This window comes from Antarctobacter jejuensis (assembly GCF_052266595.1).
Classification (GTDB): Bacteria; Pseudomonadota; Alphaproteobacteria; order Rhodobacterales; family Rhodobacteraceae; genus Antarctobacter; species Antarctobacter jejuensis.
Map to the genome: position 1 here is coordinate 1 of NZ_JBQQXJ010000009.1, position 204,825 is coordinate 204,825.

General features: G+C 64.1%; 209 protein-coding genes. 101 read left to right on the top strand and 108 right to left on the bottom strand.

What is annotated here, in order from left to right:
• Positions 1-325 precede the first annotated feature (325 nt).
• Together ACTXGA_RS14000 and ACTXGA_RS14005 are read right to left on the bottom strand one after the other, a co-directional pair.
• Positions 326-622, bottom strand: a complete 297-nt coding sequence (locus tag ACTXGA_RS14000; protein WP_443394626.1) for a hypothetical protein — start codon at positions 620-622, stop codon at positions 326-328.
• A 341-nt stretch (positions 623-963) separates the two neighbouring features.
• Positions 964-1,584 carry a glutathione S-transferase family protein gene (locus tag ACTXGA_RS14005; protein WP_443394628.1) on the bottom strand — a complete coding sequence of 207 codons (621 nt, stop codon included), beginning with the start codon at positions 1,582-1,584 and terminating at the stop codon, positions 964-966.
• A 129-nt stretch (positions 1,585-1,713) separates the two neighbouring features.
• On the opposite strand from ACTXGA_RS14005, the gene choW reads away from it, so the two are divergent.
• Both choW and choV read left to right on the top strand, forming a co-directional pair.
• Entirely contained in the window at positions 1,714-2,547 is an 834-nt protein-coding gene (choW, locus tag ACTXGA_RS14010) for a choline ABC transporter permease subunit (RefSeq protein ID WP_443394630.1), read from the top strand.
• Positions 2,544-3,545, top strand: coding sequence for a choline ABC transporter ATP-binding protein (gene choV, locus ACTXGA_RS14015; RefSeq protein WP_443394631.1), 1,002 nt, complete (start codon positions 2,544-2,546; stop codon positions 3,543-3,545). The genes choW and choV overlap by 4 nt, the downstream gene beginning before the upstream one ends.
• A 299-nt stretch (positions 3,546-3,844) precedes the next feature.
• On the opposite strand, the gene ACTXGA_RS14020 is transcribed toward choV, so the two are convergent.
• The 3 genes from ACTXGA_RS14020 to ACTXGA_RS14030 all read right to left on the bottom strand — a co-directional run bounded on the left by ACTXGA_RS14020 (position 3,845) and on the right by ACTXGA_RS14030 (position 5,672).
• Positions 3,845-4,123 (bottom strand): YMGG-like glycine zipper-containing protein, encoded by a 279-nt coding sequence (locus ACTXGA_RS14020; RefSeq protein ID WP_443394632.1) that lies wholly within the window; start codon positions 4,121-4,123, stop codon positions 3,845-3,847.
• A gap of 188 nt (positions 4,124-4,311) precedes the next feature.
• Positions 4,312-4,920: an enoyl-CoA hydratase/isomerase family protein gene (locus tag ACTXGA_RS14025; protein ID WP_443394634.1), complete on the bottom strand. Its 609-nt coding sequence runs from the start codon at positions 4,918-4,920 to the stop codon at positions 4,312-4,314.
• On the bottom strand, positions 4,917-5,672 hold the full coding sequence (locus ACTXGA_RS14030) for an SDR family oxidoreductase (RefSeq protein WP_443394636.1): 756 nt from the start codon (positions 5,670-5,672) through the stop codon (positions 4,917-4,919). The genes ACTXGA_RS14025 and ACTXGA_RS14030 overlap by 4 nt, the downstream gene beginning before the upstream one ends.
• Positions 5,673-5,826: 154 nt before the next feature.
• On the opposite strand from ACTXGA_RS14030, the gene ACTXGA_RS14035 reads away from it, so the two are divergent.
• Entirely contained in the window at positions 5,827-7,353 is a 1,527-nt protein-coding gene (locus ACTXGA_RS14035) for a DUF2125 domain-containing protein (protein ID WP_443394638.1), read from the top strand.
• Positions 7,354-7,413: 60 nt separating this feature from the next.
• On the opposite strand, the gene ACTXGA_RS14040 is transcribed toward ACTXGA_RS14035, so the two are convergent.
• The 8 genes from ACTXGA_RS14040 to ACTXGA_RS14075 all read right to left on the bottom strand — a co-directional run bounded on the left by ACTXGA_RS14040 (position 7,414) and on the right by ACTXGA_RS14075 (position 15,324).
• The gene (locus ACTXGA_RS14040; protein WP_443394640.1) at positions 7,414-8,004 is read right to left on the bottom strand and encodes a 2-hydroxychromene-2-carboxylate isomerase; all 591 of its coding nucleotides are present in this window, start codon (positions 8,002-8,004) and stop codon (positions 7,414-7,416) included.
• A gap of 53 nt (positions 8,005-8,057) precedes the next feature.
• On the bottom strand, positions 8,058-9,125 hold the full coding sequence (locus tag ACTXGA_RS14045) for a threonine aldolase family protein (RefSeq protein ID WP_443394642.1): 1,068 nt from the start codon (positions 9,123-9,125) through the stop codon (positions 8,058-8,060).
• A complete protein-coding gene (locus ACTXGA_RS14050; protein ID WP_443394643.1) occupies positions 9,122-9,592 on the bottom strand; it encodes a YcgN family cysteine cluster protein in 471 nt (156 codons plus the stop codon). The genes ACTXGA_RS14045 and ACTXGA_RS14050 overlap by 4 nt, the downstream gene beginning before the upstream one ends.
• The gene (locus tag ACTXGA_RS14055; RefSeq protein WP_443394645.1) at positions 9,589-10,521 is read right to left on the bottom strand and encodes a bifunctional riboflavin kinase/FAD synthetase; all 933 of its coding nucleotides are present in this window, start codon (positions 10,519-10,521) and stop codon (positions 9,589-9,591) included. Before ACTXGA_RS14055 ends, ACTXGA_RS14050 begins: the two co-directional genes overlap by 4 nt.
• A 66-nt stretch (positions 10,522-10,587) precedes the next feature.
• Positions 10,588-12,054, bottom strand: coding sequence for a MocR-like pyridoxine biosynthesis transcription factor PdxR (gene pdxR / locus ACTXGA_RS14060; protein ID WP_443394647.1), 1,467 nt, complete (start codon positions 12,052-12,054; stop codon positions 10,588-10,590).
• 75 nt (positions 12,055-12,129) lie between these two features.
• A complete protein-coding gene (locus ACTXGA_RS14065; RefSeq protein WP_443394649.1) occupies positions 12,130-12,783 on the bottom strand; it encodes a YggS family pyridoxal phosphate-dependent enzyme in 654 nt (217 codons plus the stop codon).
• Entirely contained in the window at positions 12,774-14,234 is a 1,461-nt protein-coding gene (locus ACTXGA_RS14070) for a tetratricopeptide repeat-containing sulfotransferase family protein (RefSeq protein ID WP_443394651.1), read from the bottom strand. Before ACTXGA_RS14070 ends, ACTXGA_RS14065 begins: the two co-directional genes overlap by 10 nt.
• Before the next feature lie 91 nt (positions 14,235-14,325).
• Positions 14,326-15,324 (bottom strand): porin, encoded by a 999-nt coding sequence (locus tag ACTXGA_RS14075; protein WP_443394653.1) that lies wholly within the window; start codon positions 15,322-15,324, stop codon positions 14,326-14,328.
• Positions 15,325-15,616: 292 nt separating this feature from the next.
• On the opposite strand from ACTXGA_RS14075, the gene ACTXGA_RS14080 reads away from it, so the two are divergent.
• On the top strand, positions 15,617-16,129 hold the full coding sequence (locus ACTXGA_RS14080; RefSeq protein ID WP_443394655.1) for a DUF3576 domain-containing protein: 513 nt from the start codon (positions 15,617-15,619) through the stop codon (positions 16,127-16,129).
• A 79-nt stretch (positions 16,130-16,208) separates the two neighbouring features.
• Here the strand turns inward: ACTXGA_RS14080 and ACTXGA_RS14085 are convergent, their stop codons facing one another.
• Positions 16,209-17,468, bottom strand: a complete 1,260-nt coding sequence (locus ACTXGA_RS14085; protein WP_443394657.1) for a glycosyltransferase — start codon at positions 17,466-17,468, stop codon at positions 16,209-16,211.
• 344 nt (positions 17,469-17,812) lie between these two features.
• Here ACTXGA_RS14085 and leuS point away from each other — a divergent pair, with 344 nt between their 5' ends.
• The 5 genes from leuS to ACTXGA_RS14110 all read left to right on the top strand — a co-directional run bounded on the left by leuS (position 17,813) and on the right by ACTXGA_RS14110 (position 23,377).
• Complete coding sequence (gene leuS / locus ACTXGA_RS14090) at positions 17,813-20,368, top strand: leucine--tRNA ligase (protein ID WP_443394659.1); 2,556 nt, start codon at positions 17,813-17,815, stop codon at positions 20,366-20,368.
• Positions 20,355-20,846, top strand: coding sequence for an LPS assembly lipoprotein LptE (gene lptE, locus ACTXGA_RS14095; RefSeq protein WP_443394660.1), 492 nt, complete (start codon positions 20,355-20,357; stop codon positions 20,844-20,846). The genes leuS and lptE overlap by 14 nt, the downstream gene beginning before the upstream one ends.
• Positions 20,843-21,868 carry a DNA polymerase III subunit delta gene (gene holA / locus ACTXGA_RS14100; protein WP_443394662.1) on the top strand — a complete coding sequence of 342 codons (1,026 nt, stop codon included), beginning with the start codon at positions 20,843-20,845 and terminating at the stop codon, positions 21,866-21,868. Before lptE ends, holA begins: the two co-directional genes overlap by 4 nt.
• A gap of 22 nt (positions 21,869-21,890) precedes the next feature.
• Entirely contained in the window at positions 21,891-22,478 is a 588-nt protein-coding gene (locus ACTXGA_RS14105) for a glutathione S-transferase family protein (protein WP_443394664.1), read from the top strand.
• Between the two features lie 80 nt (positions 22,479-22,558).
• Positions 22,559-23,377, top strand: a complete 819-nt coding sequence (locus ACTXGA_RS14110) for a DUF2189 domain-containing protein (RefSeq protein WP_443394665.1) — start codon at positions 22,559-22,561, stop codon at positions 23,375-23,377.
• 135 nt (positions 23,378-23,512) lie between these two features.
• Here the strand turns inward: ACTXGA_RS14110 and ACTXGA_RS14115 are convergent, their stop codons facing one another.
• On the bottom strand, positions 23,513-23,827 hold the full coding sequence (locus tag ACTXGA_RS14115; protein ID WP_443394667.1) for a DUF1244 domain-containing protein: 315 nt from the start codon (positions 23,825-23,827) through the stop codon (positions 23,513-23,515).
• 15 nt (positions 23,828-23,842) lie between these two features.
• The gene (locus ACTXGA_RS14120) at positions 23,843-24,583 is read right to left on the bottom strand and encodes an N-formylglutamate amidohydrolase (protein ID WP_443394669.1); all 741 of its coding nucleotides are present in this window, start codon (positions 24,581-24,583) and stop codon (positions 23,843-23,845) included.
• A 157-nt stretch (positions 24,584-24,740) separates the two neighbouring features.
• On the opposite strand from ACTXGA_RS14120, the gene pyk reads away from it, so the two are divergent.
• From pyk to ACTXGA_RS14135, 3 genes are all read left to right on the top strand, one after another.
• The gene (gene pyk / locus ACTXGA_RS14125) at positions 24,741-26,186 is read left to right on the top strand and encodes a pyruvate kinase (protein ID WP_443394670.1); all 1,446 of its coding nucleotides are present in this window, start codon (positions 24,741-24,743) and stop codon (positions 26,184-26,186) included.
• 24 nt (positions 26,187-26,210) lie between these two features.
• Entirely contained in the window at positions 26,211-26,435 is a 225-nt protein-coding gene (locus ACTXGA_RS14130; RefSeq protein ID WP_443394671.1) for a hypothetical protein, read from the top strand.
• A 174-nt stretch (positions 26,436-26,609) separates the two neighbouring features.
• Complete coding sequence (locus ACTXGA_RS14135) at positions 26,610-27,419, top strand: transglutaminase-like domain-containing protein (protein WP_443394673.1); 810 nt, start codon at positions 26,610-26,612, stop codon at positions 27,417-27,419.
• A gap of 6 nt (positions 27,420-27,425) precedes the next feature.
• Here the strand turns inward: ACTXGA_RS14135 and ACTXGA_RS14140 are convergent, their stop codons facing one another.
• Positions 27,426-28,574 (bottom strand): AI-2E family transporter, encoded by a 1,149-nt coding sequence (locus ACTXGA_RS14140; RefSeq protein WP_443394675.1) that lies wholly within the window; start codon positions 28,572-28,574, stop codon positions 27,426-27,428.
• 161 nt (positions 28,575-28,735) lie between these two features.
• Between ACTXGA_RS14140 and ACTXGA_RS14145 the strand changes: the two genes are divergently transcribed.
• The 7 genes from ACTXGA_RS14145 to ACTXGA_RS14175 all read left to right on the top strand — a co-directional run bounded on the left by ACTXGA_RS14145 (position 28,736) and on the right by ACTXGA_RS14175 (position 33,649).
• Positions 28,736-29,644 carry an AEC family transporter gene (locus ACTXGA_RS14145; protein WP_443394677.1) on the top strand — a complete coding sequence of 303 codons (909 nt, stop codon included), beginning with the start codon at positions 28,736-28,738 and terminating at the stop codon, positions 29,642-29,644.
• A 108-nt stretch (positions 29,645-29,752) separates the two neighbouring features.
• A complete protein-coding gene (gene rpmI, locus ACTXGA_RS14150; RefSeq protein WP_443394679.1) occupies positions 29,753-29,953 on the top strand; it encodes a 50S ribosomal protein L35 in 201 nt (66 codons plus the stop codon).
• A gap of 14 nt (positions 29,954-29,967) precedes the next feature.
• Complete coding sequence (gene rplT / locus ACTXGA_RS14155) at positions 29,968-30,333, top strand: 50S ribosomal protein L20 (RefSeq protein WP_443394681.1); 366 nt, start codon at positions 29,968-29,970, stop codon at positions 30,331-30,333.
• A gap of 451 nt (positions 30,334-30,784) precedes the next feature.
• Positions 30,785-31,510, top strand: a complete 726-nt coding sequence (locus ACTXGA_RS14160) for a gamma-glutamylcyclotransferase (RefSeq protein WP_443394683.1) — start codon at positions 30,785-30,787, stop codon at positions 31,508-31,510.
• 74 nt (positions 31,511-31,584) lie between these two features.
• Entirely contained in the window at positions 31,585-32,658 is a 1,074-nt protein-coding gene (gene pheS / locus ACTXGA_RS14165) for a phenylalanine--tRNA ligase subunit alpha (protein WP_443394685.1), read from the top strand.
• A gap of 274 nt (positions 32,659-32,932) precedes the next feature.
• A complete protein-coding gene (locus ACTXGA_RS14170; RefSeq protein WP_443394687.1) occupies positions 32,933-33,322 on the top strand; it encodes a hypothetical protein in 390 nt (129 codons plus the stop codon).
• A 45-nt stretch (positions 33,323-33,367) separates the two neighbouring features.
• Positions 33,368-33,649, top strand: a complete 282-nt coding sequence (locus ACTXGA_RS14175) for a YrhK family protein (protein WP_443394689.1) — start codon at positions 33,368-33,370, stop codon at positions 33,647-33,649.
• 95 nt (positions 33,650-33,744) lie between these two features.
• Here the strand turns inward: ACTXGA_RS14175 and ACTXGA_RS14180 are convergent, their stop codons facing one another.
• On the bottom strand, positions 33,745-34,617 hold the full coding sequence (locus ACTXGA_RS14180) for a branched-chain amino acid aminotransferase (protein ID WP_443394691.1): 873 nt from the start codon (positions 34,615-34,617) through the stop codon (positions 33,745-33,747).
• Between the two features lie 164 nt (positions 34,618-34,781).
• Here ACTXGA_RS14180 and ACTXGA_RS14185 point away from each other — a divergent pair, with 164 nt between their 5' ends.
• The 6 genes from ACTXGA_RS14185 to dxs all read left to right on the top strand — a co-directional run bounded on the left by ACTXGA_RS14185 (position 34,782) and on the right by dxs (position 40,092).
• A complete protein-coding gene (locus tag ACTXGA_RS14185; protein WP_443394693.1) occupies positions 34,782-35,285 on the top strand; it encodes a MarR family winged helix-turn-helix transcriptional regulator in 504 nt (167 codons plus the stop codon).
• Entirely contained in the window at positions 35,282-35,983 is a 702-nt protein-coding gene (locus ACTXGA_RS14190) for a response regulator (protein ID WP_443394695.1), read from the top strand. The genes ACTXGA_RS14185 and ACTXGA_RS14190 overlap by 4 nt, the downstream gene beginning before the upstream one ends.
• Before the next feature lie 134 nt (positions 35,984-36,117).
• Positions 36,118-37,041: a histone deacetylase family protein gene (locus tag ACTXGA_RS14195; protein ID WP_443394697.1), complete on the top strand. Its 924-nt coding sequence runs from the start codon at positions 36,118-36,120 to the stop codon at positions 37,039-37,041.
• Positions 37,038-37,280 carry an exodeoxyribonuclease VII small subunit gene (locus tag ACTXGA_RS14200; RefSeq protein ID WP_443394699.1) on the top strand — a complete coding sequence of 81 codons (243 nt, stop codon included), beginning with the start codon at positions 37,038-37,040 and terminating at the stop codon, positions 37,278-37,280. The genes ACTXGA_RS14195 and ACTXGA_RS14200 overlap by 4 nt, the downstream gene beginning before the upstream one ends.
• Positions 37,277-38,149, top strand: coding sequence for a polyprenyl synthetase family protein (locus ACTXGA_RS14205; RefSeq protein WP_443394701.1), 873 nt, complete (start codon positions 37,277-37,279; stop codon positions 38,147-38,149). Before ACTXGA_RS14200 ends, ACTXGA_RS14205 begins: the two co-directional genes overlap by 4 nt.
• Positions 38,150-38,166: 17 nt before the next feature.
• Positions 38,167-40,092 carry a 1-deoxy-D-xylulose-5-phosphate synthase gene (gene dxs, locus ACTXGA_RS14210; protein ID WP_443394703.1) on the top strand — a complete coding sequence of 642 codons (1,926 nt, stop codon included), beginning with the start codon at positions 38,167-38,169 and terminating at the stop codon, positions 40,090-40,092.
• A gap of 51 nt (positions 40,093-40,143) precedes the next feature.
• On the opposite strand, the gene ACTXGA_RS14215 is transcribed toward dxs, so the two are convergent.
• Both ACTXGA_RS14215 and ACTXGA_RS14220 read right to left on the bottom strand, forming a co-directional pair.
• Complete coding sequence (locus tag ACTXGA_RS14215) at positions 40,144-40,788, bottom strand: exopolysaccharide biosynthesis protein (RefSeq protein ID WP_443394705.1); 645 nt, start codon at positions 40,786-40,788, stop codon at positions 40,144-40,146.
• Positions 40,785-41,648 (bottom strand): SDR family oxidoreductase, encoded by an 864-nt coding sequence (locus tag ACTXGA_RS14220; protein ID WP_443394707.1) that lies wholly within the window; start codon positions 41,646-41,648, stop codon positions 40,785-40,787. The genes ACTXGA_RS14215 and ACTXGA_RS14220 overlap by 4 nt, the downstream gene beginning before the upstream one ends.
• Before the next feature lie 187 nt (positions 41,649-41,835).
• Between ACTXGA_RS14220 and ACTXGA_RS14225 the strand changes: the two genes are divergently transcribed.
• Both ACTXGA_RS14225 and ACTXGA_RS14230 read left to right on the top strand, forming a co-directional pair.
• Entirely contained in the window at positions 41,836-42,312 is a 477-nt protein-coding gene (locus ACTXGA_RS14225) for a transglycosylase SLT domain-containing protein (RefSeq protein ID WP_443394709.1), read from the top strand.
• Positions 42,313-42,364: 52 nt separating this feature from the next.
• Positions 42,365-42,991: a class I SAM-dependent DNA methyltransferase gene (locus ACTXGA_RS14230; protein WP_443394711.1), complete on the top strand. Its 627-nt coding sequence runs from the start codon at positions 42,365-42,367 to the stop codon at positions 42,989-42,991.
• Between the two features lie 116 nt (positions 42,992-43,107).
• Here the strand turns inward: ACTXGA_RS14230 and ACTXGA_RS14235 are convergent, their stop codons facing one another.
• Positions 43,108-43,863, bottom strand: a complete 756-nt coding sequence (locus ACTXGA_RS14235; protein WP_443394713.1) for a class II aldolase and adducin N-terminal domain-containing protein — start codon at positions 43,861-43,863, stop codon at positions 43,108-43,110.
• Between the two features lie 114 nt (positions 43,864-43,977).
• Between ACTXGA_RS14235 and ACTXGA_RS14240 the strand changes: the two genes are divergently transcribed.
• Positions 43,978-44,376, top strand: a complete 399-nt coding sequence (locus ACTXGA_RS14240) for a hypothetical protein (protein ID WP_443394715.1) — start codon at positions 43,978-43,980, stop codon at positions 44,374-44,376.
• A gap of 4 nt (positions 44,377-44,380) precedes the next feature.
• Here the strand turns inward: ACTXGA_RS14240 and ACTXGA_RS14245 are convergent, their stop codons facing one another.
• Positions 44,381-44,800 carry a VOC family protein gene (locus ACTXGA_RS14245; RefSeq protein WP_443394717.1) on the bottom strand — a complete coding sequence of 140 codons (420 nt, stop codon included), beginning with the start codon at positions 44,798-44,800 and terminating at the stop codon, positions 44,381-44,383.
• A gap of 85 nt (positions 44,801-44,885) precedes the next feature.
• Between ACTXGA_RS14245 and ACTXGA_RS14250 the strand changes: the two genes are divergently transcribed.
• Together ACTXGA_RS14250 and ACTXGA_RS14255 are read left to right on the top strand one after the other, a co-directional pair.
• Complete coding sequence (locus tag ACTXGA_RS14250) at positions 44,886-46,370, top strand: AMP nucleosidase (protein ID WP_443394719.1); 1,485 nt, start codon at positions 44,886-44,888, stop codon at positions 46,368-46,370.
• Between the two features lie 133 nt (positions 46,371-46,503).
• On the top strand, positions 46,504-46,791 hold the full coding sequence (locus ACTXGA_RS14255; protein ID WP_443394721.1) for an HU family DNA-binding protein: 288 nt from the start codon (positions 46,504-46,506) through the stop codon (positions 46,789-46,791).
• 125 nt (positions 46,792-46,916) lie between these two features.
• Here the strand turns inward: ACTXGA_RS14255 and ACTXGA_RS14260 are convergent, their stop codons facing one another.
• The 3 genes from ACTXGA_RS14260 to ACTXGA_RS14270 all read right to left on the bottom strand — a co-directional run bounded on the left by ACTXGA_RS14260 (position 46,917) and on the right by ACTXGA_RS14270 (position 49,723).
• Positions 46,917-47,501, bottom strand: a complete 585-nt coding sequence (locus ACTXGA_RS14260) for an ImmA/IrrE family metallo-endopeptidase (RefSeq protein ID WP_443394723.1) — start codon at positions 47,499-47,501, stop codon at positions 46,917-46,919.
• A gap of 131 nt (positions 47,502-47,632) precedes the next feature.
• Positions 47,633-48,331: a GNAT family N-acetyltransferase gene (locus ACTXGA_RS14265; RefSeq protein WP_443394725.1), complete on the bottom strand. Its 699-nt coding sequence runs from the start codon at positions 48,329-48,331 to the stop codon at positions 47,633-47,635.
• On the bottom strand, positions 48,332-49,723 hold the full coding sequence (locus ACTXGA_RS14270; protein ID WP_443394727.1) for an aminotransferase family protein: 1,392 nt from the start codon (positions 49,721-49,723) through the stop codon (positions 48,332-48,334).
• A 372-nt stretch (positions 49,724-50,095) separates the two neighbouring features.
• Here ACTXGA_RS14270 and ACTXGA_RS14275 point away from each other — a divergent pair, with 372 nt between their 5' ends.
• The 3 genes from ACTXGA_RS14275 to ACTXGA_RS14285 all read left to right on the top strand — a co-directional run bounded on the left by ACTXGA_RS14275 (position 50,096) and on the right by ACTXGA_RS14285 (position 53,275).
• Positions 50,096-51,094 carry a taurine ABC transporter substrate-binding protein gene (locus ACTXGA_RS14275; RefSeq protein ID WP_443394729.1) on the top strand — a complete coding sequence of 333 codons (999 nt, stop codon included), beginning with the start codon at positions 50,096-50,098 and terminating at the stop codon, positions 51,092-51,094.
• A gap of 112 nt (positions 51,095-51,206) precedes the next feature.
• Positions 51,207-52,013: an ATP-binding cassette domain-containing protein gene (locus ACTXGA_RS14280; RefSeq protein ID WP_443394731.1), complete on the top strand. Its 807-nt coding sequence runs from the start codon at positions 51,207-51,209 to the stop codon at positions 52,011-52,013.
• Positions 52,010-53,275, top strand: coding sequence for an ABC transporter permease (locus ACTXGA_RS14285; RefSeq protein ID WP_443394733.1), 1,266 nt, complete (start codon positions 52,010-52,012; stop codon positions 53,273-53,275). Before ACTXGA_RS14280 ends, ACTXGA_RS14285 begins: the two co-directional genes overlap by 4 nt.
• Before the next feature lie 108 nt (positions 53,276-53,383).
• On the opposite strand, the gene ACTXGA_RS14290 is transcribed toward ACTXGA_RS14285, so the two are convergent.
• Both ACTXGA_RS14290 and ACTXGA_RS14295 read right to left on the bottom strand, forming a co-directional pair.
• Positions 53,384-53,911, bottom strand: a complete 528-nt coding sequence (locus ACTXGA_RS14290; RefSeq protein WP_443394735.1) for a luciferase domain-containing protein — start codon at positions 53,909-53,911, stop codon at positions 53,384-53,386.
• Positions 53,912-53,991: 80 nt separating this feature from the next.
• The gene (locus ACTXGA_RS14295) at positions 53,992-54,471 is read right to left on the bottom strand and encodes a c-type cytochrome (RefSeq protein ID WP_443394737.1); all 480 of its coding nucleotides are present in this window, start codon (positions 54,469-54,471) and stop codon (positions 53,992-53,994) included.
• Between the two features lie 233 nt (positions 54,472-54,704).
• On the opposite strand from ACTXGA_RS14295, the gene ACTXGA_RS14300 reads away from it, so the two are divergent.
• Positions 54,705-55,292 carry a TetR/AcrR family transcriptional regulator gene (locus tag ACTXGA_RS14300; protein WP_443394739.1) on the top strand — a complete coding sequence of 196 codons (588 nt, stop codon included), beginning with the start codon at positions 54,705-54,707 and terminating at the stop codon, positions 55,290-55,292.
• A gap of 60 nt (positions 55,293-55,352) precedes the next feature.
• On the opposite strand, the gene ACTXGA_RS14305 is transcribed toward ACTXGA_RS14300, so the two are convergent.
• Positions 55,353-56,270 carry a zinc-ribbon domain-containing protein gene (locus ACTXGA_RS14305; RefSeq protein ID WP_443394741.1) on the bottom strand — a complete coding sequence of 306 codons (918 nt, stop codon included), beginning with the start codon at positions 56,268-56,270 and terminating at the stop codon, positions 55,353-55,355.
• A gap of 171 nt (positions 56,271-56,441) precedes the next feature.
• Here ACTXGA_RS14305 and ACTXGA_RS14310 point away from each other — a divergent pair, with 171 nt between their 5' ends.
• The 5 genes from ACTXGA_RS14310 (at position 56,442) to ACTXGA_RS14330 (ending at position 60,188) form a co-directional block, all read left to right on the top strand.
• Entirely contained in the window at positions 56,442-57,119 is a 678-nt protein-coding gene (locus tag ACTXGA_RS14310) for a cell division ATP-binding protein FtsE (protein WP_443394743.1), read from the top strand.
• Complete coding sequence (locus tag ACTXGA_RS14315; RefSeq protein WP_443394745.1) at positions 57,116-58,018, top strand: cell division protein FtsX; 903 nt, start codon at positions 57,116-57,118, stop codon at positions 58,016-58,018. Before ACTXGA_RS14310 ends, ACTXGA_RS14315 begins: the two co-directional genes overlap by 4 nt.
• Positions 58,018-58,740 (top strand): lysophospholipid acyltransferase family protein, encoded by a 723-nt coding sequence (locus ACTXGA_RS14320; RefSeq protein ID WP_443394747.1) that lies wholly within the window; start codon positions 58,018-58,020, stop codon positions 58,738-58,740. The genes ACTXGA_RS14315 and ACTXGA_RS14320 overlap by 1 nt, the downstream gene beginning before the upstream one ends.
• Positions 58,727-59,332, top strand: coding sequence for a pyridoxamine 5'-phosphate oxidase family protein (locus ACTXGA_RS14325; RefSeq protein WP_443394749.1), 606 nt, complete (start codon positions 58,727-58,729; stop codon positions 59,330-59,332). The genes ACTXGA_RS14320 and ACTXGA_RS14325 overlap by 14 nt, the downstream gene beginning before the upstream one ends.
• A 115-nt stretch (positions 59,333-59,447) precedes the next feature.
• Positions 59,448-60,188, top strand: coding sequence for a hypothetical protein (locus ACTXGA_RS14330; protein WP_443394751.1), 741 nt, complete (start codon positions 59,448-59,450; stop codon positions 60,186-60,188).
• A gap of 66 nt (positions 60,189-60,254) precedes the next feature.
• Here ACTXGA_RS14330 and lpdA read toward each other — a convergent pair whose 3' ends face one another.
• The 9 genes from lpdA to sucC form a co-directional block, all read right to left on the bottom strand.
• A complete protein-coding gene (gene lpdA, locus ACTXGA_RS14335; protein WP_443394753.1) occupies positions 60,255-61,643 on the bottom strand; it encodes a dihydrolipoyl dehydrogenase in 1,389 nt (462 codons plus the stop codon).
• Between the two features lie 117 nt (positions 61,644-61,760).
• Complete coding sequence (locus ACTXGA_RS14340; protein WP_443394755.1) at positions 61,761-62,171, bottom strand: MAPEG family protein; 411 nt, start codon at positions 62,169-62,171, stop codon at positions 61,761-61,763.
• Positions 62,168-63,133: a glycosyltransferase family 2 protein gene (locus ACTXGA_RS14345; protein ID WP_443394757.1), complete on the bottom strand. Its 966-nt coding sequence runs from the start codon at positions 63,131-63,133 to the stop codon at positions 62,168-62,170. Before ACTXGA_RS14345 ends, ACTXGA_RS14340 begins: the two co-directional genes overlap by 4 nt.
• Complete coding sequence (locus ACTXGA_RS14350; RefSeq protein ID WP_443394758.1) at positions 63,130-63,651, bottom strand: hypothetical protein; 522 nt, start codon at positions 63,649-63,651, stop codon at positions 63,130-63,132. Before ACTXGA_RS14350 ends, ACTXGA_RS14345 begins: the two co-directional genes overlap by 4 nt.
• A 64-nt stretch (positions 63,652-63,715) precedes the next feature.
• Positions 63,716-65,248 (bottom strand): 2-oxoglutarate dehydrogenase complex dihydrolipoyllysine-residue succinyltransferase, encoded by a 1,533-nt coding sequence (odhB, locus tag ACTXGA_RS14355; RefSeq protein WP_443394760.1) that lies wholly within the window; start codon positions 65,246-65,248, stop codon positions 63,716-63,718.
• Positions 65,249-65,252: 4 nt separating this feature from the next.
• Positions 65,253-68,225 (bottom strand): 2-oxoglutarate dehydrogenase E1 component, encoded by a 2,973-nt coding sequence (locus tag ACTXGA_RS14360; protein ID WP_443394762.1) that lies wholly within the window; start codon positions 68,223-68,225, stop codon positions 65,253-65,255.
• 124 nt (positions 68,226-68,349) lie between these two features.
• Positions 68,350-68,484 carry a hypothetical protein gene (locus ACTXGA_RS14365; RefSeq protein WP_443394764.1) on the bottom strand — a complete coding sequence of 45 codons (135 nt, stop codon included), beginning with the start codon at positions 68,482-68,484 and terminating at the stop codon, positions 68,350-68,352.
• A gap of 645 nt (positions 68,485-69,129) precedes the next feature.
• Complete coding sequence (gene sucD, locus ACTXGA_RS14370) at positions 69,130-70,011, bottom strand: succinate--CoA ligase subunit alpha (RefSeq protein ID WP_443394766.1); 882 nt, start codon at positions 70,009-70,011, stop codon at positions 69,130-69,132.
• A gap of 93 nt (positions 70,012-70,104) precedes the next feature.
• The gene (gene sucC / locus ACTXGA_RS14375; protein ID WP_443394768.1) at positions 70,105-71,298 is read right to left on the bottom strand and encodes an ADP-forming succinate--CoA ligase subunit beta; all 1,194 of its coding nucleotides are present in this window, start codon (positions 71,296-71,298) and stop codon (positions 70,105-70,107) included.
• 296 nt (positions 71,299-71,594) lie between these two features.
• Between sucC and ACTXGA_RS14380 the strand changes: the two genes are divergently transcribed.
• Positions 71,595-73,358: a hypothetical protein gene (locus ACTXGA_RS14380; protein WP_443394769.1), complete on the top strand. Its 1,764-nt coding sequence runs from the start codon at positions 71,595-71,597 to the stop codon at positions 73,356-73,358.
• Positions 73,359-73,430: 72 nt separating this feature from the next.
• On the opposite strand, the gene mdh is transcribed toward ACTXGA_RS14380, so the two are convergent.
• Positions 73,431-74,393: a malate dehydrogenase gene (mdh, locus tag ACTXGA_RS14385; RefSeq protein ID WP_443394771.1), complete on the bottom strand. Its 963-nt coding sequence runs from the start codon at positions 74,391-74,393 to the stop codon at positions 73,431-73,433.
• A gap of 159 nt (positions 74,394-74,552) precedes the next feature.
• On the opposite strand from mdh, the gene ACTXGA_RS14390 reads away from it, so the two are divergent.
• The gene (locus ACTXGA_RS14390; RefSeq protein ID WP_443394773.1) at positions 74,553-75,308 is read left to right on the top strand and encodes a sulfite exporter TauE/SafE family protein; all 756 of its coding nucleotides are present in this window, start codon (positions 74,553-74,555) and stop codon (positions 75,306-75,308) included.
• A 70-nt stretch (positions 75,309-75,378) separates the two neighbouring features.
• On the opposite strand, the gene ACTXGA_RS14395 is transcribed toward ACTXGA_RS14390, so the two are convergent.
• Positions 75,379-75,657 carry a hypothetical protein gene (locus ACTXGA_RS14395; RefSeq protein ID WP_443395004.1) on the bottom strand — a complete coding sequence of 93 codons (279 nt, stop codon included), beginning with the start codon at positions 75,655-75,657 and terminating at the stop codon, positions 75,379-75,381.
• 355 nt (positions 75,658-76,012) lie between these two features.
• On the opposite strand from ACTXGA_RS14395, the gene ACTXGA_RS14400 reads away from it, so the two are divergent.
• The 14 genes from ACTXGA_RS14400 to ACTXGA_RS14465 all read left to right on the top strand — a co-directional run bounded on the left by ACTXGA_RS14400 (position 76,013) and on the right by ACTXGA_RS14465 (position 84,653).
• Entirely contained in the window at positions 76,013-76,861 is an 849-nt protein-coding gene (locus tag ACTXGA_RS14400; protein ID WP_443394775.1) for an HpcH/HpaI aldolase/citrate lyase family protein, read from the top strand.
• Positions 76,862-76,899: 38 nt separating this feature from the next.
• On the top strand, positions 76,900-77,445 hold the full coding sequence (locus ACTXGA_RS14405) for an NnrU family protein (RefSeq protein WP_443394777.1): 546 nt from the start codon (positions 76,900-76,902) through the stop codon (positions 77,443-77,445).
• A gap of 4 nt (positions 77,446-77,449) precedes the next feature.
• Complete coding sequence (locus tag ACTXGA_RS14410; protein ID WP_443394779.1) at positions 77,450-77,653, top strand: DUF1737 domain-containing protein; 204 nt, start codon at positions 77,450-77,452, stop codon at positions 77,651-77,653.
• A 3-nt stretch (positions 77,654-77,656) separates the two neighbouring features.
• Positions 77,657-78,685 carry a MaoC family dehydratase gene (locus tag ACTXGA_RS14415; protein WP_443394781.1) on the top strand — a complete coding sequence of 343 codons (1,029 nt, stop codon included), beginning with the start codon at positions 77,657-77,659 and terminating at the stop codon, positions 78,683-78,685.
• A 156-nt stretch (positions 78,686-78,841) separates the two neighbouring features.
• Positions 78,842-79,045, top strand: a complete 204-nt coding sequence (locus tag ACTXGA_RS14420; protein ID WP_443394783.1) for a hypothetical protein — start codon at positions 78,842-78,844, stop codon at positions 79,043-79,045.
• Positions 79,046-79,152: 107 nt separating this feature from the next.
• Positions 79,153-79,812 carry a DUF1194 domain-containing protein gene (locus ACTXGA_RS14425; RefSeq protein WP_443394785.1) on the top strand — a complete coding sequence of 220 codons (660 nt, stop codon included), beginning with the start codon at positions 79,153-79,155 and terminating at the stop codon, positions 79,810-79,812.
• A gap of 219 nt (positions 79,813-80,031) precedes the next feature.
• The gene (gene sdhC / locus ACTXGA_RS14430; RefSeq protein WP_443394787.1) at positions 80,032-80,415 is read left to right on the top strand and encodes a succinate dehydrogenase, cytochrome b556 subunit; all 384 of its coding nucleotides are present in this window, start codon (positions 80,032-80,034) and stop codon (positions 80,413-80,415) included.
• Positions 80,416-80,426: 11 nt separating this feature from the next.
• Entirely contained in the window at positions 80,427-80,798 is a 372-nt protein-coding gene (sdhD, locus tag ACTXGA_RS14435) for a succinate dehydrogenase, hydrophobic membrane anchor protein (protein WP_443394789.1), read from the top strand.
• A 79-nt stretch (positions 80,799-80,877) separates the two neighbouring features.
• A complete protein-coding gene (gene sdhA / locus ACTXGA_RS14440; protein WP_443394791.1) occupies positions 80,878-82,680 on the top strand; it encodes a succinate dehydrogenase flavoprotein subunit in 1,803 nt (600 codons plus the stop codon).
• The gene (locus ACTXGA_RS14445; RefSeq protein WP_443394793.1) at positions 82,680-83,012 is read left to right on the top strand and encodes a hypothetical protein; all 333 of its coding nucleotides are present in this window, start codon (positions 82,680-82,682) and stop codon (positions 83,010-83,012) included. The genes sdhA and ACTXGA_RS14445 overlap by 1 nt, the downstream gene beginning before the upstream one ends.
• Positions 82,997-83,335 carry a hypothetical protein gene (locus tag ACTXGA_RS14450; RefSeq protein WP_443394795.1) on the top strand — a complete coding sequence of 113 codons (339 nt, stop codon included), beginning with the start codon at positions 82,997-82,999 and terminating at the stop codon, positions 83,333-83,335. The genes ACTXGA_RS14445 and ACTXGA_RS14450 overlap by 16 nt, the downstream gene beginning before the upstream one ends.
• 10 nt (positions 83,336-83,345) lie before the next feature.
• Positions 83,346-84,125, top strand: a complete 780-nt coding sequence (locus ACTXGA_RS14455; protein WP_443394796.1) for a succinate dehydrogenase iron-sulfur subunit — start codon at positions 83,346-83,348, stop codon at positions 84,123-84,125.
• Positions 84,125-84,403, top strand: a complete 279-nt coding sequence (locus ACTXGA_RS14460) for a hypothetical protein (RefSeq protein WP_443394798.1) — start codon at positions 84,125-84,127, stop codon at positions 84,401-84,403. Before ACTXGA_RS14455 ends, ACTXGA_RS14460 begins: the two co-directional genes overlap by 1 nt.
• A 118-nt stretch (positions 84,404-84,521) precedes the next feature.
• The gene (locus ACTXGA_RS14465; RefSeq protein WP_443394799.1) at positions 84,522-84,653 is read left to right on the top strand and encodes a hypothetical protein; all 132 of its coding nucleotides are present in this window, start codon (positions 84,522-84,524) and stop codon (positions 84,651-84,653) included.
• A 115-nt stretch (positions 84,654-84,768) separates the two neighbouring features.
• On the opposite strand, the gene ACTXGA_RS14470 is transcribed toward ACTXGA_RS14465, so the two are convergent.
• The gene (locus ACTXGA_RS14470; RefSeq protein WP_443394801.1) at positions 84,769-85,932 is read right to left on the bottom strand and encodes a type III PLP-dependent enzyme; all 1,164 of its coding nucleotides are present in this window, start codon (positions 85,930-85,932) and stop codon (positions 84,769-84,771) included.
• 195 nt (positions 85,933-86,127) lie between these two features.
• Positions 86,128-86,523, bottom strand: a complete 396-nt coding sequence (locus tag ACTXGA_RS14475) for a winged helix-turn-helix transcriptional regulator (protein ID WP_443394802.1) — start codon at positions 86,521-86,523, stop codon at positions 86,128-86,130.
• Between the two features lie 113 nt (positions 86,524-86,636).
• Between ACTXGA_RS14475 and ACTXGA_RS14480 the strand changes: the two genes are divergently transcribed.
• Positions 86,637-87,407, top strand: a complete 771-nt coding sequence (locus tag ACTXGA_RS14480; protein WP_443394804.1) for a nuclear transport factor 2 family protein — start codon at positions 86,637-86,639, stop codon at positions 87,405-87,407.
• A 419-nt stretch (positions 87,408-87,826) separates the two neighbouring features.
• Positions 87,827-88,672 (top strand): urea carboxylase-associated family protein, encoded by an 846-nt coding sequence (locus ACTXGA_RS14485; protein WP_443394805.1) that lies wholly within the window; start codon positions 87,827-87,829, stop codon positions 88,670-88,672.
• Between the two features lie 85 nt (positions 88,673-88,757).
• On the opposite strand, the gene deoD is transcribed toward ACTXGA_RS14485, so the two are convergent.
• The 3 genes from deoD to ACTXGA_RS14500 all read right to left on the bottom strand — a co-directional run bounded on the left by deoD (position 88,758) and on the right by ACTXGA_RS14500 (position 92,034).
• On the bottom strand, positions 88,758-89,468 hold the full coding sequence (gene deoD / locus ACTXGA_RS14490; RefSeq protein WP_443394806.1) for a purine-nucleoside phosphorylase: 711 nt from the start codon (positions 89,466-89,468) through the stop codon (positions 88,758-88,760).
• A 1-nt stretch (position 89,469) separates the two neighbouring features.
• Positions 89,470-89,778, bottom strand: coding sequence for an H-NS histone family protein (locus ACTXGA_RS14495; protein ID WP_443394808.1), 309 nt, complete (start codon positions 89,776-89,778; stop codon positions 89,470-89,472).
• 264 nt (positions 89,779-90,042) lie between these two features.
• Complete coding sequence (locus ACTXGA_RS14500; protein ID WP_443394810.1) at positions 90,043-92,034, bottom strand: methylmalonyl-CoA mutase family protein; 1,992 nt, start codon at positions 92,032-92,034, stop codon at positions 90,043-90,045.
• Positions 92,035-92,359: 325 nt separating this feature from the next.
• Between ACTXGA_RS14500 and ACTXGA_RS14505 the strand changes: the two genes are divergently transcribed.
• The 5 genes from ACTXGA_RS14505 to ACTXGA_RS14525 all read left to right on the top strand — a co-directional run bounded on the left by ACTXGA_RS14505 (position 92,360) and on the right by ACTXGA_RS14525 (position 98,723).
• Positions 92,360-93,703 (top strand): 1-acyl-sn-glycerol-3-phosphate acyltransferase, encoded by a 1,344-nt coding sequence (locus ACTXGA_RS14505; protein ID WP_443394812.1) that lies wholly within the window; start codon positions 92,360-92,362, stop codon positions 93,701-93,703.
• Positions 93,704-93,876: 173 nt separating this feature from the next.
• A complete protein-coding gene (gene ccrA / locus ACTXGA_RS14510; RefSeq protein ID WP_443394814.1) occupies positions 93,877-95,163 on the top strand; it encodes a crotonyl-CoA carboxylase/reductase in 1,287 nt (428 codons plus the stop codon).
• A gap of 356 nt (positions 95,164-95,519) precedes the next feature.
• Entirely contained in the window at positions 95,520-96,257 is a 738-nt protein-coding gene (locus ACTXGA_RS14515; protein WP_443394816.1) for a helix-turn-helix transcriptional regulator, read from the top strand.
• Positions 96,258-96,371: 114 nt separating this feature from the next.
• The gene (locus ACTXGA_RS14520) at positions 96,372-97,010 is read left to right on the top strand and encodes an acyl-homoserine-lactone synthase (protein ID WP_443394818.1); all 639 of its coding nucleotides are present in this window, start codon (positions 96,372-96,374) and stop codon (positions 97,008-97,010) included.
• A 171-nt stretch (positions 97,011-97,181) separates the two neighbouring features.
• Positions 97,182-98,723, top strand: coding sequence for an ATP-dependent DNA helicase (locus ACTXGA_RS14525; RefSeq protein ID WP_443394820.1), 1,542 nt, complete (start codon positions 97,182-97,184; stop codon positions 98,721-98,723).
• A gap of 5 nt (positions 98,724-98,728) precedes the next feature.
• Here the strand turns inward: ACTXGA_RS14525 and ACTXGA_RS14530 are convergent, their stop codons facing one another.
• Complete coding sequence (locus ACTXGA_RS14530) at positions 98,729-99,748, bottom strand: NADP-dependent oxidoreductase (RefSeq protein ID WP_443394822.1); 1,020 nt, start codon at positions 99,746-99,748, stop codon at positions 98,729-98,731.
• A gap of 100 nt (positions 99,749-99,848) precedes the next feature.
• Between ACTXGA_RS14530 and ACTXGA_RS14535 the strand changes: the two genes are divergently transcribed.
• The 5 genes from ACTXGA_RS14535 to ACTXGA_RS14555 all read left to right on the top strand — a co-directional run bounded on the left by ACTXGA_RS14535 (position 99,849) and on the right by ACTXGA_RS14555 (position 104,717).
• Entirely contained in the window at positions 99,849-101,483 is a 1,635-nt protein-coding gene (locus tag ACTXGA_RS14535; protein ID WP_443394824.1) for a long-chain-fatty-acid--CoA ligase, read from the top strand.
• Positions 101,473-101,910 (top strand): MaoC family dehydratase, encoded by a 438-nt coding sequence (locus ACTXGA_RS14540; protein ID WP_443394826.1) that lies wholly within the window; start codon positions 101,473-101,475, stop codon positions 101,908-101,910. Before ACTXGA_RS14535 ends, ACTXGA_RS14540 begins: the two co-directional genes overlap by 11 nt.
• A gap of 110 nt (positions 101,911-102,020) precedes the next feature.
• The gene (locus tag ACTXGA_RS14545) at positions 102,021-103,256 is read left to right on the top strand and encodes an acyl-CoA dehydrogenase family protein (protein ID WP_443394827.1); all 1,236 of its coding nucleotides are present in this window, start codon (positions 102,021-102,023) and stop codon (positions 103,254-103,256) included.
• A 50-nt stretch (positions 103,257-103,306) separates the two neighbouring features.
• On the top strand, positions 103,307-104,329 hold the full coding sequence (locus ACTXGA_RS14550; RefSeq protein ID WP_443394829.1) for a phosphotransferase family protein: 1,023 nt from the start codon (positions 103,307-103,309) through the stop codon (positions 104,327-104,329).
• Positions 104,322-104,717 (top strand): PaaI family thioesterase, encoded by a 396-nt coding sequence (locus tag ACTXGA_RS14555; RefSeq protein WP_443394831.1) that lies wholly within the window; start codon positions 104,322-104,324, stop codon positions 104,715-104,717. Before ACTXGA_RS14550 ends, ACTXGA_RS14555 begins: the two co-directional genes overlap by 8 nt.
• Before the next feature lie 21 nt (positions 104,718-104,738).
• Here the strand turns inward: ACTXGA_RS14555 and gph are convergent, their stop codons facing one another.
• The 8 genes from gph to ACTXGA_RS14595 form a co-directional block, all read right to left on the bottom strand.
• A complete protein-coding gene (gene gph / locus ACTXGA_RS14560) occupies positions 104,739-105,383 on the bottom strand; it encodes a phosphoglycolate phosphatase (protein ID WP_443394833.1) in 645 nt (214 codons plus the stop codon).
• Positions 105,380-106,069, bottom strand: coding sequence for a ribulose-phosphate 3-epimerase (gene rpe, locus ACTXGA_RS14565; RefSeq protein ID WP_443394835.1), 690 nt, complete (start codon positions 106,067-106,069; stop codon positions 105,380-105,382). The genes gph and rpe overlap by 4 nt, the downstream gene beginning before the upstream one ends.
• 24 nt (positions 106,070-106,093) lie before the next feature.
• Positions 106,094-107,026 (bottom strand): 2-hydroxyacid dehydrogenase, encoded by a 933-nt coding sequence (locus tag ACTXGA_RS14570; protein ID WP_443394837.1) that lies wholly within the window; start codon positions 107,024-107,026, stop codon positions 106,094-106,096.
• A gap of 64 nt (positions 107,027-107,090) precedes the next feature.
• The gene (gene rodA, locus ACTXGA_RS14575; RefSeq protein ID WP_443394839.1) at positions 107,091-108,230 is read right to left on the bottom strand and encodes a rod shape-determining protein RodA; all 1,140 of its coding nucleotides are present in this window, start codon (positions 108,228-108,230) and stop codon (positions 107,091-107,093) included.
• Complete coding sequence (gene mrdA, locus ACTXGA_RS14580) at positions 108,227-110,167, bottom strand: penicillin-binding protein 2 (RefSeq protein ID WP_443394841.1); 1,941 nt, start codon at positions 110,165-110,167, stop codon at positions 108,227-108,229. The genes rodA and mrdA overlap by 4 nt, the downstream gene beginning before the upstream one ends.
• Positions 110,164-110,703 (bottom strand): rod shape-determining protein MreD, encoded by a 540-nt coding sequence (locus tag ACTXGA_RS14585; RefSeq protein WP_443394843.1) that lies wholly within the window; start codon positions 110,701-110,703, stop codon positions 110,164-110,166. Before ACTXGA_RS14585 ends, mrdA begins: the two co-directional genes overlap by 4 nt.
• Positions 110,696-111,610, bottom strand: a complete 915-nt coding sequence (mreC, locus tag ACTXGA_RS14590; RefSeq protein WP_443394845.1) for a rod shape-determining protein MreC — start codon at positions 111,608-111,610, stop codon at positions 110,696-110,698. The genes ACTXGA_RS14585 and mreC overlap by 8 nt, the downstream gene beginning before the upstream one ends.
• Before the next feature lie 77 nt (positions 111,611-111,687).
• A complete protein-coding gene (locus tag ACTXGA_RS14595) occupies positions 111,688-112,725 on the bottom strand; it encodes a rod shape-determining protein (RefSeq protein WP_443395006.1) in 1,038 nt (345 codons plus the stop codon).
• A 624-nt stretch (positions 112,726-113,349) separates the two neighbouring features.
• Between ACTXGA_RS14595 and ACTXGA_RS14600 the strand changes: the two genes are divergently transcribed.
• The 3 genes from ACTXGA_RS14600 to ACTXGA_RS14610 all read left to right on the top strand — a co-directional run bounded on the left by ACTXGA_RS14600 (position 113,350) and on the right by ACTXGA_RS14610 (position 117,077).
• Positions 113,350-113,754, top strand: a complete 405-nt coding sequence (locus ACTXGA_RS14600) for a hypothetical protein (RefSeq protein ID WP_443394847.1) — start codon at positions 113,350-113,352, stop codon at positions 113,752-113,754.
• A 187-nt stretch (positions 113,755-113,941) separates the two neighbouring features.
• Positions 113,942-116,443, top strand: coding sequence for a GcvT family protein (locus tag ACTXGA_RS14605; RefSeq protein WP_443394848.1), 2,502 nt, complete (start codon positions 113,942-113,944; stop codon positions 116,441-116,443).
• 184 nt (positions 116,444-116,627) lie between these two features.
• The gene (locus ACTXGA_RS14610; RefSeq protein WP_443394850.1) at positions 116,628-117,077 is read left to right on the top strand and encodes a YtoQ family protein; all 450 of its coding nucleotides are present in this window, start codon (positions 116,628-116,630) and stop codon (positions 117,075-117,077) included.
• Between the two features lie 13 nt (positions 117,078-117,090).
• Here the strand turns inward: ACTXGA_RS14610 and ACTXGA_RS14615 are convergent, their stop codons facing one another.
• A complete protein-coding gene (locus ACTXGA_RS14615) occupies positions 117,091-118,614 on the bottom strand; it encodes a hypothetical protein (RefSeq protein ID WP_443394852.1) in 1,524 nt (507 codons plus the stop codon).
• A gap of 221 nt (positions 118,615-118,835) precedes the next feature.
• Between ACTXGA_RS14615 and mscL the strand changes: the two genes are divergently transcribed.
• Positions 118,836-119,258, top strand: a complete 423-nt coding sequence (gene mscL / locus ACTXGA_RS14620; protein WP_443394853.1) for a large conductance mechanosensitive channel protein MscL — start codon at positions 118,836-118,838, stop codon at positions 119,256-119,258.
• A 70-nt stretch (positions 119,259-119,328) separates the two neighbouring features.
• Complete coding sequence (locus ACTXGA_RS14625; protein ID WP_443394855.1) at positions 119,329-120,216, top strand: cation diffusion facilitator family transporter; 888 nt, start codon at positions 119,329-119,331, stop codon at positions 120,214-120,216.
• Between the two features lie 48 nt (positions 120,217-120,264).
• On the opposite strand, the gene ald is transcribed toward ACTXGA_RS14625, so the two are convergent.
• On the bottom strand, positions 120,265-121,383 hold the full coding sequence (gene ald / locus ACTXGA_RS14630) for an alanine dehydrogenase (protein WP_443394857.1): 1,119 nt from the start codon (positions 121,381-121,383) through the stop codon (positions 120,265-120,267).
• Between the two features lie 140 nt (positions 121,384-121,523).
• Between ald and ACTXGA_RS14635 the strand changes: the two genes are divergently transcribed.
• Together ACTXGA_RS14635 and ACTXGA_RS14640 are read left to right on the top strand one after the other, a co-directional pair.
• Entirely contained in the window at positions 121,524-121,982 is a 459-nt protein-coding gene (locus ACTXGA_RS14635; protein ID WP_443395008.1) for an Lrp/AsnC family transcriptional regulator, read from the top strand.
• Positions 121,983-122,095: 113 nt separating this feature from the next.
• Positions 122,096-123,121: a Hint domain-containing protein gene (locus ACTXGA_RS14640; RefSeq protein ID WP_443394859.1), complete on the top strand. Its 1,026-nt coding sequence runs from the start codon at positions 122,096-122,098 to the stop codon at positions 123,119-123,121.
• Between the two features lie 3 nt (positions 123,122-123,124).
• Here the strand turns inward: ACTXGA_RS14640 and ccoS are convergent, their stop codons facing one another.
• From ccoS to ACTXGA_RS14665, 5 genes are all read right to left on the bottom strand, one after another.
• The gene (gene ccoS, locus ACTXGA_RS14645; RefSeq protein WP_443394861.1) at positions 123,125-123,283 is read right to left on the bottom strand and encodes a cbb3-type cytochrome oxidase assembly protein CcoS; all 159 of its coding nucleotides are present in this window, start codon (positions 123,281-123,283) and stop codon (positions 123,125-123,127) included.
• Positions 123,284-123,292: 9 nt separating this feature from the next.
• Positions 123,293-125,479, bottom strand: a complete 2,187-nt coding sequence (locus tag ACTXGA_RS14650; protein ID WP_443394863.1) for a heavy metal translocating P-type ATPase — start codon at positions 125,477-125,479, stop codon at positions 123,293-123,295.
• Position 125,480: 1 nt separating this feature from the next.
• A complete protein-coding gene (locus tag ACTXGA_RS14655) occupies positions 125,481-125,945 on the bottom strand; it encodes a FixH family protein (RefSeq protein ID WP_443394864.1) in 465 nt (154 codons plus the stop codon).
• Positions 125,945-127,378: a cytochrome c oxidase accessory protein CcoG gene (ccoG, locus tag ACTXGA_RS14660; RefSeq protein WP_443394865.1), complete on the bottom strand. Its 1,434-nt coding sequence runs from the start codon at positions 127,376-127,378 to the stop codon at positions 125,945-125,947. Before ccoG ends, ACTXGA_RS14655 begins: the two co-directional genes overlap by 1 nt.
• 95 nt (positions 127,379-127,473) lie before the next feature.
• Entirely contained in the window at positions 127,474-128,349 is an 876-nt protein-coding gene (locus tag ACTXGA_RS14665; RefSeq protein WP_443394867.1) for a LysR family transcriptional regulator, read from the bottom strand.
• 100 nt (positions 128,350-128,449) lie between these two features.
• Here ACTXGA_RS14665 and ACTXGA_RS14670 point away from each other — a divergent pair, with 100 nt between their 5' ends.
• Positions 128,450-128,605 (top strand): hypothetical protein, encoded by a 156-nt coding sequence (locus ACTXGA_RS14670; protein WP_443394868.1) that lies wholly within the window; start codon positions 128,450-128,452, stop codon positions 128,603-128,605.
• Between the two features lie 434 nt (positions 128,606-129,039).
• Here the strand turns inward: ACTXGA_RS14670 and ccoP are convergent, their stop codons facing one another.
• Genes ccoP through ccoN form a run of 4 tightly spaced genes read right to left on the bottom strand, consistent with a single transcriptional unit; the run spans position 129,040 to position 132,496 of the window.
• Positions 129,040-129,921, bottom strand: a complete 882-nt coding sequence (gene ccoP / locus ACTXGA_RS14675) for a cytochrome-c oxidase, cbb3-type subunit III (RefSeq protein ID WP_443394870.1) — start codon at positions 129,919-129,921, stop codon at positions 129,040-129,042.
• A 13-nt stretch (positions 129,922-129,934) separates the two neighbouring features.
• Complete coding sequence (locus tag ACTXGA_RS14680) at positions 129,935-130,132, bottom strand: cbb3-type cytochrome c oxidase subunit 3 (RefSeq protein ID WP_443394871.1); 198 nt, start codon at positions 130,130-130,132, stop codon at positions 129,935-129,937.
• Between the two features lie 12 nt (positions 130,133-130,144).
• Positions 130,145-130,873 (bottom strand): cytochrome-c oxidase, cbb3-type subunit II, encoded by a 729-nt coding sequence (gene ccoO / locus ACTXGA_RS14685; RefSeq protein WP_443394873.1) that lies wholly within the window; start codon positions 130,871-130,873, stop codon positions 130,145-130,147.
• Between the two features lie 12 nt (positions 130,874-130,885).
• A complete protein-coding gene (ccoN, locus tag ACTXGA_RS14690) occupies positions 130,886-132,496 on the bottom strand; it encodes a cytochrome-c oxidase, cbb3-type subunit I (protein WP_443394875.1) in 1,611 nt (536 codons plus the stop codon).
• Between the two features lie 194 nt (positions 132,497-132,690).
• Between ccoN and ACTXGA_RS14695 the strand changes: the two genes are divergently transcribed.
• Positions 132,691-133,530, top strand: a complete 840-nt coding sequence (locus ACTXGA_RS14695; RefSeq protein ID WP_443394877.1) for a universal stress protein — start codon at positions 132,691-132,693, stop codon at positions 133,528-133,530.
• Between the two features lie 71 nt (positions 133,531-133,601).
• Here the strand turns inward: ACTXGA_RS14695 and ACTXGA_RS14700 are convergent, their stop codons facing one another.
• Together ACTXGA_RS14700 and fnrL are read right to left on the bottom strand one after the other, a co-directional pair.
• Positions 133,602-134,525 carry a PhzF family phenazine biosynthesis protein gene (locus tag ACTXGA_RS14700; RefSeq protein WP_443394879.1) on the bottom strand — a complete coding sequence of 308 codons (924 nt, stop codon included), beginning with the start codon at positions 134,523-134,525 and terminating at the stop codon, positions 133,602-133,604.
• Positions 134,509-135,258: a transcriptional regulator FnrL gene (fnrL, locus tag ACTXGA_RS14705; protein WP_443394881.1), complete on the bottom strand. Its 750-nt coding sequence runs from the start codon at positions 135,256-135,258 to the stop codon at positions 134,509-134,511. Before fnrL ends, ACTXGA_RS14700 begins: the two co-directional genes overlap by 17 nt.
• 63 nt (positions 135,259-135,321) lie before the next feature.
• On the opposite strand from fnrL, the gene hemN reads away from it, so the two are divergent.
• Positions 135,322-136,677 (top strand): oxygen-independent coproporphyrinogen III oxidase, encoded by a 1,356-nt coding sequence (gene hemN / locus ACTXGA_RS14710; protein ID WP_443394883.1) that lies wholly within the window; start codon positions 135,322-135,324, stop codon positions 136,675-136,677.
• Between the two features lie 30 nt (positions 136,678-136,707).
• On the opposite strand, the gene ACTXGA_RS14715 is transcribed toward hemN, so the two are convergent.
• The 6 genes from ACTXGA_RS14715 to ACTXGA_RS14740 form a co-directional block, all read right to left on the bottom strand.
• Positions 136,708-137,397: an ABC transporter ATP-binding protein gene (locus tag ACTXGA_RS14715; protein ID WP_443394885.1), complete on the bottom strand. Its 690-nt coding sequence runs from the start codon at positions 137,395-137,397 to the stop codon at positions 136,708-136,710.
• Positions 137,394-138,143, bottom strand: coding sequence for an ABC transporter ATP-binding protein (locus tag ACTXGA_RS14720; RefSeq protein WP_443394887.1), 750 nt, complete (start codon positions 138,141-138,143; stop codon positions 137,394-137,396). Before ACTXGA_RS14720 ends, ACTXGA_RS14715 begins: the two co-directional genes overlap by 4 nt.
• Entirely contained in the window at positions 138,136-139,119 is a 984-nt protein-coding gene (locus ACTXGA_RS14725) for a branched-chain amino acid ABC transporter permease (RefSeq protein WP_443394889.1), read from the bottom strand. Before ACTXGA_RS14725 ends, ACTXGA_RS14720 begins: the two co-directional genes overlap by 8 nt.
• A gap of 115 nt (positions 139,120-139,234) precedes the next feature.
• Positions 139,235-140,155 (bottom strand): branched-chain amino acid ABC transporter permease, encoded by a 921-nt coding sequence (locus ACTXGA_RS14730; protein WP_443394891.1) that lies wholly within the window; start codon positions 140,153-140,155, stop codon positions 139,235-139,237.
• A gap of 68 nt (positions 140,156-140,223) precedes the next feature.
• Entirely contained in the window at positions 140,224-141,360 is a 1,137-nt protein-coding gene (locus tag ACTXGA_RS14735; protein ID WP_443394893.1) for an ABC transporter substrate-binding protein, read from the bottom strand.
• A gap of 33 nt (positions 141,361-141,393) precedes the next feature.
• Complete coding sequence (locus ACTXGA_RS14740; protein WP_443394895.1) at positions 141,394-141,630, bottom strand: Lrp/AsnC ligand binding domain-containing protein; 237 nt, start codon at positions 141,628-141,630, stop codon at positions 141,394-141,396.
• Positions 141,631-141,758: 128 nt separating this feature from the next.
• On the opposite strand from ACTXGA_RS14740, the gene ACTXGA_RS14745 reads away from it, so the two are divergent.
• Together ACTXGA_RS14745 and ACTXGA_RS14750 are read left to right on the top strand one after the other, a co-directional pair.
• A complete protein-coding gene (locus tag ACTXGA_RS14745; protein WP_443394896.1) occupies positions 141,759-142,544 on the top strand; it encodes an SDR family NAD(P)-dependent oxidoreductase in 786 nt (261 codons plus the stop codon).
• Between the two features lie 9 nt (positions 142,545-142,553).
• On the top strand, positions 142,554-143,408 hold the full coding sequence (locus ACTXGA_RS14750) for an SMP-30/gluconolactonase/LRE family protein (protein WP_443394898.1): 855 nt from the start codon (positions 142,554-142,556) through the stop codon (positions 143,406-143,408).
• Positions 143,409-143,576: 168 nt separating this feature from the next.
• Here the strand turns inward: ACTXGA_RS14750 and ACTXGA_RS14755 are convergent, their stop codons facing one another.
• Positions 143,577-144,332 carry a VPLPA-CTERM sorting domain-containing protein gene (locus ACTXGA_RS14755; RefSeq protein ID WP_443394899.1) on the bottom strand — a complete coding sequence of 252 codons (756 nt, stop codon included), beginning with the start codon at positions 144,330-144,332 and terminating at the stop codon, positions 143,577-143,579.
• Between the two features lie 437 nt (positions 144,333-144,769).
• Here ACTXGA_RS14755 and tsaA point away from each other — a divergent pair, with 437 nt between their 5' ends.
• On the top strand, positions 144,770-145,267 hold the full coding sequence (gene tsaA / locus ACTXGA_RS14760; protein ID WP_443394901.1) for a tRNA (N6-threonylcarbamoyladenosine(37)-N6)-methyltransferase TrmO: 498 nt from the start codon (positions 144,770-144,772) through the stop codon (positions 145,265-145,267).
• On the opposite strand, the gene ACTXGA_RS14765 is transcribed toward tsaA, so the two are convergent.
• Both ACTXGA_RS14765 and ACTXGA_RS14770 read right to left on the bottom strand, forming a co-directional pair.
• Positions 145,259-146,767: a malonate--CoA ligase gene (locus ACTXGA_RS14765; protein ID WP_443394903.1), complete on the bottom strand. Its 1,509-nt coding sequence runs from the start codon at positions 146,765-146,767 to the stop codon at positions 145,259-145,261. The two genes, tsaA and ACTXGA_RS14765, sit on opposite strands and share 9 nt — an antisense overlap.
• Positions 146,768-146,830: 63 nt before the next feature.
• On the bottom strand, positions 146,831-149,434 hold the full coding sequence (locus ACTXGA_RS14770; protein ID WP_443394904.1) for a PAS domain-containing hybrid sensor histidine kinase/response regulator: 2,604 nt from the start codon (positions 149,432-149,434) through the stop codon (positions 146,831-146,833).
• A 264-nt stretch (positions 149,435-149,698) separates the two neighbouring features.
• Here ACTXGA_RS14770 and ACTXGA_RS14775 point away from each other — a divergent pair, with 264 nt between their 5' ends.
• On the top strand, positions 149,699-150,301 hold the full coding sequence (locus ACTXGA_RS14775) for a response regulator (RefSeq protein WP_443394906.1): 603 nt from the start codon (positions 149,699-149,701) through the stop codon (positions 150,299-150,301).
• A gap of 51 nt (positions 150,302-150,352) precedes the next feature.
• Here the strand turns inward: ACTXGA_RS14775 and ACTXGA_RS14780 are convergent, their stop codons facing one another.
• Complete coding sequence (locus ACTXGA_RS14780) at positions 150,353-150,844, bottom strand: histidine phosphatase family protein (protein ID WP_443394908.1); 492 nt, start codon at positions 150,842-150,844, stop codon at positions 150,353-150,355.
• 128 nt (positions 150,845-150,972) lie between these two features.
• Positions 150,973-153,882, bottom strand: coding sequence for an isoleucine--tRNA ligase (gene ileS, locus ACTXGA_RS14785; RefSeq protein ID WP_443394910.1), 2,910 nt, complete (start codon positions 153,880-153,882; stop codon positions 150,973-150,975).
• 402 nt (positions 153,883-154,284) lie between these two features.
• On the opposite strand from ileS, the gene ACTXGA_RS14790 reads away from it, so the two are divergent.
• Entirely contained in the window at positions 154,285-154,671 is a 387-nt protein-coding gene (locus tag ACTXGA_RS14790) for a hypothetical protein (RefSeq protein WP_443394911.1), read from the top strand.
• A gap of 31 nt (positions 154,672-154,702) precedes the next feature.
• Here ACTXGA_RS14790 and ACTXGA_RS14795 read toward each other — a convergent pair whose 3' ends face one another.
• Together ACTXGA_RS14795 and ACTXGA_RS14800 are read right to left on the bottom strand one after the other, a co-directional pair.
• The gene (locus tag ACTXGA_RS14795) at positions 154,703-155,170 is read right to left on the bottom strand and encodes a DUF2269 family protein (RefSeq protein WP_443394913.1); all 468 of its coding nucleotides are present in this window, start codon (positions 155,168-155,170) and stop codon (positions 154,703-154,705) included.
• On the bottom strand, positions 155,170-156,474 hold the full coding sequence (locus tag ACTXGA_RS14800; RefSeq protein WP_443394915.1) for an SDR family oxidoreductase: 1,305 nt from the start codon (positions 156,472-156,474) through the stop codon (positions 155,170-155,172). Before ACTXGA_RS14800 ends, ACTXGA_RS14795 begins: the two co-directional genes overlap by 1 nt.
• Before the next feature lie 131 nt (positions 156,475-156,605).
• Here ACTXGA_RS14800 and ACTXGA_RS14805 point away from each other — a divergent pair, with 131 nt between their 5' ends.
• A complete protein-coding gene (locus ACTXGA_RS14805; RefSeq protein ID WP_443394917.1) occupies positions 156,606-157,790 on the top strand; it encodes an FAD-dependent oxidoreductase in 1,185 nt (394 codons plus the stop codon).
• Here the strand turns inward: ACTXGA_RS14805 and ACTXGA_RS14810 are convergent.
• From ACTXGA_RS14810 to ACTXGA_RS14830, 5 genes are all read right to left on the bottom strand, one after another.
• Positions 157,787-158,503 (bottom strand): VIT1/CCC1 transporter family protein, encoded by a 717-nt coding sequence (locus tag ACTXGA_RS14810; RefSeq protein WP_443394919.1) that lies wholly within the window; start codon positions 158,501-158,503, stop codon positions 157,787-157,789. The genes ACTXGA_RS14805 and ACTXGA_RS14810 overlap by 4 nt on opposite strands.
• A 62-nt stretch (positions 158,504-158,565) precedes the next feature.
• Positions 158,566-161,319, bottom strand: coding sequence for a DUF2339 domain-containing protein (locus ACTXGA_RS14815; RefSeq protein WP_443394920.1), 2,754 nt, complete (start codon positions 161,317-161,319; stop codon positions 158,566-158,568).
• 192 nt (positions 161,320-161,511) lie between these two features.
• The gene (locus tag ACTXGA_RS14820) at positions 161,512-162,522 is read right to left on the bottom strand and encodes a YcjF family protein (RefSeq protein WP_443394921.1); all 1,011 of its coding nucleotides are present in this window, start codon (positions 162,520-162,522) and stop codon (positions 161,512-161,514) included.
• On the bottom strand, positions 162,519-162,980 hold the full coding sequence (locus tag ACTXGA_RS14825; protein ID WP_443394923.1) for a GNAT family N-acetyltransferase: 462 nt from the start codon (positions 162,978-162,980) through the stop codon (positions 162,519-162,521). The genes ACTXGA_RS14820 and ACTXGA_RS14825 overlap by 4 nt, the downstream gene beginning before the upstream one ends.
• Positions 162,977-164,392: a YcjX family GTP-binding protein gene (locus ACTXGA_RS14830; RefSeq protein WP_443394925.1), complete on the bottom strand. Its 1,416-nt coding sequence runs from the start codon at positions 164,390-164,392 to the stop codon at positions 162,977-162,979. The genes ACTXGA_RS14825 and ACTXGA_RS14830 overlap by 4 nt, the downstream gene beginning before the upstream one ends.
• A 141-nt stretch (positions 164,393-164,533) precedes the next feature.
• Here ACTXGA_RS14830 and truA point away from each other — a divergent pair, with 141 nt between their 5' ends.
• Positions 164,534-165,301, top strand: a complete 768-nt coding sequence (gene truA / locus ACTXGA_RS14835) for a tRNA pseudouridine(38-40) synthase TruA (RefSeq protein ID WP_443394927.1) — start codon at positions 164,534-164,536, stop codon at positions 165,299-165,301.
• A 343-nt stretch (positions 165,302-165,644) separates the two neighbouring features.
• Here truA and ACTXGA_RS14840 read toward each other — a convergent pair whose 3' ends face one another.
• The 4 genes from ACTXGA_RS14840 to ACTXGA_RS14855 form a co-directional block, all read right to left on the bottom strand.
• Positions 165,645-166,451, bottom strand: coding sequence for a phytanoyl-CoA dioxygenase family protein (locus ACTXGA_RS14840; RefSeq protein ID WP_443394928.1), 807 nt, complete (start codon positions 166,449-166,451; stop codon positions 165,645-165,647).
• A gap of 84 nt (positions 166,452-166,535) precedes the next feature.
• Positions 166,536-167,132 (bottom strand): RICIN domain-containing protein, encoded by a 597-nt coding sequence (locus ACTXGA_RS14845; RefSeq protein ID WP_443394930.1) that lies wholly within the window; start codon positions 167,130-167,132, stop codon positions 166,536-166,538.
• Positions 167,133-167,233: 101 nt separating this feature from the next.
• A complete protein-coding gene (locus ACTXGA_RS14850; RefSeq protein WP_443394932.1) occupies positions 167,234-167,752 on the bottom strand; it encodes a DUF3726 domain-containing protein in 519 nt (172 codons plus the stop codon).
• Positions 167,749-169,398 carry a hypothetical protein gene (locus tag ACTXGA_RS14855; RefSeq protein ID WP_443394934.1) on the bottom strand — a complete coding sequence of 550 codons (1,650 nt, stop codon included), beginning with the start codon at positions 169,396-169,398 and terminating at the stop codon, positions 167,749-167,751. The genes ACTXGA_RS14850 and ACTXGA_RS14855 overlap by 4 nt, the downstream gene beginning before the upstream one ends.
• A 94-nt stretch (positions 169,399-169,492) precedes the next feature.
• Between ACTXGA_RS14855 and ybiA the strand changes: the two genes are divergently transcribed.
• A complete protein-coding gene (gene ybiA / locus ACTXGA_RS14860) occupies positions 169,493-169,933 on the top strand; it encodes a riboflavin biosynthesis intermediates N-glycosidase (RefSeq protein WP_443394936.1) in 441 nt (146 codons plus the stop codon).
• A 44-nt stretch (positions 169,934-169,977) separates the two neighbouring features.
• Positions 169,978-171,120: an amidohydrolase gene (locus tag ACTXGA_RS14865; RefSeq protein WP_443394937.1), complete on the top strand. Its 1,143-nt coding sequence runs from the start codon at positions 169,978-169,980 to the stop codon at positions 171,118-171,120.
• Between the two features lie 25 nt (positions 171,121-171,145).
• Here the strand turns inward: ACTXGA_RS14865 and ACTXGA_RS14870 are convergent, their stop codons facing one another.
• Complete coding sequence (locus tag ACTXGA_RS14870) at positions 171,146-172,183, bottom strand: zinc-dependent alcohol dehydrogenase family protein (RefSeq protein ID WP_443394939.1); 1,038 nt, start codon at positions 172,181-172,183, stop codon at positions 171,146-171,148.
• Positions 172,184-172,209: 26 nt separating this feature from the next.
• The gene (locus ACTXGA_RS14875) at positions 172,210-173,190 is read right to left on the bottom strand and encodes a membrane dipeptidase (RefSeq protein ID WP_443394941.1); all 981 of its coding nucleotides are present in this window, start codon (positions 173,188-173,190) and stop codon (positions 172,210-172,212) included.
• Between the two features lie 253 nt (positions 173,191-173,443).
• Here ACTXGA_RS14875 and ACTXGA_RS14880 point away from each other — a divergent pair, with 253 nt between their 5' ends.
• Together ACTXGA_RS14880 and argF are read left to right on the top strand one after the other, a co-directional pair.
• Positions 173,444-174,625, top strand: coding sequence for an aspartate aminotransferase family protein (locus ACTXGA_RS14880; RefSeq protein ID WP_443394942.1), 1,182 nt, complete (start codon positions 173,444-173,446; stop codon positions 174,623-174,625).
• 96 nt (positions 174,626-174,721) lie between these two features.
• Positions 174,722-175,648 (top strand): ornithine carbamoyltransferase, encoded by a 927-nt coding sequence (gene argF, locus ACTXGA_RS14885; RefSeq protein WP_443394944.1) that lies wholly within the window; start codon positions 174,722-174,724, stop codon positions 175,646-175,648.
• 110 nt (positions 175,649-175,758) lie between these two features.
• Here the strand turns inward: argF and ACTXGA_RS14890 are convergent, their stop codons facing one another.
• Together ACTXGA_RS14890 and hrpB are read right to left on the bottom strand one after the other, a co-directional pair.
• Entirely contained in the window at positions 175,759-176,220 is a 462-nt protein-coding gene (locus ACTXGA_RS14890) for a GFA family protein (protein ID WP_443394945.1), read from the bottom strand.
• Between the two features lie 53 nt (positions 176,221-176,273).
• Positions 176,274-178,730, bottom strand: coding sequence for an ATP-dependent helicase HrpB (gene hrpB, locus ACTXGA_RS14895; RefSeq protein WP_443394947.1), 2,457 nt, complete (start codon positions 178,728-178,730; stop codon positions 176,274-176,276).
• A 150-nt stretch (positions 178,731-178,880) separates the two neighbouring features.
• Between hrpB and meaB the strand changes: the two genes are divergently transcribed.
• The 4 genes from meaB (at position 178,881) to ACTXGA_RS14915 (ending at position 181,331) form a co-directional block, all read left to right on the top strand.
• On the top strand, positions 178,881-179,861 hold the full coding sequence (gene meaB / locus ACTXGA_RS14900) for a methylmalonyl Co-A mutase-associated GTPase MeaB (RefSeq protein WP_443394949.1): 981 nt from the start codon (positions 178,881-178,883) through the stop codon (positions 179,859-179,861).
• Between the two features lie 202 nt (positions 179,862-180,063).
• Entirely contained in the window at positions 180,064-180,351 is a 288-nt protein-coding gene (gene rpmB / locus ACTXGA_RS14905) for a 50S ribosomal protein L28 (protein ID WP_443394951.1), read from the top strand.
• Between the two features lie 104 nt (positions 180,352-180,455).
• A complete protein-coding gene (locus ACTXGA_RS14910) occupies positions 180,456-180,809 on the top strand; it encodes a hypothetical protein (protein WP_443394953.1) in 354 nt (117 codons plus the stop codon).
• Positions 180,810-180,845: 36 nt separating this feature from the next.
• The gene (locus ACTXGA_RS14915; RefSeq protein ID WP_443394955.1) at positions 180,846-181,331 is read left to right on the top strand and encodes a copper chaperone PCu(A)C; all 486 of its coding nucleotides are present in this window, start codon (positions 180,846-180,848) and stop codon (positions 181,329-181,331) included.
• 36 nt (positions 181,332-181,367) lie between these two features.
• On the opposite strand, the gene ACTXGA_RS14920 is transcribed toward ACTXGA_RS14915, so the two are convergent.
• On the bottom strand, positions 181,368-182,084 hold the full coding sequence (locus tag ACTXGA_RS14920) for an NAD-dependent deacylase (protein WP_443394957.1): 717 nt from the start codon (positions 182,082-182,084) through the stop codon (positions 181,368-181,370).
• A 45-nt stretch (positions 182,085-182,129) separates the two neighbouring features.
• Here ACTXGA_RS14920 and ACTXGA_RS14925 point away from each other — a divergent pair, with 45 nt between their 5' ends.
• Positions 182,130-182,573, top strand: a complete 444-nt coding sequence (locus ACTXGA_RS14925) for a low molecular weight protein-tyrosine-phosphatase (protein WP_443394959.1) — start codon at positions 182,130-182,132, stop codon at positions 182,571-182,573.
• Here ACTXGA_RS14925 and ACTXGA_RS14930 read toward each other — a convergent pair.
• On the bottom strand, positions 182,564-182,743 hold the full coding sequence (locus ACTXGA_RS14930; RefSeq protein WP_443394961.1) for a CTP synthetase: 180 nt from the start codon (positions 182,741-182,743) through the stop codon (positions 182,564-182,566). The two genes, ACTXGA_RS14925 and ACTXGA_RS14930, sit on opposite strands and share 10 nt — an antisense overlap.
• Positions 182,744-182,885: 142 nt before the next feature.
• Between ACTXGA_RS14930 and ACTXGA_RS14935 the strand changes: the two genes are divergently transcribed.
• Together ACTXGA_RS14935 and ACTXGA_RS14940 are read left to right on the top strand one after the other, a co-directional pair.
• Positions 182,886-183,737: a DUF1353 domain-containing protein gene (locus tag ACTXGA_RS14935; protein ID WP_443394963.1), complete on the top strand. Its 852-nt coding sequence runs from the start codon at positions 182,886-182,888 to the stop codon at positions 183,735-183,737.
• A gap of 94 nt (positions 183,738-183,831) precedes the next feature.
• Positions 183,832-184,116 carry a hypothetical protein gene (locus ACTXGA_RS14940; RefSeq protein ID WP_443394965.1) on the top strand — a complete coding sequence of 95 codons (285 nt, stop codon included), beginning with the start codon at positions 183,832-183,834 and terminating at the stop codon, positions 184,114-184,116.
• A gap of 91 nt (positions 184,117-184,207) precedes the next feature.
• On the opposite strand, the gene ACTXGA_RS14945 is transcribed toward ACTXGA_RS14940, so the two are convergent.
• Positions 184,208-184,531: a hypothetical protein gene (locus ACTXGA_RS14945; protein ID WP_443394967.1), complete on the bottom strand. Its 324-nt coding sequence runs from the start codon at positions 184,529-184,531 to the stop codon at positions 184,208-184,210.
• Between the two features lie 130 nt (positions 184,532-184,661).
• Between ACTXGA_RS14945 and ACTXGA_RS14950 the strand changes: the two genes are divergently transcribed.
• Positions 184,662-184,961: a c-type cytochrome gene (locus tag ACTXGA_RS14950; RefSeq protein WP_443394969.1), complete on the top strand. Its 300-nt coding sequence runs from the start codon at positions 184,662-184,664 to the stop codon at positions 184,959-184,961.
• Positions 184,962-185,253: 292 nt separating this feature from the next.
• Here ACTXGA_RS14950 and ACTXGA_RS14955 read toward each other — a convergent pair whose 3' ends face one another.
• The 3 genes from ACTXGA_RS14955 to lepA form a co-directional block, all read right to left on the bottom strand.
• Complete coding sequence (locus tag ACTXGA_RS14955; RefSeq protein ID WP_443394971.1) at positions 185,254-185,829, bottom strand: hypothetical protein; 576 nt, start codon at positions 185,827-185,829, stop codon at positions 185,254-185,256.
• Positions 185,826-186,650, bottom strand: coding sequence for a hypothetical protein (locus ACTXGA_RS14960; protein WP_443394972.1), 825 nt, complete (start codon positions 186,648-186,650; stop codon positions 185,826-185,828). Before ACTXGA_RS14960 ends, ACTXGA_RS14955 begins: the two co-directional genes overlap by 4 nt.
• A 161-nt stretch (positions 186,651-186,811) precedes the next feature.
• A complete protein-coding gene (gene lepA, locus ACTXGA_RS14965; protein ID WP_443394974.1) occupies positions 186,812-188,617 on the bottom strand; it encodes a translation elongation factor 4 in 1,806 nt (601 codons plus the stop codon).
• Positions 188,618-188,728: 111 nt separating this feature from the next.
• On the opposite strand from lepA, the gene ACTXGA_RS14970 reads away from it, so the two are divergent.
• Positions 188,729-189,865: a hypothetical protein gene (locus tag ACTXGA_RS14970; protein ID WP_443394976.1), complete on the top strand. Its 1,137-nt coding sequence runs from the start codon at positions 188,729-188,731 to the stop codon at positions 189,863-189,865.
• A gap of 162 nt (positions 189,866-190,027) precedes the next feature.
• Here ACTXGA_RS14970 and ACTXGA_RS14975 read toward each other — a convergent pair whose 3' ends face one another.
• Positions 190,028-190,648, bottom strand: coding sequence for a hypothetical protein (locus ACTXGA_RS14975; protein WP_443394978.1), 621 nt, complete (start codon positions 190,646-190,648; stop codon positions 190,028-190,030).
• A gap of 192 nt (positions 190,649-190,840) precedes the next feature.
• On the opposite strand from ACTXGA_RS14975, the gene ACTXGA_RS14980 reads away from it, so the two are divergent.
• Positions 190,841-192,508, top strand: coding sequence for a tetratricopeptide repeat-containing sulfotransferase family protein (locus ACTXGA_RS14980; RefSeq protein ID WP_443394980.1), 1,668 nt, complete (start codon positions 190,841-190,843; stop codon positions 192,506-192,508).
• Positions 192,509-192,597: 89 nt separating this feature from the next.
• The gene (locus ACTXGA_RS14985) at positions 192,598-192,954 is read left to right on the top strand and encodes an arginine transporter (RefSeq protein WP_443394982.1); all 357 of its coding nucleotides are present in this window, start codon (positions 192,598-192,600) and stop codon (positions 192,952-192,954) included.
• Between the two features lie 15 nt (positions 192,955-192,969).
• On the opposite strand, the gene cuyB is transcribed toward ACTXGA_RS14985, so the two are convergent.
• From cuyB to hisD, 3 genes are read right to left on the bottom strand one after another with little or no spacing between them, the layout of a single operon-like run.
• The gene (gene cuyB, locus ACTXGA_RS14990) at positions 192,970-193,647 is read right to left on the bottom strand and encodes a cysteate racemase (protein WP_443394983.1); all 678 of its coding nucleotides are present in this window, start codon (positions 193,645-193,647) and stop codon (positions 192,970-192,972) included.
• Positions 193,648-193,654: 7 nt separating this feature from the next.
• Positions 193,655-194,665: a D-cysteate sulfo-lyase gene (gene cuyA, locus ACTXGA_RS14995; protein WP_443394985.1), complete on the bottom strand. Its 1,011-nt coding sequence runs from the start codon at positions 194,663-194,665 to the stop codon at positions 193,655-193,657.
• A 5-nt stretch (positions 194,666-194,670) separates the two neighbouring features.
• The gene (gene hisD / locus ACTXGA_RS15000) at positions 194,671-195,987 is read right to left on the bottom strand and encodes a histidinol dehydrogenase (protein WP_443394987.1); all 1,317 of its coding nucleotides are present in this window, start codon (positions 195,985-195,987) and stop codon (positions 194,671-194,673) included.
• Between the two features lie 65 nt (positions 195,988-196,052).
• Here hisD and ACTXGA_RS15005 point away from each other — a divergent pair, with 65 nt between their 5' ends.
• Positions 196,053-197,018 carry a LysR family transcriptional regulator gene (locus tag ACTXGA_RS15005; RefSeq protein ID WP_443394989.1) on the top strand — a complete coding sequence of 322 codons (966 nt, stop codon included), beginning with the start codon at positions 196,053-196,055 and terminating at the stop codon, positions 197,016-197,018.
• 203 nt (positions 197,019-197,221) lie between these two features.
• On the opposite strand, the gene ACTXGA_RS15010 is transcribed toward ACTXGA_RS15005, so the two are convergent.
• From ACTXGA_RS15010 to accB, 4 genes are all read right to left on the bottom strand, one after another.
• Positions 197,222-197,986, bottom strand: a complete 765-nt coding sequence (locus ACTXGA_RS15010; RefSeq protein ID WP_443394991.1) for an alpha/beta fold hydrolase — start codon at positions 197,984-197,986, stop codon at positions 197,222-197,224.
• Entirely contained in the window at positions 197,980-198,663 is a 684-nt protein-coding gene (aat, locus tag ACTXGA_RS15015) for a leucyl/phenylalanyl-tRNA--protein transferase (RefSeq protein ID WP_443394993.1), read from the bottom strand. Before aat ends, ACTXGA_RS15010 begins: the two co-directional genes overlap by 7 nt.
• A 72-nt stretch (positions 198,664-198,735) precedes the next feature.
• Positions 198,736-200,085 (bottom strand): acetyl-CoA carboxylase biotin carboxylase subunit, encoded by a 1,350-nt coding sequence (gene accC, locus ACTXGA_RS15020; RefSeq protein WP_443394995.1) that lies wholly within the window; start codon positions 200,083-200,085, stop codon positions 198,736-198,738.
• A 4-nt stretch (positions 200,086-200,089) separates the two neighbouring features.
• Positions 200,090-200,584, bottom strand: coding sequence for an acetyl-CoA carboxylase biotin carboxyl carrier protein (gene accB, locus ACTXGA_RS15025; RefSeq protein WP_443394997.1), 495 nt, complete (start codon positions 200,582-200,584; stop codon positions 200,090-200,092).
• A 190-nt stretch (positions 200,585-200,774) separates the two neighbouring features.
• Between accB and ACTXGA_RS15030 the strand changes: the two genes are divergently transcribed.
• The gene (locus tag ACTXGA_RS15030; RefSeq protein ID WP_443394999.1) at positions 200,775-202,286 is read left to right on the top strand and encodes a class I adenylate-forming enzyme family protein; all 1,512 of its coding nucleotides are present in this window, start codon (positions 200,775-200,777) and stop codon (positions 202,284-202,286) included.
• Here the strand turns inward: ACTXGA_RS15030 and ACTXGA_RS15035 are convergent.
• Entirely contained in the window at positions 202,232-202,729 is a 498-nt protein-coding gene (locus ACTXGA_RS15035; RefSeq protein WP_443395001.1) for a hypothetical protein, read from the bottom strand. The genes ACTXGA_RS15030 and ACTXGA_RS15035 overlap by 55 nt on opposite strands.
• A gap of 236 nt (positions 202,730-202,965) precedes the next feature.
• On the bottom strand, positions 202,966-204,825 hold a 1,860-nt coding region (gene acs / locus ACTXGA_RS15040), incomplete at its 5' end, for an acetate--CoA ligase (protein ID WP_443395003.1).

Below are 204,825 nucleotides of genomic sequence, written 5' to 3' on the forward strand. Positions count from 1 at the left end.
ACCCTCGCAATCACCCGCAGTGCACTTTCCCCATAGTCAGCGCCACGACCCCCGCGGCTTCCTCCTTCCGAGGTTTGTCAACGCGGGCCGACGCCCGCAGGACCCCCGCCGTCACGCAGCGGCCCGCATCGAAAAACCTTCAGGACAGCGGTCAGTCGCCGCGGGATGCGCCAAGGTCTGCGGTGCGGAAGGAGGCCGCCGCTTACGGCCGTCGTACCAAGGTCCGGTTTGGTGAACGCTCATCAAACGGTCGCTATTGGGAGTTGGTGCGGCTTTAGTCTCATCCGACTGAGAAGGCCAGAAACAGTTTCAGTCGCAAGTAAAACTAGCCGCAGATAAAACCGACTATTGTAGAGTTTGGGTCTGTTTTGGCGTCTTCAAGCGTTCCGCTGTGCATGATCGTTAGCCTGGACGCATCTGTCCGAAACGGAATTCTATCGCCTGGAACATGACGAACATTTTCAGGGAGATCCAACTCAAAAATAACGGAAGATGGCTCACCTATTAGATGTTTGAAACCAGGCACATCACATGGCCATAAATTTTCTTGCGCAGTTGCGGTTGCCGAGAAGTAAGAGAATAGAAAACCAGATGATATCGCAAGTATATGGCCAATTTTCATTGGTGCGTCCCTTCAAGATGACTGATTTCTCGATACAATAAACCTCGGTTTGCTCAAGCAAAACTTGTCGGACTTCCGACAAAGGGCATTTTTGGGTGCGTTCCACAAGCCTCGTTCAAAACCGAAGCCGTTGTTGAAGGTTTTAGGGGCTCTCTCTTCAATGCCAACATTCATGCAGCACGCAGCATCCGTTTTAAGGGCCAAATCCGGCCTCTCGCGGCTGCTAACATGAGCGGCAGCTATGGGCGAAAGCGGTTGCAGCGGCTTCTCTGACGAACGGAAACTTCGTCCGCCACAGCGGACCCTCGCGCTCTAATCCCTCACGCCAGCCAAACCCTCCTTCATCCCTCCATCAGTGCGTCATCCAGTGCCTTCGCCCGAACAGCCGCCTCGCGCGCCATGATCCGCCCGATATAGGCATCGAATCCGTCGCGCTCTGGAAAGGTGCCGAACTGGCGGCCCCAGGCGATCTGCGAGCCCAGGTAGACGTCCAGCGCGCTGAAGGTCTCGCCCAGCAGCCAGTCCCGCCCATCCGACAGTAGGTCCGCCAGTATGTCCGCCTCTTCCTCCAGCGGGCACCACCCGGCGCGGCCGCGCGCCTGCGGGTCGTCCGGCAATTCGAACCCGAAAGAGGCGTTCACAATCGCCGCCTCCAGAGGCCCCGAGGCAAAGAACATCCAACGATAGAACGCCCCGCGCGCGCCCGGTGCCGGTATCAACCCGGCCTCCGGGAACCGTTCTGCCAGATGGCAACAGATCGCTGCCCCTTCGGTCACGACTGTTCCGCCATCGACCAGCGCTGGCACCTTGCCCATCGGGTTGACTGCCCGGTACTCCGGCCCCTTCATCTCCGGCCCATAGGCCACCACGCGCGTCTCATAAGTCGCGCCGCATTCTTCCAGCATCCAGCGGGCGATCCGTCCGCGTGACATGGGATTGGTGTAAAAGATCAGTTCCGACATGACCGTGCTCCCTGTTTGGACGACAGGGTGCCACCGCCACCTGCCCCTGGCAAATGCTTCGGAACGCCGATCCGCTTCACAATCCGGTCCAAACGGCGCATGTATGGGAAAACAAGAAGGGAGGGCGCGGTGAACTGGCTGACAGACCACAAGATACCCGTCGGCGACGCGGCCGAGGCGATGTTCAACTGGCTGCAAAAGAATGGCGGCTGGTTCTTTGACGGGATGGCCGTTGCGATGGAGTGGCTGATCGATGCCATTCTCTGGCTGCTTCAGGAGCCGCATCCGCTTATCGTCATTGCCGTTCTGACCGCCATCACCTTTGCGCTGCAGCGCCGCTGGCAGGTGCCTGCTCTGGTCTTTGCCGGCTTTCTCTTCATCCTCAACCAGGGTTACTGGGAGGAAACCACCGAAAGCCTGACGCTGGTGCTGTCGGCCTGCGTGGTCTGCATGGGGGTGGGCGTGCCCATCGGCATCTTTGCCGCGCACAACCCCGGCGTCTATCGCTGGATGCGCCCCGTTTTGGACCTGATGCAGACCCTGCCCACCTTCGTCTACCTGATCCCGGCGATCGTGTTCTTCGGCATCGGCATGGTGCCGGGCCTGATCGCCACGGTGATCTTCGTGGTTCCGGCGCCGATCCGGCTGACGCACCTTGGCATTTCATCGACGCCCAAGGCGCTGACCGAAGCGGCGGATGCCTTTGGCGCCACGCCGCGCCAGAAGCTGTGGAAGGTCGAGCTGCCCGCGGCCCTGCCGCAGATCATGGCGGGACTGAACCAGACCATCATGCTGTCGCTGTCGATGGTAGTGATCGCGGCACTGGTGGGGGCAGATGGCCTTGGCGTGCCGGTGGTGCGCGCGCTGAACCGCGTCGACACCGGGCTGGGCTTTGAGGCGGGGCTGATCATCGTGGTCGTGGCCATCATGTTGGACCGGGCACTGCGGGTGGGTGACAAATGACGGCGGTTTCCTTTCAGAACGTGTCGATCATCTTCGGCGATCACCCCGACAGCGCCCTGCCGCTAGCCGATCAGGGTCAGTCCCGCGCCGACATCCAAAGCGCGACCGGACAGGTCCTTGGCGTGCACAACTGCTCGCTCGACGTGGAGGAGGGGGAGATCGTCGTTCTCATGGGACTGTCGGGCTCTGGCAAGTCCACGCTGCTGCGCGCCGTCAACGGGCTGAACAAGGTCAGCCGGGGCGCGGTTAACGTGACCTGCGGCGATGAGGTCACGGATGTCACCAGCTGTTCGGCGGCAGCCCTGCGCCGCGTGCGGCAGGGGCATGTGGCGATGGTCTTTCAGCAGTTCGGCCTGCTGCCCTGGCGCAGCGTGGCGGAAAACGTGGGCTTCGGCCTCGAACTGGCCGGACAGGAGACCGCGCAGCGCGAGGCAACCGTCAAACGGCAGCTTGCCCTTGTGGGTCTTGCCGACTGGGGAGACCGCAAGGTGGCAGAGCTGTCGGGCGGCATGCAGCAACGCGTCGGACTTGCCCGCGCCTTTGCCACCGACGCGCCGATCCTTCTGATGGACGAACCCTTTTCGGCGCTCGATCCGCTGATCCGCAACCGTTTACAGGACGAACTTCTGGACCTGCAAAGAGAACTGAAACGTACCATCCTCTTCGTCAGCCACGACCTCGACGAGGCGTTCAAGATCGGCAACCGCATCGCCATCATGGAAGGTGGCCGCATCGTCCAGACCGGCACCCCGCGAGAGATCTTTTCGGATCCGGCCTCGGATTACGTCGCCGATTTCGTGGCCAACATGAACCCGCTGGGCGTGTTGACCGCGCGCGACGTGATGGAACCGGGGCAGGGCGGCGCCGAGGTCTCCGCCGAAACCCCGATCCGCGACCTGATGCCCCTGCTGAAAGAGGGACCGCTGACCGTCACCGACAAGGGCGTTTCGCTGGGTCGTGTCAGCGCCGACAGCGTGATCACCCGCCTCGCCGGCTGAGGCCTCAGGAAAGGCAGGGCGGCACCTCCGCCCTTCTTTGGGTTTTCAAATACCCTCGGGGGAGTCGACCACAGGGAGACGGGGGCAGCATCCCCTCTGACCACGCGGTCCATAACGACAAAAGGACACGTAGCGCCGCGCCTTTGATCGGGACGCGCTGGACCTCAACCCACAGGCCTTTGCCTGCGAAGGAACGTACTCAACACGATGATTTCGCATCCGGCCCGGTTCTCCGCCGCGCAAAACGCAGGCCGCACCCGTAGGGCGGGGGTTCCCCCGCCGCCCCTTCGAGATGGCGATTACGGGCAGGGCGCCCGGTAATAGGTGCCGTCGCCGCGGGCATAGGCACAGGTGTTGTCCTTGGTGTTCTGCGCCACGATGGTCCCCGCTGCCGCGCCGGCCAGCGCCGCGATCAGGCGCCAGTTCTTGTCCGCATTCAGCGCCTCGGCGGTGATGAGCCCCGCCGCCGCCCCGGCGGTGATGCCCACGACGGTGCGCTGCTCCGGCGTCAGGTTTTCGCAGGCCTGAAGCCCCAGAAGGGCCGCAAGGGCCAGGCTAAATTGGATGCTGCGTTTCATGTCATGCTCCCCTATCCAGTGGACGCCTGACCCCGCCCGCACGGCGGGTGGCGGCGTCCCTATGCCGGCCATGATGCCGAATTGGCGAACCGCCGCTTTGACATGGAACAATTCGGATGCGCCGCCGATGTCGCCCGGCAGGCGGGCAGGGGCGGCCCGGCGGGGCCTCCAAGGGAACCGACTTACCGCTAGCCGATCAACCCCTTGATCGCGCGGGCATGGGCGGCTTCGGCGCCCAGCGTATCGGCGGCCAGGGCGCGCGCCTCGTCCAGCAGGTCGCCGGTCACGATCCGGTCAACCAATCCCCAACTCAGCGCCTCGTCCACCGGCACCTTCTGCCCGGCCATCAGGATCATCTTGGCCCGCGCCGGTCCCACCAGCGCCCGCAGGCGCGCCGGATCGGAGGGTTGCGGCAGGAAGCCCAGCTTCATCACCGGATAGAACACTATGGCCCCCGGCACCGAAATCCGCAGATCACAGGCCAGCGCCATGCCCATCGCGCCGCCCGCAACGGTGCCGTTCAGCGCGCAGATGGTCAGGCCGGGGTGGCGCGCAATGGCGCCCGACAGCCGCTCCCACAGCGGCGACACCGCCAGCCCCGCCTTGGCGGCGTCAAGGTCCGCCCCGGCGGAAAACACCTTGCCTGCGCCGGTCAGCACCAGAGCCCGCGCCTGCGTCTGCGCGTCCTCGGCGATCCGGCACAGCTCTTCCAGCATCCGGGCAGTCAGGGAATTGGCCTTTTCCGGCCTGTCGATCGTGGCGATCCACAGGCCGTCTTCCTTGCTCAGTCGGATCATTTCAGGCCGACCGCCGCCCGCACGCCTTCGTCCCGCAACGAAATCTCGTTGCCCAGATAGCTGTCCACCTCCGCCGAACACATCCAGATCAGCGCCTTGGCTACCCATTCGGGCGGGATGTGGTCGGACCAGTCCAACTGGCTGACCGGATTGATGCCGCTGGACTTGATGTCGCGCTGCATCTGCGTTGCCACCGTGCCCGGCGACAGCGACAGCGCGCGAATGCCCTTGTCGCGGTATTCCTTGTCCAGCATCCGGGTCAGCATCAGGGCTCCCGCCTTGGACGAACAATAGGATGACCACGCCTCCACCGGCCCATGCGCCGCGCCAGAGCCGATGGTCAGAACCGTGCCCGCGCCTTCGTCCAGCATCACCGGCAGGGCCGCGCGCATGCCGTGGAAGACCCCCTTGAGGTTGATGTCGATGACCTCGCCCCAGGCTGCCGGATCGGCCTCTGCCATATGCGCGATGGGTTCGATCGCGCCCGCGTTGTTCACGAGGATGTCCAGCCCGCCATGGGCGGTCACGCAATTGGCCACCGCCTGCTCGACCTCCCAGTAGCGGGTGATATCGCAGGGGATCGCCACCGCCTGCGGGCCGATTTCACCGGCCAGATCGGCAATGGCGTCGGCGCCGCGCGCCACCAGCGCCACCTTGGCTCCGGCCTCGGCAAATGCCCGGGCCGTCGCTGCGCCGATCCCCCGGCTCGCCCCGGTGATCATCACCGTCTTGTCCCTCAGATCGCCGCTCATCTCGCGCCTCCTGCAATTTCACCGACAGCGCCACAAAAGGCGTCTCGCCTCTGTCGTAATCGCTCAATAGTATGGAATCCAGTCCCTTGACCCTCCTCAGGAAGCACTTGAGACTGCGTAGACATTCGTTTGCACCGACAGAGAGGTAGAATTTATGAAACGGTACACGACAGCCTCCGTGCTGGCCCTCGCCGTCATGGCGGGCCCGGCCTGGGCCGATCTGACCCCCCAGCAGGTATGGGATGACTTTGAGGCCTACATGACCGGCTTCGGCTATTCCATGACCGCAAGTGAAGCGATGGACGGGTCCACGCTGACCGTCAGCGATGTGACCATGACCATCCCGATTCCCGAGGAAGAAGGGGCGGAGGTCAAGCTGATCATGCCGCAACTCACCTTTGCGGATAACGGCGACGGCTCGGTCAAACTGTCCTACCCGGACGTGTCCGACATCACCGTGCACCTGATCGAGGATGGCGAAACCTTTGCCGAAATCGTCGTGACGATGACGCAGAGCAATGTCGCCATGAATGTCGCGGGATCGCCCGGTGACATGACCTATACCTACTCAGGCGACAGCATCGCGCTGGAACTGACCCGCGTCTTTGGCGAGGGTGAGGAAATCACCCGCGACATGCTGAGCGCGACCATCGGCATGGGGCCGCTCAGCGGCACCTCGCACATCACCCAGGACGATGCCTTCCGCTCGGTCGAGCAGGACGTCAGCTATGGCGACCTGACCTATGACGTGAAGTTCCAGGACCCGGACAACAGCAACAACACCGGTCTGTTCAATGGCCAGCTGACGGGTCTGAAGACCACCGGCGCAACCATCCTGCCGAACGAGATCAACTATGACGATCCGACCTCGATGTTCAAGAACGGCGGCGCGGTCGACGTGGTGATTTCGCATACCGGCGGGCGCACCGATTTCACCGTGCAGGAACCCGCTGGCGCGACCGTGGGCAAGTTCAGCTCGACCGGCGGCGAATTCGGCATTGCCGTCTCCGAGCAGGAGCTGACCTACGCCATCTCCGGCAGCAGTCAGATGGTTTCCTTGTCCGGCCCGGAACTTCCGTTGCCGATCAACGCGCAGCTGGATGAGATCGGCTTTGCCCTGACCATGCCGCTGTCGCCCGCGGATGCGCCGCAGGACGCCTCCCTGTCGGTGGTTCTGGCCAATTTCGCCATGGATGACATGCTGTGGAACATCTTTGACCCGTCCCAGACGCTGCCGCGTGATCCCGCCACCATTGCGCTGAACCTCGACGCCAAGGTGTCACCCTTCGTCAGCCTGCTCGACACCGAGAAGATGGAAGAAATGGCGATGAACGGCGGTATGCCGGGTGAGCTGCACTCCGTCACCCTCAGCGATTTCGTGGTCGACATGATCGGCGGCGTGATCCTCGGCGAAGGCAGCTTTAACTTCGACATGAGCGATTTCACCACCATCCCGGGCGTACCGCGCCCCGAGGGTGAGCTGAACCTGTCGGTCTCCGGCGCCAACGGCATCATCGACAAACTGATCTCGATGGGTCTGATGGGCGAACAGGACGCCATGGGCGCCCGCATGATGCTGTCCATGTTCACCGTGCCGGGGGATGAACCCGACACCGCGACCTCGAAGATCGAGATCAACGAACAGGGCCACATCCTCGCCAACGGCCAGCGGATCCAGTAAATCGGTCCCCCGAAAATGCGAAAGGGCGGGGAGTTCCCCGCCCTTTTTCGTGCCCACCGGTCAGGGGCGTTTGGCCCACTGTGTGGCGTCGTCCAGCCGGTCATCGCCCCAGAACACCTCTGCCCCGACCACGAAGGTCGGAGAGCCGAAAACCCCCAGCGCCATCGCCTCGGCGGTTTCCGCCTCCAGTACCGCCCGGATCTCGTCGCTCTCGGCGTGGGCGATCACCTCTGCCGGGTCCTCTCCCACCGCGCGCAGGCTGTCGCTCAGGTTGGGTTCGCTGCCCGCCTCTTGCCCGTGCTGGAACCAGCGCCCGTAGGTTTCCACCGTATAGGCCTGCCCCCAACCTTCGCGCATCCCCAGTACCGCCACCTGATTGGCCAGCGGCAGGTTCGGCAGCGGGTAGGGCGCGGGCACCTTGATCGGCAGGCCGTACATTTCTGCGCGCCGTTCCATGTCGCGCCACATGTAGGCGGTCTTTACGGGCTTGTCGCGAAAGGGGATGTTGTTCTGCGCCATCATGATGTCGCGCACGTTGAACGGACGCCAGCGGACGTCCAGCCCGTGCCGTGCCGCGTAATCGCCCATGCGCATCACGGTCAGGTAACTGTAGGTGCTGCCGATCGAATACCAGAAATCAAGCTGTGCCATGGTGCCCTCCGTTTTGCCGGAAGCCTATCGCCGCTCGCGATTCCCCGAAAGGATCAGAGCGCCGAACGCACCGCCTGCAGGAAATCCGCGACGTCCTGTTCACGGGTCGACCAGCTGCACACCAGCCGCGCGGTGGCCAGTGCCTCGGCATCCTTGGGTGGATTGCCCGAGAGGTGATAGACCGCCCCCGCCGCCTGTGCCGCCTGATGCACACGCAGCGGCGCGCGAAAGAACAGCATGTTGGCCCGCGTCTTGTTGACGATCTCCAGCCCCAGCGCCTCCAGCCCCTCGGCCAGCGCGTCACAGCGCGCATTGGCCCGCGTCGCCAGATCGCGCCACAACCCGTCCTGCAGATAGGCCAGCATCTGGGCCGACACATAGCGATGCTTGGAATAGAGATGCCCGCCGCGCTTGACCCGCAACTCGAACTCCTGCGCGCGGGTAAAGCCGTGGCCCGCTGGCGCGTCGGGGTCAAAGATCACCACCGCCTCGGCATCCATCAGCCCGTTCTTGGTGCCGCCGAACACGGCGATGTCCACCCCGATCTTCCAGCTCATCTCGGCAGGCGTACACCCCAGCGCCACGCAGGCCCCGGCAAAGCGCGCCCCGTCCAGATGTATCGGCAGGCCGAACTCCTGCGCCACACCGCACAGCGCGCGCATCTGCTCGACAGAGTAGACATTGCCGCCCTCGGTCACGTTGGTGATCGACACCGGCCCGCGCTGCGGCCCGTGGACGCCGCGGTTGCCCTCGGCTTCGATGGCGGTGCGCAGCGCCTCGGGCGTCATCACGTCGCCGCCCGGCACCAAGGTCAGCTTGGCCCCGCCGGTGTAGAATTCCGGCGCGTTGCACTCATCCTCGTGGATATGCGCGTGCCCGGAACAGAACACCGTCTGGAACGGCGCGCAGAGCGTGGCCAGCGACAGGGCGTTCGCCACTGTCCCCGTGGTCAGGAAATAGACTGCGGCCTTTGGTGCCTCGAACACCTCGCGCACCCGGCGCGCGGCCTCTGCCGTGACCTCATCGGCGCCATAGCTGGCGGCAAAGCCCTCATTGGCGCGGGTCAGCGCCTCCAGAACCTGCGCGGGAACGGGCGCGGCGTTGTCGGATGCAAAGTTCATCGCGGTTCCTCGATGATGTGATCTTCCCAGTCGTCTTCGCCGACCTCGAATTCCGGTACCGTGGCGTCCCGCATCGACACACCGGCCTCGTGCACCGTCTCTGCCGTGCCGGAAATCAGCGGATGCCAGTCGAACAGCGCCTCACCGTTCCAGAGCAGCTTGTAGGCGCAGGTTTCCGGCATCCAGTACAGGTTCTTGGCGATGTTGGCGGGGCGCAGCACGATGCATTCCGGCACGAACTTGTGGCGGATCGGGTACTGCGCGCAGCGGCAGGTGCTGTCATCAAACAACCGGCAGGCCACGCGGGTCAGCGCGACCTCGCCGGTGTCCTCGTCCTCCAGCTTGTTCAGGCAACACTTGCCACAGCCGTCGCACAGCGCTTCCCATTCGGCATCGTTCATGTCCTGCAGACGTTTCTTTTCCCAGAAACGGGGCGCAAGGCCGGTGCGGGGGATTGGATCGCTCATATGGCCGCCAGAATCTTTCGGGCGCGGACGCAATCGGCGTCCATCTGCGTGATCAGCGCCTCGATGCCGTCGAACTTCAACTCTGGCCGCAGGTAATCGACCAGCCCGACCGACAGCGTCGCGCCATAGAGATCGCCGGTGAAATCAAAGATGAAGGTCTCGATATTCGGCTTTTCGCCGTTGAACATCGGCCGCACCCCGATAGAGGCGGCGCCATGATAGGTGCCCTTGTGCGGACCGTCCCGCACCTCGACCAGCACCGCATAGACGCCGAAATGCGGCGGGTGCAGCCCGTCGATGGACATGTTTGCCGTCGGATAGCCCAACACGCGGCCGCGCTGTTCGCCGCCGATCACCTCGCCGTCGATGCGGTGCCAATGGCCCAGCAGCGCCGCCGCATCGCGTGGGCGGCCCTCGCTCAGGGCATCGCGGATTGCTGTCGACGACACCTGTACGCCGCCCGTTTCCATCAGTTCCGCCACCGTGACCCCAAATCCCATCTCCGCGCCAAAGCGCTGCAACATCTCTACATTTCCCGCGCGGCTCTTGCCGAAACAGAAATCCGCGCCCACCACGACATTCACAAGGCCAAAGCCGTCGCAGATCACCCGCCGGGCAAATTCCTCGGGCGTCAGCGACGCCAGAGCGGTGTTGAAGTTCAGCTGGTACAGCCGCTCCACCCCCAGCTTGGCCAGCCGGGCAGACCGCGTTTCCGCGCTCATCAGCCGGAAGGGCGGCGCGTCGGGCGCGAAATATTCGCGCGGATGCGGCTCGAATGTCATGACGCCCAGCGGCGCCTCCGGGGCCGACCGGCGCGCCAGGTCGATCACCGCCTGATGGCCAAGGTGTACGCCGTCGAAATTCCCGATCGCCGCGCTGGCGCCGCGATCCTCGGGCCGGGTGTATTGATAGTCACGTATGATCCGCATGTGCATCGGTTAGCCGCCCCGTGGCCGCTGCGCAAGCACCCGCGGCCCGCGCGCCGTCACGAGATGTCACGACATGGCGCGCAATGCCGCCGCGATGCGCGCGATCCCCTCTCCGATCCGCTCTGACGGGATGGAACTGTAGCCCAGCCGGTATAAATTGCGCGGCACCTCCGGTCCGGCAAAGAATGCCGCGCCCGGCTCGATCAGCACGCTGTCGGCGCGCAACCGGTCCGCAAGCGCCCCGGTGTCCACACCCTCGGGCGCGCGCATCCACAGGCTGGACCCGCCATGCGCGCCTTTGCCTGCCACCTCCAGCCCGTGCTCGGCCACCGCCGCCTCCATCACCTGCCGCCGCGCCTCCAGCGCCTTGCCGATGCGCCGGATCAGCGCGTCATAATGTCCAAGGCTGAGGAAATGCGCCGCCGTGCGCTGCACATGCCCCGGCGGATGCCGCAGCACGCTGGCCCGCAGGGCGCGCGCCTCGCGGATGAACGGCTCGGACCCCACCAGATAGCCCAGCCGCAGCCCCGGAAACAGCGACTTGGAAAAGCTGCCGACGTAGATCACCCGCCCGTCCTCATCGAGGCTCTTGAGCGCGGGACTGGGCGGGGCGAGGTAGGACATCTCGAATTCATAGTCATCCTCGACGATCAGCGCGTCCAGCTCCGCTGCCCGCGCCAGCAAGGCCCGCCGCCGCGCCAAGGGCAGGGTGGCCGAGGTCGGGCATTGATGGCTGGGCGTGGTAAAGATCACCCGTGTCCCGGCAGGCACCGCCCCGGGCGGCAACCCGTGCTGGTCCACCGGCACGCTGGTCACATCCGCATGACTGTGCCGCAGCAATTGCCGCAGCGCCGGGTAACAGGGATCCTCCACCGCCACGCGGCGCCCCGTGGTCAGCAGTTGCGCCGCCAGCCACAGCGCGTTCTGCGCGCCCATGGTGATCAGGATCTCCTCCGGCCGGGCAAGGATGCCACGCCGGGGCAGGGTGTGCCGCGCGATGAAACTCACCAGCTCGGGATCATCGGCGTCGAACTGATCCTGTGTCAGCGCGCCGAAATTCCGGACCCCCAGCGCCTGCATCGCACAAAGGCGCCAGTTGGCATGGTCAAACAGCGCCGGGTCCACCTGCCCGTAGATGAAAGGATAGCGATAGCGCGTCCAATCCGCCGGTTTCGCCATGCCCAGAGACGGCCCATCCGCAAACCGCTGCGCCAGCGCCGCGTCCCAATCAATGCGGTCCTGCCGTTCGGGCGGGGTGCCGAAATCCGGCGGCTCGGGCGCGTTTTCACTGACGAAATAACCGGACCGCCCGCGCGAGGTGATATAGTCGTTGGCCAAAAGCTCGGTGTAGGCCAGCGTCACGGTGATCCGGCTGACCCCCAAATGCTGCGCCAACCTCCGGCTGGAAGGCAGCTTTTCCCCCGGTCGAAAACGGCCCGCAAGGATGCCTTCGGCCACCATCTGCTGAATGCGCGCCTGCAGGGTGCCCTGCACGTTCGGCGACAGGTGAAAGGTCTCGACCGGGATTGCCATTCGGGCAGGATAGACTGGCCTGATAGGCGCTGCAATCTGGTCTTATGCGGCGCGGAATCTCAGCCAGTGCTGCGCTCAGGTCTTGACCCGTTCGCCAAAGATGGCCGATCCGACGCGCACATGGGTCGCCCCCAGCGCAATGGCCTCTTCGAAATCCGCGCTCATCCCCATCGACAGGCCTTTCAGCCCGTTGCGCTCCGCGATCTTGGCCAGCAGCGCAAAATGCAGCGAAGGCGTCTCTTCAACCGGGGGAATGCACATCAGCCCCTTGATCGGCAGGTCCATGCCCCGGCATTCGGCGATGAAGTCATCCGCCTCCGCAGGCATCACGCCCGCCTTCTGCTCTTCCTCGCCGGTGTTCACCTGAATGAACAGGTCGGGACAACGCCCCTCTTCCTGCGCGATGCGAGCGATGGTGGCGGCCAGCTTGGGGCGGTCGACCGAATGGATGGCGTCAAACAGATCAAAGGCTTGCCGGGTCTTGTTGCTCTGCAACGGACCGATCAGATGGACGGACACACCGTCAAAACGCGCCTTGAAATCCGGCCATTTGCCTGCTGCTTCCTGCACCCGGTTTTCCCCGAACAGCCGGTGGCCCTCTTTCAGCACCGCCTCGACCCGGTCCAGTGGCTGCACCTTGCTGACCGCGATCAGATGCACCTCTGACGGGTCGCGTCCCGCGGCCGTGCAGGCCTTGTCCATCCGCGCGCGGATCTCTGTCAGTCCCATGGTTCATCTCCCCAGGCGTCGAAAAACGGTGCCATTTCAGTCTCATACTTGCGCCAGGCTTCGCGCCGCCCGGCATGGATCGGCTGTCGCACCTGCGCAAGGCTCAGCGTCTTCACCTCTGATTTAACCTCGTGGAAGGCAAGGCAAGCCGCCTCCCAGTCCAGCCCCGCCGCCGCAATCAACGCCCGCGCCTGCGGTTCCGGATCGGCCACCAGATCGTCATAGCGGATCTCGTGGATCCGATCCCCCAGCCGCTCTTTCCAGAAGGCAATGTTGGCGCGGAACGCCTTGATCGTGCGGGCAATATCGCCAAGGTCGTTGGCGTAACGATGGGTGCCTTGGGCAAAGTGGTTCTTGTAGACCGACAGCGCCTGATCGCGCGGGTCGCGGTGGACGACGATGATCCGCGCACCGGGCAGGGCGCGGGCAATCAGGCCAAAGATCAGGTGGTTCTGGATCGCCTTGTCCGTCACCACGCCGGGCTGCGGCCCGGTATCGCGCCGCAGGAACCGCTGATAAGCCTCGGCCCAGCCGCTCAGTTTCGCCTCTGACAGCTCTTTCAGCGGCACCATCTTGGCTGCAGGGCCAAACTGCGCCACGGCCTCTTGCAGGGCATAGCGCATCTCGCCACCCGCCCGCGCGCCGCTGTGCGCCGCGATGATCTGTTCCACCAGCGTCGTGCCGGACCGGGGCAGGCCGGTGACAAAGACCGGGCGCAGGGGCAGGGGATCACCCACGGGGGCATAGTCCGCGCCGTCCTGCGCATCGCGAAAGGCCTGCCATTCCGCGTCACGCTCCGCCGCGTTGAAGGGAAACAGACGTCCCTGTGCCGCATTCGCGGGCTTCAGATAGGAAAACACCCGGTCGCGGTCGCCGGTGTCCTCGGCGGACTTGGCAAGGGCAAAGCCGATCTGCATCTTGCCCACGTCGTTCAGGCGCGGATTGGTCCACAGCCCCTGCATCTGCCGGATCAGCGGATCGCCCTTGGCAAAGCGATGCCCGGCGGACAGCATCCGGTAGAGTTCCGTCTGGGTCGGGTGTTGGCGGATCAGCTTTTTCAGCAGCTTCCCGGCGGCGTCGAATTCCCCGATGTTCTGCAGGAACAGCGCTTTGTCGGCCTTCGGCTTGATCTCTTTGGGGGCCAGCGCAATCAGCCGGTCATGCAGGTCCAGAACCCTGCCGTGATGGCCCAGTCGCGTCTCGGCGACGATGGCCGCCTGCAGGATCGTGGGTTCCTGCGGCTTGCGGGCCAGCGCGCGGTTCAACGCGGCGGCCTGCGCCTCGGTCTCGCCCTGCAATTCGGCCACGCGGGCCAGCTGAAATTCGATTTCCGGCGCGCCGCCGGTGGGCAGCAGCAGGGATTTCAACAGCGCCCCGGCCTTCGCGGCCTCTCCGGACTGGATCAAGGCAAGCGCCTGTCGGAACTGGGTCTGTATCTGCTGCGGGGTCATGACGGGCTCTGCTCTCGGCGTGACCCGTTCAACCAAAAGAAAAGAGCGGACGCAAGCGCCCGCTCTTCCCTATACCGAAAGGTCGGTGTCCTTAGAAGGACATCGCCAGACCCAGCGAGAAGCTGTCGAAGTCGGTGGTTGCGCCACCCATCTTCTGCTCACCAACGCCTGCGCCGAACTGACCAACCAGACCGCCGCCGAAGTCGTAGTTCACGACCAGGCCGTAACCGTGGGAGGAGTAGTTGTTGCCGAGGTCGGCGAGGCTGAAGCCGCCGTCGAGGCCAACTGCGTTGTCGTACTCACCGTAGTTCAGGCCAACGGTCAGCGCGTTCATGGTGTAGCCGAAGCCGATGCCCCAGTGGGTCACGGTGTCTGCGCCAGCCAGCTCGGGGTCGAGTTCCGAGTAGTTCACAGCGAAGGACAGGCCGTTGTCCAGAGTACCGTCGACCGACACACCGATGATGTCAGCAACATCGTTCTGGGTCTGATAGCCGAGGCCAACGCCGAGCGTGATGCCGCCCAGGTCGCCGGAGTACTTGAAGCCCACGCCCCAGATCGGGTCGTTAACAGCGGCGTCGTCGACTTCAGCCGAAACTGCTGCCGAGAAACCGTCGAAGGTGTAGGTGAAGCGCGCCACCTGACCGTCTTCGTCACCGTCGAGGCCGGAGTTGCCGTTGAAGCCCGGCTGCCAAGTTTCGGAGTCGTCGATCGACCCGCCTGCAACGTTGACTTCCTGCAGGGCCCAGTCGAACGCACCGTCGGTGTCGCCCATGTCGAGGCGTGCGCCACCGAATGCCAGGAACCAGGTTGCGCCATCGTCGTCACGTGCGTGCGCGTTGCCGCCTTCGTCCAGGTCAACCTTCGCGCCGAAGGTCAGGCCGTTGTCAGCTTCGCCGGTCATGGTGAAGACGACTTCGACGTCGGTCCAGAATTCCGAACCAGCGTCGCGGGGGGTGACGCCGACGGCATTGTCGTTGTAACGGTTACCGGCGATCACACCGATTTCTGCGGAGCCCGAGACGGCAACCTCTGCGGCTGCGACGCCTGCGGTTGCAACCAGTGCGGTGGTCGCGAACAGGATCTTTTTCATTGTTTCCCTCATGTGTTCAAAGGCACGTACCAGGCCGATGCTCCGGCCTTGATGGGATTTCTATGCGCTTTGGGGGGCGGCCTTTGCAAGCCATCCAGAAACGTGCTGCGCAACAAGGAAGTCAGTGATGCGATATTGCCACAAGCCCGAAACCCGCCTTACAGGTTTATATGCCATAGCAGCGTGTTGCGCGGGATTTCTGCGCGAAAACCCGCCTATGACTGCGGTCTTGCCGCTGGGACGCCCCCCTAGTATGCAGGGCGGCAGAGTTTCAATTTGAAAGGGGTCGGCAATGCGCGCGCCGCGAATCCTGATCGGCACCGGCCTGGTGGCACTGACATTGTTTACGGCAAGCTGCGGTACGCTGGGCGGCAATCGCAGCAACCGCGAACCGGTTCAGACACCCAGCGCCGAGGAAATCCTCGCAGAAACCGCCGCACGCGAGGGCAAGCCCCGCTCGCGCGGAACTCTCTGGGACCTCTTCAAACCGCGTGAGGATCCGGGCCGTGTCGGGGCCGTCAACAAATACATCTGGAACGCGGCGCTGGACGTGCTGAACTTTCTGCCGGTCGAAACGGTCGATCCTTTCACCGGGGTCATCACCACCGGATACGGCACGCCGCCGGGCGGTGGCCGCGCCTACCGCGCCACGATCCAGATCACCGATCCGGCGCTGGATGCGCGCTCGCTCAATGTTGCCCTGCTGACCCGGTCGGGCCCGGCGGATGCAACCACCGTGCGCGCCATTGAGGATGCGATCCTGACCCGCGCCCGCCAGCTTCGGTCGCAAGACGCGAAATTCTGAGGCCCAAGGCCTGATCCGAATACAGCTGATCCGAATAAAAAGGCGCGGTCCCCCCGGGGCCGCGCCTTTTTTAATGGGATCAATCCCGGACCGGGTTGGACGGCAGCTCTGCCAGCCGATGCACCCAGTCCAGATGCTGCGGCAGGCAGGTCGACTGAAGGTCATAAGAGTCGCGCACCAGCGCGCGCGCATTCGCCCCCAGCCTTGCGCGGGTCGGCGCATCGTCCAGCAGGGTGCAGACCCGCTCGACCAGCGCCTCGCGGTCAAAGAAATCCACCAGCCACCCGGTTTCATCCTCTGTCATGACCTCGCGCACCGGCGCGGTGTCGCTGGCGACAATCGCGGATTCGGCGCTCATCGATTCCAGCAGCGACCAAGACAGGACAAAAGGGTAGGTCAGGTAGATGTGCACACGGCTGACCTGCATCATCGCAAGAAAGCGGTCATAGGGCACGCGGCCAAGGAAATGCACCCGGTTCCAGTGCGCCGTCGGAATCCGGCCCCGGACCTCATCGATATAGATCTGTTTCCAGGTCTTGCCCGCAGGCGGCTTTGATCCGTAGGAGGTGCCGTCACCGCCCAGGATCACGACATGGGCGTCCGGCCGCCGTTTCAAAAGGTCCGGCAGCGCGCGCATAAAGACATGATAGCCGCGATAGGGTTCCAGGTTGCGGTTGATGAAGGTGATCACCTCATCGTCGCGCGTCAGGACCGGCCCGTTCTCGATCTCCAGCCGTGCCGCGGGATTGGGCCGGACCAGATCGGTGTCGATGCCGTCATGGGCCACGGTGATCCGGTCCTGCCATTTGTCCGGAAAGGTCGCGGCCTGAAACCGCGTGGGCGAGATTCCGGCATCCATGATTTCCTCATGCATCCGGTTGTTGAGGTTCTTCATCCGTATGCGCAGCCGGTCGCCCGCCGGGTTCTTGCTGGGAAACTCCGGGTCGAAGCCCACGAAGGTCTCTGTGGTCAGGTGATAAAGCTCGCAATAAAGACCCAGCCGCGCGTCGGGCCAGACATCTTTCAGGAACATGCTCTCGCCCCAGCCGTGATGGGCGCAGATCACATCCGGCACGAATCCCTGCTCCTTCAGCCCGATCGCGCCGCGATAACAGGAGGTGGCGCGCAGGATCTTGGTTTCGAAATCCGCCAGCCAGGGGTGGATGCCCTTGGTGCTGGCGCCCTGGATTCCATAAGGAACGATGCGGACCCCCTGCCATGTCTGGGCTTCCTTGACCTTGCAGGTCAGCGCGACCACCTGATGGCCCTGCCGGACCAACGCCGGGGCCAGGTGTTTGTACTGGCCGGGAAAGTTCTGGTGGATCAACAGGATCTTCATCTGCACGCCCTCACGCGGCCTCTTGGCGGCCGTTTCCCGGCATCCTAGCGGGGCGGTCCCCAAAAGGGAATCGCTTGATCGTGTGCAGGCCCGGGCCGGGAACGCGGCGGCGGCGGGCGATCTGGCATCGGATTCAACGGCTTGGTCCGTGGGTATGGCGGCCGGGCAGGGGGCTCTGCCCCCGCCGCCCTGCGGGCGTCTCCCCCGAGGGTATTTGGAAACCCAAAGAAGACAGGGGGGAGCGTTCGGGGGCGGCGCAGCGGTCATTTCCAGCGAGCCTCTGGACCTTGACGCCGCCGCGCCCTATCACCCGCCCCCAAAGCCCGCCCGCCGGAGAGAGACAGATGTCGCGTTACGACCCCGCTACGATCGAGCCGAAATGGCAACAGGCCTGGACCGAGGCCGAGACCTTCAAGGCGCGCCGGACCGGCGACAAGCCCAAGTATTACGTGCTGGAGATGTTCCCGTATCCTTCGGGGCGCATCCACATCGGGCACGTGCGCAACTACACGATGGGCGACGTGATCGCGCGCTACAAGCTGTCGACGGGGCACAACGTGCTGCACCCGATGGGCTTTGACGCCTTCGGGCTGGCGGCCGAGAACGCCGCGATGGACCGCAAGATCCATCCCAAGGACTGGACCTATTCCAACATCGACGACATGGTCGCGCAGATGAAGCCGCTGGGCTTTGGGCTCGACTGGTCGCGCATGTTCGCCACCTGCGACCCGGAGTATTACGGCCACCAGCAGGCGCTGTTCCTTGATTTCATGGAAAAGGGCTTTGTCTACCGCAAGAAAGCGGTGGTGAACTGGGATCCGGTCGACATGACCGTGCTGGCCAACGAGCAGGTCGAAGACGGCAAGGGCTGGCGCTCTGGCGCCGAGGTGGAACGGCGCGAGCTGACGCAGTGGTTCTTCAAGATCTCCGACATGGCGGGCGAATTGCTGGACGCCATCGAGGGGCTGGATGAGTGGCCTGCCAAGGTCAAGCTGATGCAGCAGAACTGGATCGGGAAATCGCGCGGCCTTCAGTTCGCGTGGGATCTGACCAAGCCGGTGCATGGCATTGACAAGATTGATGTCTACACCACCCGTCCCGACACGCTGATGGGCGCGTCCTTTCTTGGCCTCTCGCCCGATCATCCGCTGGTCAAGGCGCTGGAGGCGGATGACCCCGCGCTTGCCAAGGCCACGGCCGAGATGCGCAAGGGCGGAACCACCGAAGAGGCGCTGGAGAAGGCAGAAAAGCTGGGCTACGACACCGGGCTGACCGTCAAACACCCGCTCGACCCCAGCTGGGAAATCCCGGTCTGGGTGGCGAATTTCATCCTCATGGATTACGGCACCGGCGCGATCTTTGCCTGCCCGGCGCATGACCAGCGTGACCTCGATTTCTGCCGCAAGTATGACCTGCCGGTGATCGACACCTTCGTGGCTCTGGACAACCCCAAGCGGGTCGAGAAAGAGGCCTTTGTTCCGCCGAAGACAGAAAAGGTGAAGTGGCTCAACCATTTCGCCGGGCTGGATGAGGCCACGGGCCAAGAGGCCGTCGATGCCACCATCGACTGGATGGAGGCGCGCGGGTTTGGCAAGGGCGTCGAGAAATTCCGCCTGCGCGACTGGGGCCTGTCGCGCCAGCGGTATTGGGGCTGCCCGATTCCGGTGGTGCATTGCGACGCCTGCGGTACCGTGCCGGAGAAGAAGGAAAACCTGCCGATCCGGCTGCCCGATGACGTCACCTTTGACGTGCCCGGCAACCCGCTGGACCGCCATCCGACCTGGCGCGACTGCCCATGCCCGTCCTGTGGCAAGCCGGCCAAGCGCGAAACCGACACGATGGACACCTTCGTGGATTCGTCGTGGTATTTCGCCCGCTTCACCGCGCCCCACGCGGCGACGCCCACGGATCTGGAAGAGGCCGCCTACTGGATGAACGTCGATCAGTACATCGGCGGCATCGAACACGCGATCCTGCATCTTCTCTATTCGCGATATTTCGCCCGCGTGATGATCGAATGCGGACACCTGCCGGACACCGCAAAAGAGCCGTTCAATGCCTTGTTCACGCAGGGAATGGTGACACATGCGATCTACCAGACCCGCGATTCCAACAATCGCCCGGTCTTTCACTATCCCGAGGAAGTGACACTGAAGGACGGCAAGGGCTATCTGGCGGACGGCAGGGAGGTCACAATCGTGCCTTCGGCCAAGATGTCGAAGTCCAAGAACAACGTCGTCGACCCGCAGGCCATCATCGCCACCTATGGCGCCGATACCGCGCGCTGGTTCGTGCTGTCCGACTCACCCCCGGAACGGGATGTGGAATGGACCGCCTCCGGCGCCGAGGCCGCGCACAAGCATCTTTCCCGCGTCCACCGCATTGCCGCCGAGATTGCCGCCTCCGATGCGCCCTCGACCAATGAGGACGCCGCCCTGCTGAAAGAGATGCACAAGGCGATCCACGACGTGACCATGGGCGTCGAATCCTTCGGCTTCAACGCGGCCATCGCCAAGCTGTATGCCTTTACCAACGCGCTGGCCAAATCGCGCGCGGGCAAAGAGGTCAAGGCACAGGCGGCGCTGACCCTCGCGCAGCTGATGTCGCCGATGACCCCGCACCTGTCAGAGGAAATCTGGCACCTGCTGGGCGGCGAGGGGCTGATCGCCAATGCGCCCTGGCCCAAGGCTGATGAGGCGATGCTGGTCGAGGACACCGTCACCCTGCCGATCCAGGTCAACGGCAAGCGCCGGGGCGAGATCGAGGTGCCCAAGGATCTGCCCAAGGAAGAGGTTGAAAAGATCGCGCTGGCGCACGAAGCTGTGGTGCGGGCCCTCGACGGGGGCCAGCCGAAAAAGCTGATCGTGGTGCCGGGGCGGATCGTGAATGTGGTGGTGTAACAGACGGGCTTTCCTGACCGGCGCGGCCGCCACCGGCCTCACGGCCTGCGGCTTTACCCCGGTCTACGGCCCGCAGGGCGGCGGCACCGCCCTGCAGGGCACCATCGCCCTGACGGAATCGCGCACCGTATCCACCTATTACTTCAACCGCCGGTTCGAGGAACGCATGGGACGCGGCGGCCCCGCTGCGCCCTACCGGCTGGACGTGCAATTGCAGAGCGATTCGCAGGACCTCGGCTCGACCTCCGCCGGTGACGTGACGCGGATCCGGCTGATTGGCCGGGCGTTCTACACGCTCAAGGACGCCTCCGGCGCCACCCTGCTGGAAGGGCGGACAAACGCCTTTTCCGGCTATTCCAACACCGGCACGACCGTTGCCACCCGCGCCGCGCAGAAAGATGCGAAAAAGCGCCTGATGGTGCTTCTGGCCGATCAGGTGATCGACGATCTGCTTCTGGCGGATGTCACCGGCGCATGAAACTCTCTGCGCGGGACGCCAACGCCTTTTTCCGCAAACCCGATCCGGCAGCGGCGGGCTTGCTGATCTATGGTGAGGACACCATGCGCGTCGCCATGAAACGGCAGGAGGTGACCGCCGCCATCGTCGGGCCAGAGGGCGAGGCCGAGATGCGCCTGACCCGCCTTGCGGGCGCCGATCTGCGCAAGGATCCCGCCGCCCTTCTGGATGCGGTCAAGGCGCAGGGCTTTTTCCCCGGACCCCGCGCCGTGCTGGTCGAAGAGGCCGCAGATGGCACCACAGAGGCGCTGAAGGCGGCCCTGTCGGACTGGCGCGAAGGCGATGCGCAGATCATCGTCACGGCGGGGGCGCTGGCGGCCAAATCCTCTCTGCGCAAGCTGTTCGAGAACGCGAAAAACGGTTTTGCTGCGGCGCTTTACAATGATCCCATGGGCCGCGCGGAAATAGAGGCGGAACTGGCCCGCGCAGGGCTGAAGGACGTGGGCCGCGATGCCATGGGCGCGCTCGAACATCTCGCGCGGGACCTGACGCCGGGCGATCTGCGCCAGACGCTGGAAAAGATCGCGCTCTACAAGTTTTCCGATGACACCCCCCTGACCCCGGATGAGGTGGCGCTGAACGCGCCCGCCTCGGTCGAGGCGGATATCGACGATGTCTTCAACGTGCTGGCAGAAGGGCGCACCGCCGAAATCGCCCCCGTCATGCAGCGGCTAGAGGCGCAGGGCGTGACACCGGTGACGCTGCTCATCATGGGGATGCGCCATTTCCGCGTGCTTTTCGCGCTGGCCTCGGCCCCCGGCGGCCCCGCGCAGGGCATTGGCCGCCTGCGCCCGCCGATCTTTGGCCCGCGCCGCGACCGGATGCTGCGGCAGGCGCAGAACTGGTCCGCCGCGCGGCTGGAAGAGGCGCTAAAGCTCTTGATGGACACCGACCTGACCCTGCGCTCTGCCGGGCAAAAGGCGCCGCAGATGGCGCTGGTCGAACGGGCCTTTGTGCGGCTGGCCTATCTCGGGCGTCGTTAGGGCCACTCTCGGGGGGATCGACATGTCTTACACACTGTACGGGTCCGTCCGCAGCCGCGCGTTCCGGGTGCTGTGGTTGTTGGAGGAGTTGGGGCAGCCCTACACCCATGTGCCTGCAGGCCCGCAGTCCGAAGAGGTCCGCAGGGTCAGCCCGCTGGGTAAGATCCCGGTGCTGATCGAGGACGGCGCCGTTCTGCGCGACTCGACGGCGATCCTGACCTATCTCGCCGACAAACACGGCGCGTTCACGTTTGCCGCCGGCACGCAAGACCGCGCGCGGCAGGACGCATGGACCTTCCGCATTCTCGATGAGGTGGAATCGCTGCTCTGGACCGCGTCCAAGCACAGCTTTGTCCTGCCAGAGGCAGAGCGCGTGCCGCAGGTCAAGGATCCCTGCCGCGCCGAATACGCCCGCAACATCGCCCGCATCATGGAAGAGGCCGAAGGGCCCTGCCTGATGGGAAAGACGCCGCTGATCCCGGACATCATCCTGTGCCATTGCGGCGGCTGGGCGCAGGCGGCGAAATTCCCGGCAGGGCCCGACAGCTTCGCGGACTACCTGTCAAACCTCCGCGCCCGCCCGGCCTTTCGCAAGGCCTCCACCCAGTAATCCGCAGACGGCCGCGCGTCACGCTCCTTGCCCTATGGGCCGACCTGAGACACAGTTGAAGGCGATAGGAGGGGCGTGTCATGAATTCCCGGACCGCAGGTTCCACACCGCCGGACAGCCCGACGCCCCGGCAGCAGGGCCTGCCCAAGGTCAACAAGGTGACAGCGGATGATATCCGCGCATCGCTAAAGGCCGGGTATGCCGACTTTCTGGCGCGTCCGGTCATGAGCGGCTTTTTCGGCCTGTTCTATGCGGTTTTCGGGATCCTGTTCGTTTGGTGCCTGCTCTGGCTGGGCAAGATCTGGATGATCGTTCCTGCCGCCGTTGGCTTTCCCCTGATCGCCCCCTTCGCCGCCGCCGGGCTCTATGAAATGTCCCGCCGGTTGCAAAGGGGAGAGTCGTTCGGCTGGTCTGACATTCTCACGGTCATGGCCAATCAGCGCAAACGCGAAATGGGGTGGATGGCCTTTGTCACCCTCTTCATCCTCTGGGTTTGGTTCTACCAGTTTCGGACCGTGTTGGTGATCGTCCTGCAGGACGCGTCTTTCTCGGATCTCGACGGGTTTCTGAACACCGTGTTCTATACCCCAGAGGGCTGGACCTTCCTCGCCATCGGCTTTTGCGTCGGCGCGGTTCTGTCGGCGGCGCTGTTCTCCGTGACCGTTGTCGCCATGCCCTTGTTGCTCGACCGCGAAATCGATTTCGTGTCCGCCATGATCACGTCGGTTCGTGTCGTCACCGAAAACCCGGTGGTCATGCTCACGTGGGCGGCGATCATCTCGGTCACTATGGTGGTGTCGCTGGTGCCCGCGTTTCTGGGCCTGATCGTCACCCTGCCAATCCTCGGCCACACCACATGGCATCTCTATCAACGGGCCGTGCAACCGGCAGAGGGCTGATCCGCCACGGCCCAGCTATGGTGGGGCCATCACCCCCCCCCCCTGAGGGGGGTGAAAATCCTGACAAAGGGTTAAATCGCGCCTGTAACCCCTTGATCCTGCATTCCCCCTAAGCTGTCCACGCGTGGACAGGGGTCAGGCCTTGTCGGTTACGTTCTCCTTGAACGCCGTCTCGAACGCCTCTTGTTTGTCCGCCCCGGCCTCGGTCTGGAACTGCGCCTTCCACTCCGAATAGGGCATGCCGTAATAGATCTCGCGGGCCTCTTCCTTGCCCATCTCGATGCCCTTTTCGTTCGCCGCCTCCATGTACCAGCGGCTGAGGCAATTGCGACAGAACCCGGCAAGGTTCATCAGGTCGATATTCTGCACGTCCTGCCGGTCTTCCATCAGGTGCTTGCGCAGGCGGCGAAAGGCGGCGGCTTCGATTTCGATGCGTGTCTGGTCGTCCATCTGTGTCTCTCCTCTTCAATCCACGGCCAAGTCCAGCGCCCGCTGCAACAGCGGCGCCAGCCGGGCCGCCCAATGGCGCTGCCCGGTCTCATCCTCGATCAGGTCGTTTCGGACCTCGATCAGCGTATTCTGCCGGCCATGCCGCAACGCGTGCCGATCCAGCGCGTCACCGGGCAGATGGCCGGGGTAGGGCTCATTCCGGCCCACCACGATGTCCGGTTCCTCCTCTAGCGCGGCAATGAACGGATCCGACAGCCGCACGTCCCAAGACGGATGCAAGATCCCCACATGCCAGGGCCGCGGCGGGCGGCCGTGCAATTGAGGCGTGAAGGAGTGGACCGAAATGATCGCGATATCGTCGCGCCGCGCCGTCATGCGGGCCAGCAGGTCATCATAGGGCCGGTAATAGGCGGCGATTCTCCGCGCCCGCTCTTCGGCGTCGACGTGGCGGTTCCCCGGCACGACAGAGCCGTCGTAGAGCTTCATGATCAGGGTCGGATCGTCCTCGCCCCGGTTCGGGTCAATCACGAGGCGCGAAAAGTTGGACATGACCACCGGCGCGTCCAGCGCCTCTCCAAGCCCGAGCGCCACGCCCGCCGCGCCAACGTCATAGGCGATATGGCGTGCCATGTCGGACACCGGCAGGCCCAGCGACCCGCCAAGGTCCGGAGGCACAAGGTTAGACGCGTGATCGCAGGTGATCAGGAAACGGCTGGGACGGTTTTCACCGATGATCTGGCAGGGGGAATATGTCATGGTCTCGTCGTGTTTGGCCCGCTACACATATGTCAGTTGCATGCCAAAGGGAAATGCAGGATAACTCGGCAGGTGTTAGCGATAACGCTGCGGCTGCACGGCGCGGGTACGGTGCGTGTTCAGCCAAGCCAGGACCGATGGGTCAGGAGAAATTGAAATGAAACGCGACCGTAACGTCAAGATCGTGGCCACGCTGGGCCCGGCTTCGAATACCTATGAAATGATCCGGGCGCTGCATGAGGCCGGGGCGGATGTTTTCCGTCTCAACATGAGCCACGGCACGCACGAAGAAATCGAAGAACGTCACAAGATTATCCGGCAGGTCGAAAAGGACCTGGACAGCCCGATTGCCATTCTGGCCGACCTGCAGGGCCCGAAACTGCGTGTTGGCGAATTTGCCAACGGCTCGGAAGAGCTGGAATGGGGCGCTAGTTTCCGTCTGGATCTGGATCCGACGCCGGGCGACGCCACGCGGGTTCAGCTGCCGCATCCGGAAATCTTTGCCGCCCTCACCGCCGGGTCGCACCTGCTGGTCAACGACGGCAAGATCCGCCTGCGCATCACAGATTGCTCCAAGGATCATGCCAATTGCACCGTCGAGGCGGGCGGCACGATTTCCAACCGCAAGGGCGTGAACGTGCCTGACGTGGTGCTGCCGGTGGCGGCGCTGTCCGAAAAGGACCGCCGGGATCTGGAATTTGCCTGCGCGCTTGGCGTCGACTGGGTCGCCCTGTCCTTTGTCCAGCGGGTCGAGGATGTAGAAGAGGCGCGGCGCCTTGTCTGGGGCCGGGCGGCGATCATCTCGAAGATCGAAAAGCCCTCTGCCGTCGAAGCGTTCGACGAAATCCTCAAGGTCTCCGACGGCATCATGGTCGCACGGGGCGATCTGGGCGTGGAACTGCCTGTTCAGGCGGTGCCGCCGATCCAGAAACGTCTGGTGCGCAAGTGCCGCGCGGCTGCCAAGCCTGTGATTGTGGCCACCCAGATGCTGGAATCGATGATCGAATCGCCGATGCCGACTCGGGCCGAGGTGTCGGACGTGTCCGGCGCGATCTACGAAGGCACCGACGCGATCATGTTGTCGGCGGAATCGGCGGCCGGTCAATACCCGATCGAAGCCGTGACCACGATGAACAACGTGGCCGTCTCCGTGGAAAGCGATCCGACCTATCGCGAAGTGATCGAGGCCTCACGCTCTGCCGCGCGCAAATCCGTGGCGGACGGGATCGTTGCCGCCGCGCGTGAGATTGCCGAGACCACAGACGTCAAGGCGATCTGCTGCTTTACCTCTTCGGGCACCACCGCCGCCCTCGTGGCGCGCGAACGCCCGCGGGTTCCGATCATCGCCATGACCGCCATGCGCGGCGTGGCGCGGCGGATGTCGCTGACATGGGGCACCCAGTGCGTCATGACCGGCGAGCTGGAGCGGTTCAAGCAGGCGGTCGTCAACGCGGCCCGCGCGGCGCGCTCTGAAGGCTATGCAGGCGAAGAGGATCAGATCGTCGTCACCGCCGGTGTTCCGTTCAACCAGCCGGGCACCACGAACATCCTGCGCGTGGCCCCCTGCAACGAGCGTTTGATCTATTCCACCGATCCGGAATAACCTTCCCCAAAGTGGGGATAGGTTATGGAACCTGACATGATGCTGGTGGTCGGGATGGGGCTGATTGTCCTGTCCCTGCCATCCATCCTTTCGGCTTGGACCGACAGCCGCGCGCCCCGACTGGGCGCGCTGTTGCTTTTGGGGGGTGGTGGACTGGCGATCTGGGCGCTGAGCGACAAGGACGGCGGCTATACCTGGGCCGAAATCCCGGACGTGTTCTACGGCGTGATCGGGCAGATCCTGAACTGATCCTCTGGGATTATGATCTGCACGCATCCGGCAGGTGCCTGAAATTCGTGCGTTTGCCCGGCAGGTGGCGCTGGGGCTGGTGGGCACACCCGGAACCGCATGACACCACACCCTGTAACGTGTTACCCCCTGTCAGCCCGGCCATTCAGGCAGGGGACAAGGACAGCGCCGCACATGACCCTAACCCTTCATCTGGGCTGTCGGCTGACCTTCGACGTGCCTGCTCGCACGCCGATGATCGTGATGCTCAACGTGCACCCGTCTCTGGCTGACGGGTTCGAGCGTCCCGACAGCATGACAACCGACCCCGCCGTTCCGCTGCACAGCTATAACGACGGTTTCGGCAATATCTGCACGCGGCTTGTGGCCCCGGCGGGGCGGTTCACGGTTTCGACTGATGGGCTCTTGCGGGATGCCGGTCTGGCCGACCCGGTGGACACCTCTGCCATACAGCACCCGGTCGAGGAACTGCCGGATGAGGCCATCACCTATCTGCTGCCCAGCCGGTATTGCGAAAGCGACGTTCTGTCGGACGAAGCCTGGCGTCGGTTCCACCGGGTGCCGCTTGGTTGGCGGCGCGTTCAGGCGGTCTGTGACTTTGTCTACACACACATCCGCTTCGGCTATGCGCAGTCCCGGCCCACGCGGACGGCGGCAGAGGCTCTGCGGGAGCGGGTCGGTGTCTGCCGGGATTTCGCCCATCTGGCCATCGCCCTGTGCCGCAGTCTGAACATCCCGGCGCGCTATTGCACCGGCTACGTCAGTGACGTTGGGCAACCGCCGCCCTATGCGCCGATGGATTTTGCGGCCTGGATGGAGGTCTACCTTGGTGGCCAATGGTGGACTTTTGATCCGCGCAACAACGATACCCGTTATGGCCGTGTTCTGATCGCGCGCGGAAGGGACGCGGCGGACGTGCCGCTGACCCATACGTTCGGGCATCATGAACTGAGCGGTTTCGAGGTCTGGATCGACGAGGTCTAGGCGGGTTCAGGGGCTTGGGGCAGGAGTGGCGGCTTCGGTCGGCTCTACGGGTGCGGCGCCCAGTTCGTCGAGATCGGGCAGCCCCTCGCGCGACAGGATGATGGCCGCCGGGCGCAGGGCAGGGATATGCGCGCAGATGATCATGATCGACACCATGATTGGCACCGCCATGAACATGCCGACAATCCCCCAGACCGCCGCCCAGAAAGCCAGTGAGGCGATGATGCCGAAGGACGACAGCCGCAAAGTCTTGCCCAGCAACAGCGGGTCCAGAACCTGGCCGACGGAAAACTGGATCACCGTGACGATGCCCAGAACCGACAGACCGGTAAAGGTGTCGCCGGTCTGCACATAGCCCACCAGCGCAACAATCACCGTGGCCACGATCGACCCGATGTTGGGGATGAAATTCAGCACGAAGGTCAGCACCGCCATCGGCATCGCGAGGTCAAGGCTGAACAGGGTCATCACGAGGTAGACAAACGCGCCGGTGACCGTGCTGATGATCAGCTTGACCACCAGATACCGGTTCACCCGGTGGATGATCGAGGAAATGATGATCTCGATGTGCCGCGCGCGCCGCTCATCCCCCATCAGGCTGACCAGCTTGGTCGAGAACCACAACCGTTCAAGGAACATGAACCCGACGAAGAGCGTCACCAGAACCGCGCCGGAGACAATGTTGCCCGCCTGGCCCGCCAAAGAGGACAGATAGGGGCCCAGTTGGATGCCCTGCATCCACTCCAGCGCCGCCGCCTCGATATCGGCCCCCATCCAGCCGACAAGGTCCGCGACGATCTCTTGCGTGGGGCCTGAATACTGCAGGATGGTGATGACCACGGTATTGGCCTGCGCGATGATGATCAGCGAGGCCGAGATCAGGATCGTGGCGATCAGCAGCACTGCAAGGAACGATGCGATCCAGATCGACACCTTGGCACTGCCGATCCTGAGACGCTGAAAATAGTTGATGGCATCAGAGGTGAGCGAAAACAGCATGATCGCGATGGCCAGCGAGATCAGCAGGAACTTGGCCTGCACCAGCAGGAACAGGATGACGGCAAAGGCGATGATGCCAAGAAACCAGCTTTGAGCCCGCCCCTCGTCCGAAGCCTGCGGGTGGTCTGACGTGCGGATGTGTTTTGATCTTTTCAATGTAACGTCCCTATCTGCCGAAAGGATAGGTAGGCCTGCGGCAAGGGGCAAGCAGATGCAGGGGCCGGACAGCCTGCGCGACGGCGTTTGCGCAAATCCGTGCTCTGGCGGAGCCCGGCCATGAGGTGCTAGTCGGGGACCACCGACAAGGGAGCCCCGACTTGCTGTTGATCACGATCTGGCCGCTGTTCGCGATGATCTGCCTTGGCTTCGTGCTGGCGCGAAAGGGCTTTCCCGATCCCGGTTTCTGGCCGGCGGCGGAGCGGTTCAACTATTTCCTGCTGTTCCCGGCCTTGCTGGTGTCCAGCCTCGTGGACGCGCCGGTGCGCGACCCTGCGATCCTGCGGCTGGGCGGCGCGGCGGTTGCGACGATCGTGATCGCCTGGCTGGGGATGGGGCTGGCGCGGCGCGTGTTTCCGGTGCCAGCGGCGCGGTTCGGTCCCGCCTTTCAGGGGGTGGTGCGGTTCAACACTTACCTTGGCCTTGCCGTCACCGGCAGCCTTGCGGGGGGAGAGGGGGTTGCCCGGGCGGCGGTCTATCTGGCCATTGCGGTGCCTTTGGTCAACGTCCTGTCGATCCTTGCCCTGACCGAAAGCGGCCCGGCGCGTCACCCCGTGACAATGGCCAAGACGATGCTGCGCAATCCGCTGATCCTTGCCTGCCTTCTGGGCCTTGCGCTGGCGTTTGGCGGAGTGGGCTTGCCCTTCGGGATTGGCCGGTTTCTGGAACTGGTGGCGCAGGCCAGCCTGCCGCTGGGCCTGTTGTGCGTGGGGGCAGCGCTGCAACCGGCGGCGTTGCGGCAGGAGGCGGGGGCGCTGGCGGGCAATGTTGTGCTGCGGCTGTGTGGCATGCCTGTGCTTGCGTCGCTTGTCGGACTGGGATTCGGCCTTGACGGGACAGAGGCATTGGTGCTGATCGTCTTTTCGGCCATCCCGACCGCGCCCACGGCCTACGTGCTGACCCGGCAGTTGGGCGGCGATGGCACCTTCATGGCGGGGCTGGTGACGGCGCAGACTCTGGCGGCGGTGGCGACGATCCCTGTGATGCTGGTGCTGCTGGGATTGTCCTGAGGGCGGAAAGCGCTTGTCAATCACGCGACATGCCCCTATACGGCGCGCTCTAACCGCGTGGCCGGCCAGAGTGGCATGCCGAGTCGCGCTAAGAAGATGGAGATCGAAATGCCCAAGATGAAGACCAAATCGAGCGCGAAAAAGCGCTTCAAGATCAGTGCCAAGGGCAAGGTCATGGCCGCCCAGGCGGGCAAGCGCCACGGCATGATCAAACGCACCAAGAAATTCATCCGCGATGCTCGCGGCACCACCACGCTGTCCGCTCCTGACGCCAAGATCGTCAAGAGCTACATGCCGTACGACCGCTGAGAGGAGACTGAGAGATGCCCCGTACCAAAGGCGGAACCGTCACCCACGCGCGTCACAAGAAGATCACCGACCAGGCCAAAGGTTACTACGGCCGCCGCAAGAACACCTTCAAGGTGGCGGCACAGGCGGTTGACAAGGCGAACCAGTACAAGACCCGCGACCGCAAGAACCGCAAGCGCAACTTCCGCGCCCTGTGGATCCAGCGGATCAACGCAGCCGTGCGTGCGCATGATGAGTCGCTGACATATTCGCGCTTCATCAACGGCCTGACGCTGGCCGGGATCGAAGTGGACCGCAAGGTTCTGGCCGATCTGGCCGTGCACGAGCCCGCGGCCTTTGCCGCGATCGTGGATCAGGCGAAAGGCGCGCTGCCGGCCTGAGCCGCAGCACAGCGCTGAATAGATCGAAGGCCCGGGCGTCAGCGTCCGGGCCTTTTTCGTCACCGTCACCACGTTCCAAATAACCCCTTCCGCCGACGCCCATCAGGCTGTCACCCCCTGCTGCAGCGGGGGTGAAGGGCCGACCGTGGGGAGCGGGCGCTGGCGTGGCCGTGCATAGGTCACCGTTACGTCCAAACCGTCCGATTGGCGCGGAAACGCTCGTTGCGGCGCCTTTGTGGATTTGCTCCGATCGGAATGCCTGTTGGACGGGCTGACCTGGGCTGCGGTTTCTGATTTCAGGTGCCATTACGTGCAGCCGTGATGCCTTTTTCAAACGAGCGGATCGTTCGTGGCAGCGTGGGGCCTCACCCCTGATTTACGCTACGGAACGAAGTACTATCCAATCCGCACAAAGACTGCCAAGCTGGCTCTGACCAGGAGCGAGGCCTTGATGTCCCACGACGATCCCTATCGCCATCATCCCAACCTTCGGCCTCTCATCACCCCGCCCGAAGAGTCGCGTTTCATGGATTTTCACCCTGACAAGGTGCGCACCATGGCGCGCGAGCACGGCCTGCCAACGGATTGGATCATGGAAGACGCCGAACGCGATGCGGATCGGGCGGCAACCATGCAAGGCCGGTGGGACCGTGACTTGTGGGTTTTCGGCTACGGCTCTTTGATGTGGGATCCGGGTATCCGGTTTTCAGAGGTCCGTCGCGCCCATGCCCCCGCCACCGCCCGGCGCTTTATCCTGTGTGACGTCAACGGCGCGCGGGGAACCCATGACGCGCCGGGTCTGATGGCGGCACTGGACGAAGGGGACGGCTGCCACGGGCTGGTCTTCCGCATTCCGGTCGCGCGGTTGGAAAGTGAGACCTTCAGCCTCTGGAGCCGCGAGCGCATTGCCCATGCCTATCTGTGCACCTTCATCGAGGTTCACACAGAGGACGGTCCCGTCGAGGCGCTGGCCTTTATGGCCAATCATGAACGGGACTCGATCCGGGGCGATCTGACCCATGAGGAACAGGTGCACCTGATCGCCACCGGACAGGGGATCATCGGTTCCAGCGCGGCTTATCTAGAAAGCCTGGCCGAACATCTGGCCGAATTCGACATCAGGGATGCAGAGGTGATGCGCCTGCTGGATGACGTGCGCGCCCGCAGGGCACCTTGACCGCAGGCAATCTGACGGTTGCAAACCGGGCGGGGCAGGGCTAACCCGTCGCGGGCAAGCTTGAGGGACCGACGATGGACGATTTGCGCGAAAAATACATCGACCTGATTGCCAAGGCGGGCGACGAGTCCGCGCTGGAGGACCTGCGCGTGGCCGCGGTGGGCAAGAAGGGTGAGATTAGCCTCAAGATGCGCGAACTGGGCAAGATGAGCCCGGAAGAGCGTCAGGTGGCCGGTCCCGCGCTGAACAAGCTCAAGGATGAGATCAACTCGGCGCTTGCGGCCAAGAAGGCCGCACTGGCCGATGTGGCGCTCGAAGAGCGTCTGCGCGGCGAATGGCTGGACGTGACCCTGCCGGTGCGCGCGCAGCGCCGCGGCACCATCCACCCGGTCAGCCAGGTTATGGATGAAATCACTGCGATCTTTGCCGATCTGGGATTTGCCGTGGCCGAAGGGCCGCAGATCGACACGGATTGGTACAACTTCGACGCGCTGAACATCCCCTCGCACCACCCGGCGCGGGCGGAGATGGATACCTTCTACATGCACCGCGCCGAGGGCGATAACCGCGCCCCGCACGTGTTGCGCACCCATACCTCGCCGGTTCAGATCCGCCACATGGAGGCGCATGGCGCGCCGTGCCGGATCATTGCGCCGGGCCGCGTTTATCGCGCCGACTATGACCAGACGCACACGCCGATGTTCCATCAGGTCGAGGGCCTTGCCATCGACAAGGAAATTTCCATGGCGAACCTGAAATGGGTGCTGGAAGAGTTCTTTGCCGCCTTCTTCGAGATCGACGGCATCAAGACCCGCTTCCGCGCCTCGCATTTCCCCTTCACCGAACCTTCGGCCGAAGTGGATATTCAGTGTTCGTGGGAAGACGGCCAGCTGAAGATCGGCGAAGGCGACGGCTGGCTTGAGGTTCTGGGCTCCGGCATGGTGCACCCCAAGGTGCTGTCGGCGGCGGGTGTGGACCCGAGCCAATGGCAGGGCTTTGCCTTTGGCATGGGGATCGACCGGATCGCGATGCTGAAATACGGCATCCCGGACCTGCGCGCCTTCTTCGACTCGGACCTGCGCTGGCTGCGACACTACGGCTTTGCGAGCCTTGATGTGCCGACGACCTTTGCCGGGTTGAGTAGATAATCAACAGACGGGATCGGCGGCATTCGCTGAGTTTGGTCGTGTTCTGGCGCTGTCGGACGGCAGCTCGTGTCAACATCGCCAGTTCACCTTTCGCCCCGATCCCAATGCCCGGACCACGGCCAGAGGGCACCGGGCCAACGTGCTGAGGCCATGTTTCGAGTAGGCGGACCGTCACGCGTTGCCGGCGCGTGCACCACTCGCCCACAATCGCCGCTCCCCTTTTGAGGCAATCCGTGCCACCCTCCCGGCAACAAAACCAACCGGGAGACCTGCCATGTTCCGCGCTCTTGCCCTTGTCGGCCTGCTCGCCACACCCGCCATCGCCGATGAGGTCTGGGACGCAGATATCGGTGCCATTGTCTATCAGGATGAAGTGGATGGGGCGGCGGTCTTCACCTTCCGCAACTTCGACGGCACCCCGGCCACGCTGGTCATTCCCGGTCTGGCGGGCAATTTCGACAATCGCGGCGTGCACGATGCCTTTTGGGTCGGGCGGGGGCAGGGCTATTGCCTTGGGTCGATGGGCTGGAAGGGTGAAAGCAGCCAGCATTGGGGAACGGCGGTGCTGATCTTCGACAAACCCGCCTATCCGACCTCATTCACCCTGATGATGGGCGATTGTTTTGGCCTGCCGAGCTATTCCACCCGCGCGATCATCCGTTGACCGGACAGACCCCCGCATGGATGCCTTGCGAAACTTGATCGACGCATGACCCTGTTTTCCCACCAGAACCGCGAACGCTCGGAGGCGACGCGCCGCACCTATGCGGCCTTCGAACTGGCCCACACTATCGTGGATTTCCTTGCGGCGATCTGTTTCCTGATCGGCTCCATCCTGTTCTTCTGGAGCGCCTATGAAACGCCCGCGATCTGGCTGTTCGTAATCGGGTCCTTCTTTTTCGCGATGAAACCGACCCTGCGTCTGGTGCGGGAGTTGAGACTTGCGGCCATGGGCGATGCAGAGGACCTGGCCAAGCGGTACAGGGAGTAAGCAGAACGCGGCAAGGCCTGCGTTCAACCCCTCCACCGCACCAAAAAAGGGCGGGGTCATAACCCCGCCCTTGGCATTGTCAGTTGTGGCCAGCCTTAGCTGCGCACAAGTTTCTCGTAGCTTTCCGAGATATCACGTGTCAGCGCGCCGACCTCGAAGTTGAAGTCGCCGATCTGCCCCACCGGGGTGACCTCGGCGGCGGTGCCGGTCAGCCAGCACTGCTCAAAGCCTTCCATCTCTTCGGGCATGATGTGGCGTTCATGCACCTTGATCTGCTTGTCTTCCAGCATCCCGATCACCGTCTGACGGGTCAGACCGTTGAGAAAGCAGTCGGGCTTGGGTGTATGCACTTCGCCGTCTTTCACGAAGAAGATGTTCGCGCCGGTCGCCTCGGCCACGTAGCCGCGATAATCCATGAACAGCGCGTCAGAACAGCCCTTGGCCTCTGCCGCGTGTTTGGAGGTGGTGCAGATCATGTAGAGGCCGGCGGCCTTGGCATGGACCGGGATCGTCTCAGGCGAGGGGCGCTTCCACTTGGAAATGTCCAGCTTGGCGCCCTTCATCTTGGCGTCGCCATAGTAGTTGCCCCAGGACCAGGCCGCGATGGCAAGACGGACGGGGTTGCGCGCCGACGCGACACCCATGTCCGGACCGGCACCGCGCCAGGCCACCGCGCGCACATAGGCATCCGTCAGGCCGTTGGCCGCCAGAACGGCGACCTTGGCGGCCTCGATTTCATCCACGGTATAGGGGATCTCGAAATCCAGCTCGCGGGCCGAAAAATGCAGCCGCTCGGAATGTTTGCGCGACAGGAAGATCTTGCCGTTGTAGCAGCGCTCACCCTCGAAGACGGAGCTTGCATAATGCAGCCCGTGGGTCAGTACGTGCACATTGGCCGCCCGCCAGTCCACCAGCTGACCGTCCAGCCAGATCTTGCCGTCGCGGTCGTCATATGCTCCATCTGCCATCTTCTCTCTCCTCACGTGCAGCGGGTCGAATTTTTCGATTGTTGCGCGGTTTGCGTCCGAAACGGACATAAAGTTGCGCCAAATCTGCGACTCGCTACCAGTTAGATATTGGAATGTCAACAAGGCTGACTTAATGTGGCCAAAAGCAGCGAGGGCGGGTTGGTATGTCAGAGGGGCGTGGTTCGCAGGGGGAAACCCTGCTTTACCTCACGGATGAGCAGCTTCGGCAGGGGGCCGAGGCGATGTTTTTTGCCTATCGGGGCTTTACCGCCGATCCGGATCGCATTCTGGACGGCCTCAGCTATGGCCGCGCCCACCACAGGGCACTGCACTTTATCCACGGCGCGCCGGGCACGACGGTGAACAACCTGTTGTCGATCCTCGGCGTGACCAAACAATCCCTGAACCGCGTGCTGCGCACCCTTATCAGCGACGGGCTGGTCGAAAGCCGGGTGGGCCGCGTGGACAAGCGGGAGCGACACCTGTACCTGACCGAGGCAGGCGAGACGCTGGAACGCGAATTGTCCGACGTTCAGCGTTTGCGGATGCGCGCCGCCTACCGCGACGCCGGGCCAGAGGCTGTGGCGGGCTTTCGCCGCGTGTTGGAGGCGATGATGGACCCGGACATGCGCCGTCACTACCACAGCCTGAAGGAGGGCCGGGGATGAGCGAGCACGACGCCCACCTGCTGATCGTCGACGACGATGAGCGCATCCGCGGACTTTTGCAGAAATTCCTGATCCGCAACGGTTTTCTGGTCAGCGCGGCCCGCGACGCCGCCCATGCGCGGCGGTTGCTGGGCGGGCTGGATTTCGACATGATCGTGCTGGACGTGATGATGCCGGGCGAGGACGGCGTGAGCCTGACCCGGGGCATCCGCGAAACCTCGCAGACGCCGATCCTGTTGCTGACCGCACGGTCAGAGACCGAGGACCGGATCAAGGGGCTGGAGGCCGGGGCAGACGACTACCTTGCCAAGCCGTTCGAACCAAAGGAGCTGTTGCTGCGGATCAATGCGATCCTGCGCCGGATGCCCGAAGTCGCGCCAGAGGACAGCGCGCCCAAACTGCTGATGCTGGGCGACATCCGCTATGACATCGAACGCGGCGAGCTGTGGCAGGGTGAAGAACTGATCCGTCTCACCGCCACCGAAAGCCAGTTGATGCGGATCTTCTCTGCCCGCCCGGGCGAGGCCCTAAGCCGGGCGCAATTGGTCGAGGAACTGGGCCGCGACAAGGGGCAGGCGCAGGAGCGCGCGGTGGACGTGCAGATCACTCGCCTGCGGCGCAAGCTGGAGGCCGATCCGAAACAGCCGCGCTATCTGCAGACGGTGCGCGGGGCGGGCTATATGCTGGCGCCCGACTGAAGGCCTGATTGCGCGCCTGCCAGACAGTCTGACTGGCGGGTTGCAGCGGCCGCCGTTTCGCGGTTTTGTCAGGCCATGGCGTCCGTGATGGACGTGGCAGTGCGTATTTTTCAAGAGAAGAAGCAGGGGGCGCGATGGCGACGGCACTCTTTAACCATGCGGATGCGCTGGACCATGTGACGCCTCAGGGCCATCCCGAGCGGGTGGAACGGGTCGAGCATCTGTTGCATGCGCTGGCGGGGCTCGACCTTGACCGGCGCAGCGCGCCGGAGGCGGAGGAGGCGCATCTGCGCTATTGTCATCCCCAGCGCTACATCGACCGGATACGCGGCGCGATTCCGGCCAGCGGGCAGGTCCAGCTGGATGCCGATACATGGCTGTCACCGGGGTCTCTTCGCGCGGCGCTGCGCGCGGCAGGTGCGGCGGTGGCCGCGGTGGATGCGGTTCTGGCGGGTGAGGTTGCAAATGCTTTTTGCGCCATGCGCCCGCCGGGCCACCATGCCGAGACCGAGACTCCGATGGGGTTCTGCCTGTTCGGCAACGTGGCGATCGCCGCGAAACATGCGCTGGTTTCTCACGGGCTGGGACGTGTGGCGGTGGTGGATTTCGACGTCCACCATGGCAACGGCACCCAGGATCTGCTGTGGGACGAGGCGAAGACACTGTTCATCGGATCCCACCAGATGCCGCTCTGGCCGGGCACGGGCAACGCGGATGAGCGTGGCGCGCATGACAACGTGCTGAACCTGCCGCTGCCGCCCAATTCCGGCGGGGCCGAGATGCGGGCCGCTTGGACGCCCGCGCTGTCGCGGCTGCGGGCCTACCAGCCCGATCTGCTGATCATCTCTGCGGGCTTTGATGCGCATCAGGACGATCCGCTGGCGCAGTTGAACTGGACCGTGGACGACTTCCGCTGGATCACGCGGGCGCTCTGCGACGTCGCGGCAGAGACCTGTGGCGGGCGGGTGGTGTCCTGTCTGGAAGGCGGCTATGACCTGCAGGCGCTTAGCGACAGCGGCAAGGCGCATGTCGAGATACTGATGGAGGCAGGGGCATGACCGAGACGCCGGTCGAGGAAATGAGCTTTGAGCAGGCCATGGCCGAGCTCGAAAAGACCGTTGGGATGCTGGAGCGCGGCGATGTCGCGCTGGAGGATTCGATCAAGCTTTATGAACGGGGCGCGGCCCTGCGCAAACGCTGCGACCAGAAGCTGAAAGAGGCCGAGGAAAAGGTGGCTGCCATCACGCTGGACGCGGACGGCAATCCAGCGGGGACGAAACCGGTCGAAGGGTTATGAGCTTCACAGACGGGCTGGCGCAAGCCGTCCGTGCTGTCGAGGCCCATCTGGCAAACGTCCTGGCGGAGCATAGGGCTCTGCCGGTGGTCGAGGCGATGGGATATGCGGCCTCGGGCGGCAAACGGTTGCGCGCCTATCTGGTGCTGGAAAGCGCCCGTATCCATGGCGTGGAGGCGGCGCGGGCGATCTGGCCCGCCACGGCAATCGAGGCGATCCATGCCTACAGCCTTGTGCATGATGACCTGCCTTGCATGGACGACGACGACCTGCGCCGCGGCTTGCCGACCGTGCACCGCAAATGGGATGAGGCCACCGCCGTGCTGGCCGGGGATGCGCTGCAGACGCTGGGCTTTGAACTGGTCGCGCGGCCCGAATGCCATGCGGATCCGGCGGTGCGCGCGGACCTGACGCTCAGCCTTGCGCGCGCGGCGGGGGCGCGCGGGATGGTGCTTGGGCAGGCGCTGGACATGGCGGCGGAAACCTCTGCGACGCCGCTGACCCTGGCAGAGATCACCGCCCTGCAGGCGGGCAAGACCGGCGCGCTGATCGCCTGGTCGGCAGAGGCGGGCGCGCGTCTGGCGCAGGACGATCCCGCGCCGCTGACCGCCTATGCCGAACGGCTGGGCCTTGCCTTTCAGATCGCCGATGACATTCTGGATGTCGAAGGGGACGCCGCGCAGATGGGCAAGGCGGTGGGCAAGGACGAAACCCGCGGCAAGGCCACCTTTGTCAGCCTTCTGGGGCTGGACGGGGCGAAAAGCCGCGCATCCGATCTCGTGACCGAGGCCTGCGACTGCCTATCTCTATACGGTGACAAAGCGAAAAACTTGCAGGACGCGGCTCGTTTCGTTATCTCGCGCCGGACCTGAAGCCAATTGAGGGCGCCATGACCGACAAGCCTCGGACCCCCTTGCTCGACCGTGTGGGCAGCCCTGCCGATCTCAAGCAGTTCTCTGACGAACAACTGGAACAGCTGGCCGCCGAATTGCGGGCCGAGACCATTGCCGCCGTGTCTGAAACCGGCGGCCATCTTGGCGCGGGTCTGGGCGTGGTCGAACTGACCGTCGCCTTGCACGCGATTTTCGACACCCCGCGCGACAAGGTAATCTGGGACGTCAGCCACCAGTGTTATCCGCACAAGATCCTGACCGGGCGGCGCGACAGGATGCTGAGCCTGCGGCAGAAGGACGGGTTGTCGGGCTTCACGAAACGGTCCGAGTCGCCCTATGACCCGTTTGGCGCCGCGCATTCTAGCACCTCGATCTCTGCGGCGCTGGGCTTTGCCGTGGCGCGCGATCTGGGCGGGGTCTGTGACACCGGGCATGGCGATGCCATCGCGGTGATCGGCGATGGCGCGATGAGCGCGGGCATGGCATTCGAGGCGCTGAACAACGCGGGCCACCTTGGCAAGCGGCTGATCGTGATCCTCAACGACAACGAGATGAGCATCGCGCCTCCCACCGGTGCGCTGTCCTCCTACCTCAGCCGTCTTTATGCAGAGGCGCCCTTTCAGGATCTGAAGGCCGCCGCCAAGGGCGCGGTCAGCATGTTGCCCGAACCTTTCCGCGAAGGGGCCAAGCGTGCCAAGGAGATGCTCAAGGGCATGACCGTGGGCGGCACCCTGTTCGAAGAGCTTGGGTTTTCCTACCTCGGGCCGCTGGACGGGCACGACCTGCATCAGCTCTTGCCGGTCCTGCGCACCGTGCGCCAGCGTGCAACGGGGCCGATCCTGATCCATGTTCTGACCAAGAAGGGCAAGGGCTACAGCCACGCGGAACACGCCCCTGACAAGGGCCACGCGCGGGCCAAGTTCGATGTCATCACCGGCAAGCAGAAAAAGGCGCCCTCGAACGCGCCCAGCTATACGAAGGTCTTTGCGCAATCGCTGCTGCAGCACGCCGCCGAGGATCCGCGTATTTGTGCGGTGACGGCCGCGATGCCGGACGGCACCGGGCTTGACCTGTTCGCCGAACGCTATCCCAGCCGCTGTTTTGACGTGGGTATTGCCGAACAACATGGCGTGACCTTTTCCGCCGGTCTGGCGGCAGGCGGCATGCGGCCGTTCTGTGCGATGTATTCCACCTTCCTGCAGCGCGGCTATGACCAGGTTGTGCACGACGTGGCGATCCAGCGTCTGCCGGTCCGTTTCGCCATCGACCGCGCCGGTCTGGTTGGCGCGGACGGGGCGACCCATGCCGGGTCTTTCGACGTGGCCTACCTGGCCAACCTGCCGGGCTTTGTGGTGATGGCTGCGGCAGACGAGGCAGAGTTGAAACATATGGTTGCCACCGCCGCCGCCCATGACGAAGGACCGATTGCCTTTCGTTATCCGCGCGGCGAGGGTGAGGGCGTCGAGATGCCCGAACGTGGCGAGGTTCTGGAGATCGGCAAAGGCCGCATGATCCGTGAGGGCAAAGGCGTGGCCATCCTGTCCTTCGGCACCCGTCTGGGCGAAGTGTTGAAGGCCTGTGAGGCGCTGGAGGCGCGCGGCGTCGCCCCGACAGTGGCCGACGCCCGCTTTGCCAAACCGCTGGACCGCGATCTGATCCTGCAGCTGGCACGGGAACACGACGCCCTGATCACCATCGAAGAGGGGGCCGTGGGTGGCTTTGGCAGCCACGTCGCGCATCTGCTGGCCGAGGAAGGCGTCTTTGACACCGGGCTGAAATACCGCTCGATGGTGCTGCCCGATACCTTCATTGATCAGGCCAGCCCGCGCGACATGTACGCCGTGGCGCGGCTCAATGCCGAAGATATCGAGGCCAAGGTCCTGCAGGTGCTGGGGGTCGAGGTGCTGGACAAACGCGCGTGACCTGAAACGTCGCCGATCCCGGTCGGCGGCGCCTCGTCAACTGCAGGTCGCTCAGATCAGCCCTGACCAGATCGACGCAAGGATCAGGGTCACGATCCCGGCCTGCGCATAGCCTGCCACAAGGAACAGCCCGTCCCGCGACATCAGCCCGTACATGATCATCGCCACCGCCCCGGCGAAAAACGATGTCACGAAGGGCAACAGTTCAAGCACCGGCCAGGCCAGCGCAATCAGCGTGACGACGACATAGGCGAGGGGCCGCAACGGGCGCGAGGACAGGATTCGCAGCCGCCCGCTGGACAGACGGTCCATCCAGCCCGCGGGCTTGCTCAGCCAATCCACAGCGCGGGTCATCTTTTTGGCTTTGATCCTGCGCCGCATCAGGAACCCGGGCAGCCACAGATGCCGCCGTCCGATCAGGGCCTGCACCGTCACAAGGATGGTGATCAGCGCGCCAATTGTGGGCGTGCCCGGAATCCCGGAAATGGGCGAGACGAGCACGATGGCAGGCACAAGGATCACCGCTGGAAACGACTGGTCCCCAACCCGTTTCAGCACATCCTCGACGGACACATGGGTATCGCCGTCCTCCGGACGCATCAGTTCCAGGATATCGCCAAGGCATTGCGGCCCGCGCCGCCCTTCGGGGGCAGCCTGCGGCTCGGCCTCTGGCCGGTCAGGCTCGGTCGTCGTCATTGCTCCGCCTGTTCCGCCGCCAGAATGGCCGCCAGCCCGCTGGGATAATCGGGATATAGCAGGGTCACGCCCAACTCTTCCTTGATCCGCCTGTTCGACACGCGCTTGCTTTCGCCGTAGAAACTGCGCGCCATGGGCGACATGTCAGCCTCTTCAAAGGGCACCTCGGGCGGCGCCGGCATCCCCAAGAGTTCGGCGGCATGGCCGATGATGTCCTGCGGCGGGGCCGGGGTGTCGTCACACAGGTTATAGGCGCGGCCCGGATCGGGTTGCCGGATCGAGGCCAGCAGCACCCGCGCGATATCGTCCACATGGATGCGCGAAAATACCTGGTTCGGCTTGATTACCCGCCGCGCCGTCCCGCGCCGCAGCTTGGCAAAGGGACCTCGCCCGGGGCCGTAGATGCCCGCAAGACGAAAGATATGCAGCGGCAGCCCGTCGATGGCGGTCCAATCCGCTTCGGCCTGCACCCGCGCCCGGCCCCGCGCAGAAGAGGGGATCAACGGCGTCTCTTCATCGACCCAGCCGCCCTGATGGTCGCCATAAACACCGGTCGTCGACAGGTACCCCGCCCAGTCCAGCGTTGGCGCCCGCCGCGCAATCGCCTCTCCGACCAGACGCAGCGCCGGGTCCCCGTCCTTGTCCGGCGCGGCAGAGATCAAGAGATGGCTGCATCGGTCCAGCGCCGCCTCGATCTCATCCGCGTCCCACAGGATCGGTGTCACGCCCGTTGCGCGCAGCGCGTCGATCTTGGCGGGATCGCGCGTGGTGCCGATCACCTCCCAGCCCTCGGGCAGCAGGAGCCGCGTCAGCGCGCGCGCCGAATATCCGTGACCAAGAGAGAGCAGGGTGCCTTTCATCCGCTCTAGGTGGCGACAGATCGTGAAAGATGCAAGCCTAGACGCGATGTCGCAGGTCTCGGCGACGCGCGGCCGGGCGCCGCTGCGCCAGGCCGGTCTGGCAGGCTTTCGCCGAGCCGCGCGCGGCGGACTCGCCTGAATCTGTGGCGGGGCTTAGGAGGGCCGCAGGTATTTTCCCGGAGATTCCATGCTGACCCGCCGTTTCCTGATGCTGTCCGCCGCCTGCGCGCTGGCCGGTTGCGCCGCCCGCCCAGAGGCTGAACCCGTGGCCCCCAAGCCCGCCGCCCTGCCGCTGCACCCGAACGAGACGCCCGAATTGCGCTCCAAGATCAACAGGTGGGCGGATCACTATGAATTGCCCCGTGGCCTCGTGCACCGTCTGGCGATCCGCGAAAGCACGCATAATCCGGCCGCGCGCGCCGGGCCCTATTGGGGACTCTTGCAGATCCTGCCGCAGACCGCGCGCAGCATGGGCTTTCAGGGCAAGAACCGCGACCTTCTGGATGCGGACACCAACCTGAAATACGGGCTCAAGTACCTCAAGGGCGCCTATATCGTCGCAGACGGCGACTGGGACAATTCCATCAAGTGGTACGCGCGCGGCTACTATTACGAAGCCAAGCGCAAGGGGCTTCTGTACGAAACCGGCCTGCGCACCCGGTAAATCAAAATAACGGGTTCACGGATGCCGGGATTCGCGTCTAGGCTGCATTCCCATGCAGGATGATCCCGATCTGGACGCGGCCTACGGGCTGCAGACCCCCGACGACAACCGCCGCCTCTATGCGCAATGGGCGGCGACCTACGATGATGAATTTGCGGTGGACATGGACTACATGCTGCCGCTGCACGTGGCAGAGGCCTATGCCGCCGCAGGCGGGCAGGGGCCGGTGATCGACCTCGGCGCCGGCACCGGCCTCCTTGGCGCGGCGCTCAAAAGCTGCGGAATCGATCCGGCCGACGCCACCGACCTGAGCCAAGAAATGCTGAACGTGGCGGCCAACAAGGGGCTCTACGCCCGGCTTTTCACTGGGGATCTGCTGGATCGGTTGCCGGTCGAGGATGGCGCCTACGCGGGCGCGGTCAGTTCCGGCACCTTCACCCACGGCCATGTCGGCCCCGAGGCTCTGGACGAGGTGCTGCGCGTGGTGCGCCCCGGCGGCGCTGTCGCCCTGTCGATCAACGCCGAACATTGGGCGGCCAAAGGATTTGCCGCCCGTTTCGACGAACTGGGGCCGCGCGTCTCTGACCTGATCTTGCGCGAGGTGCGCATTTACGGACCCGAGGCGACAGGCCCCCATGCCGGGGACCTCAGCCAGGTCGTGACCTTCACGCGGGTCTGACAGCGTGCGATCTGCCACCAAGAGCCGTGCACTGCTTCTTTGGTTTTGAAAAAACCCTCGGGGGAATCGCCGCAGGAGACGTGGGCAGCGCCCCCGCCACCCGTTCCACAGGCGCGTCAGGTCGCGTAGTCTGACCCTTCCTCGTCAAGGATCGCCTTCAACTCCTCCAGGTGGTGATGATCGCCGCCCGGATATTCCTCGATTTCCCGCGCGGTCTTCTCGGCGACCTCGTCGGACAGGATGTCCAGCGGCTGCCCGGTCTGCAACGCGGTGACATAGACCTGCGCCGCGCGTTCGAACATGTACATCCGGTTAAAGGTCTCGGCCACGGTGTCGCCGATGATCATGATGCCGTGGTTGCCCATGATCAGCGTCTTGACCTTGGGGTCCGCCATCAGTTCCGCACAGCGCGCGCCCTCTTCCTCGAAGGCCAGCCCGCCATACTGATCGTCCACGGCCTGACGGTTGAAGAACATGGCCGCGTTCTGATCCAGTGGCGGCAGGCGCTTGTCCTTCAGGCAGGCCAGCACCGTCGCATGGATCGAATGCACATGCATGGCACAGCGCGCATGGGCGCAGGCCCGGTGCAGCCCGCCATGCAGGCCCCAGGCGGTCGGGTCCGGCGCGCCGGGGCGGTTCAGCGTCTCCGGATCGTTGGCATCCACCACCAGCATGTCGGATGCCTTGATCCGCGAGAAATGCTTGCGGTCCGGGTTCATCAGGAACTTGGTCCCGTCCTCATTGATCGACAGGCTGAAGTGGTTGGCCACGGCCTCATGCATGTTCAGCCGGACCGTCCAGCGAAAGGCAGCGGCAAGGTCCACGCGTTCCTGCCAGTGGTCGATATTGGCGATGTTGTGGGGGGCGTTCATGGCAGATCTCCTTTGCGGGCGAAGAGTGGCCCCGGGCCGGGATGATGTCAAACGCGCAGCAGGTGCCGAAACATCCGGAACCCTGTAATCTGGCACCAACCGCAGGAGCCGCACATGCGCCGAATCCTCTCCGCCGCGCTGGTCTATGCGCTGATCGTCTTTGCGATCGGTTTTGGTTTGGGCACCCTGCGCAACCTTGTCCTGATCCCGCTGGTCGGGGTGCTTCCGGCGGTCCTGATCGAGCTGCCGTTCATGCTGGCCGCCTGCTGGTTCGTCGCCCGTTGGGTCGTTGCCCACAAGCAGGTGCCTGCACAGGCTGTTCTGCGTCTTGGCATGGGGGCCGGGGCTCTCGTGATCCTGACCGGTCTGGAGGCGCTGACCGCTTTCCTGCTGTTCGGCCTGCCGCTGTCGCTGTTCTTCTCCGGCTATCTCACCTTGCCGGGGCTGGCGGGTCTGAGCGGACAACTGATCTTTGCGGCGATCCCGGCGCTTTTGCTGCTGGCGCGCCGCTGACGGCCTACAAAACCCGCGACGGGACCCAGGCATAGCCATCCGGGCAGATCAGGTAGCATTCCCGCAGCCCGTGCGGCTTGTCCGTCGGCGGCTGCAGGACCTGCATGCCCATGGCCTCGGCCCGGGCGGCGGCCTCGTCCGGGTCGCTGTCATAGAGGCGCAGTTCCGCCCCGGCCCCGCGCGGCGCGGCCTCGGGCAGAAAACTCAGGTAGGGATTGGCGTGATAGGTGCTGTCCGAATGCAGCTGAAAGACCGCCGCCCCATAGCGCAGGATCGCGAAGTCCCGGCTGATACGGTGCGCGCTCATGCCGAACACCGTCTCCAGCATCGCGCACTGCATAGGCACGTCCCTCACCAGCAGGTTCAGCCCCAATCCGCGCAGGCTGGCGCCAAAGTCCTCAGCAGAAACACACTCGTAATCCATGTCAGATCCCATGACCTTTTTTGAGCAACTTGAACCCGGCCCCACTTGCTGTCACCCTCCGGCCAAAACCACCCGAGGAGCGGTCATGCAGGATGCGGCAGAAAATCTCGACATCGTCACGCCGGATGTACCCGGACCCGAAAGCTTTGACGATGCCGCGGCGGCGGTCGAACGCCTCAAGCTGCTCTACGATACCGCCGCGGTCTTTCTGCGCGACAGCTTTCTGAAGGCGATGGCAGAGGGCCACCCGGGCGTGCGCCTGCGCGCCTTCTATCCGGAGGTCCGCCTGACGACGACGCGCTTCGACAAGATCGACAGCCGCCTCAGCTTTGGTCATGTGACGGAACCGGGCACCTATGCCACCACCGTGACGCGCCCCCACCTGTTCCGCAACTATCTGGAACAGCAGATCCGCCTGCTGTTGGGCAATCACGGCGTCCGGGTCCGCATCGGTGTGTCGGAGACCCCGATGCCGGTGCATTTCGCCGTAGCCAATTTTCCCGGCGTGACCGTACCGCAGGACGGCGCGGCCAGCTTTGCCCTGCGCGACGTGTTCGACGTGCCGGACCTGTCCACCACCAATGATGACATCGTAAACGGAGAGGCGACCCCGGCGGACGACGGCACCCGCCCGCTGGCCCCCTTCACCGCGCAGCGCGTCGATTATTCGCTGGCCCGTCTGTCCCATTACACGGCGACCGATCCGGAGCATTTCCAGAACCACGTGCTGTTCACCAACTACCAGTTCTACGTCAGCGAGTTCGAGGCCTATGGCCGCGCCATGCTGGCCGATCCGAACAGCGGCTACACCAGCTTTGTCAGCACCGGCAACGCCGAGATCACCGACCCGGACGCGCCGCTGCTGCACCCCGACCGCATGCCGCAGATGCCCACCTATCACCTCAAGCGGCCCAAGCAGAAGGGCATCACGCTGGTCAACATCGGCGTCGGACCGTCCAACGCCAAGACGGCGACGGACCATATTGCCGTCCTGCGTCCCCACGCTTGGTTGATGGTTGGCCACTGCGCGGGCCTGCGCAATTCGCAGAGCCTTGGCGACTACGTCCTTGCCCATGCCTATCTGCGTGAGGACAAGGTGCTGGACGACGATCTGCCTGTCTGGGTTCCGATCCCGGCGCTGGCCGAAATCCAGATCGCGCTGGAAAACGCGGTCGAACATGAAACGGAACTCAGCGGCTTCGATCTCAAGCGTGTCATGCGGACCGGCACTGTCGCCTCGCTCGACAATCGCAACTGGGAACTGCGTGAGAACAGCGGCCCGGTCAAACGGCTCAGCCAGTCCCGCGCCATCGCTCTGGACATGGAAAGCGCCACGATCGCGGCCAACGGCTTTCGCTTTCGGGTGCCTTACGGGACCCTGCTATGCGTCTCTGACCGGCCTCTGCATGGCGAGTTGAAGCTGCCTGGCATGGCCACGGACTTCTACAAAACACAGGTCAGTCGCCATTTGCGCATCGGGATTCGCGCGATGGAGGCGCTGCGAGATATGCCTCTGGAACGCATCCACAGCCGGAAATTGCGCAGTTTTGAGGAAACGGCCTTCCTTTGACGTTGGGGAAATCGACACAAAATGCACTTTTTGGGCCTCTGCGTGTGCCCCTAATCGTTGTGTTTTCCCCCCATATCCGGTTTTAATGCGCGGCAGAGGCCCTACATTGACGGGCGGCGAAGGAGACCATGAAATGGCGAAACCGATGACCAAGACCCAGCTGGTGGCAGCACTGGCCGAAAAAATGGATGCGGACAAGAAAGTGGCAAGCGCCGCTCTTGACGCGATCTGCGAACTCATCACGGACGAAGTGGCCGCTGGCGGCGCCGTGACCCTGCCCGGCGTTGGCAAGGTCTACTGCAAGGAACGCCCCGAGCGTATGGTGCGCAATCCCGCGACGGGCGAGCAGTTCAAGAAAGAGGCCGACAAGCAGGTCAAGGTGACCATCGCCAAGGCGCTCAAGGACAGCGTGAACGCCTGAACCAAAATCTGAATCGGCCGTCCCGGCCGGTCAGATCGAAAGGGTCGCCATGGCGGCCCTTTTCTCTTTTTCAGGCATCCTTTCCCGCCACGCTGATCGGCGGTTCCGGACCCGCGAAACCCGTTTCAGAACTCAGCCCGCTCCGCCCATTCATACCGGTCGCCAGCACCGTTTTCCGGCGGCAGGTCCAGTGTGGAGGCGCGCTCATAGACCTGCTGCGTCGGCACGTTCAGCGTCTCTGCCACCAGCACCGCATGGCCTTCGTACCAGAGGGTGCAGAATTCCTCTTTCGGCATCAGCAGGGCGCGCGCAAACCGCCGCGCCTCGCGCATGGCGCCGCGGTCGGTGGGCGCGTGCAGGACCTGGATGCCGCAACCCGGATGCGCCTCACGGGTGGGGGGGACATGCAGAATCCAGTGACCTATCCCCATTGCCGCCATGAACCGATCCTGCCGCGGTTTGCCCCTCTTCGGCAGGTAGATCACCGCCTTGCGGTCCAGCGGCACGTCCAGCAGAATTTCATGCGGCGGGCCGGAGTATTCGATGTCCACGTTCAGCGCCCGGCACAGAACATCGGGCGGTCCGCCGTCCTTGACCGTCAGCCCGGGCGTCTGCGAAATCATGTCGGCGATCGTGTCGTCGATCTCCGCATCACTCTGCCCGCAGGCCAGAGGTTCGACATAGGGGTAGCTTGGGTATCTCGGCGGCATGGAAACCCTCCGCATCAGGCGGCCTTCGCGGTCCTTGGCGGACCGAATTGCAGGGTTGTGTCACACAAAAGGTTTCCGCTCCCTGAAAAGGGGCAGGGCATTACTGACAATCGAAAGTATTCGCCGGGTGGTCAGTCCCGTGCGGTCAGTCTGCTTAACGACTGTTTCTGCCGTCCCCCGGCATCGAAATTCTCTGCCGCCAGCCATGTTTCGAACGCTTGGCGCAGGACCGGCCATTCGCTGTCGAGGATCGAGAACCACGCGGTATCGCGGTTGCGGCCCTTGTAGACCAACGCCTGCCGAAAGACCCCTTCAAAGGTGAACCCCAACCGCAGCGCCGCCCGCCGCGAAGGCGCGTTCAGCGCGTCGCATTTCCACTCATACCGGCGATAACCCAAATCCTCGAAGACGTGCTTCATCAGCAGGTACTGGACCTCTGTCGCCGCGCGCGTGCCCTGCAAGGCGGGCGAAAAATGGATAAAGCCAACCTCGATCGAGGCCGCTCCGGGATTGATCCGCAGCAGCGACAGGAAACCGACAGGCCTGCCCTCCACCATGACGGTGTAGAACAGGGGGTCGCGGCTCGGCGCTTTGCCCGCCACCCAGTCGCGGGCATGGGCAGGGTCGCGAAATGGCGTTTCCGCGCCCAGATAGGTCCAGCCCGCCGGATCGGTGAAGACTTCGAAAAAACCGTCGGCGTGCCGTTCTGCCAGCGGCTCCAGCCTGACATAGGCGCCCTGCAGCACCTCATGCGTCGGCAAGGGGCGGGGCAGGGACAGATCGACGGGCAGCCCGATGGGCTGCCCGAATTCGTTCAACCGATGGTCCATTCAGCCAAAGACGCGGCCAAGCGCACCGTCCACGGCAGAGAGGATCTCGTTGATGTCGTCCTTGGTGGCAATCAGCGCCGGAGAGAAACACAGCGTGTTGTTCTTGCCGGGGACCGACCGGTTGGTTGCGCCGATGATGACGCCCTGACCCATGCAGTCGCCCACCACCGCCTGCACCTTCGCCTCGGGGGCGGGGTCCTTGCTGTCGCGGTCGGTGACCAGTTCGGCACCAAGGAACAGGCCCTTGCCGCGGACATTGCCGATGATGGCGTGACGGTCGGCCAGCGCGTTCAACTGGTCCAGCATGTAGTCGCCCATGGCGGTGGTGTTGGACAGCAGATCCTCTTCTTCGATGATCGCCATGTTCTCGATCGCCGCCGCCGGACCGGCGGTGCAGCCGCCAAAGGTCGAAATATCGCGGAAGTAGTTCAGCGGATCGCTGGCATCGTCCTTGAACAGTTCAAAGACCCGCTCAGAGGTGACGCAGCAGGCGATGGCGGCATAGCCCGAGGCCACGCCCTTGGCCATGGTCACGAAATCCGGTTCGATCCCGTAGTGCTGATAGCCGAACCATGTGCCGGTGCGGCCCAGACCACAGACAACCTCGTCGATGTGCAGCAGGATGTCGTACTTGCGGCAGATTTCCTGCACCTTCTGCCAATACCCCTCGGGCGGGACGATCACGCCGCCGCCTGCGGTCACCGGCTCAAGGCAGAGCGCGCCGATGGTGTCCGGTCCTTCGGCAAGGATCACCGCCTCGATCTGGTCTGCCGCCCATTCGCCATAGTGCTCGGCGGGGGCGCCCTCCTGCTCGTGCTTGCGGTACTCCAGGCAGTGCGGCACCCGCACAAAGCCGGGGGTAAAGGGGCCGTATTGCGCGTTGCGCTCATCCTGACCGCCCGCCGACAGGCAGGCGATGGTGGTGCCGTGGTAATCGCGGTCGCGGAACAGGATCTTGTTCTTCTTGCCGCCATACCGCTTGTGCGCGATCTGACGCACCATCTTGAAGGCCTTCTCGTTCGCCTCCGAGCCCGAGTTGGTATAGTAGACGCGGGTCAAGCCCGGCATCTTGGAAATCAGCTTTTCCGAGAACAGCGCCCCCGGAACAGAACCGGCCGAGCCTGCGAAATAGGGAATACGGCACAGCTGATCATAGACCGCCTTGGCGATCCGTTCGCGGCCATAGCCCACGTTCACCGTCCAGACCCCGCCGGACACCGCGTCAAGGTGCTCTTTGCCCGCCTGATTCCAGACGCGCATGCCCTTTCCCTCGATGATGATATTGGGATCCTTTGATTCGAAGGGCTTGTGCTGAATCAGGTGGTGCCAGACGTGGGCCTTATCAGCCTCGACCACGTGGCTCAGATCGTTCTGGGAATAGGTGCCGTCCATGGGTTCGCCCTCCGTGGCGTGACTCACACATTTGCTCGGGATGCTAGCACATGTGCCAGAATGATTAGCAAGGGTTAGGGCCAGAGTTGGCGCGCATATAAGTCCAGTTTTCGGACCCAAAGCAGGGCAAATGAAGGGCCTGTTGGCGCTTTGTCAGAAAAATCAAACGGCTAGGTAAATTCACAACTTCCAAATGCATCCGCTGTTGTCTGCTAATCGGCCCATCTGTCCGGATTAATCGTTGATCGAACGCGTGTTTTCCGGTCCGAATTGGGCAGAGCGCCCGACACGAGGCGCCGGGGTACGCGCCTGTGCGCGTTCAACTGACAGATCCGCCCTCCGGGGCGGGACACCAACAAGGGAGATAACGCGATGAAATTCAAGACAACACTCAAGGGAGCAGCGGCGGCTCTGGCTGTACTCGCCGGCACCTCGGCTGTCTCTGCCCAGGAGATAACCGTAGGCTACTTCCTCGAATGGCCGATGCCGTTCCAGTACGCCAAGGCCGAAGGCATGTACGACGACGCCATGGGCGTAAAGATCAACTGGGTCAGCTTTGACACCGGCACCGCCATGTCGGCGGCGATGGCCTCCGGCGATGTGCAGCTCTCCGTGTCTCAGGGCGTCCCGCCCTTCGTGGTTGCCACCTCCGCCGGGCAGGACCTGCAGATCCTCGACGTGGCTGTCAGCTATTCGGAAAACGACAACTGCGTCGTGCTCGAAGCGCTGGAAATCGACAAGGACTCGGCCACGGAACTCGAAGGCAAGAAGGTCGCCGTGCCGCTGGGCACCGCCGCGCACTATGGCTTCCTCAAGCAGATGGGTCACTTCGGCGTCGATATCTCGACCCTCGAAGTGGTCGACATGGCGCCGCCGGATGGCGCTGCGGCCCTCGCTCAGGGATCGGTCGACATGGCCTGCGGCTGGGGCGGTTCGCTGCGCCGCATGAAAGAGCACGGCAACATCCTGCTGACCGGCGCCGAAAAGGAAGAGCTGGGCATTCTGGTGTTTGACGTGACCTCCGGCCCCGCGGGCTGGGTTGCCGAAAACTCCGACCTGGTGTCCGAGTTCCTCAAGGTGACGGCAGAGGCCAACGCCATGTGGGCGGATGAGGCCAACCACGACAAGATGCTGCCGGTGATCGCCAAGGACGCGGGCATGGATCCCGACGCCACGATGGCCACCATCTCGACCTTCATCTTCCCGACCGTGGAAGAGCAGCTCTCGGCCAAGTGGCTGGGCGGCGGCGCGCAGGAGTTCATGAAGGGCGTGGCAGACGTCTTTGTCGAGGCCGGCTCGATCGACGCGGCGCTGGACAGCTACGATGACAACGTGAACGTTGGCCCGCTGTCTGCCGCCTCTGGCATGTAACACCACCGGACGTCGCCGGGCCCAAACGGGCCCGGCGGTGCAAGCCGGGCGGTCCGCGCAAGCGGATCGCCCACCCCACAGGCCCCCTGAAATCAAGAACTGGAAGACAGGCATGAGCGGACTGTCCATTGAAAAGATATCCATGCGCTTCGACCTGCCCAACGGCACCTCGGTGCAGGCGCTCAAGGATGTGTCGCTGACCTTGGCCGAAGGCGAACTGCTCAGCGTGCTGGGGCCATCGGGCTGCGGCAAGACCACGCTGTTGAACATCGTGGCCGGGTTTCTTGCGCCCACCTCCGGGCAGATCACCCTCAACGGGCACAAGGTCAAAGGCCCCGATGCCGAACGCGGCATGGTGTTTCAGCAAGGCGCGCTGTTCGAATGGATGAGCGTGCGCGAGAACGTCAGTTTCGGCCCGCGCATGGCGGGCAAACGCGAAAGGGACTGGGGCAGCAACGTCGATCACCTGCTGGACGTGGTCGGCCTGCGCGACTTCAAGGAAAAGGCGGTCTACGAACTGTCAGGCGGCATGCAGCAGCGCGTGGCGCTGGCCCGCTGCCTTGCCAATGACCCGGACGTGATCCTGATGGACGAACCACTGGGCGCGCTGGACGCGCTGACGCGGGAAAAGATGCAGGGCCTTGTGCTGAAACTCTGGAAAGAGACGGGCAAGACCATCATCCTGATCACCCACTCGGTCGAAGAGGCGCTGTTGTTGGGTGAACGCCTGCTGGTCATGGCCCCGCGCCCGGGCCGCATCCACCGCGAATACCGCCTTCCCTTCGCCGACATGGGGGTGAACGCGGACCTGCGTGAGGTCAAGAAACACCCCGACTTCGGCGCGAGGCGCGAAGAGATCCTCGGCATGATCTGGGACATGGAAGAAGAAATCATGGGTCGCGCGGAGGAAAGCGCATGATCGTTTTTGCCATCTACATCGCGATCTTCGTGATCTCCTTTTTCGTGGTGAAATTTGTCGTCCACAAGACGGTGACCGATTTCACCTCGCTCAAGACCGTGACCTTCGGCGACGAAAGCGCGGTCAAACCCAACCGCATCGCCAGTGTGATCTCCGTCCTGTCGATCTTCCTGCTCTGGGGCGCCTTTACCGGGTCCAGTTTCGTTCCCGGCTTCCTGCACGCGCCGGGTCCCTTCAAGGGCGACGCGACCTTCACCTATACCGCAGAGGCGGACGGGCAGGACCCGGACGATGCCACCGTAACGGTGCGCGTCTTTGAGGTGGGCACCGATGTCGAGACGCCAGAGATCGACCCGGGCGAGGGCTGGGCCAAGAATGATGTCGATACTGTCGGTGCATGGCGCTCGGGCCTGATCCGCGTCGACCGCAACGATGAATTCGGCCGTGACGAAAACCACCGCGTCGTGGCGGTGAACGGCCAGCCGATCGCGCCCGGGCAATCGGTCCAGACCGAATTCGGCCGCGTCGGCATGTCGCCCAAGGGCACGCTGAATTTCGAACCGGCCAAGGGCTGGCAGATGGAGCCGATCTGGCTACCGCCTCCTGAGGCCGTTCTGGCGCGTCTGGGTGAGATCGCCAACGAGGGGTACCGCGATTCAACCCTGTGGGAGCATCTGGGCTACTCGCTGTTCCGCGTTGTCGTCGGCTTCTTCTTTGGCGCGCTGATCGGCATTCCGCTGGGCTATGCCATGGGTCTGTCAAACTGGTTCCGTGGCTGGTTCGACCCGATTGTCGAATTCATGCGCCCGGTGCCTCCGCTGGCGCTGATCCCACTTGTCATCATCTGGGCGGGCATCGGCGAAACCGGCAAGATCATCCTGCTGTTCCTTGCGGCGCTCTGGATCATGGCCATCGCGGCGCGGGCGGGCGTGTCCGGCGTAGCGATATCAAAGGTGCACGCCGCCTATTCGCTGGGCGCGTCGAAGTTCCAGATCATGCGCCACGTCATCATGCCGAACTCGCTGCCGGAGATTTTCACCGGCGCGCGGGTGGCGATGGGCGTCTGCTGGGGCACCGTGGTCGCTGCGGAACTGGTCGCCGCGGAAAAGGGTGCGGGCATGATGATCATGGTGGCGTCGAAATTCCAGCTGACCGACATCGTCATCATGGGGATCATACTGATCGGCGTGATCGGCTTTGGCATCGATATCCTGATGCGCATCGCTGAAAAGGCGCTGGTGCCGTGGAAAGGCAAGATCTGAGGCGACACACTCGCCATTTCGGAAAACGGGAAAGGGGCGGTTCGACCGCCCCTTTTTCATGCAACGCCCACGGCGCCAACCGGATCACGCCGCGCGAGCGGAGGCGATCTACCCGCCGGTCCCGGTGACAAATGCGTAGGACGCAGCAACAAGGTCCAGAACCACGGTCAACTCGTCCCGGTTGGCGGGCGTATAGATCATCACGAAACCCTGCCACCCCTGCCGTTGATCGGCCCAGGGATGGCTGACCGCCCATCCTGCCTTGATGGCCTCTTCCGCAAGGGCCGGAGGCAGCGAGGCATGCAGGCTGCCGTCCGGGTGCAGATGGGCGAATTCGCGGCCACCGACGATCACCTCGGGGCGGGCCAATGGCACGTTGTCACGCACCCAGAACCCCTTGGCCCCCGGCAGGGAAACGACTGTATTGCGGATTTCCACCCCCGGAATGGCGGCCACGCGGTTCAGCAGTTCGGCCGACAGTTCGGGCACCGGCGTCACCCCGATCTGAACATGCGGTACGCTGTTCGTGGTGCGTGGGGCTGGCGTTTCGCGCCGGGGCAAGCTGTCTGCGGCCGCGACGCCGGTCGACAGGAGGACAGCCGCCAAGACCGGCCAGATTTGTCCAGGGATATTCATTGAGGGGGCTCCCAAAGAAGCGTCGTTCGACGGGGCGAGGCCGGTCGAACGACGCCTGAAACTGTCCAAAGCCGATGGCTTCAGTTCGCTTCCGCGCGATAGGCCTTGTGGCAGGCACCGCAGGCGCCGCCCAACTGCCCCATCGCCGCACCGATGGCCTCTGCTCCGTCACCAGACGCGGCCTTCATTGCCTCGGCTGCGGCCAGCAGATCGGCGGATTTCTGACCGGCATCGGCGAAATTCTCCCACAGGGCGGGCAGGGCGCGGGTGTCTTCGACGGCAGAATTGTCTGACCCCGGTGCCCAGGCCTGCGGCTGGTGAATCGACGCGGTCAGCACGATGTTGTTGGCCGCCAGCATGGCCGCCTCGGCATCATAGTCCGTCTGCCCCTTGGCCATCGCGCCAAGGATCCCGAGGTTGAAGCTGTAAAGCTGCATCTGCGCCTTGCGGGCCTTGATGCCCGCGGCAAAGGGATTGCTCGCGTGGCTTTCGGCAATTGCGCCCCCTGTGGTCACCGCGATGACCAAACCGGCTGCGATCCAGACGTTTTTCAGTTTCATTCCGTATTCCTCCGACCGTGAAAAGGTTGCGAACCCGGCATCCCATCCCGCATGTTCCGGACACAGCAGCACCTTTCGGAGCCTCGGGGGTCCGAGGTGTTCCGGTGGCAGATGCATATCTGAGGCGCGCGATGCGGCGTTCAGGAGAGAGGGCAGGACGGCATGGATTCGATAAAGAGATTTATAGAACACAATGTATCGTTTCGCAACAAAATGATCTATAAGTGCAAGGGATGAGCCAAGCCGAGGATCCGCGCCTGACCGCGACCCGCAATCACGCGCTTGATGCGGCACTGACCATTCTGCAGGAACAAGGGGTTCTGGCCGTCACGCACGGATCGGTCAGCGCGGCGACCGGCATTTCGCGCAGCACGCTCTATCGCCACTGGCCCAAGCTGGAGGCGCTGCGCAACGATGCCTTTCTGCTGGCGGCGACCTCACCGAAATTCACCCCCCGGACCAATGGCCCCCTGCGCACCGATCTCTTGTGGATGATGGGCAACCTGATGACGGCGCTGAACGAAACGCCCTGGGGCGCGGTGGCGCCTCAGGTCATCGCGGTGGCCGCGACGGACGCCCGCGCCCGCACGGTGATCGAAAGTTTCATGAAGGACCGGATGACCACTCTTGAAAGCGTGTTTGCCGCCGCCCGCGACCGCGGAGAGCTGAGCGATGCCGCACCGGTCCGCCAGCTGGTCGAAATGGCGATTGCGGTCCCCTATTTCAGAAAGCTCATTGCCGGCCTGCCGCTCACGCCGGAATGGCTTGACGCGCATGTGGACATGATCTGCGGCTTGGCGACGGCAGCACCGCCGGACTGACCCGGCCCATCCCTTGGAACATGACGCGGGGTTCGGGCCGTCACCGCCCCCGCGCAGGGATCAGTTGTCCTCGATGGGATCCGGGTCCGGGTCGGGCGCGGGGTCCGGGTCGGGCGTGTCCGCCTCCGAACTCATCTGGTCAAGCTGCCCCAGCAGGGCCTTGACCTTTTCGTCCAGCCACAGCCGCCCCTTGTCCACCGTTTCCGCGTAGGCGTTCAGATAGGGGGCCGCTGCGGGCACCTGCTGCGAAAGTTTCGGCACGTTGAGGTAAACGGCCAGCGCGATCGCCGCCAGCACGACCATCAGCAGGAAACCACGGGCAAAGCTGGATTTCTTCTCGGCTGGCGGTTCGCTGCTGTCCCGGTCGATGACCCGCGGCTCCGACGAGGACCGCAGCGTCTGGTTGATCTCTTCGACGTCCGGCAACAGATCCTTGCGAGAGGCGGCGGCCGCTGCCGCAGCGGCGGCGTGCAACGCGGGTTCCGGCTCGTCCGCCTCCGGTTCGTGCTGGTCGGGGGCCTCTGACAGGTCCTCGCCCTTGATCCTTGCCATGCGCTCGCGGCTTTCGCGGGCGCGGCGTGCCTGTTCGTCCTCGTCGGGCTCTGCCAGTCCAAGGTCGGGCTGCGTTTCCAGCGACTCGGCGGCGCGCTGCTTTGCCGTGAATTCGCGTTCCTCCCGGAACAGTTCCGCCATTTCCGGATCAATCCGGCTGGCCGGTTTTTCGGGGTCCGGATCGGCTGGGGTGTCCGGTTCCTGTTCGGGCGCGGCTGTCTGCGCCGGTTCTTCCGGTTTCGGCGCTTCAGGCTCTGCGGCGGGCGTCGGCGCGGGCCGCAACGGACGGGCGGCCGTGCCCTGTGTCACCCGTCGCTGAAACCACGTATGGCCGCAGTTCGAACATTGCACATCCCGCCCCGCCTCGGGGATTACCTCGAGTGGCACATCATATTGAGCACCGCAATTGGGGCAAACCAGCCGCATTCCACCTGTATCCCGTCTTTTCGTCCCGCCCTGGCCACCCCCCGGCGGCCCCTCATCCTTCCTAAGTTGCCCCGGTCGGCGGGAAAAGTCCAATATTCACCGGCTTGCGTTGCATGATCCCGGCGCGTCGGGCAAAAGTGCCACGACTGAACTGGCAGAGGCAAAGCCCCCGTGATCGAGCTGGACAACGTGGCCTATTCCTACAGCGGCGAGGCATTGCTTTCGGGCATCTCGCTGCAACTTGCGCCCGGGGCGTTTCATTTCCTGACCGGGCCTTCGGGGTCGGGCAAGACGACCTTTCTCAAACTCTGCTACGGTGCGCTGCGGCCCACCGACGGGACTATCAGCCTCTTTGGCGAGGACGTGACGCAGATGGACCGCGATGCCGTGGCCTATGCCCGCCGCCGCATCGGGGTGGTGCATCAGGACTGCCAGTTCCTCGATCACCTGCCGGTGGCGGAAAACGTGGCCCTGCCGCTGACCGTCTCCGGGGCGGCTTCCTCCGATCAGGCCGACAACCTGCGCGAGTTGATGACTTGGGTCGGGCTGACCTCCAAGTTCGAGGCGCTGCCGCCGGAACTGTCTGGCGGCGAACGTCAGCGCGCGGCATTGGCGCGCGCGCTGATTCTGTCGCCCGACGTGATCCTTGCCGATGAACCCACCGGCAACGTCGACTGGGAAATGTCGCAGCGCCTCCTGCGGCTGCTGGTCGAGCTGAACCGGATGGGAAAGACCGTGATGATCGCCACCCATGACCTTGCCCTGATCCGCGCCGCCAAAAGCCTTGTCTCGGCCCGCGTGCTGCGCATCGCCAACGGCCAGTTGCAGGCGGCGGGGGTGGACCTGTGAAGGCGGTGATCGACCGGCTGCGCGTGGTCGTGACGCGCGACGCGGCAGCCGACCGCGTGGTGCCGCCCGCCGGCTTCACCGTGCGGCTGACCCTGTTCACCGCCGCGGCCATGGCCTTTCTGACGGTCTTTGCGCTGGCGCTGTCGCTGGCGGCGGGCCGGATGGCAACCACCTGGGGCGATGAACTGGCCAGCGCCTCCACCGTGCGCATCTCTGCGCCAGAGGGGCAACTGGACGCGCAGACCGCTGCCGTGCTGCGGGTGCTGGAACAGACGCCCGGCGTCGCCTCGGCCCGTGCCTTGGACGATGATGAACAGCGCGCCCTGCTGGAACCCTGGTTCGGCCCCGATCTGCCTCTGGAAAGCCTGTCTTTGCCGCGCCTGATCGAGGTGCAGGAAACATCGGACGGGTTCGACGCGGACGGCTTGCGCCTGCGCCTGCAGGCAGAGGCCCCCGGCGCGGTGCTGGACGAACACAGCCGCTGGCGGCGGCCGCTCGTGACGGCGGCGGCGCGTCTGCGGCTCTTTGGCTGGACGGCGATCCTGCTGATCGGCGCGGCGACCGGGGCGATGGTGACACTGGCCGCCCATGCCGCGCTGGCCGCCAACGCGCAGGTCATCGCGGTGCTGCGGCTGGTGGGCGCGACGGACGGCTATATCGCCTCCGCCTTTGTGCGCCGCTTTACCCTGCGCACGCTGACCGGCGCCGGGGCGGGCACCTTTGCCGGGCTGGTGGCGGTGCTGATGATGCCCTCCGGCGATCTTGGCGGCATCCTGACCGGTCTGCGGTTCAGCGGTCTGCAATGGCTGCTGCCGCTGCTGATCCCGCTCCTGGCCGGTGCCGTCGCCTTTGTCGCCACCGAACTGGCCGCCCGCCGGGTATTGGGAGAGCTTGCCTGATGCGCTGGATCCTGTCCTTTCTCTTTGTCATCCAGATGTACGCGATGATGGTGCTGATGGGGATTGTCTATCTGCCTTGGGCGCTGTTCTCGCCCCGGGGCGCGCGCCATGCCTGCCGCACCTATTGCCGCTGGGTGCGGTTCACCGCGCGCATCATGGTGGGCCTCAGGACAGAGGTGCGCGGCCCGGTCCCCACCGAAGAGGTGCTGATCGCCGCCAAACACCAAAGCTTTCTGGACATCATCCTGATCTTCGGCGCGGTGCCGGCGGGCAAATTCATCATGAAGCGCGAGCTGATGTGGTTCCCGGTCATCGGCCAATACGCGCTGCGCATCGGCTGTGTCCCTGTTGAACGCGGCAAGCGCGGGCAGGCCATCGCCAAGATGCTGCGCGACGTCGCCAAGGGAGAGGCCGACGCAGGCCAGCTCATCATCTACCCGCAGGGCACCCGCATCGCGCCCGGCGTGCGCGCGCCCTACAAGGTGGGCGCGGCGCTGCTCTATCAACAGACCGGCCAGCCCTGCGTGCCCGCCGCCACCAACGTGGGCGTGTTCTGGCCGCGCAGGGGGATCTACCGCAAACCGGGCCTTGCGGTGGTCGAATTCCTGCCGGTGATCCAGCCGGGCCTGTCCAAGGACGCCTTTATCAAACGGCTCGAAGACGAGGTGGAAACCGCCTCGAACAAGCTGATGAGAGAAGCCGGATTCGATGCGAAGGATTGAGACCCGCGCCGATCTCGAAACGCTCTACGGTGCACCGGTCCCCGCCGCACTGACAAAGGTCGCCCGCCACCTGACCCCGCTTTACCGCCGCTGGATCGAAGGCGCGCGCTTTTGCGTGTTGTCGACCGTCGGGCCGGATGGCGTGCACGGCTCTCCGCGCGGCGATGACGGCCCGGTGGTGCGGGTGCAGGACGACACGACCCTGCTGATGCCGGATTGGTGGGGCAACAACCGGCTGGATTGCCTGCATGACATCGTGGCGGACGGGCGCGTGGCGCTGCTGTTCCTCGTGCCCGGCACCAATACCACCGTCCGCGTGAATGGCCGCGCGATGTTGACCGACGACGCCGACCTGCGCCAAGGCTTTGCCAAGGGCGATCGCCTGCCCACCACGGTGATCGTGATCAAGGTGGCAGAGGTCTACACCCAATGCGCCAAGGCGCTGATGCGCTCGGCGCTCTGGTCCGGTGAGGATCAAGCGCAGGGGCTGCCGACTGTGGGGCAGATCCTCGCGGATATGACGCAGGGCGCGGTCGGAGGTGCGGACTATGACGCCACCTACGAGGAAAAGGCCAAGCCCCGGATGTGGTAAACCACTCAGTGCCTTAGCCCTTGTCGCCTGGATGCCTGCGCTCTGCTTTTGAAAGAGAGCAATAGACTACCATAAATTGTGTTATGCTGACTTCTCCTAATCAGGAGTTGATGAAATGCTTTTTCGCAAAATATTCTTTTCGATCACCCTCGCTATTACGGCTTGGTCCATGCCTTCGATGGCTCCGGCTCAATCGTTGATGGGGTTTTGTAAATCCGCTGACGGATCATGCCGCGCTCTTGCCGTCGAAGTGGAAAAGCGGCGTGTGTCGGATGGTGTGACCATGCGGCGCCCAACGCTGGACCCTGGCTCGTTGCTTTGTGGGCCGGAAAACCCCAACTGCTGCCCGCCAGAGCTGATGCCAGTGTGCATGGCCCATGCCGATGTTCTGGTGGACCAAGCGGTAACAGTTCTGGTCAAATCCGCGATTGCCAAGGATTGCCCGTTTTCCGCCAGCGTCTGTGAAGGGTTCGGCTCATTTTATTGTGGCGTGGATCAAGGGTGGAATCCTTGGAGCGGCTGTCAGGACGCGATCGTGGTGCGCGACCCGGAACCGCCAACCGTTTGCCCCGAAGGTCAACGACCCGCAGGAAAGCCCGGCCTGTGTGAGCCGATTTCCTGTTTCCATCCGGTCTTCCATGTGGAAATTCCCTGTGGACCGAACTTCGACGATGATGTTTTTACCAGAGTGGATTGGGCAGATCTGGCAGGGCGAGGGGGCGATGATGCACTTGGCAATCTGTTGCGTTTGATGGCATCGGACGACGTGCAGCGCGAAGCCAACAAGGCGCTTACCCAGGAGTTTGGTCAAGAGATCGACAGGCTTCGTCAACGGTTGCAAAACGTACAGCGCTGAAGGACTGATAAGCAAAATGGGCGACCCCAAGGGCCGCCCGTTCAGCAGTGTTCAACTGACACCGATTTACATGTGGATCGGACCGTCGCCGCAGGCCAGCGCCGCCTCGCGGACCGCCTCGGAATAGGTCGGGTGCGCGTGGCAGGTCAGCGCGACATCCTCTGCCGAGGCGCCGAATTCCATCGCCACGCAGATTTCGTGGATCAGGTCGCCCACCATCGGCCCGATCATATGGGCGCCAAGAATGCGGTCGGTTTCCTTGTCGGCGAGGATCTTGACGAAGCCATCGGCGGCGAAATTCGCCTTGGCCCGGCCATTGCCCATGAAGGAGAACTTGCCGACCTTGTAGGCGCGGCCCTCTTTCTTCAGCTCTTCCTCGGTGGCGCCCACGGTGGACACCTCGGGCGAGGTGTAGATCACCGAGGGGATCACGCCATAGTTCACATGCCCATGCTTGCCCGCGATCACGGTGGCGGCGGCCATGCCTTCGTCCTCGGCCTTGTGCGCCAGCATCGGGCCGGTGACACAGTCGCCGATGGCGTAGACGCCCTTCACATTGGTGCGCCACTGGCTGTCGACCTTGATCTGGCCGCGCTCTTCCATCTCGATCCCCAGCGCCTCAAGGCCCAGCCCGTCGACATAAGGACGGCGCCCGGTGGCGACCAGCACGGTATCGGCGTCGATCACATGCTCGCTGTCGTCCTTGCGCAGCTTGTAGGTGACCTTGGCCTTGGTCTTGGTGGCCTCGACACCCTGCACTGCGGCCCCCAGCGTAAAGGTCAGGCCCTGCTTGGTCAGCAGCTTCTGGAACTGCTTGGAAATCTCGGCGTCCATCGTCGGCGTGATGGTGTCGAGGAATTCGACCACCTGCACCTCGGCCCCCAGACGCGCATAGACAGAGCCAAGCTCCAGCCCGATCACCCCCGCGCCGATCACGCACAGCTTTTTCGGGATCTTGCCCAGTTCCAGCGCCCCGGTGGAGCTGACCACCACCTTTTCGTCGATCTCGACATTGGGGATCGACGACGGCTCGGACCCGGTGGCGATAATGATGTTCTTGGCCTCGTGGATCTCATCGCCGACCTTGACCTTGCCCGCCTCGGGGATCGAGCCCCAACCCTTGAGCCAGTCGATCTTGTTCTTCTTGAACAGGAATTCGATGCCCTTGGTGTTCTGGCTCACAACGTCATCCTTGTAGGACAGCATCTGCTTCCAGTCGACCGAAGGCGATTTGCCCTTCAGGCCCATCTTGGCAAAGTTGTGCTCTGCCTCGTGCAGCTGGTGCGTGGCGTGCAGCAGCGCCTTGGACGGGATGCAGCCGATGTTCAGGCAGGTGCCGCCAAGCGTGTCGCGCCCTTCGACGCAGGCGGTTTTCAGACCCAGTTGGGCCGCGCGGATCGCGGCCACATAGCCGCCGGGGCCGGAGCCGATGACGATGAGGTCATATTGTGCCATTTGGTTTTCCTTTCGTGTCAGTCGGGGAGGGGGCTCTGCCCCCCTTGGCCTTTCGGCCAATTCACCCCGAGGTATTTTCGGCCCAAAGAAACGGCCGGGATTTCGTTGGACCCTGTGTCATATCAACGCCGAAATCAGCATCAGCGTGGTGGCAAGAAAACCGACCCCCCAGATCAGCGATCGCCACGGCGTCCAGCCATAGTAATAGGCCGGGACATAGAGCATGCGGGAGACGAGATAGAGCAGCGACAGGGCGGCGGTGCCGTTGTTTCCCTGATCCGAAAAGGTGATCACCAGAACCGCGATGGTGAACAGGATCAGCCCTTCGAAATGGTTGTCCAGCGCGCGATACAGCCGCGCGGTTTTTGGCGACAGCTGATCCTGCAGCGGCCCGCCCAGCCGGTCGTGGTCGCGCGGGGACAGGGTCTTGCGGGTGCCCAGTTCGCGGTTCGCAGGCACCGACATCAGCGCGTATTGCACAACCTGCAGCAGCGCAGCCAGGGTCAGGGCGGTCAGTTCGGGCGTCATGCATGTGCCTTTCCGCGGGTCCATGCCGCGCGCGCCTCTGGCGTCAGAACGCGGGCGCGGGTGGCGGTGAACCAGTCCTGACAGGCGCGTTCCGCCGCTGCAATGGCCGGATCGGCCCGCCACGCGGCCAGCGTTGCGCGCACGCCGGGGGCGCGGTCGGCCAGACGGCGTTCCTCGACCTCGTTGCAGTTGGCCTTGCGATGCCAGTGGCTGTTCAGGTGGTACTTGGTGTCACCCTGCTTGCCCTGCCCATCGCCGCGGTCGTTCTTCAATAAAAAGCAGTCCTCGGAGCGGACCGCATAGTGAAACAGCTGCGCGCTGCGGGCGCGCGCGGCCACCTCATGCGGGCGAAAGCGCGCGGATTTCTTCTGGTAGAGCGAGCGGTTGTCCAGGCCTGCGCCATCCGGGGTCATGACCTGCGGATCATCCACCAGCGGATCCAGCGGGTTGTGATCCGTGGCGCGGTCAAAACTGGCGACGCGGAACAGGCATTTGAACTTGGTCACGCCCGGTTCGGGCGCGGGTTCGGCGCGGGTATTGCGCACCGTGACCAGATCGCCGGGCGTCCAGTCCGTCACACCGCTGTCACCGAACATGCGCCACGGGATCGGGACCACATCCGCCCCGGCGGTACGCTCCATCAGGTCGGACAGCGTGCCGTCGAGCAACACAAGGAATTCGTCGCTGTCGATATGCAGAACGTGCGTGATGCCCATATCGCGCGCATGGGCAAGAACCAGATCCATGCCGCTGTCCTGCGGAGAGGCACCTTCTGGCACCTCCTGTCGCAGATGCGTCACCAGCCCCTTCTCCGCCAGCACGTCCAGCAGCACGTCAGAGCCATCGGTGATGTCATTTGTCACCACGATCACGGCGTCAAACCCCAGCGCCCGATGATGCGCCAGCCATTCCAGCACAAAGATGCCTTCGTTGCGCATGCAGGAGGCGAGCGCGACTGTCATTTCGCGGCCTCGAATGTTGCCATGATGCGTGAAACTTCGGCCATATCGGCGGCGCTCAATATGTTCTGATCGCTGTCGTCCCGAAGGTCCCGGAGCAGGTACCATTCCTCATCGCTGGCCAGATGGCCGCGCTTCAGCACTTGCTTGGCCAGCTCTCCCAACAGGCCGCCCTCGGCCATCAGGTCAAACCCGAGTGTTGTCCGAAAACGCTCCAGAAAACCCTGCACGACTTCGGTGATTTCGGCATTGCCCTGCTGCAGCTGCCAACGCAGTTCGCCCGCTGTCACCGAATACCACGACTGCAGATCGCGCAGGATAGACCGCGCACCGCGCGCGTCGCGCGTCTGGTCGAAGAAACCGATAAATTCGCTGCCTGGCATGACGATTTCATTCAGGTCCGGGTCTGTGCCGAACGCCTCTCTGTGTAGCTGAATGCGCCAGTCGCGGTATAGGTCGATGCCGCGCGCAAGGCGTATGACCTCTGGGCGCATGTCCGCTTTGGTGCTGTTCTTTGCCATGGGAAAAGGCGCTTTGCGATAAGAGGCACGGTCCCGCATCTGAGGGGCGGGACCGTGCGGGGGATCACAGATCCATCAACAGGCGGCGCGGGTCTTCCAGCGCTTCCTTGACGCGGACAAGGAAGGTCACAGCACCTTTGCCGTCGACGATGCGGTGATCGTAGGACAGCGCCAGGTACATCATCGGGCGGATCTTGATCTCGCCGTTGATGACCATCGGACGGTCCTGGATCTTGTGCATGCCAAGGATGCCGGACTGCGGGGGGTTCAGGATCGGCGAGGACATGAGCGAGCCGTAAACACCACCGTTAGAGATGGTGAAGGTGCCGCCCTGCATTTCCGCCATCGACAGCTTGCCGTCACGGGCGCGCTTGCCTTTTTCGGCAATCGCCTTCTCGATCTCGGCAAACGACATCTTGTCGGCGTCGCGGATGACCGGAACCACCAGACCCTGCGGCGTGCCCGCGGCGATGCCCATGTGCACGAAGTTCTTGTAGACGATGTCGGTGCCGTCGATCTCGGCGTTGACCTCGGGAACCTCTTTCAGCGCGTGGCAGCAGGCCTTGGTGAAGAAGGACATGAAGCCAAGGCGCGCGCCGTGCTTCTTCTCGAACAGGTCCTTGTATTCCTTCCGCAGCGCCATGGTCTCCGTCATGTCCACCTCGTTGTAGGTGGTCAGGATCGCGGCGGTGTTCTGCGCGTCCTTCAGGCGGCGGGCGATGGTCTGGCGCAGGCGGGTCATCTTGACCCGTTCCTCGCGGGCGGCATCATCGGCCGGAACCGGCGCGCGCGGTGCTGCGGCGGGGGTCGATGCCTGCGGCGCGGCAGAGGCGGCCGCCACGGCGGCGGCGACATCGGCCTTGGTGGCGCGGCCATCGCGGCCGGTGCCCTGCACCGCCTCACGCTTGATGCCAGCCTCGGCCATCGCCTTTTCGGCGGCGGGGCCGTCCTTGATGTCCTTGCCCGGACCTGCGTCACCGGCGGGCGGGGTGGTGTATTGCTCACCGCCTGCCGCTTCGGCCTTGGGCGCGGGGGCTGCCGCACCACCGCCCGAGGACAGCACCGCCAGCTTGGCGTCGGCCTGCACGGTTTCGCCTTCCTTGGCGATGATCTCGGTCAGTGTGCCTGCGGCGGGGGCGGGCACCTCGACAGACACCTTGTCGGTTTCCAGCTCGCACAGCATCTCGTCCTGCGCGACGCTGTCGCCGACCTTCTTGAACCATGTGGAAACCGTCGCCTCGGTCACGGATTCGCCCAGCGTGGGTACCATGACATCGACACTGGCCGAGGCTTCGCCAGCCGATGCGGCGGGGGCTTCGGCCGCCGCTTCCTTGGCCTTGGGGGCCGCGTCCGATCCGCTGTCACCCTCGGAGATATTGGCCAGCAGGGCATCGACGCCCACGGTCTCCCCCTCACCGGCCACGATGTCCGACAGGGTGCCCGCAACGGGCGAAGGCACCTCGACCGTGACCTTGTCGGTCTCCAGCTCACACAGCATTTCGTCCACTGCCACGGCATCGCCGGGCTTCTTGAACCAGGTTGCGACCGTTGCTTCGGTCACCGATTCCCCAAGCGTGGGAACACGCACTTCGGTCATGGTCTTACTTTCCTTCCACTGTCAGCGCTTCGTTCACAAGCGCCTCTTGCTGTGCTTTGTGCATGCTGGCCAGACCCGTTGCCGGGCTGGCCGATGTTGCGCGGCCCACGTAGATCGGGCGCGGATGCGTGGCGCCGATCCGGCCCAGCACCCATTCGATATTGGGTTCGATAAAGCTCCAGGCGCCCTGGTTCTTGGGCTCTTCCTGGCACCAGATCATCTCTGCCCCCTTGAAGCGTTCCAGTTCCTTCACAAGGCTGATCGCCGGGAACGGGTAGAACTGTTCGACCCGCAGCAGGTAGACGTCGTCCAGCCCGCGCGCGTCGCGTTCCTCCAGCAGGTCGTAGTAGACCTTGCCGGAACACATCACCACGCGCTTGATCTTGTCGTCGGCCACCAGCTTGGTGTCGCTCTCACCCGATTCCGCGCTGTCCCACAGGACCCGGTGGAAACTGGACCCGGTGGTGAAATCCTTGGCCTCCGAAACGCACAGCTTGTGCCGCAACAGCGACTTCGGCGTCATCAGCATCAGGGGCTTGCGATAGCTGCGGTGCAGCTGGCGGCGCAGGATGTGGAAATAGTTCGCCGGCGTCGAGCAGTTCGCCACGATCCAGTTGTCCTGACCGCAAAGCTGCAGGAACCGTTCCAGACGGGCGGAAGAGTGCTCCGGCCCCTGACCTTCGAAGCCATGCGGCATCAGGCAGACAAGGCCCGACATCCGCAGCCACTTCGATTCACCGGAACTGATGAACTGGTCGAACATGATCTGCGCGCCGTTGGCGAAATCGCCGAACTGCGCTTCCCACAGGGTCAGCGCATTGGGCTCGGCCAGCGAATAGCCGTACTCGAAGCCCAGCACCGCGTATTCCGACAGCGCACTGTCGATCACCTCATAGCGGGCCTGACCTTCGCGGATGTTGTTGAGCGGATAGTACCGTTCCTCGGTCTCCTGGTTGATCAGGGCCGAATGGCGCTGGGAAAAGGTGCCGCGCGTCGAATCCTGACCGGCCAGACGCACCGGATAGCCTTCGAGCTGCAAGGAACCAAAGGCCAGCGCCTCGGCCGTGGCCCAGTCAAAGCCCTTGCCGCTTTCGAACATCTTTGACCGGGTGTCCAGCAGGCGGCCCACGGTCTTGTGCACCGGAAAGCCGTCCGGCACCGTGCTCAGCGCCTTGCCGACAGCCTGCAGGGACTCTTTCTTGATCGCGGTCTTGCCGCGCTGGTACTTGCCCTCTTTCTGCTTGTCCACGTGGGACCAACGGCCATCCAGCCAGTCCGCCTTGTTCGGGCGATAGACCTTGCCGGCTTCGAATTCCTCGTTCAGATGGGCCTGAAACGCGGCCTTCATGTCCTCGATCTCGCCCTCGGGGATCAGCCCGTCCTTGACCAGACGTTCGGTATACAGGGTCAGCGTGGTCTTCTGCTTCTTGATCTTGTTGTACATGATCGGGTTGGTGAACATGGGCTCGTCGCCCTCGTTGTGACCGAACCGGCGATAGCAGAAGATATCGATCACCACGTCCTTGCCGAACTTCTGGCGGAACTCGGTGGCGACCTTCGCGGCGTGGACCACGGCCTCGGGGTCATCGCCGTTGACGTGGAAGATCGGCGCCTCGACCACCAGCGCGTTGTCGGTGGGATAGGGCGAGGACCGCGAAAAGTGCGGCGCGGTGGTAAAGCCGATCTGGTTGTTCACGACGATATGGATGGTGCCGCCGGTGCGGTGGCCGCGCAGACCCGACAGGGCGAAACATTCCGCCACAACACCCTGACCGGCAAAGGCCGCGTCGCCGTGCAGCAGGATCGGCATGACCTGCGTGCGGTTCACATCGCCCAGCTGGTCCTGCTTTGCCCGCACCTTTCCCAGAACGACAGGGTTCACCGCCTCAAGGTGGCTGGGGTTGGCGGTCAGTGACAGGTGCACCGTGTTGCCGTCGAACTCGCGGTCCGAAGAGGCGCCAAGGTGATATTTCACATCGCCCGATCCATCGACATCCTCAGGCTTGAAGCTGCCGCCCTGGAATTCGTTGAAGATCGCCTTGTAGGGCTTTTGCATCACATTCGCGAGCACCGACAGGCGGCCACGGTGCGGCATCCCGATCACGATGTCCCGGACACCCAGATTGCCGCCGCGCTTGATGATCTGCTCCATTGCGGGGATCAGGCTTTCGCCGCCGTCCAGACCGAACCGCTTGGTGCCCATGTATTTCACATGCAGGAATTTCTCGAACCCTTCGGCCTCGACCATCTTGTTCAGGATCGCCTTGCGGCCTTCGCGGGTGAATTTCACCTCTTTGCCGAAACCCTCGATCCGTTCCTTGAGCCAGCTTGCCTGCTCGGGATCGGAAATATGCATGTACTGCAGCGCAAAGGTGCCGCAATAGGTGCGCTTGATGATCGACAGGATCTCGCGCAGGCTTGCGATCTGCAGGCCCAGCACGTTGTCGATGAAAATCGGGCGATCCATGTCCGCCTCGGCAAAGCCGTAAGAGCGGGGATCAAGCTCGGGGTGGTTCGACGTATCGCGCAGGCCCAGCGGGTCCAGATCGGCGGCCAGATGGCCCCGGATGCGGTAGGCGCGGATGATCATCAGGGCGCGGATGCTGTCCAGAACCGCCTGCTGGATCGCCGCGTCGGAAACGGTGACACCCTTTTCGGCGGCCTTTTCCTGGATCTTCTTGGCGGCGCCCTTGGCCTCTGCCGGAATGGCGGGCATCGGCCATTCGCCGGTCAGCGCGCCGGTCAGGTCGTCATCAGGCTGCGGCGGCCAGTCGGTGCGCGCCCAGGATGGGCCCTTTGCCTCGGCCTGCACATCCAGATCGGCGTCGCCAAGCTGGCCGAAAAACGCGGCCCATGCATCGTCCACCGCGTTCGGGTCGGCGGCATAGCGGGCGTACATCTGTTCGAGGTACTCCGCGTTGTGCCCCTGCATGAACGAAGAGGCGTGGAACTGGTCGTTGGGGCTTTGGTCGGTCATGAAGGCACCTCGTTAGGGTTGGGACCGTATGTGTCGGGACCGTTTGTGTTGGTATCGGGATAAGGGCGGATCGGGCTTTTGCCCGGAATGAGAAGGCGCGTGAGAGGGCCGTGACGGGATGCCGTCACGGCGCGCCGCCTGCCATCGCCAGCAGGACCTGCAACAGGCAATAGGCAAGCAGCACGGCACCGGTCGTCAGGTTGGCCGTGCGCCACAGGCGCGTCTTGCGGTCGTCGATGGTCTGGGCGTGTGCGTTCATCACGGGATCTCCACTGTCCATTCCGGCCCTCAACAGGCATTGCCATCCGCGCCGGTGAAGGCAGGCGTTGCGCGGCGGTCCATCTGACGGTCTTTCCCTGCGCCAATCGCCCGGTCGACCGCGCGGCACGCAGGCCGGTGTCCGGTTGCACGGGGGGCAGGGGCAGGGGGCAGGGCGGGGCGGCGGCCTCTGAGAAGGCTCTGCCGCAGGAACGGGGGAACCGGGTCGGCCCCGCAAGGGTCGGCGCAACGGGCGTCTTGAGCGGTGAGATGAGGGGCGTCCTGGCGGACAGGGAAAGGGACAGGCCGGGCGCTGCCACGGCAAGGCTTTGTGCCGCCGTTGCGCCACGGCTGCCTGCGATCTCCGGCCAATCTGTGACACCGCGTGCCATCTGAACCTCTTTCGCCCCCCGCAGTCGGGCGGGGTTTTGCCTCGTGTCTGCCCGGTCCCTCTCCACCTGTGGCGGGGCCGGGAAAAGGGGGCATTGCGCCCCGAAATTCCCTGTCAGTCCGCCCGCCAGCCGGTGACTTCGGCGGCGGGCGTAAGGGACGAAGGTTAAGGGCGGGTAAAACCGTCCCTGTAACCCCTTGATCTGGCATTCCCCCTAAGCTGTCCACGCGTGGACACACCCAAGGGGAAGGCCCATCAGCCGATCGCCTTCAGCACGGCCTCGCCCAGCGTCGCGGGGCTGTCTGCCACCACGATGCCGGCCTCGGCCATGGCCGCGATCTTGTCCTCGGCACCGCCCTTGCCGCCGGCCACGATGGCCCCGGCATGGCCCATGCGACGGCCCGGAGGCGCCGTGCGGCCCGCGATGAAACCAGCCGTCGGCTTCCAACGGCCCTTCTTGCGCTCATTGGCCAGGAACTCGGCGGCCTCTTCCTCGGCCGAGCCACCGATCTCACCGATCATGATGATCGATTGGGTCTCGTCGTCGCTGAGGAACATGTCCAGCACCTCGAGGTGCTCGGTGCCCTTGATCGGGTCGCCGCCGATGCCCACCGCGGTGGACTGGCCCAGACCGATATCGGCGGTCTGCTTGACCGCTTCATAGGTCAGCGTGCCCGAGCGGCTGACCACGCCCACAGAGCCACGCTTGTGGATGTGGCCCGGCATGATGCCGATCTTGCAGGCGTCAGGCGTGATGATGCCCGGGCAGTTCGGCCCGATCAGGCGCGACTTGCTGTCGACCAGCGCGCGCTTGACCTTCATCATGTCCAGCACCGGGATGCCTTCGGTAATGCAGACGATCAGCTCCATCTCGGCGTCGATCGCCTCGAGGATCGAATCCGCGGCAAAGGGCGGCGGCACGTAGATGACAGAGGCGTTGGCCTCGGTCTTGGCCTTGGCCTCATGCACCGAGTTGAAGACCGGCAGGCCAAGATGCTCGGTCCCGCCTTTGCCGGGGGTCACACCCCCGACCATCTTGGTCCCGTAGGCAATTGCCTGCTCGGAGTGGAACGTACCCTGCGAGCCGGTCAGGCCCTGACAGATGACTTTGGTATTTTCGTCGACGAGGACGGCCATTGTGGCGTTCTCCTGAATACTGTTTGCGTAGGATGCGCATGGATGCGCACCGGTCCTGCGTGTGCGGTGCGCATCCATGCGCACCCGACGGGATCAGCCTTTCACGGCCTTCACGATCTTCTCGGCACCGTCCGACAGATTGTCGGCTGCAATGACGTTCAGGCCGGAGGTATTGATGATCTCCTTGCCCTTCTCGACATTGGTGCCTTCCAGACGCACGACCAGCGGAACCTGCAGGCCGACCTCCTTGACCGCGGCGACCACGCCCTCGGCGATGACGTCACAGCGCATGATGCCGCCGAAGATGTTCACCAGAATGCCTTTGACGTTCGGGTCAGAGGTGATGATCTTGAACGCCTCGGTCACCTTCTCCTTGGTCGCGCCGCCACCCACGTCGAGGAAGTTGGCAGGCTCGGCACCGTACAGCTTGATGATGTCCATCGTCGCCATGGCCAGACCCGCGCCGTTCACCATGCAGCCGATCTCACCGTCCAGCGCGATGTAGTTCAGGTCGTACTTGGAGGCCTCCAGTTCCTTGGGGTCCTCTTCGGTCGTGTCGCGCAGTTCCGAGATTTCCGGCTGGCGGTACATGGCGTTGCCGTCAAAGCTCAGCTTGGCGTCCAGCACCTTGAGCGAGCCGTTGGTCATGACGATCAGCGGGTTGATCTCCAGCATCTCCATGTCCTTCTCGACGAAGGCCTTGTAGAGGATGCCCATCAGCTTGACGCATTCCTTGACCTGCGTGCCCTGCAGACCCAGCGCGAAAGCGATGCGGCGGCCGTGGTAGGGCATGTAGCCGGTGGCCGGGTCGACGCTGAACGACAGGATCTTTTCCGGGGTCGAGGCGGCGACCTCTTCGATGTCCATGCCGCCCTCGGTCGAGCAGACAAAGGAAATGCGCGAGGACACGCGGTCCACCAGCAGCGCGAGGTACAGCTCACGCTCGATGTCAGAGCCGTCTTCGATGTAGATGCGGTTGACCTGCTTGCCCGCCGGGCCGGTCTGATGCGTGACAAGGGTCTTGCCCAGCATCTTCTTGGCTTCCTCGGCGGCTTCCTGCACCGATTTGGCAAGACGAACGCCGCCTTTTTCACCGGCCTCCGCTTCCTTGAACGATCCCTTGCCGCGGCCGCCTGCGTGGATCTGAGCCTTGACCACCCAAAGCGGGCCGTCCATCTCACCGGCTGCGGTCTTGGCGTCCTCTGCTCTCAGAACGGCGCGGCCGTCCGAGACAGGCGCCCCGTAGCTGCGCAAAAGCGCCTTGGCCTGATATTCGTGGATATTCATGGGTCGACTGTCCCCGTTTTGCTGCGGATTTGGTCTAACTAGGCAGGGTCGGGCGTCGGTTAGAACTGATTTTTTGCCGCAACTAGAGCTTTCCCCGGTTTTTTCGACATTTGTGATCACAGCCCCAAAAACTGTGATCACATATTTAAATCCCCTTCTGCGCCAAGTGATTCGGAGTGAGCGCTATCAGTTCAGCCAGACCGTGAACAACAGGGCCTCGCCCCCGAACATCGCGGCTAAGAGGTTGCGGTTGTCTTCGTTCACCACCGGCCCTCTCCAATAAAAGGGATCGGCCCATGATCGTGGATTTGGGTCACGATGGCCATCGGAACCATGTCCTTCAGCAAGTTCGCGGGAATCAAGACGCCCTGGCCATACAAGTGCCGGTGTCCAACCGGTTGCGTGCTTTCCCGCACGTCTTGCGCTTTGCCCGGGACCGTCAGCCAACCCTGCGACGCCCCGTCCCGATGATATGGGTCAATGTTCCCGATGTGGGTTTGGCTCAAATTGGAAGAGAGCGCGCAAGTTTGGGAGAAAGGCAAATGAATGTAAGTCATTTGGTCTTGCCAGCTTGTCTGGCACTGGGCCTGCTGGCGGACGGCGTTGCTGCCGATGTCGAGGTGGCGCTCGCCACTGAAGGCCTTGGCAAACGGGTAGCATGGCTGGAAACGCAGGAAGACGCAGAATTCGAGCTTGGGGCGATGATGACGTTGCGCGCGGTAGAAATCGCGCTGCAAGAGCGTTATCGCTACGGAATCGGCGACGTGAGTTGGGTGCCGATCCTGCGACTCCAAACGATAGCCATCAACCCCGAACCTGAAGCAGCTTCGCCCGAAACGTTGGGCACTGTGGTCCGTGGTTTGGTTGCGAATTTGGAAGCCGCGCGCGGCGCCATGCCCGAAGACAGCGTCGAGCCATTCGAATTGGTTTTGCGGGATGTGTGGTTTGACGTGGATGGCGATGGTCAGCGCGGGAAAGGCGAAGACGCACTGACCATTCTGCCCCCGGTTCTGCTTGGTGGATGGGCCGGGGTGGCTGCAATGGAGTTGGATACGTCGGTGGCTGTGCGCTTCGACACTGCCGATCACGCATGGTTGACGGCTTACACGCATTTTCTTTCCGGTCTTGCCGAGGCTGTTCTGGCATTTGATCCGGCAGAGCCGATCCGCCGGTTTGCTGAGCGAAATGCCGCTCTGGCAGCAGCGCCGATCATTGAAAGCCGCGACAATCTGAAGGCTAATCAAAAGAAGGCGGTTCAAGCCGACATTGCGCGGCTTTCGGACGAACGGGAAAAAGTCTTGGCGCGTCTCCGGGCCACCAACGCACGCAGAAGGGAACTGCGCAAGGCAATCGCCCAGCTTGAAGAGAGGGCGAGATCCTCTGCAGACGCCGGGGCCATCCGCGCGCATGAAGAATGGGTCGCAAAGCAGGCGTTGCTGGACGCTCTGGGCAACAACGAAGACTGGGATCGCTTGACGGTCATCAACGGAGAACTGGCGGTAGCCGAAGCAAATCTGGCGGAACTGGAACGGCCGGTTGACGATGAGAATTGGAAGGACGATTTCATCGACTTCCAACCGTCCTTTGACGCGATCTACATCGCGCTGGAGGCCTTGCAGCAGGAGCCGGACAAGATACACGCGAAGGCGGTAAAACGCCATTGGACGGCAATGATACAGCAGAACCGCCGGTTCTGGGCCGCGCTCGACGCGGAAACCGATGATGATCGCGAATGGATTCCGAACCCACGACAAAAGTCGGTTTTCGGGCTGGAAGTGTCCTACGAAGTGTCGCGCGCCTGGCTGTCGGTCCTCGACGATGCCGAAGCGATGCTGAATGGAACCTTACTCATCCCGCATCCGCTGCTGCCCAAGGGCTATGGAATAAACCTGTCGGCCTGGTTTGATGACCCCTCCGACCTGGACCTTGTGGCTTGGGTGCACGGAACGGGCGCTTATCCTTACGCCGCACGCGGGCCGCGTATTTCGGCGCGAAGCTGGACGGTCTTCCAGAGGATGGCTGGTGGCAACGCTGGCCGTATGGCGCTGTTATTTAACTGACGGCCAAAAACAGTGAACCCCGGCTTCGGGCCGGGGTTCACGCGCTTGGTTGCTATCAGCTGTCTGGATGGATCAGGTCAGCGAGCTGTCGATGCCCTTGCAGGCTTCGACCAGACCCTGAACCGCCTTCACGGAGACGTCGAACATCTCTTGCTCTTCCTTGTTGAGCTTGATGTTGACGATTTTCTCGATGCCACCGGCGCCGATCACGGTCGGCACACCGACATACATGCCCTTCAGGCCGAATTCGCCGTCGCAATAGGCCGCGCAGGGCAGGACGCGCTTCTGGTCTTTCAGATAGGCTTCGGCCATTTCGATCGCCGAGGTGGCGGGCGCGTAGAAGGCAGAGCCGGTTTTCAGCAGGCCAACGATTTCTGCGCCGCCGTCACGGGTGCGCTGAACGATGGCGTCCATCTTTTCCTGCGTGGTCCAGCCCATGTCGATCAGATCCGGCAGCGGGATGCCGGCAACGGTGGAATACCGCATCGACGGCACCATGGTGTCGCCGTGGCCGCCCAGAACAAAGGCGGTGACGTCTTTCATCGACACGTTGAATTCTTCGGCCAGGAAGTGGCGGAAGCGCGCGCTGTCCAGAACACCGGCCATGCCGCAGACCTTTTCGGCGGGCAGGCCCGAGAACTGCTGCAGAGCCCAGACCATCGCGTCCAGCGGGTTGGTGATGCAGATCACAAAGGCGTTGGGGGCGTGTTCGCCGATGCCTTCGCCGACCGATTTCATGACCTTCAGGTTGATGCCCAGCAGGTCGTCGCGGGACATGCCCGGCTTGCGCGGAACACCGGCGGTGACGATGCAGACATCTGCGCCGGCGATATCGGCGTAGTCCTGCGTGCCCTTCAGCTTGGCGTCAAAGCCTTCCGAGGGGCCGGACTCTGCGATGTCGAGCGCCTTGCCCTCGGGGGTGCCCTCGGCGATGTCGAACAGGACGACGTCGCCCAGCTCTTTCATTGCTGCGAGGTGGGCAAGCGTGCCACCGATCTGTCCCGCGCCGATCAGGGCAATCTTGGGTCTGGCCATGGATTCAATCTCCGCCTTGCGTGAATTTGCCGGTTTGCCTACGCCCAGACGGGCCGCTTCGCAAGGGTGCTGCAGTGCGGCGCATGGTCCAAAAAACTTGTAGTTAGCGCTAATGCCAAGATAAGGGTCTGGTGCAAGGCGCTTTTTCCGGAGGCATTCATGGATCTCTTTACCGCACCGGTTCTCGCGGTGACCATTCCGGCCGTGATCTTCGCGGGGATTTCCAAGGGTGGTTTCGGCTCCAGCGTGGCCTTTGCCAGCGCCTCGATTCTGGCCATCGCTCTCGATCCGGGCATCGCTCTGGGCCTCATGCTGCCGCTGCTGATGCTGATCGACGCTGCCAGCCTGCCCGCCTACTGGCGCAAATGGGATTGGTCCATCGCGCGGGTGCTGCTGATCGGTTCTATCCCCGGCACGATCCTTGGCGCGCTGTTCTATGCCTGGACGGACCCGGACGCGGTGCGCCTGCTGATCGGCATCGTGGCGCTGTCCTTCGTGGCATGGCAGCTGTCCCAAAAGGCCGGCCTGCTCCGGCTGGGCGGGACGAAATTCGGGCCCCGGGTCGGGCTGGTCTCGGGTGTTGTGCTTGGTTTCACCAGCTTTGTCAGCCATGCCGGGGGACCGGCGGCCGCGGTCTTCATGCTGGGGCAGGGGCTGGGAAAGACCGTCTATCAGGCCACCACGGTGCTGGTGTTCTGGGCGGTGAACCTGTCAAAGGCGGGGATCTACGCCGGGATGGGCATCTTCACCTGGGACACGCTGAAGCTCGACCTGCTGCTGGTGCCTTTTGCCCTCTTGGGCACCTGGCTGGGGATCAAGGCGCATCACATGCTTCCGGAGCGGGTCTTTTTCAGCATCGCCTACGTGGCGCTGACCATCACCGGGACCAAGCTGATCTGGGACGCGCTGACCTGACGATCAGGGGCAGGGGCGGAACCGGTCTTGAATGCAGCATCCGGTTCACGCTTTCCTTTTCGGTGTCGTTTCAGGCATCGTCGCCCTTCGGCGGCAGCGCCTCGGCCAGTTCTTCAAAGGCCTGACCGCTGGCGACAAGGCAGGTGATGCCGTTGGCCATGGTCACCGTGATCGTCCACGATCCGGAATCGACCGAGGCGAACACCTCCATTACCGCGTTGTTGGAGCCAAGCCCCATGCTCTGCCGTGTCTCACCGTATTTCGTGGCCAGACGATCGACGACCTGATCGCGCGGCGCGCAATGTTGCAGGTTCTGCGCTTCGACAAACGTCGCCGCGCCAAGAAGCATTCCGGCCGAGAGCATGCCCAGCTTGATGAAGTTCTCCGTCATAAGTCACCTTTCGGCTGCGCGTCGTCGCCGGACCGCGGCTTTGGCGGTGGCGCGACACAGGGTAAGTCCCCTCTGATCCGGGTGCCGTCCCTGTGGCCGTGCGCCCGTCGCCGCTTTGAACGACGTGGGATCATCGTCCGCCCGGCGCGGTTCCCATTCGGTTAATGTGGCGTGCGTTGCCTCAAATCCGCTGGGAAATTCCCGCCACTGTGCACAATAATATACCGATTTCTGCGCTGCGGCATCTTTTGCCTTGAACTATCCGGCAAAAAATGCGCATGTCCACGCAACAATATTGCTTGAGGAGACTCAGATGGACCTGCGTGCGCGCCCTTACCGATCCGTTCTCTACATCCCCGGCTCCAAGGAGCGGGCGCTGGAGAAGGCGCGCGGCCTGCCCATTGATGCGATCATCTTTGACCTCGAAGACGCCGTCGCCCCCGCCGAAAAGGTGACCGCGCGCGACACGCTGGCAGAGGCGCTCTCGCGGTCTTACGGCAATCGCACCCGCATCGTGCGCATCAACGGTTTCGACACCGAATGGGGAGAGGCCGATGCAAAGGCCGCCGCCGCGATGGACTGCGACGCAATCCTGCTGCCCAAGGTCGAAACCACCGCGCAACTGGATGCGCTGGCCGCGCTGACGGACAAACCGCTCTGGGCGATGATGGAAACGCCCGCCGGGATGCTGGCCGCAAATGAAATCGCCGCCCACCCGCGCCTCGCCGGCATGGTCATGGGCACCAACGATCTGGCCAAGGAACTGAATTCGCGCTTTCGCCCGGACCGCCTGCCCATGCTGACCGGCATCGGCCTCTGCGTTCTGGCCGCCAAGGCGCATGGCGTCACCATCGTTGACGGTGTCTACAACGCCTTCAAGGACGATGAGGGGCTGCGCGCCGAATGTGTGCAGGGCCGCGACATGGGCATGGACGGCAAGACGCTGATCCATCCCGCCCAGGTCGAGATCGCAAATGCCGCCTTTGCCCCCGACGCGGCAGAGATCGACCTCGCCCGCCGCCAGATCGACGCCTATGAAGAGGCCGAAAAGGCGGGGCAGGGGGTTGCGGTCGTCGATGGCAAGATCGTCGAAAACCTGCACGTCGAAACCGCCCGCAAGACTCTGGCCAAGGCAGAGGCCATTGCGGCGCTGACCGAATAACCGCAGGGTCCCGGCGAAACAGCTAGGGAGACCAGCCAATGGTGCTCATGATTCTCGGCGTCGCGCTCTGGTGGGCCGCGCATCTCTTCAAACGGGTTGCCCCCGGCCTCCGCGAACCGATGGGTGACAGGGGCAAGGGCCTCGTCGCCGTTGCGCTGCTGATCAGCATCGCCCTGATGATCTTCGGCTATCGCACCGCCGATGGCGCGTTTTTCTGGGGCCGTCACCCGGCCACCGTGGGCATCAACAACCTGATCATGGTCTTCGCCCTCTACCTGACGTCCCCCGGCCCCTCCAAGGGCGCGATCTTCTACAAGATGCGGCACCCGATGCTGACGGGCTTTCTGCTCTGGACCGTGGCTCACCTGATGGTGAACGGCGACGTGCCCAGCTTTGTGCTGTTCGGCGGATTGGGTGTCTGGGCCATCGTCGAGATGATCGTCATCAACCGGGCAGAGCCGAACTGGACGCCACCCGCCAAGGGCGCGATCAAGAAAGACGTCATCTTCCTTGTCGCCTCTGTCGTCCTCCTGGCCGTCATCGGCTATATCCACGGCCTGCTTGGCTACCCTGCATTCGGATAAGCGCATGAAACTATATCGTTTTCTGTCCGAGGACGACACCTCGGCCTTTTGCCACAAGGTCACCGCAGCCCTGAACAAGGGCTGGGAATTGCACGGATCGCCCACCTATGCCTTTGACGCCGCCAACGGCGTCATGCGCTGCGGGCAGGCGGTCGTCAAAGAGGTGGACGGCACCTACACCCCTGACACCAAGCTGGGAGATCACTGAGACATGGCCAAGACCAATCCGGGCCGCTTCTTCGAAGATTACAAGGTAGGTGAGGTCATCGACCACGCCGTGCCGCGCACCATTTCGGGCGGCGAGCGCGCGCTCTATCACGCGCTCTACCCGATGCGCCACGCGCTCTATTCCTCGGACGAATTTGCGCGCGGGTGCGGTCTGGCCGCGGCTCCCATCGACGATCTGGCCGCCTTTCACATCGTCTTTGGCAAGACGGTCCCGGATGTCTCTTTGAACGCTGTCGCCAACCTCGGCTATGCCGAGGGGCGCTGGCTGAAACCGGTCTGGCCCGGCGATACCATCCGTTCCCAGTCCGAGGTGATCGGGCTGAAACAGAACTCCAACGGCCGCACCGGCGTGGTCTATGTCCGCTCTCGCGGGCTGAACCAGCACGACGAGGTCGTGATGGAATACGCCCGCTGGGTCATGCTGCGCAAACGCGACATGGACGCCCCCGCGCCGGAACCGGTGATCCCGGACTTGAAGAAAAGCCTCTCTCCCGATGATCTGGTGATCCCCGAGGGGCTGGATTTCTCCAACTACGACTACACGCTGGCTGGCGAAAAGCACAGGCTGTCGGACTACGAGATTGGCGAGACGATCGACCATGTCGACGGTGTCACCATCGAAGAGGCTGAACACATGATGGCCACGCGCCTGTGGCAGAACACCTCCAAGGTGCATTTCGACGTCACCGCGCGCCCGGATCAGCGGCTGATCTACGGCGGTCACGTCATCTCGATGGCGCGGGCGCTGTCGTTCAACGGGTTGGCCAATGCGCAGATCATCGTCGGCCTCAATGGTGGCGCGCACGCGAACCCCTGCCTTGCCGGAAACACGGTCAAGGCCTGGTCCGAGGTGCTGGACAAGGCGGAAACCTCTGCCCCCGGCGTTGGCGCGATCCGCTTGCGGCTGGTCGCCACCAAGGGCGGCGCGCCGTTCGAACTGAAAGGCCCCGACGGGAAATACCTGCCCGACGTCCTGCTGGATCTGGACTACTGGGCGCTGATCCCCAGCTGACGGCCTGCCCAATTCACGAACGATTTTCCCTGATCGCCCCCGGTTCTTGACGGAAAGGGGGCCATCGGGGCGGTCTGTGCTTGGTGGACTTGCCCGTTTTGGATTAAATCGTCGTGGGAAACGGCGAATCAAACTCCAAAACGGGGAGAGGGCGCCATGACGTCACAGATTTTGCCAAGACACTCTGCGGATCTTCTGAGCATTCCGCAGGAAAACGTGCCGGGTGTGATCCACTCCCTGCTGGACGCGCGGGCGCTGTCGGGGCTGGTGCAGGAAATCCACCGCGAAATGCGCTCGCCCGATCCCAAGCTGCGTCAGCAGGCCGCTCTGGCCCTGCGCCACATGGGCTTCCCCGATTGATCTGACCCGTCCGGGCGGCAATCAGTTCCCACGGGCAAGTGTCCGGGGGCGTCCGCAACACCCTCTCGTGACTTGCCACGGCGGGCACCTGCGTCTCTGATTGCGCCATGCGCCTCCTGACGCTCCTTATCTGCTTTCTCTTTCCGATGCGCCTCGCCGCCTGCGAGGTGGCGCTGGTTCTTGCCGTTGACGTCTCCGGTTCGGTCGATCCGCACGAATACCGCATCCAGATGCAGGGACTGGCCACCGCACTGCGTGACAGCGCCGTGGCCGAGGCGCTGGTCCGTGGCAAGGCACGAGTCAGCCTTGTGCAATGGACCGGATCCTCGCGCCAGCAGGTCACGATCCCGTGGCGAGAGATCGGGGGCTTCAAGGACACAGAGGCGCTGGCCGCCGAGATCGCCGCCGCCCCCCGCGCATGGCGGCACTTCTCCACCGCCATCGGAGAGGCGCTGCGCACCTCCGCCACGCTGTTTCAGACCACGCCCCAATGCCGACGCCGCGTGATCGACCTCTCCGGCGACGGCCTGTCAAACGAAGGGCCAGAACCCCAGAGCCTGAAGCCACTCCTGCGGGCGCTGAACATCACCGTCAACGCGCTGGCCATCGAAGGGGCAGAGCACGACCTGACCGGCTACTTCTACGAAAACGTCATCACCGGCCCCGGCGCCTTTGTGGCCACCGCCGATGGCTATGCCGATTACCCCGACCGCATCCGCCAGAAACTGCTGCGCGAACTGACCCGCCAGACCGCCAGCACCCCCTGAGCGCCGCGCGTCGCGCGATTCCACCCCTGAGTCGCGTTTCGGGGCAGATGCCCAATTCGTTAGCGCAAACCCGTGATCACACACTTGGAATGTGTGATCACAAACCCCCAAAATGCAGCCGATTGCGCCAAAAAACCGCATGAATACCCGGCACAGCCCCGTGACACGCACCGCGAAAGCTATAGAAAAGACTCAACGGAACTCGATGAGGACATCTTCATGGCCGACGTGAACCGGGGCAACCGCCCGCTGTCTCCGCACCTGCAAGTCTACCGCCCACAGCTCACCTCGATTACCTCGATCCTGACCCGGATCACGGGGAACGCGCTGCTGGTGGCCGCCTTGCTGATTACATGGTGGTTCCTCGCCGCCGCCACTTCCGAGGAATATTTTGCCACCGCCAACGCCGTGCTGACCTCTTGGTTCGGCGATCTGGTGCTGCTCGGCTCCACCTGGGCGATCTGGTATCACCTGCTGGCAGGCGTCCGTCACATGATCTGGGACGAGGCCAAGATGCTGGAACTCGACAAGGCCGAAATGCTCGGCTGGGTCTGCATCATCGGCTCCGCCGTCCTGACCCTCTTCACCATCATCGTCGTCTGAGGAGACCTGGCATGGCATTTCTGACAGACCGCAAGCGTGCCGTTGGCTGGGGCGCCGCAAAAACCGGGACCGAACATCACTGGGCGATGAAGAAAAGCTCGGTGGCGCTGCTGATCCTCGTTCCGTTTTTCATCTTCACCTTCGGCGGTGCGCTGGGCGGATCCTTTGACGAGATCACCGCCTATTACAGCCGCCCGTTCCCGGCGATCGTCGCGGCGCTCACCATCGGCGTCGGCTTTCACCACTTCAATCTGGGTGTTCAGACCCTGATCGAGGACTACGTGCATGGCCCGATGGAAAAGGTGCTCATCCTCGCGATGACCTGCCTCAGCTATGGCGCCGCCGCCACCGGCATCTTCGCCATCGCCCGCCTCGCGCTCTGACGCGCCACGAACCCCACCGCCAGAGACGGCCCCGCCCGCCGGGACCGCTCCCCGCTCAAGATCGATAGGTAAACACCAAATGGCAGCATACGAATACGAGACGCATGATTATGACGTCGTGGTCGTGGGCGCGGGCGGCGCGGGCCTCCGCGCGACGCTCGGCATGGCCGAACAGGGTCTGCGCACCGCCTGCGTGACCAAGGTCTTCCCGACCCGCTCGCACACCGTGGCGGCACAGGGCGGCATCGCCGCCTCTCTGTCGAACATGGGCCCCGACAACTGGCAGTGGCACATGTATGACACGGTCAAAGGCTCTGACTGGCTCGGCGACACCGACGCGATGGAATACCTCGCGCGTGAGGCGCCCAAGGCGGTCTATGAACTGGAACACTACGGCGTTCCCTTCAGCCGGACCGAAGAGGGCAAGATCTATCAGCGTCCCTTCGGCGGCCACACCACCGAATTCGGCGAAGGCCCCCCGGTGCAGCGCACCTGCGCCGCCGCCGACCGCACCGGCCACGCCATCCTGCACACGCTTTATGGCCAGTCGCTGAAGAACAACGCCGAATTCTACATCGAATATTTCGCCATCGACCTGCTGATGGAAAACGGCGAGTGCAAGGGCGTCCTCTGCTGGAAGCTGGATGACGGCACCTTCCACGTCTTCAACGCCAAGATGGTCGTGCTGGCCACCGGCGGCTATGGCCGCGCCTACTTCAGCGCCACCTCTGCCCACACCTGCACCGGTGACGGCGGCGGCATGGTGGCCCGCGCGGGCCTGCCGATGCAGGACATGGAGTTCGTGCAGTTCCACCCGACCGGCATCTACGGCTCCGGCTGCCTCATCACCGAAGGCGCACGGGGTGAGGGCGGCTACCTCACCAACTCCGAAGGGGAGCGTTTCATGGAACGCTACGCCCCGACATACAAAGACCTCGCGCCGCGCGACTATGTCAGCCGCTCCATGACCATGGAAATCCGCGAAGGTCGCGGTGTGGGCGCCGAAGGCGATCACATCCACCTGAACCTCAGCCACCTGCCCGCAGAGGCATTGGCCGAACGCCTGCCCGGCATCTCGGAATCGGCCAAGATCTTTGCCGGTGTCGACGTGACCAAGGAACCGATCCCGGTTCTGCCCACCGTTCACTACAACATGGGCGGCATTCCGACGAACTACTGGGGTGAGGTTCTGAACCCCTCCGAGGATGATCCGCACGCCGTCGTGCCCGGCCTGATGGCCGTGGGTGAGGCGGGCTGCGCCTCGGTGCACGGGGCCAACCGCCTTGGCTCCAACTCGCTGATCGACCTCGTGGTCTTTGGCCGCGCCGCCGCGATCCGCGCCGGCAAGGTCGTGAACCCCGAAACCGCCGTTCCCGCCGCGCCGCAGTCCGAGATCGACAAGGCCTTTGACCGCTTCGATGGCATCCGCAACGCGTCGGGCACCGTGCCCACCGCCGAACTGCGCCTTGAGATGCAGAAGACCATGCAGCGTGACGCCGCCGTCTTCCGCACCGCCAAGACCATGGCCGAAGGCGTCGAGGCCATGACCGCCATCGCGGGCAAGATGGACGACATCAAGGTCACCGACCGCAGCCTCGTCTGGAACTCGGACCTGATGGAAACGCTGGAACTGACCAACCTCATGCCCAACGCGCTGGCCACCATCGTCGGCGCAGAGGCGCGCAAGGAAAGCCGCGGCGCCCACGCGCATGAGGATTTCTCCGAGCGGGATGATGAAAACTGGCGCGTCCACACCATCGCCCGCATCGACGGCCCATCGGTGGAGCTCAGCTATCGTCCGGTGATCACCGATCCGCTCACCACCGAGGATCAGGGCGGCATCGAGCTGAAAAGGATCGCGCCCAAGGCGCGGACCTTCTGATGCGGGGCGCGGGGATCAGGGCAGGGGCTGCCACCCTTGCCGTCATCGCGGGGCTTGCCGGGGTGCCCGGCAGTGCCGTCGCGAACGGCTACGACACTGTTCTGGCCGCCTGTCAGGCAGAGGCGAACGCCACGGTCTTCACCGGCGGTGCCAAATCTGGCTACGCGGTGCAGTATCAGGCCGTCGTCGATGCCTGCCTTGACCGGGGACGCACCTATATCGATCCGCATGCCAACCGGCGCAAACGTGTCTATCCCACGGGCGGGCCGGGTTTCTGCCCGCCGGGTGCCCCGGTCATGTATCGAGGGACGATCTATTGCCCGGTCGACTGATACGGCAGAGGCGGCTCTGGGCCGGGGTCGTGGTCCTTCTGGGGCTTGCGGCCTGCTCGCCGCAGGCGCAGGACGAGATTGCCCGCAACGCCGCGCGCAAGGCGCTTAGCCCCGTCGTGGCCGAGAATTTCCCCGGCGTCCCGCTCCAGCCCGCGCTGGACTGCCTCATCGACAATGCCAACGCGCAACAGATCCGCGCGCTGGCCGCAGACGCGGTGCTTGGCCCGACCGAAAGCACAGTCCAGATCGCACAGGACATCGCGTCCAAACCCGAAACCCTCCGCTGCCTGGCCCTGAACGGCCTGCCAGCCTTGCTTCGCTAAGGAGAGAGAGATGGTTCAATTCACGCTCCCCAAGAACTCGCAGATCAAGACGGGCAAGACCTGGCCCAAGCCCGAGGGCGCCAAGAACGTTCGCAAGTTCAGCATCTACCGCTGGAACCCCGATGATGGGAAGAACCCGCAGGTCGACACCTATTTCATCGACATGGACAGCTGCGGCCCGATGGTTCTGGACGCGCTGATCAAGATCAAGAACGAGATCGACCCCACGCTGACCTTCCGGCGCTCCTGCCGCGAAGGGATCTGTGGTTCCTGCGCGATGAATATCGACGGCATCAACACGCTGGCCTGCATCTACGGGCTGGATGAGATCGAAGGCGACGTGAAGATCTACCCGCTGCCGCACATGCCGGTGGTCAAGGACCTGATCCCCGACCTGACCCACTTCTACGCCCAGCACGCCTCCATCATGCCGTGGCTGGAAACCAAGACCAACCGCCCTGCGAAAGAGTGGAAGCAGTCCATCGAGGACCGCAAGAAGCTCGACGGTCTTTACGAATGCGTCATGTGCGCCTCCTGCTCCACCTCCTGCCCGTCTTACTGGTGGAACGGCGACCGCTACCTCGGCCCGGCAGCCCTTTTGCACGCCTATCGCTGGATCATCGACAGCCGCGATGAGGCGACCGGCGAACGCCTGGATCAGCTTGAGGACCCCTTCAAGCTCTACCGCTGCCACACCATCATGAACTGCGCCAAGACCTGCCCCAAGGGCCTGAACCCGGCGCTGGCGATTGCCGAGATCAAGAAGATGATGGTGGATCGCGCGGTCTGATGACCACTCCGCCGCCGAAATTCGACAGCCCCGAGGAGCTGGCAAAGCTCCTGGGGGCTTTTTCGTCCCGCCTGCACTACCTCAACCGCGTCGCGCTGGGCGAAAGCACATACGCCTGGTGGTACGCGGAACTTTTGCGCGCCGCGGCCGAACTGGCGCCGCTGCTCAAGGACAAGGAAACGCGCGCCCAATTCGGCGACGGCTGGGAGGCGGGCACCGACCCGGACCCAAAGGCGCGGCTGCTGGCGCTGCTGGAAGGGGAACTGCCGGACAGGTGACGTAACGTCTCTTGCACGTCACGCAAACCGCCCATGCAGCCTTGTCTGACGACCTTTCCCACGGCCGCACCTATGTTCCTTCGCAGGGAGGGGAACGCCACCAAGGAAAGGCAACCCCATGCAAGAGCAGCAGAAATCCAAAGCACAGGAAGCGCGCGAAATCCTGGAACAGGCCTGGGCCTACTACACGCCCCAACAGCGCCCCGAAAGCCAGATGCCCGTCTACGAAGACCTGCCGCTGGCCGCCTGACCCCGCTGTAGGAAGGGGGCTCCGACCCCATCGCCCGCATGCAAAAACGCCCGACCAACAGGCCGGGCGTTTCGCATTTCAGGCATCGGGCGGGGTTGCCCCCGCCGCTCCGCGATCAGATCACCACGATATCCAGCGGCGGAAAGCCGTTGAAGCCGATAGAGGCATAGGTCGAGGTATAGGCACCGCAGTTGCGCACCACGATCCGGTCACCGGCGCACAGCCCCACGGGTAGTTGCACCGGCTGCTTTTCGTACAGCACGTCGGCGCTGTCACAGCTCGGACCGGCCAGGATGCAGGGGCCCATCGGCTCGAAATCCTTGTCGGTGACGAACTGGTAGCGGATCGCCTCATCCATGGTCTCGGCCAGGCCAGAGAATTTGCCGATGTCCAGATAGACCCAGCGGTGCAGATCGTTCTCCGACTTGCGCGACACCAGCAGCACCTCGGCGGCAATGGCGCCGGCCTCGGCCACCATGCCACGGCCCGGCTCTGCCATCACGCGCGGCACATCGCCGAAACGGGCGCGCACCATGCCCATGACCTCGGCGGCATAGGCCGCGGGGCCCTGCACCGTCTGGCCGTAATAGGCCGGGAAACCGCCACCGATGTTCAGAAGGTCCAGCGCGAAACCGGCCGCCTGTGCCTCGGTCCAGACGCGGGCAACCTCGTCCAGAACCGGCGCCCACATGGATGCGCGGCGGGTCTGCGACCCAACGTGGAATGACACGCCCACCGGCTTCAGGCCCAGCATCTGCGCACGCGCCATCAGCTCCAGCGCCATTTCCGGCGCACAGCCGAACTTGCGCGACAGCGGCCAGTCGGCTTCGGTCGACAGGACCAGAAGGCGGATATAGACCTGCGCGCCGGGGGCGTTGCGCGAAATCTTGACCAGCTCTTCCTCGGCATCGGCGGCGAACAGTTCGACACCCATCGCGTGGGCCCATGCAATGTCAGAGGCCTTTTTCACGGTGTTGCCAAAGCTGATCTCATGCGGCTGCGCACCGGCGGCAAGGCACATCTCGATCTCGACCCGCGACGCCGCGTCGAAACGCGAACCGGAGGTAACCAGCGTCGACAGGATTTCCGGCGCCGGGTTGGCTTTTACCGCGTAATGGATGCGTGCGCGGCCCAGACCCTGTGCAAGGGCGGCGTACTGACGGGCGACCACTTCGGTGTCGATCACCAGTGTCGGACGGTCAAATTGATGTGCAAGGATATGGCGCTCGGCACGGGACAGGGTTTCGCGGGCAGAAAGCCCGGCGGCAAAAGCGTTCATGGTCATCTCCAGTCAGACCCGGCCATTCCGGTTTCCCGGCGCAGACCGCTCAGTTCCAAGGGAGACGTTACCGTCGCTACTTAACCGCGTGGGTGCATTTGCCCACCTCGCCAGAGGTGCGTGCGTTGGCGTCTATGAGCGGCCATATGGGGCAAGAGTTTGAGTCGATCAAGAAAAAATATCGCCGCGCGGAAATTATTTTCTCAAATGCCCCGCACCGGCCCCGGCACCATCGAAAACCGCCCGTGCTGCCGCCACCCTGGACATGTTGCGTTGCGCAAATCCCACAAGATCGCGCAGGGTTAGCGCCAATTCCTGACCCAGTTCCGTCAGGCTGTATGTCACCGCCACAGGCGGTCCCGGATCGACCTCCCGCGTCAGGTATCCGTCCCGTTCCAGCCCGCGCAGGTTCTCCGTCAGCACCCGCTGCGTGACGTCCCCGATCGACCGTTTCAGCGCGTTGAACCGCTGCGGTTCCTCGGCCAGCGTCAGCACGATCAGGATCTGCCATTTGCCGGTCGCCTTGGACAGCACCTCGCGCACGGGGCAGGGGGCCTGTTTGGTGTCCTGCAGCGCGGCCGGGTCCGCCATGGGGGTTCCTTTCATCATACCTGATATCAAAATAGTGCGTAATTGATCCTTGGTATCAAATGAATACTACATGCCGGCGTCAACGCAACACCTGACTCGAAACGGAGACCGACATGACCCCCAAGGAACTGGTACTGAGCGCCTTTGCGGCCCTCTTCACCGACCATGACCCGCAGCTTGCCGCTGACCTGCTGGCCCCGGACTACATCCAGCACAATCCTGCCGTGCCCACGGGTGCTGCGCCCATCCTCGGCTTCATTCCCGCGCTCAAGGACTCCGGCCTGACGCCGACCACCCACCGCGTGCTGGCAGAGGGTGATCTGGTGGTGATGCACTCAACCTATGAAAACGCCACGCTGTTCGGGGCCGAAACGCTGGTCGGATTTGACGTGTTCCGCGTTCAGGATGGGCGCGTCGTCGAACACTGGGACAACCTTCAGCCGCTTGCCGGTCCCAATCCCTCGGGCCACGGCATGACCGATGGCGCAACAGAGGTCACCGATCTGGACAAGACGGCAGAGAACAAGGCGCTGGTTCAGGACTTCGTACGGACGGTGCTGGTGGGAGGCGATGCTTCCCGGATCACCGATTTCATCTCCACCCAGACCTACATCCAGCACAATCCGCAGATTGGGGACGGTCTGGACGGTCTCGGCACCGCGCTCTCTGCCATGGCCGAACAGGGCGTGACCATGACCTACACGCGCACGCCGCTAGTGGTGGCCGAGGGCAATTTTGTCTTCACCGCTTCCGAAGGGATCCTGGGGCAGACACTGACCGCCTTCTTTGACCTCTTTCGCGTGGATGCGGGCAAGATCGTCGAACATTGGGACGTCATCGCCCCGATCCCGGCGGATTTCGCCCATGAGAACGGCAAGTTCTGATCCGCAGGATCGAAACGGGCAGGGGGGCTTTCACAGCCCCTCTCGCGGCGCTACATGCGGGCCATGCTCGTCGTTGTCGGTCTCATCGTTGCTTTCATCCTGATCGCGGTCTTTTCGAACCGCGCAACGCGCCTCTGCCGCTGGCGCGAACGGCGCTCTGAGCAGGGCAGCACATGGACCTGCATCCATTGCGGCGCGCAGGTCCAAGGCGCAAGGGGCACACCCCCAGACAGCTGCCACAGGCCGTGAAATCGAAGGGATTATCAGGGCTCGAAACAGGCGCATTCGTTAACCGGGGGTAAAACCGCGCCTGTAACCCCTTGATCCTGCATTCCCCCTAAGCTGTCCACGCGTGGACACCCCTCTTGCCAAGCTCCGCCCGACGCGCTTCTCTCGCCCGGTTACCAAGGAGCCAAGCCATGACCACCCCGCCCCCCGACGCCGAAGCCCGCCGCGCCATCCCGCCGGTGATCTGCTACCCTTCTGACACGCTGCCCGCGCCCGACCTGCCCCTCTACCGGGCCGCCCTCGCCACCGCCGAGGTGACAGAGACCTCCTTCGCCCCGCCCCGCGACGCCAACAGCTTCACCGTCCCGGCGGGCCATTTCTTCCGCATCACCTCGGTCGAGGGTCCCCAGGTGGGCGACCTCAACCTCTGGAACGCGGGCGACCTGTCCGAACGCTTCTTCTCGGGCAAGACCCGCGCCCTGCACGGCACCCATGTCACCACCGGCGAACGCCTCTGGTCCAACCTGCCCCACCTGCGCCCCATGGCCACCCTCGTCGAGGACACGCTGGACTGGTACGGGATCGACACGTTCGGTGGCTCCGTCCACGACGTGATCGGCACCCGCTGCGACCCCTACACAGGCAACCTCCTGTCGGGCTCGCAATACCACCACTGCTGCCACTCCAACCTGACCCGCGCCCTCGCCTCGGCTCGAAACCTGCCGCTGGCGGAGGCTGAACCCCATGTACATGATGTCCTGAACGTCTTCATGTGCACGGGCTTCACCCGAGACACCGGCCAGTATTTCATGAAAGCCAGCCCGGTCCGCCCGGGCGACCACCTGACCCTCTTCGCCGAGATCGACCTCCTCGGTGCCCTCAGCGCCTGCCCCGGCGGCAATTGCTCGTCTGAGCACAGCTCCGACACCGCCGCCTGCTATCCGCTCAAGGTCGAGATCCTGAAACCCGCCGCCGACACGTTGCAAGGCTGGTCGAGCCCGCCCCGGAACGGCTATGACCGAAGCCACGGCCTGTAGGCGGGCAGCCTGTCTTCTTTGGTTTGAAAAATACCTTGGAGGAAGTGAGGGGCCAGCCCCTCACTCCTGCCGGTTCCACCCGCGCCTACGCCTCAGCAAAGGCTGCGGAAAGGGCAATCTCGACCATCTCGCCAAAGGACCGTTCCCGGTCTTCCGACGGCAGCGCCTCATGGGTCAGCAAGTGGTCCGACACCGTCAGCACGGCCAGAGACCGAGCGCCGAAACGAGCGGCAAGGGTATAAAGTTCTGCCGCTTCCATCTCGACCGCCAGAACGCCGTGCCGCGTCATCTGCTCATTCAAGTCTGGACGTTCGTCATAGAAAACGTCCGAGGAATAGATCCCGCCCACATGGGGCGATATCCCTTTTCCCCGCGCCGCAGAAACCGCCGCCTCCAACAGTCCGAAATCCGCGCAGGGCGCGTAATTCATCTCGCGGAAAAAGCCGCGTGACGGTGTCGACATCGTCGTCGCCGTCATCGCAATGACGATATCGCGCAGCGCGATCGTTTCTTGCATGGCACCACAGGAACCTATCCGAATGAGTGTCTTTGCGCCGTAGTCACGCATCAACTCATTGGCATAGATCGACAGGCTGGGCATTCCCATGCCCGATCCCTGAATGCTCACCCGGTGGCCATTCCATGTCCCGGTAAAGCCCAGCATCCCGCGCACTTCATTCACGCATGTGGCGTCTTTCAGAAACTGTCTGGCGGCCCATTCCGCGCGCCGGGGGTCACCCGGCATCAGAACGGTTTCAGCGATCTCTCCCGGTTTCGCACCGATATGGATCGACATCTCAGAGGGCCAGATCGTCCAGTGACTTGCCCTCTTCCAGCGCGACGATCACCCAATTCGGCTTGCGTCCCCGACCGGTCCAGGTCTGGCTGGAATCTGCAGGGTTCGCGTATTTCGGCGCGCCCTTGCTGCCCTTTGAGCTGGCGGTCACAACTTCTTCCAGGGAAAATCCAAATTCCTTTGCGGCCTTTTCGGCGGCACGTTTCGCCTCTGCCCGGCGGCGAGTATCGACTGTCTTCAGCGCCTTCTGGGCGTCGGAAATCAGTTGCTGCAACGCCTCGCGTGACATTTCTTCGAGTTGGATATCCATGGCTTTTCTCCCGTTTATTATTGCGCGTGGTTTTCCACCCAAACCAATCAGCTGACAACGCCTTATTTGTGTCACCTGTCCGATTAATAATCAAATAACTTCGAGGATTAACGATTTTCGGATGAGCGGAAATACGCCGCCACAACTCTAAGGGTGTTATCGGCCAAAATTGACGCCTATTAGCGCCAGAGTGAAACAAAAAAATACCCCCGCCAATTCGACGGGGGTGAAATCGGACTCCGGATCATTTTGAAAGGGTGCGGTTTACTCCGCCGCGACAGAGGCCGGGTCGGCAAGGGTCACGATGTCCTGCATGATGGCGTTCAATTCGAAATCCTTGGGGGTATAGACCTGCGCCACGCCCATGGCTTTCAGTCGCCGGGCGTCTTCGTCGGGAATGATGCCGCCGACGATCACCGGCACATGGCCCAGCCCCTCGCGTCGCATCCGCTCCATCAGGTCTTCGACCAGAGGAATATGGCTGCCCGACAGGATCGACAGGCCGACCACATGCGCACCCTCGCGCGCCGCCTCGACAATCTGTTCCGGGGTCAGGCGGATGCCCTCATAGTCGATGTCCATGCCGCAATCCCGCGCACGAAAAGCGATCTGTTCGGCCCCGTTGGAATGACCGTCAAGCCCCGGTTTGCCCACAAGGAAACGCAACCGCTTGCCCAACCGGTCGCTGACGGCGTCCACGGCTGCCCGCAGATCGTCCAGTCCCTCGGTTTTGTTCGAGACAGAACGCGACACGCCGGTGGGTCCGCGATACTCGCCAAAGACGGCGCGCATCTGCGCCGCCCATTCTCCGGTCGTTACCCCGGCCTTGGCGCAGGCGATCGACGCGGGCATGACGTTCTTGCCCCCAGAGGCTGCCGCGCGCAGATCCGCCAGCGCCGCGCGCACCTCGCCGTCGTTTCGATCGTCCCTCCAGGCGTTCAGGCGGTCGATCTGTTCCTGTTCCACTGCCGGATCGACGGTCATGATGCCGCCGTCCTCGTCCATCAGCGGGCTGGGTTCGCCGTGCTGGAACTTGTTGACTCCCACAACCACGGTTTCGCCGCGTTCGATGCGGTTCAGGCGTTCGGCATTGCTGTCGACCAGCCGCCCCTTCATGTATTCGATCGCCTCGACCGCGCCGCCCATGCTGTCGATGGTTGCCAATTCGTGCCGGGCGCCGTCTTTCAGCGCCTCGACCTTAGCGTCCACGGCAGGGTTGCCGTCAAACAGGTCATCGAATTCCAGAAGGTCCGTTTCATAAGCCATGATCTGCTGCATCCGCATCGACCATTGCTGATCCCAGGGACGGGGCAGGCCAAGCGCTTCGTTCCATGCCGGCAATTGCACGGCGCGGGCGCGGGCCTTTTTCGAAAGCGTCACGGCCAGCATCTCGATCAGGATGCGGTAGACGTTGTTCTCGGGCTGCTGCTCGGTCAGGCCAAGAGAGTTCACCTGCACCCCGTAGCGGAAGCGCCGGTACTTGGCATCCTCCACGCCATAGCGCTCGCGGCAGATCTCGTCCCACAGATCGACAAAGGCGCGCATCTTGCACATCTCTGTCACGAACCGGATGCCCGCGTTCACGAAGAAACTGATCCGCCCGACCAGTGTCGGGAAATCCTCGGCAGGGACGCGGGTCTTCAACTCGTCCAGAACCGCAGTGGCCGTGGCCAATGCAAAGGCCAGTTCCTGCTCGGGCGTCGCGCCCGCCTCTTGCAAGTGATAGGAACAGACGTTCATCGGGTTCCACTTGGGCACATTTGTATAGCAGTATTCCGCCACATCGCCGATCAGCTTCAGGCTGGGCTTCGGCGGGCAGATATAGGTGCCGCGCGACAGATATTCCTTGATCAGGTCGTTCTGCACTGTGCCTTGCAGCTTGGACACATCCGCGCCCTGTTCCTCGGCCACCGCGATGTAGAGAGACAAAAGCCAAGGTGCCGTCGCGTTGATGGTCATCGAGGTGTTCATCTGTTCCAGCGGGATCTCATCGAACAGCGCCCGCATGTCGCCAAGATGGCAGACAGGCACACCGACCTTGCCCACCTCGCCGCGCGCCAGGATGTGATCGCTGTCATAACCGGTCTGTGTCGGCAGATCGAAGGCGACCGACAGGCCGGTCTGTCCCTTGGCGAGGTTGCCGCGGTACAGCGCGTTCGACGCCTGCGCCGTGGAATGGCCGGCATAGGTCCGGATCAACCATGGCCGGTCGCGTTCGGGAGTCTTGGGGTCTGTCATCGGGGCCTCCGTCGGCATGAATCGGTCTCGGCAATCTTGTTGCGTTCGGGAATGAATAGGCGAAACATTATGTCGCTGTCAATTCGCCGCGTCGCAGCGCGAGCAGTTGCAGCATAAGCCGGTTGTCAGGGTTGGGAAATCTGCATTCGCCATAATAGGCCTGCAACATTGCCGCTATGTGCGCGGGCGGAGAAAATGCGGGCGAGTGTGCCGCGGGGCGGGCAGATCGCGCAAATTCATGACTTTTTGCGGCAGCAAAGGCGACCGGCCTTGGGACCGGAGGCCTTACGCAAAACGCCGGGGCCACTTGCCGCGCGGCCTCCCCTTTGTAACAGTCGCCGGAATGACAACGCCTGTGACCCTGCCGCTCTGGCTGTTTGCCCTGATCTTCGCCTTTGCGGCCATCAGTTTCGCCACCCACTTCCTGTTTCCGTCCGTCCGGTGGTTTCTGCGGCGACGTTTCGAAAAGGCGGTGGCGCGGCTGAATGAACGGCTTGAACGGCCGATCGAACCCTTTCGCCTGTTGCGCCGCTACGATCTGATCCAGCGGTTGCTATACCATCCGGACGTCACGCAGGCGATTGTCGAACATGCCGCCGAGACCGGTGTCCGGGAAGACGTGGCCTTTGAACAGGCGCGCCGATACGCGCGTGAGATCGTGCCATCCTTTTCTGCTTTCGCCTATTTCGGTCTGGGATTGCGGGGCGCCCGCTGGTTGGCGAATTCGCTCTATCGTGTGCGACTTGGCCATCTTGAGGCCGACGCGCTGGCGGCCATCGACCCTGAGGCCACGGTCGTTTTTGTCATGAACCACAGGTCAAACATGGACTACGTTCTGGTCACGCACCTGGCGGCAAATCGGTCGGCGCTGTCATATGCGGTGGGTGAATGGGCGCGGGTCTGGCCACTGTCGCAATTGATCCGCTCCATGGGGGCCTATTTCATTCGGCGCAAATCGCGAGATGGGCTCTATCGCAAGGTCCTGCGGCGATACGTGCAGATGGCGACAAGCGGCGGCGTCACGCAGGCCATATTTCCCGAGGGCGGTCTGAGCCTCGACGGCGCTCTGGCGCCTGCGAAACTGGGACTGCTGGCCTACATCCTTTCCGATCTGGACTTGTCAGAGCGTGATGTGGTCTTTGTGCCGATCGGGCTGAACTACGATCGCGTATTGGAAGATTCCGTGCTTGTCCGCGCCGGGCAATCGGGCACACGTCGCTTTGACGCCTCTGTTACCCGCGTTGTTCGTGCGGTTCTGCGGCAAGTCTGGCTGCGGCTGACGGGGCGGTTTCATCGCTTTGGCTATGCGGCTGTCAGCTTTGGCAAACCGCTGTCGCTGCGCGATGACAGGGGGCTCGCTGCCGACCCAGAGGGGCTGGCAGAGCAACTCATGTCCCGCATCGCCGAGATCATCCCGATCCTTCCGGTGCCCTTGGTTTCGCACCTTCTGTTACAGGGACCAAAGAGTCGATCCGAGTTGGAGATCGCCTTTTCGGCAGCTCTCAAGTCGCATCCTCACGCACATATCCATCTGCCGCGGAACAATCGTGACTACGCTGTTGAAACCGGACTGCGCAGTCTGACGGAACGCGGCATCGTCGAGGAAAACGACGGCATCTATTCCCTGACCAAGGAAGGTGTGGCCTTTGCCACCTATTATGCGCGCTCCATCTCTCACCTGCTGTGACGCTTGATGCTGCGGTCGCACAGAGTTTTCTGCGACTGCTGGGTTATAAAATTTCAAAACGACGTCGTTAAGTGTTGCAAAGTTGCGCTCGGGGGCATATTCCGGTGTCCAGCCCCGCGATTCTGCGCCGCAGAACCGGTAAAACGTTAACACTGGCTCAACAGGAGGCCGCCATGGCTCTGGACACGCAACCCACCATCGCCCAGTACGATGCGCCGGAAAAAGACCTCTACGAAATCGGTGAAATGCCCCCCATGGGCTATGTGCCCAAGAAGATGTACGCATGGGCCATTCGCCGCGATCGCCACGGCGATCCCGAACAGAGCTTTCAGCAGGAAGTTGTGGATGTCTGGGACATCGACAGCCATGAGGTGCTGGTGCTCGTGATGGCCGCAGGCGTCAATTACAACGGCGTCTGGGCCGGCAAAGGCGTTCCGATTTCGCCTTTTGACGTGCATGGTCAGGACTACCACATCGCCGGATCGGACGCCTCTGGCATCATCTGGAAAGTCGGCGACAAGGTGAAGAACTGGAAGGTGGGGGACGAGGTCGTCATTCACTGTAACCAGGATGACGGCGACGACGAGGAATGCAACGGCGGCGACCCGATGTTCTCTCCCTCGCAGCGGATCTGGGGTTATGAGACGGGCGACGGCTCTTTCTCGCAGTTCACCAAGGTGCAGGCCCAGCAGCTGATGCCACGCCCCAAGCACCTGACATGGGAAGAGGCGGCCTGCTATACGCTGACACTGGCCACCGCCTACCGGATGCTGTTCGGTCACCACCCGCATGAGCTCAAGCCCGGCCAGAACGTGCTTGTCTGGGGCGCGTCCGGCGGTCTGGGGTCTTATGCGATCCAGCTGGCCAACACTGCGGGTGCCAATGCGATCGGTGTGATCTCGGATGAATCCAAGCGCCAGTTCGTCATGGATCAGGGTGCCAAGGGCGTCATCAACCGCAAGGATTTTAACTGCTGGGGGCAATTGCCCACGGTCAACTCGCCCGAATATAACGCGTGGCTGAAAGAGGCGCGCAGGTTCGGCAAGGCGATCTGGGAGATCACCGGCAAGGGCGTGAGCGTCGACATGGTGTTCGAGCATCCCGGCGAGGCGACCTTCCCGGTGTCGACGCTTGTCGTCAAGAAGGGCGGTATCGTGGTGATCTGCGCAGGGACGTCGGGTTTCAACTGCACGTTCGACGTGCGGTACATGTGGATGCACCAGAAGCGCCTGCAGGGCTCGCATTTCGCGAACCTCAAGCAGGCCGCGTCGGCCAACCGCCTGATGTGCGAGCGTCGCCTTGATCCCTGCATGTCCGAGGTCTTTCCCTGGCAGGAAATCCCGGCCGCGCACACCAAGATGATGAACAACGAGCACAAGCCCGGCAACATGTCCGTACTTGTTCAGGCCCCCAAAACCGGGCTGCGCACGCTTGAGGATTGCCTAGACGCCCGCAAGTAAGGTTTTCCCTGGCCGGCACGGCCCATGTAACGCCCGCGAATCGCCCTCTGGCATCGCGGGCGTTCTGCGTTTTTGACCCTGTCGTATTTTCTTCAATGGGTTGCGTTTGCGACCCCTCACTATTTCTGGGGAGGAAGAATGCGTGAATTTCGGCGCGATATGCTGCGTGCTATAGTTGTTTTAATGAAGCGTTAACCATCTATGCACGAGGCTCATCATGGGACATGATTGGATACTGGACGTTCTCACGGACCTGAAAACATTCGCTCGGGCCAATGGCATGCCGTCCTTGGCAACGCAGCTGGATGATGCGTCAATCGTCGCTCAGGCCGAGATTGCGTCCCAGGCCGAGGGGAATGGCATTGGGGTTTTTGTCGGTAAACGCGCCGCGACTGGACGGGCTGATCGAAGGGCTCGAGTCCGCTGAGGGACTCGAAGATCTTCAGGCCCTCATTGAAGATCTGCGAGACAGGTACGGCGTCGATCACATTGTTTATCACTGGGTCAACAGCAATGGCGAACAATATGGCTGCGGGACCTATGACCTCAAATGGGTCAACCACTACATTGAAAAGGGTTATCTCCGACACGATCCGGTGGTGTCTGGTTGTTATCAGCGGTTCCACCCTGTCGATTGGAAGCGGCTCGACTGGTCAAGCAAGGCGGCACGGGCTCTCATGCAGGATGCCATCGCGCACGGGATCGGCAATCAGGGGTTTTCCATTCCCTTGCGTGGCCCCAACGGTCAGTTTGCGCTGTTCACCCTGTCCCACAATTGTTCGGATTCGGAATGGGAGGAATTCACGGAGAGCAGCCGTCGCGATCTGATCCTGATCGCACATTACTTCAACCAAAAGGCGCTGGAATTCGAACCGGGCCGCACGCCCGACCCCGCTCAGCCCTTGTCCCCGCGCGAGATCGAAGCCATGACCCTACTCGCAGTGGGCTACAGCCGGGCCCAGGTGGCAGAGACCCTGTCGATTTCCGAGCATACCTTAAGGGTCTACGTGGAAAGCGCCCGTCACAAACTGGGTGCATTGAACACCACACATGCGGTCGCGCGCGCACTCAGCCGTGGTGTGATCGTGGTGTGAAAACCCGTTAGGGTAAAACGCGCATTTACCATGCGCGCGCCTTGGTTGATTCCCGTTAACTAGTGCAGCGGCACAGTCAGTCCATCGAACATGCACTCCGATGGGAATACGACAATGATCCGCTACGTTTACGGCACCGACCTGCACAAGTTTCCGAAGCTGGCAGAGACCATGTTTCGCGACCGCGCCGACCAGTTCAAGACGCGTCTTGGATGGGAGGTCTCGGTTGATGAACGCGGCTATGAGCGCGACGAATACGACGATGAAAACCCGCTCTACGTGATCTGGGAAAATGCTGACGGCACGCACGGCGGCTCGATGCGTCTGCTTCCGACGCTTGGCAAGACCATGGTGAACGATCATTTCGTGCATCTGACCGATGGCGTGCGCATCCAGTCGCCCGTGATCTGGGAATGCACGCGCTTTTGCCTTGCCCGGGGCGCGACACCGGGCGTGGCAGCCGCGCTGATGCTGGCCGGTGGTGAAGTCATGCAGGAATTCGGCGTGGAACACTATGTCGGCGTATTCGACGCACGGATGGTGCGGATTTATCGCCGGATTGGCTCGTCGCCGGAAGTGTTGGGAAGCCAGGGCGAAGGCCGCGAACGGATCAGCGTCGGCCTGTGGGAATTCAGCAAGGCGGCGCAAGCACATGTGGCCAAGAGCGCGGGCATCACTCCGGAAATGTCCAAGCGGTGGTTCGCGCTGTCATTTGGTCAGATCGTGTCGCCATTGGAACTGGCTGTGGCCTGACGGTCGCGGACAACACACCGCCCTTTTGGCGCGTGCGGGCCGATGCCTGCGCGCGCCTTTTCTATATTGGCAGGTCCCATTTCCACGGAGCGATCTCAATTCATCTTTCCGGGCCGACAGACGCCCAAAGGGTTCTGGTGGCCCCGCTCGCAGCGGGATAGGGTGCGCCGCATGAATGTGCCCGCCCTTGTATTTTCCGACGATCAGGCCGCTGCCTATGACAGCGTGACAGAATTGCTGCGTAGGGCCGGGGTCGACCTTGATGAAGGCGTGTGTCTGCCCGCGCAGGACGGTCCGGGGCAGGTCATGGCGCTGATGGGCAAGGCCGGCAGCGGCAAGACGCTGTTGCTGGCCGAACTGGTCAAGGAACTTGAAGAGCTGGGGCTAGAGACGGTTTCCGGCGACTACGAGAGCCGCCGCGCCCATGAAAAACGAACGCTTGCGGTCCTTGCGCCGACGAACAAGGCGGCCAGCGTCCTGCGGATGCGCGGCGTTCCGGCGACCACGATCCACCGTATCATCTATACCCCGGTCTACGACCCGGAGTATGAGCGCATCGCCGAATGGCTGATGGGCAACGAAGTGGACGCGCCCGAAATCGAAGGCCTCTCGGAAGAGGCGCTGGCCCGTGCGCAGGCCGTGTATGCACAGCACAAGTCCATCCCGGCGGCGCTGGCCGCCGCAGGTCTGAGGGGCAGCGACTTCATCACCGGCTGGAAACGGCGCGAGGAGCCTCTGGACATCGGGTTCGTCGATGAGGCGTCGATGCTGGACGAACGGCAGTTCGAGGATTTGAAGGAGATCTTTCCCAATCTGGTGCTGTTCGGCGACCCGGCGCAGCTGGCCCCGGTGAACCAATCGGGCAAGATGGTCTTCGACGGGCTGAAAGAGAGCCAGAAGAAAGAGTTGAGCCGCATTCACCGCCAAGAGGCGGACAACCCGATTCTCGACCTTGCACATGCTTTGGCCGACCCTTCGATCGGATTCGAGGATTTCGAGCGAATGGTCGAAGAGGCCTCGCGCAAGGATGACCGGGTCGTCTTCGCACAACGGGTCGAGGTGGACCTGATGGCACGCTCTCCGGTTCTGGTCTGGCGCAACGCGACGCGGATCAGGCTGATCAACGCGTTTCGGCAGGTGCACGGCGCGCCCGAGGACAGCCTTTTGCCGGGGGAGCCGCTGATCTGCGACGGTATCGAACTGCCGATGAAACACCGGCGCAAGCGGCTGGACCTTGAGGCCCGCGGGCTGATCAAGGGCGCGCAGGTCATCTACCTTGGGCCGGGCAAAAAGCCCGGGTTCTCACGCCTTCACGTCGTGGGCGCGCTGGAACCGCAGGTATCTGCCGCCTCGATCGTGAAGATCGAAAAGCCGGATGAGGAAGAACCCTTCATTCCCTATGCGGCACGCATGGGGGCGACTTTTTTGCATGGGGCAGCGGTGACGATCCACAAGGCGCAAGGCTCGCAATGGGAAGCGGTGCAAGTCTTTGCGCCGGACCTCTATGCGGCGGCGCGAACGGGGCGGAACGAGGCGGGTCAACCGCTCTGGAAGCGGCTGGCCTATGTGGCGATCACGCGGGCACAATCGCGTCTGTACTGGGTGGTGCGCAACCGGCTGGCGCGGCCGTCGGGTGCGTTGCGGGTGGATGATCTGGCCGCGGCGCCGGCACCTTTGGCGCTGGAAGCGCAGGTGGACGGCGCGACCGGGTAAATCCGTCACGCCAGCTTGACGATATTCTTGCCCGTGTTGCCGCCGGTCAGCATCGCGATAAAGGCGACAGGTGCGTTTTCCAGTCCTTCGGTGATGTCCTCCAGATAGGCAATCTCGCCGGAGGCGACCTTGGGCGCCACCTCTTTCAGGAACTCGGGGAAGCGCGCCCAGTGGTCGAAGATGATGAACCCGTTGACCGAAAGGCGCTTGACGAGGATCGACCGCCAAACCCGCGGCAGGCGGTCCTCGGTGCCATCGGTGCCGCCGTACCACGCGATGGTGCCACAGAGCGGGATGCGCCCGTGGGTGTTCATCAGCGGGATGACCGCCTCCAGCACCTTGCCGCCAACATTTTCCCAGTAGATGTCGATGCCGTCCGGAGCCATGTCCGCCAGCGCGCCGCGCAGGGCGGAGGCCCCGACATAGGCGCGGTGATCAAGGGCCGCGTCGAACCCGAATGTGTCCGTGGCAAGATTGCACTTCTCCTCGCCGCCCGCGATGGCGACCGTGCGCAGCCCCTCCGCCTTGGCCAATTGGCCCACCATTGCGCCGACGGGGCCCGTCGCGGCCGCGACGACCAGCGTTTCGCCCGTCTTGGGACGCCCGTATTCGCGCAACCCGGTCCATGCGGTGAACCCCGGCATCCCCAGCACGCCGAGCGCGGTCGAGGGGGGCAGGCCCGGATCCAGTTTGCGAACCTCGGCAGCGGGCAATACCGCGTGGCTTGCCCAGCCGGTCATACCGGTGACGATGTCACCTTCGGCAAGTCCGGCGACGCGAGAGACCAGCACCCTGCCCACGCCCTGACCCACCATCGTTTCCCCCAAGCCGACCGAAGCGGCATAGCTGCCCGCGTCATCCATCCGGCCGCGCATGTAGGGATCCAGCGAAAGATGCGTGACTTCGATCAGGGCTTCGCCGTCACCCGGTGCCGGAACGGGGCCGGTCTCGAGGGAGAAATCTTCTGGCACGGGCATCCCCTTGGGGCGGCGGGCGAGAGCGATACGGCGCATGTGGCTGGGCATCGAGGGATCCTTGCAGTGTGAATTCGCGAAATTGGGTTGCGCGCGGGGCGCCAACGCGGTCAGTCTAGCGGGACAAATGCGGACGGCAAGGGAGGGCCAGATGCAAGGCATGATGATGAACATGCCGCTGAGAATCATCGAGATTCTCAATTATGCGGCACAGGCCCATCCGGGGGCGGGCATCGTTTCCGTCCGGACCGAAGGTGACATTCACCGCCAGAGCTATGCCCAGACCTACGCCCGTGCGGCGCAACTGGCCCACGGGTTGGCGGCGCTGGGCGTGGAAACCGGCGACCGGGTGGCGACGCTGGCTTGGAACGGCTATCGGCATTTCGAGCTTTATTACGCGGTCTCGGGGATGGGGGCGGTTTGCCACACGATCAACCCGCGGCTGTCGGCAGAGCAAATGCTCTATATCATCAACCATGCCACGGACCGGGTGCTCTGTGTCGACGTGACCTTTATGCCGATTGTCGAAGCACTGGCGCCGCATTTGCCCGATGGCCTGAAGTTGGTCGCCCTGACCGACCGGGCGCATATGCCCGACAGCGCGCTGGAGTGGCTGTGTTACGAAGAGCTGTTGGACGGCCAGCCAGAGATCTATGACTGGCCAATTTTGCCCGAAGATACTGCCTCGGGTCTGTGTTACACCTCTGGCACCACGGGGCATCCAAAAGGCGCGCTCTATTCCCATCGTTCGACGGTTTTGCACGCGCTGTTCCTGACGGTTTCAGTGCCACGCTCACTGCATGTTGGATCGCATATCCTGCCGGTTGTTCCCATGTTTCACGTCAATTCCTGGGGGTTGCCCTATGCGGCGCCGCTGGCGGGGGCTTCGCTGATCATGCCGGGGGGCAAGCTGGATGGGGCTTCGGTTTTCGAATTGATGGAAAACGAGGGCGTGACGGCCGCTTGGGGGGTCCCAACGGTCTGGCTGGGACTGCGGGCCGAGATCGAGGCGCGGGGCGCCATTCCGTCGGCGCTGGATCAGCTTGTGATCGGCGGTTCTGCCGCGCCGCGTCCGATGATCGAGTTCTTTGAAAGCCGGGGCGTGGATGTCTGCCATGCCTGGGGCATGACCGAAATGAGCCCGGTTGGCACCCATGGACAGCTTTCGCCACCGATGCAGGACTGGCCCTTTGAACAACGCATGGCCACCAAGGCCAAACAGGGGCGACGGGTGTTCGGGGTCGAACTGAAAATTTCGGATGAGTCCGGGCAGGCGCTGCCGCAGGATGGCAAGGCCGTGGGCGAATTGTTTGTCCGCGGCAACACGGTGATCTCCGGTTATTTCGAAAATCCCGAAGCATCTGAGGAAACTTTTGATTCCCAAGGGTGGTTCGGAACCGGCGACGTGGCAAGCATCGATCCGCAGGGGTTCTTGTATATTCAGGACCGGGCCAAGGACCTGATCAAATCGGGTGGCGAGTGGATCAGTTCTCTGGATCTGGAAAATATCGCCATCGGGCATCCGAAGGTGGCGAATTGTGCGGTGATCGCCGTGCCGCATCCCAAGTGGGAGGAACGGCCGCTGCTGATTGTTGTGCCGCGCGATGCGGGGGATCCCCCGGTTTTGTCGGATTTCCACGACATGATGCTGGAGCATCTGGCGAAATGGCAATTGCCGGACGCGGTGGAATATGTCGAGGATCTGCCGCTGACGGCGACCGGCAAGGTGTCCAAGCTGACACTGCGCCAGCGGTTTGCGAACTACGCGTTGCCCGATGCTGATTGACCGGTTGCGCGACCTCGCCCCGCAAGAGACCGAATGGGTGGAACTGGACGCGGCGCGGGTCAAGGCCTTTGCTGATGCCACCGATGACTGGCAGTTCATTCATCTGGACGAAGCGCGCGCGGCGGAGACGCCGTTTGGCGGCCGTATCGCGCATGGGTTCCTGACGTTGTCGATGCTGTCGATGATGTCCTACCAGGTGATGACCGGCGTGCCGGGGGTCGCGTCCAGCGTGAACTATGGCTTTGACCGCATTCGCTTTATCTCGCCCGTGCGCGTGGGGCGGCGGGTCCGTGGCCGTTTCGTAGTGGCCGGTGTCGACGAAGGCGACGGTTGGCTTGGCGTGCATTGGGACGTCGAGGTGGAGATCGAAGGCGAAGAGCGGCCAGCGCTTGCAGCCAACTGGATCACGCGGTTGTATTTGGACTGAACGGGGGCAGGCCGCCCGCGCATCGACCGGCGCGGCGCCCACCCACCCACCCGCGCGCGCCGATCGACCCGCGGGCGGCCTTGGCGGAATGGCGCAGATTGGGAGAGAGCATGGATCTTGGAATGACGGAGCGGGTGAAGCCGCTGGTGGCGCAGGTGCGCAGGATGATCGAGGAAGAGATTGCGCCGCTGGATGCAGAGTTTCACGCATTGGTCGGCAGCCATCCTTCGGGCGACCGGTTTCAGCATGTGCCGCGACAGTTGGAGATCCTGAACGGGCTGAAGGCCAAGGCGAAAGAGCGCGGTCTGTGGAATTTCTGGCTGACCGGGTCGGATCGCGGTTATGGGCTGAGCACCGTGGAATATGCCTATCTGGCCGAAGAGATGGGCAAGGTGGGGATCGCCGCCGAGGTGTTCAACTGCAACGCCCCCGACACCGGCAACATGGAGGTGCTGGAGCGCTACGGGGACGACTGGATGAAGGAGCGCTGGCTGGGCCGGTTGCTGGACGGGGACATCCGGTCCGCCTACGTGATGACAGAGCCGGATGTGGCCTCCTCTGACGCGGCGCAACTGGCGTTCGAGGCGCGGCGGGAGGGCGATGACTTTGTCCTGAATGGCGAGAAGTGGTGGATCAGCGGGGCCGGGGATCCGCGCTGCGGATTGTATATCCTGATGGCCTGCACCGATCCCGAGGCGGCGAAACACGCGCGGCACACCATGTTCGTGATGGACCCGGACACGCCGGGAATCGAGGTGCTGCGGCCGATGCAGGTCTTTGGCCATGATGACGCGCCGCACGGGCATATGCACATCCGCTTTACCGACGTGCGGATCCCGGCGCGCAACATCGTTCTGGGAGAAGGGCGCGGCTTCGAAGTGGCGCAGGGGCGGCTGGGACCGGGGCGTATCCACCACTGCATGCGCGCCATCGGTCAGGCGGAAAAGGCGCTGGAGATGATGTGCAAGCGGGGCCTTGGGCGGGAGGCCTTTGGCAAGCGGATCGCCGATCTGGGCGCAAATTACGACATCATCGCCAATGCGCGGATGGAAATCGAGATGGCGCGCCTGCTGTGTCTGAAAGCGGCTTGGATGATGGACACCGCCGGGGTGCGTGCGGCGCAGCCGTGGATTTCCAAGATCAAGGTGGTGGCGCCCTTGATGGCCGGAAAGGTCGTCGACGAGGCGATGCAGTTGCATGGCGCGGGCGGGATCAGTCAGGATTACGACCTTGCAATGATGTGGACGCACATCCGGACGCTGCGGTTTGCCGACGGACCGGATGCCGTTCACCGCCGGCAGGTGGCGCGGGCCGAATTGCGCAAATACGCCAACGAGAAGATCTGAACACGACCGTCGCGGGGCGTATTTTCAAAGAGAAGAAGCAGGGGGGCGGGATGCAGTCGGATGAGCTTGCACGTGTGGCGACGTGGATGAGCGCCCATGTCGAGGGCTTTCAAGGTCCTGTCACGGCGGAGAAATTCGACGTCGGTCAGTCCAACCCGACATATCGGCTGCAAAGCGCGTCTGGTTCTTACGTGTTGCGGCGCAAACCGCCTGGGCAGTTGTTGAAATCCGCTCATGCTGTAGACCGGGAGTTCCGGGTGCAGCGCGCTTTGGCCGGGTCTGCAGTGCCAGTGCCGCGCATGTACGCGCTGTGTGAGGACGAGAGTGTTCTGGGAACGATGTTCTACGTGATGGAACATGTGGCGGGGCGCAACCTGATCGATCCAACCCTGCCGGGTGAGACGCGGGCAGGGCGGGCGGCCATCATGGATGAGATGAACCGGGTTCTGGCGACGATCCATGACGTGGATATTGTGACGGCCGGTCTGAACGATTTTGGTGCACCGGGAAATTACTATGAGCGGCAGCTGGGACGTTGGACGAGCCAGTACCGCGCGTCCGAGACCGAGGCGCAGCCGGACATGGAGGCGCTGGTGTCGTGGTTGGAGGGCGCCTTGCCCGTCGATGACGGGCAGCGCACCTTGGTGCATGGCGATTACCGGATCGACAACCTGCTGTTTGCGGTGGAGGGACCGGCCTGCCTTGCGGTTGTGGACTGGGAGCTGTCGACGCTGGGCCATCCCTATGCAGATCTGGCCGGGGTGTTGATGCAATGGCAGTTGCCGCCGGGGACAGAGGGGCGCGGGCTGGCCGGGGTGGACCGCGCTGCTCTTGGTCTGCCCTCGGATGAGGAATTCGTGTCCGACTATTGCGCGCGGCGCGGAATCGGCGAAATCGAGGGGCTGGGATTTTATGTGGCCTTCGCCTTTTTCCGCATGGCCGCGATCCTGCAAGGGGTCAAGAAGCGCGCCCTTGACGGCAATGCGGCGAACCCGGAAAAGGCCGTGAAGCTGGGCGCTTATGTGCCGCAGTTTGCCAGATTGGGGCTGGAGGCACGACAGCGTTATGGATGAGGCGTTCCGCGAAGACCCCTATGCCTTTGTCCGGCATCTGGGCATGGAAATGGTCGAGTGGCGCGACGGCTACGCCGCATTTGACCTGCCGCTGGAGGCCTTTCTTATGAACCGGCATGGCAATCCGCATGGCGGGGTTCACGCCTCTTTGCTGGACACGGTGATGGGGTATGCGGGGTGCTGGACCGGTGATCCGGAACGTCGCCAGATGGCCCTGACCCTCAGCCTGAACGTGCAATACCTGTCGCGCCCACGCGGGCAGGTGATGAAGGCGGAGGGCTGGAAGACCGGTGGCGGGCGGTCCAGCTTTTTCGCCGAGGCGCAGATCACCGACGAGACCGGCGAATTGATCGCCAAGGGGACGGGCGTCTTCAAATATCGGTCGTGACGCGGCGGGGTGAACCCCGCCCTACGCCAATTGCGCAACCAGTTTCGGCAATTCGTCGTAGGCGGTGAAGCGCGCGGTGTGGGGCAGGGCCTCGACCGGCGATTTGCGATAGCCTTCGGTGAACAGCAGGAAGGGCACCCCGGCGGCCTGCGCGGTTTCCGCGTCGGTTTCGCTGTCTCCTACGTAGAGCGCGCGTGTCGCACCATCGAGGGCCGCGAACAGCATGTTCGGGTTGGGCTTGCGGGTCGGCAGGCTGTCACCGCCGATCACCACTTCGAACAACCCGTCGAGGCCAGTGTCCCGCAGGGCAGAGCGCGTCGCCTCGTAGGGTTTGTTGGTGCACAGGGTCAGGCGGTGACCCGCATCGCGCAGCGCGATCAGCGTCTCGCGTGCCTGCGGATAGACAGAGGCCGGATCGCTGGGCGTGTTGACGTAGTGAAACATCGTGCGCCGGGTCAGCTCCGCGTGGTGGGACTGCGGCGCGCCGATATGGTCCAGCACCTGTTGCAGCAGGATCGGCAGGCCGCGCCCGACAAAGCCCTGGACCGTTTCACGGTCCAGTGTCGGCAGAGCCATTTCCTCCAGCGCGGCGCAGACCCCGTGATGGATATGCGGCACACTGTCGATCAGCGTGCCGTCCAGATCAAAGGCGATTGTCAGGCTCATGCCGCGACGGTGGTCACGGCGGTGCGGATCGCGCGGATGTTGTCGCCGTAGGGGGCCGGGTTGGCGACCGAGCCGCCCTTGAACACGGCAGAGCCCGCCACCAACACGTCGGCGCCCGCGTTCACGACCAGAGGCGCGGTTTCCGGTGTGACGCCACCGTCGATCTCGATATGCACCGGGCGGTCACCGATCATGGCGCGCAACTGGCGGACCTTGGCGGTCATGTCGATGAACTTCTGCCCACCAAATCCGGGGTTCACCGTCATCACGCAGATCAGGTCGGTCAGGTCCAGCAGATCTTGGACCGCCTGCGCCGGGGTGCCCGGGTTCAGCGCCACACCTGCCTTCATGCCTGCGCCGCGGATGGCCTGCAGGGTGCGGTGGATATGGGGGCCGGCCTCTACATGGGCGGTCAGGATGTCCGCGCCCGCATCGGCGAAGGCATCGATATAGGGATCGACCGGCGCAATCATCAGGTGCACGTCCATCACCGTCTTGACGTGTTTGCGAAAGGCTTTGACGGCGGGCGGGCCGAAGGTGAGGTTGGGCACGAAATGCCCGTCCATCACGTCGACGTGGATCCAGTCGGCGCCCTGTGCCTCGACCGCCTCGATCTCGCGCCCGAAGTCGGCGAAATCGGCGGAGAGGATCGAAGGGGCGATTTTCACGCTGCGGTCAAAGCTCATGGCAGATCTCCTTTTGGCGGTTCCTTAGTACCCGGCGGCGCGGTCCACAAGATGATGCAATGTCTCGCCTGCCTCGCCGCGGCGGATGTTAGCGGCGATGACTTTGGCGGCGGTTTCGGGCCGGGTGGTGGATGCGATGTGCGGCGTGATCGTTACGTTGGGATGCGCCCAGAACGCATGATCCTGCGGCAAGGGTTCGGTGCGAAAGACGTCCAGCGTGGCATGGCCGGTCTGGCCGCTGTCCAGCGCCGCCAGCAATGCGTCGTCGTCGATCAGAGGGCCGCGCCCGGGGTTCAGGATCACGGCGCCTCTGGCTGGCAGTGCCAGCGTGTCCGCGTTCAGCAGATTAAGCGTGGCCGATGTGTCCGGCAGCAGCAGGATCACGATCTGCGCGCCGGACAAAGCCTTGCGCAGCCCGTCCTCGCCGGACAGGCAGGTAACGCCCGGCAGGTCTTTTTGCGACCGGCTCCACCCGGTGACGGGAAAGCCAAGCGCGGTCAACGCCTTGGCGCAGGCCTGCCCAAGCGCACCAAGGCCAAGGATCGTGACCGGGCGGTCAACCGACAGGGGCGGTGGCGTTGGATCCCATTCCTGCGTCGGGTTCACGATGTGCCGATCCATGCCAAGGTGATGGCGCAGCGTGTGGCCGGTGACCCATTCGACCATGCCCTGTGTCAGGCCATCCTCATCGACCATCCGGGTCAGTGGCACCTTCAGTGTCTCATTCCCGATGATCCCCTCGACCCCCGCCCAGAGATTCATGACCGCCTTCAGACGTGTGAAGGGGGTGAAATCCTGCACGTCGGAATTGGGCGCATAGACGATGTAATCGACGCTTTCGGGCGGCAGTTCAGTGCCCAGTTCATACGACAGACCGGCCGTGTCGAGCGCGGCGCGCAGCGGCGTCTCATATTCGTCCCAGCGTTCGGTTTGGGCGGCAAAGAGGATGTTCGGCATGGGCTGGTCCTTTCGGTGTCGGGAGCAGCTTTAGTCGGATTCGAGGCGGGGGTGAAAGGGGGGGTTACCGAGGTCTGTGAATATGGGCGCTCTGCACCAGACCAAAGGCCAGCAGCAGCACCAGCATGGCAGAGCCGCCGTAACTCACCATAGGCAGCGGCACGCCCACAACCGGGGCAAGGCCCATGACCATCGACATGTTGACCGCGAAGAACAGGAAGAACGTCAGGCCGACACCAAGGATCAGCAGCGACGAAAACCGGTCACGGTTTTGCAGCGCCGCAAAGATGCAGAACAGCAGGATCAGCACGTAAAGGCCCAGCAGGGACACCCCGCCGACAAAGCCGAATTCCTCTGCCAGCGTGTTGAAGATGAAGTCCGTGTGCTTTTCCGGCAGGAAGTTCAGCCGCGACTGCGTGCCCTGCATGAACCCGCGCCCGGTCCAGCCACCGGAGCCCATGGCGATCTTGGCCTGCGTGATGTGATACCCCGCGCCCAATGGATCCGAAGAGGGGTCAAGAAAGGTATCGATGCGGCGGAACTGGTAATCCGCCAGCAATTGCCAATCGGTCCCGCGCGACTGGAACACGGCCCAGATGCCGCCAATGCCCGCGCCGATCACGGTGGCGAAATAAAGCCAGTGGACCCCGGCAAGGAACATCACCAACCCACCCGCCGTCATCAACAGGATCGCAGTGCCAAGGTCCGGCTGCATCAGCACAAGACCGGTGGGCAACAGGATGATTAGTATGGGCACCAGTACCCACAGCGGGCGCGACGTCTTGTTCAGCGGCAGGCGGTCGTAATAGGCGGCCAGCAGCATGACGAGGGCGATCTTCATCACCTCCGACGGCTGCAGACGCATGAACCCAAGGTCGATCCAGCGCTGCGCGCCCATGCCGACCGTGCCAAAAAATTCGACCATCACCAGCAGCGCCAGAGAGCCGGCATAGGCAAGCAGCGCCATGTTTCGCCAGAAATAGATCGGTACGAGGGCGACGACGAACATCACCGCCATGCCAAGGCCAAAGCGCTTGATCTGGGGCTCCGCCCAAGGGCTGAACGATCCGCCCGCCACCGAATAGAGCATCAGAAAACCGACACCGGCAACCGCGGTCAGCAGCACGACCAGCGGCCAGTTGAAGTGCAGGATCTTGCGCCAGCCGGTGGGGACCGTTTTGACGTTGTACTCAAGATAGGTCACGCGCTGTCGCTCCCCTCGCGGCGCTCGGCGCGTTCGCGGGCCAGCCGTTCCTGCTGTGCCTTGATGCGGCGGCGGTCGGAGCTGGGATAGGCCTCCAGCGGCGGATCGCCGCCATAGAGCGCCTGCAGGGTCACGTCACGGGCAATGGGGGCTGCGGCCGTGCTGCCGCCACCGCCGTGTTCGACCACCACCGAAACCGCGATCTGCGGCGCGTCATACGGCGCGAAGTTCACGAACAAGGCGTGGTCACGACGCTCCCACGGCAGGTCATCGTTCGATGTGACGCCGCGGGCGCGTTCCGCCGTCGTGATGTTGCGGACCTGGCTGGTGCCGGTCTTGCCCGCCATGCGCAGATTTGCCTCGGCGATGCGGGTCCGGAAGGCGGTGCCGTGACGGTGGTTGGAAACCGCGTACATCGCGCGCCGTACGTTCAGCAGGTGGTTCGGGTTCAGCCCCATCGAGCCGTCGTTGCGGACCGCAGTTTCGACGCCGTCGACGCTCCGGACAAGTCTCGGAGAGACAATGTTGCCCGTCGCCAGACGCGCCGACATGACGGCAAGCTGCAACGGTGAGGCCAGAACGAACCCCTGACCGATGGACGAGTTGACCGAGTCGCCGATCACCCATTCCGCCCCGCGTTCGCGCAGTTTCCACGATTTGTCCGGGATCAGACCGCTGGTCACGGCGGACATCGGGATGTCATGCGCCTGACCGAGGCCGAACCGACGGGCCATCTGGGCGATGCGTTCGATCCCGACTTTCAGCGCCAGTTCGTAATAATAGACGTCACAGCTTTCACGCAGACTGGCCTCAAGGTTCATGTGGCCGTGGCCAACCCGTTTCCAGCAGTGGAACTTGCGCCCGCCAACCTCAAGATGGCCGGGGCACCAGAACGTGTCCTCGGGCGACATGATGCCGGCATCCATCGCGGCCAGCGCGGTGATCATCTTGAAGGTCGAGCCCGGCGGATAGGCGTCCTGCACGGTCTTCGACGCCAGCGGGCGGTGATCGTTTTCCCGCAACACACCGTAATCCGCGACGGAAATGCCGCGCACGAACTTGTTGGGATCGTAGGAAGGGGCCGAGGCGATGGCCAGCAGATCGCCGTTGTTCACGTCCATGACCACGACAGAGGCGCTTTCCTGTCCCAGACGCGCCTGAACATATTCCTGCAGGGCCGTGTCGACGGTCAGTTGCAGATCGGCACCGGCCTCGCCTTCGCGGCGGTCAAGCTCCCGCATGACGCGGCCGACGGCGTTGACCTCGACCCGCTTGGCCCCGGCATTGCCGCGCAGGACGGATTCGTACTTGGCCTCGACGCCGACCTTGCCAATCTGGAAACGCGGGATGCGCAGAACCGGCGGCGGGTCCTCGTATCGGGCCAGATCACGCTCCGATACCGGGCCGACATAGCCGGCGACATGCGCGAACAATTCGCGGTTGGGATAGAACCGCGACAGGCCGACCTCGGTGGTTACGCCGGGCAGGGCCGGGGCGTTCACGGCGACGCGGCTGAATTCATCCCATGACACACGGTCGGCGACGGTGACCGGAAAGAAGGGGGCTGTGCGCTCCATCTCTGTCAGGGCGCGGTTCAGGTCATCCTCGTCCAGTTCGATCAACTGGCCAAGGCGCTGGATCACTTGACCCACATCGCCCGCATCCTCACGAGTGATGGTGACGCGGTAGGTCTGTTCGTTTTCGGCGATGATCCGGCCTTCGCGGTCGAAAATCCGGCCGCGCGATGGCGGGATCAGCCGGATGTTGATGCGGTTTTCTTCGGCCAGCAGGCGAAACTCATCGGCCTGATCCACCTGCATGTGCCGCATGCGCAGCGCGAGCAGCCCGGCAAAGCCGATCTGCACCCCGCCCAGAATCAATCCCCGACGCGAAATTCGGCGGGCGGATTCGGCGGTCTCTCTGGGGCTGCGTCTCATAGTGGGCGTCCCGTGTGATCATATTCGCCGGGCGCGCTGCGGCGCACGCCGAGGACAAGATAGGAAAGCGCGGCCACCAGCGGGTAGGCCGCGACCGTCATACCATATTGCATCACCCATAATGAAAGCATTCCGGGGGTCACGATCAAGATTCCGAGAACGATTCTGTAGATCAGCGTGATGAACAACAGCGCACTGGCCGCCGTCAGCCATTCGGCAAAAAACGTGTTTTCGCGGACCTGTCGGCCGCGCGCCTTCAGCCATTCTGAGGCCAGAAGCACCAACAGCGCCCAGAGCCCGGGTGGACGCTGAAACAGCAAGTCGGCCAACAGCATGACCACGGCGACCGATATCATCGGCACGTAGTCCGGCCGCCGCAGGCACCAGACAAAGGTCAGGACCGTCAGCAAGTCCGGGCCAGCCATGCTGCGTGGAGTCATCTGCAGCGGCAGCAGGTGGAAAAAGGCGATCACCAGGGCCAGGCCGAAATAGGTTGCCCGCATTGCCCAGAGCCGGCGCGGGCTGTTCTCAGCCATCTCCCGGCGCCTCTGTCGGAGCTGGCGGGTCGCCCGCGTCGGGCAGGGCGTCGGGCAGGATCAGGCTAGAGGGGGCGTCGACCGCCCGAGATCCGTGATCGCGCAGCACGCGCAGGAATTCCAGCCGTTCGTAATCCGCCGCAAGACGGACGCGCAACCGCCCGCCCGGATCCTCCGCCACCTGTCCGATCAGAAGTCCGGGGGGGAAAACCTCGCCATCGCCGGTGGTGACGATGCGGTCCCCGGGGCGGACAAGGCCCGGGTTTTCCAGAAAGTCGATGGGCGGGGCAGAGGTGTTGTCGCCCGCGATCAGCGCCAGTTGGCCCGAGGGCTGGATTTCTGCCGGGATCCGGCTGGTGGCGTCCGTGATCAGGATCACGCGGCTGGTGTTGGCGCCCACGCCGGAAATCCTCCCGACCAGACCGATACCGTCCATTGTCGCCCAACCGTCGACAATTCCGTCCCGGCTGCCCACATTGATCAGGACCGACTGGCGGAACGGGCTGCCGCTGTCGGCCAGAACGACGGCGGTGATATAGGTCAGGCGCGGGTCGAGGCGGACATTGTTCAGATCGCGCAGGCGGGCGTTTTCCTGTTCGAGCTGCAGCGCCGCCTCTTCCCAGGCGGTCATCTTGCGCAATTCGCGGCGCAATTCCTCGTTCTGTTCATAGAGGCGCTGATAGCTCTGGAAATCGCGCAGCAGGCGGACGGAGGCGGTGACGGGTGCCATCGCCCAGTCCATGCGCGGGACCACCGCATCGATCACCTGCGCGCGAAAGCGTTCCACGCGGGGGCTGTCGATGCGCCACAGCAGGAAGATGCCCGACAGAACAAGCACCAGCACGACAAGCAACAGCCGCTTCAGCGGGCCGGTGAAGTCATCGGATGCATTGCGGTCGCTGGCCAAGGGTTCCTCGCGTCACACTGGCTGGATGATACCGTGGGCCGGGTGTCTGGTCGAGCGGGCGAATGCCCGCTCTGCCGTCAGCTGTCGTAATCGATCGCGTGGCGCAGCTGTTTTTCGTATTCCAGCGCCTTGCCGGTGCCAAGCGCCACGCAGTTCAGCGACTCGTCGGCGATAGAAACGGCCAGACCGGTCTGCTCGCGCAGGGCAAGGTCCAGATCGCCCAGAAGGGCGCCACCGCCGGTCAGCATGACGCCACGGTCGACTATGTCCGCGGCGAGATCCGGGGGCGTCGCCTCGAGCGCGGTCATCACCGCCTCGCAGATCTGCTGCACCGGTTCTGCCAATGCTTCGGCGACTTGGGCCTGGCTGATCTCGGTCTCCTTGGGCACGCCGTTCAGCAGGTCGCGGCCACGGATCTGCATCGAAGAGCCGCGCCCGTCGTCGGGCATGCGCGCCGTACCGATGGAGGTCTTGATGCGTTCGGCAGTGGATTCGCCCACCAGCAGGTTCTGCTGGCGGCGGAGGTAGTTGATGATGGCCTCATCCATCCGGTCGCCGCCGACGCGGATCGAACGGGCGTAGACGATGTCGCCCAGCGACAGCACCGCGACTTCGGTCGTACCGCCGCCGATGTCCACGACCATGTTGCCGGTCGGGTCGGTGATCGGCATGCCGGCCCCGATGGCGGCCGCGATCGGCTCTGCGATCAGGCCCGCCTTACGCGCGCCCGCGCTCAGCACGGACTGGCGGATCGCCCGCTTTTCGACCGGGGTCGCGCCATGCGGCACGCAGACGATGATCTTCGGCTTCGAAAAGGTCGAGCGGCGGTGAACCTTGCGGATGAATTCCTTGATCATCGCCTCGGCGGTATCGAAATCCGCGATCACGCCTTCGCGCATCGGGCGGATCGCCTCGATGCTGCCGGGGGTGCGGCCCAGCATCAGCTTGGCGTCCTCACCCACGGCCAGAACCTTTTTCTGGCCGTCCTTGATATGATAGGCGACGACGGAAGGCTCGGAGAGAACGACACCTTTGCCTTTAACGTAGACCAGCGTGTTCGCCGTCCCCAGGTCGATAGCCATGTCCGAAGAGAACAGGCCGAGGATGCCATCCATGCCAAACATTTTTCTTGCCCCATTGCCTCAAAGGCCCGCGACTCCCCAGAGTCCGGACCTGCGTCTGTATAGGCCTGCGCCATGGGATGGTGAAGGGGGGGCAGAGGGCAAATCAGCGGGGAATCGCCGCAGTGCCTGTGGACAAGACAGAGCGCCTTTCGTTGAGGCGGCGGTTTGCCCCAATGGCTTCTGGCAGAACGCCCCGGGCCTGCCTTGTAAGGACGACCTGCAGACCCGGCAAATTCGCGGAGGGACCAGAGTCCTGCGGGACCGCACGTCGAACCCGCCGTGCCCTGACGGGGATACCTTCGATCAGCCCGCCGATCCGGTTGAAATGGTCAAGGAGGGCCAGCCGATGCCAGACCGGACGCACGAAACGACAGGCGGCGTCCTCGTCTCTCGGCGCGGTCCCCGAAGACCGGTCAGCGTCACCGTGCCCGGAACCTGCGCAAACGTCGTGGAGTCCACCGCTTCAACCCTCGCATGTACAGGGTGAGATCGAATCCCGGAAAGACATTGGCTGTGCCAGAAAATTTGAGAGAAACAACCGGGTAAGAAAGGTTTGACAGGTGTCCAAGGGCATGCGGTGATTGCCGAATATGCAATTGAAAGAAAGGTCTTGTTATGGTGCGTTTCGTTTCGATGATCCTGGCTTGCCTCATAGCTGGGCAGGCCGTGGCGGATTCCTGCTGGAATCACAACGGCTCGGTCATGCGCCTGACGGCGCAGGGCAACAGTCGCTGGCTGTGGTATGAAACCACGCCGCATGCCTGGCAGTATCCTGCAGGTGTGACGCCCGGCACGCTTTTGTTCAACGGTGTCAAGAATGGCGAATGGTACAGTGGCACCGCCCGCCGCTTTTCCAAGGCCTGTCCCGGCACGCCACTGGAATATCATGTCGAAGGGCCGGTGCTGCAAAATCCGCTGCGTGTGCAGATCACCGGCCAATACCAGGTGCACAACAATTGCCAGGCCACCGGCCAATGGAAGCAGGACACGCTGGTCTTTACCTACATGTACAACTGCTGAGACGGTCAGTAGGCCCCTGTTGGAGGGGCGTATTTTCAAAGAGAAGAAGCCGCAGCGGCGTTCTGCGGCTTCTTTCGTGCCGCCCGGAAGGCGCGCGCGTCGTTTTCCCCACATGACCTGTCGGGCGCGCGCGGCGCGGTGCCGTGCGGCGCGTTATTGAGAGGCAATTCAACCGGAGAGTCGTGTCATGAAAACCCATGTCAAAGCTTTGGTCGTCGGCGGTGGCGCCGTCGGCACCTCGATTGCCTATCATCTGGCCAAGGCGGGCTGGGACGATGTGATGCTGCTGGAGCGGGACGAGCTGACATCGGGCTCCACATGGCACGCGGCCGGTTTGCTGCCCTATTTCAACATGTCCTTCGCCACGACCCATATCCACGACTATTCGATCAAGTATTACAAGACGCTGGAAGAAGAGACCGGGTTGAACGCGGGCTTTTCGGTCGTCGGCAACCTGCGCATGGCCCAGACGCAGGAGCGTATGGACGAATACATGCTTTACGCGTCCACCGCCGAAACCTGCGGCGTGCCCTACGAATGGCTGTCGCCCGCGCAGATCAAGGAGCGGTGGCCGCTGGTCCGGACAGAGGACCTGAAAGGCGCGATCTACCACCCGACCGACGGCTACATCAATCCGGCCGACGTGACGATGGCCATGGCCAAGGGCGCGCGCCAGCGGGGCGTTCTGATCGAACGCAAGTGGCAGGTGGACGGCTACGAATGGACCGGCTCCGAATGGCGCGTCACCGTGACCAAGATGGTCGAGAAGGGCGGCAACCTCGTACCGTCTGACGAACAGACCGTCATCACCGCCGAACATGTCGTCACCGCCACCGGCAACCACGCGCAGCGCACCGCGCAGCTTCTGGGCATCAAGATCCCGGCCATCCCGGTCGAGCATCAGTATATCGTGACCGAACCGGACCCCGCCCTGGTGGAGTATCGCAAGACGCACGGCGAGCACCCGGTTCTGCGGGATGCGGATGCCAAGTGGTACGTGCGTGAGGAACGCGGCGGCTGGATCCTTGGCCCCTATGAACGCAACGCGCCCGCGCGGTTTGCCTATGGTGTGCCGGACAGCTTCCGCGCCGATCTCTTCCCGCTGGATCTGGAGCGGATCGAAGAGGAATACATGTCCATGATCCACCGGATTCCGTCCTCGGAAACCGTGGGTCTGAAGGACGATTTCAATGGCCCCATCTGTTATACGCCCGATGGCAACCCGCTGCTTGGCCCCGCACCGGGCCTGCGTAACATGTGGCTGGCCGAAGGGTTCTCTTTCGGGATCACCGCCGCCGGCGGCACCGGCTATTACCTCGCGCAGCTGATGGTGGAGGGCGAGGCCGAGATCGACATGGCGAGCCTCGACCCCAAGCGCTACGGCAGCTGGATGACGACCGAATACGCTGTGGCCAAGAACGAAGAGGCCTATGAGCACGTCTACATCCTGCACCACCCGGATGAGGAACGCCCCGCCGCCCGTCCGCTGCGCACCGCACCCGCCTATGACCGGCAAAAGGCGCTGGGCGCGCAGTTCGGCTGCGTGAATGGCTGGGAGCGGCCCAACTACTACGGCCCGCTGGATGCTGGTCCGGATTTCGACCACGACGCGCGCAGCTTCCGCCGTGGCGGTTGGTGGCAGCATGCGGTGGATGAGGCCAAGGCCATCCGCGAAGGCGTCGGCCTGATCGACGCCACCGCATTCACCAAGCATATCGTCGAAGGGCCGGGGGCGACGCAGTTCCTGGACTGGTTCACCTGCAACAAGCTGCCCAAGGTCGGCCGCATCAACCTGACCTACGCTCTGACCAGCCACGGAACCACGCGCACCGAATACACCATCGTGCGTCTGGCCGAGGACAGATACTACCTTGTCTCCGCGGGCGCCTGGACAGCCTACGACAGCGATTTCCTGATGAAGGCGATCGAGGACAAGCGAGACGAATTCGGCTGGATCTCTTGCCACGATGTCACCACGCAGTGGGGTGTCTTTGCCATTGCGGGTCCCAAGTCGCGCGATGTGCTGAAGGAGATCGTCAAGGATGCTGACCCGGACACCGTTCTGAGCAACAAGCGCTTCCCCTGGCTGACGATGCGCAACATCGAACTGGGCATGGTGCCGGTCATGGCGATCCGCGTGGCCTATACCGGCGAGCTTGGCTGGGAACTGCATCACCCCGTCGAGATGCAGAACAACCTGTGGGACCAACTGGTGACAGCAGGCGAAAAGCACGGGATGAAGCTGGTCGGCGCACGGGCGCAGAACTGGCTGCGGCAAGAAAAATCCTACCGCGCCTTCGGCAACGAGTTGGGCCGCGACGCGACCCCGCTGGAGGCTGACCTGCCGCGCTTTGTCGACCTGTCCAAGGATTTCCACGGCAAGGCAAAGCTGGAAGAGACCGGCATCCGCTCCAAATGCGTCACCCTGCTGATCGACGGCCCGTCCGATGCGGACCCCTGGGGGCGTGAGGCGCTCTATGCCGCGGACGGCACCCGCGTGGGGCGCCTGACCTCGGGCGGTTATTCCGTCCACTTCGGCAAGAGCATCGGCATGGGCTACGTCAAACCGGAACACGCGGTCGAAGGCACGGTGCTGAAGGTCAAGATGCTGGACCAGCTTTGGGACGCGACCGTCACCTGCGATAGTCCCTATGACCCGAAGAACGAGGTCATCCGCAAGGATAGGTGAGCCCCGGTCCGCTTAGCGGCAAACCCTCCGGTGGAGGGTTTGAGGGGCGAACGGGCAGAGCCCCGGAAAGGCCCCGGTCCGCTTAGCAGCAAACCCTCCCGCCACCTTGCCACAGGCGCAAGGCCGGATATGTTGTCAGGAAACAGGGCGCAAACAGCGCCCTTTTTCACGGAAAGGAGCGGACATGGGACTGAACGTCTATCTCTCGGGCGAGATTCACACCGACTGGCGCGAACAGATCATCGAGGGTGCGCAGGGGCTGGACATCACATTCAACGCGCCGGTGACGGACCATGCGGCCAGCGACGATTGCGGCGTGGCGATCCTGGGCGAAGAGCCGAACAAATACTGGCACGACCACAAGGGCGCGATGGTCAACGCGATCCGCACCCGCAAGGGGATTGCCGACGCGGATGTTGTCGTCGTGCGCTTTGGCGAGAAATACAAGCAGTGGAATGCCGCCTTTGATGCGGGCTATGCCAGCGCACTGGGCAAATCGCTGATCATCCTTCAGCAGCCGGAACATGACCACGCGCTGAAAGAGGTGGATGCGGCGGCCCTTGCCGTGGCGCGCACGCCGCAGGAGGTGGTGCAGATCATGCGCTACGTGTTGACCGGCTCGCTGCCGGGTTGAACCGTGTCAGTGGTCAGCGCAGGTACTTGGCGCTGGCCCAGCCCTCTTTGCCGTTCCCTAGATCGGCGTTCCACCAGACGATATCGTTGTTGAAACAGGCGTTGATCGTGTCGATGATCTTCTGCCGCTCGTCCGCTGGCAATTTCGCTGCTTCGGCCCAGCCGGTGCAGGCGTCAAAGCAAACGCTGCGCTCTTCCTCTGTCCCGATCAGCTTGCCGGAGCTTTTGCCGCGCCAGAGGCGGCTGTAGTTATAGGCTTTGCCGACCTGTTTTGAGGCTGCGTCGGGGCTTTCGTGCAGGAACACGTGTCCTTGGGGCGCAACCACGCCGATCATATGATCCTCGGCCGCGCCGCAGGACAGGCCCGCAGGCGGCATCAGGGCCTTTTCGATCTCGTCGGCCTCAGCCTCGATCCGGCGCGCCATCTCCGGCAGGTCGCGCAGGGGCGTTTCGGACGGGAAGATGGTGATCGTGTCGTAAAATTCCATCACCGGTGTCACGTCCTGCGGGCCGCAGTATTCGAAGAAAGACGTACCGAGGACAGAATCCCCGCCGCAGGCGCCCACTGTCATCACCCTTGCGCCGTTCGGGCCGTCATAGGTGTCCATGTCGATCTGGCAGTAGCGCTCTCCCATGCGTCCATCGGCATGAAAGAACGCGTCGCGCCCCGACACACTGTAGATGGGCGTATAGATTTCCACGGGCTCGCCCGCGCGCAATGAGCCCTGCGCGTATCGCGTTGTCAGCCGCAGCAGCGTGTCGGTGTCGGCATTGCGCACCGGGGTCGGCGCGCCGCCCACGTGCCAGTTCGAGAGGTTGTCGCAGGCGTTCAGCGCCTCGCGCGCACTGGTGCGTTCCGGCGCATCGTAGCCAAAGACGGTAATGTCCCATCGTCCGGCTTTGTCCACCGTGTCGATGTAAAAGAAATCCTGCCCCTTGTGTTCCAGCAGCGCTTCGACAAGGTCGGCCTTCATGGCTGGTGCGCCCTCGGCGGGCTTCCAGCGGTTTGCCATGCGCATGAATTCCAGCGACGACAGGATGGCCAGATCAAAGCTCTGCTGGATGTCCGCGCGGCTGTAGGACCTGTCCGGTGCCTCGAACGAGGGGCGGTGGAATCCCAGCGTGCCGTTCACATGCAGCCGCCGCGAAAATTCCATCAGCACCCGGTTGTCACCGATATCCGTGGTCAGTTCGCCCCCGTCGATCGCCCCCAGCATGAAGATGATGGAACAGGCAGACAGGCATTCCGCGCCGTCGTCGATCACCGTGCCGATGCGGTTTTCCTCGACAAAGGCCGCGATCTTGGTTCCTTCCAGCAGCGACCCGCCCGGACTGTCCAGACAGACCGCAAGGTTGCGCGCAAACTCCGCCCGGGCTTTCCATTCGGGCAGCGCCGCGACGAATTTCTGCGAGTCCCCCTCGACGATCTGCCCGGAAAGACGGGCAAGGCAATAAGGCGATTCGACCGATTCCAGCGTGGCGGCATGCGCCGCAGGGGCCAAAAGAGTGATCACCAAAAGGACAATGGCGCGGATCATTCCAATCCTTTCAATTGCTTGCTCGGCGGGCAGGCTAATTCGCAATGCCAATGCGGACAAGCCCGGCCATGCGGCGCGGCCAGGCCGAAGTTGACGTGAAGAGCGGTGGGGGGAAAGCAGAGGTCCTTTTTCCCGGTGCCAGAGGCAATTCTTTGTGCGATTGCCGTTTCACACAACGAATGGGACGGGCAGGAGCGCCCGGAATCACGAGGGGACAAACCATGATTCAGGAATTCAAGGACTTCATCGCTAAAGGCAATGTCATGGACATGGCCGTTGGTATCATCATCGGCGCGGCCTTCACCGCGATCGTTGCATCGCTGGTGGGCGACATCATCAACCCGATCATCGCGCTGTTCACCGGCGGGATCGATTTCTCGGGCTGGTTCTACTCTTTCGACGGCAATGAGTACGCCTCTCTCGACGCCGCGACCGAAGCCGGCGCACCGGTCTTTGCCATCGGCAAGTTCGTCATGGCGATCATCAACTTCCTGATCATCGCCTTTGTCGTCTTCCTGCTGGTCAAGATGGTGAACCGCGTCAAGGACGCCGCCGAGAAGAAGGAAGAAGCGGTCGAAGAAGCGCCCAAGGGCCCGACCGAGCTGGAAGTCCTGCTGGAAATCCGCGACTCGCTGAAGCGCTGAACATCGCACCGGTTGCGCAGGAGCGGGGGCTTGGCTATCAGGCCCCCGCAAACGCGTCCGGGAGCGCCCCATGCCTAGAGCCGTCAGAATTGCACTGGGCAGTATCGCCATCGGCCTTATCGTGCTGGCGATCAAGACACTGGCCTGGTGGCTGACCGGGTCGGTGGCGCTGCTTTCCGATGCTCTGGAAAGCATCGTCAACGTGGCGACCGCCGTTGCGGCCTTTGTCGCCGTTCGCATCGCGGCCCAACCGGCCGATGCGGACCATCCTTTCGGACATCACAAGGCGGAATACTTCAGCGCGGTCATGGAAGGCGTGCTGATCGTCGTCGCCGCCGTCTTTATCCTGAACGAAGCCTGGAGCGCATGGAACGCCCCCGTGGCGATCGATGCGCCGTGGACAGGTCTGGCGCTTGTGGCGCTGGCCAGCGGGATCAACGCCGTCTGGGCGTTTCTGTTGATCCGCGAAGGGCGACGCCTGCGCTCACCGGCGCTTGCCGCCGACGGCAGGCACCTGATGACGGATGTGATCTCTTCCGCCGGTGTGGCGGTGGGCGTGGTCGCGGCCGTTCTGACCGGGGCGCTGTGGCTGGATGCCTTGCTGGCGGCCTTGGTCGCGGTCAACATCCTGTGGTCCGGCTGGCAGGTGATCCGTGGCTCGGTGGCCGGGTTGATGGACGTCAGCGTACCGGAAACCGATCTGGAGCAGATGCGCACGCTGATTTCGGAGAATGCCGCGGGCGCGGTCGAGGCGCATGACCTGCGGGCGCGTCACGCCGGGGCGGCCACTTTCATAGAATTCCATCTGGTGGTGCCGGGGGACATGACGGTGGATGAGGCCCACGACATCTGTGACCGGATAGAGGCGGCGTTGAAAGCCGGATTTGACGAATGCCGCATCACCATCCATGTCGAACCCGACCACAAGGCCAAGCATAGCGGCATCATCGTCTTGTAAAGCCTCCCCGCCACTGGCGGGGAGACCGTTTTCACTGTCGGGGGGATCTCAGTCCTTGATCGCCAGTTGCGGCGAGGTCACGTCCATGCCCAGGGCCTTGCCCACCGCATAGTAGGTCAGCTTGCCCGCGTGCACGTTCAACCCGTTCATCAGGTGCGGGTCGTCAGTGCAGGCCTGACGCCAGCCCTTGTCCGCCAGCGCCAGCATGAAGGGCATGGTGGCGTTGCCCAACGCGATGGTCGAGGTGCGCGCTACGGCGCCGGGCATGTTGGCCACGCAGTAGTGCATGATGCCGTCCACCTCATAGATCGGGTCAGCGTGGGTGGTGGCCCGCGAAGTCTCGAAACATCCGCCCTGGTCAATGGCCACGTCGACCAGCGCCGAGCCGGGCTTCATGTGGGCGAAATCGGCGCGCTTGACCAGCTTGGGCGCCTCGGCGCCGGGGATCAGAACGGCCCCGATCACCATATCGGCCTGGCTGAGGTGCTCTGCCAAAAGCCCCGCGCTGGAATAGCCAGTGCGGAAGGTGCCGCCAAAGACATCGTCAAGGTAGCGCAGGCGCGGCAAAGAGCGGTCCAGCACGGTCACGTCCGCGCCCATGCCTGCCGCGATGCGCGCCGCGTGGGTGCCGACGACACCGCCGCCTACGACCAGAACCCGCGCCGGGCCGACACCGGGCACGCCGCCCATCAGAACGCCACGGCCGCCGTTGGCCTTTTGCAGCGTCCACGCGCCCACCTGCGGCGCCAGACGGCCCGCAACCTCGGACATCGGCGCCAGCAGCGGCAGGCCGCCACGGTCGTCGGTCACGGTTTCATAGGCGATGGCGGTACAGCCAGAGGCCAGCAGATCCTTGGTCTGCTCCGGATCGGGGGCAAGGTGCAGGTAGGTGAACAGCAACTGCCCTTCGCGCAGCATGGCGCGTTCGGAGGCCTGCGGTTCCTTGACCTTCACGATCATCTCGGCTTCGGCGAAAATCTCTGCGGCAGTCTCTGCCAGACGTGCGCCTGCGGCGGTATAATCCTCATCCGGGAACCCGGCGCCCGCTCCGGCGCCTTTCTGAACGATGACCTCATGGCCATGTTCCGCCGCCTCGCGGGCGGCGTTGGGCGTCAGACCGACGCGGAATTCCTGCGGTTTGATTTCGGTGGGGCAGCCGATCTTCATTTTGGGGGGTGTCCTCCTCGCTTGATTGCGGAATTATGCCACAGGAGACTTGCAATGGGTTGCCAAGCTTGCGATCCCTTCCGGACGGCTTTGCACGATCCTGCGAAGCTTTGGCGGAAATGCAGGAGGATCTTGCACAAATGTCGCTGGATGAGACGGACCGGCGTATCCTCGTGGCGCTTCAGCGCAAGGGTCGCATGTCAAACGCCGAGCTGTCAGAGGCGGTTCACCTGTCCCCTTCGGCCTGTCACCGTCGCGTACAGCGTCTGGAAAACGACGGCTACATCCGCGATTACGTGGCACTGCTGGATGCGCGGCGGTTGGGCCTGCCGACCACCGTTTTTGTCGAGATCAAGCTGACCGCGCAGGCGGATGAGGTGCTGGAGGCCTTTGAAAAGGCCGTGGCGCGGGTGCCGGATGTGCTGGAATGTCACCTGATGGCGGGCACGGCGGATTACATCCTGAAGGTGGTGGCCGAGGATACGGAGGATTTTGCCCGCATCCACCGCCAATACCTGACCCGTCTGCCGGGAGTGGCGCAGATGCAAAGCTCTTTTGCGCTGCGCACGGTGTTCAAGACGACGGCGCTGCCGGTCTGACGCCAGATAGAATTTTACCAAGATTGTCGATAAAAGGATCGGCGTGTCATCCACGCGATTAAACGGCTTTTTCAGAATTTCTGCCAAACCCGTCGCCAAGACGGAGGTGGCCCATGCCCTTTAGTATCTTTGCCGTGGACAGCAGCTTTGCGGTATCGACCGGCAGCAATGTCAGATCGACGTCGACGACCTCTCGGTTCGACTATCCGCCGAACTCGACCAAGGACCTGATCATCACCACGAAAGCCGGGGATACCGATCCCCGCCTGTTCGAACTCGGCGATGTTTATGAGGTCAGTTTCGGCGGCAACGGCGCCTCCACGATCACCGATGCCGTGGTCATCCGCAGCGATGCCCCGCTGACCTATGAGTCGGACGGGACGACTCCCTCTGGCAATGAGGGGGTGATCGTGTTCGAGGGGCTGGATGAAAACGGCGACCTGACTCAGGTTGTCTGGACCCCCAATTTCGATCTCGAAAACTGGTACTGGACAAATTACACGCCCTCGGACAACCCGGAATTCTATACCGCCGACATGGATTCCGATTACACCCACGCGTACATCTGTTTCGAACGCACGGTGAAACTGGCCACACCCGTCGGCTACGTCCGCGCCGACAAGGTCGAGGTGGGGCAGACCCTCTGCACCTGGGGCGGGGTCAAGCGCGAGGTGCGCTGGATCGGGCGCAAGACCGTGGATGGCACCGGCGCGATGGCCCCGGTGCGCTTTGCCAAGGGGGCGATCGGCAATTTCGCCCCGATCAAGCTGTCACCGCAGCACCGCGTTCTGGTCAGTGCGCCGGGCGTCGAACAGCAGTTTGGCGCGCCGGATGTTCTGGTGCCCGCGATTTCTCTGGTGGACGGCAAACAGGTACGGCAGGTGTCGCGGGAAAAGGTGCAATATGTGCACATCCTTCTGGACCAGCACGATATCCTGATCGCAGAGGGCGCACCTTGTGAAAGCCTGCACCCCGGTCCAAGGACGCGCGAACTGCTGTCTCCGGAGGACCGCGCCGCCATTGATCTTGCCATGCAGGACAAGGTCACCGCGCCATGCAGGCCGCTGCTGCGGTCCCGCGATGGCAAGTCGCTGGCACCCCGGCGGCATGTGCCGGAACGGGGCAGGGCGCGCCTGTGACGCTCAGGGTTTCGGGTGGTCGTCGTATTCCCCCGACAGGATGCGCTGGGCATCGCCTTCGGGGTCGCTGTACTGGTCCGATTTCAGCGTGAACACGAAGAACGCCAGACCCAGGCCGCCCAGCACCAGCGAGATCGGGATCAGGTAGGTCAGCACGTTCATCGGAGTCTCCTATCGCAGCCGCAGCGCGTTGAGCGACACGGTAATGGAACTGGCCGACATGGCCAATGCGGCAATCAGCGGCGAGCAAAGCCCCGCCACCGCCAGCGGCACGGCAATCACGTTGTACCACGTGGCAACGGTGAAGTTTTCACGGATGCGCCGCGTCGCCTTGCGGGCGGTCCGCACCGCCTCCGGGATCGGCGCCAGCGTGCCGCCCAGCAACACGATGTCCGACGCCACCCGTGCCGCGTCCAGCGCCGAGGCCGGAGAGATCGAGGCATGGGCGGCGCTCAGCGCCGCGGTATCGTTCAACCCGTCGCCGACCATCAGCACATGGGCGCCGTCACCTGTCATGGCCTCGATGCGCGCGGCCTTGTCCTGCGGCAGCGCCTCGGCCATCCAGTGATCAATGCCAAGGCGGACTGCCAAGGCCTCGACCGCGCGGGTAGTATCGCCAGAGATCAGGATGACCTTCAGCCCGGCCTCTTTCAGCGCGCTGACGGCCTCTTCGGCCCCGTCGCGCAGCCGGTCGGTAAAGGTAAAGACCTGCGCCGGGCCATCCCCGACGCGTAGCCATGCGGCGGTCTGATCCGTCTGCCCGCCGCCGACCCATGTGGCCCGGCCCAGACGGACCTCCTGCCCACGCCAGATGCCTTGTGTGCCGTGGCCCGGCACCTCTGCCACGTGGCTCAGGGCAACCGGCTCGATCCCGGCATCCCTTGCGGCGGCGGTCAGCGACTGTGACAGCGGGTGGCTGGACCCTTCGGCCAGCGCCAGCGCGATTTCCAGATCGCGCCGCGTGAAATCATTCAGGTTGGTCAGTTCGGGCGTGCCTGCCGTCAGCGTGCCGGTCTTGTCAAAGACCACGGTATCCACCTGCGCAAGCCGTTCCAGCGCCGTGGCATCCTTGATCAGCAGGCCGCGCTTGAACAGGCGGCCAGAGGCGGCGGTTGTCACCGCAGGCACGGCCAGACCCAGCGCGCAGGGGCAGGTGATGATCAGCACGGCGGCGGCGATGTTCAGCGCCACACGCAGGTCGCCCGCGTAGATCAGCCAGCCGACAAAGGCGAGCGCTGACAGAATGTGTACGCCGGGCGCATAAAGCTTGGCCGCCCGATCCGCCAAAGACGTATAGCGAGAGCGGCCCGATTCAGCCACGGCCACCAGATCCGCCATGCGATGCAGCGAGGTGTCGCGGCCCACCGCCGTCGCCCGCACCACCAGCGGGCCGGTCAGGTTGACCTCTCCGGCGCTGACCGCACGGCCCGGTTCGGCAAAGACCGGGAGGGTCTCTCCGGTCAGCAGCGAACGGTCCAGCTCAGAGGTGCCCTGGGCAATCTCCCCGTCCACCGGCATCCGCCCGCCGGGGCGCACGCGGATCAGGTCGCCGACGCGCAATTCGCTTGCGGGCACCTGTTCCTCACCTCCCTCGGTCAGACGCCAGGCGCGTGGCACCTCCAGCGCGGCCAATTCCTCTGCCGCCGAGCGCGCGACAGACCGCGTGCGGTGGTCAAGGTAACGGCCCGTCAGCAGGAAAAAGGTCAGCGCGATGGCAGCGTCGAAATAGGCATGTTCGCCCGACAGCGCGGTTTCCCATAGCGATGTCACCACCGCCAACAGGATCGCCAGTGAAATCGGGACGTCCATGTTCAAACGCCCCGCCGACAGCGCGGTCCAGGCGTTGCGGAAAAACGGCATCCCCGAAAAGGCTACCGCCGGCAACACGATGGCGGCAGAGATCCAGTGGAACATGTCGCGCGTGGGCCCTTCGGCCCCGGACCAGACCGCGATGGACAGCAGCATCACGTTCATCGCGGCAAATCCGGCCACGGCCAGCCGCATCAACAGGTCGCGCCCGGCCTTGTCCGTGGCGGTGGCCGACAGCGCCGTGCTGTCCAGCTCATGCGCCTCATAGCCTGCGGCCTCGACCACCGGGATCATCTCGGCTGCGGTCACATCCGGATCGGCCTCGATGCTGACCCGCTTCATGGTCAGGTTCACCCGCGCCGAATGCACCTGCGGCAGCCCGTTCAGCGCGCGTTCCACAGCCGACATGCAGGCCGCGCAGTGAATGGTCGGCAGCGACAGGACGATATGCGCCTCTGTCGGCGCCTCCCGCGCCGCCAACGCCTCGGCGGCGGGGGCGGCGGAACAGGCCGGGCAGGCCGAAACCGGGGGGCGCAGCGTGGCCGTCATCTCAGTTGGACACCGTCATTTCCAGCCGCTGTTCGAACTCGGTCCCGTCCAGCGCGGTTGCCTTCAGCCAGACGTCCCAGTTGCCCGGCCGCAGATCGGTATAGGCCACATAGGCGTGTCCGTTGAAGGCAAATTCGGGCACGCGGTCATCGCTGACATTGGTCGGGCGACCCACCGTGGCCGACAGCTTGCCCGCCTGCACCGGGCGACCGTCCTCATCGGTGATCGACAGGATCAGCTTGTCACCTTCAAGGCGCGCCTCGACGTCCCAGCCCAGAGCCTCTTGCGCGGCGCGGCGTTTGTCAAAGGTCTGGCTGGCGATGTAGGAATTGCCCGTCTCCAGCCCCGGAAAGGTGCGCACCGCGTTCACGGCCAGCGCAATGTTGACCCCGATGATGATGGTAAAGGCCCCGCCGAAGATGGCCAGCGCATGCCAGCCGGTCAGTTTGCGTTCTTTCGCGGCCATCAGTTTGTCCTTCCGTTAAAGATCGTGTCGGTATAGGCGCGATCGTCGTTGGCAAGGTCCACGATCCACAGGCGGAACTCGGTACGTTCATTTTCCGCCGGATCGGTGCCCGGAGGCGCGATGACATGGACCTTCTGCAGGTAAGTCTGGTTCGCCGGGGCCGTAATCGCAAGGTACGGCGTGCCTTCGAGGTCGATCCTCAGATCGCGGTTGCCCGGAATGGCAAAGCGGAAATCCCGGTCCTCACCGTGCTTGTTGAGCAGGCGCACATCGTAAGTGTTGCGGATCGACCCGTCCGACAGGGTGACGAACGTCGGGTTGCGCACCGGGGCGACCGTCATTTCGATGTCGGGCCGGATGAACAGGGCAAAGACCAGACCGATACCCACAAGGCTCCACAGCGCGGTATACATCATCGTGCGCACGCGGAAGACATGCTGCCAGATCGGACGCGGCGGTTTGCCGGCACGCTCGCCCGCTTCGTCCGAAAGCGCGAGATAGTCGATCAGCCCTCGCGGCTTGCCGATCTTGGCCATCACGTCGTCACAGGCGTCGATACACAGCGCACAGGTGATGCATTCCATCTGCTGCCCGTCGCGGATGTCGATGCCCATGGGACAGACGTTCACGCAGGCCATGCAGTCGATGCAATCGCCCAGCTTGTCCGCGCCTTCGGACTTGCGGTGCTTGCCGCGCGGCTCTCCCCGCCATTCGCGGTAGCCGACGGTCAGGGTATCCTCGTCCATCATCGCGGCCTGAATGCGCGGCCACGGGCAGGCATAGATGCAGATCTGTTCACGGGCGAAGCCGCCAAAGAAGAAGGTCGTCGCCGTCAGGATCAGCATGGTGGTATAGGCGGCGGGATGCGCCTGCCCGGTGACAAGATCGACCAGCAGCGTCGGCGCATCGGCAAAATAGAACACCCAGGCACCGCCGGTGGCCAGTCCGATCAGGAACCACGCCACCCATTTTGTCACGCGCAGCCGGGCCTTGCGGAAATCCATCTTTTTCTGCCGGTGCAGGCGCAGACGCGCGTTGCGGTCGCCCTCGATCCAGCGCTCGACAAGGATGAACAGGTCCGTCCAGACGGTCTGCGGGCAGGCATAGCCGCACCAGACCCGCCCCAGCGCGGAGGTGAACAGGAACAGCCCCAGCCCCGCCATGATCAAGAGGCCAGCCACGAAATAGAATTCATGCGGCCAGATCTCGATCCAGAAGAAAAAGAAGCGGCGGTGGGCAAGGTCGATCAGAACCGCCTGATCCGGCAACTGCGGCCCCCGGTCCCAGCGGATCCAGGGCGTGATGTAATAGATGCCCAGCGTCACGATCAGGATGACCCATTTCAGGTTGCGGAAATTGCCGCTGACCCGGCGTGGAAAAATCGGCTCTCGCGAAGCGTAGAGCGAAGGGGCGGGGGAATTGTTGTCGGACACGGGGGAATCGCTCCGTTGAGGTCGGTGTTTGGCTGCGGTTGTCACAGAGCAGGCTTGCCGCAGCTTTGACCTGCATCAATTTCTTCATCTGATAGTCAGCTTTTCCGCGCCTCGCGACGCAGCCAAGTCAGAAAGGCTTTCAGCGGTGGGCGCGGCACACCGGGGCGGGTGACGATATGATAGCCCTTCTTGCGCGTGTCTGAAAACAGTTGGCGCAGGCGACCGGCCATGATGTCCTGTTCGACAAAAACACCGGCGACGATGGCGATGCCCTGACCGGCGCGCGCGGCCTCCAGCATCAGGTTGCCGGGCAGGGCGGTATAGCCCTTGCCCGCGTCGCGGTCGACGCCGTGTTCTGCAAACCAGTCCGTCGCCTCGCTGGTGCCCAGCTCCTGCAGCCAGTGATAGTCGCGCAGGTCCGCGGGGGAGCGGATCTCATCTTCGCCCACCAGTTCCGGTGCGGCGACCACCACGATGGGAGAGATCACCAGCAATTCCGCCTCCAGCCCCGCCCATTTCCCGTCGCCATAGCGCAGCGCCACGTCGATCCCGCCCGGCTCCAGCGTCTGCACCCTGGCGGTCGGGTCGATCATCAGGTTGATCTCGGGGTGCTGTTCCCGGAACTGGGTCAGCCGGGGCATCAGCCACGCGGCGGCAAAGGTCGGTGTGACCGAAATCTGCAAGGGGCGCGTGGCATCGGCGCCGGTCAGTGCGTCCACGGTCTGGGAAATGCTGCCGAACGCATCCAGCAGGCACCGGGCAAGGCGTTCGCCATCGGGTGTCAGGGCAAGCTTGCGCCCCGTGCGGTCCAGCAGGGCCACGCCAAGGTGACCCTCCAGCGCGCGCATCTGCTGGCTGATTGCAGCGTGGCTAACATTCAACAGGTCCCCCGCCGCGTTGACGGATCGCGTTTCCGCATAGGCAGAAAAGGCGCGCAGGGCGGAAAGAGGCGGCATCCCGGACCAGTTCATGTGTCATCTCAGCTTACATATCGGATTTCTTCCTGAGTCGCATGGAAGCGGCAAACCCGTCAAGTTGAGGATATCAGACAAGCCGCGAAGGAGACGCCAGATGTTCGGAATTTTTGCCCGCAGTTTCATGACCGCCACCGGCAACAGGCCCAAGCCGGAATGGCCTACCCGCCACGACCTGCCCAAGCTCAGCTGGCTTGAAGAGGATCTGCCGTTCCGCGGCAACGCGGGCCACAGAGGAGGACGTGATGATTGATCCCGTCGTCTACCAGCCCACCCTTTGGCGCGGTCAGGTGCCGCCGAAAGCGAAACGCAGATACCCCGCTCCGCGCAGGCCCCGCTGAGCGCGCCAAGGCCATCGCGGAGCACACTCCCGCCGCGATGGTCGACCCGGTGATTGATGGGAAAAGCAAAAGGGCGCTGATGTCCCAGGAAACGCGCGAACAGGACAGGACATCAGCGCCATACCCCGCCCTCTCGGGAGGGGAACTCGGGGTCAGGACCATGTCCCAACCTCTTTTATCATGATGGCAGTCCCGGGCGCGAAACGCATTGACCTGAGTCAATTGCCCCCGCGATGCCCACAAAAAATTCGGTTTTTGCGATCTGTGCTGGGCGGGTGATCCGGACCACAAAGAAAAAGCCCCCCGCCACTTGGGCGGAGGGCCTGTTCATGCGCTGCAGGGGGGCTCAGTTTTCTGAGGCTTCGCCGCCGCCCAGCCCGTGGACATAGGTGGCCACGGCGCGGATCTCTGCCTCGGACAGGCGATCCGTCCACGGGGGCATCACGCCGAAGCGCGAGTTGTGGACCGTCTCGTAGAGCGAGTCGTAGTCGCCGCCATAGAGCCAGATCGCGTCGGTCAGGTTCGGGGCGCCCTGGAACCGGTCGCCGGTGCCGTCTTCCATGTGGCAGCCGGTGCAGTTGATCTCAAAGACCTCCGCCCCGGCCTCTGCCGCTGCGGCGTCCTTCGGGGTCTGACCGGACATCTGCATCACGAAGTTGACGACCTGGTCGACCTCTTCCTTCTCCAGCAGTTCGTCACGCCCGAAGGCGGGCATTTCCGACCAGCGCGCCATGTCATCCACTTCGTTCCGGATGCCGTGGCTGATGGTCTCGTGGATCGCCTCGATCGAGCCGCCCCAGAGCCAGTCATCGTCCAGCAGGTTGGGATAGCCCTTGGCCCCCGCCGCGCCGGACCCGTGGCACTGTGCGCACCAGGTGCGGAAAACCGCGCCGCCGGCGTTGTTGGCAAAACCATGCAGGTCCGGATCGTCAGTGATGGCCGCCAGTTCGACAGAGGCCAGTTTTTCGTTGATCGGGGCGTTGGCCTCTTCAACCTTGGCGATGTCGGCGGCCACCTCTGCGCGGGTCGAAAAGCCCAGCAGACCGGGCGTCGCCCCCTTGATCCCCGGCCATGCCGGGTAGGCGATGGAATAGCCGATGGCCCAGACGATGCAGGCATAGAAGGTCCACAGCCACCACTTGGGCAGGGGCTTGTTGTACTCCTGGATGCCGTCCCACTCGTGTCCCGTCGTCTCGTAGTCGAGATCGTCGTTTTTCTTGTCACTCATTTTCCCGGCCTCCTCAGTTTGCGGCGGGTTTGTCAGCACCGCGCGGGGGCGCGGGACGATCTTCGTGGCGGAACGGGATGTTGGCGGTATCCTCGTGGACCTTTCCGGACCCGGGCCGGAAGGCCCAGATCACGATCCCGAGGAAGAAGACGAACATCGCCACAAGGCCCCAGCTGTCAGCCAGTTCGCGAAGGAAGGAATAGGTATCCATGTCTCTTCCTCCTCAGCGGCTTGCGTCAGGGGTGAAGGTCGAAAAATCGACCAGCGTGCCCAGCATCTGCAGGTAGGCGATCAGCGCGTCCGCTTCCGATACGCCGGGGGCGCCGTCAAAGTTGCGGACGTTGACCTTGTCGCCATAGCGCTCCAGCAGACCGTCATAGTCGCTGTCCGGATCGGCCTGCGCCTTGAAGTCCGCCTGCGCCGCCTCGATCATTTCGTCCGAGTAGGGGACGCCGACAATGCGGTTCGTGCTCATCAGGTCGGCGATGTAGGTGCCGTCGATCAGCTTGGCTTCGAGAAAGCCGTACTTGGGCATGACCGATTCCGGCACCACCGACTGCGGATTGCGCAGGTGGTCGACGTGCCATTCGTCCGAATAGCGGCCACCGACACGGGCAAGGTCAGGCCCCGTCCGCTTGGATCCCCACTGGAACGGGTGGTCGTATTTCGACTCCGCTGCCAGCGAGTAGTGACCGTAACGCTCGACCTCGTCGCGCATCGGACGGATCATCTGGCTGTGGCAGACGTAGCAGCCTTCGCGGATGTAGATGTCGCGTCCGGTCAGTTCCAGCGGCGTGTAGGGGCGCATGCCCTCGACGTCCTCGATGGTGTTTTCGAGGTAGAAGAGCGGCACGATCTGCACCAGCCCGCCGATGGTCACCACGAGGAAGGCAAAGATGGCCAGCAGCGTGACGTTGGTTTCCAGGACCTTGTGTTTGTTGAGAATGCTCATGTCCGGTCCCCCTTATTCGGCCGGAGTGGCATGAGCCGTGGCGGCACTGGCTTCGACAGCCGGTGCCCGTTTCACGGTCATCCACAGGTTGTAACACATGATCACGGCGCCGGCGACGTAGAGCAGACCGCCAATGGCACGCACGATGTACATCGGCAGCTTGGCCGCAACGGTGTCGGCGAAGGAGTTCACGAGGAAGCCGTTGGCATCCACTTCACGCCACATCAGGCCCTCCATGATACCGGTCACCCACATGGATGCCGCGTAGAGCACGATGCCGATAGTGGCGAGCCAGAAGTGCCAGGACACCATGCTGAGCGAATACAGACGCTCGCGGTTCCACAGTTTCGGCACAAGGAAGTAAAGCGCCCCGAAGGTGATCATGCCGTTCCAGCCAAGCGCGCCGGAATGGACGTGGCCGATGGTCCAGTCGGTGTAGTGCGACAGCGAGTTCACCGCACGGATCGACATCATCGGACCCTCGAAGGTGGACATGCCGTAGAAGCCGACGGAAATCACCATCATGCGGATAACCGGGTCGGTGCGCAGCTTGTCCCATGCGCCGGACAGGGTCATCAGGCCGTTGATCATGCCACCCCACGAGGGCATCCAAAGAACGACCGAGAACACCATGCCAAGGGTCGAGGCCCAGTCAGGCAGCGCGGTGTAGTGCAGGTGGTGCGGACCGGCCCAGATGTAGATGAAGATCAGCGCCCAGAAGTGGATGATCGACAGCTTGTAGCTGAACACCGGACGTTCGGCCTGCTTGGGGATGAAATAGTACATCATGCCCAAAAAGCCCGCGGTCAGGAAAAAGCCCACGGCGTTGTGGCCGTACCACCACTGCGTCATGGCATCCTGCACACCCGAGAAGACCTGAACCGACTTCGATCCCCAGATCGAGACCGGGATGCTGAGGTTGTTGAACACGTGCAGCATGGCGACGGTGATGATGAAGGACAGGAAGAACCAGTTGGCCACGTAGATGTGCGGCTCTTTCCGGCGGACGATGGTGCCGACAAAGACCGCAAGGTAGACAAGCCAGACGATGGTCAGCCACAGGTCCACGTACCACTCGGGCTCTGCGTATTCCTTGGACTGCGTACCGCCAAGGACATAGCCGGTGGCCGCAAGCACGATGAACAGGTTGTACCCCCAGAACACGAACCACGCCAGATTGCCGCCCCAGAGACGGGCCGCGCTGGTGCGCTGGACCACGTAGAAGGACGTCGCGATCAACGCGTTGCCACCAAAGGCAAAAATCACCGCAGAGGTGTGCAACGGGCGCAGGCGTCCAAAGTTCATGTAGCCCTGTGCCCAGTCGAAATTGAGCACCGGAAAGGCCAGTTGGGCGGCGATGAACGTGCCGGCCAGAAACCCGACCACGCCCCAAAGGGCGGTGGCGATGACGCCGTAGCGCACCACGCCGTCCATGTATTGCGTTTCATCGACGGGCTTCACCGGTTCGTCGGTGTTTCTCAGGACCCACAGGAACATGCCGGCCGAAACTGCCAGAATGATCAGTGCGTGGACCATGTAAGCCACATCTCGTGCATAGTTGGCCGCGATCATCGCGAAAATCGCGATGAGGCCAAGCACGATGAGCTTGAGGTAATTCAACATCTTTCGTCCCTTCGTCATACCCGCGCGATTCGTGGACCGCACGGGCGGTTGTTGACTGCGCCCGTGTTACAGACCTTATGTGAAATGTCTCTTTGATCTGCATCAATGGATCAGACCGCAGTGCTTGATGCGGGTCAATGTGTGACGAACGGCGCGGCACTAGTTTTACCAGTATGGAGACGACGGAGATCCCAATGCAGTTCAAATCGATTCTCACCGTGGTCACCGACCACGACCTGTTGGCCTCGACGCTGGATCATGCCGCCGCGGTGGCTCAGGGCTGCGGCGCGCATCTTGACGCGATCTGTTTCGGCGTGGATCGCACCCAGACGGGCTATTACTACGCAGGCGCCAACGCGATGGTCCTGCAGGAAACCCTGACCCGCGCCAATGCCGAGGCCGAGGCGCTGGCCGCCGCCGCCCGAGAGGCGCTGGGCAAGACCGATATCCTGTGGGGTGTCGATCACGGCGTGGCGCAACTGGCGGACATCGGTCGCCATGTGGCCGCGCGGGCGCGGTTCAACGATCTCGTGGTTCTGCCGCAGCCCTACGGGCCGGGCAGGGGCGTCGAGATGGAGCCGGTGATCGAAGGTGCCCTGTTCGACGGGCAGGTGCCGGTTCTGGTGGTGCCCGACGGTGTCGCGCCCAAGGCAAGCCCGGAACGGGTCGTGATCGCATGGAACGAAAGCAACGAGGCCCTGCGCGCCGTGCGCAGCGCGCTGCCGCTGCTGGTAAAGGCAAAAGCCGTGCATGTGGTTGTCATCGACCCACCCAAGCATGGCCCCAGCCGCTCGGACCCCGGCGGCTTGCTGTCCGAGTTCCTGGCCCGCCACGGCGTCAAGCCGGAGGTCGACGTGCTGGCCAAGACCCTGCCGCGCGTGTCGGACGTGCTGATGCGGCACGTCACGGACATTGATGCCGATATGGTGGTGATGGGCGCCTACGGGCATTCGCGCTTCCGCGAGGCAATTCTGGGCGGCGCCACGCGCAGCATGCTGGAACAGACCAAGGTGGCCGCCTTCATGGCGCACTGATGGTGGGGACGGTGGGCGCCGCTCGTGCCTGACGGCACATCGCCCCGCCCGCCGTCCCACCTTTGCCAATATCAAATGTCGGGGGGCGTGATCCGTCCCTGGCTGATCGGCACCGACGGGCCCTGCACATATACGGCCGTCAGCTTGCCCTCTTCGACCGCGATGCGCAGTCCGATCTGGCTGGGCCGGCCCATATCCGCCCCCTGTTCCAGGGTCAGACGCGTTTCGCCATCGCGCAGCGCGCCCGAGGCCAGAAGCTGCGCCGCCAGAATGGCAGAGGCAGAGCCGGTGGCCGGATCCTCGGCAATGCCGTCACCGGGGGCAAACATGCGCGCGGAAAAATCCACCTGTTGATCCGGCGCATATATATAAAGCATCTCCATCCCGGTCGCGGCGCAAAGCCGCTCCCATGCGCTGCCGTTGGGCCGCGCCGCCGCCAGCGCCGCGCGATTCTTGAGCGGCGCATAGGCAAATGTAGGCCCGCCCTGCCAGATTGCCGGGCAATGCCCGTCAAACCCGATCTCTTCGGCGGTCAGTCCCAGCGCCTCTGCAATTGCGGTCTCATCGGGCATCCGCGCGCCCTCGACCGCGTGCGGGATTACCGGTCCGCGAAACTCCGCACCGACACGACCGTCGCGGCGCCAGACCTGAACGGGAACCAGCCCGGCCACCTCTTCCAGCGTGATCTCGGTCTCGAAATCGCCGTCCCCCTGCGCCGCACAGGCCAGATGGATGGCGCATCCGATGGTGGGATGCCCGGCAAAGGGGATTTCATCTGTGGGAAAGAAGATGCGCACACTGGCCGTATGCGCCGGGTCCTTGGGCCGCCGGACAAAAATCGTCTCCGACAGGTTGAATTCGCGGGCGATGGTCTGCATCGCCCGATCGCTCAACCCGTCCGCGTTTTCCACGATGGCCAGCGGATTGCCGGCGAAAGGCGTTTCGGTAAAGACGTCGCAGGTGACAAAAGGCAGGGCCTCAGACAAGCAGCCCACCGTCCGCGTCGTCGCCCGCCTCTTCCATCAGGCGGGCCATGTCGGGAACGATGACGTGGCGCTTGCCCTCAAGCTTGATCACCCCGTCCTTTTTCAGCGCCGAGATCTGGCGGCTGACGGTTTCAAGCGTCAGGCCAAGGTAATCGGCCATCGCCTCGCGCGTCAGCGGCAGGTCAAACACAACCCCTGCGTCCGTCGCGCCCCGCGCGTTCAGCGTGGCATCGCGGCGGGCAATGATCGACAACAGCGATGCGATCTTTTCCCGCGCCGTCTTGCGCCCCAGAACCAGCATCCATTCGCGGGCGGCATCCAGCTCGTCCAGCGTCATCTCCAGCAGGCGCTGGGCGATATGCGGCGTGCGCTGCATCATCTCTTCGAATGGCGACCTGCGGAAACAGCACATCACAAGATCGGTGGTCGCCACCACGTCATAGGCGGCGACATTCCGGCCCGGGCGGCCGACGAAATCGCTGGGCAGCAACAGGCCCACCATCTGAGTGCGCCCATCTTCCATCGCCTGGCTCAGGGTGGCGATCCCGGACACCACGGAGCCAAGGAAATCCATGCGGTCCCCGGCCCAGATGATCGACTGGCCGGCCTCGAACCTGCGATAATACTTGATCTGCTCCAGACGCTCCAACTCGTCCGTTTCGCAACGGGCGCAAACGGCCCTGTGGCGGATCGGGCAGTCCCCGCAATCCGGACTCACCGAAAGGCTCCGTTCATTCAGCATCTCACTGCCCCACTTTGATCTGCGTCAAGGCCCCGGCTTTTCCGGCCCCCTAACTCTACGGTCATGACAAACCGAACACAACTTGCGCGGCTGGGTCTATTTGACGCCAAGGTTCCGCGATATACATCGTACCCCACCGCGCCGCATTTCGACGGTGACGTCGGGCCTGCGCTGTATCGGGAATGGATTTCGTCCCTCCCTGAAGATGGCGACATATCACTTTATTTGCATGTTCCATTTTGCCGCAGGCTGTGCTGGTTCTGTGCCTGCCGCACGCAGGGCACCGCCACATTGGGTCCGGTTGAGGCCTATGTCGGCACCCTGGAAGAGGAACTGGCGCTCTTGCGGGCGGCATTGCCGCGCGGGGTCAAGCTGTCGCGCCTGCATTGGGGCGGCGGGACGCCCACGCTCTTGTCGCCCGACCTGATGAAACGCCTGATCGCCGCAGTTCGCGACGTCGCCGATTTCGCAGAGAATGCCGAATTCTCGGTCGAGATCGACCCCAACGAGTTGGACGATGCCCGCCTCGATGCGCTGGCCGAAGGCGGCATGAACCGCGCCTCCATCGGTGTGCAGGACTTTGATCCTGAAATTCAAGAGCTTATCGGCCGCGAACAGGGCTATGATCTGACCAAGCGCGCGGTCGAAATGATCCGCGAACGCGGCGTGCAGAGCCTCAATGCAGACATCCTTTTTGGTCTGCCAAACCAGACCGGCGTGCGCATCACCGAAACCGTGCAGAAGCTGCTCAGCTTCGCCCCCGACCGGGTGGCGCTCTATGGCTATGCGCATGTGCCGTGGATGGCCAAACGCCAGCAGATGATCCCTTCGGACGCGCTGCCCACCCCGCAGGAACGGCTGGACCTGTTCGAGACCGCCCGCAAGCTCTTTGTCTGGGACGGCTACAAGGAAATCGGCATCGACCATTTCGCCGCACCCGATGACGGGCTGGCCGTTGCGCAGAAAAGCGGCACCCTGCGCCGAAATTTCCAGGGCTACACCGATGACACCTCAGAGGTGCTGATCGGCGTCGGCGCTTCGTCGATTTCCAAGTTCCCGCAAGGCTTTGCCCAGAACGCCTCCAGCACGTCGAAACACGTCGCGGCCATCCGGTCCGGACAGTTTTCCACCGCGCGCGGCCATGCCTTCAAGGGGCAGGATCTCATGCGCGGGCGGCTGATCGAGGCGCTGATGTGTGACTTCCGCATCGACGCGGCAGAGATAACGGAGTGTTTCGACATCTCCCGGCAGGAGTTGTTCGCCATGTTCCGGCGGATCAATGGTGAATTCGAAAACCTGCTGCAGGTGACGGAGGATGGCCTCTTCATCCCGCAGGCGGCCCGCCCGCTGACCCGAATCGTGGCGCGGTCCTTCGACGCCTACGGTCTCAGCAAGGCAGGACACTCCAGCGCCATCTGACCTCTAGGGCAGGGGGCACAGGCCCCCCGCTCACACGCCCAGATACCGATGCGCCAGATCCGGCGCCAAGGCGTCCAGCGCCCCTTCCCAGACCGTGCGCCCCCGGTTCAGGATCACGCCCCGGTCCGCCACCGCCGTCAGTTCCTTCAGGCTCTTGTCGATGATCAGGATGGCAAGGCCGGATTCGCGCTTCAGCCGCCCCACCGCCTGCCAGATCTCGGCCCGGATCAGCGGGGCCAGCCCCTCTGTCGCCTCGTCAAGGATCAGGAGCCGGGGATTGGTCATCAGCGCCCGCCCGATCGCCAGCATCTGCTGTTCGCCTCCCGACAGCGACCGCGCCACCTGGTCCCGCCGTTCGTCCAGCCGCGGGAACAACTGCCCCACCGCCGCCGCATCCCAGTCCCCGTCGCGCGCCGCCGCCTGCAGGTTTTCCCGCACGGTCAGATCGGCAAAACAGCGGCGTCCCTCCGGCACCAGCCCGATGCCCCGCCGCGCCGCGCGATGCGACGGCAGGGGCATCAGATCCTGCCCGTCAAAGCGGATCATCCCGGCGCCGCGCAGCATCCGGCAGATGCATTTCACGGTTGTGCTCTTGCCCATGCCGTTGCGCCCCATCAGGGCCACGACCTCACCGGCGGCAACCTCCAGATCGACACCGAACAGCGCCTGGCTGGCGCCGTAACGCGCTTCCAGACCCGCGACCTGCAACAGCGCGCTCATGCGGCGTCCCCCAGATAGGCCTCGCGCACGGCGGGATCCCTGCGGATCTCGTCCACCGTCCCGCTGGCGATCACCAGGCCATAGACCAGCACGCTGATCCGGTCGGCCAGGGCAAAGACCGCGTCCATGTCATGTTCCACCAGCAGGATCGGCGCCTCGGCCCGCAACCCGTCCAGCAACCCGGTCAACCGCGCCGACCCCTCGGTGCCCAGCCCCGCCATCGGTTCATCCATGACAAAACACCTGGGCGCCAAGGTCAGCGCCACCGCCACCTCCAACTGCCGCCGCTGCCCGTGCGACAGTTCCGCCACCCGCATCCGCGCCACATCCGCCAGCCCGACCCGCTCCAGCGCGGCCTCGGCCCGGTCGCGCAGGGCGCGGTCCCGCAGCACCGGACGAAACAGCCCGAACCCCCGCCCGGATGCCCCAAGAGCGCCCAGAACCGCGTTCTGCAAAACGATGTCCTCCATCGCCAACTGGCTGATCTGAAAAGTCCGCGCCAGCCCGGCACGCGCCCGCGCCTGCACCGTCAGACCGGTGACATCGACGCCGCCCAGCCGCACCTGCCCGCTATCGGGGCGCAGCGCCCCGCTGATCTGGCCGATCAGGGTCGACTTGCCCGCGCCATTGGGCCCGATCACCGCGTGGATCTCACCGGGATGCAGCGAAACCGACACCGCATCGCTGGCCTGCAGCGCACCAAAGGCCTTGGACAGCCCCCGGGTTTCCAGCACCGGCTCAGTCATGGACCCGCGCCTTCCCGGCCAAGAGCCCGATCACCCCGCCGCGCCCGAACAGGACGATCAGCAACAAGAGCAGGCCGAACCAGATGTGCCAGTAATCCGACATCCCGCCCAGGTAATGTTCCAGCACCACGAACAACACCGCCCCCACCACCGGGCCAAACAGCCGCGCTGTGCCGCCGATGATGATGAAAACGATGAACTCCCCCGACAGCTGCCAACTGAACATGGAGGGAGAGACAAAGCGGTTCAGATCCGCAAACAGCGCCCCCGCCAACCCGGTGATCGCGCCCGAAATCACGAAGGCCAGCAGCCGCAGGCGAAACGGGTCCAGCCCCACCGCCCGCGCCCGCTCCGGCACCTGCCGGGCGGCGTTCAGCGCCAGCCCAAAGGGCGCGCGCGCCAGCAGGGACTGGAACCCCAGCGCAAGACACAGCGCCACGAAACACAGGCCATAAAACTGCACCGGCACCAGCGTGTTCAACCCCGGAAAACCGTTGCGCACATAGATCGACATGCCGTCCTCGCCGCCATAGGCCGACCAGGAAATCGCGAAATAGTAAAACATCTGCCCAAAGGCGAGCGTGATCATGATGAAATAGACGCCGCTGGTCCGCAGCGACAGCAAACCGATCCCCAGCGCCGCCAGCGCCGAGGCGACCACCGCCACCAGCCAGATCACCGGCATCGACTTGGTCCCCTCGATCACGAAGGGCCACTCGAACAACGGCACGTAATTCTGCGCATGAAAGGCAAGGATCCCCATGGCATAGCCGCCAATGCCAAAAAACACCGCATGCCCAAGGCTCACCAGCCCGCCGATCCCCAGCGCGATGTTCAGCCCCACGGCGGCCAGAGACAGGATCACCGCCCGCGTGGCCAGCGTGATGGTGAACGGCTCATCCGCCATATGCGCATACAGCGGCAGCGCGATCAGCCCCGCCAGCACGGCCAGATTGAACAGACCTTCCCGGCTCATGTGCCGTTCCTTCCCGGCAGCACCCGGCGCCCGGTTTCTTTGGGCTGAAAATACCTCGGGGGGGGCGTCACGCATGTGACGGCGGGGGCAGAGCCCCCAACCTGCGCCAGTTGTCTCATGCGCGCGCTCCGAACAGTCCCGTGGGGCGCCAGATCAGCACCATCGCCATCAGGATGTAGATCGCCATCGACGACAGCGACGCCCCGGTTTGCGTCGCCGCCGCTGGGGCCATGAACAGCTTGAACAGTTCCGGCAGGAAAACGGACCCCAACCGGTCCGTCAGCCCCACCAGCAGCGCCCCCACCAGCGCACCCTTGATGGACCCGATCCCGCCAATCACGATGGTGACAAAGGCAAGGATCAGCACCGGCTCTCCCATCCCCACCTGCACCGACTGGATCGCGCCGACCAGCGCGCCCGCCAACCCGGCCAGCGCGGCCCCCAGCGCAAAGACAAAGGTATACAGCCGGTCGATATCCACGCCGAGTGCCGCAATCATCTCGCGGTCGTTTTCCCCGGCGCGGATCTGCACCCCGATCCGCGTCCGCGCAATCAGCCAGAACAGCCCCGCCGCCACGACCAGCCCGACTAGGATCAGCGTCAGCCGGTACAGCGGATACTGGATGCCAAAGGGCAGGGTGACCGGCCCGGCCAGCGCCTCGGGCACATTCAGGTACAGCGGGAAAGACCCGAACAGCCACCGCGTGCCCTCGGAAAAGATCAGGATCAGCGCAAATGTCGCCAGCACCTGATCCAGATGGTCGCGATCATACAGCCGCCGGATCACCACCAACTCGATCAGCGCGCCCGCCGCCGCCGCCCCCGCCAGTGCCGCCACCAGTCCCAGAACAAACGACCCCGTCGCCGCCGCCACCGCCGCCGCGCAGAACGCGCCGACCATGTAAAGCGACCCATGCGCAAGGTTGATCAGCCCCATGACGCCGAAAATCAGCGTCAGGCCAGCGGCCATCAGGAACAGCATGATGCCGAACTGCAGACCGTTCAGGACCTGCTCGGCGATGAGGATCAGGGACATGTGGTGGATTTACCTTCGATGCGCACGCGCGCGGGGGGCAGGCGGCACGCCGCCCGCCCCCTTTGTCGTCACATCTTGCAGTCTGCGCCGTAGGGATCGGCATAGTCTTCGGCGGCCGGACCAACCAGGCGGTTGGTCACCACGTCGCCCTCTTTGACCACTTCCCGCATGTAGATGGTCTGGATCGGGTGGTGGTTGGCGCCGAACTTGAACGCCCCGCGCACCGACTGGAAATCCGCCGCCTCCAGCGCCGCGCGGAAGGCATCCGCGTCATCCACATCCGCCGCAGCAGAGGCCGAAATCAGCAAGAGCGCCGTATCAAAACCCTGCGCCGCGTAGAGCGACGGCAGACGCCCGTATTTCTCGCTGAACGCGGCCACGAACTCGGCATTGCCCGGCGCGTCCAGATCCTTGGACCAATGCGCGGTGTTCTTCACACCCAGAGCGGCGTCACCGATTGCACCCAAAATCCCCTGATCAAAGGAGAACGCAGGCCCGATCACCGGCACCTCGGCCCCGGAGCCGGAGTATTGCTTCATAAAGGAAATCCCCATCCCGCCGGGCAGGAAGTAATACAGGATATCCGCGTCCGAGGCCTTGATCTGCGCAATCTCGGCGGCATAATCGGTCTGGCCCAGCTTGGTATAGACTTCCTCGGCGATCTCACCGCCAAAGCCGCGCTTGAACCCGGTGATCGCGTCCTGACCCGCCGGGTAGTTCGGCGCCATGACAAAGGCCTTCTTCGATCCATCCGCCGCCGCATAGGCGCCCGCCGCCTCGTGGAAGGCGTCATTCTGCCAGGCCACGTTGAAATAGTTCTTGTGACATCCCCGCCCGGCCAGCTGCGACGGCCCCGCGTTTGGCGACAGGTAGAACTTGCCCTGCGCGGTCACGCTTGGCACCACCGCCATGGCAAGGTTCGACCAGATGATGCCGGTCAGCACGTCCACCTTTTCCGACTGCACCAGCTTGTCCGCCAGTTGCACCGCCACGTCCGGCTTGCGCTGATCGTCCTCGATCACCACCTCGATGTCGTCGCGGCCCGACTGTTCGATCGCCAGCATGAACCCGTCGCGCACGTCGATGCCAAGGCCCGCGCCACCACCCGAAAGCGTGGTGATCATGCCCACCTTCACCTCGGCCGCAGCCGCCGTCGCCAGCGCGGCGCAAAGCGCGGCGCCAAGGCCCAAAGTCTTGAATGTCATGGTTGTCTCCCCGAATGTCAGACAGTTGTCAGACTAGAACGCGCGGAACGTCAGTGTCGTCAGCGTGCGTTCGATCCCGTCGATATCCAGCAGGTTGTCGTTGATGTATTTGCCCACGTCCTGTTCCTTGTCGATATACATCTTCAGAAGCAGGTCGTATTCGCCGCTGGTCGAATACAGCTCGGAATGGATTTCGCGCAACGCGATGTCCCCGGCCACGCGATAAGCCGTGCCCGGTCTGCACCGGATCTGGACGAAGACACAGTTCATGAAAGCCTCCTTGCCGAACTGCCCCGACTAGACCCGATAATGCGGGGCGATTCCAGCCCCTTGAACAAAGCTTGCGATTGGCGCGCGGCTTGGCGACAGTGTCCCCTGAACCATCAGGGAGGAGCGGGATGGCGGATCAGCCCATCCGTGACGCGAATTTTCCGGATCTGGCGGGCGCCTCGGTCTTTATCACCGGCGGCGGCGCGGGGATCGGGGCGGCACTGACAGAGGCGTTCCTCCAACAGGGGGCGCGCGTCGCCTTTGTGCAGCGCACCGATGTCACCGTCTTCTGCGACCGGATGGAAACCCGGCACGGCAACCGCCCGCTGTTCCTGCCCTGTGACGTCACCGATGAACCGGCCCTGCGCGCCGCCATGGCCACGGCCGCCCGCGCGCACGGCCCCATCACCGTGCTGGTCAACAACGCCGCCAACGACACCCGGCATGACACGCTGACCACCACCTCGGCGGAATGGGATGCGCTGATCGCGGTCAACCTGAAGGCCTATTTCCTCACCACCCAGATTGCCGTGCCGATGATGCAGCAGGCGGGCGGCGGGGCGATCGTGAACTTCAGCTCCATCAGCTACATGCTGGGTATGGGAGAGATGACCGCCTACACCACCGCCAATGGCGCCATCATCGCCATGACACGTGGCCATGCGCGCGAATTCGGGCGCGACGGCATCCGCGTCAACGCCGTGGCTCCCGGCTGGGTGCTGACCGACCGGCAGCTGCGGCTCTGGGCGAGTGAAGAGGCGCTGGCCGATTTCCTTGAACGCCAATGCCTTGGCCGCCACCTTGAACCCCGCGATCTGGCCGGGCCGGTGCTGTTCCTTGCCTCGCGCGCCAGCGAGATGATCACCGGACAATGCATCGCCGTCGATGGCGGTGTTGTCACCACCGCCGCCTGAGGACCCCCTATGACCCAGCCCGCAACCCTGTCCGCAACCCGCTGCATCCTTGGCGAAGGGGCGCTCTGGCACCCCGAACGCGGCAGTTTCCTGTGGTTCGACATCCTCGGCCACCGCCTCTACGAACACCGCGACGGGGCAGAGCGGCACTGGCAATTCGACCGCGCGGTTTCTGCCGCGGGCTGGATCGACGCGCAGCGCCTGCTGATCGCCTCTGAACGGGATCTCTTTATCTTCGATCTTGCGACAGGCACCGAAAGCCATCTGATCGATCTTGAGGCGGCCAACCCCGTGACCCGCTCCAACGATGGCCGCGCGGACGCTCGGGGCGGTTTCTGGATCGGCACCATGGGCTACAAGGCCGAACCGGGGGCAGGGGCGATCTACCGCTTTTACAAGGGAGAGCTGCGCCAGCTCTTTGGCCAGATCACCATCCCCAACGCCATTTGCTTTTCCCCGGACGGCGCTTTCGCCTATTTCACCGATACCCTGACCCGCGTGATCCGCCGCGTGGCGCTGGACAATGAGGGCTGGCCTGCGGGCGACCCCGAAGTGTGGCTGGACCTGACCCCAGAGGGCCTGATGCCGGACGGCGCCGTGACGGACGCGGCAGGCAACCTCTGGAATGCCCAATGGAACGCCGCCCGCGTCGCCTGCTACTCCCCCGACGGCACCTTCCTGCACGCGCTTTCCCTGCCCACGCCCCAGATCACCTGCCCCAGCTTCGGCGGCCCCGACCTGACCACCCTCCTGCTCACCTCCGCCGCCGAAGGCCGCCCGGAAGAGGACGAGGTGGCGGGCAATACCTTTGTGTTCGAAACGGAGGTGAGGGGGAGGGCCGAGCCGCGCATATACTTGGAATGACTATTCCAACGCGCCGTGCGCCAAGCCTTTCAGCCAAGCAACGCCACGTTCGCGGGCTAGCGGAATGCCTTGAACTGTGTTCGGGGTCAAAGCAGACGAATGTCTGTCCTTCACACAGTGGCAAAGGCAACTAAAGCTGCCTTTGCGTGTATTGCAGTTTTCAGGAACTCACGACGACTTGCGGCGGCGCGACACAAATCCAAGCGCGCCAAGACCGACCAGTGCCAAGGGCAATCCTGCCGGCAGCGGGACCGGCGACACAGACCCTTGATACTCGATGGCGCTATCAAGAACCGCGTACCAGTCGTTGGCCTGTGCATCGGTCCCGCCACAGCAGAAGTCCCAGCCGAGGTAGAAGAAGTCGCCAGACCCATAGTTGACGCTGTAAACCATTTCATCGCCGGGACCGCCGTAAAAGACGGTGGCTGCCGCAGGCAGTCCAGAAGTCACACTATGATAGGAACTCAGACCAGCGATCGAGGCGGGATCGTCCGCAAACGACGTGCCAGCCGTCGCGGCTTGCTTTGCCCAAGTGCGGGACGGATCATAAGAGTAGGTATACGAAATCGCCCCCCCTAGCAGCGCGTTGTGAAAACCGCTTCCGGATCCGCCCAACTGAATAATGCGACCACCGGCAGACATGAACGACTGCAGTGCAGCGATTGGCGCCGCATCTTCTGCGTCCTGTTCGATGATCAGGAAATCGACACCTGATGCAAGCGCCGCACTGTAGCCCGTGCTTGTATCCGTGTACAAAATGGATGTGTGGCCAAGCCCGTCAAGGCCCAGATGACCTGAATTAGTTCCGCCAATCACGTTGTGGGTGCCGTCAATTACACCCACGGTAGCAGCATTAGCCCCGCCGCAGATAAGGCCGACCGCACAGGCGTATGCGACGCTCTTCAGGTTCATGGAAAACTTCATCAGGCAAATCCCTCATTAATGTTTATCAAATATTTGTTACCATAGCCATTCTCATGCAGCAACGTCTGGCTGATCTATCATTCCAGCGCACAGAGGCGCCTATGCCAATGGATAGGGGGCCGCTGCCCTATTTGACTGGACGCATATTAAGCCTCGCAGTCCAATTTACCATTTTCCCGTTTAGCAAAGGATAGGGCAGGAAGCGCGCCGCCAATTAAAGTGATATCGGGCGCCAAAACTCAGCCCAAACGCGCTTGGCCCCGCACCGACAAATGGGTTTCCGTCCTCCTTTTCAGAAACCAAACCCTAACAATCCGTAAAACCGTCCCTGTAACCCCTTGAATCTACATTCCCCCTAAGCTGTCCACGCGTGGACAGCCCTCCTGCGGCCAAAATTCCACTGGCCCAAATCGGACGACACGGGCACTCTCAAACCCATGTCCTCATCCATCCACCGCGATCAGATCCGCCCCTTTGAGACCCAGGCCGACCTGCCCCCCGCCACCGACGCGGGCCTGCGCTTCATCGGCCGGATCGAGACGCCCTTTATCGTCCGCGCCGATTGCCCAAGGCAGGGCGACCCCGAAAACGGCCCCGATTGCCGCCTGATCCTCGACCCCATCTATGCCCCGGCCCTCGCAGGCCTCGACCAGTTCGAATTCATCGAAGCCCTCTATTGGCTGCACGAATCCCGGCGCGACCTGCTGACCCAAAGCCCCAAGGCCGACGGCCAGACGCGCGGCACCTTTTCGCTGCGCAGCCCGCTGCGCCCGAACCCAATCGGCACCTCCATCGTCCGCCTGATCGCTGTCGACGGCGCAACCCTGACGGTGCGCGGTCTCGACTGCCTGACCGGCACGCCGCTGCTGGATATCAAACCCTACCGCTGTTCCTACGCCGTGCAGGCCCGTGCCAAACCCGGCGTCTCACCCTGAGAACAGCCCCGCGAACCGATCCCGCAGCGCGGCCTTCTGCACCTTGCCCATGGTGTTGCGGGGCAGGGCGTCGATGACCTCCATGTGGCGCGGATGCTTGAACCGGGCCAGACGCGCCGTGACCTCCGAACCGATCCCTTCCAGATCCGGCACCGCGCCGGGCAGGGGTACCAGCACCGCCACCGGCGTCTCTCCGAAATCCGGGTGCGGAACGCCGACCACGGCGGATTCCAACACCCCCGGCTGCGCGTCCAGCAACTCCTCGATTTCCTTGGGGTAGATGTTGAACCCGCCCGAGATGATCAGATCCTTGCCGCGCCCGACGATGGTGACGTAGCCATCCGCGCTCATCATCGCCAGATCGCCGGTGATGAAGAAGCCGTTGTCGCGCAACTCGGCGGCGGTCTTCTCCGGCATCTGCCAATAGCCCTGAAACACGTTCGGCCCGCGCACCTCCAGCGTGCCGATCTCGCCGCGTGGCAGTTCTGCGCCCGCCTCGTCACAGACCTTCGCCTCGACCCCCGGCAGCGGCAGACCTACGGTGCCCGCCCGCCGGTCGCCGTCATAGGGGTTGGAGGTGCTCATGTTCGTTTCGGTCATGCCATAGCGTTCAAGGATGCGATGGCCGCAGCGCACCTCGAATTGCTTGTGCGTCTCGGCCAGCAGCGGGGCAGAACCGGAAATGAACAGACGCATGCCTTTGGTGATTTCGGCATCGAACCGGGGATTGTCCAGCAGCCGGGTGTAAAAGGTCGGCACACCCATCAGGCTGGTCGCCCGGGGCATCCAGTCCAGCATCGCGTCGGCGTGGAATTTGGGAAACAGCACCATCGAGGCCCCGGCGGCAAGGATCACGTTTGTCGCCACAAAGAGCCCATGGGTGTGAAAGATCGGCAAGGCGTGCAGCAGCACGTCATCGCCCGTGAACCGCCAGAGATCGACCAAGGTCAGCGCATTGGACAGCAGGTTGTCCTGACTGAGCATTGCGCCCTTGGATCGCCCCGTGGTGCCAGAGGTATAGAGGAAAGCCGCCAGATCCCCCGCCGCGCGCGCCTCGACCGGGCAGGACGTCGGGGCCATATCCGCGCGACGGCCAAGGCTGCCGCCCTCCGGCCCCAGTGTTTCACACAGCGCGCCGCAACGCGCGGCCACCGGGGCCAGCCCCTCTTGCCGCGCAGGATCGCAGATCAGCACGCGTGCGCCCGAATTCTCGACGAAATAGGAAATCTCGTCCGGCGTATAGCCGGTGTTCAAGGGCAGAAAGACAACTCCTGCCTGAATGCAGCCAAAGACCAGCGCCAAGGCGTCCGGGCATTTTTCGACCTGCATGGCCAGCCGGTCCCCCGGCGTCAGCCCCAACTCCCGCACGGCCCCGGCAAACTGCGCTACACGCGCCACGAAGGCGGCGTAGCTGATCGTTTTGCCATCGGGCAGGTACAGGAACACCTTGTCGTTGGCCGATTGATGGCCCAGCAGCCTGTCGTATAGTGGGTTGGTCATTGGGATCTCCTGCGCTGTCGCGCCGTTCTTACCCCTCTGGTCGCCAAGGGGTAAAGCACCTGATCAACCGGTGGGTGGCGCGGTCAGGGTGCGCTCTTTCAGCAGTTGGCGCGTGGCCAGCCATGTATCGGACAATGGCCCCGCCCGGGCCGAGACCGCGCTGACATCGCCGTCAAGCGCGGCTTCGTGGATGGTCCGCAAGATGCTGTTCAGCCGAACCGCGCCAACCACACCGGCAGAGCCCGCCATGCGGTGCGCGTCGACCGAAATCTGCCGCAGGGCCGCGGGGCCCTCGGCAATCGACTGCGGCAAGGCGTCGGCGAATGCGGTCATCTCACGCAGAAAGGTGTCATGTGCGTGGCCGAACAATGTGGCCGAAAGCTCCTTTTGCATTTCCTGCAGGTGCTTTTCATCAATCAGCACGCCGTTGGACGCGGCCTCTACGGGCAGGGCGACACCGTGTTCGTGGTCATTCAGCGCCTCTGACAGGGCGCCGCGGATGGAATCGACGCTGAGCGGTTTGATCAGCACCGTCTGCATCCCCGCGGCCCGGAATTTCTGGATTTCGCTGGGCAGGGCATGCGCGGTCGTGGCGATGATCGGGGTCTCTGCGTTTGTGCCCCCGCCGGACCGAATGGCGCGCGAAACCTCGACGCCATCCATACCCGGCATGGAGATATCCATCAGGATCAGGTCAAAGGCGCGGGCGGTGGCCCGGTGCAGGGCGATTTCGCCATCCGCGGCGGTGATGACGCTATGTCCGTCCCGCTCCAGCAGTTCCGTGGCGACGACACGGTTCACCTCATTGTCCTCGACCAGCAGGATGTCCATCCGCGGGGACCTGGGCAAGGCACTATGCTTTTCCTCGGGCGGGACGATATCCGGCATGTGGGCCGGTCTGGACAGGGGCAGGCGCAGCCAGAACAGGCTGCCATCGCCGGGTTCGCTTTCGACCCCCATTTCGCCGTTCATGGCAGAGGCCAGACGCTGCGAAATCCCAAGCCCCAGCCCGGTGCCTGAGGTATTGCGCGTGTAGGAGCTGTCGATGGTGACGAAATCGCCAAAGATGCGGTCCAGATCGTCCTCGGCGATGCCGATGCCTGTATCGGTGACGCGGATTTCGACATCATCCAGTCCGGCGGAACAGTCCGCTTCGATGACGACATTGCCGTTCGAGGTGAACTTGATCGCGTTGCTGACAAGGTTCAGCAGGATCTGGCGCAGGCGGTCCGGGTCGCCATAGACCTCATGCAGGACCGGGTTGGGCGGCGACAGGCTCAGCCGGTTTCCCCGCGACTGCGCGCGCTGCGCCTGATTGTCGATGATCTCTTCCAGCAGGGCGACAAGGTCAAACTGCGCCCGGCGCGGCGTCAGCTTGCCCGCGTCCAGCCGGGAGATATCCAGCACGTCATTCACATGGCCCAGCAGCACCCGGCCCGAATCGCGGATGATCCGCAGGTACCGCTGGTGGCGGGAATCCAGTCGCTCCGGTTCGAACAGTTCCAGCGTCCCCAGCATCCCGTTCAGCGGCGTGCGCATTTCGTGGCTCATGACGGCCAGCAGTTCCGCCTTTTGCTTTTCGCCCGCGATCGCGCGGTCGCGGGCCTGTTTCAGCGCCACCTCGCTGCTGACCCGGGCCGAGATGTCGCGCAGGAAGGCGATGAAGATTTCGCCCTCCGGGCTCTGCGCGCGGGTCAGGGACATTTCCACCGGGATCTGGGTGCCGTCCTGTCGACAGGCCTCCAGCCTGACCGGGCCAAGCCCGATGAACCTTTGCGTTCCGAACCGGCGATAGCGGCGCATCCCGTTCCGGTGGGCCTCACGCAGGGAGGTGGGAATGACCAGATCCGCCATGTCCTGCCCGATCGCCTCGGCGCGGGAATAGCCGAACACATTTTCGGCCGCCCCGTTGAAATCGATCAGGCGACCGGCGCTGTCGCAGACCAGGACTGCGTCAAATGACGTAGAGAGAATCGTTTCGATCCGTTCCCGGGTTTCCCGGTTTTCGCGTGCCTCGGCGTCGCTGCGGCGGGCAAGGTGGAACAGCGCAAAGGCCAGAACCGCCAGCAGGGACACCAGCGCGACGGTCAGGAAGCCCAGCCGGATCAGGCTTTGCGCAAGGCTGGCGCGCTGGATGTCCCCGAACCGCGAAAAATGGTCGACACCGGTCAGCGTCGCCTCACGGACCACGCTGCGGATCGCCGAGGCAGATTGTGTCAGCTGCGGCAGGGCGGCGCGCAGGGCGTCATCCGGCCCGTCGATGAAGGGCAGCAAGGCATCCCGGAACTCGGTGATCTGGCGCGTCTTTTCCGACATGCCGTCGAGGCCGTTGAGCGTGGCAAAGCGGTCAGCCTGCGTCAGCGTGGTCACCCGGCTGTAGAACACGTCATAGCGCAGGCGCACCGCCTCCAGCGTCCCGTCGCCTGTGCTGGCCTCCAGCGCCGCGATCTGCAGCGCCATCAGTTCGACCTCGGCCTGGCCAAGCGTCCATTGCATGTTGTCGGCGGCAGAGGCGGCAAGCCTTTGAACCTGTTGCCGCAAATCCAGAACCAGCAGGGCGATGGCGGTCAGCATCACAAGCACCACAAGCAGCGCGATCATCCACCTCCAGAGCGTCAGATCGGTCAGCCGGAACGGCCGCTGCAAGGGGGTGAGAAGGCGCTTCATGTAGAGGGGATCAGGGGCATGCGGGGCCGGTTCATCGCGGTTTCAGACCGTGCCACGGGCCCCTGCGCGGCCGTGGCACGCACCTTGGAGCCGGCTGGTGTTCGCGCCGTTGTCTGGTAAGGTTTCCGCAACGGCACCTGCTGTACATTCCCTCAAACGCTTGGACCCTCAACTATACTGGGCTAATTAACATATGACACAAGCGATGTGAAACTTCGGCAATTGCCGTTAGACTGTGTTCTGAGCGGTCGAGAGGAAAAAGGTATGCGCATTCTGGTTGCGGATGACCACGATCTGGTCAGGGATACGATCGCGGCTTATCTGAACACGGACGACGTGGATGAGGTCAAGGCCGTGGCGACGCTGCAGGATGCGGTTGCCCTGGCGCGTGACAGCGGCAGTTTCGATCTTGTCCTGCTGGACTACAACATGCCGGGCATGAACGGTCTGGACGGTCTGGCCGAAATGCGGGCCGCCAATGGCGGTCGTCCCGTGGCCATCCTGTCCGGCAGCGCCACCCGTGAGGTGGCGACAGCGGCGCTGAAGGCCGGGGCACAGGGGTTCATCCCCAAAACCCTGAGCGCGCGCACCCTGCTGACTGCCGCCCGATTCATGGCGGCGGGCGAAATCTACACCCCCATCGATTTCCTCAAGCCGTCCGGCGATGACGGCGCCATGAACCTGACCAAACGGGAGCATGAGGTGCTGCGCGGCATTTGCGAAGGCAAGGCAAACAAGGAAATCGCGCGCGATCTCGACCTGCAAGAAGTGACCGTCAAACTGCACGTCAAGACCCTCAGCCGCAAGCTGGAGGCGCGCAACCGCACCCACGCGGCGATGATCGCCCGGGACAAGGGGCTGGTCTGAACAGACCGGCGCAGCCATCCTCCCGCGCTCAGACGTCTTCGAAAAATCCGCTTACTGCGGCCCGTAGCGCCGCCGTTCGATCGTGACGCGCCCTTGCGCGTCTGACCGCACGATATGCAAATCGCCGTATTCGAGGGGGCTCGGCTCCGACAGGCCCAGATCCTCCCAGATCGTCGCGATATTGCCCTTGTTGCCGATCCAGATCAGCGTTTTGCCCGCCCCGGCCCGCACCAGACCGCCAGTGGGGGCCTCCTGCGGCAGACGGTTGACCGCCAATCCGCGCGCCTTGGACAGCGGCGCGGCGGTGTCGAGGTTGCGCTGGATGCCGGGGCTATAGATCAGGTCGACCTGAAACTCCTGCACCGCTGTGACCAGCGCCCGCGCCCGTTCGCGGCCCCGGGCGTTCAGGTCTGCGCCATCGCGGTCCGCGTGGCGGGTGACGATCAGGGTCGAATTGGGGGCCAGCGCCAGACCCTTCCCCGGCGCCATGCCGCAGGCGGGCACAAGCGCGCAAACGCCCAGCAGGAAAAAACGTCTGTTCATCGGGTCCCTCGTTCGTGCTTTTTCAGCAAGCCTAGCGCGCAGTTGACCCTTGGGCAACCAACGGGGGAGGGACGGCACACCCCGCTTGGAAAAAGGGCCGGAACCCTCTCGGATCCCGGCCCCGGCAATCAGCCCAACGCGTCGTTGCACCGTTTGCAGGTGCCCGGATGGCTGTGTGTGCCCACATCCGGCAGGATCTTCCAGCAGCGCTGACATTTCGCGCCATCGGCCTTTTCAAAGACCACGGTCACCCCGTCCACTTCCGGCAGGCGGAACGCCTCCGACGGAGAGGGATCGCCGGTCAGCGAGATGGCCGAGGTGATGCAGACGTCCTCGAAGGCGACGGATTTCAGCGCCGTCAGCATGTCGGCATCGCGCACATGCACCATGGGCGCGGCCTCCAGCGAAGCACCGATCACCTTTTCGGTCCGCTGAACCTCCAGCGCGGCGGTCACCGCCCGGCGCGCGCGACGCACCATCTGCCACTTGGCCGCCAGCGGCTCATCCAGCCAGTCGGCAGGCGTTTCCGGGATATCCTGCAGGTGGACAGAGCTGTCATCACCCGGGAACCGCTCCAGCCAGACCTCTTCCATGGTGAACACCAGGATCGGCGCCAGCCAGGTGGTCAGGCGGTGGAACAGCAGGTCCATCACCGTCCGCGCGGCACGGCGGCGCAGCGTGTCACCGTCGCAATACAGCGCATCCTTGCGGATATCGAAGTAGAAGGCCGACAGTTCCAGCGTGCAGAAGTTGAACAACTGCTGGAACACGCCCTGGAAGTCATAGGCCGCATAACCCGCGCGCACCGCGTGATCCAATTCCGCCATGCGGTGCAGGATATAGCGTTCCAGTTCCGGCATGTCGGCAGGCGCAACGCGCTGATCCTCGGAGAAATGCGACACCGCGCCCAGCATGTAGCGCATGGTGTTGCGCAGGCGGCGATAGCTGTCGGCAACGCCTTTCAGGATTTCCGGCCCGATGCGCTGATCGGCGGTGTAATCGGTCTGCGCCACCCACAGACGCAGGATATCCGCGCCGTACTGCTTGACCACCTCGTCCGGCACGATGGTATTGCCAAGCGATTTGGACATCTTGTTGCCCTTCTCGTCCAGCGTGAACCCGTGGGTCAGCACGCCGCGATAGGGCGCACGGCCCAGCGTGCCGCAGGCCTGCAACATCGACGAGTGGAACCAGCCGCGGTGCTGGTCGGTGCCTTCCAGATACAGATCCGCAATGCCGTCCTCGGACCCGTCCGGGCGGTCGCGCAGCACAAAGGCATGGGTCGAGCCGGAGTCGAACCAGACGTCAAGGATGTCGAACACCTGATCCCAGTCGTCGGCGTTATAGTCACTGCCAAGGAAGCGTTCCTTGGCGCCCTCCTTGTACCACGCGTCCGCGCCTTCGGCCTCGAAGGCCTCGTTGATGCGGGCATTCACGGCCGGGTCGCGCAACAGGAAGTCCGGATCGGTCGGCAGGGCGCCTTTCTTGGTAAAGCAGGTCAGCGGCACGCCCCACGCGCGCTGACGCGACAGCACCCAGTCGGGCCGCGCCTCGATCATGGAATAGAGGCGGTTGCGCCCGGTCTTCGGCGTCCATGTCACCAGCTTGTCGATGCTGGTCAGGGCACGTTCGCGGATCGTGGTGCCATAGTCGTCCTGCCCGTCGCCCACGGGGCGGTCGACGGCGGCAAACCACTGCGGCGTGTTGCGGTAGATCACCGGCGCCTTGGAGCGCCAGGAATGCGGATAGCTGTGCTTGATCTTGCCGCGTGCCATCAGCCCGCCAACCTCGACCAGCTTGTCGATGACGGTCTTGTTGGCGTTGCCCTCCTTGCCCTTGCGGTCAAGGATGTAGGTGCCGCCAAAGAACGGCAGGTCAGCGCGGAAACCGCCATCGTCCATCACGTTGTAGGTGATGACCTGATCCAGCATCCCCAGCCCGCGATAAAGCTCGTATTCCTCCATCCCGTGGCTGGGCGCACAGTGGACAAAGCCGGTGCCTTCCTCGTCGGTGACGAAATCGGCAGCGCGGAAATCGCGCGGCTCATCCCACTCGCCATTTGCGCCCTCGGCCCCGGCCAGCGGATGCGCAAGGCTCAGACCCGCCAGTTCATCGGTCGGCACGTCGCGCACGCGGGTCCACTGATCATCGTTCAGGCGCGCCTTGGCAAAGGTCTGCGCGGCGAGTTTGTCGGCGAGGAGGAATTTCTCACCCACGTTCAGCCAGCATTCCTCGGGCGTGCCCGTGACCTCATACAGGCCATAGTCATAGCCCGCGCCATAGACGACCGCCTTGTTCGACGGGATCGTCCAGGGTGTGGTGGTCCAGATCACGACTTTGGCGCCGGCCAGATCACCGTCGCCCAGCACCTTGAACTTCACCCAGATGGTAAAGCTTTCCTTGTCGTGATACTCAACCTCCGCCTCGGCCAGCGCGGTCTTTTCCACCGGCGACCACATCACCGGCTTGGAGCCCTGGTACAGCGTCCCGTTCATCAGGAACTTCTGGAATTCCTCGGCGATCACCCGTTCGGCGTGGAAATTCATCGTCAGGTAGGGATCGGCCCAGTTGCCGGTCACACCCAGACGCTTGAACTCATCGCGCTGGACGTCGATCCAGCCCTCGGCGAACTTGCGGCATTCCTGACGGAAATCGACCACGTCGACCTCGTCCTTGTTCTTGCCCTTCTTGCGGTACTGCTCTTCGATTTTCCATTCGATCGGCAGGCCGTGGCAGTCCCATCCGGGGATGTACCGCGCGTCCTTGCCCATCATCTGCTGCGACCGGACGATGAAATCCTTCAGCACCTTGTTCAGCGCATGGCCGATGTGCAGATGGCCGTTCGCATAGGGAGGGCCGTCATGCAGGGTAAAGCTCTGGCGGCCGTCCTTTTCGCGCAGACGGTCGTAGATGCCGATCTGCGCCCAGCGGTCCAGCCAGCCGGGTTCACGCTTGGGCAGGCCCGCGCGCATCGGGAAATCGGTCTTCGGAAGGGACAGGGTGTCCTTGTAGTCGGGCAGGGTGGTGTCGGCGCACATGTGTGGCGTCCTTCGGATCGGTCTGTCAGATTATCGGTGAAGGGGCGGCGTGAGGTCTCAAACGCCTTGTCCCGGCGGCTCGAATGCTCAGAGCGCCGGGCATGTAATTCGGATAATGATCGCAAAGCACGTCATGTCGTCGGCGTTATAGGGCGTGGCGGCGCGGGCGTCCAGAGGATGCGCAATCCGGCGGGAACCTGCCGCAGGCTGCGCGGGAATTGGCCGTCTCAGGGCCCTCACGCGCCCCCCTGCGCTGGAACCTGCCAAGGCAAAAGCCCTGTTTTGGCAAGGGATTACCGACAAACAGCCCAAAGGCGCCCGCCCCCTTGGCGGCGGGCACGCGGCGCCCGATCTTTCCCTCATGGCGTCGACCTCAGCGACGCGTCTCAGGAGGACAAGACAATGGCCTATGAAACTCAGGACCCGTATCTGCGCCGGACCGAACAGATCTATCGCAACACCGACGGTCTGGACAATCGCTACACCACCCGGCCGCGCGGCAGCAACGCCTCGGCCATCGGCATCGCGGCGGCGCTGATCGTCGCCATCGCGGTGATCTCGGTGATCGCGCTCGGCTCGTCGGTGACGACCGAACCGGTCAATGCGCCGGACGCGACAACCACCAACATCACCGTCCAGCCGGACACCACCGGTCCGGCGGAAATGACCCCCGCGCCGGAAACCACCGCCCCCGCGGCCCCGGTCGCCCCCTCGGCGGATCCGGCACCGGGCACCGTCGCCCCGCAGGAAGACCCCGCGCCGGAGGCAACCGCCCCCGCCGCCAATTGATCCCGCTTCGCCCGGCGCCTGAAACGGCGCTCTAGAACGGGCGCGCCAGCATCAGCCACAGGATCGCGGCGACGGCGAAAAACGCCGGAAACCCGCAGGCGAACCAGATGCGGAACAGACGGAAATAGCGCGGCGGCAGGGGCGTGTTCCCCGCCGCCGCCTCTCGCGCCAGATCGCGCAGCCGGATCTGGATCCAGACCACCGGCAGCCAGAACAATCCCGTCACCACGTACAGGATCAGCGACAGGGCGACCCAGCCTTCGGTCAGCGGCCAGCCGATGCCGCGTGCCAGCAGGTAGCCGGTGACCGGCTGCGCCACCACCGCCGTCGCGGTGAAAACCGTATCGGCCAACACCACCACCCCGGCGGTATGGGCGATCAACACCGCATCCCGCGTGCGATGCGCCATCAGCATGAAAAACGCGATGCCGGCACCCGTGCCGAACAGCACCGCCGCGCCGACCACATGCAGCCAGCGCAAGACCATCAGCCAGTCCATCAGCGCTCCTCCAACAACACCCAGGTCACCAGCGCCAGCACCATCGCCGGCAGCACCTTGACCAGCGGTCCCAGCGGATCTGCCCACATCGCGGGGGTAAAGATCGTGGCCGAGACAAGGTAGATCAGCGAGACCCCGACCATCTCCAGACAGGCCAGCCGCGCGGTGGGCCGATAAAGGATCGACAAGGCCAGCGCCAGGTCGACAAAGGACCAGAAAGCCACGCTGATCCGGGCCAGCCCGCGCGACCATCCAACGGCGGTCAGATGATCCGCCGCCGCCCCGATCTGCCACAGCCCGATCAATCCCGACAGCGCCCAGAACAGCGACAGCACCGCCACGCAGATCGGCATCAACAGCGCCGCACGCGCCTGCAGCCGGTGCTCTGCCCCAAGCGTCATCCCCTGCAACGTGTCCGTCAGCGGCGACAGTGCGCCAAAGCGCATCCGCCACGGCGCGGGATCGCCCGTCACCCCGTCGCGCAACACGGTGATCGCGGTCGTGCGCAGCGGACTGCGCCACCCCAACCGGCCCAGCCCGTCCGCCACACGCCCCACCAGGGGCAACAGCGCGGCAGGCAGGGTCAGTCGCAGGCGCGCCGGGGCAAAGCCCAGCGCGTGCCGGTGGTCCGCCACAACCCGGTGCAGCGGCTGCGACTCATCCTCCACAAGGTCAAAGACCGCGCCATCGGGCAGGTCGCCATCGACCGCGGCGCGCACCGCCTCTGCCACCTCGTCCAGCGCCACGCTCTGCACCGGGCTGTCCGGCAGGGCGAGCGGCTGTATCAGCGGCACCGCCGCCAGCATCCGCAGCAGCATCGTCCCGCCATAGGCCCCGCGCGCCAGCACCAGACCGGGCCGCAGGATCACATGCCGCGCACCAGACCCCGCCAGCGCCACGTCGCCACGCCCCTTGCTGGACATGAAGGCGGTCTTGGCCGCGGGCGATGCGCCAACCGCAGACACCTGCACCACCCGCACGCCGCTTTGCGCCGCCGCCGCCCCCAGCGCCGCAAGCGCATGGTGATGCAGCGCCTCAAGGTCATTGCCCGGTGTGTCCTGCAGCGATCCGGCGCAATTGACCACCGCCCCGACGCCCTCCAGCAGGGCCGCCCAATCGCCGCTTTCGGTCAATTGCGCCATGTCGCAGTGCCGGAACGGCAGATCCGGCAGCACCCGTCGCGCCATATCGGCAGAGCGGCCCGCCGCAATCACCCGATGGCCCGCGTCACGCAGGGACCGGCAGACGGCGCTGCCGATCAGCCCGTAGGCGCCAAGCACAAGGACGGTCTGCGGTTGGGTCATGTGGCTCTCCTTTTGGGGCCAAGTGATCCGGCATTGGCCCGCGGCTGTCCAGCCCCCCAGGCGGACCCCTGCGGCAGTGCGTCCCTTGCCTTGCGGCGGCGCGCTTTGTTTGGTGCGCAGGGGAGGATGTCATGGCCCAGACCATGGAAATTGCGATTGCCGGCGCCGGTATGGGCGGGCTGGCCGTGGCCACGGCGCTGCGGCAGGCCGGACATCGCGTGGTGGTCTTTGATCAGTTCGATCAGCCCGCGCCGGTCGGCTCCGGTCTGGTGGTGCAGCCGGTCGGGCTGGAGGTGCTGCAGCGGTTGGGCGCGGATACCAGCGCGCTGGCCAGCGGCAACCGCATTCACCGGATGCTGGGGCATGAGGTCTCGACCGGAAAACCGGTGCTGGACGTGACTTATGACGCGCCCGGCGATCCGCGCTTTGGCCTCGCCATCCACCGCGCCGCGCTGTTTCAGGCGCTTCATGACGCGGCCCTGGCTGCGGGGGTGGAAATCACGCCCTCCCACCGCGTCACCGGGCGCGACGGCAAACATCTGCTGTTCGAAACCGGGCGCGCGGGCCCCTTTGCCGCCATCATCGACGCCACCGGCGCGGGCTCTCCCCTCTCGCCGATGCAGGCCCGCCCGCTTGGCTACGGTGCGCTCTGGGGCACGGTCGAATGGCCCGCAGAGGCCGGGCTGCCCCGCAACGAATTGCGGCAGGCCTACCGCCGTGCGGACCGGATGCTGGGTGTGCTGCCGGTCGGACAGATTCCGGGGCAGGAGGGGTTCCGCGCCTCGATCTTCTGGTCGCTGCCCGCGGACGGCCACGCGGACTGGATGGCGCGCGGGCTGGAGGCGTGGAAGGACGAGGCCATCGCCCATTGGCCGGATTTCTCGCCCTTCATCACGCAGATCACCGCGCCCGAGCAGATGACCATGGCGCGCTACACCCACGGCACCCTGCGCCGCCCGTTCGAGGACGGCGTGATCTACATCGGCGACGCCGCCCACCGCGCCAGCCCGCAGCTGGGGCAGGGGGCGAACATGGCCCTGCTTGACGCATGGGCCTTTGCGCGGGCGCTGGAACAGGCGCGCGGGGACGTGGCGCTGGCCGCGCAATGGTACGCGCAGGCGCGGCGCTGGCACGTGCGCGGCTACCAGTTGATGTCGCGCCTCTTCACGCCGCAATACCAGTCCGACAGCCGGATCCTGCCCCGCCTGCGCGACCGGGTGTTCTATCCGCTTTCCACGATGCCGCCCCTGCCGAACGTCCTGACCCGGCTGGTCTGCGGCGACCTGCTGCCGCCCTTGGGCTCGCTGACCCCTTAGCCGAACAGCGATCCGACGTAATAGGCGATTCCCGCCGCCACGCCGCCAATCGCCAGCGTCTCCAGCCCGGACCGCCACCACGGCGCCAGCGACCAGATGCTTTTCAGCGATCCGATCGCGAAAAAGGTCACGCCGACCAGCACGCTGGCCACGGTAAACGCATTGGGTATCCCAAAGACAAAGGGCACCAGCGGCACGGCCCCCGCCACCAAAAAGGCCGCAAAAGTCACCAACGCCGCGCGAAACGGATGCGGGTCCACCGCGCCGATGCCGTATTCGCCTTCCAGCATGGTATCGATCCAGACGCCGTGATTGTGCGCGATCTGCTCCACCGCCTCGTCCAGCGTCTGCCCGGACAGCCCCTTTTGCACGAGGATGGCGCGCAATTCCGCGCGCTCGCCGTCCGGATACAGCCGGATGTGGCGCTCTTCGACCTCGCGCAGGCGAGCGCGGTTGTCGCGCTCTGCCTTGGTGGCCGAATAGTTGCCCGCCGCCATGGAAAACCCGTCGGCCAGCACATTGGCCAGCCCCAGCGCCACGATCACGAAGGGCGACAGCCCCGCGCCCGCCACGCCCGCCACGATGGCAAAGGTCGTCACCGCGCCGTCGATTGCCCCATAGACCACGTCGCGCAGATCGCCCCGTCCGGGGGGATTGGCTAGGCGTTCGGCGATCTCGGCCTCGGTGTGGCCGTGGTCTGCGGGCTTGGACATGGGGCGCTCCGATCCGGGAGGAATGCCCCCTGCGTGGCCCCTGCCGCCCCGATGGTCAAGCCTCAGCCGGTCTCTTCGGACGCTGTGCCGCGCGTCTGGACCCAGCGGTTGAGCCACGCCAGCCCGGCCAGCGACAGCCCCAGCAGCAAGAAGGAGAACACCCGCACCAGCCCGGCAAGCCCGGATATGTCGATCAGGAACACCTTGGCCACCGCCAGCCCGATCACCACCACCCCGGCCCGCCGCAGCCCGTCGGACCGCCGCGCCAGCGCCTGATAGAACAGCACGGCACCCGCCAGCAGCAGCGCAACCGTATAGCTGTACAGCTCCGGCTCCGTGATGCCGTGCACGATCCGCATGGCCTCACCGCCCTGCCAGAGATGGCGGATCACCATCCCCGCCCAGAACAGCGCCAGCGCCACCCCGACGGCGGCCAAACCAACCCGCAGAACCGGGCGCAGATGCGTCAGCCGCCACGCCCCGAAACCCAGCAGCACAGCAGGCAACAGGTAGGCCGGGGCCAGCGTGTTGAACAGCACCACCCCATGCACCGCCTGCCGGTCCAGCAGCGGGTTGCCAAGGCTCAGCGACAGCCCGATGCAGACAATCGACGTGATGCCGAACATCGCCGCCAGCGCGATCCGCAGCCAAGTCATCGCCCCGCCCAGCCGCAGACGCTCCAGCTGCGCCAGCGCGGTGCAGATCCAGATCGCCCCGTACAGGCCAAGCGCCCAATGCGATTCCTCTGGCGCGTGGCCCACAAAGGTCTCGATCACATGGTACAGCGTCAGGCTGACGGTCATGCCGCCCACCGACCACGACGCACTTTCAAGGAACACCCGCGCGCGCGGGCGCTCGCGTCCAAGGATCAGCCACAGCGCCGCCAGCAGCGCCGCCAATGTGCCGCCATAGGCCGCCAGCATCTCCAGCACCGGCGCCTCGGTCGCCCAGTTCAGCCCGGGATCAAGCACCAGCCGATACCCCAGCGCAAGGATGCCCGCCACGATGAACCCGGTCATCTGCGGCAGATCGAACCGGCGGTCCAGCGCCGCGGCGCTCACCACCACCGCGGCCAGCGCCAGCGTCAGCGCCGCCTGCGTCAACAGCAGCGTCAGCGCAAAGGCGATACAGGCCAGCGCCGAAACCGTGGCCAGCGCCGTGCGCAGGCGCTCCTCGCCATCGGCCTTGGCAAAGATCGTGGCCTTCAGCACCATCAGCGCCGCCAATGCCAGCGCGTGCAGCGCCCAGGGCCAATCGCCCAGCCGCTCAGAGGCCGTCCAAGTGAACTCCAGCGCCAGCCCGGTCAGCGGCGCAAACAGCGCCGCCGCCGCCGCCCAGACCGGGGCAAACCGGCCCGGCTGCAGGCTGCGCCAGAAAGCGGCCAGCCCGATGACCGCAGAGGCCAGCAGCACATAGGTCACATCCAGCGGCATCCGCTGTTCCGTCAACCCTTCCTGCGCGTTCATCGTCCCGATCAGCGCCTCCAGTGCGGGGCTGTTCAGAATGGGCGATCCGACCATCGCCAGAAAGGTCAGGGCCGGCAGGGCGCAAAGGTCCTGCAAGGCAGGCGCACCGCGCGACCAATAGATCATCAGCGCTGCCAGACCGGCGGCCAGCGCGGCGGAAACCCACCACGTCGTCACCGACATCTGCGCGGCATAGGCCAGCCCGACGCAGGTGCCGATCAGCGTCAGCAGGGTCAGCAGAACCGGGAAAATCGGTTTACCCTTGTGGTCAGAGGACAGGACAACCTCGCCGATGCAGGGGCCGGAATGGTCCGGCAGCAGGCCGCGCGCGGGGATTGTCGTGGCCAGCAGCGTCAGCGCCACGACAAACAGCGCAAAGCTGGCGGTCAGGCTCTCCGTTTCCGGCGAGGACAGCAGCAACATGCCAGCGGCAATGCCCCCCGACACCACCGACAAAACGCTGACCCAGGCCCAGCGGCGCAGCGTGTCGATGCCCAGACCCAGCGCCGCCAGCAGGCCGAAATAGACCAGCAACCATTGCGGCGTCTCGCTGCTGCCCCCCACAAGGAACGGCGCGGCCATGCCGCCGATCAGGCCGACAGCGGCCAACAGCGGCCCGTGCCGCCAGCCCAGCAGCAGCCCGAACAGGGCAATCCCGAACAGCGCCGCCAGCGCCGGACCGGGGGCCACAAGGTCATACAGCAGCCGCGCCGCCAGCACCCCGCCCATCAGAGAAACCAGCCCCGCGCCCGACAGGACAGAGGGCAGATAGGCCGTGGCCTTGCTTTCGTCGTCGCCAAATCGGCGGCGGATCATCTCTCCGCCCGCGATCAGCGCCGCGCCAAAGACCAGCGCCGCGACAACCCGCATGGTCGGCGTCAGCAGCCCGGTCTCGACCCCGTATTGCACAAGGAAAATCCCCGCCAGCGCCAGCGAAACGGCGGCAACCGCGTAGAACCAGTTTTCCGACAGCCAGCGCGCCAACCGGTCAAAGCCGGACGGCCCCCGGGGCGCGGCGGCGGCCTGCGCCACCGCGGGCGGCTCCGGGGTCGTGGCTGCGACGGAAGAGGCGGCCTCTGTTGCGGCTGGGATCGGGGCGGTATTGGCGGGAGCGGTCGTCTCCGTTTCACCCGGCACGGGCTTTATCTGAACCGGCAGCGGCACCGGGCTTGGCCCCGGTCCCCGCGGAGATGCCCGCCCGGTCTGGGCCACATTGCGTTCAAGGTCCTGCAACCGGCCTTGCAGTGTATTGACCTCCCGGCGCAGCCTGATCTGCGCAAAGATCAGGATGATCACCGCGACGGGCAGGGCCAGAACGGCCAGACCCAAGAGAACGAATAGCGCTTCCATCAAATGCCGGTCTCCGACTGTTCAGAAGGCGCAGTCTAGACCGGTGCGCGGAGGTGAGACAGGTCCGGAATGCCGGACCTTCGGATGTGGGGCTTTTGGGGGGCGTTTCCTAACAAAAGGTAAAATCGGCCCTGTAACCCCTTGATTCTGCATTCCCCCTAAGCTGTCCACGCGTGGACACCCCTGTCCGACCTATCCCTTGTCGGACATCACCAGCCCGCTCAGGCTCGACCGGATGATCGCCCGGACAGAGGGCCGCTTGCCCTTGCCAAATGGCAGCGGGCGGCAGACCTCCATCGCCGCCACACCCACCCGCGCGGTCAGCGCGCCATTCACCATCCCCTCGCCAAATCGGCGCGACAGCTTGCCCAGAAGGCCACCGCCAAGGATCGGTTCCAGCATGTCATCCCCGATGGCTACCGCCCCGGTGGCCACAAGGTGGGACATCACCGCCCGCGTCAGCCGCCAGCTGCCTAGCGTGCCGGACCGCCCGCCATAGATCTCGGCGATCCGCCGGATCATGCGCAGGTTCGCGGTCAGCGCCGCCACCACATCCGCCAGCGCCAGCGGCACCAGCGCCGTCACCGTCGCCACCTGCCGCGCCGCCGCCTCGACCTCGCGCCGGGCCGCCGTATCCAGCGGCGCCAGCAGCGCATCCTCGGCATGGGTCAACAGGCCCGCCGCGTCAAAAATCTCATCCCGCCGCTCGGCCAGCTTTTGGCGGCCCCAGCGGGTATCCTCGCGCCCCCGGTACAGCTTCACCAGATCGTCGGTCAGCCTGCGCGCCCCGGCCAGATCCTCATCCGCCAGCGCCGAGTCCGCCGCGTGGTGCAGCGAGTCGATCCGCGACAGGCGCGAGAAGGCAGCAATCTCCTTGATGGCGATCAAAAGGCAGACCAAAGCGAACAGGCCGAACAGGGCCGTCACCGCCCAGCCAAGGATCGGGGTGGAGGCGATCAGATCGGTCGCGAATTGCCACGCTGCGACAGAGGCCAGCGTCCCCACCAGCGCCAGCAGCAACCGCCAGAACCAGCGCGACAATACCGACGGCGGACGCGCCGCCAGCGCGGCGACCGTGGTCATGGCGGTCCCTTCCGGCGGCGCCAGGTGCGGTTCCGGCACCGGCGGCGCGGTGGCCGGGCTGGGCACATCACCGCTGTCGTCGAGGTCGATCAGGACGGGGCCTTTGGGGGGCTTGCTCATGCGCGTGTCTCCTCGGCGGCACGTTGCCAGCGGTAGCGGATGTCGGGCAGACCTTCCTCATTGTCGCCCTCGGTGCGGGCGATTTCGGAAAAGCCATGGCGCAGGTAAAACCGCTGCGCGCCGGTGTTCTGCTGAAAGGTCCAGAGTTCGAGCACGTCAGAGCGCGCCTTGGCCTCGTTTAGCAAGCCTGTCCCTACGCGCCGCCCCTGCGCCCAAGCTGCGACGAACAGAGCGTCGAGTTCATGACCGTCCAGCGCCAGAAACCCCGCCACGACATTGTCCAGCTCCGCAACCGTGACCCAGCCCCGGTCGATCAGCTTGCCCATGTGCATGATGTCCTGCGCGCCGGTGTGCAGGCGCGGCTTCCAAGGGCGCGCGTCCACGGCCTCGGTGATCATCGCGCCCAGCTTGCCTGCGTCGGTGCTGCGGGCCGGGCGCAGGGTGAGGACCGCGCTCACAGTCGGTCCCCGATCAGGAATTGCGCGGCGCGGTCCAGCCGGATGTGGGGCGGGCCTTCGCCGGGTTTCAGTGACAGGGGTGCGGGGGCGAAATTCATCACCGAATAATCCTGATCCAGCCAGCTTTCGGCCCCGTTGCGAGCCGGGGTCAGCAGATGGGTGGGATCTTCGGGCAGGGCGCCGGGATAGAATGCCGCCTGTTTGCCGGTTTCCAGCAGCGTGCCGCGCACGCAGGGCAGTTCCGTCCCGCCGTGCTGGATCATCTGTTCGGTGGTGGCGCGCAGAGCCGCGATGGACATGGCCTGCGTGTCGGCCCCGGCAAAGCGGGCACGATCCCGTGCCTCTCGCGTCAGGGCCTCCATGATGCCGGTCAGCTTGCCGTGTTGCAGATGGTGCAGGTGGTCGGCCTTGGTGGCGGCAAACAGGATCTTTTCCACCCGCTTGCCCAGCAGCAGGTTGGTGAGAAAGGCATTCGCGCCGGGGCGAAAGGCGGTCAGGATATCGGCCAGCGTGCCGCGCAGATCCTCCATCGCGCGCGGACCGGCATGGATCGCGCCAAGCGCATCGACCAGCACGATCTGGCGGTCGATGCGGCTGAAATGGTCGCGGAAGAAGGGTTTGACCACGCGGGTCTTGTAGCTGTCAAAGCGCCGCTCGAACTCTCGGTAGAGCGACCGACGCGGCGCGCCGGACTGCGGCGGCAGGGGCGCAAAGGTGAGGACAGGCGACCCTTCAAGCTCACCCGGCAGCAGGAACCGGCCCGGCGAACAGTCCGAAAACCCTGCCGCCCGCGCGGCATGTAGCGATTTTGTATAGGCGTCAGAGAGGGCGCGGGCGCGGTTTTCGTCGAGGTCCTGCGTGGCGTCCTCGGCCTTGAGCTGCTCCAGCAGCTCCGGTCCTCCGGGGCGCAGGGGCAGGCGGGACAGCATGGCCTCTGACCAGTCGGCATAGCTCTTGTCGATCAGCGACAGGTCCAGCAGCCATTCGCCGGGGTAGTCGACGATATCGAGGTGCAGCGTCCGGGGCCCCTGAAGCCCCGCCAGCAGTCCGGCGGGCCGGATCTTCAGCGACAGGCGCAGTTCGGACACCGCGCGGGTGCTGTCCGGCCAATGAGGCTGGCGCGCGGTGAGCGCCGCCAGATGGGTTTCGTAGTCGAAGCGCGGCAGGGTGTCGTCGGGCTGTGGCTGCAGAAAGGCGGAGAGGATGCGGGATTCGGATTCCGCCACCAGTTGCGGCATCCGCGCCCGGTCCATCAGGTTGGCGACCAGCGAGGTGATGAACACCGTCTTGCCCGCGCGCGCCAGACCGGTGACGCCGAGCCGCAGGGTCGGCTCGAAAAAGGTCTCGGACAGGGTGCCGGTGATGTTTTCGACGCTGCGGGTGAGCGTGTCGGCAATCGTGCCAATGACCATGCGGGCGCCTTTCACGGTGGTTCGGTGGCAACTTAGTCATTGGTGGGGCGCGGGGCCAGTGCAGCGGGCGGGGAATGTGGCGGATGTTGCGCGCTGCGCGCGGGATTGCCCCCGGGCGGCCGGGGCGCTAGGAGGCGAGCCATGCCCAGATACGCGCTTTTGGTGGAATATGATGGCCGGCCCTTTGCCGGCTGGCAGAGACAGGCGGATCAGCCCTCGGTGCAGGCCGCCATCGAGGTGGCACTGGCGCGGCTGGAGCCGGGCGCGCATACGATCGCCGCCGCCGGGCGGACCGATGCCGGTGTCCATGCGCGCGGGCAAGTGGCCCATTGCGACATGGCGAAGGAGTGGGAGCCTTTCCGTCTGTCGGAGGCGTTGAATTATCATCTCAAGCCCGCGCCGGTGGCGATCCGGGCGGCGGCGGCGGTCGATCACGACTGGCACGCGCGATTCTCGGCGGTGGAGCGGCGGTATCTGTTCCGGCTATTGATGCGGCGGGCGCCGGTCACGCTGGAGGCGGGGCAGGTCTGGCGGGTCAATCATCCGCTGGACGTGGAGGCGATGCGGGCGGGCGCGGCGCATCTGCTGGGGCGGCAGGATTTCACCACCTTTCGCTCTGTCATGTGTCAGGCGAAATCGCCGGTTAAGACGATGGATGAGATCACCATCGAAAAGGTCGAGGGACTGGCCGGGCCGGAGGTGCATTTTTATCTGCGGGCGCGGTCCTTCCTGCACAATCAGGTCCGGTCCATCGTGGGCACGCTGGAGCGGGTCGGGGCCGGGGCCTGGGCGCCGGACCGGGTGGGCACGGCCCTGGCGGCGCGGGACCGGGCGGCCTGTGGGCCGGTCTGTCCGCCGGGCGGGCTGAGTTTGATGGGTGTGGGCTATCCTGACGATCCGTTTTCCTGAGGGGGTGTCCACGCGTGGACAGCTTAGGGGGAAAGCAGGATCAAGGGGTTACAGGGACGAATTTACAGAGTTTTAGGGTTTGAGGGGGTTTTCGGCGCGCCGATTGGCGCGCTTTGACGCTTCAAGGCTCACCTGCAAACAGGCCCGCCTGTTTCGCGAACCCACCTCTCGCCGATTGATGCCTGAGACAGCGCCGCCGCCCCCGCAAGGGCAAGCCGTGCTGCGCACGGGGCTGCGCCCCCTTGCAGGGGCGACTGCGCCGCCTCGGACCGGCATCAGCGAAAGGCGGCTCCGGGAAACAGGCTGTGGCGGGGGTGGTCAGGTCGGGATCCGGGCCGGGGTTTCAGGCCGGGGCGCGGGTGAAGAGGGTGGGGAACCAGTCCTGCCGCAGCTTGTCGCCCTGGGTCATGCCGTGGTCAGGGAAGGGCGGCGAGGTGCGGCCCGGACGGGTGGTATAGCGCGCGTCGTCGCCCACAAGGCGCAGCGAGAAGGCGCGGCGGCGGGTCGGGCTGTCATTGCCGCGCGCGCCGTGCAGGATGCCGTAGTTGAAGGCCACCGCATCGCCCGGTTCCATCTGCCATTCACGGATTTCCATCCCCTCGGCATCCGGGTCGGGGACAGGCATGTAGGTGTCCGCGTCGGGGTAGAAGTTTTCCTCGGACAGCCAGCGGGTGGGCAGCACCGGTTTTTCCCAGAGATGCGAGCCCGCGACGCAGCGCAGCGTTGCCTGTGTCACCGGGTCGAGCGGGCTCCAAAAGCTGACGGTCTGTTGACCGGAGACAAAGTAATAGGGGCCGTCCTGATGCCAGGGCGTGGGTTTCGAGGTGCCGGGTTCCTTGACCAGCACGTGATCGTGGAAGAGTTGCGCCGTTTGCGATTGCATCAGGTCGGCGGCGACCTCGGCCACCGCGGAGGTGCGAATGACCTCTTCGAATTCCGGGATGCGCTGCCAGTTGCAGTAATCGTCGAAGAAGCGCCCCGCCTCACCGGGTTTGAGGTTTTCGGCGGCATAGGGGCCGGGCTGGTCCATGTTGCGGGCCACGCCCGCGCGCAGGGTGTCCACGTGATCGGCCCAAAGGCCGCGGATCACCACGACGCCATCGCGCTGGAAGGTATCGATATCGGATTGGGTCAGCAGCGGGTGGGGCATGGCGGGTCTCCGGTTTTTCGGCGGAGAGAACCATGCCCGCCCGGCGCGGGCAAGGGGCCGCCGGGGCCTTTGGTCAGGTCCCGATCACCCGTTGTCTGACACGCTGCCGCCGGAACTGGACGCAGGCGTGACATCCGAGGGGGCGGCATCGACACCCTCCTCGCGGGTGAATTTCCACAGCTGGCCCGAAACGTTCTGACAATTGTCCATGAAGGCCGCTCCGCCCAGCGTCGCGGCGGGAGCAAACCTGTTGCCTTCGAGGCATTTTCCGTCGCCCTGGAACATGGTTTTCATCCGGTACCAGCCGTCGCCCTGCGGTTCCAGCTTCCACAATTGACCCGAGACGTCCTGACAGCTGTCCATGTAGGCCGCGCCCTGCAGGGTGGCATCAGGGGCAAAGCGGTTGCCTTCGAGGCATTTGCCATCGCCCTGAAACAGCGTTTTGAGCCGGTACCAGCCATCGCCCTGCGCCTCGATTTTCCACAACTGGCCGGTGACGTTCTGGCAGCTGTCCATGAAGGCACCGCCGCCCAGCAGGGACTCCGGCGCGTAGCGGTTGCCTTCGAAGCATTTGTTTTCCGGCGCCTGGAACATGGTTTGCAACCGGTAGGTGCCTGAAAAATCCTGTGCCGCTGCGGGCAGGGCGAGGCAGGCCAGAAGGGCGGCGGAAATCATTTTCATCGTCGAGGCGCCTTATATGGTCCCGGCGCGGTCCTGCGCCACGGGGGCAGCCTGCGGCGGGGCGGCCTTCAGATCAAGCGTGCCGTGGCGATGGTGGCGGATCAGTCGTTGTCGATATCGCCCGCCCCGGCGCCGGCGCTGCGCGAGGCCTCTGAGGCGGGGACATAGGTGCGGGCGGCCAGCGCGGTTAGTGCGGCGACCAGCGGATCGGAGGCGGGGATGCGCGGCGGCAAGGCGGCGGGTGCGGTGCCGTCGGGGGCCTGTGTCAGGGCGATGCGGGGCAGGCCCTCGACCATGCGGACCGTGCAGCTGTCATAGGCCACGGGCAGCAGCTGCGCATAGCTTTCGGCCAGCCCCTCATCCCCCGGCTGCAGGGTCAGGCAGATGTCGGGGCCGGTCGCCTTCAGCGCGCGCGGGATGTCGTCCAGCATCAGCGGCAGGCGCAGGATGGGGCTGTCCTGTGGATTGGCCAGCGCGTCGGTCAGCGCCTCTGGCGCGCCACCGGTGCCAAGGTGACGGGCCGCGGCGCGGCCAAAGAGTTCGGCCTGACCGGGGGGGAAGCCCGCGCCGCGCGCGGCCTTTTGCGCGAGGGCGGTGATTTCATTGGCCGAGTAGCTCATGAGTGCAGACCCGTCAGCCACCAGTCGTCGCTGCGGTGGGTTGTCAGATCCTCTGGCAGGGGCGCGCCCTGCGCCAGCGCGATGCGGGTCCAGCGGTCTGATTTCGGGTCGAATTTCGTGGCGCCGAAGAAGGCGAGCTTGCACCGCAGCATGTCGATGGGCAGGCAGGTTTCGGCGATCAGGTTGTCATGGATTTCCGCGTAGGGATTGCCGGTGGCGCAGGCGACGCGGGCCAGCGCCAGTTCATGTTCGGGGTTTGCGGCGCGGAAGGCGCGCAGGTCTTTTTCGCCCTCAAGGGCCGCGTGCAGCGCCTTGACCCGGCGGGCGATGTCCAGCGGGCTTTCGCGGTCTGCGCCGGGTTCGGCGAAGCGGTCGCCAAGGCGGGGTTCCAGCTTTTCCTCGGAGACGTACCAGAACAGGCGGCTTTGATCGGGGGCGTCGTAATCCGGGGTCAGCGCCCAAGGGAAACGGGTTTCGATGGCAGCACGGACGTCCCCCGGGGTGTCGAAGGGATGGGGGTGCAGGCCGGCGGCATCTGCCATGGTCTCGGCCAGGTCGTCGATGAGCGGGCCGAAGGGTTCCAGCATCAGCGCGACGGTGAGTTCCTGCGTGTCGAGCGCCAGACCGGCGGTGCGGTGAAACAGGTGGTCCAGCGGGGCGTCGCCGGGCAGGTCCGTCAGAGCGGCCTGTACCGCGGGCCATTCGGTGCGGATCCGGTCGATGCGGGCCTGATGCTGCGGGTCGGGGACCTGCCATTCGTCAAGGTGTTGCGCGGCGCGTTTGGCCAGGGATTGCAGGGTGTCGGCCTCTTGCGCGGAAAGTGCGGGCAGGGCGCGGACCCGGGCCAGCGCGGTTTCGCGGGCATACATCCAGTTGTGCAGCAAGACGGGGTGCGAGACGAGGAAAGGCGCCATGCCCAGCCCGGTGGAATTGCCGATGCCGAGGTGACGCTTGATCCGGGGGTCGAGCGGGGCCCGACCGAGGTGTTCGGCAAGGTCGTGGGTGAAGGTCCGGATCAGCCAGACGGTCAGCATCTCGGCGGCGAAGGGGCCGTTCAACCCGGGGCGGTCAGCGATCAGGGCGCGGTCGGCGATGCCGAACTTGCCGTTGCCGTAGACGGCCGTTGTGCGCATCAGGTAGCCGGTGCGGTTGATCACCTCCGGGTCCGGCTGTTGCCCTGCGCGCAGGCGGTCGACCACATGGGCAAAGAGGCGGACGGATTTGTTGGCGCGGCTGAGGACGAGATCGCGTTCGGTAAAGCGCCCGGCCTCCTGTTTCGGGGCCTCGCGGGCGATGCGGGCAATGTCGGCCTCATCCGGGATGCCATCGTAGAGGACATAGGCGGTGTCCCAGGCTGTGGCGATCACGCGGTCGGTGCGGTCATCGTCCGATAGCGGGCGCGAGAGGGCCACGAGGCTGTAGATGTGGCCGCCAAGGGGGATGGAATAGACCGCCTCTCCGTATCCGTCGGCATCGATACGCCAGAGCGGGCGGGTGAGGCGCGCGCCCTCGGCGCCAAGGCGGCGGGTCAGGCTGCGCAGAAAGCTGAGCCGCGTCGGGAACATCGCGCCCATGCGCGCAAGGCGCATGACCGTTGCGGGCGGGCGCAGGGCTGTCTGCGGCGGCTGTGGGGCGTGGTCCTTCATGCCATGACTGTGCCAAATGGGCGGGGGTCTGGGAAGCATGGATTGCGGGGAAACCGGACTTGGCCCTGCGGCGGATTCGCGATTGAGGTAGGGGATGACCGGGACGATCTATTTCTACGCCCAGACAGAGGCCTATGCCGAGTTCTCCAACTTTGCCCCGTTCGGGGTCGAGATGGAGGGGTTGTGGTGGCGCACGGTGGAGCATTACTTTCAGGCGATGAAGTTCCATGACGCAGGTTATCGCGAGCAGATCCGCAGCGTGTCGAAACCCAAGCAGGCCAAGGCGCTGGGCATGACGCGAGCCATCCCGCTGCGGGCGGATTGGGACGCGGTCAAGGACGGCATCATGCTGCAGGCGGCGCGGGTGAAATTCACCACCCATCCCGGCCCGCGTGACCTGCTGCTGTCGACCGGCAGCGCGCGCATCGTCGAGAATGCGCCGATGGATGCCTATTGGGGCTGCGGGCCGGACGGGCAGGGGATGAACCGGCTGGGAGAGATCCTGATGCAGGTGCGGGCGGAGTTGCGCAGCTGAGCGCGGCATGAAACCCTAGCCCGCGAACGGGCAGGGAGGCGCGCATGGGTTTGGAAATCGACGGACATGATCTGGCACGGGCCGTGGCGCTGCGCCACGCCCTGCACCGGGCGCCGGAACTGTCGGGACAAGAGGCGGAGACGGCGGCGCAAATCGCGGCGCTGATGCGCGAGCTGGGGGCCGAGGTCACCGAGGGGCTGGGCGGAACCGGGGTTGCGGCGGTCTTTGGTTCTGGTGCGCGCGGCTTGCTGATCCGCTGCGAATTGGACGCCCTGCCGATTGTCGAGACCGGCGCGCCGGAGTGGCGTTCAGAACGGCCCGGCGTGGCGCATCTGTGCGGACATGACGGGCATATGGCGATCCTCTATGCGGTGGCGCGGGCCTTGGCGGGGCGCGACCCGGGCTGCCGGGTGATCCTGCTGTTCCAGCCCGCCGAGGAAACCGGCGCAGGCGCACGGGCGGTGCTGGCGGATCCGCGCTTTGCAGGTCTGAAGGCCGATATGGCGCTGTCGTTGCACAACCTGCCGGGCCTGCCGCTGGGGGCTGTCGCTCTGCGGGCCGGGCCCGTCAACTGTGCCTCGCGCGGGGTGAAGGTGCGCCTGACCGGACGGACCTCTCACGCATCAGAGCCGGACAAGGGCGTGTCGCCCGGTGTGGCGCTGGCCGGGCTGATCCCGGCGCTGGGCGCGCTGAGCCGCGATCTGCCGGTCAGCGATCCGGGTTTCCGGCTGGCCACGGTGACACATGCCCGGCTGGGAGAGCCGACCTTTGGCGTCGCGCCGGGAGAGGCTGAAGTCTTTGTCACGCTGCGCACGCTGCTGGACGACCAGATGGCCGCTTTGGAGGCCGAAGCGCGGGCGCTGATCGCGGCGGCCTGTGGGTCGCTGGGCTGTGAGGTGACGGTGCATGAGGCCTTTGGCCATTGCGTGAACGCACCGGAGGCGGTGGCGGTTCTGCAGGCGGCCTGTCACGGGGTGCCAAGGACGGAAACGGGTATCCCGATGCGCGCCTCAGAGGATTTCGGCCTGTTCGGCGGCGTCATGCCCGCAGCGATGCTGTTTCTTGGTTCAGGCGAGGCCTGCCCGGCGCTGCATGCCCCGGATTACGATTTTCCCGATGGGCTGATCGAGGTGGGGGCGGGGATATTCCTGCGCGCGGTGGAGGCGTTTGCGGGCGTGCCGGGCTGAAGCCCGGCCTACACCTGAGCGGCGGTCAGAAGCGGGTTATCACCGTCGCGCCGCTGTTTTGAAAGCTGTCCATTGCCATCAGCGCAGGCACCGCCTCATCAAGGCTGATGCGGTCGCCGACCAGTTGGTCGGGCGACAGCGCGCCGCTTTGGATCATGGTCAGCATCGCGCCATAGCGGTGCGCCTGCATCCCATGGCTGCCGTAGATTTCCAGCTCCCAGCCGATCACCCGGTCCATGGGCAGGGGTGGGCGGCTTTGGTCGGCCAGCAGCAGCCCCACCTGTACGTGGCGTCCGCGTTTGCGCAGCGAAAGGATCGAGTTGGCGCAGGTTTCCGGGTGGCCCAGCGCGTCGATCGACAGATGCGCGCCGCCGCCGGTCAGGTCATGCACCGCCTCCGGCACATTTCCCGCGCGGGCGTCCACCAGCCCCGTGGCCCCTATGCTGCGCGCCATGTCCAGCTTGGCCGCGTCGATGTCCACGGCGACGACCTGCGCCCCCATGGCGCGGGCGATCATGATGGCCGAGAGGCCCACGCCGCCACAGCCATGCACCGCCACCCATTCGCCGCCCGACACGCGGCCCTGATCGACCACGGCACGAAAGCTGGTGGCGAAGCGGCAGCCAAGGCTGGCGGCGGTGTCAAAGCCCATCGATTCGGGCAGGGCGATCAGGTTCAGGTCCGCGTGGGGCAGGGCCACGAATTCCGCGTAGCTGCCCCAATGGGTGAAACCGGGCTGAAACTGAAAATCGCAGACCTGCTGATGGCCGGCATGGCATTGCGGGCAACTGCCACAGGCGCAGATGAAGGGGACGGTCACCCGGTCGCCTTCTTTCCAGCGGGTCACGCGCGGGCCAACGGCGGCAATCGTGCCGGCCAGTTCATGGCCCGGCACATGCGGCAGGTCTATATCCGGGTCATGGCCCATCCAGCCGTGCCAGTCGCTGCGGCAGAGGCCGGTGGCCTCAACCTTCAGCACCACGCCATCGGGCGATGGCGTGGGATCGGGCAGGGTGGTGACCTTTGGCGCGGCGCCAAAGGCCTCGTAGATCATCGCTTTCATGTCGTCACCTGTCAGGACGCGTCTTTTCAGGCAGGGCCAAAGCTGGCCTCGTAAAAACGCAGCCAGTTGCCGCCCAGAAGGCCATCCGTTTCGGCGCGGGAAAAGCCGACCTCACGCAGCCCGTCGCGGATGTTGTCCCAGTCGCGGTTGTCCTTGAACCAGTCGGGCATGGGCGGAAAGCCGGGGGCGCTGGCCGATCCTTCGCCGTAGTCGATGTCCTTGGTCCAGCGGCCGCTGCGCATCCATTCCACCACGCTGTCGGGCTGATCCTGACAAAGATCGGTCCCCATCCCGAGGTTTTCGGCCCCGTAGCGGTCCGCCGCCTCTGCCACCATCTCGCAGAACCCGGTGAGCGAGCAATTGGTGCCGCCCGCAAGGTGATGCGGGTAGAGCGAAAAGCCCAGCATCCCGCCGGAGTTGGTCAGCGCACGCAGGACCTCATCGGACTTGTTGCGCAGGGCCGGGTGCCACCAGTCGGGGTTGGCATGGGTGATGGCGATGGGGCGCGTCGAATGGTCGATCGCCTCCAGCGTGGAACGCTCTGCCGAATGGCTCATGTCGATCACAAGGCCGACGCGGTTCATCTCTGTGACCACGGCGCGGCCCATGCGGGTCAGGCCGGTGTCCTCTTCCTCGTAGCAGCCGGTCGCCAGCAGGGACTGGTTGTTGTAGGTCAGCTGCATGAAGCGCACGCCCAGCTGGTGGACGATTTCCACAAGGCCGATGTCATCCTCGATGGGCGAGGGGTTCTGGAACCCGAAGAAGACGGCGGTGCGCTTGCTGGCCTGCGCCTCGGCCACGTGATGCGCCTCTGTCCCGCGCATGATCAGGTCCGGAAAGCGTTCGAACCAGCGGTTCCAGCGTTCGAGGTTCAGCACCGTCTCGCGGAAATTTTCGTGGTAGGCGATGGTGACATGGATCGCGTCCACGCCGCCCGCGCGCAACTGGCGAAAGATCTTTTCGGAGAAGTTGCAGTACTGCAGGTTGTCGATAAGCGGTGCTGTCATGACGGGACGCTAGCGGGGCCATTGGCGTCGCGCAATGGGGCAGGGGCTTGTGCGGTGCGGGATTTGCTGTATGACACGCGCCATGACGACGATGACCCGGATCCGACGAGCCTGAGCTCCTGTTGCCGCGCCTTTCCGGGCGCGATCCGCCTTCCCGCGTCTCAATTCCCTTGAAAACCCGACCCGGCCCAGCTTGACTTGCCCCAACGGGCTTGCCACCAATCGGGCCTCAATTCCTGCAAGGACAGCGACAATGATCCCCTCCGTTCTGCCCACCTATAACCGTGCGCCGCTTCATTTCGTGAAGGGCGAGGGCTGCTGGCTGATCGAGGAGGACGGGCGACGTTTTCTGGATCTCGGGTCGGGCATCGCGGTGAACGCGCTGGGCCATGCCAATCCCAAACTGGTCGAGGTGCTGACCGAACAGGCGCAAAAGCTGTGGCACGTGTCGAACCTTTATGAGATCCCGCAGCAGCAGGCGCTGGCCGATGCGCTGGTCGAGACGAGTTTTGCCGATACCGTGTTCTTCACCAACTCGGGTACCGAGGCCTGCGAACTGGCGGTCAAGATGGCGCGCAAGTACTGGTACGAGAAGGGACACCCGGAAAAGACCGGCATCCTCACCTTTCAGGGCAGTTTCCACGGACGGTCCAGCGCGGCCATCGCGGCCTCAGGCTCTGACAAGATGGTCAAGGGCTTTGGCCCGATCCTTGGCGGGTTCAAGACGCTGCCCTGGGGCGATCATGACGCGCTCTACGCGGCGATTGACGAGACGACCGGCGCGATCCTGATCGAACCGATCCAGGGCGAAGGCGGGATCATGCCGCTGCCCGACCAATGCCTGAAAGGGCTGCGCGATCTCTGTGACGAAAAGGACCTGTTGCTGATCCTCGACGAGGTGCAATGCGGGATGGGCCGCACCGGGCGGCTGTTTGCCCATGAATGGGCCGGGGTGACGCCGGACATCATGATGGTGGCCAAGGGCATCGGCGGCGGCTTTCCCCTTGGTGCGGTGCTGGCCACCGAAGAGGCGGCCAGCGGCATGGTTGCGGGCACCCATGGGTCGACCTACGGCGGCAACCCTCTGGGCTGTGCGGTGGGCAAGGCGGTGGTGGACACCATCGCGGACCCTGCCTTTCTTGAGGGTGTGCGGGCGCGCAGCGGCTATCTGCGGCAAAAGCTGGAGTCGCTGATCGCCGCGCATCCGGATGTCTTCGAATCCGTGCGCGGCACGGGCCTGATGATCGGCATCAAGTGCAAGGTCGCGCCGGGCGACGTGGTCAAGGCAGGGTACAAGGCGCTGGTGATCACGGTCCCGGCTGCCGACAACGTGGTGCGCCTGCTGCCGCCGCTAAACATCACCGAGGCCGAGATCGACGAGGCGATGAACCGTCTGGACGCCGCCGCAACATCGCTGGAACAGCAACCGGCCTAGGTTTCTTTGGGCTGAAAATACCTCGGGGGAGCCGTCACGCAGGTGACGGCGGGGGCAGCGCCCCCACACCCCCGCCGAACAAGAAGAATACATGAGATGAATCACTTTCTGGACCTTCACAAGACCGACAAGGACGCGCTGCGCTCTATCATCGACCACGCCCGTGGCATGAAGGATGCGCGCGCGGGCCGGACGCGCGGGGCGGCGGATGACGAACAGCCGCTGGCGGGGCGCATGGTGGCGCTGATCTTCGAAAAACCCTCGACCCGGACGCGCGTGTCCTTTGATGTGGGTGTCCGCCAGATGGGCGGTCAGACCATGGTTCTGTCGGGCAATGACATGCAGTTGGGGCATGGCGAGACCATCGCCGACACCGCCCGCGTGCTGTCGCGTTATGTCGACCTGATCATGATCCGCACCTTTGACGAGGCGGTGCTGGAAGAGATGGCGGAATACGCCAGCGTTCCGGTCATCAACGGCCTGACCGACCGCACCCACCCCTGCCAGATCATGGCCGATGTCATGACCTATGAAGAGCATCGCGGCCCGATCAAGGGCAAGAAGGTGGTCTGGTGCGGCGATGGCAACAACGTCTGCGCCTCTTTCCTGCATGCCGCCGGGCAGTTCGGGTTCGACCTGACCTTTTCCGGGCCGGTTCAGCTGGACCCGGAGATGGAATTTGTCGGCTGGGCCCGGCAGCAGGGCAGCACCGTGACCATCGAGCGCGACGCGATGAAGGCGGTCGAGGGGGCGGACCTGATCGTGGCCGATACCTGGGTGTCGATGCATGATGCGCAATCGGCGCGGGAGCGTCGGCACAACATGCTGCGCCCCTACCAGGTGAACACCGGCCTGATGGCGGCGGCCAAGCCGGATGCGCTGTTCATGCACTGCCTGCCTGCGCACCGCGAGGAAGAGGTGACGTCCGAGGTGATGGACGGGCCGCATTCGGTGATCTGGGACGAGGCCGAGAACCGCTTGCACGCGCAAAAGGCCATCATGCGCTGGTGTCTCGGGGTCTGAATCCCGGGGTCTGAATTCTTGGGTATTGGGGGCGGACTTTCCGTGCGCCCCGACTGGCGCGCCTGCGCGCGCCAGCGGCCCACCCTCCAGCCACGCCCCGAAACGGGCGTCTATTCCGCAAACAGCGCGTCGCGGCGGGCCAGTGCCGCGGGCGGGAGCACCTCTGCCGGGTCGTAGAATTCCTCGAAACTCGGGATGTCGGGGTTGAGAAGCACCCAGGGCAGTTTGGTGGCGGTGAAGATCTGCACCGTCGGCGGGCATTGCGAGGGATCGTCCAGCGTGCCGACCCGCACGAACAGCATCTTGCCCTGACGGATCATGTAGGCGCTGAAGACCGCGACACCGCAATCCGCGCAGCGGGTCAGCACCTGTCCGTGGCCGCTGGGCGTGGGCAGGGTGATCTGCACCGTTGGCCCGTCGACTGCGACCCGGTCATGTTCGATGATGGCGTTCAGCACAAAGGCCGATCCGGTCTGGCGCTGGCAATCGGTGCAATGACAACAGTGCACATACATCGGCGCGCTGGTCATTCGGTAGGTAACGGCCCCGCAGCCGCATCGTCCGGTCAGCATGATCCGACCCTCCTGAAAGGAGAGTGTAGCACGAATCCCGGATTTCCGGGGGATCAGGTGCCGCGCGGCTTGGCGCGCAGGGTCGGGTCCGCCACTGTGGGGTCTTCGGGCCAGGGGTGTCTGGGATAGCGCGCGCGCATGTCCTTGCGCACATCCGAATAGGAGCCGGACCAGAAACCGGGCAGGTCCATGGTGGTCTGCACCGGGCGCTGGGCCGGGGACAGCAGGGTCAGTTTCAGCGGCGTGCGCCCCACCATCGGGTGCGTTGTCTGGCCAAAGAGTTCCTGCAGGCGCAGGCTGATTTCGGGATGATCGCCGGAATAGTCGATTGGGATCTGGCGGCCCAGCGGGGTGGTGAAATGGGCTGGGACAGCACTGTCGAGCGCCTGCATCTGGGACCAGTCGAGGCGCGCGCGCAGGGCCGGGAGCAGGTCGAAGCGTTTCCAGTCGGCGGCGGTTTTCACCCCGTTCAGATAGGGCAGCAGCCAGTCCGCGATGCTGTCCATCAGCGCGTCTGGGGACATGTCGGGCAGGGCATGACCGGCCTCTCGCGCAAGGGCGACGCGGGCGGTGAAGCGGCGGGCGGCATCCGACAGCGTGATGCCAAGGTCGCGCACCCCGTCCAGCATGGCGCGGGCCACGGCCTCTGCCGGGGCGTCCTTCCAGATGCGGTCATCAAGGGCGAGGGTGGCAAAGCGTTCCTGTTGGCGCGCGATAACGCGCCGATCGCGTTTCGACCATTCGCAAAGGTCGTGGCAGCCGATCTGCTCGGCAAAAAGCCCGCGGATTTCGGACAGGGAAATGGCGATGGCCTGACGGATCTTCGCCTCGCGCGGGTTGCCGTCGGTGTCGGTCACGACGATCAGACGCTCCCCCGCCAGCGGGTCATGGTCGTCCATGACGGCACCCTTGCCGCCTGACAGTTGATAGCGGGCGGCGTCCCCCTTGCGGCGCAGGCCGATGCGATCCGGGTAGGCGAGCGCGGCAAGCTCTGCCTGGGTGAAATTTTGTTTTTTGTCAGAGGGTTCTCTGGTGTTTCTTGTGCGTTGACGCAGCCTTTTCGCCTCTGTATGGATGCGTTCGAGGGCGGGGCGGTTGATTTGCTCTGTTCTGCGCTCCGAAAAGCGACGCGGATCGGCGAGCGCTTCGAGGCGCAGGGTGAGGTCGGTGGATGCTCCTGTGAGAGGATCGCGATCAGACAAGAGAGCGGCCAGATTTGTGGCGTCAGGCCCGCCGAATTGCAGCATATGTGCAAGTCTTGGGTGCAGCGGAAGGCTGGATAACTGGCGTCCATGCGCCGTAATGCGGTTTTCCGCGTCCAAGGCGCCCAACATTTGCAGCAGGGCCTGTGCCTCGGCAAAAGCGCCTTCCGGCGGCGGCGTCAGGAAGGGAACCTTGTCCGGATCGGCCCCCCAGAGCGCCAGTTCAAGCACCAGATTGGCAAGGTCGGCGGATTCGATTTCTGCGGGAGGATAAAGGCTTAGCGCCCCTTCCTCACCTTTTGTCCAAAGTTTGTAGGCGACACCCGGCGCAACGCGTCCGGCGCGGCCGGCACGCTGTGTCGCCTCGGCGCGGGTGACGCGTTCGGTAACAAGGCGCGACATGCCGGAACCGGGGTCAAACCGCGCGCGACGGGCCTTGCCGCCGTCCACGACGACGCGAATATCCTCGATGGTCAGTGAGGTTTCAGCGATGGAGGTGGCCAGAACCAGCTTGCGCCCCGATTGTTCCGGGCGGATGGCGGCGCGTTGCGCGGCCAGATCCATCGCGCCGAACAGCGGGCGCAGATGGGTGTCGGGCGGCAGTTTCGATTTCAGCAGCGCCTCGGTGCGGCGAATCTCTCCTTCGCCAGGGAGGAAGGCGAGAATGCCGCCTTCGGTTTCGGCATGGGCCTGCAGGATCAAGTTGGCCATGGCCTCGTCGAAGCGGGTGCGTTTCGGCAGCGGCTGGGACAGCCAGCGGGGCTCCACCGGAAAGGCGCGACCCTCGGAGGTGATGATGGGGGCCTGCATCAGGTCGGCCACGGGCTGCGCGTCCAGCGTGGCGGACATGGCGAGCAGAATCAGGTCGTCGCGCAATGCGCCGGCGATTTCCAGACAGAGGGCGAGCCCCAGATCGGCATTGAGCGAGCGTTCGTGGAATTCGTCGAAGAGCACCGCGCCGATGCCGGTCAGTTCCGGGTCCGATTGGATCATGCGGGTGAGGATGCCCTCTGTCACCACTTCGATCCGGGTCCGTCCCGAGGTCTTCGCCTCTCCGCGGATGCGGTAGCCGACCGTCTGCCCGGCGTCTTCGCCAAGTTGTTCGGCCAGTCGCTGCGCAGCGGCGCGGGCGGCGAGGCGGCGGGGTTCGAGCATGACGATCCTGCCCCCGGTCAGCCCGGCCTCCAGCAGGGCCAGCGGCACGCGGGTCGTCTTGCCCGCGCCGGGCGGGGCCTGCAGCACGGCGCGGGATTCGGCGCGCAGGGCGGCGATCAGGGAGGGAAGAATGTCGTCGATGGGCAGTTGCATGGGATGCGTTATGGGCAAGCGCATTTGATTTGGAAAGGTCGGAGGAGGACGCTGTCCCCCGCTCCTGCGGAGCCCCCCTGAGGTATTTGTCAAACCAAAGAAGGGCCGGGCGGTCTGGACTTTCGCGCCCGGGCGCGGGAAGAGAACGGCATGGATATCGAGGATCTCAGTGCCCGCATTCTGGCGGGAGAGCGGCGCGCGCTGGCCCGCGCCATAACGCTGGTGGAAAGCGGGCGGGCGGATCATCGCGCGCAGGCTTTGTCTTTGCTGGAGCGGTTGAAGGGCCACGGGCGCGAGACCCTGCGCGTTGGCCTGTCGGGCACGCCGGGGGTGGGCAAGTCCACCTTTATCGAGGCCTTTGGCATGATGCTGACGGCCAAGGGGCTGAAGGTGGCGGTGCTGGCGGTGGATCCCAGTTCGGCGCGCTCGGGCGGGTCGATCCTGGGCGACAAGACGCGGATGGAACGTCTGAGCCGGGACCGCAACGCCTTTATCCGGCCGTCGCCGTCGCAAACCCAGCTGGGCGGAGTGGCGCGGCGCACGCGCGAAGCGATCGACCTGTGCGAGGCGGCGGGATTCGACGTGGTGCTGATCGAGACCGTGGGGGTGGGCCAGTCCGAAACCATGGTGTCGGAAATGTCCGACCTGTTCCTGTTGTTGCTGGCCCCGGCGGGCGGCGACGAATTGCAGGGGGTCAAGCGCGGTATCATGGAAATGGCCGACATTTTGTTGGTCAACAAGGCGGACGGGGATCTGAAGCCCACCGCGATCCGCACCTGTGCCGATTATGCCGGGGCGCTGCGCCTGTTGCGCAAGCGCCCGCAAGATCCGGAAGGATTCCCCAAGGCAATGACCGTTTCCGCCATGCAGGAAGAGGGATTGGCCAAGACCTGGGACGAGATGACGGCTTTGGCCGAGTGGCGGCGGGAGACCGGGCATTTCGCGGCCCGCCGGGCCGAGCAGGCGCGATTCTGGTTCGAGGCAGAGGTGCGCGAGCGGATACTGGCGCGCTTGACCCGCGAACCGGTAAAGGGCGCGATGCAGGCGTTGGCGCAGCAGGTGTCCGAAGGGGGGCTGACGCCATCGGCAGCGGCAGAGGAGTTCCTGCGCGATCACCTGCAGATGAGCTGATGCGCGGGCGGTGTCAGACTCTTCGCAACAGGGCCTTGACGAAGCGCGCGCATCTGCATATGCACCGTCAGACCAGATTCCGGGCGCCCCCCGCATAACCAAAACGGGCGGCGCCTTTTGATATTGGCAGGGTCTTTTACAGCCCTGCAAGGATGAGACCGGCGGGGCGGGTGCCTTGCCAACAGTGGATGAGGACGAAGCGATGAGCCGTGTTTGCGAACTGACCGGTAAGGGCCCGATGGTTGGCAACAATGTCAGCCACGCCAACAACAAGACCAAGCGGCGCTACCTGCCGAACCTGAACGACGTGACCCTGCAGTCCGAGACTCTGGGCCGCGGCGTCAAGCTGCGCATCTCGGCGCACGCGCTGCGTTCGGTCGATCACCGTGGCGGATTGGACAAGTTCCTGTTCAAGGCGAAGGACGTTGAACTGTCCGACCGCGCGCTGAAGGTCAAAAAAGAGATCATGAAGGCACAGGCCGAGGCCTGAAGCCTTTCACTTGGGACAGTGAGCGCAGCCTCGCACCGTTCGGTGCGGGGCTGTTTCCTTTTGTCGCTTGCGGCGGGCGGCTGCGCGCGCCTATATGCGCTGCAATGAGGAAACACATTCGATCCATTGCAGGTGTTCTGATGGCGGTCATGCTGGCCGTCACGGGGCTGTCTGCGGCTGCGGCGCGCGGGCAGCAGGCCGATGCGGTCGGCAGCATGGTGATCTGCCACGGGCTGACCGTGGCGACCGTGCTGATCGACGCCGAGGGCAATCCGGTCGAAGCGCGCCACATCTGCCCCGATGGGGCGCAGGCGCTGTTTGCCGATGCCGGAGTGTCGGCGACGGGGGCGGTGGTTTCCCTCACATGGCGACCGATTCTCTGGGGCAGGATTCAGGTTCTGCCGGCAGGGCAGGACAGCCCGGTGGCGCAGGCGCGGGGGCCTCCGGTCTTTCTCTGATCTTCACAAGGACAGAGAAACACACGGAGACATGATATGACCCTGAAATCCCTCATGGCGGGCGCGGTTGCGCTGGCGCTTGCCACCCCAGGCTTTGCCGAAATCGTCATCACTGACCCCTATGCCCGCAGTTCCGGCCCCACGGCCAAGGCGGGCGCGGCCTTCATGGTGATCGAAAACACCGGCGATGCCGACGACCGCCTGATCGCGGTGGCCTCGGACAAGGCCAAGCGGGTGGAACTGCACACGCACAAGGAAATGGGCGACGGCATCATGAAGATGATGGAAGTCGAAGAAGGCTTTGTCGTGCCTGCGGGCGACAGCCATGCCCTGGCCCGTGGCGGCGATCACGTGATGTTCATGGGGCTGACCTCTGCCATGCAGCAGGGCGAGACCGTGACCGTGACGCTGACCTTCGAGAAGGCCGGTGAGATGGTGGTGGAGATCCCCGTCGATCTGGAGCGCAAGCCGATGCATGGCATGGGCAACGGTACGGGGCAGGGCGCGCCCGCAACAAACTGATCCCGTCGAAGCGGTGGCGGCGGGGGTAACCCCGCCCTACCGGAATGGCAGGTCGCGCGCGCTACCGGTCAAGAGGCCGTCAACCCAGCGCGGCACGATCTCTGTCGCCGGACCGATGTGGTGCTGCGTGAAGGCGCGGGAAACGTCGGTGCGTTCGAGGTTCAACTCGACCGTTTCCGCCCCGGCCATGGCGGCCTCGACCACGAAACCGGCGGCGGGATAAACCTGGCCGGAGGTGCCGATGGCGGCAAAGATCAAGCAATCCGCAAGGTGATCGGCAATGTCGTCCATGCCATAGGGCATTTCCCCGAACCAAACGACATCCGGGCGCGTCGACGGCCGATTGCAGGAAGGGCAGGCGTCTTCGGGGGCCATTTCGGGCGGGGCCGTCCAGCGGTGATCGCAGGCGGCGCAGAGCGCCCCGGCAAGGATGCCGTGCATGTGCAGCGCGGTTGCGCCAGCCTTTTCGTGCAGCCCGTCAACGTTCTGGGTGACAAGGACCACCTCACCGGGCCAGTCCCGCTGCAGCCGGGCCAGCGCCTCGTGCGCGGCATTCGGAACGGCCTTGGCCGCCTGCTGGCGGCGGGCGTTGTAGAAGGCGTGAACGAGGGCCGGATTGCGGGCGAACCCCTCTGGGGTTGCCACATCCTCGATCCGATGTTGCGACCATAGCCCGCCCTCATCGCGAAAGGTGCCCAGCCCGCTTTCCGCCGAAAGGCCTGCGCCCGTGAGGATGACGATCTTGCCGCTCATGTCTCTTCCCTTGCCCTGTCGCGCCCCGGTGGCTAGGACCGGGGTATGAACCACCGTATCCTCTTTGTCTGTCTGGGCAACATTTGCCGCTCTCCTTCCGCCGAAGCGGTTGTGCGCGCCAAGGCGGATGCGCGGGGCGTCGCGCTGACGCTGGACAGCGCGGGCACCGGGGATTGGCATGTGGGCAGCCCGCCCTACGGCCCGATGCAGATGGCGGCGCGTGGGCGCGGCTACGAGATGTCGGATCTGAGGGCGCGGCAGGTCTCACCGCTGGATTTCCAGCGGTTCGATCTGATCCTCGCCATGGATGCGCAGAACCTTGTGGATCTGCGCGCCCTGCAAGCGCCGGGGGCGGAGCTGCGCCTGTTCACCGATTTCGCGCCGCAGACCGGCGCGGACCATGTGCCGGACCCCTATTACACGCGCGATTTCGACGGGACGCTTGACCTGATCGAGCGTTGTGCCGAGGGCTTTCTGGATCAGTTGTAGAGCTGACGAGCCACCAGCCATGAGATCGGGACGGCGGTGAGGAAACCCGCCGCGGCGGCGATCAGGATCGGTGTCAGGGTGCCGAATCCGGCGACCAGAACAGCGATGACGAAGCTGCCCGCAAGCGAGGTCGAGATCAGCGAAAAGAGCAGGCTGGCGAGTCGAAACACCTTTTGTCCTCCGTTAGTGCTGTTAGGTTGATCACGTATCGAGGTCTGAATGAGGTTGCTTTGATCTGCGTCATGCGCGGCTTGAACACAGGGCGCGGCTCAACTACGCTTTGCGCCATAGTTTCAAAATTTGGATTTCCCCATGCGCATATTTTGCATCTCCTTCGTCGGCGCTCTGGCATTGGTCGGCTGCGGCACGGTTGGCCCGAAGCCGAAGGCAGACGAACCCGAAATTTCCTGTTTCACCCAGCCGCAGGGGGGATGCAGCTTTAGCCAGTCGCCCTTGCAGGTCCTGAATGAGCCGGTGGAACTGCCCAGACGGCCTTACAAATTCTTTCCGATCGCGGCACCGCTGAGTTTTGTCGATGCCACGGGCCGCGATTGGCGCGCGCCTGCGCGCACCCTGACCGATGGGGCATCGATCCCGGCGATCTTTGTCAGGATCGTCGGGGATCCGACCTCGCCCGAGTTCATCAATGCGGCGGCTGTCCATGATGCCTATTGCGGTGTCGGGAACGAGGCGGGATCCATGTTTCACCGCGCGCCATGGGAAGACGTGCACGTCATGTTCTACAACGGGCTGATCGTGGGCGGGACGGATCACATCCGGGCCAAGATCATGTTCGCCGCCGTCTGGCTGGGCGGGCCGCGCTGGCGCGATCCGGTAGGGGCGGTGATCTCGACCCAGGGGCATACGGATGCGCTGGCGTCCGGCTATGTGAACCAGTTGGATTACGTTCCGGTCTGGCGAAAGCAGGTAGAGATGGCCCGGGTCAAGGGCTATATCGAGCGGAATGAGCCGACACTGCCGCAGCTGATCGCCTATCTGCGGCGGGTGGAGGCGGCGATGCTTCGGGAATTTCCGTTTACGCACTATCCGGATGATGAGGCGGTGCCTCGTGGTACTGGGGGCGTGACCGGCCCGGGGCCTGGCGGCGGGGGGACGACGACGGCCACCCCCATTGGGACCCCCGTCACGGTCAGTCGTTTTTGAGGCGGCACGCGCGCCCGGCTGATCGGGATCAAGGCGGGCGTTGACCCGCCGCGCTATTCTCCACCATGATCCGACGACATCGAGGGAGGATAGAATGATCACGCTGGACGATATTGAAGACATGACCTGCCTCACGCGGGAGGAGATCGACGCGGTGGCCGAGCATGACGGCGTGCCGGTTCTGGATGCGGCTTGTCTGGCGCAGTACCAGATGGATCAGCCGCATGGGCCGGCCAAGATGCAGCAGGTGATCTGCGAGGATATCCGCGCCGCGCTGCATCGGGGTGACGTGGCTCATGCCAAGGAGTTGTACGGCGTGCTGCATCATTTCCTGCGCGAGCATCCGGACGCCGCGCGGGGCGTGCCCAAGGAGGGGTGATCCGGGGGTGTCCACGCGTGGACAGCTTAGGGGGAATGCAGAATCAAGGGGTTACAGCGGCGATTTTACGGACGTTTAACCTTTTGCCCCCTCAGGGACCGGGACAGATGTAGATGATCGTCAGGCCCGGCCCGTCCAGAGACAGGCTGTAGCTGGTGCCGGTCTGGCCGCGAAAGCGGGTCGGGGTCGGCGCGCTGCTGGGCGTCGGGCCGGGGATGTGATCGCCGGTGCTGGTGCGGATGATGACCTCTCCGGGGCCGAGATTGTAGAGCGTCCAGGTATGCGTGGGCGCCAGCATCTGGATGCGCTCACCCGGATCCTTGAGATCGTAGCCGATGCATTCCGCGCCCTCCTGCGCGGCAAGCGGGACGGGCGGCAGCAAGGACAAAAGAGCGAGTCGGCAGGCACGGATCATCAGGCCGAAAGCCTAGGCCGCAAGGCCGGGGGCGCGCAAGGCCGCGGGCTTTTCCGTGCCCTGCCTTGATCCCTGTCATACCGGGGAACGGGGCGCGGGTGCAGGCTGACCCATGGAAGAGGAGGAGACCATGACCCGAGGACTGATCATTCTGGCCGCGCTGGCGGCCCTGCCCGCAGAGGCGCAGGACGTGGACGCGGGCCGCGCCATCGCCGAGGAATTCTGCGCCCGCTGCCATGACATCGCGGACGGCGGCGCGATGAAGACCTATCCGCCAAGTTTCGATTCCATCGCCATCTTTCGCGCCGAGGAACAGATCCGCGCGCGTGTGATCTTTCCCGACCTGCACACAGGGATGCCGCAATGGGGCACGTTCCTGGACATGGGGCAGGTGGGGGACGTGACGGCCTATATCATGTCGTTGGAGTAGGGGGTGAGACGCGGTTCCGGCTTCGCCGGATGAAACCTCCGGGGGAGGTTTCAAGCGTCGAACGGGCGGAGCCCAGTCGCAGGTCCGGGGTTAGCTGGAAGACCTCTTGAGCTGGGTTCGAGCGCCGACTTGGGGGGAGACCCAAGTAAGGTCGGTTAAGCTGGCGCTTCAAAGAAAACTTGGCTCAACTTTCGGCGGTAAGTTCGAAATTTGTCAAAGTGAGGCACATCGCCGAAGTAAACGCATCCGGGTCACGGAGGAGGCTGGATGAATGAGCGCCGCTAAAGCTTGTTCAATCTCGACCTTCATGATCGTTGTTTCCTGCGTAAGCCGCATCAAAAACTAAGTGGCATTGCTTTACCACCATTATCAAAATCAAAAGCAGATGCGCGGACATGGAAGCAAGTATAGATGTCGCTAGCCGCGAAGAGGTTCCCCAAAAAATCATCCCCAGTACTATCACCAGAAGAGCAATGGAAACCAATATCAAGTAAGATATTCCGGCGTTTATGTCTCGAAATGCGATGGAAAGTTCGGACGAGCGGTTTTTATATCTCTGCTCTAGTGCTGATTTGAGGATTTCATCTTCTTCCTCTGAATCTAGGTGGCGTCTCTCTGTGGCTAGTAAGTTTTCATATATCGAGTAAGAGGAGATTTGTGCCGCAAAGAGCAATGCAGCGAAGATCGCGAAAACAGAAATCAGTGAAGAGAGTTGATTTCCATCGATTTTCCAGTTTGTGACGTAGGCGGCTATTCCTAGGCAAAATGGGATGGCAAAGAAAGCAAATAACGCACCGCGGTAAGACGAATTCCTGAGGAGCGCATGAATGAAGTCATTTACTATGCAGGAGAAGTTTATCAGTTTCATGCGCCTAGGGTCTGCGCAAAATCTGAAATGACATCCGTAACAGAAGACTTGATGCTTTTAAGTGTTGGGTGCTCGTCTCCATCTCGTTCAATATCATTGGAGACATCGATTACACCCGCATTATTGTTTACTCCAATGACGCCAATTTTCCTGTAAGATTTTCCGACAAGGACTTCCCCGTATGCGCCTTCGAATTCTATATCAGAAATTTCGAGATGGCCCTTCAGATGTTCACCCAAGTCTTTAAGTCGCCCAAAGCTACCACCTGATCGAGCCTTTAAGGAAAGCTGAATGTCAATTTTCGTGGTGTTTTTTTGGGGGCGTAGCGCCGCTTCAACATTGTCTTGGGAAGCGTTCTTTTTGACTAAATGTATTTGTCGGACGATCTTGCTTCCGTATAGTTTCATGTCATTGGGCATCAGCTTTGTCATTGTGATGCGATGGTCTGGGTAGAGGTTTTGGTGTGCGCCAATTAATGCGCGCTGAACTATTTCTGCACAAGATTTACCTCCAAAAGATTGAAGCGCCATCAGGCCAAACTTCATCTTTGGAGGGCACCAGACACGATAGTAGAGTGGAATTGTGTCAGCTTGATCTGTTGCTCTGTTTAGCGCTATCTCTCCAGTTTTTATATCTTCAACTTGTGACCCGTATCCATAGCTTCCATAGCGCATCCATCCGTGTGCGCTATTTTTGAAACCCTGTTCTGGAGAGAATCGAACGATTTTACCTTTTCCGTCGTCGAGAGCCTTCTTGGAGAAGGCGTTTGCACAACTTTCGACAAAATTAAGAATGTCTTCTGGCCCGCCATCATCGGTCATTCCTACCAATTTGTTATTCTGGAAAACTTGGATTTTATACACTCGGATGCCCACGAGCACGGCTTACCTCATTTGATGTTAATCGCCTATTGGTAGACTGCCTGAAGCTTCCAATCAATAGAAAAAATATATTGGACGTGGCTTGATTGGGAAATGGACGATTACTCGTCCATTTTAAGTGCTGAAATAAACGCTTCCTGCGGGATCTCGACCTTGCCGAACTGGCGCATCTTCTTTTTACCCGCCTTCTGCTTTTCCAACAGCTTTTTCTTACGGGTCGCGTCGCCGCCGTAGCATTTGGCGGTCACGTCCTTGCGCAGGGCCGACAGGGTCTCTCGTGCGATGACCTTGCCGCCGATGGCCGCCTGGATCGGGATCTTGAACATCTGGCGCGGGATCAGGTCCTTGAGCTTGGCGCACATGGCGCGGCCGCGCATTTCGGCCCGGTCGCGGTGGACCATCATCGACAGCGCGTCGACGGGTTCATCGTTCACGAGGATCTGCATCTTGACGAGGTTGTCCTCGCGGTAGCCCTCCAGCGCGTAGTCGAAGGAGGCATAGCCCTTGGTCACCGATTTCAGCCGGTCGTAGAAGTCGAAGACCACCTCGTTCAGCGGCAGATCGTAGACCGCCATCGCGCGGCCGCCCACATAGGTCAGGTCCATCTGGATGCCGCGGCGGTCCTGGCAGAGCTTGAGCACGTCGCCGAGGTATTCGTCCGGCACCATGATCGTCGCCTTGATGCGCGGTTCCTCGATATGGTCGATCTTGGACGGGTCGGGCATGTCGGCGGGGTTGTGCAGGTCGATGCGTTCGCCGTCGCGCATGTAGACGTGGTAGATCACCGAAGGCGCGGTGGTGATCAGGTCGATGTCATATTCGCGTTCGATCCGGTCGCGGACGACCTCGAGGTGCAGCAGGCCAAGGAAGCCGCAACGGAAGCCGAAGCCGAGGGCGGCGGAGGTTTCCATCTCATAGGTGAAGGAGGCGTCGTTCAGGGCCAGCTTTTCGATCGCGTCGCGCAGATCCTCGAACTCCGCCGAGTCGACGGGGAAAAGGCCGCAGAAGACCACGGGGATCGAGGGTTTGAAGCCCGGCAGCGGTTCGGCGCAGGGGCGTTTGTCATGGGTGATGGTGTCGCCGACCTTGGTGTCGCGGACCTGCTTGATGGAACCGGTGAAAAAGCCGATCTCGCCGGGGCCGAGTTCCTTGACGTCCTGCATGGCGGGGCGGAAGACGCCCAGCTTGTCGACGCCGTATTTGCCGCCGGTGCGCATCATGCGGATGTTGTCGCCCTTCTTCAGGGTGCCGTCCATGATGCGGATGAGGACGACAACGCCGAGGTAGGCGTCGTACCAGCTGTCCACCAGCATCGCCTTGAGCGGGGCGTCCGGGTCGCCGGAATGGGGCGGGGGCAGGCGGGTGACGATGGCCTCCAGCACGTCGGGGATGCCGACGCCGGTCTTGGCGGAGATCAGGCAGGCGTCGGAGGCGTCGATGCCGATGACGTCCTCGATCTGCTCGGCCACGCGTTCGGGTTCGGCGGCGGGCAGGTCGACCTTGTTCAGGACCGGCACGATCTCATGGTCCGCCTCGATGGCGGTGTAGACGTTGGCCAGCGTCTGCGCCTCGACCCCCTGAGAGGCGTCCACGACCAGCAGAGAGCCTTCGACCGCGCGCATGGAGCGGGAGACCTCATAGGCGAAATCGACGTGTCCGGGGGTGTCGATGAGGTTGAGGATATAGGTGTTGCCGTCCTTCGCCGGGTAGTCGATGCGGACGGTGTTCGCCTTGATGGTGATGCCGCGTTCCCGCTCGATATCCATGGCGTCCAGCAACTGGGCCTTCATGTCGCGTTCGGCGACGGTGCCGGTGAGCTGGATCAGCCGGTCGGCCAGGGTGGATTTCCCGTGGTCGATGTGGGCGACGATGGAGAAGTTGCGGATGCGGGACAGGGGTGTGCTCATGTCCTGCGATATGCTGTGGATGAGGGGTTTGGTCAAGTGGCGTTGAGGGGTCGGGGTTGAGAGGGTGGGGACTCTGTGTACTGTGACAGTGGGCAGGATGGTGCGGGTGACATGGACGTTGATCTTGATGATTTTGGCCAACAGGACATTGAACGTTTTGTTACCGGTATTTCTGAGCTCCAAGCTGCCGATCGTTCTGCCTTAGCATATCGCGCGGTTCTTAGGTCCTTGAGCTACCTCTTGCTCGAGTACGACCTTGGAAGGGCCGAACAGCGATTAAACATGATGTCCCGGCGCGAACTAAAAGAGAGAGCCAATGCGATATTTCGTTTGCTGCCATGTATTTTATGTTGGCCTGATGTCGTGTTGCGAGACAGTTGGAAACAAAGTGTTGTTAGTCTCACCGAACGAGGGACATTAGTTTTCGACGCACGAATCCCCTCATTTGTGGTCAACATGCGCGTTTCGGACAAACCGAAGTTCCTTGAAATGTTCTACAACAAACACGGGGTGCCGTTCGTCGGCTTTGGTTTCGAACTATTTGGTAGAACTGGCACCCAAGCCCTTTTGAGTGACCTTATGTTGGACACAGAATTGCTCGACAAGGTGACTGCCAGTGAATTGCTCGAGTTTCCCCTGTTCAATGGTGACCATGCGCGCGCTGTTCCCTCTGATCTTCTTGGCATGTTGTCTGCTAGGTCTGGATGGGAGTTTTGGGACCGTTGGTACAGAGGTTTTTTGAAAGGCGAGCCGCTGGACTGGGAGTTGCAGCGCCGCGTGGCGCTGATCCCGCAGGAGGTTTGGGAGGCTGGGGCGGATGCTGTTGCCGAGGCGATTGCGGAGATCGAGGCGCGGTACGAAGTTCAAAAGGCCGCGGCTGATTTGATCGCGGATCGGGATTCTGCTGTCGTGCAAAACCGCTTGGGGATCGGCGGCAACAGCCCGCCGGAACCCATCGAGGTTTCCGCCGAGGTGGTGACAAGCCAGACGATTATTTGGGCGGCTGTTGAAGAGATTTCCGAGGAAGCGGAGTCGGAAACGCCGGACAAGGCACGTTTGGCGAGGGCTTTGGAAGCCTTGAAGAAAGGGACGGGCGTTTGCCTCAAGTGGGTGGGCAGGAAGGTGGACTTGGCGGTGGATACCGCAGTGAAGGAAGGTTTGACGCAAGCGATCAAGACGGGAGGTTACCTCTACGGTGTGAAGCTGCTGATTGATGCCATGGAAAAATGGCTGCCTTTGTTGCCCTGATGGTGGGTTTAAAACCCAACATACAGCATTTGACCCATGCGAAATGGCGGGCTGAAGCCCGCCCTACGGGTGGCTTGTGCCGGGGCGATGGCGGCGGGCGGCGTGGTTGGGGATGGCCCACTTTGCGGCATTGGCAGTGCGCCGGTTGGCGGGGTGAAGGGGTCAGAATTCGCGGCGGAAGGGTTCGTTGTCGGCCCAGGCTTTGCGGTCCATGATGTAGGGCGTCTCTCCGAAATCCACCGCCCATGTGTCGATGATGAATTCCTGCCCGGTGTCGTTCTGATAGATCGTGGCCACCGTATGCGTCCAGAAGCGCCGCGTCATGAAGCCGATGCTGACGCGCTGGCCGGGGCGGTGAAAGCGCAGCATCCCGGCGTCGTCCAGCAGCTTGAGGTAGACGGCGGTGTTCACCATCTCGTCGACGCAGTCCTGCGCCTTGCCCGCAAGCGTCAGCGTGGAATAGGCCAGATCGGCATTGTAGCCGGTCTTTTCGCCCACCGTGACCTCCAGCCGCCGCAGCGCCTCTGCCAGCGCGCGACGTTCGGCCCCCGGCGTGCGCGGGCGGGGGGCAAAGGGCGCGCGGGCATGGGCCCATTCGGCGGGGCTGAGCGAGACCGGGAGGCGCTTGCTGCAATTGTGGCTGCCGCAGATGTGAAACGCCTCGGGGCGGGGGTTGTCGGTGTCGAAATTCTGGCGCACCCGGTCGAGGCTGCCGCCTTCGAAGGAACAGCCCGCAAGGGCAAATGCGCCCAGAAGGGCCGCGATGAGTGCCATCTGTCGCATGGGTCTGCCCCGCCTGCCTGCGTGTTGGGCAAAAGGGTTGCAGATCACGGCAGGGGGGACAATGCGTGCGCAGCTTTTGCAGGGTTACGCAGCGTCAATTTGGGCCGTTGTTGAGATGGTGCAACAGGTCCCGCGCTTGCGGCAACCCTCTGTTTACCCTGTTGGCCCTAGGGTGGCGCCGACGGAGGACGCATGGCAACGATCGAAACATCCCTCGCGCGGGCAAAAGCGCACCATCGCAAAGGTGAGGTCGCCCCTGCGCGGGCGCTGTGCCGGGACGTGCTGCAACGTTATCCGCGCAACCGGCGGGCGCGGGACCTGATGGCGCGGCTGCCAGAGGCGCAGCCGCCGCAGGACCTGCTGGAGGCGCTGGTCGAGGCGCATAAGGCAGGGCATTCGGCGCTGGTGGCCGAGGAAGTGGCCAAGCTGTTGCCGCATTATTCGGAAAGCTATGTGCTGTGGCAGATCCACGGCGGTGTGCTGCTGGAACTGGGCGCGTTTGGCCCGGCGGAAGAGTCCCTGCGCCGCGCGGCGGAGCTGCGGCCGGATCTGGCGGAGGCGCGGGTCAACCTGTCGGTGAGTTTGCGGGCACTGGGGCGGTTGCAGGCGGCAGAGGCGCAGGCGCGCGAGGCATTGGCGCTGGCGCCGGGACAGGCGGGCGCGATGATGGAGCTGGCCTCTGTCCTGGCGGATCGCGGCGATTTGCCGGGCGCGGCAGAGCAGTGCCGCGCGGTTCTGGCGCAGGATCCGCAGGTCGCCTCGGCGCAGAACATCCTTGGGGTTGCCGCCTATGAAGAGGGACGGTTTGCCGAGGCGGAGGCCTGTTACCGCAAGGCGGTGGATATCGCGCCGCGCTTTGCCGAGGCGCATCGCAACCTGTCGGCGCTGCGGCGGTGGGAGGGCGAGGACGGACAGTTGCAACAGATGCTGGACCTGCATGCCGATCGTGCCGTGCCGCCGGTGGATCGCGCGCGGGTCTGTTTCGGCCTCTTCGACGCCTTTGACGGGCTGGGGCAGCATGAGCGCGCCTGGGGCTATCTGCGCGAGGGGAATGCCCTGCGCAAGGCGCTGATGGGCTATGAGATCGCGCAGGATGAGGCGCTGTTCGATCGGCTGTCCGCGCTGGAGGTGCAGCCGCTGACGGGGGTGGCGCCCGCGCCGGTGGTGCCGATCTTCATCCTTGGCATGCCACGGTCCGGGACCACCCTGACAGAGCAGATCGTGTCGGCCCATCCGCAGGTGGCGGGGGCCGGGGAACTGCCGCTGGCGGCGGACCTACTGCGCGAGATCATCGCCGGAGAGGCGCCGACAGAGGCGCGGTTGAGGGCCTTTCGGGCGGGATATCTGGAAGGGCTGGCGCGGCATGCGCAGGGGGCGGCTTTCGTGACCGACAAGATGCCGCACAACTTCTGCTTTGTGCCGCTGATCGCGGCGGCGCTGCCGGAGGCGCGGATCGTGCATGTGGTGCGGGATGCGGCCAGCACCTGCTGGTCGAACCTGAAGCAGTATTTCCCCGCGGCATCGCTGGGCTATTGCTATGATCCGGACGACGTGGTGGCCTATCACGGGCTCTACCGCGATTGGATGCAGCGCTGTGACAGGGACTGGCCGGGGCGGCTGCGCCGGCTGGACTATGACGCGCTGACCCATGACCCGGAGGCACAGACGCGGGCGTTGATCGCCGATCTGGGGCTGGACTGGGACGTGGCCTGCCTGTCGCCGGAGCGCAATGAGAGGCGCGTGCACACCGCCTCTGCCGGGCAGGTGCGGCGCGGTGTCTACCGGGCGCGGAGGGATGGCTGGGCGGCCTACGCGGAATTTGTCACGGACGCCTTTGCCGGATTGCGCGTGGATTCTTGAAGCTTGTCGCCGAATAGCGCATGATACGTGCCGAGGGCAGTGCCGGGGGAGACGGAAAATCCGCATCCGGGCAACGAGAGACAGGTGAAATGAAGCAAGCGATTATGATGGCCGCCTGCCTGGCGTTGGTGGCCTGCGGTGGCGGCAACAGCCGGACGGACCGGGGCTATACGGCGGGATCACGGGTGCTGATGGCCTCGGGGCCGGTGTCGGACGCCTGCCTGCGGGCCGGGCGCAGTGCCGCCAGCCGCCAGAGATGCGGCTGCGTGCAGGCCGTGGCCAACCGCGACCTCAGCGCATCGGACCAGCGGCTGGCCGTGACGTTTTTTGCCGATCCGCACCGGGCGCAGGAAATCCGCCAGTCGGACAATCCGCGGCACGAGGCGTTCTGGCAACGATACAAGGCCTTTGCGGCGCGGGCGGAAACGCTCTGCCGCGGCACCTGAGGCGTTCAAGCCCGCTCAGGCCGGCCAGGCCGAACCCCGGGCGTGGTCGATGATCCGCCCAACAAGGCAATCCAGACTGTCGGTCCATGCGATGTCCGGCGGCAACAGGGGCGCGGCCAGGGACAGTTCCGTGCAGGCGATCAGGATGTGATCGGTACGCTCCTGCAGCCGCCGCGCCTCTTCGACAAGGGCGGGCAGGATCTGCCGCGCGGGCGCGCCCGCCTTGACCGCGCGGATCATCTGTAACAGCGGGGCGTCATCCACCGGCGCGGTGAAGGGCACGTCCAGATAGCTGTCGAACACGCCGGTTAGCCGCGTCGCCGGAGAGGTGAGAATGCCGATCCGTCCCTTGTCCGCCAAGGCCCGCGCGGTGGCCGACAGCATGTCCAGAAAGGGCAGGTCGCTGGCGGCACGGATGCCGCCCGCGTAGTGATGCGCGGTGTTGCAGGGCATGGCGAGCGCGGTTGCCCCCGCCGCCGACAGGTCGCGCGCCATCTGCTGCAACACCGGCAGGGGCGAGGGGCCGGTGCCGTCGATCAGCGCCTTGATGCGCGAGGGCACGGCGGAATTCTGATGCACAATCAGCGGGATGTGGTCCGCGTCATCCTGCGCGGGCGTGGCGTCCAGCAGTTTTTGCATCAGCAGGATGGTGGCCTGAGGCCCCATCCCGCCCAGAATCCCGACCGGCCTCATGCGGGGCTCATGCGCGCGATTTCACGTCAAAGGCATGGGTGTAGCCGGTCAGACCGATGGCGCCGCCGGTGTGCAGGAAGACGACGCGCTCATTCTCCTTGAAGTGGCCCTTGCGGATCAGGTCGATCAGACCCGCAGCGCCCTTGGCCGAATAGACCGGGTCCAGCAGGATCGCCTCTGTCCGGGCAAAGATGTCGATGGCTTCCAGCGTCGACTCTGCCGGGATGCCGTAGCCAGGACCGACGTAATCGGTGTTGGCGACCACGTCCTCACGCTTGACCACGCCGGGGCAGCCCAGCTTTTCTGCCGTTTTCACGGCGAGGTTGTAGACGTTTTCCTCTTGCTTGGGTTTCGGCGCGCGGACGCCGATGCCCAGCAGCGGGATCTGGGCGTTCATCGCCGACAGGCCGGTGATCAGCCCGGCCTGGGTGCCCGCCGATCCGGTGGCATGCACGATGTGATCGACCCGCAGGTTCATTTCACTGAACTGGTTCATCAACTCCAGTGCGCAGTTCACGTACCCAAGCGCGCCGATGGCGTTCGAACCGCCGCCGGGGATGGTATAGGCGCGCTTGCCCTCGGCGCGCATCTTGTCGGCCACGGCCTCCATTTCGGCGTTCATGTCCAGATCGGGGCCGCGATGTTCGATGGAGGCGCCATGCAGCACGTCCAGAAGGACGTTGCCGTTATAGCGATAGTTCTCATGGTTGTAGCCGGTGCGATCCTCCAGCAGGATATGGCAGTCGAGGCCCAGCTTGGCCGCGGCGGCGGCGGTCTGGCGGGCATGGTTCGACTGGGTCGCGCCCTGCGTCAGCACCACCTCTGCCCCCTGTTCCAGCGCGTCGGCCATCAGGTATTCCAGCTTGCGCGTCTTGTTGCCGCCGGTCGACAGACCGGTGCAATCGTCACGCTTGATCCAGATTTCAGGACCACCCAGCGCCTCTGTCAGGCGCGGCATGAATTCCAGCGGGGTGGGCAGATGCGCAAGGCGGACGCGGGGAAACTTGGCAAGGTTCATGTATTTCAGCTTTCGTTTGCGGCGCAGGCGCGCGGTGTTGTGTGAGACAGTCGCGCCTCTGCGGTCATGGCGTGGCCCACCATGCCCTCGGCACGAGATATGATCGAGGTGGCGCGCGCAAGGGCTGGCAGCGCCTCGGCATTGGCACGCTGCCATGTGACGGTTTTCAGGAACTTGTGCACTGACAGACCGCCGGTATAGCGCGCGGCCCCCCCGGTGGGCAAAACGTGGTTCGGGCCAGAGGCCTTGTCACCAAAGGCCACGGTGGTGTCCGCGCCCAGGAAAAGCGAGCCGTAGGCGTTCAGCCGCGCCTGCCACCACGGCAGGTCTGCGCATTGGACGTGCAGGTGTTCGGGCGCGTAGCGGTCTGATTCCGCGGCCATTTCCTCGCGTGAATCGCAGAGGACAATCTCACCCATCGCCTCCCATGCGGCGAGCGCGGTTTCCCCGTTGGCTCCGCCGATGCGGGCGCAGATGTCCGGCATCAGGTCGCGCACGCGGCGGGCCAGCGGTTCGTGATCGGTGACCAGCCAGCAGGGCGAGGTTGGCCCGTGTTCGGCCTGACCGGCCAGATCCAGCGCCACCAGTGCCGGATCGGCGGTAGCGTCGGCAAGGATCAGCACGTCGGTGGGCCCGGCGAACATGTCGATGCCCAAGGGGCCGAACAGCTGGCGCTTGGCCTCTGCCACATAGGCGTTGCCGGGACCGGCCAGCACATCGGCAGGCGGCAAGCCGAAGAGGCCGAACGCCATGGCGGCGATGCCCTGCACCCCGCCCAGGCAGAGGATACGGTCAGCTCCGGCCAAAGACATGGCGTAGAGTGTCGCCGGGTCGATGCCGAGCGCCTTGCCATCCGCGTCCCGGCGCGGCGGGGCCACGGCGGTGACATGGGGCACCCCGGCGGCGCGCGCCGTGGTGATCGTCATCAGGGCAGAGGCGATATGGGCGTAGCGCCCGCCCGGCACGTAACATCCGGCGGCAGAGACCGGCAGGCTTTTCTGTCCGGTCAGGAGGCCGGGGCGCAGTTCGATCTCGAAATCCGTGACCGAGGCGCGCTGCGCCTGCGCAAAGGCGCGGATGTTTTCATGCGCGTAGTCCAGCGCCTGTTTCAGATCGTCGGGCAGGCCGTCGCCTGCGCGGGCGGCCTGTTCTGCCGTGACCTCCACCGGGCCGGTCCAGTTGTCCAGACGCTGCGCGTAGTCCAGCGCGGCCTCTTCGCCGCCCTGTTTCAGGCGTGCCAGCATGATCTGGACGGTGTCGGCGATATCTGCCTCTGCAGCAGGCGGCAGACCGGGGGCGGATTTAATCAGGCGGGAAGGCATGTGTTTTCCTTGACGTGAGGGGGCAGGTTCACAAAAACGGAAACTGTAGGGCAGGGAAGTGCGTGATGCTGATGAAAGGTGTGACCCTCAGGGGTCTGGAAGTTTTCGAGGCGCTCGCCTCTGCCGGGTCCGTCGCCAAGGCGGCGGAACTGACGGGGTTGAGCCAGCCCGCCGTCAGCCAGCAGATGCGCAACCTTGAAACGGCGCTGGGCGCAGACCTTGTGGATCACGGCAAGCGGCCGATGCGGCTGACCCCGGCGGGGCGGTCTTTCCTGACCCGCACGCAGGCGGTGCTGAGCCAGTTGCGGCTGGCCCAGAACGAGCTGACGGTGATGGACTTGACCCATCTCAGCACGCTCAGCCTGGGGGTGATCGACGATTTCGACAACGACCTGACGCCGCGCCTTGTCACCATCCTGGCCGAGAGCATGACCCGCTGCCGGTTCAAGCTGATCACCGCGCCCAGCCACGAGATTTCCGAAGAGATCAAGGCGCGCCGCCTGCATCTGGCGATCTCTGCCAGCAGCGGCGAGGTGATGGAGGGGATCGTGGAATATCCTTTGGTCAGAGACCCTTATATCCTTGTCTGCGCCAAGGGGGCGGTCGAGGCCGCAGGCGGCGTCAACGCCCTGATGCAAAGCCTGCCGATCCTGCGCTATGACCGCGAACAATTGATCGGAAGGCAGATCGAGGCGCATCTGGCGCGGCAGAAACTGGAATTTGCCGAACGGTTCGAGATTGGCGCGCACCTGTCGCTGATGACGCTGGTGGCGCGCGGCACCGGCTGGGCGATCACCACGCCGCTGGGCTACATGCGCGCCGGGCGGTACCATGACCAGATGGAGGCGCATCCGGTGCCCTTCAAACCCTTTTCGCGCACCATCTCGCTGTTTGCCGGAACCGACTGGGCCGATCAGGTGCCGCGCGACGTCGCGCGGACCATGCGCCATCTGGTGCGCGACATGGTGATCGCGCCCGCGCTGGCGCAGCTGCCCTGGCTGGAAGGCGAATTGCGGGTGCTGGAAAGCTGACGGCGCGCGACTCGGGCGCACAATCGGCGGATGAACCTGTTGCATGCGGCTAGATTGCCGCCCGCAGGCATCCTGTAAACGTTCAAGATGTGGATTTCGGAAGGAAAACCCGGAGTTTCAGGTTTCCTGAAACTGCGCGACACGGGCGCACGGCGGGGGCCACGCGGGGCAGGGGCCGCGCGGACGGCGGGGTGAACCCCGCCCTACGGCTCTACGTGGGAGACGAAGGCGCGGACAGAGGCCTCGAACCCGCGCGGATCGTCGGCGTGCAGCCAATGGCCCGCCTTGGGCATCTTGGCGTAGCGGGCGCGCGGGAACAGCGGGCGGATGCGGTCGCGGTGTTCGGGCAGGACATAGTCCGAATCCCCGCCCGAGAGGAACAGCGTCGGCCCTTCGTAAGCACCTGATACCTCTGGAAATCCGAGGATCTTGGGCATTTCGGCGGCCAGAGTGTCCAGGTTCAGCTTCCAGCGCTTGTTCTGCAGGTCCAGCGACTGGGTGAAAAAGCTTTGCAGGGTCTTGTCCGGCACCACCCGCGCCAGTTGTTCGACCGCGTCCGAGCGTTTCTCGACCTTGTCCAGATCGACGCTGCGCATGGCTTCGATGAACTGGATCTGGCTGTGACTGTAGGCGACGGGGGCAATATCGGCGACCAGCAGCGAGGCGACCTTGTCCGGCTGGGTCAGCGCCAGAACCATCGACGCCTTGCCACCCATCGAATGCCCTACCACATGCGCGCGTCCGCCATGGGCGTCGATCACCTCGCCCAGATCGGCGGCGAGGTCATGATAGCTGTGGGTGTCGGTCTGCGGGCTGTCACCGTGGTTGCGCATGTCGGGCGTCAGGACGTGCCAGCGGTCCGACAGGCGGCGGGCGATCACACCCCAGTTGCGCCCAGACCCATAGAGCCCGTGCACGATCAGGAGCGGGATTCCGTGGGCGGTTCCTTGGGTCAGGGTGTTCAGCATGGGAATGTCCTATGAGGGGGGGGCTGCGCCGATGCGGCCTGAGCCGTGACAATGCGGTTGCGCGCCACCACGTCGGCGCCACTGGCGGCTAGCGGCACGGCGCGGATATCGGCCTCTGTTTTCAGGGCCTTGGCAAGGCGCTCACGATAGGCGTGGCGGGTGATTTCGACCGCGCCGAGGCTGGCCAGATGCGGGGTCAGGAACTGCGTGTCGAAGAGGGTAAAGCCGGTGCGGTTCAACTGATCGATGAGCCACGCCAGCGCGATCTTGGAGGCATCCGTGGCGCGGGAAAACATCGACTCGCCGCAAAAGGCCGCGCCGACGGTCACGCCGTAGACGCCGCCGATCAGCGCATCCTCGCTCCAGACCTCCAGCGAATGGGCGTGTCCCATGCCGTGCAGGGCGTGATAGAGATCACGGATTTCGTCGTTGATCCAGGTTTCTTCGCGGTCGGCGCAGCCGTCGATCACGCCCGGGAAGTCATGGTTCAATGTCACGCGGTAATCGTCACGCCGCAACCGTTTGGCCAGACTGCGCGAGATGCGGAACCCGTCCAGCGGCAACACGCCCCGCCGCCGTGGATCGACCCAGAAGATGTCGGGATCGTTCCGCCGTTCGGCCATCGGAAAGATGCCGGTGCGGTAGGCGTGCAGGAGAAGGTCGGGGGTGACGCTCATGCGCCCAGACTATCCTTTTGGCGATGCGGGCAAAACCCGTCCCGACCTGCTGTCGGAACGGGCAGCGGCGGGTTATTCCAGCCCGCCGGCCTCCAGCCATTTTTCAAGCCAGTGAATGTTGTACCCGCCGGTATGAATGTCCTTTTCGCGCAAAAGCGCGTGGAACAGCGGCACCGTGGTGTCGACACCATCGACGATCAATTCGCCAAGGGCGCGATTCAGACGGGCCAGCGCGGCGGGGCGGTCCTCTCCATGCACGATCAGCTTGGCGATCAGGCTGTCGTAGTAGGGCGGGATGCGATAGCCGTCATAGAGCGCCGAATCCATCCGCACGCCAAGACCCCCGGGGGCATGGAAATGCGAGATGGTGCCGGGCGACGGGCGGAACTGCGGCAGCTTTTCCGCATTGATCCGCACCTCGATGGCGTGGCCGTTGATCTTCAGGTCTTCCTGCTTGAACGACAGTTTTTGGCCCGAGGCGACGCGGATCTGTTCGCGCACCAGATCGACGCCAAAGATTGCCTCTGTCACCGGGTGTTCCACCTGCAGGCGGGTGTTCATCTCGATGAAGTAGAACTCGCCGTCTTCGTACAGGAATTCGATGGTGCCTGCGCCGCTGTAGCCCATCTTGGCGATTGCATTGGCGCAGATCGTGCCGATGCGGGCGCGTTCGTCCGGCGTGATCGACGGGCCGGGGGCCTCTTCGAACACCTTCTGGTGGCGGCGCTGAAGCGAGCAGTCGCGCTCTCCCAGGTGGACGCCGTTGCCCTGACCGTCACCAAAGACCTGGACCTCGATGTGGCGCGGGCGCTGCAGGTATTTCTCGATATAGACTTCGTCGTTGCCAAAGGCGGCTTTCGCCTCGGAGCGGGCGGTCTGGTAGGCGCGCTCCATCTCGGCCTCGTCGCGGGCGACCTTCATGCCACGGCCGCCGCCGCCGGCGGTGGCCTTGACGATCACCGGATAGCCGAACGAGGCACCGATTTCACGGGCCTCCGCCACGCTGTTCACGCCGCCTTCGGAGCCGGGAACCACCGGGATTCCCAGCGCTTTTGCGGTTTCCTTGGCGGTGATCTTGTCGCCCATCGTGCGGATGTGTTCCGCCGACGGCCCGATGAAGGTGATGTCGTGGTCTTCGACGATCTGCACGAAACGGGCGTTTTCCGACAGAAAGCCATAGCCCGGGTGGATCATCGTGGAGCCGGTGACTTCGCAGGCCGAGATGATGGCGGGAATGGACAGATAGCTGTCAGGAGAGGGCGCGGGGCCGATGCAGATGGTTTCATCCGCCATGCGCACGTGCATTGCGTCCGCATCGGCGGTGGAATGCACCGCGACCGACGGGATGCCCATCTCGCGGCAGGCGCGGATGACGCGCAGCGCGATCTCGCCGCGGTTTGCGATCAGGATTTTCTGGGTCATGCGCTTACTCGAGGATGACCAGCGGGGCGCCGTATTCGACGGGGGCGCCGTCCTCGACAAGAATGCGTTTCACCGTCCCGGCGCGGGGGGCGGGAATGTGGTTCATGGTCTTCATCGCCTCGACGATGAGCAGGGTGTCCCCCTCCTTGACCGTTGCGCCGACGCTGATGAACGGGTCCGCGCCCGGTTCGCCCTGCATGTAGACCGTGCCCACCATGGGCGAGGTCACGGCACCGGGGTGGGCGGCGGGGTCTTCGGGCATTTCTGCGACGGGGGCGGCCGCTGCGGCCGGTGCGGCGGCAGGGGCGGCTGCGGCCACGGGGGCGGCCGCCACAGGGGCCGGGGCCGCCACGGTCACGGCGCGGCTGATGCGGACCTGCAGACTGTCGTCATCGCCGTATTCGCGCATGACCTCCAGTTCGGTCAGGTCATTCTTGTTCAGTACTTCCGCCAGCGCCTCGATGAAGGCAACGTCTGCCTCGGTCCTGTTCTCGCTCATGCCATCCTCGCCATGTGTCTCACCCGCAGGGGGTCTGCGCTGCTTATAGGCTAAGGCGTGAGGAAGGAAAAGCGATGCCGCACCGCTTGTGTGAGCGCTATCTTCGCGGTCTGGCAGCGCTGCAACGGGGTGTGCATGATTGCGGCGGCGTGGCGGCCCGCATAGCATCCGGGTTTGGGGAGGATTTCGCATGAATATTTCCAGCTGGCTCGCCCGCGCGGCCCAGATCGCGCCGGACCGTCCGGCGCTGTTTCTCGGCGCCGATCTGGTGGCGGATTACGCGGCCTTTCACGGCGCGGCCCTGCGGCTGGGCGCGGCCTTGCGGGCGCGCGGGGTGCAACCGGGCGACCGGGTGGCGCTGTTCATGAAAAACGTGCCCGATTACCTGATCGCGGAATATGGCGCGTGGTATGCGGGGGCGGCGGTTGTCCCGATCAACGCGAAACTGCACCCGCGCGAGGCGGATTTCATCCTGACCAACTCTGGCGCCCGGCTGGTCTTTGCCACGCCGGATCTGGCCCCCGCGCTGGCCGGGGTGGCAAGCGTTCCTGTGATCGAGACGGGCAGCGAGGTCTGGGTCGGGCTGCTGGATCATCCGCCGCTGACAGAGCCAGAACATCGCGCGCCGGACGATCTTGCATGGCTGTTCTATACCTCCGGCACCACGGGGCGGCCCAAGGGCGTGATCATCACGCATCGCATGCTGGTGACCATGTCGCTGAGTTACCAATGCGACTGCGATCTTGTGGGGCCGGAGGATGCCGCGCTTTATGCAGCGCCGCTCAGCCACGGGGCGGGCATCTACAACATGATGCACGTCCGGGCGGGGGCGCGGCATGTCTTTCCCCCCTCCGGCGGCTTTGACGAGGGTGAGACGCTGGACCTTGCCGCGCATTTCCGGGGGGCGCATATGTTCATGGCCCCCACCATGGTGCAGCGGCTGACGCGCCATGCCATCGCCGCAGGGCGCAAGGGGGAGGGGCTGCGCACCATCGTTTATGCGGGCGGGCCGATGTACAACGCAGACATCATCGAGGCGGTCGACCACTTCGGCCCGGTCTTTGCGCAGATCTACGGGCAGGGCGAATGCCCGATGGGCATCACCGCATTGTCGCGCCATGACGTGACCGACCGCACGCACCCCCGCTGGCGCGAACGGTTGGGATCGGTCGGGCGGGCGCAATTGGCGACAGAAGTACGGATCGCGGGCGAAGCCGGTGAAACCCTGCCGCCGGGCGAGGTGGGCGAGATTTGCGTGCGCGGCGATATCGTGATGCCCGGCTACTGGGAAAACCCCGAAGCGACGGCAAAGACGCTAAAGGATGGCTGGCTCTGGACCGGGGACATGGGGGCGATGGATGCCGATGGCTATGTCACGATGAAGGACCGGTCGAAGGACCTGATCATCTCGGGCGGGACCAACATCTATCCGCGCGAGGTCGAAGAGGCCCTGCTGGAACATGCCGCCGTCAAGGAGGTGGCCGTGGTGGGCCGCCCGCATCCGGAATGGGGCGAAGAGGTGGTGGCCTTTGTCGTCTGCGACGGGCCGCTTGATCCGGCGGTGCTGGATGCGCATTGCCTTGACCGCATCGCGCGGTTCAAGCGGCCCAAGGATTATGTCGCGCTGAGCGCCCTGCCCAAGAACAATTACGGCAAGGTGCTGAAGACGGAGTTGCGCAGCGCATTCGATCCGAAGGGCTGATCCGGTCGGGCCAATTGCCGCTGTTCGGGTCTTGCGCTGTCTTTCTCTTTGTCGGCGGCCTCTTTGTTGGCGGCCTGCGCCCGCGTGTCGGGGGTGTTGATGTCCTTGGCCGGGTCCGGATCTGCGTCCGGCTCCGCCTCGCCCAGGGGCGGCACCTCGGCCTCTGCCTTGTGCGAAGAGATCTGCTCATCAAGCATCCGGCTGATGGTGATCTGCATGATCGAAGGCGGCGCCGTATGGTTGTCCGGGTCCGGTTCGCCGTTGACGGCGGACCAGAACTGGGTCGGGCTTTGGCCTTCTTTCATGCGCGCCTCGGGGTCGCGCGCGTCAGAGATCGGCTTGACGCGGGTCTGTTCCAGCGGGTCCGGCCGACCACGCGGCAACCCTTGAGGGTGGCCGGTCACCTGTGGCGCACTCAGCAATGGCGGGACTAGGAATTGCATTGGGCTGCTCCATCCAGAGCGCCCCCACAAACCCAAGGTAGCAAGAAATACGCGGCTTGGCAGCGGGTTGCGTCGAATTGCGCAGAGTTTGCCGCCTGTCTCGACGCGCCCTGTCGCGCGGCCGACACCCGTACGTTCCGCCAAGGACGACGACCGTCGTAGCGCCGGGCCAAAGCGGCAATTGCGTGAGAAAAAGGCGGGCGCTGTGGCCCGCCTTTCACAGTATCGCGCTGGAGTCAGCGATTCATTCTGTTGTCGATGAGGTCGTCGACGACGGAGGGGTCGGCGAGGGTGGATGTGTCGCCGAGGGCGCCGTAGTCGTTTTCGGCGATCTTGCGCAGGATGCGGCGCATGATCTTGCCGGAGCGGGTTTTCGGCAGGCCGGGGGCCCATTGGATCAGGTCGGGCGAGGCGATGGGGCCGATTTCGGTGCGGACCCAGGTGCGCAGCTCCTTGCGCAGCTCATCCGTCGGCTCGACCCCGTTCATCAGGGTCACGTAGCAGTAGATGCCTTGGCCCTTGATCTCGTGCGGGTAGCCCACGACCGCCGCCTCGGCGACCTTTTCATGCGCCACCAGCGCCGATTCCACCTCGGCCGTGCCCATGCGGTGGCCGGAGACGTTGATCACGTCGTCCACCCGCCCGGTGATCCAGTAATCGCCGTCCGCATCGCGGCGGCAGCCGTCGCCGGAGAAGTAATAGCCTTTGTAATCAGAGAAGTAGGTCTTTTCAAACCGCTCGTGATCGCCCCAGACGGTGCGCATCTGCGCCGGCCAGCTGTCGGCGATGACCAGCACGCCCTCGACGCCGTTGCCCTCGATCACCTCGGCCGACTGCGGGTCCAGCACCAGCGGTTTCACCCCGAAGAAGGGCTTCTGCGCCGCGCCGGGCTTGGTCGCATGGGCGCCGGGCAGGGGGGTCATCATGTGACCGCCGGTTTCGGTCTGCCACCAGGTGTCGACGATCGGGCAGCGGCCGCCGCCGATGACATCGTTGTACCAGTTCCAGGCCTCGGGGTTGATCGGCTCACCGACCGTTCCAAGGATCCGCAGGCTGCTGAGATCGCATTTGGTGGCGAATTCGTCGCCCTGACCCATCAGCGCGCGAATCGCGGTGGGGGCGGTGTAGAACTGGTTGACCTTGTGCTTTTCGCAGACCTGCCAGAAGCGGCTGGCGTCCGGATAGGTCGGCACGCCCTCGAACATCAGCGTCGTGGCGCCATTGGCCAAGGGCCCGTAAACAATGTAGGAATGCCCGGTGACCCAGCCCACGTCGGCGGTGCACCAATAGACGTCGCCCTCGTGGTAATCGAAGGTGATCTCCTGCGTCATGGCGGCGTAAACCAGATATCCACCTGTGGAGTGCACAACCCCCTTGGGCTGACCGGTGGAGCCGGAGGTGTAGAGGATGAACAGCGGGTCCTCGGCGTTCATCTCGGCGGGTTTGCTGTAGTCATCCGCCTCCAGCGCCATTTCGTTGTAGTCGAAATCGCGCCCGTCCACCCATGTGGTCTGGCCGCCGGTGCGCTTGACCACCAGGCATTTGACGCTGTCCTTGCAGTGCAGCAGCGCCTTGTCGGCATTGGTCTTGAGCGCGGTCTTGCGGCCGCCGCGCGGGGCCTCGTCGGCGGTGATGACCAGCTTGGCGTCGCAGCCGTTGATGCGGGCGCTCAGCGCGTCGGGGCTGAACCCGGCGAAGACGATGGAATGGATCGCGCCGATGCGGGCGCAGGCCAGCATGGCATAGGCGGCCTCGGGGATCATCGGGAGATAGAGGATCACCCGGTCGCCCCGGCGCACGCCCAGGGTTTCGAGGATGTTGGCCATCTTGCAGACCGATGTGTGCAACTCGCGGTAGGTGATGTGCCTGGCGGCTTCCTCGGGGTCGTCGGGCTCGAAGATGATGGCGGTCTGGTCGCCGCGCTTTTCCAGGTGCCGGTCGATGCAGTTGGCGGCCACGTTCAGCGTGCCGTCCTCGAACCACTTGATCGAGACCTGGCCCAGGGTGAAATCGGTGTTCTTGATCTTGGTCGGCGCCTTGATCCAGTCCAGACGCTGCGCCTGCTCGGCCCAGAACGCCTCAGGATCCGCAACCGA

Bases quoted from the DNA above. Each gene is read 5' to 3' on its own strand.
- ACTXGA_RS14000 (WP_443394626.1), bottom strand. From the start codon at position 622: ATGAAAATTGGCCATATACTTGCGATATCATCTGGTTTTCTATTCTCT.
- ACTXGA_RS14005 (WP_443394628.1), bottom strand. From the start codon at position 1,584: ATGTCGGAACTGATCTTTTACACCAATCCCATGTCACGCGGACGGATC.
- choV (WP_443394631.1), top strand. From the start codon at position 2,544: ATGACGGCGGTTTCCTTTCAGAACGTGTCGATCATCTTCGGCGATCAC.
- ACTXGA_RS14020 (WP_443394632.1), bottom strand. From the start codon at position 4,123: ATGAAACGCAGCATCCAATTTAGCCTGGCCCTTGCGGCCCTTCTGGGG.
- ACTXGA_RS14025 (WP_443394634.1), bottom strand. From the start codon at position 4,920: ATGATCCGACTGAGCAAGGAAGACGGCCTGTGGATCGCCACGATCGAC.
- ACTXGA_RS14030 (WP_443394636.1), bottom strand. From the start codon at position 5,672: ATGAGCGGCGATCTGAGGGACAAGACGGTGATGATCACCGGGGCGAGC.
- ACTXGA_RS14035 (WP_443394638.1), top strand. From the start codon at position 5,827: ATGAAACGGTACACGACAGCCTCCGTGCTGGCCCTCGCCGTCATGGCG.
- ACTXGA_RS14040 (WP_443394640.1), bottom strand. From the start codon at position 8,004: ATGGCACAGCTTGATTTCTGGTATTCGATCGGCAGCACCTACAGTTAC.
- ACTXGA_RS14045 (WP_443394642.1), bottom strand. From the start codon at position 9,125: ATGAACTTTGCATCCGACAACGCCGCGCCCGTTCCCGCGCAGGTTCTG.
- ACTXGA_RS14050 (WP_443394643.1), bottom strand. From the start codon at position 9,592: ATGAGCGATCCAATCCCCCGCACCGGCCTTGCGCCCCGTTTCTGGGAA.
- ACTXGA_RS14055 (WP_443394645.1), bottom strand. From the start codon at position 10,521: ATGCGGATCATACGTGACTATCAATACACCCGGCCCGAGGATCGCGGC.
- pdxR (WP_443394647.1), bottom strand. From the start codon at position 12,054: ATGGCAATCCCGGTCGAGACCTTTCACCTGTCGCCGAACGTGCAGGGC.
- ACTXGA_RS14065 (WP_443394649.1), bottom strand. From the start codon at position 12,783: ATGGGACTGACAGAGATCCGCGCGCGGATGGACAAGGCCTGCACGGCC.
- ACTXGA_RS14070 (WP_443394651.1), bottom strand. From the start codon at position 14,234: ATGACCCCGCAGCAGATACAGACCCAGTTCCGACAGGCGCTTGCCTTG.
- ACTXGA_RS14075 (WP_443394653.1), bottom strand. From the start codon at position 15,324: ATGAAAAAGATCCTGTTCGCGACCACCGCACTGGTTGCAACCGCAGGC.
- ACTXGA_RS14080 (WP_443394655.1), top strand. From the start codon at position 15,617: ATGCGCGCGCCGCGAATCCTGATCGGCACCGGCCTGGTGGCACTGACA.
- ACTXGA_RS14085 (WP_443394657.1), bottom strand. From the start codon at position 17,468: ATGAAGATCCTGTTGATCCACCAGAACTTTCCCGGCCAGTACAAACAC.
- leuS (WP_443394659.1), top strand. From the start codon at position 17,813: ATGTCGCGTTACGACCCCGCTACGATCGAGCCGAAATGGCAACAGGCC.
- lptE (WP_443394660.1), top strand. From the start codon at position 20,355: ATGTGGTGGTGTAACAGACGGGCTTTCCTGACCGGCGCGGCCGCCACC.
- holA (WP_443394662.1), top strand. From the start codon at position 20,843: ATGAAACTCTCTGCGCGGGACGCCAACGCCTTTTTCCGCAAACCCGAT.
- ACTXGA_RS14105 (WP_443394664.1), top strand. From the start codon at position 21,891: ATGTCTTACACACTGTACGGGTCCGTCCGCAGCCGCGCGTTCCGGGTG.
- ACTXGA_RS14110 (WP_443394665.1), top strand. From the start codon at position 22,559: ATGAATTCCCGGACCGCAGGTTCCACACCGCCGGACAGCCCGACGCCC.
- ACTXGA_RS14115 (WP_443394667.1), bottom strand. From the start codon at position 23,827: ATGGACGACCAGACACGCATCGAAATCGAAGCCGCCGCCTTTCGCCGC.
- ACTXGA_RS14120 (WP_443394669.1), bottom strand. From the start codon at position 24,583: ATGACATATTCCCCCTGCCAGATCATCGGTGAAAACCGTCCCAGCCGT.
- pyk (WP_443394670.1), top strand. From the start codon at position 24,741: ATGAAACGCGACCGTAACGTCAAGATCGTGGCCACGCTGGGCCCGGCT.
- ACTXGA_RS14130 (WP_443394671.1), top strand. From the start codon at position 26,211: ATGGAACCTGACATGATGCTGGTGGTCGGGATGGGGCTGATTGTCCTG.
- ACTXGA_RS14135 (WP_443394673.1), top strand. From the start codon at position 26,610: ATGACCCTAACCCTTCATCTGGGCTGTCGGCTGACCTTCGACGTGCCT.
- rpmI (WP_443394679.1), top strand. From the start codon at position 29,753: ATGCCCAAGATGAAGACCAAATCGAGCGCGAAAAAGCGCTTCAAGATC.
- rplT (WP_443394681.1), top strand. From the start codon at position 29,968: ATGCCCCGTACCAAAGGCGGAACCGTCACCCACGCGCGTCACAAGAAG.
- ACTXGA_RS14160 (WP_443394683.1), top strand. From the start codon at position 30,785: ATGTCCCACGACGATCCCTATCGCCATCATCCCAACCTTCGGCCTCTC.
- pheS (WP_443394685.1), top strand. From the start codon at position 31,585: ATGGACGATTTGCGCGAAAAATACATCGACCTGATTGCCAAGGCGGGC.
- ACTXGA_RS14170 (WP_443394687.1), top strand. From the start codon at position 32,933: ATGTTCCGCGCTCTTGCCCTTGTCGGCCTGCTCGCCACACCCGCCATC.
- ACTXGA_RS14175 (WP_443394689.1), top strand. From the start codon at position 33,368: ATGACCCTGTTTTCCCACCAGAACCGCGAACGCTCGGAGGCGACGCGC.
- ACTXGA_RS14180 (WP_443394691.1), bottom strand. From the start codon at position 34,617: ATGGCAGATGGAGCATATGACGACCGCGACGGCAAGATCTGGCTGGAC.
- ACTXGA_RS14185 (WP_443394693.1), top strand. From the start codon at position 34,782: ATGTCAGAGGGGCGTGGTTCGCAGGGGGAAACCCTGCTTTACCTCACG.
- ACTXGA_RS14190 (WP_443394695.1), top strand. From the start codon at position 35,282: ATGAGCGAGCACGACGCCCACCTGCTGATCGTCGACGACGATGAGCGC.
- ACTXGA_RS14195 (WP_443394697.1), top strand. From the start codon at position 36,118: ATGGCGACGGCACTCTTTAACCATGCGGATGCGCTGGACCATGTGACG.
- ACTXGA_RS14200 (WP_443394699.1), top strand. From the start codon at position 37,038: ATGACCGAGACGCCGGTCGAGGAAATGAGCTTTGAGCAGGCCATGGCC.
- ACTXGA_RS14205 (WP_443394701.1), top strand. From the start codon at position 37,277: ATGAGCTTCACAGACGGGCTGGCGCAAGCCGTCCGTGCTGTCGAGGCC.
- dxs (WP_443394703.1), top strand. From the start codon at position 38,167: ATGACCGACAAGCCTCGGACCCCCTTGCTCGACCGTGTGGGCAGCCCT.
- ACTXGA_RS14215 (WP_443394705.1), bottom strand. From the start codon at position 40,788: ATGACGACGACCGAGCCTGACCGGCCAGAGGCCGAGCCGCAGGCTGCC.
- ACTXGA_RS14220 (WP_443394707.1), bottom strand. From the start codon at position 41,648: ATGAAAGGCACCCTGCTCTCTCTTGGTCACGGATATTCGGCGCGCGCG.
- ACTXGA_RS14225 (WP_443394709.1), top strand. From the start codon at position 41,836: ATGCTGACCCGCCGTTTCCTGATGCTGTCCGCCGCCTGCGCGCTGGCC.
- ACTXGA_RS14230 (WP_443394711.1), top strand. From the start codon at position 42,365: ATGCAGGATGATCCCGATCTGGACGCGGCCTACGGGCTGCAGACCCCC.
- ACTXGA_RS14235 (WP_443394713.1), bottom strand. From the start codon at position 43,863: ATGAACGCCCCCCACAACATCGCCAATATCGACCACTGGCAGGAACGC.
- ACTXGA_RS14240 (WP_443394715.1), top strand. From the start codon at position 43,978: ATGCGCCGAATCCTCTCCGCCGCGCTGGTCTATGCGCTGATCGTCTTT.
- ACTXGA_RS14245 (WP_443394717.1), bottom strand. From the start codon at position 44,800: ATGGATTACGAGTGTGTTTCTGCTGAGGACTTTGGCGCCAGCCTGCGC.
- ACTXGA_RS14250 (WP_443394719.1), top strand. From the start codon at position 44,886: ATGCAGGATGCGGCAGAAAATCTCGACATCGTCACGCCGGATGTACCC.
- ACTXGA_RS14255 (WP_443394721.1), top strand. From the start codon at position 46,504: ATGGCGAAACCGATGACCAAGACCCAGCTGGTGGCAGCACTGGCCGAA.
- ACTXGA_RS14260 (WP_443394723.1), bottom strand. From the start codon at position 47,501: ATGCCGCCGAGATACCCAAGCTACCCCTATGTCGAACCTCTGGCCTGC.
- ACTXGA_RS14265 (WP_443394725.1), bottom strand. From the start codon at position 48,331: ATGGACCATCGGTTGAACGAATTCGGGCAGCCCATCGGGCTGCCCGTC.
- ACTXGA_RS14270 (WP_443394727.1), bottom strand. From the start codon at position 49,723: ATGGACGGCACCTATTCCCAGAACGATCTGAGCCACGTGGTCGAGGCT.
- ACTXGA_RS14275 (WP_443394729.1), top strand. From the start codon at position 50,096: ATGAAATTCAAGACAACACTCAAGGGAGCAGCGGCGGCTCTGGCTGTA.
- ACTXGA_RS14280 (WP_443394731.1), top strand. From the start codon at position 51,207: ATGAGCGGACTGTCCATTGAAAAGATATCCATGCGCTTCGACCTGCCC.
- ACTXGA_RS14285 (WP_443394733.1), top strand. From the start codon at position 52,010: ATGATCGTTTTTGCCATCTACATCGCGATCTTCGTGATCTCCTTTTTC.
- ACTXGA_RS14290 (WP_443394735.1), bottom strand. From the start codon at position 53,911: ATGAATATCCCTGGACAAATCTGGCCGGTCTTGGCGGCTGTCCTCCTG.
- ACTXGA_RS14295 (WP_443394737.1), bottom strand. From the start codon at position 54,471: ATGAAACTGAAAAACGTCTGGATCGCAGCCGGTTTGGTCATCGCGGTG.
- ACTXGA_RS14300 (WP_443394739.1), top strand. From the start codon at position 54,705: ATGAGCCAAGCCGAGGATCCGCGCCTGACCGCGACCCGCAATCACGCG.
- ACTXGA_RS14305 (WP_443394741.1), bottom strand. From the start codon at position 56,270: ATGCGGCTGGTTTGCCCCAATTGCGGTGCTCAATATGATGTGCCACTC.
- ACTXGA_RS14320 (WP_443394747.1), top strand. From the start codon at position 58,018: ATGCGCTGGATCCTGTCCTTTCTCTTTGTCATCCAGATGTACGCGATG.
- ACTXGA_RS14325 (WP_443394749.1), top strand. From the start codon at position 58,727: ATGCGAAGGATTGAGACCCGCGCCGATCTCGAAACGCTCTACGGTGCA.
- ACTXGA_RS14330 (WP_443394751.1), top strand. From the start codon at position 59,448: ATGCTTTTTCGCAAAATATTCTTTTCGATCACCCTCGCTATTACGGCT.
- lpdA (WP_443394753.1), bottom strand. From the start codon at position 61,643: ATGGCACAATATGACCTCATCGTCATCGGCTCCGGCCCCGGCGGCTAT.
- ACTXGA_RS14340 (WP_443394755.1), bottom strand. From the start codon at position 62,171: ATGACGCCCGAACTGACCGCCCTGACCCTGGCTGCGCTGCTGCAGGTT.
- ACTXGA_RS14345 (WP_443394757.1), bottom strand. From the start codon at position 63,133: ATGACAGTCGCGCTCGCCTCCTGCATGCGCAACGAAGGCATCTTTGTG.
- ACTXGA_RS14350 (WP_443394758.1), bottom strand. From the start codon at position 63,651: ATGGCAAAGAACAGCACCAAAGCGGACATGCGCCCAGAGGTCATACGC.
- odhB (WP_443394760.1), bottom strand. From the start codon at position 65,248: ATGACCGAAGTGCGTGTTCCCACGCTTGGGGAATCGGTGACCGAAGCA.
- ACTXGA_RS14360 (WP_443394762.1), bottom strand. From the start codon at position 68,225: ATGACCGACCAAAGCCCCAACGACCAGTTCCACGCCTCTTCGTTCATG.
- ACTXGA_RS14365 (WP_443394764.1), bottom strand. From the start codon at position 68,484: ATGAACGCACACGCCCAGACCATCGACGACCGCAAGACGCGCCTGTGG.
- sucD (WP_443394766.1), bottom strand. From the start codon at position 70,011: ATGGCCGTCCTCGTCGACGAAAATACCAAAGTCATCTGTCAGGGCCTG.
- sucC (WP_443394768.1), bottom strand. From the start codon at position 71,298: ATGAATATCCACGAATATCAGGCCAAGGCGCTTTTGCGCAGCTACGGG.
- ACTXGA_RS14380 (WP_443394769.1), top strand. From the start codon at position 71,595: ATGATCGTGGATTTGGGTCACGATGGCCATCGGAACCATGTCCTTCAG.
- mdh (WP_443394771.1), bottom strand. From the start codon at position 74,393: ATGGCCAGACCCAAGATTGCCCTGATCGGCGCGGGACAGATCGGTGGC.
- ACTXGA_RS14390 (WP_443394773.1), top strand. From the start codon at position 74,553: ATGGATCTCTTTACCGCACCGGTTCTCGCGGTGACCATTCCGGCCGTG.
- ACTXGA_RS14395 (WP_443395004.1), bottom strand. From the start codon at position 75,657: ATGCTTCTTGGCGCGGCGACGTTTGTCGAAGCGCAGAACCTGCAACAT.
- ACTXGA_RS14400 (WP_443394775.1), top strand. From the start codon at position 76,013: ATGGACCTGCGTGCGCGCCCTTACCGATCCGTTCTCTACATCCCCGGC.
- ACTXGA_RS14405 (WP_443394777.1), top strand. From the start codon at position 76,900: ATGGTGCTCATGATTCTCGGCGTCGCGCTCTGGTGGGCCGCGCATCTC.
- ACTXGA_RS14410 (WP_443394779.1), top strand. From the start codon at position 77,450: ATGAAACTATATCGTTTTCTGTCCGAGGACGACACCTCGGCCTTTTGC.
- ACTXGA_RS14415 (WP_443394781.1), top strand. From the start codon at position 77,657: ATGGCCAAGACCAATCCGGGCCGCTTCTTCGAAGATTACAAGGTAGGT.
- ACTXGA_RS14420 (WP_443394783.1), top strand. From the start codon at position 78,842: ATGACGTCACAGATTTTGCCAAGACACTCTGCGGATCTTCTGAGCATT.
- ACTXGA_RS14425 (WP_443394785.1), top strand. From the start codon at position 79,153: ATGCGCCTCCTGACGCTCCTTATCTGCTTTCTCTTTCCGATGCGCCTC.
- sdhC (WP_443394787.1), top strand. From the start codon at position 80,032: ATGGCCGACGTGAACCGGGGCAACCGCCCGCTGTCTCCGCACCTGCAA.
- sdhD (WP_443394789.1), top strand. From the start codon at position 80,427: ATGGCATTTCTGACAGACCGCAAGCGTGCCGTTGGCTGGGGCGCCGCA.
- sdhA (WP_443394791.1), top strand. From the start codon at position 80,878: ATGGCAGCATACGAATACGAGACGCATGATTATGACGTCGTGGTCGTG.
- ACTXGA_RS14445 (WP_443394793.1), top strand. From the start codon at position 82,680: ATGCGGGGCGCGGGGATCAGGGCAGGGGCTGCCACCCTTGCCGTCATC.
- ACTXGA_RS14455 (WP_443394796.1), top strand. From the start codon at position 83,346: ATGGTTCAATTCACGCTCCCCAAGAACTCGCAGATCAAGACGGGCAAG.
- ACTXGA_RS14460 (WP_443394798.1), top strand. From the start codon at position 84,125: ATGACCACTCCGCCGCCGAAATTCGACAGCCCCGAGGAGCTGGCAAAG.
- ACTXGA_RS14465 (WP_443394799.1), top strand. From the start codon at position 84,522: ATGCAAGAGCAGCAGAAATCCAAAGCACAGGAAGCGCGCGAAATCCTG.
- ACTXGA_RS14470 (WP_443394801.1), bottom strand. From the start codon at position 85,932: ATGAACGCTTTTGCCGCCGGGCTTTCTGCCCGCGAAACCCTGTCCCGT.
- ACTXGA_RS14475 (WP_443394802.1), bottom strand. From the start codon at position 86,523: ATGGCGGACCCGGCCGCGCTGCAGGACACCAAACAGGCCCCCTGCCCC.
- ACTXGA_RS14480 (WP_443394804.1), top strand. From the start codon at position 86,637: ATGACCCCCAAGGAACTGGTACTGAGCGCCTTTGCGGCCCTCTTCACC.
- ACTXGA_RS14485 (WP_443394805.1), top strand. From the start codon at position 87,827: ATGACCACCCCGCCCCCCGACGCCGAAGCCCGCCGCGCCATCCCGCCG.
- deoD (WP_443394806.1), bottom strand. From the start codon at position 89,468: ATGTCGATCCATATCGGTGCGAAACCGGGAGAGATCGCTGAAACCGTT.
- ACTXGA_RS14495 (WP_443394808.1), bottom strand. From the start codon at position 89,778: ATGGATATCCAACTCGAAGAAATGTCACGCGAGGCGTTGCAGCAACTG.
- ACTXGA_RS14500 (WP_443394810.1), bottom strand. From the start codon at position 92,034: ATGCCGACGGAGGCCCCGATGACAGACCCCAAGACTCCCGAACGCGAC.
- ACTXGA_RS14505 (WP_443394812.1), top strand. From the start codon at position 92,360: ATGACAACGCCTGTGACCCTGCCGCTCTGGCTGTTTGCCCTGATCTTC.
- ccrA (WP_443394814.1), top strand. From the start codon at position 93,877: ATGGCTCTGGACACGCAACCCACCATCGCCCAGTACGATGCGCCGGAA.
- ACTXGA_RS14515 (WP_443394816.1), top strand. From the start codon at position 95,520: ATGGCATTGGGGTTTTTGTCGGTAAACGCGCCGCGACTGGACGGGCTG.
- ACTXGA_RS14520 (WP_443394818.1), top strand. From the start codon at position 96,372: ATGATCCGCTACGTTTACGGCACCGACCTGCACAAGTTTCCGAAGCTG.
- ACTXGA_RS14525 (WP_443394820.1), top strand. From the start codon at position 97,182: ATGAATGTGCCCGCCCTTGTATTTTCCGACGATCAGGCCGCTGCCTAT.
- ACTXGA_RS14530 (WP_443394822.1), bottom strand. From the start codon at position 99,748: ATGCCCAGCCACATGCGCCGTATCGCTCTCGCCCGCCGCCCCAAGGGG.
- ACTXGA_RS14535 (WP_443394824.1), top strand. From the start codon at position 99,849: ATGCAAGGCATGATGATGAACATGCCGCTGAGAATCATCGAGATTCTC.
- ACTXGA_RS14540 (WP_443394826.1), top strand. From the start codon at position 101,473: ATGCTGATTGACCGGTTGCGCGACCTCGCCCCGCAAGAGACCGAATGG.
- ACTXGA_RS14545 (WP_443394827.1), top strand. From the start codon at position 102,021: ATGGATCTTGGAATGACGGAGCGGGTGAAGCCGCTGGTGGCGCAGGTG.
- ACTXGA_RS14550 (WP_443394829.1), top strand. From the start codon at position 103,307: ATGCAGTCGGATGAGCTTGCACGTGTGGCGACGTGGATGAGCGCCCAT.
- ACTXGA_RS14555 (WP_443394831.1), top strand. From the start codon at position 104,322: ATGGATGAGGCGTTCCGCGAAGACCCCTATGCCTTTGTCCGGCATCTG.
- gph (WP_443394833.1), bottom strand. From the start codon at position 105,383: ATGAGCCTGACAATCGCCTTTGATCTGGACGGCACGCTGATCGACAGT.
- rpe (WP_443394835.1), bottom strand. From the start codon at position 106,069: ATGAGCTTTGACCGCAGCGTGAAAATCGCCCCTTCGATCCTCTCCGCC.
- ACTXGA_RS14570 (WP_443394837.1), bottom strand. From the start codon at position 107,026: ATGCCGAACATCCTCTTTGCCGCCCAAACCGAACGCTGGGACGAATAT.
- mrdA (WP_443394841.1), bottom strand. From the start codon at position 110,167: ATGAGACGCAGCCCCAGAGAGACCGCCGAATCCGCCCGCCGAATTTCG.
- ACTXGA_RS14585 (WP_443394843.1), bottom strand. From the start codon at position 110,703: ATGGCTGAGAACAGCCCGCGCCGGCTCTGGGCAATGCGGGCAACCTAT.
- ACTXGA_RS14595 (WP_443395006.1), bottom strand. From the start codon at position 112,725: ATGGATGGCATCCTCGGCCTGTTCTCTTCGGACATGGCTATCGACCTG.
- ACTXGA_RS14600 (WP_443394847.1), top strand. From the start codon at position 113,350: ATGGTGCGTTTCGTTTCGATGATCCTGGCTTGCCTCATAGCTGGGCAG.
- ACTXGA_RS14605 (WP_443394848.1), top strand. From the start codon at position 113,942: ATGAAAACCCATGTCAAAGCTTTGGTCGTCGGCGGTGGCGCCGTCGGC.
- ACTXGA_RS14610 (WP_443394850.1), top strand. From the start codon at position 116,628: ATGGGACTGAACGTCTATCTCTCGGGCGAGATTCACACCGACTGGCGC.
- ACTXGA_RS14615 (WP_443394852.1), bottom strand. From the start codon at position 118,614: ATGATCCGCGCCATTGTCCTTTTGGTGATCACTCTTTTGGCCCCTGCG.
- mscL (WP_443394853.1), top strand. From the start codon at position 118,836: ATGATTCAGGAATTCAAGGACTTCATCGCTAAAGGCAATGTCATGGAC.
- ACTXGA_RS14625 (WP_443394855.1), top strand. From the start codon at position 119,329: ATGCCTAGAGCCGTCAGAATTGCACTGGGCAGTATCGCCATCGGCCTT.
- ald (WP_443394857.1), bottom strand. From the start codon at position 121,383: ATGAAGATCGGCTGCCCCACCGAAATCAAACCGCAGGAATTCCGCGTC.
- ACTXGA_RS14635 (WP_443395008.1), top strand. From the start codon at position 121,524: ATGTCGCTGGATGAGACGGACCGGCGTATCCTCGTGGCGCTTCAGCGC.
- ACTXGA_RS14640 (WP_443394859.1), top strand. From the start codon at position 122,096: ATGCCCTTTAGTATCTTTGCCGTGGACAGCAGCTTTGCGGTATCGACC.
- ccoS (WP_443394861.1), bottom strand. From the start codon at position 123,283: ATGAACGTGCTGACCTACCTGATCCCGATCTCGCTGGTGCTGGGCGGC.
- ACTXGA_RS14650 (WP_443394863.1), bottom strand. From the start codon at position 125,479: ATGACGGCCACGCTGCGCCCCCCGGTTTCGGCCTGCCCGGCCTGTTCC.
- ACTXGA_RS14655 (WP_443394864.1), bottom strand. From the start codon at position 125,945: ATGGCCGCGAAAGAACGCAAACTGACCGGCTGGCATGCGCTGGCCATC.
- ACTXGA_RS14665 (WP_443394867.1), bottom strand. From the start codon at position 128,349: ATGAACTGGTCCGGGATGCCGCCTCTTTCCGCCCTGCGCGCCTTTTCT.
- ACTXGA_RS14670 (WP_443394868.1), top strand. From the start codon at position 128,450: ATGTTCGGAATTTTTGCCCGCAGTTTCATGACCGCCACCGGCAACAGG.
- ccoP (WP_443394870.1), bottom strand. From the start codon at position 129,921: ATGAGTGACAAGAAAAACGACGATCTCGACTACGAGACGACGGGACAC.
- ACTXGA_RS14680 (WP_443394871.1), bottom strand. From the start codon at position 130,132: ATGGATACCTATTCCTTCCTTCGCGAACTGGCTGACAGCTGGGGCCTT.
- ccoO (WP_443394873.1), bottom strand. From the start codon at position 130,873: ATGAGCATTCTCAACAAACACAAGGTCCTGGAAACCAACGTCACGCTG.
- ccoN (WP_443394875.1), bottom strand. From the start codon at position 132,496: ATGTTGAATTACCTCAAGCTCATCGTGCTTGGCCTCATCGCGATTTTC.
- ACTXGA_RS14695 (WP_443394877.1), top strand. From the start codon at position 132,691: ATGCAGTTCAAATCGATTCTCACCGTGGTCACCGACCACGACCTGTTG.
- fnrL (WP_443394881.1), bottom strand. From the start codon at position 135,258: ATGCTGAATGAACGGAGCCTTTCGGTGAGTCCGGATTGCGGGGACTGC.
- hemN (WP_443394883.1), top strand. From the start codon at position 135,322: ATGACAAACCGAACACAACTTGCGCGGCTGGGTCTATTTGACGCCAAG.
- ACTXGA_RS14715 (WP_443394885.1), bottom strand. From the start codon at position 137,397: ATGAGCGCGCTGTTGCAGGTCGCGGGTCTGGAAGCGCGTTACGGCGCC.
- ACTXGA_RS14720 (WP_443394887.1), bottom strand. From the start codon at position 138,143: ATGACTGAGCCGGTGCTGGAAACCCGGGGGCTGTCCAAGGCCTTTGGT.
- ACTXGA_RS14725 (WP_443394889.1), bottom strand. From the start codon at position 139,119: ATGAGCCGGGAAGGTCTGTTCAATCTGGCCGTGCTGGCGGGGCTGATC.
- ACTXGA_RS14730 (WP_443394891.1), bottom strand. From the start codon at position 140,155: ATGTCCCTGATCCTCATCGCCGAGCAGGTCCTGAACGGTCTGCAGTTC.
- ACTXGA_RS14735 (WP_443394893.1), bottom strand. From the start codon at position 141,360: ATGACATTCAAGACTTTGGGCCTTGGCGCCGCGCTTTGCGCCGCGCTG.
- ACTXGA_RS14740 (WP_443394895.1), bottom strand. From the start codon at position 141,630: ATGAACTGTGTCTTCGTCCAGATCCGGTGCAGACCGGGCACGGCTTAT.
- ACTXGA_RS14745 (WP_443394896.1), top strand. From the start codon at position 141,759: ATGGCGGATCAGCCCATCCGTGACGCGAATTTTCCGGATCTGGCGGGC.
- ACTXGA_RS14750 (WP_443394898.1), top strand. From the start codon at position 142,554: ATGACCCAGCCCGCAACCCTGTCCGCAACCCGCTGCATCCTTGGCGAA.
- ACTXGA_RS14755 (WP_443394899.1), bottom strand. From the start codon at position 144,332: ATGAAGTTTTCCATGAACCTGAAGAGCGTCGCATACGCCTGTGCGGTC.
- tsaA (WP_443394901.1), top strand. From the start codon at position 144,770: ATGTCCTCATCCATCCACCGCGATCAGATCCGCCCCTTTGAGACCCAG.
- ACTXGA_RS14765 (WP_443394903.1), bottom strand. From the start codon at position 146,767: ATGACCAACCCACTATACGACAGGCTGCTGGGCCATCAATCGGCCAAC.
- ACTXGA_RS14770 (WP_443394904.1), bottom strand. From the start codon at position 149,434: ATGAAGCGCCTTCTCACCCCCTTGCAGCGGCCGTTCCGGCTGACCGAT.
- ACTXGA_RS14775 (WP_443394906.1), top strand. From the start codon at position 149,699: ATGCGCATTCTGGTTGCGGATGACCACGATCTGGTCAGGGATACGATC.
- ACTXGA_RS14780 (WP_443394908.1), bottom strand. From the start codon at position 150,844: ATGAACAGACGTTTTTTCCTGCTGGGCGTTTGCGCGCTTGTGCCCGCC.
- ileS (WP_443394910.1), bottom strand. From the start codon at position 153,882: ATGTGCGCCGACACCACCCTGCCCGACTACAAGGACACCCTGTCCCTT.
- ACTXGA_RS14790 (WP_443394911.1), top strand. From the start codon at position 154,285: ATGGCCTATGAAACTCAGGACCCGTATCTGCGCCGGACCGAACAGATC.
- ACTXGA_RS14795 (WP_443394913.1), bottom strand. From the start codon at position 155,170: ATGGACTGGCTGATGGTCTTGCGCTGGCTGCATGTGGTCGGCGCGGCG.
- ACTXGA_RS14800 (WP_443394915.1), bottom strand. From the start codon at position 156,474: ATGACCCAACCGCAGACCGTCCTTGTGCTTGGCGCCTACGGGCTGATC.
- ACTXGA_RS14805 (WP_443394917.1), top strand. From the start codon at position 156,606: ATGGCCCAGACCATGGAAATTGCGATTGCCGGCGCCGGTATGGGCGGG.
- ACTXGA_RS14810 (WP_443394919.1), bottom strand. From the start codon at position 158,503: ATGTCCAAGCCCGCAGACCACGGCCACACCGAGGCCGAGATCGCCGAA.
- ACTXGA_RS14815 (WP_443394920.1), bottom strand. From the start codon at position 161,319: ATGGAAGCGCTATTCGTTCTCTTGGGTCTGGCCGTTCTGGCCCTGCCC.
- ACTXGA_RS14820 (WP_443394921.1), bottom strand. From the start codon at position 162,522: ATGAGCAAGCCCCCCAAAGGCCCCGTCCTGATCGACCTCGACGACAGC.
- ACTXGA_RS14830 (WP_443394925.1), bottom strand. From the start codon at position 164,392: ATGGTCATTGGCACGATTGCCGACACGCTCACCCGCAGCGTCGAAAAC.
- truA (WP_443394927.1), top strand. From the start codon at position 164,534: ATGCCCAGATACGCGCTTTTGGTGGAATATGATGGCCGGCCCTTTGCC.
- ACTXGA_RS14840 (WP_443394928.1), bottom strand. From the start codon at position 166,451: ATGCCCCACCCGCTGCTGACCCAATCCGATATCGATACCTTCCAGCGC.
- ACTXGA_RS14845 (WP_443394930.1), bottom strand. From the start codon at position 167,132: ATGAAAATGATTTCCGCCGCCCTTCTGGCCTGCCTCGCCCTGCCCGCA.
- ACTXGA_RS14850 (WP_443394932.1), bottom strand. From the start codon at position 167,752: ATGAGCTACTCGGCCAATGAAATCACCGCCCTCGCGCAAAAGGCCGCG.
- ACTXGA_RS14855 (WP_443394934.1), bottom strand. From the start codon at position 169,398: ATGAAGGACCACGCCCCACAGCCGCCGCAGACAGCCCTGCGCCCGCCC.
- ybiA (WP_443394936.1), top strand. From the start codon at position 169,493: ATGACCGGGACGATCTATTTCTACGCCCAGACAGAGGCCTATGCCGAG.
- ACTXGA_RS14865 (WP_443394937.1), top strand. From the start codon at position 169,978: ATGGGTTTGGAAATCGACGGACATGATCTGGCACGGGCCGTGGCGCTG.
- ACTXGA_RS14870 (WP_443394939.1), bottom strand. From the start codon at position 172,183: ATGAAAGCGATGATCTACGAGGCCTTTGGCGCCGCGCCAAAGGTCACC.
- ACTXGA_RS14875 (WP_443394941.1), bottom strand. From the start codon at position 173,190: ATGACAGCACCGCTTATCGACAACCTGCAGTACTGCAACTTCTCCGAA.
- ACTXGA_RS14880 (WP_443394942.1), top strand. From the start codon at position 173,444: ATGATCCCCTCCGTTCTGCCCACCTATAACCGTGCGCCGCTTCATTTC.
- argF (WP_443394944.1), top strand. From the start codon at position 174,722: ATGAATCACTTTCTGGACCTTCACAAGACCGACAAGGACGCGCTGCGC.
- ACTXGA_RS14890 (WP_443394945.1), bottom strand. From the start codon at position 176,220: ATGCTGACCGGACGATGCGGCTGCGGGGCCGTTACCTACCGAATGACC.
- hrpB (WP_443394947.1), bottom strand. From the start codon at position 178,730: ATGCAACTGCCCATCGACGACATTCTTCCCTCCCTGATCGCCGCCCTG.
- meaB (WP_443394949.1), top strand. From the start codon at position 178,881: ATGGATATCGAGGATCTCAGTGCCCGCATTCTGGCGGGAGAGCGGCGC.
- rpmB (WP_443394951.1), top strand. From the start codon at position 180,064: ATGAGCCGTGTTTGCGAACTGACCGGTAAGGGCCCGATGGTTGGCAAC.
- ACTXGA_RS14910 (WP_443394953.1), top strand. From the start codon at position 180,456: ATGAGGAAACACATTCGATCCATTGCAGGTGTTCTGATGGCGGTCATG.
- ACTXGA_RS14915 (WP_443394955.1), top strand. From the start codon at position 180,846: ATGACCCTGAAATCCCTCATGGCGGGCGCGGTTGCGCTGGCGCTTGCC.
- ACTXGA_RS14920 (WP_443394957.1), bottom strand. From the start codon at position 182,084: ATGAGCGGCAAGATCGTCATCCTCACGGGCGCAGGCCTTTCGGCGGAA.
- ACTXGA_RS14925 (WP_443394959.1), top strand. From the start codon at position 182,130: ATGAACCACCGTATCCTCTTTGTCTGTCTGGGCAACATTTGCCGCTCT.
- ACTXGA_RS14935 (WP_443394963.1), top strand. From the start codon at position 182,886: ATGCGCATATTTTGCATCTCCTTCGTCGGCGCTCTGGCATTGGTCGGC.
- ACTXGA_RS14940 (WP_443394965.1), top strand. From the start codon at position 183,832: ATGATCACGCTGGACGATATTGAAGACATGACCTGCCTCACGCGGGAG.
- ACTXGA_RS14945 (WP_443394967.1), bottom strand. From the start codon at position 184,531: ATGATCCGTGCCTGCCGACTCGCTCTTTTGTCCTTGCTGCCGCCCGTC.
- ACTXGA_RS14950 (WP_443394969.1), top strand. From the start codon at position 184,662: ATGACCCGAGGACTGATCATTCTGGCCGCGCTGGCGGCCCTGCCCGCA.
- ACTXGA_RS14955 (WP_443394971.1), bottom strand. From the start codon at position 185,829: ATGAAACTGATAAACTTCTCCTGCATAGTAAATGACTTCATTCATGCG.
- ACTXGA_RS14960 (WP_443394972.1), bottom strand. From the start codon at position 186,650: ATGACCGATGATGGCGGGCCAGAAGACATTCTTAATTTTGTCGAAAGT.
- lepA (WP_443394974.1), bottom strand. From the start codon at position 188,617: ATGAGCACACCCCTGTCCCGCATCCGCAACTTCTCCATCGTCGCCCAC.
- ACTXGA_RS14970 (WP_443394976.1), top strand. From the start codon at position 188,729: ATGGACGTTGATCTTGATGATTTTGGCCAACAGGACATTGAACGTTTT.
- ACTXGA_RS14975 (WP_443394978.1), bottom strand. From the start codon at position 190,648: ATGCGACAGATGGCACTCATCGCGGCCCTTCTGGGCGCATTTGCCCTT.
- ACTXGA_RS14980 (WP_443394980.1), top strand. From the start codon at position 190,841: ATGGCAACGATCGAAACATCCCTCGCGCGGGCAAAAGCGCACCATCGC.
- ACTXGA_RS14985 (WP_443394982.1), top strand. From the start codon at position 192,598: ATGAAGCAAGCGATTATGATGGCCGCCTGCCTGGCGTTGGTGGCCTGC.
- cuyB (WP_443394983.1), bottom strand. From the start codon at position 193,647: ATGAGGCCGGTCGGGATTCTGGGCGGGATGGGGCCTCAGGCCACCATC.
- cuyA (WP_443394985.1), bottom strand. From the start codon at position 194,665: ATGAACCTTGCCAAGTTTCCCCGCGTCCGCCTTGCGCATCTGCCCACC.
- hisD (WP_443394987.1), bottom strand. From the start codon at position 195,987: ATGCCTTCCCGCCTGATTAAATCCGCCCCCGGTCTGCCGCCTGCTGCA.
- ACTXGA_RS15005 (WP_443394989.1), top strand. From the start codon at position 196,053: ATGCTGATGAAAGGTGTGACCCTCAGGGGTCTGGAAGTTTTCGAGGCG.
- ACTXGA_RS15010 (WP_443394991.1), bottom strand. From the start codon at position 197,986: ATGCTGAACACCCTGACCCAAGGAACCGCCCACGGAATCCCGCTCCTG.
- aat (WP_443394993.1), bottom strand. From the start codon at position 198,663: ATGAGCGTCACCCCCGACCTTCTCCTGCACGCCTACCGCACCGGCATC.
- accC (WP_443394995.1), bottom strand. From the start codon at position 200,085: ATGACCCAGAAAATCCTGATCGCAAACCGCGGCGAGATCGCGCTGCGC.
- accB (WP_443394997.1), bottom strand. From the start codon at position 200,584: ATGAGCGAGAACAGGACCGAGGCAGACGTTGCCTTCATCGAGGCGCTG.
- ACTXGA_RS15030 (WP_443394999.1), top strand. From the start codon at position 200,775: ATGAATATTTCCAGCTGGCTCGCCCGCGCGGCCCAGATCGCGCCGGAC.
- ACTXGA_RS15035 (WP_443395001.1), bottom strand. From the start codon at position 202,729: ATGCAATTCCTAGTCCCGCCATTGCTGAGTGCGCCACAGGTGACCGGC.